The organism is Rhizobacter sp. Root404, assembly GCF_001425865.1.
Lineage (GTDB): Bacteria > Pseudomonadota > Gammaproteobacteria > Burkholderiales > Burkholderiaceae_C > LMDS01.
In genome coordinates this window covers 559,569-778,694 of sequence record NZ_LMDS01000004.1, presented here as the reverse complement: position 1 = coordinate 778,694, position 219,126 = coordinate 559,569, and the positions used below count along the sequence as shown (strand labels likewise).

The following is a 219,126-nucleotide window of genomic DNA, read 5'->3' as shown; positions in this document are numbered from 1 at the left end:
GGCACGCTGCCGGCCAGGGCGCCCGGCCCGGCTTGCGTGCAGAACCCGCGCGCCTCGAGCGACAACGGCGGTGGCGACGTCGGCGCGATCGGCGAGGACTGCCTGTTCCTCAACGTCGTCACGCCCGGGCTGGCTCCGGACTCGAAGCGCCCTGTGATGGTCTGGATCCACGGCGGCGCGCTGGTGTTCGGGGCCGGCGGCACGCCGGTCTACGACGGCGCACCGCTGGCGCGGCGCGGCGCCGTCGTCGTGTCGGTCAACTACCGGCTCGGCGCGCTCGGCTTTTTCGCGCACCCGGCGCTGGCGGGCGAGGGCGGCGACCCGAACTTCGGCCTGCTGGACCAGATCGCCGCGCTGCGCTGGGTACAACAGAACATCGCGCGGTTCGGCGGCGACCCCGGCAACGTGACGATCTTCGGCCAGTCCGCCGGCGCCGAGAGCGTGCTGGCGCTGTATGCCTCGCCGCTGGCGCGTGGACTGTTCCACAAGGGCATCGCGCAGAGCCCGTACGGCATCCCGAGCCATCCGCTGGCCAAGGCCCGGATCACGGCGACCCGGGTCGCGAGCGCGCTGAAGCTCGATGGCGCGAACGCGACCGCGGCGGATCTGCGTGCCGTCCCGGCCGACGCCTTCGCCCGGCTCGACGGCCCGGGACTCTCGCTGGCGCCCGGCTTCATCGTCGGCGCCGCGGCGCTGCCGCGCCCGATCCTGACGACATTCCGGCGTGGCGAGGAGGCACCGCTGCCGCTGGTGATCGGCAACACGAGCGACGACGGCAGCGTGGCGATCGCGTTCGGCGTCGATCCCGCTGCGCTCGTGAAGAAGCTCGGGGCGGCGCGCGTCGCGGTGCGTGCGCTGTACCCACGCACGCTGAGCGACGCGCAGCTCGGCCGCGAGACGGCGCGTGACGTGGCCTTCACCGCGTTCGCCCGCCGCATCGCCTACCTGCATTCGAGCCGGGCGCCGACCTGGCGCTACTACTACGGGTACGTCCCCGAGGGGATGCGGACGCGACAGACCGGCGTGCCGCACGGCGCAGAGATTCCGTTCACGATGGGCACGCTGGACGGCTGCGACTGCCTGGGCGCTCCGGTCACCGCCGGCGATCGGGCGGTGGCGCAGCGTACGACCCAGCGCTGGTTCGACCTGGCCCGCAGCGGCACGCCGGTGCCGGACGACGCGGACGCCTGGCCGCGCGACGACCGGCGCCGCGCAGTGCTGCTCGAGATCGCCGACGCCGACGTCGTGCGGCCCGACTTCATGAAGCGCCGGCTCGACGTGTTCATTGGCGCGCTGAAAGTGCTCGGCGCATTCGGCCGCTGATCGACCACCGCCGGGCGCGTCACGTCAGGCGCCCATCTCGGGGCCGAGCGCTCGATAGAGCCGTTGAAACTTCTCGTGACGCGCCGTCAACCGCTCGTTTCGGTCGCGATCGGGCGTGAAGCTGTCGATGACCGGCGGCGCAGCGCACACCGTCGCCACCGCTTCGCGCGTTCGAGCCAGCCGCCCGAGCCGGGCGGCGCCCAGCGCGGCACCTACATCCGCCCCGCTGCGGCGATCGAGCGTCCTTCCCAGCGCATCCGCGAGCAATTGCGCCCAAGGTGCGCTGCGCGAACCGCCGCCGACCAGCGTGACGCTGTCGATCCGGGCCCCGCCGTCGACGAGTGCCTGCTGACCGTCCAGGAACGCGAACGCCACCCCCTCGAGGACCGCCTGGGCGAGGTGACCGCGGCCGTGGTCGTGCGTCAGCCCGAAGAACACGCCGGATGCGTGGGGGTTGTTGTGCGGCGTGCGCTCGCCCGACAGATAGGGCAGGAAGAGCGGCACCTCGGCGCCGGCCGGCAGTGCCTGGGCCTCCGCCACCAGCTGCGCCTCGCTGTCGCCATGCACGGCGCCACGCAACCAGCGCAGCGCGCTGCCTGCCGAGAGCATCACCGTCATCTGGTGCCAGGTGGCCGGGAAGGCATGGCAGAACGCATGCACCGCACCCGCCGGGTTCGGCGAGAACGCGGCGTTGGCCACGAAGTAGACGCCCGAGGTCCCGAGCGACAGGAAGGCCGTCCCGGGCTCGACCACGCCGATGCCGGCCGCGCTCGCCGCGTTGTCCCCCGCGCCGCCGGCGACGACCACGCCGCGCGGCAGGCCGAGCTGCTGCGCGACGGTAGGCAGCACCGTGCCGCTGGCCTCGCTGCCCTCGACCAGCCGCGGCATCTGCTCGCGCCGCAGGTGCGTGGCCGCCAGCATCTCGTCGGACCAGTCGCGGCGCTGCACGTCCAGCCACAGCGTGCCGGCCGAATCGGACATGTCCGAGGCGGCCTCGCCGGTCAGCAGCAGCCGCAGGTAATCCTTGGGCAGCAGCACGCGCGCGACCTGGCGAAAGACTGCCGGCTCGTGCGCCTCGACCCACATCAGCTTCGGCGCCGTGAAGCCGGGCATCGCGATGTTGCCGGTGAGGGCGCGGCTGCGCGGCTCGCGCCGTTCGAGCTCGACGCATTCGGCGTGGCTGCGGCCGTCGTTCCAGAGGATCGCCGGGCGCAGCACGCGGTTGCGCGCATCGAGCAGCGTCGCGCCGTGCATGTGGCCCGAGAGGCCGAGGCCGCGGACCGCGGCGAACTCGGCCGGGTGTTCGGCGCGCAGCGCGCCGAGCGCGGCCACGGTGGCGGACCACCAGTCGGCCGGGTCCTGCTCCGACCACTGCGGCTGCGGCCGCGCGATCGGTACCGCGCCATGGGCCTGGCCGACGACGCGCCCGGCGGCGTCGACCAGCACCGCCTTCACCTCGGAGGTGCCGAGGTCGATCCCCAGGTCCATGCGTGCGCGATGTCCGTCAGTTGACGAAGGTCGTGTCCTTCGGGTCCTGGGGCGGCAGCTTGATCGCGATCGCCTTGAATCGCCCGCTGGTTGCCTCGGTACCGGCGTGGTGCGTGCCGCGCGGGATCACGATCAGCATGCCGGGCCGGATCTCGCGCTTCTCGTTGCCCAGCCAGGCCGTGCCGGTGCCCTCGACGATGTACTGGATCTCGTCGGCATTGCTGTGGAAGTGCTTCGCGACGTTGCCCATCTGGACGGCGATCGTTCCGTTCGGTGTCGCGACATAGCCCTTGGAGCGCAGGTCGGGGTTCGGGGTGGCGCCGAGGTCGGCATCCTTCAGCGCCGCGACGTCGATGATCATCGGCGCCAGGCCAGGCGCGGCAGCCGCGGGTGCGGAGGCCTGGGCGTGCGCGTCGGGCAGCAGCCGTTGGGCCACCGGCGAGAACGCGATGCCGGCGACGAAGGCCAGCGCGACGGGGAGGGCAACAGCAGTTCGCATCAACGTCTCCAAAAGAAAGCCGCGCATTCGCGCGGCCGGATGGTAGGCCGGATCGGCCGGCGGGATCGATACGCTATTTCTTCTTTGTCTTCGCGGCGGACGCATCCGACGAGCCGGACTGCAGCCCTTCGGACATGCCGATCAGCACGCCGCTGACCAGCGCGGCGTAGCCGTCGAGCATCGCCTGCGCGGTCTTCGCGGTCGCGGCGCGGCCGTCGCGCAGCGCAGTCTGCGCCTGCGACATCAGCTGTTCGACCGTCTGCGAGGCCTGGGCGCCGGTGTCGGTGCCCTGCATCTTCATCGCGCTGAGCACGTGTTCCCACGGGCCCTGCATCGGGCCGGCGACGCCCTGCGCCGCCTTGGTCACCGTGGCGAAGAACGTGTCCTCCATCTTCTCGATGTTGGCGAGCGCGCCCTTGAGCTGCTTCTCCTGCAGCCCGGCGCCCTGGTCGACGAACTGCTGCAACGCCTTGCGGTTGGCCTCGACGGCCTGGAGCAGCGCGGCGTCCATGCCGGCGAACGCCTTGGTGAGCAGCGCCTCGACGTCCACCGGGCTGGCGACGTTCTGTGCCGCCCCGGTGCTGGCCGCGGTCGTCACCGTCGACAGCACCTTCTTGATGTTCGCCATCGTCAGCTCGCGGCCCTGCAGCGCCTTCAGCGTCGCGTCGCTGACGGCCTTGCGCAATGCCTCGCCCTGCTTGGCCGTGGCCTCCGAGAACATCTTGACGATCGCGTCCTGGTCGATCCCTGCCTTGATCATTGAATCTCCTCGAGAGTGGAAGAAAGAAGCCGCGTCGACCTCACTGCATGTGCTGGCCGCCGTTGATCGCGATGTTGGCGCCGGTCACGAAGGCGGCTTCCTCCGACGCGAGGTAGATCACCAGGCCCGCGACTTCCTCGGGCTTGCCGAGGCGACCGACCGGAATCTGCGGCAGGATCTTGGTGTTCAGCACGTCCTCCGGGATCGCGGTGACCATCTTCGTGCCGATGTAGCCCGGCGAGATCGTGTTGACGGTGACGTTCTTCTTCGCGACCTCGAGTGCCAGCGCCTTGGTGAAGCCGTGCACGCCGGCCTTCGCGGCCGAGTAGTTGGTCTGGCCGAATGCGCCCTTGCTGCCGTTGACCGAGCTGATGTTGATGATGCGGCCCCAGCCGCGCTCGACCATGCCGTCGGCAACCTGCTTGGTCATGTTGAACAGGCTGTCGAGGTTGGTGCGCATCACGGCGTCCCAGTTCAGCTTGTCCATCTTCTTGAACGTGGTGTCGCGGGTGATGCCGGCGTTGTTGACCAGCACGTCGACCGCGCCGACCTTGCTCTGCACTTCGGCCACGGCCTTGGTGCAGGAATCGAAATCGGACACGTCGCAGGCCACGGCGGTGATGTCGTAGCCGTTCTTCTTCATGTCGGCGACCCACTGGTCGGACTTCGTGTTGCTCGGCGAGTAGGTCACGACGACCTTGTAACCGGCGTCGACCATCTTGGTGGAGATCGTCTCGCCCAGGCCGCCCATGCCGCCCGTGACCAGAACCACGCGTTGTTTCGTTGCCATATTTATGTCTCCTTCGGTGAATGAATGTCGGATCGGTCAGACGCTGGAGCGCGTGGCCGGCATGTGGATGTCCTGCTGGTCGAGTTCCGCTTCGGGGTCGTCGGACTCGGTGCCGCTGGTGTTGTCGAGCTCGCGCTGCATGCGGGCCTGGTCGAGGTCGCCGGTCCAGCGGGCCACGACGATCGTCGCGACGCCGTTGCCGATCAGGTTGGTCAGCGCGCGGGCCTCGGACATGAACCGGTCGATGCCCAGAATCAGCGCCAGCCCCGCCACCGGGACATGGCCGACCGCCGAGAGCGTGGCCGCCAGCACGATGAAGCCACTGCCGGTGACGCCGGCCGCGCCCTTCGACGTCAGCAGCAGCACCAGCAGCAGCGTGACCTGCTGGGTCACGCTCATCGGCGTGTTGGTGGCCTGCGCAATGAACACGGCGGCCATCGTCAGGTAGATCGAGGTGCCGTCGAGGTTGAAGGAGTAGCCGGTCGGGATCACCAGGCCCACCACCGACTTCTTGGCGCCCAGGTTCTCCATCTTGGCCATCATGCGCGGCAGCACCGACTCGCTCGACGAGGTGCCGAGCACGATGAGCAGCTCTTCCTTGATGTACTTGATGAACTTCAGGATCGAGAAGCCGTTCGCCCTGGCGATGCCGCCGAGCACGACGAAGATGAAGATCAGGCAGGTCGCGTAGAACGTCGCCATCAGCTGGCCGAGCGACACCAGCGAGCCGACGCCGTACTTGCCGATCGTGAAGGCCATCGCGCCGAACGCGCCGATCGGCGCGACCTTCATGATGTAGCCGACGATGCCGAACAGCACGTGCGAGAACTTCTCGATGAAATCGAATACCAGCGTGCCGCGGCCGCCGAACTTGTGCAGCGCGAAGCCGAACATCACGGCGAACAGCAGCACCTGGAGAATCTCGCCCTTCGCGAACGCATCGACCACGGTGCTCGGGATCACGTTCAGCAGGAAGTCGGTGGTCGAGGCCATCTGCCCCGGCTTGGTGTAGGCGGCGATGCCCTTGGTGTCGAGCGTCGCGGCGTCGATGTTCATGCCGACGCCGGGCTTTACCAAGTTGATGACCACCAGCCCGACCACCAGCGCGATGCTGCTGACGATCTCGAAGTACAGCAGCGCCAGGCCGCCGGTCTTGCCGACCTTCTTCATGTCCTCCATGCCGGCGATGCCGACCACGACGGTGCAGAAGATGATCGGCGCGATGATCATCTTGATCAGCTTGATGAAGCCGTCGCCGAGCGGCTTCATGGCCTCGCCGGTGCTCGGGAAGAAGTGGCCAAGCAGCACGCCGATGATGATGGCGGTGATGACCTGGACGTAGAGCGACTTGTACAGCGGCTTGCGGGTCGGGGGGGTCGTTTCCATGCGGGTTCTCATTCGCTTGCGGCAAGTCGGTCCGTGGAGTGTTACCGCGGCGCACACGGCCGCGCAAGAGGGGTTCCACAGGCGCGGCCGGAATTCGCGAGCTTGTGCGCCGGCGCGCGGTTGACGCGCGTCAAGGGCCTGTCCCCGCCGCGGGGCTAGATTGAGGGGTGGACACGCTGACTGCCCCGCTCGCACCCCTGCCTGCCGATCGCGCGGCGGTGCCGTCGAGCCCGCAGGTCACGCATCTGCGCCTGGCGGGCCTGTACTGCGCCGCGTGCGCCGGGCCGATCGAGCAGGCCCTGCGCGCCGAACCCGGTGTGATCTCCGCTGACGTGAGTTACGCGGCGCAACGTGCCATGATCCGCTGGTACCCCGGGGCGACCGAGCCGGCGCGCCTGATCGCCGCGGTGGCGCGGGCCGGCTACGGGGCGATGCCCGACCTGGCCGAGCCGGCGCGGGCGCTGCGCGAGCGCGAACAGCGCGCCTCGCTCTGGCGCCTGTTCGTCGCCGCGTTCTGCATGATGCAGGTGATGATGTATGCGGCGCCGGCCTACGTGGCCGCGCCCGGCGACGTGACGCCCGACATGCTGCGCCTGCTGCAGTGGGCCTCCTGGCTGCTGAGCGTGCCGGTGCTGCTGTTCTCGGCCGCGCCGATCTTTCGCGAGGCCGCCGCGGGGCTCGCGCGCCGCCAGGTTCGCATGGACCTGCCGGTGGCGATCGGCCTGGCGGTCACCTTCCTCGTCAGCAGCGGTGCCACGTTCGCGCCCGGGGGCGTGTTCGGCCACGAGGTGTATTTCGATTCGCTGACGATGTTCGTGACTTTCCTGCTCGGCGGACGCTGGCTGACCCTGCGGGCGCAGCACCGCGTCGCCGCCGCGCTGGAGGACGCCTGCGCTCGCCTGCCCGCGCAGGCGCGCCGTGTCGGGCCGGAGGGCGGTGTCGAACTCGTCCCGCTCGAGTCGCTCCGCGTCGGCGACGCGGTGCGGGTGTTCGCGGGCGAGGCCTTCGCGGCCGACGGCCCGCTGCTCGAGGGCCGCACCCAGGTCGACGAGGCGCTGCTGACGGGCGAATCGCGGCCGGTCGAGCGCGGCCTCGGCGAGAACGTCGTCGCCGGCAGCCTGAACCTGGCCGCGCCGGTGACGATGCGGGTCGAGCGGCTCGGTGCCGACACCCGCTTCGAAGGCATCGTCGCACTGATGCGCAGCGCGCTCACTCAGCGCCCCGCGGCGGTGCAGGCTGCGGACCGGGTCGCGGTGCCGTTCCTGTGGGGCGTGCTGGTCCTGGCGGCAGCGGCGGCGGCGGTGTGGTCGGTGATCGACCCGTCGCGGGCGGTCTGGGTCGCGGTGTCGGTGCTGATCGTCACCTGCCCGTGCGCGCTGTCGCTGGCAGCGCCGTCGGCCTTGCTCGCGGCGGCCGGCGCGCTCGCGCGGCGCGGCGTCCTGGTGCGTCGGCTCGACGCGCTCGAGTCGCTCGCCGGCATCGATACGCTGGTCTTCGACAAGACCGGCACGCTCACGCAGCAGCCGATGCGCCTCCAGGCGGTGCACCTGCTGCCCGCCGCGCGCTGTGCGGGGCTGGACGACGCGGACCTGATGCGCCTGGCCAGCACCCTGGCCGCGCAATCCACCCACCCGCTCGCCCAGGCGCTGGCGCTCGAGGCCGATGCGGTCGACGGCACGACCTGGGTCGACGTCTGCGAGCAGGCGGGACTGGGCGTGCAGGGCCGCGGCCCCGACGGTGCGGTCGCCCGGCTCGGCGCGCGGGCCTGGGTCGATTCGAACGCCGCGGCGCGGCCGGCAGGCGGCGGAATGGAGGTCTGGTTCGGCGACGCGCGCGGCGCGCTGGCCTGCTTCGAGTTCGACGAGCGCCTGAAACCCGACGCGGCCGCCACGCTCGCCGCGCTGCGCGCCGACGGGCTGCGGCTCCAGCTGCTGTCGGGCGACGCGCCCGAGCGCGTCCAGGCCGTCGCGGCGCCGCTGCGCATCGACGCCGTGCGCGGCGGCGTCACGCCCGAAGGCAAGCTGGCCGAGGTGGCTGCGTTGCAGTCCGAGGGGCGGCGCGTCGGCATGGTCGGAGACGGCCTCAACGATGCGCCGGTGATCGCGCGCGCCGACGTCTCGTTCGCGTTCGCGCAGGGCGCGGCGATCACGCAATCGGGTGCCGACTTCGTGCTGCTGTCGGGCCGCGTGGCCGACATCGCGCTGGCGCGGAACGTGGCACGGCGCGCGATGCGCGTACTGCGCCAGAACCTGGGTTGGGCCCTGACCTACAATGCGGTGTGCGTGCCGCTCGCGCTGCTCGGCTGGTTCCCGCCGTGGGCGGCGGGGCTCGGCATGGCGACGAGTTCGCTGTTCGTGGTGCTGAACGCCCTGCGCGTCGGCGGGCGCGGCTGACGCCATGGACATCCTGTTCCTGCTCGTTCCGATGTCGGTGCTGCTGGTGTTCGCGTTGCTGGCGCTGTTCCGCTGGGCCCTGTCCTCGGGGCAGTTCGACGATCTGGAGCGCGAGGGCGAACGGATCTTCGAGGCCGCACCGTCGAAGCTTGACGGGGATCAAGGGCCCGGCTGAGCACTCGTTCGACACTCCTTCGAGCCGCCGTTGCGGCATCGAGGAGATGAGTGATGGCGAGTTCGGTTCCAACTGCGACAGATTCGGCGGGGGCGGTGTACGACGATGGCGCGGTGCGCCTGTTCACGCTCGCTGCGGTCCTCTGGGGCGTGGTCGGCATGGCGGTCGGCGTGCTCATCGCCGCGCAGCTCACCTGGCCCGAACTCAACTTCGGCATCCCGTGGCTGAGCTACGGCCGGCTGCGGCCGCTGCACACCAACGCGGTCATCTTCGCGTTCGGCGGCTGCGCGCTGATGGCCAGCAGCTTCTACGTGGTGCAGCGCACCTCGCAGGTCTCGATCTTCCTGCCCAAGCTGGCGGCGTTCGTGTTCTGGGGCTGGCAGCTGGTGATCGTCGCCGCGGCCGTCTCGCTGCCGATGGGCTACACCCAGGGCAAGGAGTACGCCGAACTCGAGTGGCCGATCGACATCCTGATCACCGTCGTCTGGGTCGCCTACGCGATCGTCTTCTTCGGCACGATCGGGCGCCGCAAGGTGCGTCACATCTACGTCGCGAACTGGTTCTTCGGCTCGTTCATCATCGCGGTGGCGCTGCTGCACATCGTCAACAGCATGGCGATGCCGGTCAGCCTGACCAAGAGCTACTCGGCCTACGCCGGCGTGCAGGACGCGATGGTCCAGTGGTGGTACGGCCACAACGCGGTCGGCTTCTTCCTGACCGCGGGCTTCCTCGGGATGATGTATTACTTCATCCCCAAGCAGGCCGGCCGGCCGGTGTACTCGTACCGGCTGTCGATCGTGCACTTCTGGGCGCTGATCTTCACCTACATGTGGGCCGGTCCGCACCACCTGCACTACACCGCGCTGCCCGACTGGGCGCAGTCGGTCGGCATGGTGTTCTCGCTGGTGCTTCTGGCGCCGAGCTGGGGCGGCATGATCAACGGCGTGATGACGCTGTCGGGCGCCTGGCACAAGCTGCGCGACGATCCGATCCTGAAGTTCCTGATCGTGGCGCTGTCGTTCTACGGCATGTCGACGTTCGAGGGTCCGATGATGTCGATCAAGACCGTCAACGCCCTGAGCCACTACACCGACTGGACCATCGGCCACGTGCATGCCGGGGCGCTCGGCTGGGTCGGGCTGATCTCGATCGGCACCCTGTACTACATGATCCCGCGCATGTTCGGCCAGACCCGCATGTACAGCGTGCGGGCGATCGAAATTCACTTCTGGATCAGCACCCTCGGCATCGTGCTCTACATCGCCGCGATGTGGATGGCCGGCGTGATGCAGGGCCTGATGTGGCGCGCGGTCAACACCGACGGCACGCTCGTGTACAGCTTCGTCGAGAGCGTCAAGGCCACGTTCCCGTTCTACCTCGTGCGTCTCGTCGGTGGCCTGCTGTACCTCAGCGGCATGGGCGTGATGGTGTGGAACACCATCAAGACCGCGCAGGCCGGGCGCTACGTGCCCATGCGAATCCCGATGGCCGCCGTGCCGAGCGCCGCCTGAGTCCGGAGCCAAATCACCATGTCCAACGTCAATCCATCCACCGGCTTCTCGCACGAGAAGATCGAGACCAGCAACTTCCTGATGATCGTGCTGATCCTGCTGGTCGTCGCGGTCGGCGGCATCGTCGAGATCGTGCCGCTGTTCTTCCAGCGCTCGACCACCGAGCCGGTGCCGGGCCTCAAGCCCTACACCTCGCTGCAACTCGCCGGGCGCGACATCTACACCCGCGAGGGTTGCTACAACTGCCACTCGCAGATGATCCGCACGCTGCGCGCCGAGGTGCTGCGCTACGGCCACTACTCGATGGCCGGCGAATTCGTCTACGACCACCCGTTCCAGTGGGGCAGCAAGCGCACCGGGCCCGACCTGCACCGGGTCGGCGGCAAGTACAGCGACGAGTGGCATCGCCTGCACCTGGAGAACCCGCGTGACCTCGTACCCGAGTCGAACATGCCCGCGTACCCCTGGCTCGTGCGCAACAAGCTCGACCCGACGGATGCCGCGCCCCGCATGACCGCGCTGCGCCGCGTCGGCGTGCCGTACTCGGACGCCGAGATCGCCGCGGGCGGTGCCGAGCTGACCGGCAAGACCGAGCTCGATGCGCTGGTGGCCTACCTGCAGGTGCTCGGCACCGCTGTGAAGTGAGGATGAGCTGATGGACATCAATGCACTCCGGATCGTCGTGACGCTGCTGTCGTTCGCGGTCTTCATCGGCATCGTCGCGTGGGCCGTCGCGCGCCGCAACGCCGCGGCCTTCTCCGAGGCGGCGCAGTTGCCGTTCGCCGGCGAGGAGTCGCCGCGATGAGCGACTTCACCCACATCGGCTGGTCGATCTTCGTCGGCGCCGCCACCGTCATCGGCCTGCTGGGCTGCCTGTGGCTGCTGTTCGTGGCCTCCAAGCGCACGGTGATGGCGGCGGACAACAGCACCGGCCACGTCTTCGACGAAGACCTGGTCGAGATGAACAACCCGCTGCCGCGCTGGTGGATGTGGCTGTTCATCCTGACGGTGCTGTTCGCCTTCGTTTACGTGGCGCTGTTCCCGGGCCTCGGCAGCCTGCCGGGCAAGCTGGGCTGGACCAGCGACAACGAGGTCGCGGCCGAACAGAAGGCCGCCAACGCCGCGATGGCGCCGCTCTATGCGAGCCTGGCCGCGACGCCGGCCGAGCAGCTGCGCCGTGACCCGAAGGCGATGGCGATCGGCGAGCGCCTGTTCATCAACAACTGCGCCACCTGCCACGGCTCGGACGCGCACGGCAGCAAGGGCTTCCCGAACCTGACCGACGGCGACTGGCTGCATGGCGGCGCGCCCGCCAAGATCGAGGAGACGATCACCCAGGGGCGCGTCGGCATGATGCCGCCGATGGCAGCGGCGGTCGGCACCGCGCAGGACGTCCGCAACGTGGCGCACTACGTGCTGAGCCTGTCGAAAAGCGCGCACAACCCGATCTATGCCGCCGCCGGCCAGCCGAAGTTCGCGGTCTGCGCGGCCTGCCACGGGGCCGACGGCAAGGGCAACACCGCCATCGGCGCCCCCAACCTGACCGACAAGATCTGGCTGCACGGCTGGGGCGAGGACGCGATCGTCGCGATGGTCAACAACGGCAAGACGAACACCATGCCGGCGCAGGCCGGGCGCCTGACGCCGGAGCAGATTCACGTGCTGGCGTCTTACGTGTGGAGCCTGTCGCAGCCGGGTTCGCCCACGACGCCGTGAGTTCCGTGTCGAAGCGGGTCATCCCGATCGTCGCGTCGGCGCCTTCGCCGGCGGAGATGGTGTCGCTGTACCAGAGCGAAGCGAAGATCCAGTCGCGCTCGGTCACCGGCTGGTTCGCCGGCTGGCGCTGGGCCCTGGTGTGGGCCACGCAACTGGTGTTCTACGGTCTGCCGTGGCTCGAATGGGGCGGGCGGCAGGCGGTGCTGTTCGACCTGGGCGCCCGCCGCTTCTACATCTTCGGGCTCGTGCTGTACCCGCAGGACTTCATCTACCTGTCCGGGCTGCTGATCCTCTCGGCGTTCTCGCTGTTCCTGTTCACCGCGGTGGCCGGGCGCCTGTGGTGCGGCTTCGCCTGCCCGCAGACCGTCTACACCGAGATCTTCATGTGGGTCGAGCGCCGCTTCGAGGGCGACCGCCAGGCGCGCATCAAGCTCGATGCCGCGCCGTGGAGCACCGGCAAGCTGCTGCGCCGCGGCGGCAAGCAGTTGGTGTGGATCGGGATCGGGCTGTGGACCGGCTTCACGTTCGTCGCCTACTTCACGCCCGCGCACCAGCTCTTCGCCGGCGCCATGGCGCTCACGCTCGGCCCGTGGGAGTGGTTCTGGAGCCTGTTCTACGGCTTCGCGACCTACGGCAACGCGGGCTACATGCGCGAGCAGGTCTGCAAGTACATGTGCCCGTACGCGCGCTTCCAGAGCGCGATGTTCGACCGGGACACGCTGATCATCAGCTACGACACCGCCCGCGGCGAGCCGCGCGGCTCGCGCGCCCGCGGCGTCGCACCGGCCTCGGTCGGCAAGGGCGATTGCATCAACTGCACGCTGTGCGTGCAGGTGTGCCCGACCGGCATCGACATCCGCGACGGCCTGCAGTACGAGTGCATCGGCTGCACCGCCTGCATCGACGTGTGCAACGGCGTGATGGACAAGATGGGCTACCCGCGCGGCCTGATCCGCTACGCCACGCAGAACGGCATGCAGGGCGGCTGGAGTGCCGCGCGCATGTGGAAGCGCGTGTTCCGGCCGCGCGTGCTCATCTACAGCGGCGTGTTGCTGGCGATCGCGGTCGCGTTCGTGGCGAGCCTGGCGATGCGCGCGCCGTTCCGTGCCGACGTGGTGCGCGACCGCGGTGCGCTCGCGCGCATGGTCGACGACGGGCGGATCGAGAACGTCTACCGCATCCAGCTGATGAATGCGAGCGAATTGCCCCAGCGCTTCCGCATCGTGGTGGACGGCCTGCCGCAGGCGGCCGTGACGATCCGCGGGCCGGTCGAACTCGGCCCGACGCAGGCACGGTGGGTTCCGGTCGCGGTGCAGATCCCGCCGGAGGTCGCGCAGCAGCTGGGGGCGGGCGCCCACCCGATGCACTTCCGCATCGCGTTGCAGGACGGCCCCGATGCACCGGTGCGTGCGGAGCGGTCGGAAAAATCCACCTTCGTGGTACCACGCTGAAAAGGAACGATGACGCCATGAACGCAATCCTGATTCCCCCGCCCGCAGTGCCCTGGTGGCGCGTCGGCGTGATGTGGCTGTTCGTGGGCGGGCTCGGCACCGTCGTGGTCGCCAGCCTGGCGCTCGTCGGCACGGCGGTCCGCGGCGCGGATCCGGTGATGCCGCAGGTCGCCGCACGCGTGGCGCCGTCCGACCCGGCCGCGGCACCGGCCCTGATCGGGCGCAACCACGCCGCCTCGCCGCTGCGGCCCCGTCCCGCGCCATGAGCCGACGCGCGCTGCAGATCCTGTGGCCGGCGTTCGTCGTCGCCGCGGTGCTCGAGATGCTCGTGTTCGCGGTGGTCGACCCGGGCGAACTGCATTGGTTCGGCGGCGCGTCGATCGACTGGTCGGAGCAGGCGATCTACACCTTCACGTTCCTGGTGTTCTGGGGGGCGATCTCGACCGCGGGCGCGCTGACGGCGCTGCTCACGATCGAGGCCGACGGCCCCGCTCGCGCCTCCGCGACCGAGGGCGAGTGATCGCCCGGCCTCAGGCCGTGGCGCCCAGCCCGATCGGCGCGGGGACCGCGTTGACGATGCGCGTGAACATCGCGCGGTAGTCGGCCTCCGGCGCGTGGCCGGTGAGCGGGTCACGGTTGGCGGCGAAGGCCTCGTCGAGCTCGGCCCAGTCGGCGTCCGTCAGCGTGCGCCTGGCGAGCGGCAGGATCTCCTGCTCCTCGACGCCCATGTGGGCGAGGTAGAACTCCACATAGCGCTGCGCGTCACGCTCGAAAGCCTCGCGCCGCGATTCGCCGAGCATCTCGAACGCCAGCAGCGCATGCTCGAGATCCCGTATGCGGCGCTCGCCGCAGGCGTGGTCGGCATCGAGCCGGTCCAGCAACTCGCGCGCCAGCGGCGTGCGCGCCCGCAGCTTCGGGAACAGCAGCTGCGACTCGAGCCGGTGGTGGCGCTGTTCCGGAAATTCGTCGACGTAGAACAGCATCGCGCGCAGCGCCGCGAAGTCCGGGAGCGTGCCGCGCCGGCGGTGTTCGGCCAGCAGCAACGGGATCGAGCGCAGCATCGCGGCCAGCGCGGCGTGCTCTTCACGGATGATGCGCAGGGTGGGGTGTGGCATGGAACCTCGCGAGTAGGGTAAGGACTGTCCGCAGCGGATGCGCCGACCGGGCCGGTCCATTGTTCTGCCGGTGCGCGCGGCCTCGCTTGATGTCGGTCAAGCCCCGGGCGCTCGGCAGCGCCGACGATCGGCTCCTCGACACACCACGCCGGAGAAGCCTTCATGAAGATCCTCTTGCCCGTGGACGGCAGCGACTACACCAAGCGCATGCTCGCCCACCTCGCCGCCCACGAGGAACTGCTGGGCGCCAGCCACGAGTACATCGCGTTCGTCGCGGTCCCGCCGATCCCGTCGCATGCCTCGCGCTTCCTCGACCATGCTTCGCTGAACGCCTGGTACGCCGAGCGCGCCGAGGAGGTGTTCAAGCCGATCCGCGCGTTCGCCGACCAGCAGCACTGGAACCTGCGCACCGCGCACCGCTGCGGTCACCCGGCCGAGGCGATCACCGACTTTGCGGCCGAGGAGAAGGTCGACCTGATCGTGATGGGCACGCACGGCCAGTCGGCCCTGGCCAACATGGTGCTGGGCTCGGTCGCGACCGGCGTGCTCGCCCGCTGCAAGCTGCCGGTCCTGCTGCTGCGCTGAGCGCGCGGTGCGGCGCGCTCAGCAGGGCGTGCTGTTGACGAGCTGGCGCAGGGCTGCCTCGTCGAGCACGCGCAGCTGGCGCTGCCGCACTTCGAGCACGCCATCGTCCTGGAACTTGGAGAAGGTGCGGCTGACGGTCTCGAGCTTCAGGCCCAGGTAGCTGCCGATCTCCTCGCGCGTCATGCGCAGCACCAGCGAGGTCGGCGAGAAGCCGCGCGCCTGCAGCCGCTGCGTGAGGTTGAGCAGGAAGGCGGCGAGCCGCTCCTCGGCGCGCATGCTGCCGAGCAGCAGCATCACGCCGTGCTCGCGGACGATCTCGCGGCTCATCACCTTGTGCAGCTGACGCTGCAGGTCGCCGAACTGGCGCGACAGCGATTCGAGCTGGCCGAACGGCAGCACGCAGACCTGCGAGTCCTCGAGCGCGACGGCGTCGCAGGTGTGGCGCTCGCTGCCGATGCCGTCGAAGCCGAGCAGTTCGCCGGCCATCTGGAAGCCCGTGACCTGGTCGCGGCCGTCCTCCGCGGCGACGCGGGTCTTGAAGAAGCCGGTGCGCACCGCGTACAGCGATCGAAAAGCCTCGCCGGCGCCGTAGAGCACCTCGCCGCGCTTGACGGCGCGGCGCGACTCGACCAGGGCGTCGAGCCGGTCCATGTCGTTCGGCGCCAGGCCGACCGGCAGGCACAACTCGCGAAGATTGCAGCTGGAGCACGCGACCTTCAAGGTCGCCGCCCGGATCGGCACGACTTTGCTGCTGACGCGGCGTTCCGCGGGATCGTCGAGCGGTTCGGCAGGGATGGGCGTGGGCATGCGCCGCAGTGTGCCCGCCGCTGCGGGGGGCTTGTTTGATCGCCGTCAAGCCGTGCATCCCGGTCCGCCGGCACAGTGGCCGACCATGAACACCGCCATCCTCGCGGACGGTCCGATCGTTTCGGCGGACCTGTTGCGCCGGCTCGACCAGCCCGGTCCGCGCTACACCTCCTACCCGACGGCCGACCGCTTCATCGAGGCCTTCGGACCCGAGGACTACGAGCGCGCGCTGCGTTCGCGCATGCAGGGCGCGAGTCGCAATGCCGGTGTGGCGCCCTTGTCGCTGTACGTGCACATCCCGTTCTGCGCGTCGCTCTGCTACTACTGCGCCTGCAACAAGATCATCACCCGCCACCACGAGCGCGCCGCGCCGTACCTGAAGGCGCTCGAGGCCGAGATCGGCCTGCACGCGGTCGAGCTCGGGCTGCATCAGCCGGTGTCGCAACTGCACCTGGGCGGCGGTTCGCCGACCTTCCTGAGCGACGAGGAACTGTCCGGTCTGATGGCGATGCTGCGCCGCACCTTCGCGATTTCCGCCAGCGCGGAGATCTCGATCGAAGTCGACCCGCGCACCGCCGACCCGCAGCGCCTGCGTCACCTCGCAGCACTCGGCTTCAATCGCCTGAGCCTCGGCGTGCAGGACTTCGACCCCGCGGTGCAGGCCGCGGTGCACCGCGTGCAGAGCTTCGACAGCGTGCGCCAGTTGCTCGAGTCGGCCCGGGCGCTGAACTTCCGTTCGACCAACGTCGACCTGATCTACGGCCTGCCGCGCCAGACGCCCGCCTCGTTCGCGCGCACGATCGACCAGGTCTGCGCGCTGCGCCCGGACCGGATCGCGCTGTATGCCTACGCGCACCTGCCGCAGCGCTTCAAGGCCCAGCGCCGGATCGACATCGGCGCGCTGCCGCCCGCACCCGACAAGATCGCGATGCTGGCACAGGCGATCGAGGGCTTCGGCGCCGCCGGTTATGTCTACATCGGCATGGACCATTTCGCGCTGCCGGACGACCCGCTCGCAGTGGCCAAGCGCCAGGGCCGGCTGCACCGCAACTTCCAGGGCTACAGCACCCAGCCCGATTGCGACCTGATCGGCCTGGGCGTGTCGGCGATCGGCAAGATCGGCGCCACCTACAGCCAGAACGCGAAGACGCTGGAGGAATACCAGGACGCGCTGGCACAGCACACCTTCCCGGTCGTGCGGGGTCTGGCGCTGAGCCGCGACGACCTGCTGCGCCGCGCGGTGATCATGGCGCTGATGTGCCAGGGCCGGGTCGAGTTCGAGTCGATCTCGCTGTCGCACCTGGTCGACTTCCGCCGCACCTTCGCGGCCGAACTGGCGTCGCTGCGGCCGCTCCAGGCCGAAGGGCTGGTCACGATCGACGCCGATGCGATCGAAGTGACGCCGCTGGGCTGGTATTTCGTGCGCAGCATCGCGATGGTGTTCGACCGCCACCTGCAGGCCGACCGCGCCCGCGACCACTACTCCCGCGTGATCTGATGGCCGACGCCGCGCTCGCCGCCACCGCGCTGCTGATGGGGCTGGCCGGCGGTCCGCACTGCGCCGCGATGTGCGGCGCGGCGCAGACGGGGCTCACCGCGCCGGGCGGCGCGCGGGCCGTGGTCGCGCTGCAGCTCGGCCGCGTGGCGGGCTACGCCGCCGCCGGCGCGCTGGTGGCGGCGAGTGTCTCGGCCCTGGCCGGCTGGGGCAGCGCCGCGCCGGTGCTGCGCCCACTCTGGAGCCTGCTGCACGTGGCCGCCATCGCGCTCGGCGGCTGGCTGCTGTGGCAGGGGCGCGCGCCGGTCTGGCTCGCGCAGCTCGGCACCCGCGCCCGCGACGCCGGCCCGCCCGGCACGGTACGCTTCCACCCGCGCGGCGCGACGGGTTTGCCCTGGCGTCCGGCGATGGCCGGCGCCTGCTGGGCGGCCATGCCGTGCGGGCTGCTGCAATCGGCGTTGATCGTCGCGGCGCTCGCGAGCGGGCCGTTGCAGGGCGCAGGCGTGATGGCCGCGTTCGGCCTCGCGTCGGCGGCCAGCCTGGCGCTGGTGCCGTGGGTCTGGCGGCGGCTCGCGCTCCGGCGCGGCGCGTTGATCCGGCCGACCTTCGCGGTGCGCCTGGCGGGTGCGTTGCTGGTGGGCAGCTCGGTGTTCGCGCTGGCACACGGCCTGGCCGACGAGATCGACCGCGCGATCTGCGCGACGCTCACCCCGGCATGAACGCGCCGTCCAGGCCTTTCGGCACGCGCTCGAACAACGCGGCGGCCGGAACGGGCGGCTCGAGGTCGAACACCTCGTCGAGCACGCGCGCCAGGTCGGCCGCGTCCGCGAGGCGCCGCACCTGCGTCGCTCCGTCGTGCATGCGCAGGGTCAGCTTGTCGTTGAGCAGACTGGCGCGGCACGCGGCGGTCAGCCGCTCGAGCCGCAGGTTGTGGCAGAAGACCGAGCTGGGGTGCGTGCCGGTGAACCAGTTCAAGGGCTCGTAGTCGACCGGCAGGTGCGGTTCGCGCGTGAACCGGTAGACCGGCGTCCAGCCGGCGGGCAGCTCCGCCTCGAGGGTGAAGGTCTCGCCGTCCTGCGCGATGCGTTCGGTGCCGCCCGGGGTGCGTTGCACCAGCCCGGGCACGAAGCGCAGCGGCGCGCCGAGCAGGTGGCCGCCGAAGCCGACATCGGCGAGGAAGGCGTCCTGCGGCGCAGTGGGCAGCGTCACGGTCAGCAGCATGTGGCTGCGCGCGCGGACCGCGGCACCGGGGGCCGCCATCCAGACCACGCGCGCCGCGAGCGACGTGACCGCGAAGCCGAACTCGATCAGCGCCAGCCGCAGCAGCGCGTTCTGCTCGTAGCAGTAGCCGCCGCGACGGCGTGCGACCAGCTTGGCCTGCAGCGCCGCCGGCGCCAGCAGCGGGGCGCGGCCGAGGAACGCGTCGAGGTTCTCGAACGGAATCGCGGCCGTGTGGGCCGCGCAGACGGCGTTCAGCGCCGCGAGGGTGGGTTCGCGCGGGCCGGTGTAGGCGATGCGGTGGCAGTAGGCGTCGAGGTCGATCATCGGAGCGCGTCGTCGAGGTTCGTCAGGCCCGTGACGATACGCCCCGGGCCGAGCGATCTCTCGAAACCCGAGCGCCGCATCAGCGACCGCGGCTGCTCGTTGACGTTCGCCAGCACCAGCACGATGCCGCGCCGCTCGAGCGTGCGTTGCAGCTGCTGCAGCGCGTCGATGCCCGACGCGTCGACCAGCACCAGCCGGCTCGCCTCCAGCACCAGCCCGCGGGTGCCGGGCGGCAGCAGCGCGGGCAGGCTCTCGATGCCGCCGACCGCGCCGAAGAACAGCGACCCGTAGAGCGCGCGCACCTGCACGCCCTCCGGCAAGGTCTCGCCCGGGGCGGTGGCGTGCGGCAGCACGCTGAACAGCATGCTCATGCGGTAGATGAAGAATACGCAGGCCAGCACCAGGCCGACCTCGACCGCGACGGTCAGGTCGAAGATCACCGTCAGCGCGAACGTGCCGACCAGGATCAGGCGGTACGACGTGCTGAAGTGGCGCAGCCGCGCGAACTCGTGCCACTCGCCCATGTTCCAGGCGACGAAGAGAAGGATGCCGGCCAGCACCGCGAGCGGCACCGCCGAGGCCAGCGGCGCCGCCACCAGCACGACGACCAGGATCACCAGCGCATGGACGATCCCGGCGACCGGGCTGGTCGCGCCGGCGCGCACGTTGGTCACGGTGCGCGCGATCGTGCCGGTCGCCGGGATGCCGCCGAAAAACGGCGTGACGAAGTTGGCCACGCCTTGCGCCATCAGTTCCTGGTTCGGGTCGTGGCGCGGGTGGTCGATCAGGTTGTCGGCGACGCGCGCGCAAAGCAGCGACTCGACCGCGCCGAGCAGCGCGATCGTCAGCGTCGGGATGAACAGCTGCTTGGCCGTTTCCCACGTGACGTCGGGCAGCGCGAAGTGCGGCAGCGCGGCCGGGATGCCGCCGAAGCGCGTGCCGATGGTCTCGACCGGCAGGTCCAGCACGGCCGCCAGTGCACTGAGCGACACCAGCGCCACGATTGGCGCGGGCGTGCGCGCCGCGACCCGCAGCGGCGCGCCGGCCACGTGCGGCGCCAACGACAGCCGCTTCAGCGATCCCCCGGCCGAGAATCCGCGCGTCCACACGAACAGGCCGACGACACAGGCGGCGCCGAGCGCGAACGCATACGGGTTGAAGCTGCCCAGGTGCTGCGCCAGCGTGTGCACCAGCGCGAAGAAGTCGCCCGGCAGCTTGCCGGCGATCGTCAGCCCCAGCAGGTCGCGCAGCTGCGAGACCGCGATCAGCACCGCGATGCCGTTGGTGAAGCCGATGACGATCGGCACTGGCACATAGCGCACCAGCGCCCCGAGCTTGAACAGGCCGAGCACGAACATCAGCACGCCGGCGAGCGAGGTGGCGATCAGCAGGTTGGCCAGGCCGTAGCGCTCGACGATGCCGTAGACGATCACGATGAACGCGCCGGCCGGCCCGCCGATCTGCACCTGCGAGCCGCCGAGCGCGGAAATCAGCAGGCCGGCGATGATCGCGGTGAACAGGCCCTGCTCGGGCTTGACGCCCGAGGCGATCGCGAACGCCATCGCCAGCGGCAACGCGACCACGGCCACGGTGACGCCCGCGCCGGCATCGGCGGCGAAGCGCGACGCGTCGTAGCCCTGCAGCGCATCGAGCAGGCGCGGCCGGAACCGATGCAGGGACTGGGCGAAGCGGGGCAGGGCCATACGGTGTATGGCCCAGTCTGGCACGGCGACTTGCGCCGGCCTTGATCTGCGTCAGTTCGGCAGGCGCGTCTTCGCTTCGCGGGCGAGCTTGGCGCGGCAGGTCGCGCGGTCCTGCGGATCCTGCTGCGCCTCGCAGCGGGCCGCGCTGTCGTCGACCGCGCCGGCGGTCGGCGGCGGCGGCGTGCCGCGGCGCACGCGCGGCTCGGGCTTGGCGGGCGGCGGGTTCTTGCCGAACGGGATCGTCAGCTGCGGCGTGACCGGCCGCTCGGGGCTCAGGTCGCCGGGCGCCGTCGCGCGCTTGCCGGTCTCGGCCGGCGTGCGCAGGCGCGGGCCGAGCGGGCCGGACGCCGGGGCGCGGGGGCCCGAGGCGGCGCTGGGCGGCAGGTCCGGCAGCGGGGCGGGTGCCGACGCGGGGGACTGCGCCATCGCCGACGCACCGGCCCAGGTGGCGACCACGAGGGCACGGCGGAGCAAGGTCATGGGTGTGGTCATCGATCGTCCTTGCACGGCGCAGCGCCGTGTGACGGGATGATGCGCCGCCCGCGTGCGGCGTGCCGTAGGACGACCCGCTGTCGGGAGATCGGCGCCCGGCCGCTCAGAGGCGCCGTGCGTCGGCCGGCAGCGTGACCCCGGCCGCCTCGAGCGCGCGCGCGACGTCACCGCGGCTGAGTGGCTTGATCAGCGGCATCGCGATCCCGGCGAGCGCGGCGCGCACCCGGTCCGCCGGATCGAGCTCCTCCGCGACCATCAGCACTGCGGGGCCGGCGTGCCCGGGCGGGCCTGGCAACTCGCGGGCTTGCGCGAGCAGTGCGACGCCGGCGTCGTCGAGCTCGATGTCGAGGAAGATCGCCGCGAACGGGTGGTCGTTCATCAGTTCGGCCGCCGCGTCGATCTCGCCGACGCTGCGCGCCACGAAACCGAACTTCTCGAGCAGGCGGCACAGGTGCGCGGCGTCGATCTCGTCGTCGTCGAACACCAGCACGTCGCGCAGCGGATCGCCGGGCGGCATGGCGGCACGCGCGCTGGCGAGCCGGGCCCGGCGCGCGGCGGCGCGGGCGGCCGCACGTGCCGCCCTGCGCAACGCAGCGTTCGAGGCGGCCTCGTCCGGCGGTGGCGCAGCCGGCGCGGCGGGGGCCGGCACGATGTCGATCTCGATGTCCAGGACCTCGTCGTCCAGCACCGGCAACTCGCTGACGATCGGGTCCGGCAGTTCCTCGGCCCGGCGCTGCGCCACGGTCCGCCGAGCGGTCAGCTGGTCGAGCGTGCGCAGGATGCGGCGCGGATCGATCGGCCGCGGCAGGTGCGAGGCTGCGCCTTCGGGCGCGTCGCCGCCGACGAACACCGATTGCGCGACCCGGCCCGACAGCACGACGCCCTTGACGGCAGGTTGGGAATCGGCATCGACCACCGCGAAATCGGCGTCCGACAGCGCATCGACCAGGTCGTAGGTCGATTCATGGAATTCGTCCGGGTGCTGGAACGAAAACTGCATGGCCCGGTGCTCGAATTCGCTGAATCCGCAGAGGGCGATCCGGTATCTCATGGGCGGCAGAGGGCTCCGGTCTCGAAAAAGGGGCGGCTGGCCGGACACGCACGCGGTCCAGGCAGGCAGGATACGCAATGTAGCGGGCGAATGTCATCCCCGGCGCTTCATCACCAAGGAGTTCGGATGTTCTACGGATTGACCTGGCTCGGCACGATCCACACCGCGATCAGCCTGATCGCCGTCGCCGCGGGCCTCGTGGCGCTGTGGCGCTGGCGCGAGATCACGCTCGACCAGGGCGTGGGCAAGCTCTACGTGGTGACCACGGTGCTCACCTGCCTGACCGGCTTCGGCATCTTCCAGCACGGCGGCTTCGGCAAGCCGCACGTGCTCGGCATCGTCACGTTGGTGGTGCTGGCGCTCGCCTGGGCCGCCGGCCGCGGCGCATTCGGGCGCTGGTCGCGGATCGTCGAGGTCGTGAGCTACTCGGCGACCTTCCTGTTCCACTGGATCCCGGCCATCACCGAGACGACCACGCGGCTGCCGCTCGGTACACCGCTGCTGCCCAACGCCGAGGCGCCGGAGCTGGTGAAGGCGACCGGCGTGCTGGTGCTGCTGTTCCTGATCGGCGCGACGCTGCAGGTGCGGCGGCTGCGCAAGGCTGCCGCCTAGTCGGCGCCCGGGTCGGCGCGCGGCGTGCGCGCCAACAGCGCGTCGAGTGCGTCGTAGACCTCCTGGATCGAGCGCAGTCCGAGCGCCGCCTCGAGTGTCTGATAGCGCTGCTCGATCAGCGGGATCAGCTTCTGCGCGGTGCGCCGGCTGCGCGGCGTCAGCGACACCTTGACGCGCCGCTGGTCGTGCGCCATGCGCTCGCGCGTCACGAGGCCGGTCTCTTCCATGCGCGCCAGCACGCCGACGATGCTGGGGCTGGAGATCGAGCACGCCTCGCACAGCTGGCGCGGCTCGAGCGGGCCCTGCTCGACGATTTCGCGCAGGATGCGCCACTGCTGCTCGGTCAGGCCCTGTTCGGCCAGCAACGGGCGGAAATGCGCCATCAGGGTCTCGCGCGCGCGCAGCAGCAGGTGGGGCAGATTGCGGTGACGCAGCGCGGCGGCAGGCATGGCAGGCGGTTGTTTGCTCACATCGCAGTGTAAATCGGGTTGTCCCGACGCACCCATCCCGGGAAACTACCGAGACGCGCCGCCTCGACCGATCTTGCAATACTAATGTGTGAGTGATTAAACTGCGCAGATGCTTCCGCTCCCGCACCGCGGCACCGTCTACGGCACGCTGCTGAACCACGCCGACGCGCTCGCCGCGCTCGGCGACGCCGTTCACGCGCCGCCGTACAAGGCGCCACCGCAGGCACCGGTGCTCTACATCAAGCCGCGCAACACCTGGGTGGCGGATGGCGATGCGATCGTCGTGCCGGCCGGCGTCGAGGCGCTCGAGATCGGCGCCACGTTCGGGCTGGTGATCGGCCGCGCCGCCTGCCGGGTCGGCGAAGCCGAGGCGTTGCAGTTCGTCGCGGGCGCGGTGATCGTCAACGACGTCAGCGTGCCGCATGCGTCGTACTACCGGCCCTCGCTGCGCCTCAAGGCGCGCGACACGTTCTGCCCGATCGGCGCGATGGTGCCGCTCGCGGGCCTGGGCGCGCTCGACGCGCTGGCCATCACGGTCGAGATCGATGGCGAGGTCGTCCACCGCGCCGGCACCGCCGGGCTGATCCGGCCGGTCGCGCGGCTGCTCGCCGAGGTCAGCGCGTTCATCACGCTCGCGCCGGGCGATGTCCTGTCGGTCGGCGTCGCCGCCGGCGCGCCGCGCGCCCGGGCCGGCCAGCGCGTGCGCATCGCGATCGACGGGCTCGGCACGTTGACCAATCCGCTGGTCGCCGAAGGAGCGACGGCATGACGCGCACGGCCCGCGTCGCATTCGACGGCGCCATTCATCACGCCGCGCCGCACGCCGATGGCCTGCGCCTGGCCGATGGGCGCGTGCTCGCCGAGGACCGCGTCGTCTGGCTGCCGCCGTTCGAGCCCGGCACGATCATCGCGCTCGGCATCAACTACGCGGACCACGCAAAGGAGCTCGCGAAGGAGCTGACGCAGACCGCGCAGGACGAGCCGCTGGCGTTCCTGAAGGCGCCGAACACGCTGATCGGCCACCGCGGCACGACGCGCCGCCCGCGCGACGCGACCTTCATGCACTACGAATGCGAGCTCGCGGTCGTGATCGGCGCGGTCGCGAAGAACGTGAAACGCGCGGATGCGATGCGCGTCGTCGCCGGCTACACCGTCGCGAACGACTACGCGGTGCGCGACTACCTCGAGAACTGGTACCGGCCCAACCTGCGCGTGAAGAACCGCGACGGCTGCACGGCGATCGGCCCGTGGCTGGTCGACGCGGCCGACGTGCCCGACCCGCATGCGCTCGATCTGCGCACGTCGGTCAACGGCACGGTCAGGCAGCGCGGCAACACCCGCGACCTGATCAACGACGTGCCGGCGCTGATCGAGTACCTCAGCAGCTTCATGACGCTCGGGCCCGGCGACGTGATCCTGACCGGCACGCCCGAGGGCGTCGTCGACGTCAACCCGGGCGACGAGGTCGTCTGCGAGATCGACGGCATCGGCCGGCTCGCGAACAGCATCGTGGAAGGTGAATGACATGCGCATCCAGCATCTGATCGACGGCCGCAGCGTCGAAGGCCGCGACTACTTCGAGACCGTGAACCCCGCCACCCAGGAGGTGCTCGCCGAGGTCGCGTCGGGCGGCGCCGCGGAGATCGACGCCGCCGTCGCCGCCGCGAAGGCCGCGTTTCCGAAGTGGGCCGCCACGCCGGCCGCCGAGCGCGCGAAGATGATGGTGCGGCTCGGCGACCTGATCAAGCAGCACGTGCCCGAGATCGCCGAGCTCGAGACCCGCGATACGGGCCAGACGATCTCGCAGACCGGCAAGCAGCTGGTGCCGCGCGCGGCCGACAACTTCTACTACTTCGCCGAGATGTGCACCCGGGTCGACGGGCACACCTACCCGACGCCGACGCACCTGAACTACACGCTGTTCCATCCGGTCGGCGTGTGCGCGTTGATCTCGCCCTGGAACGTGCCGTTCATGACCGGCACCTGGAAGCTCGCGCCGTGCCTCGCGTTCGGCAACACCGCGGTGCTGAAGATGAGCGAACTCTCGCCGCTCAGCATCTCGCGCTTCGGCGAGTTGGCGACCGAGGCCGGGCTGCCGAAGGGCGTGCTGAACATCGTCCACGGCTTCGGCCGGGAAGCCGGGGAGCCGCTGTGCGCACATCCCGACGTGCGTGCGATCTCGTTCACCGGCTCCACGGCCACCGGCCAGCGCATCGTCAAGAACGCCGGGCTGAAGAAGTTCAGCATGGAACTCGGCGGCAAGAGTCCGTTCGTCGTGTTCGACGATGCCGATGTGGACCGCGCGCTCGACGCCGCGCTGTTCATGATCTTCTCCAACAACGGCGAGCGCTGCACCGCCGGTTCGCGCATCCTGGTGCACAAGCGCCTCTACGCCGACTTCGCGCAGCGCTTCGCGGCCCGGGCCGCGCGCATCTCCGTCGGCGATCCGCTGAACGATGCCACGCTGATCGGGCCGATGATAAGTCCGGCGCACCTGGCCAAGGTGCGCAGCTACATCGAACTCGGCCCGAAGGAGGGCGCGACGATCCTGACCGGCGGGCTCGAGGCGCCCGACCTGCCCGAGGCGCTGCGCCGCGGCAACTTCGTGCGCCCGACCGTGTTCGCCGACGTGCGCAACGACATGCGCATCGCCCAGGAGGAGATCTTCGGCCCGGTTGCGTGCCTGATCCCTTTCGACGACGAAGCCGACGCGATCCGGCAGGCCAACGACATCCCGTACGGACTGTCGAGCTACGTCTGGACCGAGAACGTGGGCCGCGCCCACCGGGTGGCCGCGGCGATCGAGGCCGGCATGTGCTTCGTCAACAGCCAGAACGTGCGCGACCTGCGCCAGCCGTTCGGCGGCACCAAGGCCAGCGGCACCGGGCGCGAAGGCGGCACCTGGAGCTACGAGGTGTTCCTCGAGCCGAAGAACGTCGCCGTGTCGCTCGGCGCGCACCACATTCCGCATTGGGGGGCGTGACGTGTCGCTCTACGGCCTGCAGAAGTTCCTCTACCACCTGAACCGCGAGCCGCGCGTGCAGCAGCGTTTTCGCGACGAGCCGGCCGCACTGCTGGGCGAGTACCCGCTCGACGCCGAGGAGCGCGGCGCGATCGAGCGCGGCGACATCGGCCTGATCTACGTGCTCGGCGCGAACGGCCAGCTGCTGATGCACTACGCCGCCTTCCTCGGCATGCCATGGCCCGACTATCTGCAGGCGATGCGGGACGGTGTTGCCCGGCACGGCCCGGTGCGCGCCGGCGTCTACACGATGACGACCGGCATGGACGAGAAGGTCGCGGGGGTATGACGCCATGAGCCTCGTCTTCGCCGCCGTCTGCAGCCACGCGCCCGGCATCACCGGCCGCGCCCACCTCGCCGACCCCGACACCAAGGATGCGTTCCACGCCGCCTTCTACGGACTCGGCCGCGAGCTGCGGGCCGCGCGGCCCGACGCGGTGATCGTCGTCGGCGCCGAGCACTTCGGCAACTTTTTCATGAACAACATGCCGGCCTTCGCGATCGGAATGGCCGACGAGTACGAGGGCCCGATCGAGGACCCGACCTGGCTCGGCATCGAACGCACCAGCGTGCCGGGCAACGCGGCCCTGTCGCGCCGGATCATCACCGAGGTGATGCAGACGGTCGACGTCGCGTTCGCCGAGGAATGGAAGTTCGACCACGCGATCGCCGTGCCGCTGCACTTCCTGACGCCTCACTACGACATCCCGGTGATCCCCGCCAACATCAACTGCCAGGGCCCGCCGCTGACGCCGCTGCACCGCGCCTGGGCCTTCGGCGAGGCGCTGCGGCGCGCGGCCGACAGCGTGCCCGAGCGGATCGCGATCGTCGGCACCGGCGGCATCAGCCACTGGCCGGCCACGCCCGATTCCGGCAAGGTCAACGAGGCCTGGGACCGCGAGTTCCTGGACCGCTGGTCGCGCAACGACAAGACCGCGCTGCTGTCCTACACCGACGCCGCCTGTTACCGTGACGGCGGGCAGGGCGCGTTCGAGATCCGCACCTTCATCGCCGTCGCGGCCGCGGCGGGTGGTGCGGGCACGGTGCGGTACGTGCAACCGATCCCGATCTTCGCGGTGAGTTGCACCGTGGGCACGATGGAGGTGGCCTGATGCCGCACCTGACGATTCTCTACAGCGACAACCTCGACGCGCAGGCCAACATGAACGCGCTGTGCCGGACGCTGGCCGACACGATGATCGCGCAGGTCGACGAGGCCGGCGCGGCGGTGTTCCCGATCGGCGGCACGCGCGTGCTCGCATACCCGGCGCCGCGCTACGCGATCGCCGATGGCCAGTCCGACTACGCGTTCGCGTACCTGAACCTGCGAATGAAGCGCGGCCGCAGCGAGGCGACGCAGCAGCGCATCGGAAGCGCGCTGCTGGAGGCGGCGCGATCGTTCTTCGAGCCGATCCAGGCGCGGCGGCTGGTCGGCGTGACGCTGCAGATCGATGTCGGCGACGAGGTGTTCGACGCCAAGCTCAGCAACCTGCACCCGCTGTTCGAGAAGAAGAAGGACTGACCCCCCGATGCTGCCGCAAGACACGATCGCCGCGCTCGCCCTCGAGCTGCAGGCGGCGCGCAGGAGCCGCGTCGCGCTGCGCCACTTCTCGACGCGCTTCCCCGGCATGACGCTGGACGACGGCTATGCGATCCAGCGCGCCTGGGTGGCGCTGGAGATCGCCGACGGCAGGCGCGTCCAGGGCCGCAAGATCGGGCTGACCTCGCGGGCGATGCAGCTGTCGAGCCAGATCGACGAGCCCGATTTCGCGCCGCTGATGGACGACATGTTCTTCGCGCCCGGCGACATCCCGACCGATCGCTTCATCGCGCCGCGGGTCGAGGTCGAGCTTGCGTTCATCCTTGGCGGGCCCCTGCGCGGCCCGGGCGTGACGCAGGCCGACGTGCTCGCGGCCACCGAGCTCGTGACGCCGGCGATCGAGATCATCGACGCGCGCATCGAGCAGTTCGACCGCGACACCAAGGCGCCGCGCAAGGTCTTCGACACGATCAGCGACTTCGCCGCCAACGCCGGCATCGTGCTCGGCGGCCGGCGCGTGCCGCCGGCCGAGCTCGACTTGCGCTGGGTCGGCGCGATCCTGCAGAAGAACGGCGTCGTCGAGGAGACCGGCCTCGCCGCCGGCGTGCTCGGCCACCCGGCGCACGGCGTGGCGTGGCTCGCCAACCGGATTGCCCCCTACGGCGAGCAACTCGACGCCGGTGACGTGGTGCTCGCCGGCTCGTTCACGCGCCCGACCCCCGCGCAGGCCGGCGACGAGTTCGCCGTCGACTACGGGCCGCTCGGCTCGATCGCCCTCCGTTTCGTCTGAGCCGACACGATGAACATCGCCTGCACTCCGGAAGAATGGGCCGCGCGCGTCCAGCTCGCCGCGGCCTACCGCATCTTCGACCGCCTCGGCTGGGGCGAGCTGATCTACAACCACATCTCGCTGCGCGTGCCGGGGCCGGACGCGCACTTCCTGATCAACCCGTTCGGCCTCCACTACAGCGAGGTCAAGGCGTCCAACCTCGTCAAGGTCGACGTCCACGGCCAGGTGATCGGCCACAGCGACTGGCCGATCAACCCGGCCGGCTTCACGTTCCACGGCAAGATCCACGAGACGCTGACCGACGCGCATTGCGTGATGCACGTCCACACCACGCCGACGATGGCGGTGTGCTGCCTGGACGAGGGCCTGAGCTTCACCAACTTTTACGCCGCGCAGCTGTTCGGCAAGGTCGCGTACCACGAGTTCGAGGGCATCACCGTGCATGCCGACGAGGGCGCGCGCATCCTCGCCAGCGCCGGCGGCAAGCCGGTGCTGCTGCTGCGCAACCACGGCCCGGTGACGATCGGCGCCAACCTCGCGCAGGCGTTCGGGCTGATGTGGCTGCTGCAGCGCGCCTGCGAGGTGCAGCTGGCCACGCTTTCGATGGGCCGGCCGCGTGCCATCGCGCCCCCGGTGCTCGAAGCCTGCGTGCGCGATTCGCTGCAGTACGACCCGCGCTTCGGCGCCGGGCAGGACGCGTTCGACGCGCTGCAGCGCCTCGTCGATCGCACCGACCCGAGCTACCGGGACTGAGCGTCGCGCGGCAGCTCGACCGAGAAGCGGGTCGAGTCGGTGGCGGCGTCGACCGCCACGTCGATCCGCCCGCCGTGGGCCCGCACGATCTGGTCGACGATGTACAGGCCCAGGCCAAGTCCGTCGGCCCGCTCCGAGCCGGTGCGTCCGCTGCGGAACGGATCGAAGATGTGCGGCAGGATATCTTCCGGAACGGCACCCTCGTTCGTGACGCTCAGGTTCACGGCGTCCGGGCGCGAGCCGTCCACCCGGACCTCGATCGTGCAGTCCGGCCGGCCGTGGATCAGCGCGTTGCCGAGCAGGTTGGCCATGACCTGGCTGATGCGGTCGCCATCCCATCGACCGTGCGTGTCGCCCGAGCGCCGGACTGCCAGCTCGCGATTCGGGAACATCACGCGCCGCTCCTGGGCCGCCTTCTCGGCGATGTCGCCGAGGTCGACGGCCTGGCGGACGATCGTGATGCCGCCCCCGACGCGCGCACGGCTCAGGTCCAGCAGGTCCTCGATCATCCGGCCCATCCACTTGCAGCTGTGCACCATGCGCGCGCTGAGCTTGCGGACCGATTCGTCCGGGCCCCGGGCGAGCGCCTGGGCCGAGATGCTCATCGCGGTCAGCGGCCCGCGCAGGTCATGGCCGAGCACCGCAGTGAACATCTCGTTCAGGCGCAGCGTCTCGCGCAGGCTGTCGAGCTGCGCTTCGAGCTGCATGTTCTGGCGGTGCAGCCGGAAGAACACGCTGGCCTTGCTCTTCAGCACGTGCGATTCGATCGGCTTGAACAGGAAGTCGACCGCGCCGCTTTCGTAGCCCTTGAACATGCGCTGCTGGTCGCGCGCACCGGCGGTGACGAAGATGATCGGGATGCGCCGGGTGCGTTCGCTGCCGCGCATCATCTCGGCGAGCTCGAAGCCGTCGATCTCGGGCATCTGCACGTCGAGCAGCGCGAGGGCGACGTCGTGCACGAGCAGCAACTCCAGCGCCTCGACGGCCGAGCGGGCCTGCAGGACCTCGACGTCCTCGGCCCGCAGCAGGGCGGACAGCGCGACCAGGTTCTCGGCGACGTCGTCGACGATCAGGCACTTCACGGCGGTCGTCACGGCCGAACCTCCGGCGCCGGTGACAACCGCTGCAGCAGCGCCGCGATGCCGTCCAGCGCCAGCACGTGATCCGGTTGGGCACGCTGCAGCGCCGATGCGGGCATCAGCGACGCCTGTGCGGTCTGCGGGTCCTGCACCACGGTGACGCCGCCGGCCCGCTTGATGGCCAGCAGGCCGGCGGCGCCGTCCTGGTTCGCGCCGGTCAGCACGATGCCCATCAGGCGCTCGGCGTAAACGTCCGCCGCGGACTCGAACAGTACATCCACCGAGGGCCGCGAATAGAGCACGGGGTCGTCGATCGACAACGCGATCTGCGGCCCGTTGTCCACCAGCAGGTGGTAGTCGGGCGGCGCGATGTAGACCGTGCCCGGTTCGATCGGCTGCTTGTCGACGGCTTCGAGGACCGGCAGCGCGCACTTGCGGCCGAGGATCTCCGGCAGCAGGCTGCGTCGGTCCTTCGGCAGGTGCAGCACGATCAGCACCGCGAACGCCGCGTCGGCGCGCAGCCCGCCGAGCACGCTCGACAGGGCCTCGACGCCGCCCGCGGAGGTGCCGATCACGACCGCGTCGATCGGGCGGGCCGCGCTGGCGTGCCCGGCCATCACTCGGCCACCTTCCGGAAGATCCGCTCGCCGCGCACGAACTCCTCGAAGGCGTCGGCCTGATCGGAAAAGCGCATCGATTCCTTCGAACCGAGCCCGAGGAAGCCGCGCCGGCACAGCGAGTCGCGGAACAGCCCGAGCGCGCGGTTCTGCAGCGCGCGGTCGAAGTAGATCAGCACGTTGCGGCACGAGACCAGCTGCACTTCGGCGAACACGCTGTCGGTCGCCAGGCTGTGGTCCGAGAACAGGATGTGCTCGCGCAGCCGCTTGTCGAACACCGCGCGACCGTACGCGGCGGTGTAGTAGTCCGCGAGCGAGCGGGTCGCGCCGGAACGCTGGTGGTTCGCGGTGAACGAAGCGATCCGCTCGAGCTCGAACACCCCGGCCTCGGCGCGCCGCAGCGCCTGCGGGTTGATGTCGGTCGCGTAGATGATCGTGCGTTCGAGCAGCCCTTCCTCTTGCAGCAGGATGGCGAGCGAATAGGCCTCCTCGCCGGCACTGCAGCCGGCCACCCAGACCTTCAGCGACGGGTAGGTGCGCAGGTGCGGCATGACCTGCGTGCGCAGCGCGAGGAAGTACTCCGGATCGCGGAACATCTCGCTGACCTGCACGGTCAGGTAGTCGAGCAGCGTCGTGAACACCGTCGAATCGTTGAGCAGCCGGTCCTGCAACTGCGACAGGCTCTCGCAGCCGAACCGCCCCATCGCCGCCTTCATGCGGCGCTTCAGCGAGGCCGCGGCGTAGCCCCTGAAGTCGAAGTGGTACTTCAGGTAGACGGCGTCGACGAGCAGTTTCAGCTCGATGTCGAAGGTGCTCGCGGTCATCGCCTACTTCGGCATCCAGACCCGCACCAGCGACAGCAGCTTGTCGACATCGAGCGGCTTGGCGATGTAGTCGTTCGCGCCGGCGGCCAGGCACTTCTCCTGGTCGTCGCGCATCGCCTTCGCGGTCAGCGCGATGATCGGCAGCTTCTTCCAGACCGGCTGCTTGCGGATCTCGCGCATCGCGGTGAAGCCGTCCATCTCCGGCATCATGATGTCCATCAGCACCAGGTCGATCGGCTTGCCGCCGGGGCTGCGGCTGCGCTCCAGCTGCTCCAGCGCCTCGCGGCCGTTGCGCGCCAGCTCCACCGTCGCGCCCTTCGGCTCGAGCACGCTGGTCAGCGCGAACACGTTGCGCACGTCGTCCTCGACGACGAGGATGCGGCGCCCGTCCAGCGACGCATCGCGGTCGCGCGCGACCATCAGCATCCGCTGCGCCTCGGCCGGCAGCGACGACTCGACCTGGTGCAGGAACAGCGTCACCTCGTCGAGCAGGCGCTCGGGCGAGCGCGCGTCCTTGACGATGATCGATTTCGAGAAGCGCCGCAGCTGCTGCTCCTCGTCGCGGGTCAGCGAGCGGCCGGTGTAGACGATCACCGGCGGGAACGAGGCGTCGCCCTGCGCCGCCATCTTCTCGAGCAGTTCGTAGCCGCTGAGGTCGGGCAGGTTGAGGTCCATGATCATGCAGTCGAAGGTCGTCGTGCGCAGCTGCTCCAGCGCCGCGGCGGCCGTCGCGACGCCGACGATCTGGACCCCGTCGTTGCCGAGCAGCTTGTCGATGCTCTCACGCTGGCGGGTGTCGTCCTCCACCACCAGCACGCGGCGCAGGCGCGCCGAGAAGGTGGATTCGAGCCGCTGCAGCGCCGCGACCAGCTGGGTGCGCTGGACCGGCTTGAGGTCGTACCCGATGGCGCCGCGTTCCATCGCCTCCCGGATGTAGTCGGCCACCGACAGCACGTGGACCGGGATGTGCCGCGTGCGCGAGTCGTGCTTGAGCTGGTCGAGCACGCCGAGGCCCGAATGGTCGGGCAGGTTCATGTCGAGCAGGATCGCGCTCGGCCGGTACTCCAGCGCGGCCCGCACGCCCTCGCCGGCCGAGTGCGTGACGACGCACTGGAATGCCATCTCGTGCGCCAGGTCGACCAGGATGGCGGCGAAGCGCAGGTCGTCCTCGATCACCAGGATCAGCCGCGAGTCGGCGCGCAGCGCGTCGCGGTCGTCGGGGACCTTGCGGGCGAACGACGCCGGCGGCGGTGGTGACCAGGCGGCGATCGGCGTGTCGCCGCGCTCGCTGGACTCGCTGGACTCGCTGGATGACGGCGGGAACGCGGCGGGCAGGGCGGCCGGCCGCGCCGCTGCGGCCGCCGCGCGGGACGCGACGCTGCCCGCATCGAACTCGCACGGCAGCGTCAGCGTGAACACGCTGCCCTCGCCGGGCGTGCTGCGGACCTCGATGTCGCCGCCGAGCAGGCGCGCCAGGTCGCGCGAGATCGACAGGCCCAGGCCGGTGCCGCCGTACTTGCGGTGGGTGCTGCCGTCGGCCTGGCGGAACGCCTCGAAGATCAGCTCCTGGTGTTCCGGGGCGATGCCGATGCCGCTGTCCGACACCGCGAACGACACGCTCGGCCCCGGCCCGGCCGCCACGCGCAGCCGCACCGCGCCGCGCTCGGTGAACTTCAGGGCGTTGGAGAGCAGGTTCTTCAGGATCTGCCCGAGGCGTTGCGGGTCGGTGGTGATCGTGGCAGGCGCGCCGGGATCGACCTCCGCCGCCAGCCGCAGATCCTTCTGCTCGGCCAGCGGCTGCATCGTCTTGACCAGCGTGTCGACCGTGGCGGCGATGCGCACCGGCTCGATGCCGACCTCGACCTTGCCGGCCTCGATCTTGGACAGGTCGAGGATGTCGTTGATCAGGCTCAGCAGGTCGCGGCCCGCGGACAGGATGGTGCCGGCGAACTTGACCTGTTCCGCGTTCAGGTTGCCGGGCCGGTTGTCGGCCAGCAGCTTGGCCAGGATCAGCGTCGAGTTGAGCGGCGTGCGCAGCTCGTGGCTCATGTTCGCGAGGAACTCGCTCTTGTACTGGTTGGAGCGCTCCAGGTCGCGTGCCTTGTCGGCCAGCGTCGCGCGCGATTGCTCCAGGTCGTCGCGCTGGTGCTCCAGCAGCTGCGCCTGTTCCTCCAGCTGCGAATTGGTCTGCTCCAGTTCCGTCTGCTGGGATTCGAGCTGCAGCTGAGATTCCTTGAGGGCCCGCGACTGCTCCTCCAGCTCCTCGTTGCTGACCCGCAGTTCCTCCTGCTGCGCCTGCAGCTCCTCGGCCTGGCGCTGGGTCTCCTCCAGCAGCTCCTCGAGCCGGGAGCGGTCGCGCGCGGTGCGCACCGCGATCGCGATCAGTTCGGACAGGCGCTTCAGCAGCTCGGTCTCGGTCGCGTGCACCGGCCGCAGGAAGCCCAGCTCGATGGCCGCGTAGCTGACGTCATCGACCACCGCGGGGGCGATCAGCAGCTCGCGTGCGGTCGCCTGGCCGAGGGCCGAATCGACCACCAGGTAGCCATCGGGGACGTCGGCGACATGCATCGCGCGCCGGTCCTTGATCGCCTGTCCGAGCAGGCCCTGTGTCGGCCGCACGGTGGCGGCACTGCGGGCGGCCGCGAAGGCGGCGAAGCGCTGGAGCGTGCCGTCGTTCTCGACCGTGTAGATCGCGCCGACCTGCGCATCGAGGTAGCGCGCCACGCAGTCGATGACGATCTGTCCCAGCTCGTCCAGCCGCCGGTCGCCCTGGATCGCCAGGCTCAGCTTGGCCGTGCCGGCCCGCAGCCACGCCTCCGCCTCCTGCGCGCGGTGCGCGCGCGAGGCGACGACCGCCGCGCCGCCGATCAACACCAGCAGGATCAGCGCGCCCACGCCCTGCACGAGCACCGAGCTCGCTGCCGCGTCCTCCCACGCCTGTTGCCGCGTCGCGAGCAGGCGCTGCTGGTCGGCCGACATCTCCGCGGCGATCGCCCGGATGCGTTCCATCGTGGCGCGGCCGCGGTCGCTGGCGACGATCTCCAGCGCCCCCGCCGCGTCGCCGGCCCGGCGCTTCGCGATCGTCAGGTCGAGTTCGTCGAGCTTGTCCTTGACGAGCTTCTCCAGCATCGCCAGGCGATGCTGCTGGTCGGCGGCGTCGAGAGTCAGTTCGCGCACCCGCTTGAAGTCCTCGGGCAGCGCCGCCTTGGCATTCATGTACGGGTCGAGATAGCGTTCGCTGCCGGTCAGCAGGTAGCCGCGCTGGCCGGTCTCGGCATCCTTCAGCGTCGACATCAACGCCTGCAGGCGCTCCAGCACGCTGAAGGTCTGGCTGACGAGTTCGGCCGCGGTCTGGCGGGTCTGTAGCGACTGGTAGGAGACCAGCGAGATGACGGCGACCGCGACCACCCCGAGGATGAAGCCGACAAGCGCCGTGATCGGGAGCGGCAGTCGACCGTGTGGTCCGCGCAGGCGCGTCACCGCCGCGGCCATCCGGCGCTGCTCGTCGAGCCCTTTCTCGGGACGTCCATCTCGTTTGCTCCCCTGGGAGGGGCGCCAAAGCCATTTGTGAACAACTATACACAGCGCACTGGTATCGTTGCACGTGTGCTACGTGCACGCTTCCCTCGCACTTCTCGTCCCCGACTCCGCTCCATGGCCCTGATCTATTACCTCACCCACGTGCACCTCGAGTTCGGGGCGCGCAAGCTGCTGGCGGCCGAGTGCGAGCGTGTCGGCATCCGCAAGCCGCTGATCGTCACCGATGCCGGCGTGCGCGCGGCGGGCGTGCTGCAGAAGGTGCTGGATGCGCTGCCGGCCTCGCTGCAGGGCCCGGGTGGCTTCATCGTCTACGACCGCACGCCGTCCAACCCGACCGAGGCCGCCGTGCGCGAGGCGGCGGCGCTGTACCGCGAGCATGGCTGCGACGGACTGATCGCGGTCGGCGGCGGCTCGTCGCTCGACTGCGCGAAGGGCGTCGCGATCGCCGCGACCCATCCCGGCCCGCTCGTCACCTACGCCACCATCGAGGGAGGCAGCGGCAAGATCACCGAGGCCACGGCGCCGCTGATCGCGGTGCCGACCACCTCGGGCACCGGCAGCGAGGTCGCGCGCGGCGCGATCGTGATCACCGACGACCACCGCAAGCTCGGCTTTCATTCGTGGCACCTGCTGCCGCGCTCGGCGATCTGCGACCCCGAGCTGACGCTCGGCCTGCCGCCCGGCCTGACCGCCGCGACCGGCATGGACGCGATCGCGCACTGCATGGAAACCTTCATGGCCGCGGCCTTCAACCCGCCCGCCGACGGCATCGCGCTCGATGGCCTGGAGCGCGGCTGGGCCCACATCGAACGCGCGACCCGCGACGGCCAGGACCGCGATGCCCGCCTGAACATGATGAGCGCGTCGATCCAGGGCGCGATGGCGTTCCAAAAGGGCTTGGGTGCGGTGCACTCGCTGTCGCACAGCCTCGGCGGCGCGAACCCGAAGCTGCACCACGGCACGCTCAACGCGATGTTCCTGCCCGCGGTCGTGCGCTTCAATGCCAGCGCCGAGAGCGTGGCCCGTGAGCACCGGCTCGACCGGATGGCGCGCGCGATGGGGCTGGCCAGCGGCGGCGACATCCCCGACGCGATCCGCGACCTGAACGCACGCCTGGGCCTGCCGTCCGGCCTGGCCGCGATGGGCGTCGGGCACGCGATGTTCGACCGGATCGTCAGCGGCGCGCTGGCCGACCACTGCCACAAGACCAACCCGCGGATCGCGACCGATGACGAGTACCGGGCGCTGCTCGAGGACTCGCTGTGACGATGGCGGGCCGCGCCGCGCCGCTGCGCATCCTCTACGTCGAGGACAACGACGATCTGCGCGAGACGATCGGCATGCTGCTCGAATCCGACGTGCGCGAGGTCACGACCGTGCCGAACGCGGAGGCCGCGCTCGCCACCTGGCAGCCCGGCCGGTTCGACGTGCTCGTCACCGACGTCAGCCTGCCCGGCATGTCCGGCACCGCGCTGGCGCGCGAAGTGCTGGCCCTCGACCGCCAGCAGTGGGTGGTGCTGTGCTCGGGCTACGGCTTCGGCCAGGAACTGGGCACGCTCGGCACGAACGTGCGTTCGCTGCCGAAGCCGTTCGAACTCGATGAACTCGATGCGCTGATGGACGAGATCGTCGCCGCGATGCGACGCTGATCTCGCTCGGCCCGATCCTGACTTGATCCCGCCGGACCCGTCAGCCGCCGACGTTCCGTACGCCGACATCTTCGTCGGCCAGAGCGACATGGCGAACCTGATGCGCCGGCACGACTGGGCCGCCACGCCGCTCGGGCCGCCCGAGCACTGGCCCGAGACGCTGAAGGTCGCGCTGCGCATCCTGCTGACCTCGCGCTTCGAGATGTGGCTGGGCTGGGGACCGGAGGTCGCGTTCTTCTACAACGACGCCTACCGACCGACCCTCGGCCACAAGCACCCGGCTGCGCTGGCGAGGCCCACGCGCGAACTGTGGGCCGAGATCTGGGACGACATCCGCGGCCGGATCGAGTCGGTCTACCGCGACGGCGTCGCCACCTGGGACCGTGCGCTGCACCTCGTGCTGGAGCGCTCCGGCTACCCTGAAGAGACGTACCACACCTTCTCGTACAGCCCGCTGCTCGGCGCCGGCGGCCGGGTCGAGGGCCTGTTCTGCGCCGTCAGCGAGGAGACCGAGCGCGTGCTCAGCGAGCGCCGCCTCGCGACGCTCAGCCTGCTGTCCGCCGGCATGGCGAAGGGCGACACCCGCGCCCGTGCCATGGCGGCGGCCGGCGACGCGCTGCGCGCGGCCGGGCGCGACTTCCCGTTCTCGCTGGCCTACCTGTTCGACGCCGACGGCCGGCCGCATCTGGCCGCGGCGCAGGGCGTGGAGCCGCCCAGCGCGCTCACGCCGCTCGCGCTCGATGACGCCGCGGCCGCGCGCTGGCGCGCCGCCGAGGTCTATGCCGGCGCCAACGAGTTCGCGATCGAACTCGAACCGGCCGCCGGTCCCTGGCCGACGGGCCCGTGGCCGCTGCCCCCGCAACGGGCGCTGGTGCTGGCGATCGGCGGCAAGGGCGTGTCGCGACCGTCCGGTCTGCTGGTCCTGGCGTTGAACCGCTACCGCCCGGCCGATGGCGACCTGCCGGACTATGCCCGCCTGCTGGCCGGCCAGATCGGCGCCGGCCTCGACAACGCCGACGCGTACGACGCCGAGCGCCGCCGCGCCGCGGAGCTGGCGGAGGCGATCCAGCTGCGCCAGGAGGCGGCCGAGGTGCTGCGCCACGCCAACCTGCAACTGTCGGCCGAGGTGCGGGCCCGGACCGCCGAGCGCGACCGTCTGCGCAGCCTGTTCCAGCAGGCGCCGGGCTTCATGTGCGTGCTCGGCGGCCCGGAGCATCGCTACGAGCTGATCAACGAGTCGTATGCGCAGCTGATCGGCCACCGCGACGTGACTGGCAAGCCGATCCGCGACGCGCTGCCCGAACTGGAGGGCCAGGGCTTCTTCGAACTGCTCGGCGAGGTCTATGCCAACGGCGTGCCCTACATCGGTCGCGGCGTGCCGGTGATGCTGCAGCGCGAGCCGGACGCGCCGCTCGAGGAGCGCTTTCTCGACTTCGTCTACCAGCCGATCTTCGACGACGGCGGACGCGTCAGCGGCATCTTCGCCGAAGGCGGCGACGTCACCGAGCAGATCCGCGCCGAACGCGCGCTGCTCGAACTCAACAGCACGCTGGAGACGCGCATCGCCGAGCGCACCGAGGAGCTGGGCACTGCGCTGCAAAGGCTGCGCCGCGAGGCGGCCGAGCGCGAAGCGGCCCAGGAGGCGCTGCGGCAGTCGCAGAAGATGGAAGCGGTCGGCCAGCTGACCGGCGGCATCGCGCACGACTTCAACAACCTGCTGCAGGGCATCACCGGCTCGCTCGCGCTGGTGCGGCGGCGGCTCGAGCAGGGGCGCACCAACGAAGTCGACCGCTTCATCGCCGACGCGAGCCATTCCGCCAAGCGCGCCGCCGCGCTGACCCACCGCCTGCTGGCGTTCTCGCGCCGCCAGCCGCTCGACCCGAAGCCGGTCCACGCGAACCCGCTGATCGCGTCGATGGCGGACCTGCTGCGCCGCACGCTGGGTGAGCGCATCGCGCTGGAACTCGCGCTGCTCGACGGGTTGTGGCTGACGCTGTGCGACGCCAACCAGCTCGAGAACGCGGTGCTGAACCTGTGCATCAACGCGCGCGATGCGATGCCCGACGGCGGCACGCTGACGGTGGCCACCGACAACCTCGAGGTCGAGCCGGACGGCCTCGGCCGGCAAGGCGAGCTCGCGCCGGGCGCCTACATCCGCATTGCCGTCACCGATACCGGCACCGGCATGGCGCCCCAGGTGGTGTCGCGCGCGTTCGATCCGTTCTTCACGACCAAGCCGCTCGGGCAGGGCACCGGGCTCGGTTTGTCGATGATCTACGGCTTCGCGCGCCAGTCCGGCGGCGACGTGCGCATCGACAGCGAGCCGGGCCGGGGCACGACCGTGCGCCTGTTCCTGCCGCGCTACCGCGGCGAGCCGCTCGCTCTCCCCGGCGAGGCCGCCGGGACCGGCGCGCACCGCGCGAACGCCGGCGACGCGGTGCTGGTGATCGAGGACGAGGCGGTGGTGCGCAGCCTGATCGTCGAGGTGCTGGGCGACCTGGGTTACCAGGCGATCGAGGCGGCCGACGGACCGAGCGGCCTGGCGATCCTGATGGGCCCGCGCAAGATCGACCTGCTCGTCACGGACATCGGGCTGCCGGGCCTGAACGGACGCCAGGTGGCCGACGCGGCGCGCGTGCACCGGCCCGAGCTGAAGGTGCTGCTGATGACCGGCTACGCGGAGAACGCGCTGGCGGTCGCGAACATGCTCGATGCCGGCATGGCGCTGATCACCAAGCCGTTCGCGATCGAGGACCTGACCGAGCGCCTGCGCGAGATGATGCGACCCGCCGGTCCCCCCACGTCGAGCCCGGGCCTGTAGGACGACGGCGCCAGCGCAACCACGGCCGCGTCCGGTTCCACCCGCAGGATCGCGCCCGCACCATGGTCCCAAGCCATGGCACGACCGAAACACCCCGTCCGGCGCCGCATCTGGCGCGTGACCCCCGAGGCGCCCATGGGCGAGTTCGTGGAGCTCGACCCGGCTGCGCCGGCGAAGCCGGATGCGCCACCTGCCGAGCTCGAGGGGCGACCGGAAGTCGGCGACAGCAACTGGGTCCAGTCGTCCTTCGACCTCGCGATCGGGCTCGACGTGCGCGACTTCGACGACACCGTACCCGGCGACCTGTTCGACGAGTTGTTCAACCCCAAGCCGAGAACGCGCAAGTAAGGGCGGGCCGGCCGGTATCCGCAGGAACCCCGATGTAACGTGTTGTTTCAATCCCCCTATACTTAGGGGTGGTGCGAAGAATCACACGATTGTTGCTAGCTAGCAACGGCCGCGTTGAACGACCCCGGGGATCAAACATGCAGTTGCTGGATGTTTTGCGGCGAATGGCGTGGGACGTGGTGTCGGGTCCGCTCGACCTCGACCTCGAGGGTCTGAGCACGGCCCCGGCCGACGACGCGCCGCCGCTCTGGCAGTTCTCGTCGTTCGAACTGATGAACGGGGTCGACGTGACCGATTTCTCCGAGACGATCAGCGGCGACGCCTTCCGAGACCTGTTCCAGCGCTGACGCGCCGCCGTGCGCCGCCCGCCTCAGGGAGCCGGCTGGCGCAGTGCCTCGAGGGTGCGTTCCAGGAAGCCGATGGCGATCGTGCGCAGCGCGACCTTCTGGACCTCCGGCGCCTCGTCCGGCGCGAGCCACACGGTCATGTCGAGCAGGTTCTGCTTCCCGTTCGGCAGCGGGTCGTCGACGATCTGGATGCGGACCGGAACGGTCAGGTTCAAGGACATGTCTGCCTGGTCGGTGAGTGAAGGGGTCATGGCCACGCTCTGGGCGCCTCGAGGCCTCTAGTCTGGGCGCCCGAGCGGCGTCGCGGTGTCGGACAGCACCGCATCCTGACCCCCGAACTCGGGGGAGGAAAAGCCGCGGCGTTCAGGCCCTGCGCCCGGTCGCGCTGCGGATCAGGCGCTCGATCGTGTTCGCGAGCACCGTCGCATCGGCCGGCTTCACGAGGTGCTCGTCGAAGCCGCTGGCCAGTGCGGCGGCGCGGTCGCGGGCCTGGCCGTAGCCACTGAGCGCGATCAGCGGCACGTCGCGCAGCTCCGGAGTGCGTCGGAACGCGGCGGCGAGCTCGAAGCCCGACATCCCCGGCAGCCCGAGGTCCATCACCGCGAGCTCGGGCGGCTGCCGCTGCGCCAGGCGGATCGCCGCCTCGCCGTCGGCGGCTTCGACGACCGCGCAGCCCAGGTCCGCCAGCAGCGCCGCCATGGCCTCGCGCGCGTCCGCGTTGTCCTCGACCAGCAGGATGCGGCGGCGCGGCGCGGGCGGCGCGCCGGTCGCCACGGCGGCCCCGTCCTCGCGCGACGCGGGCGCGTCCGCGCGCGGCAGCCTGACCGTGAACGTCGCGCCGTGCCCGGCGCCTTCGCTGGCGACCGTGACGCTGCCGCCATGCAGCTCGACCAGTTCTCGCACCAGCGCCAGTCCGACGCCGAGGCCCGCCTGCTGGCGGCCCTGCAATGCGCGGCCCTGCACGAACGGCTCGAACATCCGCGGCATGAACTCCGCCTCGATGCCGGCCCCGTGGTCGCGCACCTGCAGCACCGCGTGCGGCCCCTGCGCGCCCACGCTGACCAGGACGTCGCTGCCGGCTGCCGAGAACTTCAGCGCGTTGTTCACCAGGTTGTTGACGATCTGCTCGAGCCGCACCGCGTCGCCGTCGATCCACACGCTGCGTGCGTCCAGCACCAGGGTGTGATCGGCCGCCTGGTCGGACGTGCGCAACGCCTCGACGCAGGTCGAGACGCATCCCGCCAGGTCCAGCGGACGGCATTCCAGCGCGATCTTTCCGGAGAGCATCCGGCTCACTTCCAGCAGGTCGTTGACGATGTGGCGCAGGTGCTTGTTCTGGCGCTGGATGATGTCGAGGAAGCGCCGCAGGGCGGGCTCCAGCGGCGCGCGCCGATCGAGCAGCTCGGCCGCGCCGCTGATCGCCGCCAGCGGATTGCGCAGCTCGTGGCCCAGCAGCGCCAGGAACTTGTCCTTCGCGGCGTTCTCGGTCTCGGCCTGCTGGCGTGCGGCGGTTTCGTTGGCGAGCAGCCGTTCGCGTTCGCCCTCGACCGTTTCGCGCGCGGCCTTCTCGACCACGAGCAGATCGCTCGCGCGCTGCAACGCGCGGTTCAGGCCGTTGACCTCGTCCAGCGGGGTGCGGGGCGGGTTGACCTGCAGCCCGAGGCCGAGGGCGCGGGCGCCGTCGGTGGCGCTGTCCATCGAGAGGATCAGCACCCGGTTGAGCAGCGAGGCGCCGATCACCGCGACGGCGAGCGCCGCGGCGATGCCGGTCGCCAGCCAGGCGATGCCCTGGGTCGCCGAGGCCTCGATGCTGTCGATCGGTGCGGCCACGGCGATGGTCCAGCCGGTCAGCGCCGAGTGCGCGAACGCGTCGTAGGACTCGATGCCTTCGAGCGTGTGGTGGCGGATCACGCCTTCCTTTGCGCGCGCCGCCGCGGCGACCAGCTCGGGCCGCGCCTGGCGGCCCACGAATTCGGCGCTGCCGCGCGTGCGCGAGATGAAGCGGCCGGTCGGATCGATCACCGCGACGATCAGGTCGGGCCGGTCCTTGGGCTGGAGCGCCGTCAGCCGCCAGTGCGCCACCGAGAACGACTTGGCGAGCGCGAGCCGCCGCTGCGCCGACGCTGCTGCCGGCACGAACACGGTCGTCACGAGCTGCTGCGTCACCGGCCCGGTGCGCAGCCCGGTCACGGCCGGCTTGCCGGCCCGGAAGAACTTCTCGAGCAGCTCCCGGCCTTCCGCCGGTGGGGGCGGCGGCGGCGCCGGCGTGCCGAACGGCACGATGGTGTTGACCAGCTGGGTGCCCGTCTCGTCGACCAGCACCGTCCAGACATCGGGCAGTCGATCGGTCGCCGCCGCTTCGGCGTGGAACGCCTGCAGGTCACCCGTCTTCAGGTGGCTCGACTGCGCCAGCGCCTCGAGCGTGCCCAGCGCGCGCTGGATCTCGCCATCCACCAGCAGCGCGGTCGCGCGCACCGTCTCGCTCAGGCCCGCGATCGCGGCACGGCGTTCGCCTTCGCGCACCTTCTCGACCGCGACGGCTGCGGCGATCAGTCCCGGGATCAGCACGATCCCGGTCAGCAGCAGCAGATGGGTGCGGATCCGCACGTGGCTGCCGGCGCCTCAGTGCGGAGCCGCACGCGGGCTCACGCGGCCGTGTCCCGCTTGTCGATCACGCCGGCGATGTCGTCGATGGCGAATTTCAGGGCCGACACATCCATCATCACGAACAGGAACAGCTGTCCGTCGTGGTGAGGCAGGTGCAGCGCGCGCGCCTGGGCGCGGACGTACATCGGGATCTGCCGCGGGCGGCGCAGCACCAGTTCCGCCGACGCCGCGGCGTCGACCTGGCCGGCGTCGACGAGCAGCGCGTCGAACGTCGGGCGCGACGGCGGGTCGAAGCGCTCGCGCAGCGGCCGCTTCAGCACGGCCGCGTAGTCGAGTGCCAGCATCTTCAGCGCCCTCGCGTTGCAGTCGAGCACGTTGCCGCCGGCGGACAGGGTCAGGTAGCCGACCGGCGCCGCCTCGTACAGCGACTGGTACTTCGCGCGCAGCGTATCCAGCTCGCGGTTGGTCGCGACGAGTTCCTCGTTCTGGAGCTCGAGCTCGATCTGGTGCACCTGCAGTTCATGCAGCAGCCGCAGCGAGTCCGGCTCCTCCTTCGCCGGCAGGTCGCGCTCGCGCAGCGCCTTCTCGGCCTGGCGTCGCAGGTCGGCGGGATCGAACGGCGATCGTTTCATGGATCCACTCTCCCGGCGGTCGACGACTGCAAAGGCATACTGGCCGTTCATGAGCAGCAAAGTCAACAGGGTACCGCGTCGCGCCGCCGCTCCGACAACCAAGCGCGCCACGACGGCCGGCTCGTCGCTCCAGGTCATCGGGATCGGCGCCTCCGCGGGCGGGCTGGAAGCCATCGAAGCCTTCCTGTCCGAAGCGGGCTGTTTGCGCGACTCTACCTTCGTCGTGATCCAGCACCTCGGCGCCGGCACGCCGAGCCTGCTGCCCGAACTGCTGAAGCGTGCCACCCGCCTGCCCGTCAAGAGCATCGAACCGGACGCCCCGGTGCAGCCCGACGTCGTGTATGTCGTGCCGCCCGGCTGCGACCTGACAATCGACACGGACCGGTTCGTGCTGACGCCGCAGCAGGCGAGCGCGGGCCACAAGCTGCCGATCGACGCCTTCTTCCGCTCGCTGGCCGCTGCCTACGGCGACCGTGCGGTCGGCGTCGTGCTGTCGGGCATGGGCTCGGACGGCACGAAGGGCCTCGCCGCGTTGAAGGCCCGGGGCGGGGCGGCGTTCGTGCAGGCGCCGGACAGCGCGCAATTCGACAGCATGCCGCGCAGCGCGTTGCAGGCTGGCCTGGCCGACGCGGCGGCGGCGCCCGCCGACCTGCCGGCGCTGATCGCCGCACACCTGCTGAAGTGGCGGCACGAGCACGGCGAGCCCGTGTCGCTCGTCGCAGACGATCCCCAGGCCCTCGAGGCCATCGTCCAGACGCTGCGCGCCCAGACCGGCCACGAGTTCGCCGACTACAAGAAGAGCACGCTGCAGCGGCGCATCGAACGGCGCATGGGTGTGCACCAGTGCCGCGCGCTGGACGACTACAGCCGCCTGCTGCGCGAGAACAAGGCCGAGGCGGAGCTGCTGTTCAAGGAACTGCTGATCGGCGTCACCTCGTTCTTTCGCGACCCGCGCGTCTGGGATCACCTGCGCGATGTCGTGCTGCCCGAGTTCCTGAGGGGCCGCAGCGACACCAAGCCGCTGCGGCTGTGGGTGCCCGGCTGCTCCACCGGCGAGGAGGCCTACACGCTCGCGATGGTGCTGACCGAGGCGCTGCAGGCACTCGATGCGCCGGCGCCCCGCGCGTTCAGGATCTTCGCGACCGACATCGACAGCGATGCGATCGACCGCGCGCGTCAGGCGCGCTACCCGCTCGGCATCGCCGGGTCGATGTCCGCGGAACGGCTCGCGCGCTTCTTCGTGCGCGACGACACCGGCTACCAGATCCGCAAGGACCTGCGCGAGACCGTGATCTTCGCGCTGCAGAATGTCGCGATGGACCCGCCGTTCACTAAGCTCGACATGCTGGTGTGCCGCAACCTGATGATCTACTTCGAACCGGCGCTGCAGCGCCGGCTGCTGCGCCTGTTCCACTACAGCCTCGAGCCCGGCGGCCTGCTGCTGCTGGGCCGCGCCGAAACCACGGGGCAGGCCGGCGACCACTTCGCGCCCGTGCCGGGCGAGATCAAGCTGTTCCGTCGCCTGGAGACCTTCCGCAGTTCGGGCTTCGTCGCCTTCCCGGCGACCTTCGATCGCCCGGTCGCGCTCGCGCCGCAGGACAGCCGGGCCAGCCTCGCCGACGACGGCGACCTCGGCCTGCAGGGTCTCGCGGACCACCTGCTACTGCAGCGCTACTCGCCCGCCGCGGTGCTGGTGAACCGCGAGGGCGACGTGCTGTACGTCAGCGGCAAGACCGGCCGCTACCTCGAGCCGGCCGCGGGCAAGGCCAACTGGAACGTCTTCGCGATGGCGCGCGAGGGCCTGAGCCGACCGCTCGGCGCCGCGTTCAAGGACGCGGTGCGGGCGCAGCGCGGCGTCAGCGTCGACGGCTCGGTCTTCGATCCCGATCTCGGCGCCCGCAAGATGCGTGTCACGGTCGACCCGATCACGTCGCCGACCTTGCTCGCCGGCATGCTGATGATCGTCTTCCGCGAGGTCGAGCCCGACCGGACCGAGCGGCCCGCGAAGGACGCGGCCCGGCCGAAGCGCGGCGATGCCGGCGATCTGCAGCTGACGGAATTGCGCGACGCGCTGCGCGCCGCGCGCGACGAAGCCCGCAGCGCCGCGGCGCAATCGCGCGCGTCGAACGAGGAATTGCAATCGACCAACGAGGAGCTGCAATCGACCAACGAGGAACTCACCACCTCGAAGGAAGAGCTGCAATCGATGAACGAGGAGCTGCAGACCGTCAACCAGGAACTGCAGGCCAAGGTCGACGAACTCTCGCAGGCCAGCGACGACATGCGCAACCTGCTCAACAGCACCGAGATCGCCACGGTGTTCCTCGACGAGCTGCTGCACATCCGGCGCTTCACGGCGCAGGCGGTCAGCGTCTTCAAGCTGATCCCGACCGACATCGGGCGGCCGATCACCGACATCACCAACGCGCTCGAGGGCTGGGACGTCGCCCGCGATGCGCAGGAGGTGCTGCACAACCTGGTGCCGAAGGAGCGCGAGGTGCCGGCGTCCGGCGAGCGCTTCTTCCGCGTGCGGATGATGCCGTACCGCACCTCCACCAACCGGATCGACGGGGTCGTCATCACGCTGTCGGACGTGAGCGCCGCGAAGCGGCTCGAGCAACGCCTGACCGGCGCCCTGAGCGCGTCGGAGCAGCGCGCCGGCGATGGCGCGGCGGCTCCCGCGGTCAGGAAGCGCGCGCCGACCTCGAAACGTCCGTAGCGGGCTGCGACAGAGTATCGGATCCGCGGCGCTGCAGATCGCACCGATCGGCGCCACGACCTATCCTCCTGCGACGTGCGCCGCGTGCGCGCGATCACAGGAGACAGCGACATGACAACGACTCTCGCAGGCAAGGTGGCGCTCGTCACCGGCGCCGCATCCGGCATCGGCCTGGCCAGCACCGAGGCGCTGATCGCGCAGGGTGCGCGCGTGATCATGGTCGACCGCGACGAGGCCGCGCTGCAGGCCGTGCGCGCCCGGCACGGCGACGCCGTGACGCCGCTGCGCATCGACCTGCTCGACGCCAGGGACTGCGCGGGCCTCGTGCCGCGCGCGCTCGAGCTCGCCGGGCGGATCGACATCCTGCACGCCAACGCGGGCTCGTATGTCGGCGGCGACCTGGTCGACAACGACACCGGCGCGATCGACCGGATGCTGAACCTGAACGTCAATGTGGTGATGAAGAACGTGCACGATGTGCTGCCGCACATGATCGAGCGGCGCGGTGGCGACATCATCGTCACCAGTTCCCTGGCGGCGCATTTCCCGACGCCGTGGGAGCCGGTCTACGCGTCGTCCAAGTGGGCCATCAACTGCTTCGTGCAGACGGTGCGGCGCCAGGTGTTCAAGCATGGCATCCGCGTCGGCTCGATCTCGCCCGGGCCGGTGGTCAGCGCGCTGCTCGCCGACTGGCCGCCCGAGAAGCTGCAGGAGGCGCGCGACACGGGCAGCCTGCTCGAGGCGTCCGAGGTGGCCGACGTGATCACCTTCATGCTGACCCGCCCGCGTGGCATGACGATCCGCGACGTCGTGATGATGCCGACGAACTTCGACCTGTAGGCTTGGCGGAAAGTCTCCCACCGACGCACGTCCGGTTGGCCTACGAGCGCGCGGCCACGCGCTCGGTACGGTGTGGGGGATCGCAACTCACGTGGAGATCCCCATGGCCACCAGCAGCATCCTCGGCGGCGACGCGGCCGCCCGCCAGGCCGACGGCAAGGACGTCGACCGGCTCGGCCCGAGCGATTCGTCCGACAGCGGCAGCGACGTGCAGGGCGCGAGCCCGATGCCCACCGCGCCGGACAACCCGGGCGAGTGGGGCGCCGTCGTGTCCGACCCCGCCAGCGACTCCGATGCCGGCGGCACCGGCGAGCGCGCGTCGGCCGACGGCACGGACGCCGTCGACGGCGCCGACATCCTGCCCGACCGCATCGTCGACGACCCCGGCCTCGCCGGCGATCCGGCCGACCGGCGCCGCTCGGTCGACGCCGGCGAGCTGGCCGACGAGGAAGGCACCGAGGACGATCCCGACGACGACGGCAGCACGAGCGACGACCGCGACAGCGGCGACGTGGAACGCGACGCGCCCGCGAGCCGGCGTTGACGGACCGCCCCCGGAGCGGCGTCTCCCCCGCGCAGATCCGGCGCACGCTGAAGCGCGTGTTCGGGCTGCGCGAACTGCGCGAGGGCCAGGAGGCGGTGATCGCGCGCGTGCTGGCCGGCTTGCCGACACTGGCCCTGATGCCCACCGGCGCCGGCAAGTCGCTCTGCTACCAGCTGCCCGCGGTGCTGATCGACGGACGCACGCTGGTCATCTCGCCGCTGATCGCGTTGATGAAGGACCAGTGCGACGCCCTGACCGACTACGGCATCGACGCTATCGCGCTGCACAGCGGCCTGTCGGCCGGCGAGGCGGCGCAGGCGCGGCAGGCGATCGACGACGGCCGCGCGCGCATCGTCTTCACGACGCCCGAACAACTGGGCAATCCCGAGTTCGTCGATGCGCTGCGCTCGCGGCCGGTCGAACTGCTGGTCGTCGACGAGGCGCACTGCCTGTCGCAATGGGGCTTCGACTTCCGGCCGGCGTTCCTGGAGATCGGCGCCGCGATCGAGTCGCTCGGCCAGCCGACGGTGCTCGCGTTGACGGCGACCGCGACGCCGCCGGTCGTCGACGACATCGCCGAGATCCTCGCGATCCCGCGCGACGGCATCGTCGGCACCGGCTCGTACCGGCCGAACCTGCACTACCGCGCCGAGCATTTCTCGCGCGCCGAGGACAAGCAGGCGCGGGTGGTCGAGCGTGTCGCCGCCACGGCCGGCGCGGGGCTGGTCTACGTCGCCACCGTGAAGGCGGCCGAGGAACTGCATGCGGCGCTGGCATCGGCCGGCGAGGCGGCCGGCCTGTACCACGGCCGGCTGAGTGCGGCCAGGCGCCATGCCGCGCAGGACGCGTTCATGGACGGCAGCGTGCGCGTGATGGTCGCGACCAACGCCTTCGGTCTGGGCATCGACAAGCCCGATATCCGCTTCGTCATCCACTTCCAGTTGCCGTCCGGGCTCGATGCGTACTGCCAGGAATCGGGCCGCGCCGGGCGCGACGGCGAACCCGCCGACTGCACGCTGCTCTACGTCGAGCGTGATCGCGGCGTGCAGCAATTCTTTCTGGCCGGTCGGTATCCGCAGCTGAACGAATTCCAGGCGGTGGTCCATGCGCTCGGCGAGTCGGCGCCGCACGAGGCGGGCTGGACGATCGAGCAGCTCGCCGAGCGCCTCGGCCATCGGCGCAAGGTCGCGGTCGTCGTCAACCTGCTGCGTGGCGAGGGGCTGATCGACTGCGCTCGCGACGGTGTGCTGCACCTGCACGGCGACCGTGCGCCGGACAGCGCGAAGCTCGAGTCGCTCGCGCAGGCCTGCGCGGCGCGCTCCTCGCGCGACCGCGACATGCTCGAGCGCATGGTTGCCTACGCGCAAAGCGGCCAGTGCCGCTGGAAGCTGCTGCTCGAGTACCTGGAAGGCGCGGCGCCGGCGGACCCCTGCGGCACCTGCGACAACTGCCTTCGCCTGGCCGCGCACCTGGCGCAGCAGCCGTCAACGCCCCGGGAACAGGCGCCTGCAGAAACGGCGCGCGCGGGGTTCGCGATCGGCGAGCAGGTGCGCACGCGGCGTCACGGCCTGGCCCACGTCGTGACCGTCGAGGCGCAGGGCGTGACCGTGGCCTTCACCAACGGCCAGCAACGGACGTTCCTGCCGGAGTTCCTCGCTCACACGTCATGAGTCCGCGTCCGACTCGCCGACCAGTTCGCCCTTGCGGCTCTGCAGTTCGGCGCCCAGTTGCGCCAGGTCGAGCTTGGCCTTGCGGGCCTTCGGGAAGATCTCGTTCTCTTCTTCCTTCACGTGGTGCGTCACGTACTCGCCGAGCACGGTGACCTTGGCGTCGTAGAGGTCGTCGTCCGGGTCCATCGACTCGATCTGGCCGACCAGGTCCTTGACCGTCGCGTGCTCGACCTCGGCCTCGTCGAGCAGGTCGTCGGCGTCGAGCGCGCCGCGCAGCGCCGGGTAGAAGATGTCTTCCTCGATCTCTGCGTGGGCGCTGAGCATCTCGCAGATCTGCTGTGCGATCTCCTGCCGCTCGTCGCCCTCCGCCTCGTCCTTGACGAGCTTCTCGTAGGCCTTGAACAGCTTGGCGACTTCCTGGTGGTCGTTGGCCAGCAGGGTCAGCGCGTCGGGTTGCGCGGATTTCGCGGCCGCGGTCTTCTTCGCGGCGCTGGCGGTCGGGCGGCTGGTGGATGTGCTGGTGCTGGGCATGTCGATTCCTCGGTTGGGTGGGGGGAGCGGCGCGAGGCGCGTGCCGCCTGGACGGTCAGGGCAATGCCTGTACCCGGTGCGGTTCGGTCAGCAGGTCGTGCACGACCGTGGTCCAGTCGGCGCAGCGCCGAGTCGCCTCGCGCACCGACGTCGACGCCGACGCTGGCGCGGCCGGCGGAGCGCTGCACGTGGCGGCCTGCAGCTGCACCGACCGGCAGCCGGCGCGCCATCCAGCCTCGACCTCCTCGCGGGTGCTGCCGACGATCCACGAGCTCGCCATGTCCAGCCCGCGCGATCGGGCGGCGCGCACCAGCAGCCCCGGCGCGGGCAGACGGCACAGGCAGGCCGGGCGCCCGTCGGGCCCGGGGGCATGCGGGCAGATCACGAACGGTCCGAGTTCGACCCCGGCCTGCTGCATCTCCTGCTGCAGCTTCGCTTCGCGGCGGGAGAACTCCCAGCGGCTGAAACGGCCCAGCGCCAGGCCGCTCTGGTTGGCGACGACGACGATGTGGAAGCCGGCGCGCGCCAGCGTCGAAAGCGCCTCGCGCGCACCGGGCACGTAGGGTATCGGCCCGATCGCGGAGCCGAACCGGGGCTCGTCCACCAACGTACCTTCCAGGCCGACGAACAGGGCTGCCTTCATCGCAGCGCGCTGCGGCGCGGGCCCGCCCGCCGCGCCCCGGGGCTCTAGAACATCCACGGCATTCCTCTATCGATCGATGGGCACCAGGGCTGCGTCATGCGGCGATGTCGAGCGGCCCGGCGGCGCGCAGCGGCACGCGCCGCGCGCGTTGCTCGGCCGCCAGGTTCAGCCGCAGGCTGCGTGCGGACGGCGGCAAGATCGGCCGCCCGACCTGCACGACGCGCAGCCCCGCCTCGGTCCAGCGGGCCGCGTCCAGCGCGTTGCGTCCGTCGTAGACCGTGCGCAGCCGCAGCGCCGCCGCGACCGCGTCCGGATCGAACGCGACGAACTCGTCCCATTCGGTCGCGAGCACCAGCGCGTCGGCGCCGGTCAGGGCGTCGCCGGCGGACTCGGCCCAACGAGTGTGGCGATCGTGCGCCAGCGCGGCGCGCGCGTTCGCCATCGCCACCGGGTCGTAGAGCGCCAGCCGGACGCCGGCGCGCGCCAGCCGGTCCGCCAGCGCCAGGCTCGGCGCGCAGCGCACGTCGTCGGTGCCGGGCTTGAACGCCAGCCCCCAGATCGCGACGCGCAGGCCCCGCAGCCGACCGCGCGAGCCCATGTCGCGCTGCAGTTCGTTGAAGGCCCAGCAGCGCTGCCGGTCGTTGATGCGCTCGGTGGCCTGCAGCATGTCGGAGCGCACGTTGTGGCGACGGGCGGTCTCGCGCAGCGCCGCCACGTCCTTGGGGAAGCACGAGCCGCCGTAGCCGAGGCCCGCGCGCAGGAACGAGCGGCCGATGCGCCGGTCGCTGCCGATGCCGTCGCAGACCTTCTCGATGTCCGCGCCGGTGGCGCCCGCGATCGACGCGATCTCGTTCACGAAGCTGATCCGCATCGCCAGCGCCGCGTTCGCCGCGTGCTTCGACAGCTCGGCGCTGCGCGTGTCCATCGCCAGCACCGGGATGCCGGCGTCGACCAGCGGCGCATAGGCCGCGAGCAGCAGGCGTTGCGCGGCGTCGTCGCTGCCGTCGTCGCCGATCAGGATGCGTTCGGGTTGCAGGAAATCCGCCACGGCCGTTCCCTCGCGCAGGAACTCCGGGCTGCAGAGCACGCGCGGAGCGTCGCTGTCGCCGGCCTCGTCGAGCTGCCGCTGGAGGACCTGCGCGGTGCCCACCGGCACCGTCGACTTGATCACCACCACCGAGGGTGCGCGCACCACTGCCGCGATGTCGCGCATCACCGCGTCGATCGCGCCCAGTTCGGTCGAGCCGTCGCTGCGCCCCGGCGTGTCGACGGCGACGAACACCAGGTCGACGTCGCGCAACGCGGCCTGGATCCCGGTCGTGAAGCGCAGGCGCTGCGCCACCAGTTGCGCGCGCATCAGGTCGGCGAGGCCGGGCTCGTACACGTCGACGTGCCCGTCGGCCAGGCGCGCGATCTTGGCCTCGTCCGAATCGACCGCGACGACCGCGTGGCCGCAGCGGGCGAGGCAGGCGGCCGTGACGAGGCCGACGTAGCCGCTGCCGATCACCGCGATCCGCAGCGCGCGGCGCGGCTGCGGAGCGGTGTCGGGCTGCGGCGGGCGGCATTCGGTGGCGATCAGTTTCATGGGCTTCGCTTCGCTGGGCGGATCGGACGGGCGAGCCCCATGCCCACCCACCGTTGCCGCAGTAATTACCGGTGCCCCGGACGCACCGGCCTTGCAGGGGCGCCGCGTCACGGGGTCCCAGGGCGGGGCACACGGCGTTCCCGGCGCGGCGCCCGGCCGCCGGCGGGCTTGCCCCTTGCCGAGGGCCGGGATGGACGACCTGATCGCGATCCCCGGCGGTGCCGGCTTCATCGGCAGCCACTTGTGCAAGCGCCTGATCGGCGCCGGCCGCCTTTTGCTCGCACTCGACGACGACTCGACCGGCGACCCGCGCCACCTCGCGGCGTTGCGTGAGCACCCGAACTTCTCGCTGACGCAGGTCGACATCGCGCAGGCCGTGCCCGCGGCGCTGTCCGAGACCGCCCGCATCTTCAACGCGGCTCAGGTCTACGGCGATCCGCAGGAAATTTCATCGTGCAGGCGCTGCGCGGCGAGGCGCTCACGACCGCCAGACCCGCAGCTTCTGCCACGTGGACGGCCAGCGGGGCGCCGGCCTCGTGCAGCTGCGCATCGATCGCGTCCGCGAGTTCCTGCAGCGCCGGCAGGCCGAAGCGCTGCTGCGCGACGCCGGCTGGTTGCTGACGACCACCAGCAGGAAGCCGGCCTCCGCGAGCCGGCGCAGTGCCGGCAGCGCGTTCGGCGTGAAGGTGAAACAGGCGGAGCGGTCAGCCTGGTCATCCCGACACGGGGCACGCGGCGTGCCGCGCCGCCATGTCGCCTGCGCTCAGGGGTCGAGCGCCGGCATCCGCCACTCGAACACGGTGCGGCCGGGCGCGCTGGCGACCGTGATCGAACCGTCCTGCATTTCGATCAGGCGCCGCGCCAGCGCCAGCCCGACGCCGAGGCCGGCGCCCGTCCGGTCGGCCCCGCGCCGGCTCGGCGCGAACGGATCGAACACGTGCGGCAGCACGGCCGCGTCGATGCCGGGGCCGGTGTCGCGCACGCCGATCACCGCGTCGCCGCCATCGCGCCGCAGGCTCACGACGACGGCGGTGCCGGCCGGCGTGTGACGCAGCGCGTTCGCCAGCAACTGCGCCATCACCTGCGCGACACGCACGGGATCGGCGTTCACGCGGATCGGGTTGGGCGCATCCAGCGCCAGTGCATGGCCGCTCGCGTCGGCCTGCGGCGCCGCGGCCGACACGGCGGCCTGCAGCGCAGCCTGCAACTCGGTGGGCTGGATCGACAGCGCGACGTCGTCCGTCATCAGGTGGCCCACTTCCAGCACGCGATCCACCATGTCCGACAGCTTGCGCGTCTGGCGCGCGATGACCGCTCGCGCGCTTTCGGCGACGGCGCTGCCGGGCGGCGCACTGCGCAGCACCTCGGCCGACGTGACCAGCGCGTTCAGCGGGTTGCGCAATTCATGGCCCAGGATCGACAGCAGCTGGACGCTGGCGCGGCGGACGGACTCGAGCTCGCGCGGCGCGGTTGGTCCGCAAGTCGCCGACGGCACCGCTTCGTCCCGCGCAGGGTTTCGTGTCATCCGGACAGCGTAGCGAAGAAGCAGCGTCGGGTGTCCGCCATGGTCAATGACCGGAACGCCGGCGCTGTAAAGTCCGGTCGGCCCCGTCCTGGGCGGCACGCGGGACGGGTCGGCGGGCACGCGGAGTGCCGGTTCCCCCGAGACCAGAAAATACCTCCGATGAACCCCTCGACGACGCATGACGACGCGCCCGCACCGTTGCCGGTCGACTTCCCGGTCGTCGGCATCGGCGCCTCCGCCGGCGCGCTGAGCGCGTTGACGCGCCTGTTCGAAGGGGTGCCGGGCGATTCCGGCATGGCGTTCGTCGTCGTGGTCCATCTGTCGCCCGATCACGAAAGCCACCTCGCGTCGATCCTCGCGCGCAATGCGCGGCTGCCGGTGCTGCAGGTGACCGAGTCGCTGCCGATCGAGCCCGATCGCGTCTACGTGATCTCGCCGCGCCTGGAATTCCAGCTGGCCGACGGCACGCTGTCGGTCGCACCGGTGGCGGCGGGCGATCGGGCCAACACCGCGATCGACAAGTTCCTGCGTGCGCTCGGGGACGTGCACCGCGAACGCGCCATCGGCATCGTGTTGAGCGGGATGGGCAGCGACGGCGCGATGGGCCTGCGCCGCATCAAGGAGCGTGGGGGCGTCACGCTGGCGCAGACACCGGCCGAGGCGGAGTTCGACTCGATGCCGCTGAGCGCGATCGCCGAGGGCGCGGTCGACATCGTCGTCTCGGCGTCCGAGATGGGCGAGCGGCTGGTCAAGCTGTGGGCGAACGCGCGCCACATCGAGCTGCCCGCCTTCGACGGGCTGAACCTGCAGGTCGAAGCGCCCGAGAGCCCGGCCGCGGCTGCCGCCGCGGAGCACGCGCTGCACGAGATCATGGGCCTGCTGCACGACCGCACCGGCCACGACTTCAAGCATTACAAGCCCGCCACCGTGCTGCGCCGCATCGAGCGGCGGCTGCAGGTCACGCAGGTCGCGACGTTGCCGGAATACAGCCGATACCTTCAACGGCATGTGGACGAGACGGCGGCGCTGCTGAAGGACCTGCTGATCAGTGTCACCAACTTCTTCCGCGACCCGGCGGCATTCGAGGCCCTGGAAGGCGCGCTGGCGCCGGGCATCGAGAAGGCCGCGTCGGAAGGGCGCCGCGTACGCGCCTGGGTCGCCGGCTGCGCGACCGGCGAGGAGGCCTATTCGGTCGCGATCGTGCTGTCCGAACTGGCAGCAAGGCAGAGCCGGCCGGTCGGGGTCCACGTGTTCGCGTCCGACATCGACGAGCACGCGATCGCGCTGGCGCGCAACGGCGTGTACCCCGGCTCGATCGCGACCGACGTGCGGCTGGCGCGTCTGCGCGACTTCTTCCAGCGCGACCAATCGCACTACCGCGTGCGCAAGGAGCTGCGCGAGAAGATCCTGTTCGCGGCCCACAACCTGCTGCGCGATCCGCCATTCTCCAACCTCGACCTGGTGTGCTGTCGCAACCTGCTGATCTACCTCGATCGCGAGGTGCAGCAGCAGGTGATGCAGGTGCTGCACTTTTCCTTGCGGCCGGGCGGGCTGCTGTTCCTGGGCAGCGCCGAATCGGCCGACGCGGCCCAGGGCCTGTTCACGCTCGTCGACAAGCGGCACCGCATCTACAGCGCCGACGACGTCCCGCGCATGCGCCGCAGCGCGATGCCGGTGCTGCCGTGGAACATGCGGCTCAAGCTGCCGGCGCCGCGGCTCGTGCACGCGCTGAATCGCTTCGGCGTGCCGGCCGAAGTGCACGACCAGATCCGCCTCGCCTATGCACCAGCCAGCGTGCTGACCGACGTGTCGTACAACCTGCTGCACTCCACGCTGCAGAGCGAGGCCTACCTGCGCTTCGCGACCGGCACGCCGTCGCAAGGCCTGCTCGAGCTGGTGCGCCCGGAACTGGCCAGCGAACTGCGCACCGCGCTGCTCACGGCCACCAAGGAGGGCAAGAGCGTGGAGGCGCGGCGCGTGCAGGTGCAGCTCGTCGACGAACCGGTCTGGGTCACGATGGTGGTGCGGCCGGTCGACCAGAACGGCACACGCTACATGCTGGTGGCGTTCGACGCGGTGCAGCACGTGCTCGCGCGGCCGAGTGGCCGCGGCCGCCACGACCCGACCGTCGTGATGCTCGAGGAGGAGCTCAAGCGCACCCGCGAGGAACTGCGCGGCAGCCTCGGCGACTCGGCCACCTCGCACGAGGAACTGCGCGCCTCGAACGAGGAATTGCAGTCGATGAACGAGGAGCTGCGCTCGATCACCGAGGAACTGGAGACGAGCAAGGAGGAGCTGCAGTCGCTGAACGAGGAACTGATCACCGTCAACCAGGAGCTCAAGGCCAAGGTGGACGAGGCGACGCAAGTGAACGACGACCTGCTCAACCTGGTCAGCTCGACCGACATCGCGACGATCTTCGTCGACCGCGCGCTGCGCATCAAGCGCTACACGCCGCGGGCCGCGCAACTCTTCAACCTGCTGAACGGCGACCTCGGGCGCTCGCTGCTGCACATCACCCACAGCCTCGACTACCCGGATCTCGAGAAGGACGCGATCGACGCGTTCGAATCGCTGCGCGTCACCGAGCGCGAGGTGCGCGGCGCCGACGGCACCACCTTCCTGACGCGAGTGCTTCCGTACCGCACGCGCCAGGACGTGATCGGCGGCGCCGTGCTGACCTTCATCGACATCAGCGCCACGCGGCGCGCCGAGGCGCAGGTGCGGCTCGGCGAAGCGAACGTGCGGCTGCTGGTCGAGAGCACCAAGGATTTCGCGATCATCACGCTCGACCCGCAGGGCACGGTGACCTCGTGGAACGGCGGCGCGCGCCGCATGTTCGGCTTCACCGAGGCCGACATCGTCGGCCAGCCGATCGACCTGATCTTCACCCTGCACGACCGGGCCGATGGCGCGCCGAAGCGCGAGCGCGACATCGCCCGCGAGGAAGGGCGCGCGAGCGACGAGCGCTGGCACCTGCGTCAGGACGGCAGCTCGTTCTTCTGCAGCGGCATCATGACGCCGATGTACGAGGAGGGGCGCCTCGTCGGCTACGCCAAGATCGCGCGCGACCTGACCGACAGCAAGCGGGCCGAAATCCAGCTCGGCGCGCTGCTCGAGAAGGAGACCGAGGTGCGCGCCGAACTGCAGCGCGCGATCGCGATGAAGGACGAGTTCCTGGCGGTGATGTCACACGAGCTGAAGCACCCGCTGAACCTGATCCATGTCAACGCCGAGCTGCTCGCGCGGCTGCCGGAGGCGCGCGGCCTGCCGGCCGTGACCCACGCGGCCGACGTGATCCGTCGTGCCGTGCTGAGCCAGGCCAAGATCACCGACGACCTGCTCGACCTGTCGCGGCTGCGCACCGGCAAGCTCACGATCAACGCGGCGCCGTTGTTCTGGCCGGCGGTGGTGCACCGCGTGGCCGACGCGGTGGCCGAAGACGCGGCGGTCAAGGGGCTGACGATCTCGGTCGATGCGGGCGAGCCGAACATGATCGTCTACGCCGACGCGGTGCGGGTTGAGCAGATCGTCTGGAACCTGGTCAGCAACGCGCTCAAGTTCACGCCGTCCGGCGGCCGGATCGAACTGCACCTGCAGCCCGACGGCGACGAATGCCGCCTGGACGTGATCGACACCGGCCAGGGCATCCCGCCCGACTTCGTCGACGCGGTGTTCGAGATGTTCCGCCAGGCCGACCGCAGCACGACGCGCCAGCACGGCGGCATGGGCATCGGACTGGCGCTGGTCAAGCACCTGGCCGAGGAGCAGGGCGGGCGCGTGGCCGCGGCGTCGGCCGGCCCGGGGCAGGGCGCGACGTTCAGTGTCTGGTTGCCGATGGCGGGCGCGGGCAGCGGCGACCTGATCGCGGGCGCGTCGAACGCGCCGCTGGCCGGGCTGCGCCTGCTGATCGTGGACGATGCCGACGACGCGCTCGAATCGTTCGCGGCGTTGCTGCGGCTCGAGGGCGCGGAGGTCGCCGCGGTCAACAACGCGCGCGCGGCGCTGGCCGCGCTCGCGGCCGGTTCGTTCGACCTGCTGATCTCGGATGTCGCGATGCCCGGCATGGACGGCTACGAACTCGTGGCCGAGGTGCGCCGCGATCCACGCACCGGTGCGCTCCCGGCGATCGCGCTGACCGGCTTCGGCCGGCCGCAGGAAATTCAGCGCGCGATGGAGGCCGGCTTCACCGCACACCTGACCAAGCCCGTCGTCATCAACCAGCTGCACGACACGGTGCGCCGCCTGTCGTTCGCGCCGCGGCGGGAAATTCCCGGCGACGTGTAGGCGTTGTCCGGCGTTTCGACGCGGTGCGGGCACGTCGGCAGGCCCGGGGTTTCGGTCCAGAATCGCCGCGGAGCAATGCATAAATTTGGACATTGACGTCGTGACTTCACGTCGAATCTGTGCCTGGTTTCTCGGGTTCAGGGGCCCGATGCTCGGACGGAGGATGAAAAGGTGCCGCATGCACTGGTAGTTGATGATGACGATGATTCTGCCGAGATGATGGCTGCACTCATCGCCGCGGAGGGGTTCACGGTGGCCACTGCCAACTCGCTGCAGGCGGCGCGCAGGCGGATGTCGCTGCAGGCGCCCGACGTGGTGCTGCTGGACCTGATGCTGCCCGATGGCAACGGCCTCGGGCTGGTCGACCAGCTGAAGGCGCATGGTCGGTCGGAGGTGGTGCTGATCACCGGCCATGCCAGTGTCGAGACCTCGGTGCAGGCGCTGCGGCTCGGCGCGGCGGACTACCTGACCAAGCCGCTCAACATCAAGCAGCTGCGTGGCGTGCTGTCGCGGCTGCGGCGCCCGTCGACGCTGCACACCGATGCCGCGGGGATGCTGGAGACGCTGGAGAAGGCGGGCCACTTCGGCCTGCTGTGGGGACGCTCCGCGCCGATGCGCAAGGTCCACGAGCAGATCCTGCGCGTGTCCGGCACCGCGATCACGGTGTTCGTGACCGGCGAGAGCGGCACCGGCAAGGAACTGGTCGCGCGCACCGTGCACGACCTGAGCCGGCGGCGCGCCAAGCCCTTCCTCGCGGTCAACTGCGGCGCGATCTCGCCGCACCTGATCGAGAGCGAGATCTTCGGCCACGAGAAGGGCAGTTTCACCGGCGCCGAGCGCCAGCACCAGGGCTTCTTCGAGCGCGCCAACGGCGGCACGCTGTTCCTCGACGAGATCACCGAGATGCCGCTGGACCTGCAGGTCAAGCTGCTGCGCGTGCTGGAGACCGGCACGTTCATGCGCGTCGGCTCGATGCAGTCCCAGGAGGCCGACGTGCGGATCGTCGCCGCCTCCAACCGCGACCCGACCCAGGCTGTCGCGAACGGTCGGCTGCGGGAAGATCTGCTGTACCGATTGAACGTGTTTCCGATCCACGTGCCACCGTTGCGCGACCGCGGCGAGGACATCGGGCTGATCGCCGAGCACTTCCTGGACGAGATCGGCCGCCGCGAGGGCCAGGCCAAGCGCTTCGCGCCGGATGCGCTGGCGCGGCTGCGCTCCTACCGCTGGCCGGGCAACGTGCGCGAGTTGCGCAACATCGTCCAGCGTGCCTACGTGATGGCGCCCGAGACGACGATCCACGACGAATGCCTGCCGAGCCGGGAGACGCCGTCGGCGCCGGCCGTCGGCGCCTCGTTGCTGCAGATCGAGATCGGCACGTCGCTTGCCGAAATCGAGCGGGTGGTGATGATGGCCACGCTCGAGCACTACGGCCGCCACAAAGAACGCACGGCCGCGGCGCTCGGCGTCAGCCTGAAGACGCTCTACAACCGGCTCAAGGAGTACTCGACCGTGCCGGTGCAGGGCGAGCGCGACAACGGCGGCGTCACCCACTCCGGCTACGGCGAGCTGGGATAGCACCCACGCCACCCGGAACGGTCAGGGACGGGAACGATGGGTTCGGACAACGGCAGGTCGGTTTCGGAGATGCGCATTCTGGTCGCGGACGACAGCCCGTCCGCGGCCGACACGCTGGCCGAGTTGCTGCGCCTGGAATTCGGCTGCCGCGTCGTCGTCGCCTACGAGGGCGAGCAGGCCTTGCAGATGGCGCTGGCGGAGCGGCCCGACGTGTCGATCCTCGACATCCGCATGCCCAGGCTCAACGGCATCCAGGTGGCGCGCCAGGTGCGTGCCGCGGGCGCCGAGGACGGCGCGGGCGTCGTGCCGCGCCTGATCGCGGTGACCGGCGACCTCGGCGTCAATGACAGGTGGACCGAGATCGACGGCAGCTTCGATGCGGCGTATGCCAAGCCGATCGACATCGAGCGCTTGATGGCCGATCTGACGCGGCACTGGCACGGCCAGTCGGCCCGTCCGACGCGGGTCCGCTTCGACGTCCAGGAATGCTTCACGCGCGCCGTGCGCGACGTGCTGCCGCTGATGGCCCGCAAGCACCAGACGGTGTCCTTCGATTGCACGGACGAACCGGTCCTCGTCGAGGCCGACGAGGTGGCATTGCGCTCGGGCCTGTACCGCTTGCTGGCCGGTCTGTCCGACGTGATCGGGCCCGGCTTCGTGGTGCTGAACGCCGACGTGAGCCTCGCCGCGAACGGCGACGCCGTGCTGCAGATGACGGCCGGCGGCACCGGCGAACTGGCGCCGGCGGCGCGCATCGAACACGTGCTGCAGCGCCTGTCGCTGAGGCAGGAACTGCACCCGCGACCCGGCGCGGGCGGCATGCTGACGACAGCCAGCGGCACCTGTCCGAGCTCCACCGGCACCGTGCAGTTCTCGGCCGAGCCGGGCGAGGGAGCGTTGTTCCGGCTCGACTGGACCTGCCGCGGCGGCGAACAGCCGGTCGAGGCGGCGGCCTGCGCCTCCGGCGCACGCGCCTGGCTGATCGACACCGACGGACCGGCGGCCGAGATGCTCGAGCGCCGGCTGCAGCGCAGCGGCTGGCGCGTGCGGCGCTTCGATCGCGTGCTGGCGGCCGAAGCCGTGCTCGATGGCGAGCAGCACGGCACGTCGCCCGCGCTGCTGGTCGTCCACGAGGCAAGCGCGACGCTCGCGCAGGTCACCGCGCTGGCGCGGCGCCTGCCGGCCCAGTCGATCCCGCTGTACCTGGTGAACGCGGGCTCGCCGACACTCACCGGCCCCGATCCCGCACCCCTGAGCGTGCGCGTGCAGCCGCTGTCGCCCGGCGACATCGGCCGCCTGACCGAGCACGCGCTGCGGGCCGACACCGGCCAGCGCGCCGGGCCGGCCTCCGCCTGGTCGACGCTGGTGCAACCGCGCCGCCGCGTGCTGGTCGTCGACGACAACGACGTGAACCGCATGGTCGCCAGCGGGCTGGTCAAGGCGCTGGGCTACGACGTGGTCTGCGCCTCGGACGGACTCGACGCGATCGAACAATGCAAGGCCTCGCCGCCCGACGTGGTGCTGATGGACGTCAACATGCCGGTGCTCGGCGGCATCGACGCGACGCGCCGGCTGCGCGAACTGCAGCGCGCCGGCCGGGTGGCGCCGTTCGCGATCGTCGCGGCCACGGCGGCGGTCGACGAGGAGACCGAACGGCGCTGCCGCGAGGCGGGCATGGACGGCTTCCTGAGCAAGCCGCTGCGCCTGCAAGTCATGCGCAGCGAGCTGCGGCGGGTCACCCACCGCGACATCTAGGCGGGCCGCTTCTCGACCAGGTTCGGTCCGATCACCAGCGCGTCGAGCGGGGTGCCGAAGAACGCCTCGATCGCGGCGCGCGGCGTCGCGACGATCGGCTCGCCACGCACGTTGAACGAGGTGTTGACCAGCACCGGCACGCCGGTGCGGCGGCCGAACGCCTGCAGCAGCGCGTGGAACTGCGGGTGCGTGATCATCGCGGGTCCCGGGTCGAACCCGGCGATGCCCGGCGAGCGGCTGCGCCGCGAACTCGGCGCCGCATCTGCAGCAGTGCGCTCTCGGCCAGCGTGCGCGCCCCGACGCCGGCCGGCTGCAGCGATTGCACCAGCCGCAGCGCGGTGTTGAGCTCGAAGTAGTCGCGCTCGAGGTCGAGCCCGGCGCGCGCGGCGACATCGGCCAGGTCCTGGCGGAAGTAGCCGTCGTCGTCGAGCGCGTCAATGATCGTGCCCACCAGCGTGCGTTCCGCCTCGGGCAGCGGCAGGCGCTCGGCCTGCGCGCGCAGATGGGCGTGCAAGCGGCGCGCGTCAGTCGCTGGAAGCGGTTTGGGGTTCATGCCGCCTGGGGGCAACCGGCGTGCCGTGCACGCCAGCGGTCCCGTGGAACGTTGTCGATCGATGCGCCTGCCGCAAGGCTTTCAGCCATGGCGTCCGGCCTCATGGGCATCAAAAAAGAATGGAGCCCGAGGCGCGCTCGGGCTCCATCTCAAGGGCCCCTTGGGGGACCCACCCCGTGAATCAGCTGCGGTCCGCCCGCGGCGCCATGGCCCTGTCGTTGCGGCTGCCGTTGTGCATGGTTCTCTGCGTGCCGGTACCACCGCATAGCCGTGCCGGTGCTGCAGATTCGCGCGCTGCGGCCGGCGGCCTGAATGGGCCCGGCGGTCAGCGGCGCGTGGCGCGGCGCTGGCTGAACCAGCGCCATGCCGTCGCGAAGGCGAGCGGCGCGGCGGCGGCGGTCTTGGGTGCCGCCGGCGCGAGACCCGAACGCAACGCCGAGCCCATCAGCGCGCCGCCCAGTTCCATGGCGCGGCGCCAGCCACGCGCCGAGGGCGGATTCGCGGGCGGCGGGGGTGGCGGGCTCGCCGCCTTTCGTGCGGACCACCAGGGGGGCGGCGGCGCAGGGCGCGACAGCGCGCGCACGACCAGCCAGGTCGATGCGATCACCGCGAGGCTGCCGCCGCCGATCCAGGCGGCGCGCTGCGCGGCGCCGCGGGACGCGGGCGCGAGTTGCCGCGCGGTCTGCAGCAGGCGCCGATCGCTCTCGACGACGGTCATCTCGGCGCGGCGGATCTGCGTGTCCAGGTCGTCGCTCATCGTGTGGCTCCTGCTGGCGTGACGGACGGTGCGGCATCCTTCGGCAAGGCCGCCTCGGGCGGCGGCGGCAGCGTGAGGCGGCGGACCGTGGCCGGCAGCGTGAGCAGCGCGGCGAGTCGGCTCGCGCGCAGCAGCGCGAAGGCGGCGGCACCACCATTCAGCGCGACGATCAGCAGCGCCACCCACCCGATGCCCCAGCCTGCGTCGATCAACGCGGCGGCGAGCGCGGCCCACAGCGCGACCCAGGTGGTCAGCAGCAGCACCACCGCGCACAGCATCAGCGCGACGATGCCGACCAGCGCCTGCATCGCGCGTCGCAGTTCCAGGGTGAGCAGGTGGACCCGGTCGCTGACGATCGCCGGGATCAGATGGATAAGGGATCGCAGCAGGGCGATCAACGACGGGCTGGTGGACGCAGGACGCATGCAACCGTCCGGCAACCGGCATGCCCGGCGGCCGTGACGCGAGCTTGCCGCAACTTTTTCGCGGGTCGGCATTCGACCGACGGCGATCCGCGGGAACGCCGGCTGCCCCCGCGCCCGGACACCCCGAACAACCAGGAGCCCCCATGGCGAACGACCCCACCTCGACCGACCCGGCCGCCGAGAAGACGGCGCAGACCCAGCGCGCGATCCAGCACGAGCAGGACCAGCGCGATGCCGCCCAGTCGTCGTCCGGCGAGAAGGAGAAGAAGCAGCCGGTGCAAGCCGGCGCACGCGACCAGCCGACCGAGTTGCCGGCGCAGCATCTGAGCAAGCCCGGGCACGAAGCCGACCTCGAGCTCGCGCCGCGCTTCATGGCGCCCGACTATGTCGGCAGCGGCAAGCTGAAAGGCCAGGTCGCGTTGATCACCGGCGGCGACTCCGGCATCGGCCGCGCCGTCGCGGTGCTGTTCGCGCGCGAAGGGGCGGACGTGGCGATCGGTTACCTGAACGAGCAGATCGACGCCGAGGAGACGAAGCGCTGCGTCGAGGCCGAGGGCACGCGCTGCCTGCTGCTGCCCGGCGACGTGAAGGACCCTTCGTACTGCGTGCGCGCGGTCGACCGCACGGTCGAGGCCTTCGGCCAGCTCGACGTGCTGGTCAACAACGCCGCGTTCCAGGAGCACGCCGAGTCGCTGGACGACCTCACCGAGGAGCGCTTCGACCAGACCCTGCGCACCAACGTCTACGGCTACTTCCACATGGCCAAGGCGGCGCTGCGCCACCTGAAGCGCGGCGGCAGCATCATCAACACCGGCTCGGTCACCGGCCTCGAAGGCAGTTCGCACCTGCTCGACTACTCGACCACCAAGGGCGCGATCCACGCCTTCACGAAGGCGCTCGCGCAGAACGTGCTGCCGCGTGGGATCCGCGTCAACGCGGTGGCGCCGGGGCCGGTGTGGACGCCGCTGAACCCGGCCGATGCCCCGGCCGAGAAGGTCGCCGAATTCGGCAGCCAGACCGACATGAAGCGACCCGCGCAACCCGAGGAGCTGTCCCCCGCCTACGTGTTCCTCGCCGCGCCGGTGTGCTCGGGCTACATCACCGGCATCGTGTTGCCGGTGACCGGTTCGATCGGCGCCTCCTGAACGCGTTCAGCGTGGCGGACGGTCCGGTTGCACGCCGGACCAGCGGTCGCGCAAGTGGCGGATCAGGTCGTGCCGCCGGCGTGCGCCGTCGAGCTGGCGATCGACGATCGTCCGCACCGTCTCCGGCAGGCTCGGGTCGTTGAGCGCCTTGCGGTAATCGGCGGCGGTGCCGTTCAGCACCTGCTCGCATTCGTCGAGCAGGGCCTTGTCGCCACTGCCGCCCAGCGTGCTCGTCACGGCCTGCCAGCCGCGCTGCAGCGTGCCGCCGACCGAGCCGCCGGATTCGGGCTCACCGCCACGCTGGCGCACCAGCGACGCGAGCTCCGCCGCGGCCTGCGCACAGCCGGTCGCGGCTTCGTCGAGCGCGCGTTTGAGTTCCGCCGATTCGGCCTGCGCGGCCGCGCCGCGGCAACAGCACTCGGCGTCGCTGCAGGTCTCGAGCAGGTCGTTGAGCAGGTCGACCGTGGTGTCGTCGTTCATGGTGGTTCGGCACGCGCCGCGTTGGTTGCGTGAAGACCGGGCAACGCGCATGCCGCGGCACCGCGGCACACCGCTTGCCATTCGGGGGCATCCGTCCAGTTGCCGTTGCAGTGAATCCGCCACCCCATTCGCCGTCCCGTTGCGTCTCGCCGTTCGCGTCGTTCTGGATGGGCGGCTTCGAAGGCGCCGACCACGTCAACGGACAGCGCGTCGCGCTCGACATGGCCGCCAGCAACGGCCACCTCGAGCGGCTCGACGAGGACCACGCGAACGCTGCGGCGCGCGGCATCGGCGTCGTCCGCGAAAGCATCGGCTGGCGCCTGTGCGAGCCCTCGCCCGGGCACTTCGACCTGCAGCGCGCGGTGCGGATCGCGCGCAGCGCCGAGCGCCACGGCCTGCAGGTCGTGTGGACGCTGATGCACTACGGTACGCCGCCCGACGTCGACCTGTTCGACGAGGCGCTGGTGCCGCGCTTCGCGGCGTTCGCGGCCGCCGTGGCACGGACGATCGGGCAACGCAGCGTGCGCGCGCCCATCTACAACCTGGTCAACGAGATCGGCTTCCTGGCCTGGGCCGCGAGCGCGACCAACCTGATCCACCCGTACCGCGGCGACCCGGCCAACGCCGGCGAGACCAGCAGTGCGTCCGGCTATGCGCTCAAGCGGCGCCTGGTGCGCGCGGTGCTGGCCGGCGTCGCTGCGGTCCGAGCGGTCGATCCGCGCGCACGCTTCCTGCACATCGAGCCGGTGGTGCACGTCGGCACGCCGCGCGATCGGCCCGATCTGGCGGCACAGGCACAGCGCGTCGCGGACTACCAGTGGCAGGCCTGGGACATGATCGAAGGCCGCATCGAGGCCGAGCTCGGCGGCTCCCGCGACGCGCTCGACCTGGTCGGCGTCAACCATTACCACAGCGGCCAGTGGGAGGTCGGCACCGAGCGGCGCCTGCGCTGGCACGAGCAGGACCCGCGGCGGCGTCCGTTGTCCGCGCTGCTTCGCGCGGCGTGGCTGCGCTACCGCCGCCCGCTGATCCTGGCCGAGACCAGCCACGTCGGCGTCGGTCGCGCCGACTGGCTGCACGACATGGCGAGCGAGGTCCGCGCCGCGCGCCGCGCCGGCGTGCCCGTCGACGGCCTCTGCCTGTACCCGCTGGTCGATCGCCACGACTGGAACGAGCCGGACCACTGGCATCGCAGCGGGCTGTGGGATGTGGCCCACCCGGCCGACCCGACAGCGCCGCTGTCGCGGCGCCTGTGCATCGACTACGCCGCGGCGCTGGCCCGCTGGCAACGCATCCTGCCCGAAGACTCAACCACCACGGAGACCCCGATGTCCCACCTGATCGTCTTTTCCCATTTGCGCTGGGCCTTCGTCTATCAGCGTCCGCAGCACCTGATGGTGCGCCTCGGCCCGCACCACCCGGTGCTGTTCATCGAGGAGCCGGTCCACCTCGACCCGGCCGACGGGCCGGCGCGCATCGACCGCATCCCGAAGGGCCCCGGCGTCGACGTGCTGGTGCCGCGCACGCCGATCGCGGCCGGCGGCTTCCACGACGACCAGCTGCCGGTGCTCAAGCCGTTGCTGGCCGAGTACCTGCGCAGCCACGCGATCGACGACTACCTGGTGTGGTTCTACACGCCGATGGCGCTGCCGCTGCTCAGCGAGCTGCGCCCGCGTGCGGTCGTCTACGACTGCATGGACGAACTCAGCGCGTTCAAGGACGCACCGCGCCAGCTGCGCCAGCGCGAGACCGCGTTGATGAAGGCGGCCGACCTCGTCTTCACCGGCGGCCCGGCGCTCTACGAGGCCAAGCGGCATCTGCACCCGCAGGTCCACTGCCTGCCCAGTTCGGTCGACGCGGCGCACTTCGCGCCGGCCGGCCTCGCGCCGACGAGCGACGCCGCCGCCGAGGCCGAGCGCCTGCAGGGCGCGCTGCCCGGACCGCGGCTCGGCTTCTTCGGCGTGATCGACGAGCGGCTCGACACGGCGCTGGTCGACGCGCTCGCGCGCGCCCGGCCCGGATGGCAGATCGTGATGATCGGTCCGGTGGTCAAGATCGATCCGGCGCAGTTGCCGCGCCATCCGAACCTGCACTGGCTCGGCATGCAGCCGTATCCGATGCTGCCGCACCTGATGGCCGGCTGGGACGTCTGCCTGATGCCGTTCGCGCTGAACGAGGCCACGCGCTTCATCAGCCCGACCAAGACGCTCGAGTACCTGGCGGGGGACAAGCCGGTCGTCAGCACCGCGGTGCCCGACGTGGTCGGGCTCTACGGCGCGGTGGTGCGGATCGCGTCCGACCACGCCGGCTTCATCGCCGCCTGCGAGGCCGCGCTGGCCGAGCCGGAGGACGCCCGCGCGAGGCGGCGCGAGGCGAGCCGCGAGACCGTCGCGCAATCGTCCTGGGACCGCGCCGCGCAGCGCGTGCTGGAGCAGATCGACGCGATGACGCGCTCCGCCGCGCGCCATGCGGGCGAGGCCGATGCGAGCGACGCGCCGCACGGCGTGCCGGTGGTCAAGCGCACGGTGCGGCATGTCCGGCACCTGGTGATCGGGGCCGGGCCGACCGGGCTGGCGGCGGCATATCACCTGGCACAGGGCACGTCCGCGCCGGCGCAGACGCTGCTGGTCGAGCGTGCCGACACGGTCGGCGGCTGGTGCCGGTCGGTGACGCAGCAGGGCTACACGTTCGACCACGCCGGCCACATCATGTTCTCGAACGATGCGTACGTGCTCGACATGTACGAGCGACTGCTCGGCGACAACGTGCACTGGCAGAACCGCGAGGCCTGGGTCTACAGCAAGAACGTCTACACGCGCTATCCGTTCCAGGGCTCGCTGTACGGCTTGCCGCCGGCGGTGCTGAAGGAATGCCTGGTCGGTGCGATCGAGGCGCGCTTCGGGCCGATCGACAGCCACCAGAGCGCGCCGCCGCCAACGCCGCCGGCCAACTTCGAGGAATTCATCGACCGGGTCTGGGGCAAGGGCATCGCCAAGCACTTCGCGACGCCGTACAACCGCAAGCTGTGGGCGGTGCCGCTGGCCGAGATGGAAACGTCGTGGCTCGGCGGCCGCGTGCCGCTGCCCGACCTCGGCCAGATGATCGAGGGCGCGCTCGAGCCGACGCCCGCGCCGATGGGACCGAACGCGCGCTTCGGCTACCCGCTGCGCGGCGGCTTCCAGGCGCTGATGGACGGCTTCCTGCCGCTGCTCGAATGCGAACTGTCGGTGCGCACCAGCGTGCTGCACGTGTCGCCGTCGCGGCGCACCGTGCGCTTCGACGACGGCCGCTCGATCAGCTTCGATGCGCTCGTCAGCACGATGCCCTTGCCGCAACTCGTGCAGGCCTGCGGCGACGAGGCGCCGGCCGATGTGCAGGCGGCCGCACGAGGCTTGCGGCATGTGGCGGTGCGCTGCGTGAACCTCGGCGTGCGCCTGCCCGCCGGCCGCGAGCGCCTGACCGACAAGCACTGGATCTACTACCCCGAGGAGACGGTGTTCCACCGCATCTTCGTGCAGGGCAACGCGAGCCCGCACAACAACCCGCCGGGCGGCTTCGGCCTGACGTGCGAGATCACCTACGGCCCGAGCAAGCCGCTGCCGTGCGACGGTGAGGCGCTGACCGCGCGCGCGATCGCCGACTGCCGCGCGGTCGGCATCCTCGGGCCCGACGACGAGATCGAATGCGCCAACCAGGTCGACATGCCGTGCGCCTACGTGATCTACGACCACGCGCGCGCCGCCAACGTGGCCTGCATCCGCGACTGGTTCGCCTCGTTCGGCATCGTGCTGGCGGGGCGCTACAGCGAGTGGGAGTACTACAACTCCGACCATGCGTTCATCGCCGGCCGGCGTGCCGCGGTGCAGGTGCAGGCGGCGCTGGCGCCGGCGGCCGCGGCTCCGGCCGGCGCGCTGGGCGGCGGCGGGCGCGCCGCGGCGGCGCGCTGAGCCAGATGCTGATCGACGCCCATCTCCACTGCACCGGTCGCGAGACCCGCGACGACGTGTTGCGCACGCTGGACGACGCTCGCGTCGACCTGGGCGTGCTGCTCGCGCCGTTCCTCGGCGACGGGTACTCGCTCGACGACCCGGCATCGCTGCGGCGCGGCAACGCGCACCTGGGCGCGCTGGTGCGCGGGCACGCCGACCGAGCGCTTCGCGGTCACCGCGCTGTGCCCCTACGAAAGCCCGCTGGTCGAACGGCTGCGGGCGCTGGCGGCCGAGGTCGTGATCGTGCCGATGCCCGACGAGCCGCCGTGGCTCTCGGTGCAGACGGCGCTCGCGCTGGTGCAGTCGCACGGCTTCGACCTGATCCATTCGCACCTCGAGAACGCGCACCTGCTGGCCGGCATGGTCGGCAGCCTGAGCGGTCTGCCGGTACTGGCGACGGTGCATGGCCGGCGGCTCAGCATGCTCGACCTCGAAGTCCATCGCGCGGCCGGCACGCACCTCAACGTCGTGTGCCGCCACAGCCAGCTGCACGCGCTGGGCATCGGCATCAGCGCGTCGCACCTGAGCTGCATCCCGAACGGCGTCGACACCGAACTGTTCAGTCCCGGGCCGCGTGCCGACGCCGGCCTGCGTCGCGATCTCGGCATCGACGGGACGGCGCCGCTCGTGGGCTGTGTCGGCCGGTTTTCGGCCGAGAAGGGGCCGGAGGTGTTCGTGCGCGCCACGCTGCTGTTGCGCAGCCTGCTGCCCGATGCGCACTTCGTGATGGTCGGCGACGGGCCGATGCGCGAAGCGATGCAGGCGATGGGCGAGCGCTTCGGAATGGCCGGGCGCCTGCACCTGCCGGGCCTGCGCGGCGACATGGCCGAGGTCTACCGGCAGCTCGACGTCCTGGTCTGCCCGTCGCACAGCGAGGCGATGCCGCTGGCGGTGATGGAGGCGATGGCGAGCGCGCTGCCGGTGGTCGGGACCCGGGTGGGCGGCGTGCCCGACCTGATCGAACCCGGCCGCACCGGCCGGCTGGTCGCGCCCGGCGATTTCCAGGGCATCGCCAACCGGGTCGCGCACGTGTTCGAGACGCCCGGCGAGCTCGAGGCCATGCGGCAGGCCGCGCGGGCGCGGGTGGTCGAGCGCTTCAACCTGGACGACAGCATCGCCGCGACCGCCCGCCTGATGACGGAGCTCGCCGCGCGTCGGGCGCGTCATCGCGTCAGCGCGTCGCTTCGCTGAGCGCCGCGCACCAGTCGGCGACCAAGCGGCCGGTGGCCTGTACGTCGAACTCCATCAGCGCGCGGTGTCCGGTGTGCGTCTTGCTCAGATGCAGCCGCATGCGGTTCGTCGGCAGGCCGGCATCGCGCAACAGGCCGGCCGCACGCATGGCCGTCTTGGGATCGTCGTAGGCGCTCAGGTGGGTGGGCATGGGATCTCCTTCGGGGCGATCCGGTGACGCGGCAATCCTCGTTCCCCGCGAATGCGCGGGTACGCAACTTGCCTCCATCGAGGACGCCCCCGACTCTCAGGCGAAACCACCATGCAGACCTCCACGCCCGCTGCTGCGTCCATTCACCACCCGTTGATCACGCCCGCCGTCGAACGCGTGACGGCCTGGCACCGCGAGCAGTCGATCCGCCAGGCCCGCGCCGCCATCGAGGCGCTGCGCGTTGACGAAGACGATGTGACGACGACCGACGCCGCCTTCGACCCTGCGCCCCGGCCGGATGCGGCGGTGCGGGTCGCGCCGCGCTAGGGCGCTTCGGACGAGCGGCTGCGCGCGCGGAGGTCGCCCGCGTGGCAGCGGGCCGAACGGCAATTCGTACCGACGGGAATGCCGGTCCGCACGAACGGCCGCGCCGTCAGCATGAGGCGCGGTCGGCTGCGCCATCGCCCCCGGCCGGCACGGCTGCCGGCGGCGCCCCGTGGCGACGGCGGCGATCGGCCGGCGCGATCTTCAGCCCCTGGCGGTACTTGGTGACGGTGCGGCGCGCCACCGTCAGGCCCTGTCGCGCCAGGCGCTGCGTGATCTCGACGTCCGACAGCGGCGTCAGCGGGTCCTCGGCGTCGATCAGTTCCTTGACGACGCTGCGGATCGCGGTGGCCGAGCACGCACCGCCGCTGGTCATCGGCATCGGTCGCGAGAAGAAGTGCTTCAGCTCGAACAGGCCGCTCGGCGTCGCCATGAACTTGTTGTTGGTGACGCGGCACACGGTCGACTCGTGGGCGCCGACTTCTTCGGCGATGTCGCGCAGCGCCAGCGGCTTCATCGCCAGCGGGCCGTGCTCGAAGAACAGCCGCTGGCGGCGCAGGATCGCCTGCGCGACCGCGAGGATCGTCGAGAAGCGCTGCTCGACACTGCGCAGCGTCCAGCGCGCTTCCTGCAGGTGCGCGCCGAGCTCGGCGTGGCTCGCTTCGCGATGGCGCCGGAACAGCTCGGCGTAGGTGCGATTCAGGCGCACGCGCGGCATCACGTCCGAGTTCAGCTGCGCCTGCCACTGGCCGCGCACCTTCTTCACGATCACGTCGGGCACCACGTAGCGCGTGTCCGGGCGGGAGAAGCGCCAGCCCGGGCGCGGGTCGAGGCGGCGCAGCGCCGCGCAGGCGGCATCGACCTCCGGCAGCGGCCGGTCGAGCAGGCGGGCGATGCCCGGCACATCACGCTGCGCCAGTCGGTCGAGGTGGTCGGCGATGATCGCGCGGGCGATCTCGCGATCCGCCGCATCGACGCCGTCGATCTGCAGCATCAGGCATTCGCCGATGGTCCGGGCGCCGACGCCGGCCGGATCGAACGACTGCACCAGGCGCAGCGCCATGTTCAGCTCGCTGCCGTCGACCGGCGGCTCGAAGTCGGTCAACGCACCGAGCTCGTCGAGTCCGGTGCGGCAGTACCCGTCGTCGTCGAGCGACTCGATCACCATGCAGGCCAGCGCGTGGTCGCGCGCGGACAGGCGCAGCAGGTTCACTTGCCCGTGCAGGTGCTGGCGCAGGTCGCCGTGGGCCACCATCATGTCGGTCGCGCTCAGCTGCGAGCCGCCCGCGCCATCGCGCGCCGGGCCCGGGGTCTGCAGCCAGGTGTCGGCCGGCTCGTCCCATGCCGACGCGGCGCTGTCGGCCGGCGCTTCGAGCGCGGACTCGTGCGTCGCGCCCGCTTCGGCCGGATCGTTCTGAGCGGGCGCGTTCAGCGGGGCCGGCCCGGGACCGGCATCGTCGATCTCGAGGAACGGATTGCGCGCGCTCAACTCGTGCAACTCCTGCTCGTAGTCCAGCGCGGACATCTGCAGCAGCCTGACGGCGAACTGCAGGCGGGGGGTGAGCGTCTGGCTCTGGTGAAGGATCGGGCGCTGCTTGAGCAGGGGAGAGGACGTCATCGTGTTGTTTCACTCGGTTGCGCGTTGATCGACGGGGCGAGGGCGCATCAACGCAACGACCATGCCGTCGTGTCGGTCTGCGAGGCGGCCCTGGCGAAACGCGTACCGAGTCGGCGCGCAAGCCGCGCCAGGCGGTGCTTTGGCCATCGTCCCGGCAGAACCCGGGCCCCTGGGCGGCGGGCTTTCGCGAGCGGCGAGCCGGCATCATTTGCCGCAACTTCGACGCGCGTAGGACGCGACGAGCCGAGGCGCGCGTGCTTGTCTCTCGCACCGGACGCACGCCCGCCGACCGCGGCAGCCGCTCGGCGCGGCGCACGATCGTCGGCAGGAGATCCCTCGCATGAAACGAAGAACTGCGGCGCGCACGATCGCGCCGCCCCCTCTCGATCCGAGCCCCACGGTGCTGTTGCTGGTCGACTTCATCAACCCGCTGCGGTTCGAAGGCGCCGAGCACCTGCGCGAGCCGGCACAGGCGGCGGCGCGCGCGGCCGCGAGGCTGCGGCGTCATGCCGACGCGGCAGGTGTTCAGTCGATCTATGCCAACGACAACTACGGCCTGTGGCGCGCCGACTTCGCGCAGTTGTGGCAGCGCTGCAGCGCCGGCCGCGGCGCGAGCGCGACGATGGCGAACGCGCTGCGCCCGCGCCGCCGCGATTTCACGATCCTGAAGCCGCGGCACTCGGCGTTCTACGCCACGCCGCTCCATCTTTTGCTGCAGCAATTGCAATGTCGGCGCCTGGTGCTGACCGGCGTGGCGGCCGACAGCTGCCTGCTCTTCACCGCGATGGACGCCTACCTGCGCGGCTACTCGCTGTGGGTGCCGGCCGATTGCACGGCGGCCGAGAGCGACGCCGATTGCCTGCAGGCGCTCGACCACATGGCCCGCGTGATGAAGGCCGACATCGACCCGTCCGACGCCGGATGGCGCCGGCTGCTGCAACCCGGGAAGGACGCAGGATGACGCTCGCTGCGCTGTTCGACGTGAACACCTCGCCGCTGGAGCTGATCGCACGCGGCACGCTGATGTACTGGTTCCTGTTGCTGCTGTTCCGCTTCGTGCTGCGCCGCGATGCCGGCTCGCTCGGCGTCGCCGACCTGCTGTTCGTCGTGATCGTCGCCGATGCCTCGCAGAACGCGCTGGCCGGTGGCTACGACACGGTCGCCGAAGGGCTGATCCTGGTCGGGACGCTGGCGGCCTGGAACTATGCGCTCGACTGGGCGGGCTACCGCTGGAAGGCGGTGCGCTGGCTGACCGAGCCGCCGGCGCTGGTGATGATCGACAACGGCCGCATCGTGGCCGCCAACCTGCGCCGCCAGTTCGTGACGCGCGAGGACCTGGAGTCCGAGATGCGGCAGGTCGGCATCGACGACCTCGCGCAGGTGCGCAAGGCGTTCATGGAGGGCGACGGCAAGTTCTCCTTCGTCACGACCGATGGCCAGCGCCACCGGCCGGCCGCGCGCGAGACGCCCGGCGCCCATTGAGCCGGACGGCGGGACCGGGCATGGCCTGCGCTTGTGGAGCAATTCCCACGCGGGAACGCCGATTGCCGGTCGGCCGGTCTTCGACACTTCAGAGGAGATTGGCATGAAGGTATCTATCGCACGGCCACTGGTCGTCGCAGCGGCGCTGATCGGCATGGCGGGCGCGGCCCGCGCGGACTTGACGCTCGTCGAGCCGCAGGATTTCCAGGGCACCGGCCTCGGCTCGGTGAACACGGTGCTGACGCTGCAGAGCCCGGGCGGCACGAGTACCGAGACCGGCTCGGTGGCGTGGAACGGCACGATGGACGTGACCAGCGGCGACGCCAAGACCGGCGCCTCGCAGTCCCTGACGCGCTCGTTCGCCGAGCTGGGCGTCATGTCGGCCAGCGACCTGCGCGTGGTCTTCAACGCGCTCGAGCCGGGCGCCGCCGAGAGCATCTCGCTGACCAGCCTGACGCTCAACGTTTACGACAGCACCGGCGGCGTCGTGTTCAGTGCCAGCACGCCGACCTCGTACTCGTTCGCCGACACGTTCTCCGGCGCCGGCAACTCCGGCTTCGTGTTCGCGCTGACGGCCTCCGAAGCCGCCGAGCTGCAGGCGGTGTTCGCCCCGGGGCTGCGGGTCGGCCTGGCGGCGAGCGCGACCGACGCGACCGGCGGCCTGGAGACCTTCTTCGTCGCCAACAGCCCGACCGTGACGCCGGTGCCCGAGCCGAGCTCGCTCGCGCTGCTGCTCGGCGGCCTGGGTTGCGTGCTGACCTTGTCCCAACGCCGTGCGCGGCGCCAACAGCGCGCGCTGTCGTAGCCCTCCCACCCCCCTCACCAGGAGATGACCATGCCCTTGACCCTGATGCGGCGCCGGCTGATGTGGATGCGCAGCGCCGTGGCGCTGGCGATCGCCGCCGTCGGCTCGACCGCGATGGCGGCGGACCCGCCGAGCTTCACCTTCGACCCGGTCGCCGTCGGCCTGACCGGCACCACGGTGACGGCCAACAACATCCTGATCTCCGACTACTCGCGGGTGACGTTCACGGACGGCAGCGCCTTCACCGAGTCGGGCTACCTGGTGGTGACCGGCTTCCAGTCGGCGACCGACCCGAAGATCACGGTGCCCGGCCTGGGGATGTACGTGCGCTTCGACGCGACCGGCACGACCTCGTCCACCAACCCGGCCACGGCACCGACGACGGCCACCTTCAGCACGCTGACCTACACGCTGTACGGCTACAACGACGTGGGCACCGCGACCTTCGGCTTCGACGGCGGCGGCAACCCGACCGAGACGGCGACCGGCGAGAAGGTGCTGGCGACCGGCACGCTGCAGTCCGGCGGCGGCTCGACGCTGCCGGATCCGCAAAGCGGCAAGTTCTACGCGTTCGCGGGTGCGGCGCTGAACTTCGTCGTCGATCCGACCAATGCCGCGTTCTTCGCGACGCCGAACCCGTTCTTCGACACGGCCCTGACCACGTTCGCGAACACGCCGGACACCGTCACGCCGTTCGAGACCGGCTTCCTGATCACGCAGGGCGGCGGCAAGATCAGCTACGCGCAGCAGGTCACCGCGGTGCCCGAGCCGGAGACCTACGCGCTGCTGCTGGCCGGGCTCGGCGTGGTCGGCTTCATGGCGCGGCGCCGGGAGCTTCAGGGGCGATCGCAATGAGGGCGCCCACGGCGCGTCAGCGATAGCCTTCGCGCACGTTGTCGAGCGCGGTGTCGGTCTGCTCCTGGCGCCTGGCACGCGCGTCTGCCTCGTCGTGCTCGGGCTTCTGCGGTTCGGTCTCGTCGCCGCGGGCCGGCCGGTCGGGTTGCAGCGGTTCGGCACGTCGCGGGCGCGGGCTTCTGCGGGTGGGGTGTGGCATGGCGGTACTCTCCAGGGCGGGCGGATTGCCCGCAACGAGCCCTGGCAAGCGGGATGCCGGCCGCGTACGGGCCTGCCGATTGCCACGACCACTCGTACTGACCGGGGGGACTGGTGAACCGCGAGCCGCGTGATCTCGATCGCCGCTGGGTGTTGCGCGCATGCGCGGCGTGGACCGCCTGCGTGCTCGCGCCGGAGGCGATGGCGCGGGCCGCGCGGGCGCCGGCGGTCTCCGCCGAGGCGTTCAACCGCGTCGACCGCGAGTTCCTGCGCGCCGCGATGCGCATCAGCCGGACCGACCAGGCGCTCAGCCGGCTCGCGCTGCGCCAGGCCACGCGCCCGCAGGTGCGCGACTTCGCGAGGCGGCTGGCCGCCGATCACGCCAGGATCGGCAGGGACGTGCGGCGCTACGCGGGCCAGCGCCGGCTCGTCCTGGCGAAGCGGCCGGACGATCCGGTGCCCGCCCGCTCGCGCGCGCTGAAGGGCGCGGCCTTCGACCGCGACTACATGGCGCGGATGTACCGCGACACGCGGGAGGCGATCGTGCTGTTCCAGAAGGAGGCCCGCGAGGGGGCCGACATGGAGCTGAAGGCGTACGCGTCCGCGACCTTGCCTGTCCTGCGCGCCCACCTGAAGCTGGCGCAGAAAGGCGAGGCGGCCTGGCGCCTGGGCGCGGCGGCACCGGCTGCCGGTGTATGAGCGCAGGCACGTGGGTTGCCGCTTCCCGGGTCCCAGAACTTCCAGAGGAACGGCCATGATCCCCACTTCCAGGCTTGCCGCGCTGCTTTCCACGCTCGCGCTGCTGACGTCGCTCGCCGCGTGCGACAAGATGAATACGCCGACGACCAACACCTCCACGCCGATGCCGGCTTCGGCCGCCAGCCGGTAACGGTCGACGCCTAGCCCTTCCTCGCGGACCGAACGCCGACGCGCACGTCGCGCGCCAGATCACCCAGCGTCATGAACCGCCGGTCGCTGGCCTGCTGGCGCAGCAGGCGGCGCCACGCGTCGCTGAGGCGCGGGATGTCGTCGCCGGGGTGCAACTCGAGGCGCACCTGCGCCGCGTCACGCTGCGCACGCGCCAGCCACGCGTTCCAGCGCACCGAGGCGATCTGCCGCAGCACGCTCGAGTGGCTGTAGACCTGCGCGTGGCAGGCGAGGCTGGCGGGCGGATCGACGCCGAGCACGTGGATGCGGCGCAGTGTCGCCGTGTACTCGAACGGTTGCTCGTTCAGCGCGCGCCAGGCGGGCGGGCCGAGCAGCCATGCCGGCGCAATGAAGCCGCGCGGCCGCAGGCCGATGCTGCGCATCCAGTCGCGCCCGGTGCGCAGGCGCTTCTTGGCCTCCGCGTAGTCGAGCGCCCAGAACTCCGCCTCGGCGCGGGCGTAGACGCGGCGCCGCAGCCAATCGACCGGATCGCGCGGCTGCGCGTGGTCGATGTGGTTGTAGCCGTGCAGCGCGATCTCGTCGCCGGCGTCGGCGCGCTCGACCAGCCAGCGTTCGAAACCGCTGTGGCGACGCGCGCCGTGATAGCGCGGCACCGCCAGCAGCGTGACCGGAAAATCGCCGACCTCGCGCAAGGCGCCGAGGATCCACTGGCACGCGCGCCAGGTCGGCGGGGCCACGTCATGCAGCACGACGCACAGTGCCCGCTGCGTCGAAGGGGGCACCGTGCGTGCTGCGGTCACTTCTCTTTCGTCGCGCTCGAACCGCCGCTGCCGGATTTGTCGCTGGCGCTGCCGGGCGCCGCCGACGACGACGAACCGGTTTCGCCGGCGGCGCCCGACTGGCCGCTCTGGCCGCTCTGGGCGCTCGACCGGTTCTTGCGCCAGGTGCCGAACTCGTCCGAGAACTTCTGGTAGCGCTCGCCGCGCCACGCCTGGTAGTCGTCGTCCAGCGAGCGCATCTGCTCGTTGCGCCACTGGTGGTAGTCGGGATCGAAGTGGTGGTGCTGCGGGTCCTCCTGCGACTGCCAGTTCCCGGTGCCTGGCGAACCACCGCCGTAGCCGCGGTAACCGGAGCTGCCCATGCCGCCGTGGCCGCCGCTCATGCCGCTGCCCATTCCGCTGCCCATGCCGCTGCTGCCACCCATGCCGCCGCCGTAGCTGCGGCTGCCCATCGACCCGCTGTTGTAGCTCTGGCCCGGGCCGGAGCCGGCGCCGCGCAGGCCGCCGTAGTTGCTGCCGACCTCGCGATCGTCGCCGCCGCGGCCCATGCCGTACTGATCCTGGTCATGGCCCGAATCGTAGCGGCCTCCGGCACTGCCGCCGCCGCCGCGTTGCTGGCCCTTGTAACCGCCTTGTTGGCCGCCGCCGTAGCCGCCGTAGCCGCCACCCTGCTGGCCGCCGCCGAACTGCCGGCCTTCCATGTTGCGACCCTGGCCGCCGTGGCTGCCGCCGTACTCGTCACCCATCTGCTCGTCGTCGCGATAGCCGCGGCCACCGCGACCTTGTGCACTCTCTCTCATCGTGATTCCTTTCGAGACTGGATCGAAGCGACACCACGGGACGGTGTCACCGGACCCGGTGGGCGGCAAGGGGCATGCCCGTCGGCATCCGCGGCGCGGGTGCGGGCACGGGCATTGCCCTAGGATCGCGCGTGGCGCGTCCGCGCTCGAACCAGGAGCATGTCGTGCCGACCGTCGATCCCCAGAAGCCCCCCGATCCATCGTCGGCCCCGCTGCCGCCGCTGCAGAGCCCGTTGCCGCGCTCCGACGTGCTGGACCGCGAGGAGCCCGAATTCGTCGACGAGCCGGATCTCCCGGCACCGCCACCGCCACCCCGCAAAGGCCCGCCCGAATCTGCCGCCGGTGAGGAAGACCCCGGCGCAGCGCTCGACGCGCCGTGAGCCGCGCTGGTTGTCCGCGCGGATGATCGATCTCGACCTGATCCAGTGGCCGGCGATGGCCGTGACCGTGCTGGCCGCGTGGCTGGTCGCCTCCGAGCAGGAGCGCCGTCGCAACATCGGCTTCTGGGTGTTCCTGCTGAGCAACCTGCTCTGGATCGCGTGGGGCGTGCATGCACGTGCGTGGGCGCTGATCGCCCTGCAGGTCTGCCTGGCTGCGATGAACATCCGCGGCGCCAAGAAGACCGAGAAGTGAACGCGGCATCCCGGTTGCCCTAAGTGCCCGGTTGAAACACGGGAGGGCGCGATGACCGCGGTCAATGCAACGAATCGGTGGGCCGCTCGTCGGCAGCCTGAACGTCGGCGCCATCGCCGCGGGCCGCGCGCGCTCGCCGCAGCGCTGGTGCTGCTGTTCCTGGCCGCTGCGGCCGGCTGCGGCAAACCGGGCGATCAAGGCGGCGGCACGTCGCGCGAGCGCTCGATGGCGTCGCCCGCGGCGAGCACGCCCACACCGTCGCGGCCGGAAGCGATGCCGGGGTCGGATGCGGCCCGCACGCCGCCGAGCGGTCGCTAGCGCGCTTCCGGGTTCTCGCGCGGGTCCGCGGCACCCGCTTCCGCGTCGTGACCATCGTTCGGGTTCAGTGCGCCCCAGAACGAGTTCGTCAGGCGCACCGGATAGCGTCGCCGCAGGTGGTCCCTCAGGACGCGGGCGTCGCGGCGTTCGAGCCACGCCATCACGGCGAGGCAAACGACCACTGCGCCCAGGAACAGCCAGAGTGCATTCATTGCAGGTCTCCGTCCTGAGACAGGCAATCCGCGGGCCGTGCTGAAGCGCGATCGAGGTCGGCAACGCTGCAGCGCCGTCGCAAGTCCTGCCGGCTTTCCGGTCATCGCGGCGGGAGCAGGGGGCCGATGGCGCCGCGGGACCCTGCATTGCCACGCCTTCGGCTCACGGCGGCGACAAGCGCGCGGCCGCCAAACCAAGGAGCGACATGAATACTGACAATCGACTCTTCGCGGTCGTCACCGTCCGATGAAGGCACTGACCTACCACGGCTCGAAGGACGTCCGGGTCGAGACTGTCGCGGACCCGCGTCTGATCGAGAGCGACGACATCATCCTGCGCGTCACCGCGACCGCGATCTGCGGCTCGGACCTCCACATCTACCGCGGCAAGATCCCGATGATGGAGACCGGCGACATCCTCGGCCACGAGTTCATGGGCATTGTCGAGGACGCCGGCCCGGCGGTGGTGAACGTACGACGCGGCGATCGCGTCGTCGTGCCGTTCACGATCTCGTGCGGTGCGTGTTTCTTCTGCAAGCGCACGCTGTTCGCCGCCTGCGAGACCACCAACACCGGCCGCGGCGCGATCATGAACAAGAAGGACACCAGGCCGGGCGCGGCGCTGTTCGGCTACAGCCACCTGTACGGCGGCATTGCCGGCGGCCAGGCCGAGCTGGTGCGCGTGCCGAAGGCCAACATCGGGCCGCTCGTGATCCCGCAGACCGCGCTGAGCGACGAGCAGGTGCTGTTCCTCTCCGACATCCTGCCGACCGGCTACCAGGCCGCGCTGAACGCCGAGATCGGGCCGGGCTCGACGGTGGCGATCTTTGGCGCCGGCCCGGTCGGACTCATGGCGGCGGCGTCGGCCCGAATGCTCGGTGCCGAGCGGATCTTCATGGTCGACCACCACGCTTACCGACTCGCGTTCGCGGCCGCGACCTACGGCGTGGAGCCGCTCAACTTCGACGAGATCGAGGACCCGGCCAACCTGATCATCGACCGCACCGCGGGGCGCGGCGTCGACGCGTCGATCGACGCGGTCGGCTTCGAGGCCAAGGGCAGCACCGTCGAGACGGTGATGACGACGCTGAAGCTCGAAGGTTCGAGCGGCAAGGCGCTGCGCCAGGCCATGGCGGCGACGCGTCGCGGCGGCATCGTCAGCGTGCCGGGCGTGTATGCCGGCTTCATCCACGGCTTCCTGTTCGGCGATGCCTTCGAGAAGGGCCTCACCTTCAAGATGGGCCAGACCCACGCGCAACGCTTCATGCCCGAGCTGCTCGAGCGCATCGATCGGGGCGACCTGCACCCGGAGGTCATCATCAGCCACCGCATGCCCCTGACCGATGCGGCGCGCGGCTATGAAATGTTCAATGAGAAGCAGGAGGATTGCCGCAAGGTCGTGCTGACGCCGGGGCGTTCTGGCTCGAGGGTCGAATTGTCTTCGAATGCGGCGCGCTGAGCCGCTCAGGCCGGCAGCGGGACACGTGCTGGCATACTTTCCCCCATGCCGGGTGTCCACCATGTCGAGGTGTCGATTGTTGCGTTCGTCGCAATGCACGCCTTCGCCCGTTCGAGCCCTCACGGCGGATGACCTACACGTTCGAAACCACCGAAGCCGATGGCCTGATGACGGTGCGCCTGGGCGGCGAACGACCGACCGAGTCGGCGGACGCGGCCCGGCAGCTGTCGACGTTCTGGCAAGACGTGGCGCGCCGCTCCAGGGAGCGCCAACTGCGCGCGGTGCTGGCGATCGTCGAAGCGCGGGGTGACCTCTCCAGCGATCGCGTGCTGCGCTGGTTCAAGCAGGTGGCGGGCTTCGGCTTCGCGGCCGATACGCGCATCGCCGTCGTGATCGCCGACCGACGCAGCCGCTCGATCGTCGACCTCGGCGTGCATGTCGCGGCGGAGGCCGGCTTGCAGATCGGCCTGTTCGATTCGGAGCCCGCGGCGCGCGACTGGCTCGCGCTGTCGAAGGCGCCGGACCGCCAGGCGGGCCGGCGTTTGAACTGACGATCGAACGCGTCGCCGGACAAACGGCTCGACCGGTCGAGGCGGCGGTGTCGGCCGCCATCGCGGGCCAGGCGCCGACGCCGATGCCGCCTGCACTCGGGTGACAAATCGCACGGCGGGCGGGATTGTTTCCCGTCCGCTAACCGTTCGACACGCTCCGAGACGCCTGCGCGGCGGGGGCTGCGCTAGCATCGACCTTCGAAAAGGCTCACCCGCGCGAAAGCCGGGGTCGCAAAGTCACCGGTCTTCGAGCGCCAGCCGGCGCGTCATGACAGCGGAACTGCCGAGGCGCCGCAGCCCTGCTGCCCGCCCGTGGTCGACCTGACGTCGACCCGCAGTCCGCGGCGCAGCGACCCTTCCGAATGCGCCTGCCCACGGATGCCGGACATGGAAGACGTCGACGTCTCGATCCCGCTCGCGCCGAGGCCCGTCAATGGGCTTGCCGCCGAGGGCGGTGACCCGCGCGGCGCCCCTGCACCCGGCGACTCGTCCGGGCCTGCGCTCGCCAGCGCATACCGGGCGCTCGACCAGGGCGACGCGCAAACCGCGCGTGGCCTGGCGCAGTCGGTGCTGCTGGCCTCCAAGGCCGGTGGCGACCTGCGCGCCGAAGCCCAGGCGCTGGCCTGCCTGGCCCACTGCGACCGCGTCGCGCAGCGCTTGCGGCGCGCCACCGAGGCGAGCCGCCGGGCGGCCGACATCTTCCGCCGCATCGGCGACAACGCCGGCGAGAGCGCGTCGCTCAATACCTTCGCGCACGCGACGATGCTGCTCGGCCAGACCGACGAATCGCTGGAGGCCGCGCTGTTGTCGGTCCAGCTGTGCGGCGTCGACGGCGCGACCGCGTCGTCGGTCCTGGCGTTCAACTGCCTGGGCATGTCCTATTGCTGGAGCGGCATGTTCGACAAGGCCGCCGCATCGCTCGACACGGCGGTGCTGCTGGCCGCCCGCTGCGAGCCGCCGATGAGCGCGTACCAGCCCAAGCTGAACCAGTTGTTCGTCGAGTCGATGCGGCTCGTCAACGAGCGCTACCAGACGACCGCGATGCCGGCCCTCACGCGCATGAGCCAGCTGGTGCGCGAGTGTCGCCAGCTCGAGCGCTCGGACGAGGAACTCAAGTTCATGCCCGGCATGCTGCCGATGGCGCGGACGATCTCGCTGGCGATGAAGCTGCTGTGGGCGGCCTGGCAGCGCGACGATGAGAACGCGCGGATCTACGCCGAGCGCGCGCTGGGGTCGCTCGGCGGCGCCGTGACCTGGCTCGACGCGCTGGTGCACTGGGGCCTGGCGGAGTTCGCGTGGATGCGCGCGGACTGGGCGAGCGCGGAAGTCGCGCTCGACGAGATGAAGTCCTGTGCGGTGTCGGTCGAGCACGAGAAGCTCGCCTGCCTGGCGCACCTGCTGCTGGTGCAGGTGTACGAGATGCAGGGCCGCACCGACATGGCGATGCTCGAGGGGCGCGCGCTCCGCTCCCGCGAGCACCGCATCGCCCGCGAGAGCATCCACAGCCGCGAAGTGCGCGTGAAGGCGCAACTCGGTGCGCGGCAGAGCGAGCGCCACCTCGAGCAGGCGCTCGAGGCCTCGCGGCGCTTCGAACGCTGGTCGCTCGAGGACGCGCTGACCGGCATCGCGAACCGGCGCGCGTTCGAGCTCGCGCTGGCCGATCGGCTGCCCGGTGCGGTCGCCGACTTCCGGCCGTTGACGGTCGCGATGATCGACATCGATCATTTCAAGTCGGTCAACGATGGCCACTCGCATCAGGTCGGCGACCGCGTGCTGAAGGCGGTCGCGCAGCTGCTGGTGACGAGCGTGCGCGAGCGCGACATCGCCGCGCGGCTGGCCGGCGACGAGTTCATCGTGCTGCTGAACGACGCCGACCAGGCGACGGCCGCCGAGATCGTCGCGCGCATCCAGCACGCCGTCGCAGAGTTCGAGTGGGACGCGATCTCGCCGGGCTTGGCGGTGTCGCTGAGCATCGGGCTCAGCCAGGCCGTGGCCGACGACACCGTCGAGACGCTGGTGCACCGCAGCGACCGCTCGATGTATTCGGACAAGGCGCGCCCGCGCTGGGTGCCCACGCGGCTCTGACGCGCTTGCCCTTTCGAGGGTTTGTCCGATTTTGGCGTTTGGGCCTTGACCCTTACCGTCCATCCTCTCGTCGGAGGCCCCCTCATGCGCAAACTCACGTTCCTCTTCACCTCGGTCGCCTGCGTCTGGCAGTTCGGGCTGCCGGCGGCAGCGGCCGACTCCGCCGTCGAGCGCCAGACCCGCTACGGCACGGTCGTCGGCGTCGACGATTCGGCCGGCAGCGGCACCTACGCCTGGAAGGGCGTGCCGTTCGCGAAGCCGCCGGTCGGCGACTTGCGCTGGAAGGCGCCGGTCGATCCGGACGACTGGAAGGCGCCGCGATCGGCCACTCGGTTCGGCAACGCCTGCGTCCAATACGGGCGCATCTACGGCCCGGGCGCCAACAACCGCTACGACCCGACCATCGGCGCGACGCTGAACCAGGCCGTCGGCAGCGAGGACTGCCTGTACCTGAACATCTGGCGCCCGGCCGACCGGCGCGGCAACCGGCCGGTGATCGTCTTCGTGCACGGCGGCAGCAACGTCTCGGGCTACACCGCCGACCCGGTCTATGACGGCGCGGCGCTCGCCAGGGCGGCCGACGCGGTCGTCGTCTCGGTCAACTACCGGCTCGGCATCTTCGGCTTCCTGAACGTGCCGCAGTTGAAGACCGGTTTCGACGTGGCCGGCGATTCCGGCAACTTCGCGCTGCTCGACATCGTCAAGGCGCTGCAGTTCATCCAGCACGACATCGCCAAGTTCGGCGGCAACCCGACCAACGTGACGCTGATGGGCCAGTCGGCCGGCGCGATCAACGTCTACGCGCTGCTGACCACGCCGGCCACCATCGACGCGCGGCCGCGCCTGATCCACCGCGCCGCGCCGCTGAGCGGCGGCATCTCGCTGGCGAGCAACCTGCCACCGGGCCGCCTGCCGACGCTGAACCCGGCCTCGTTTTACCTGACCCAGGGCAACCAGCTGCTCTACGCGCTGGCGATCGCCGACGGCCACGCCACCGATGCGGCAAGCGCCGCCGCGTGGGTCGCGAGCCAGCCCGCGGCGCAGGTCGCCGCCTACCTGCGCAGCAAGACGCCGTCGACGCTGCTGCTGACGCTGCTGACCAAGCTGGCCGGGCTCGGTCTCGCGGGCTCCGGCCCGATCCCGGACGGCAGCTACCTGCCGACCGACCCGATCGGCGCGATCAACGCCGGCAACTACCTGCGCGTGCCGGTCATGGCCGGCAACACGCGTGACGAAGGCAAGCTGTTCCCGACCTTCCTGACGCTGCTCGGCGGGCCGAGCGGGCGGCTGGTCACCGACAAGCAGCTGTTCGACATCCAGTACGCCTACGCGCCGGACGCGGCGCCGCAGATCTCGATCCAGCAGTGGATCCCGGGTGCCTACCTTCCGGTGACCACACCCGTGACCGGCTTCACCGCGAAGACCGAGCTGCTGAACCAGCTGTTCCTGGTCGCCGGCGCCAACAACGCGCTGACGGCGCTGAAGTCGCAGCAGAACGAGGTCTGGTACTACCGCTTCGACTGGGACCAGGAGCCGGCCCCGTTCAACGACATCTACGGCGCCGCGCACGCGTTCGACCTGCCGTTCCTGTTCGGCACGTTCGGGCCGTCGCTGTTCTCGAACGTGGTCAATTCCACCGCCAACCGGCCGGGCCGGCTCGCGCTTTCGCAGGCGATGATGGCGAGCCTGGCCGCGTTCGCGCGCACCGGCGACCCCAACGCGCCGGCGACGCTGGGCGTCACCTGGCCCGCGTACCCGTCGAAGCTGATCTTCGACGCGACGCCGACCGCGACGGCGATCTCGGTGGAGTGAGGCGTCAGCCTGCGTCGGGCTGAACGCTCGGCGCGGCGCGCCGGAACGCGTCGAGTTCACCGCAGGCGGCGTCGATCGCCATCAGGCGCGGCCAGCGGGTGAGGTCGACCTTGAAGCGGCGCGCGCTCTCGATCTGCGGCACGAGGTAGGCGTCGGCCACGGTCGGCGTGTCGCCGAAGCTGAACCGGCCCGGCGCGCCGCGCGCCGCCAGCAGCGCCTCGTACGCGTCGAAGCCGTCGCCGATCCAGGTCTGGCACCAGGCATCGACCGCGGCGTCGTCGGCGCCGAAGCGGTGGCGCAGCGCCTCGAGGATGCGGCGGTTGTTGACCGGGTGGATGTCGCAGCCGACGACCGCCGCCAGCGCCCGCACATGGGCGCGGTCGTCGAGATCGGCCGGCAGCAGCGGCGGCGCGGGGTGCCGCTCCTCGAGCCACTCGATGATCGCGGGCGACTGCACCAGCGTCTTGCCGTCGTCGCGCACCAGCGCCGGCACCAGTGCCTGCGGATTGACCGCGCGGAACGCGGGCCGAAGGTGCTCCTCGGTCCGCAGGTTCACCGCGATGTAGTCGCAGGCCAGGCCCTTGAGGTTCAGCACGATGCGCAGCCGGTGCGAGGTGCCGCTGCGGAAGAAGTTGTACAGCTCCATGGCTTTCACTCCAGGCTGATGCTCTTGCGCTTGACGAGTTCGGCGTAGATGCGCGCCTTCGCGGCGGCCTCGCTCATGATCTGCTCCGGCCCCCAGCCGACGTTCTCGAACGCGAAGGTGTCGAAGCGCGCCTTGGCGTCGGGCTCGGCCAGCGCCTTGCGCACGTCGGCGTCGATCTTGTCGCGCACCGCCGCCGGCACGCCGCGCGGCGCCACCAGCACGACGAACGAGTTGACCGCCAGCGATGCGGGGCCGCCGGCCTCCGCCATCGTCGGCACCTCGGGCAGCTGCGGGATGCGCTTCGGTGCCGCCACCGCGACATAGCGGATCTTGCCGGCCTTGTACGCGCCCTGGCTCGACGGAATGCTCGCGAAGCTCCAGCCCACGTCGCCCGAGCCGACCGACGTGAACAGCTGCGAGACCTCGCGGAACGGCACGTGCTGCATCTCGGCGCCGGTCAGCATCTCCATCTGCTCGCCGCCCAGGTGGCCCGGGCTGCCGATGCCCCACGAGCCGTAGCTGACCGGGCCGGTCTTCGCCGCGGCGACCAGGTCGGCGACGGTCTTGATCTTCGAGTCGGCCGGCACCGCGACCAGGAACGGCGTGCGAAACAGCGACGCCACCGGCTCGAACACCTTCAGCGTCTCGAAGCCCTTCGACTTGTAGAGGTAGGGCAGCGCGGCGAGGTGTTCGCTGTCGAGCTGCAGCAGCGTGTAGCCGTCGGCCGGCGCGCGGCGCACCGCGTCGATCGCGATGAAGCCGCCGCCGCCGGGCTTGTTCTCGACCAGCACGCGCTGGTTCCAGGCCTTGCCGAGCTTCTCGGCGACGATGCGCAGCACCGCGTCCGGGCCGCTGCCCGGCGCGAACGCGGTGACGATCGTCACGGGCCTGGCTGGGAAGGGCTCGGCTGCCTGCGCGGCGGTGCCGAGCGCGGCCATCAGCGCGGTCAGCAGCAACGTGCGGCGATGGGTCGAGGTGCAGGTCATGGAGTCTCCGGTCGTTCTTGTGGTGGGGTGACGCATCACTCGGCCGCGCCGATGTGCAGGCGGATCTCGCCGACGCCGTCGATGTGGCCGTCGATGCGGTCCCCCGCGATGACCGGGCCGACGCCTTCCGGCGTGCCGGTGAAGATCAGGTCGCCGGTCTGAAGATGATAGAAGCGCGACAGGTCGGCGATGACTTCGCGGATGTTCCAGATCAGCATGGCCACGTCGGACTGCTGGCGCGGCTGGCCATTGACGGTCAGCGCGAGCGCGCCGCGCTCCAGCACCACGCCGGGCATCGGCACGATCTCGGAGACGACCGACGAGTCCTCCACGTCCTTGCCCAGGTCCCACGGGCGGCCCTGGTCGCGGGCGACGAGTTGCAGGTCGCGGCGGGTCATGTCCAGGCCGCAGGCGTAGCCGTAGATCAGCTTGTCCGCGTCCTCGACCGGCACGTTGAAGCCCGGCACGCCGATCACGACGACCAGCTCCATCTCATGGTGGAAGTTCGCGGTCTGCGGCGGGTAGGCGACCGTGGCGCCCGACTCGACCAGCGTCTGCGGCGCCTTGGTGAAATAGAAGAGCTTCGCGCTGGCCTTGTCGACCGGCTTGCCCATCTCGACCGCGTGCGCGTGGTAGTTGCGGCCGACGAAGAACAGGCGGTTGATCGGCGCGCGCTCGGTGCGACCGCGCACCGGCAGTGAGCGAACCGGGGGCGGGGTCCAGAGGTAGGACGTGGTGGTCATGGGGTCTCCAGGGGAAGGATGTGATCGGTCAGCCCCGCATCTCGTAGATGCCGAGCTTGCGGTGCAGCGGCGACTCGTCCGCGATGAACAGGAACGAGGGCCGGTCGGCGGCTGCGTTGGTCAGCGTCACCGCGGCATAGCCCGGCGCGCAGCAGGTGTCGGCCTCGGCCAGGCGGAAGGCCTGCGGCGCCGTCGCCTCGATCGAGACATCGACGCTGCCCTCGATCAGGTGGAACACGCTGGCCGGCGAGCGCGCCGGCAGGCGCAGCGTCTGGCCGGGGCGCAGCATCAGCGCCGAGTAGCCGAGCACGTTCTGCGCGTCGGCGCCGGTCTCGGGGTTGACGTAGGCGACCTGCACTGCGTCGAGCGCGGGATCGTCGGTGGCGAGTGTTTCCAGCGTCGCGCGCACGTCGGTCCAGGGGTAGCGCAACATCGGATAGGGCTTGCTGCCGCGCTGGAACACCGGCATCGGCACGACGCCGCCGCGCGCGTGGGCGCGGTCGCCGCTGCCGGCGCGCGTCTGCTGGCGCTGGCCGTCGACGTGGTAGCTGGCCTCGAGGTAGAACATCAGCGGCAGGTCCAGCACATCGAGCCACACGACCGGCGCGCTACCGTCGTGGCCGTGCTCGTGCCACAGGCCGGTCGGCGTGAGGATCAGGTCGCCGCGCCGCATCACGCACTTCTCGCCGTCGACCGTGGTCCACGCGCCTTCGCCCTCGACGACCATGCGGACCGCGTTCGGCGTGTGACGGTGGGAGGGCGCCCACTCGCCCGGCAGCAGCAGCTGCATGCCGAGGTAGATCGCGGCACTGGCCTGCATCTTCTCGAGGCCGTGGCCGGGGTTGGCGAGCACGAGCACGCGGCGCTCCGCCTTCTCGATCGGCGTCAGCTCGCCGGCCTTCAACAGCAGCGGCTTCAGCCCTTCATAGGACCAGTGCGTCGCACGCGTGGCCGGGCGCGGCGTGCCGGCCGGCATCACCGCGCGCAGGTTCGGCCACAGCGGCACGAGGTTCTGCTGCGCCAGCGCCGCGCGGTAGTCGGCGGGCAGGTCTTCCATGCGGCCGAGTGCGTTGTCGCTCATGAGGTCGTCTCCTTCGTGTGTCGTCGAATTCAGTGCGCGGTTCAGTGGGCCAGGCAGGTCGCGACCGACCAGCCGTACAGCCACTCCATCGCATCGTAGAAGCGTTCCGGCGAGCGTCCGGCCCACAGCTCGTTGCGCACCAGGCGCTCGACGCCCTTGGCGTGGAAGATGCGGCCCATCTCGCGCGCCGACAGCACCACCCGCGCGGTGCGCGCGACACGCGAGCGCTGGTACAGCGCAAACGCCTTGCCGAAATCGTCGTCGGTGGCGCGCAGCGCTTCGCCGAGCGTGACGGCATCCTCCAGCGCCATGCAGGCGCCCTGGGCGAGGTACTGCAGCGTCGGGTGCGCGGCGTCGCCGAGCAGCACCGCGCGGCCGTGGGTCCACTGCGCGATCGGCTCGCGGTCGGCGGTGGCCCAGCGCTTCCAGTCGCGCGGCAGGTCGATCAGCTGGCGCGCCTTCGGGCAGAGGCCCTCGAAGTAGCTCTGGACTTCCTCGCGGCTGCCTTCGCGCACGCTCCACTCCTCGCGCTCGCGGCTGTGGAAGGTGACGACGACGTTGTACTGCTCGCCGCCGCGCAGCGGGTAGTGCACCAGGTGGCAGTTCGGGCCGACCCAGATGCTCGCCGCGTTCCATTGCAGGTCGGCCGGAAAGTCGGCCCGGTCGATCACCGCGCGATAGACCACGTGGCCCGAGACGCGCGCGTCGTCGCCCACGTACTGGCGCCGCACCGCGGACTTGACGCCGTCCGCGCCGATCAGCGCGAGACCGCGGTGGGTGCGGCCCTGCGTGTCGTGCACCGTCACGCTGTCGTCGTCCTGCTCGACGCGCTGCACCGTCGTCGAAGTCAGCACGCGGATGCGGTCGTCGGCCTGCGCGCCTTCGAGCAGCGCGCCGTGCACGTCGGCGCGGTGGATCACCGCGTACGGGTTGCCGAAGCGGGCACGGAATGCCTCGCCGGTCGGGATGCGGCCGACGCAGGTCTCGTCGATCGCGTCGTGCATCACCATCTCGTCGGTGTAGACGGCGCGGCTGCGCGCCAGCGGGCCGACACCGAGTGCGTCGAGCGCGGCGAACGCGTTCGGGCCGAACTGGATGCCGGCGCCGATCTCGCCCAGCTGCGCGGCCTGCTCGAGGATCGTGACGTCGAAGCCGCGCCGCGTCAGCGCCAGCGCTGCCGCGACCCCGCCGATGCCGCCGCCCGCGACGATGACCGGTAGCCGCCTTGCCGTCGTGCCCATGTCAGTTGTCTCCTGTGCTTTGGCGGGCAGTGTCGGCAATACGGGCCATCTCGTAAATGCGTGATGTGATATACCTTTCATATCGTTTGTTTATGATGAAGGCCATGGCCAAGCTCGACATCGACTGGCTGCACGTGTTCGTCGAGATCTACAAGACGCAGAGCGTCACCCGCGCCGCGGAGCGGCTCGGCATGGCGCAGGCCCATGCCAGCGTCGTGCTGGCCAAGCTGCGCACGCACTTCAACGACCAGCTTTTCAGCCGCACCTCGCACGGCATGGAGCCCACGCCGTTCGCGCGTCAGATCTACGCCGACGTGGCCGAGTCCCTGGACAAGCTGGCCAGCCTGAGCGGTTCGCGCGCCGGCTTCGACCCGGCCACCGCGCAGCGCGAGTTCCGCATCGGGATGACCGACATCAGCGAGATCGTGGCGCTGCCGATCCTGACCAACTACCTGCAGCGCCATGCGCCCGGCGTCACGGTCGAGGCCGAACGCACCTCGCCCGACAGCCCGCGCCGCCTCGAGGCCGGCGAGGTCGACCTGGCGGTCGGCTTCATGCCGCATCTGGAGGCGGGCTTCTACCAGCAGACGCTGTTCGAGCAGAACTTCGTCTGCCTGGCCGCCGAGCACCACCCGCGCGTGCGCAGCCGGCCGAACAAGCGCGCGTTCCTGGCCGAATCGCACATCGTCGTGACGACCTCCGGCACCGGTCACGCGATCGTCGACAAGGTGATGGCCGAGCACGGCTACGAACGCCGGGTGGCGCTGAAGGTGCCGAGCTTCCTCGGCGTGGCGCGGATCGTCGCGCAGACCGAGCTGCTGGTGATCGTGCCGCGCCGCCTCGGCGAGGCGCTGGCGCAGCAGGAGCGCGTGCGCGCCTATGCGCCACCGTTGCCGCTGCCGACGTTCGCGGTCAAGCAGCACTGGCACGAGCGCTTCCACGCCGACGCCGGCAACGCCTGGCTGCGGCGCACGCTGGTCGATCTGCTGGGCGGGAAGGCGCTGCGCTGAGCGCGCGCACGGCGCGCGCACGGCGCGCGCCCGTTTTCGCCGCGGCGTCAGTTGGCGGCCAGGCCGGCACCGCCGGACGGCAGCGCGCCGGCGCCCAGCGTGGTCAGGCTGCCGTCGTACTCGACGCGGAACGAGACCACCTGCAGGCTGCGCGGCGCCAGCGCGAACAGCCGCCGCCCGTCGGCCGAGACCGCCAGGTCGAGCGCGCCGGCATTCGCGCCGGTGCTGCCGGCCACCGCGCTGGCGAGCGCCAGCTGGCCGGTGCGCGCGATGCTGTAGCTGCTGACCGTGCTGCTGCCGGCGTTGGCCGTGAACGCGTACTTGCCGTTCGGCGTCACGGCGACCCAGCACGCGGCCTGCTGCGTGTTCGGCACCGAGGCGCTGACCAGCAGCGGCGTCGCCGAGCCGTCGGCGTAGCGGTACGACGAGGCCGCGCTGCCCGGCGCCTCGGAGACGATCAGGTGATCGCGGCGATCGAACGCGAAGCCGAACGGCGTCGCGCCGGCCGACGCGGTCGTGACGACCGCGCCGAGCGTCCCGTCGCGCCGCACCGGGAAGCTGGTGATCCGGTTGGTGTTCTTCTCGGTGACGACGAGCACGTCGCCGCCCGCGCCGAAGCCGACCTGCGCCGGCCCGGTGCCGCCGGCGGCGGACAGCCCGCGCGCGCCGTTGGCGATCGGCTGCAGTTGCCCCTGCAGGTTGCGAAAGCCCGCCACGTTGCCGGCCCCGCCGGCGTTGAGCACATAGACGGTGCCGTCGCTCTCGGTCACGCTGATCGGCGTGAGGCCCCCGGAATCGACGACGGACGCGAGCGCGACGCCATCGTGGCGGATCGCGAAGGTCGAGACCGTGTGGCTCGCGGCGTTGACGACGAAGGCGTGGCGGCCGTCGCTGCTCAGCGCGACGGCGCCTTGCGAGCCGAGGCCCGCGCCGGTGCCCTGGCCGCTGGTCGCGACCCGCGCGACGAGTGCCAGGTCGCCGCGCTGGGCGGGCGCGTACACCAGCAACTCGTTGCCGGCGGTGGCGTTGGTGCTGGTGAAGACCTTGCCTTCGCGGAACGACGGGGCGCCTTGCGCGAAGGCGGGCGACGCGGCGGCGAGCGCGAGCGCCAGTCCGCCGAGCTGGAAGGCGAAGCGGCGGCGCGGGGACGTGGATCGATCGTTCATGTGAGCTCCTGGTGACATTGAAGTGCGGTGGGGCGCGCCTCGTTCAGCCGGCGCGGGCTGGTGTGTCGCGCACCGGCCCGCCGACTTACGTCACGGGGAGATCACATTTGCGGCAGGGGCCGCGCGCGCCGGGCAGGCGCCGAGAGCCAGCGCAGGGCGGCCTGAACGAACGGGTCCGTTGGCGGGCCTGCGCGCGCCACGTCGACGGGCACCGCCGGCTGGAACGACTCGCGCGGCGTGCCGTCCACGTGATAGAGCCGCTCGGTCGGCAGGTTGATGCCGATGCCGGTGTGCGGCAGCACGACGTGATCGGTGGCGCCGAGCAGGCCGGCCATGGCGGTGCCGACGACCGTGCCGGTACGCGTCGCGTCGAAGCCGATCGCGAGGCCCTCGCCCATGCTGCCGGTCCAGTGCCCCACGAGCACGACCACGGGCTTCCTGTACGGCGCCTGACCGCGCGGCGAGACCAGCTCGAGCCAGCTGCGTCGCACGCCTGTCTCGCGCTCTTCCGACGGCAGCAGGTGACGCTGGTACGGCAGGTCGCGTGCGACGAAGCGGCCGAGGATGGCGCGGGCGACGGTGGAGTTGCCGCCGCTCGGCGTATCCCGCAGGTCGACGATCAGCGCGCGGGCGTCCCGCAGACCGTCGAGTGCCGCGTCGAATGCGGCGATGGCGGCGTCGTCGCCGAGCGAGTCGTTCAGTCGCACGTGTCCGACTCGGCCGGGCAGGCGCGCGACGGTGACCGGCGCCGCGGGCCGTGTGCCGAACTGATCCCGCGCGGGCAACTCGACGGTCCGGATGGCGTCGCCGCGCCGCAGCTGCAAGGGTCGCGCCGCGCCGTGCCGCCCGGCCAGGACGGACCGCAGCGCCCAGCCGCGTGCCGCTGCGACCGAATGCGGATAGGTGCGGCCGAGGCGCGCCTCGACGGCCGTGTCGATCGGCGTGGCACCCAGGCGCAGCACCACGTCGCCGGGCCGGATGCCGGCGCGCTCGGCGTCGGAGCCGGCGCGCACGTCCGTGATGACCGCGGCGCGGCCGCGCCAGACCGCCCACAGGTCGGCGCCCGAGGGCACCAGGCGGAACGATGCGGCGAGGTTGGTGTTGAGCTGCGCGTGCGGGTCGTACAACTCGTCCAGCATGTTCTCGAGCAGCGCGACGAGGTCGTCGCGCGTCGACAGGTGCGCGAGTGCAACCTGGTAGCGCCGTGGCACGTCGGCCCAGGTCGTCGCCTTCGCATCGAAGTACGCGTAGCGATCGGCAGCGGCACGCCAGGCCGCATCGAAATCCTGCTGCAGTTGCGCCGTCGTCTGCGCGTGCAGCCAGAGCGGCGCGGCAACGCCAAAGCCCAACAGCAGGGTACGGAAACGTCGTGTCATCGAGCGGCTCCTTCACGGTGCCCGAAGGCTACCGTGAACGGCCGCTCGCGGCTCAGCGGCCGGCCATCAGCTCGTTCTTGCGCGCCATCATCCGGTCACGCAGGTCGACCATGTCGAGCCGCGTCTTCTGCGCCTTCGGGAACATCTCGTTCTGCTCTTCCTTGACGTGGTGCTTGACGAACTCGCCCATCACGCGAACGCGGGCGTCGTACATCTCGCCGTCGGGCTCGACGCCCTCGACCTGCGCGATCAGGTCCTTGACCGACGCGTGCTCGACGTTGGCCTCGGGCACCAGTTCCTTGTCCTTCAGTGCAGCCTTCACGGCCGGGTAGAAGATCTCCTCCTCGAGCGTGGTGTGAACGGTCAGTTCGGTGCAGATCTCGGCGACGATGGCCTTCTTGCGTGTTGCCGCGCGCGTCTTCTCGAACTGCTCGAACAGGTCGGACACCTTCTTGTGGTCCGCCTTCAGCATGGCGATGGCGTCCTTGGGTTGCGCGGTGCTGCGCGTGGTGCTGCGTTTCGCCGGGGCTTTCTTTGCGGTGGCCATGCGGTCTTCCTTGTGAGTGAGTGGTGCGCCATTCTTCGGGCGAGGCGCCGGCGCTCCCATCGGAAGAACTCTGCGCGGCCTGTAGGAGGTCAACCGGAGCGGCCATCTGCGGCCGGCATCGCGCTGCTGGAGAAGGAGCGCGTTTCGAGGAATCTGCCGGCGCTGCCGGTCAGCGTGCTGGAGCAGGCCTGAGCCGCATCAGAAGGTCCCGCGTCGACGCGAGCATGAGCGTGAGGATCACGACGTTGGCGAACACGAAGGTGGCGATGCCCAGCTGCCGCGCGGCGGGTACGCCCGCGAGCGCCAGCTTGCAGCCGACGACGGCCGACGACGCGATGCCGAAGGTATAGCTCCAGTACGACGTCGACCAGGGCTCGGCCATCAGCCAGCGCAGCACCCGCAGCCCGATCAGCATCTGGAACACCGCCCAGCCCCACAGCATCAGCACCGCGCCCTGCGTTGCGTTCGGATCGACCTGCAGCCAGGCGACCGCGGTGACCACGGCCGGGGCGAACTGGATCCCGGTGGCAGGGCGCGCCGACACGGTCGGCGCCGCGCGCCACAGCTGCTGGAGCATCAGGGACTCCAGCGCCAGCCACGCGAAGACACCGGCGCCCAGGAACAGGTAACCCCAGTCCGCGTGACCATAGGCGCCCAGCATGCCCGCGCTCGTCAGGTTGCCGCCGACCGACGGCAGGTACAGGGTCGGAACGAAATGCGTCGGCTCGCGACCGCCACGCCACACCCCTCCCGCATGCCAGAGCGCGAAGCCCAGGTGCCAGGCCAGCCCGGCCGCGCCGATCCAGGCGCCTGCGACGGGCGCGTCGGCGTGCAGTGTCGTCGCGACGAGCAGCGTCGAGATGCCCACGAGGGCGGGGGTGGCGCCGGCCACCGGGTGCAGGAATTCGGCGCGGGTCGCGTCGATCCTCCGCCACGCCTGGACCGCGTAGAAGATCAGCAACAGGGCCCAGGTGGCGACCGCGATGGCCAACAACCCCTGGCCGATCACTGCCGGCATGCCCCACAGCGGGTTGGCGAGGCGCCAGGCCTGCGACAGCCCGTTGAGGCCGAGCACGGTCCCGAACGCGGAGGCGGCCAGGTAACTCGGGTTCTTCGGAGGGGCCGCGGTCATGGTCTGTCAAATCCTACAGGGGTTTCCAGGCCGGTCTTCGGGCGCCGCGGCAGGGCGCACCGCGGCACGGGTGAGCGAGGCGTTGCGCCCTGGCGACGCCGGCGCGATGATCCACGCCGCGCGACGGCGTTGGAGTGTCCGACATGAACTCGCCTGCGGTCGAATCGGAGTCCGACGTGGATTTCACGCTGGACCAGGATGTGCTCGCCGAACGGCGCGCCAGCGGCGCCCGTCGCGTGCACACCGTGCAAGTGCCCCTGCTGCGAGTGGCAGGCTTCGGCATCCTGTGCGCGATCGCGTTGGCGCAGGACCTGCGGGCCGGCGCCGCGATCACATCGCCCGCGCTGCTGGCGCTGGTCGGCTTGAACCTGTTCTACGCGGCATTCTCGTGGCGGCTGCTGCGGCGCCATTGGCGGCTCGACGCGCGGGTCGACCTGAGCTTCCTGCTGTTCCACCTGGACCTGCTGGTCTGGCTGCCCAACCTGCATCACCTGGAAGCCGGGAACCTGTTCTTCGCCTACTTCCTGCTGGTGCGCGTCATCGACCAGGTCGGCTTCGGCTTTCGCCGCGCGCTGTACTTCGCGCACGCGGTCGCGCTGGTCTACGTGCTGTATGGCGCGGCGTCGTCGGTGCTGGAGCCGGACCGCGTCGCGCTGGCCGATCGCCTGGCCATCGCCGCCATCATGTACCTGCTGGGGCTGTACTTCGCCGCCACCGGCCTGGTCACGGAGCGGCTGCGCAACCGCAATCGCGAGGCGATCCGGGCCGCGCGAACGCTGGTCGATCGCCTCGAGCAGAAGGCCATCGCGCTGGAGCAGCAGAAGCTCGAGCTGGACGCGGCGCGTCGCGACGCCGAGCAGGCCAATCGCGCCAAGTCGGAGTTCCTGGCCGTCACGAGCCACGAGATCCGCACGCCGATGAACGGCGTGCTCGGAGCGGCCGAACTGCTGATCGCGACGCCACTGTCGACCGAGCAGCAGAGCTACGTGCGCATCGCCCACCGGTCCGCGACGGCACTGCTGCGCCTGATCGACGACGTGCTCGACATCTCGCGCATCGAAGCCGGCAAGTTCACGTTGACGCCGTCCGAGGTCGATCTGCGTTCGCTGGTCGATGAAGCCGTGGAACTGGTGGCGATCAGCGTCAGGGACAAGGCTGTCCGCGTCAGCAGCGAGGTCTCGCCGCGGCTGGCGCCACGCGTGGTCACCGACCCCTTGCGACTGCGTCAGCTGCTCGTCAACCTGCTGCACAACGCCGGCAAGTTCACCGAGCGCGGCAGCGTGCGCCTGAGCGTGACGGTGCTGAGCGAATCGGACAACACGCAACAGGTCCGGTTCTCGGTGCGCGACACCGGGACCGGTATCGCGCCGGAGCAGCTCGAATCGATCTTCAACGCCTTCATGCAGGTCGACTCGTCGAGCACGCGTCGTCATGGCGGCAGCGGTCTCGGGCTGGCCATCGTCAAGGAACTGGCCGCGCTGATGAAAGGGCGGGTGCACGTGGATAGCCGGCTCGGCGTCGGCTCCCACTTCTATGTGGATCTGCCGTTGCAGCGCGGCTCGGGCACGGCGGTGCGGCCGCCCGTCACGGAGCCGCCCGACGACGCCCTGCCGGTGGCGGTGCTGGTGGCCGACGACGACCCGATCAATCAACTGGTCGTCGCCGAGATGCTCCGCAAACTGGGCTGCGAAGTGGACGTGGTGGACCACGGTGAAGCCGCGGCCCGCGCCGTCCTGGCCGGCGCCTACGACATCGTGTTCATGGACTGCCACATGCCGACGCTGGACGGCTTCGCGGCCACGCGCCGCATCCGCGCCGAGGAGTCAGCCGCCGGCTCGCCGCTGGTCATCGTCGCGCTCACGGCCGATTCGCTCCCGAGCGACCGTCAGCGGTGTCTCGATGCGGGCATGAACGATTTCCTGACCAAGCCGGTCAGCAGTTCCCAGCTGTCGGCGACGATCGAGCGGTGGACGGGACGGCGAACCCAGCCTGCCACGCAGTGGTAGCGGGCGCCTCGCTGCCGAACAGGTCGAACACCACGTCGCGGAGCCAGCGATTGGCGGGCGAGCGGTGGTACTTCGCATGCCAGAAGACGTTGATGGCGACGTCGGGCAGCTTGGCCGGATGGGGAACCTTGGCCAGGCCGAAAGGCTCGACCAGCCGATCCGCCAGACGTTCGGGCACGGTGGCGATCAGGTCGGACCCGCGCAGGATGTGTCCCACGCTGACATAGTGGGGCACGGTCAGCTGGATCTTGCGCTCCACACCGCTGCGCAACAGCAGTTCGTCGACCTTGCCGTGACCGGTGCCGGCGGAGATCACGACCAGGTGCTCGGCATTCGAGAACTCGGCCAGCGAGATCCTTCTCTTGTCGAGGCGGTGCCCCCGTCGCATCAGGCAGACGTAGCTCTGGCTGAACAGCCGACGCTGGAAGAACCCCGCCTTGAGTTGCGGCAGCAGCCCGAGGGCCAGATCGATCTTGCCGGACTCGAGCTCGTCGCGCAGGTTGATCGCGGCATTGCGCATCGTGCTGAGCGTCACGCCCGGCGCGTCGCGCCGGAGTCGATCCATCAGGGCAGGCAGGAAGTAGATCTCGCCGATGTCGGTCATGCCGATCGTGAACGCGCGCTTCGCCGTGGCGGGCTCGAAGGTCGTCCGCTGGTTGACGCCGCTGTGGATCATGGCGAGCGCATAACTCACCGACTCGGCGAGCTGATCGGCGAACGGCGTCGGCTCCATGCCTTTCGGCGTTCGCAGGAACAGGTCGTCGCCGAAGATCCTGCGCATCTTCGCCAGCGAATTGCTCACGGCGGGCTGCGAGATGCCGAGGTTGTCCGCCACCTTCGAGACCCGCCGTTCGATGAGCAACTGGTTGAAGACGACCAGCAGGTTCAGATCGAGCTGGTGAAGTTCCACAGGGCCTCCTCGGCGTCTCTCTCATCATTCTGAGTGATACGCCTTATATCTTGAATCCCATTGGCTGATCGGACGCCGGTGACGATCATCGCGCCATGGAGCTGCTGATCCAACCCCTGCGGAAGGTCCTCGACGTCGAACCCGGCGCGAATCTGCTCGACGCCTTGCGCAACGCGCAGGTGCCGATGTCGTACAGCTGCATGGCGGGACGCTGCGGAACCTGCCGGTGCCGGGTGGTCGCGGGAGAGGTGCTGGATTCGGGCGGAACGCAACAGAACCCGCTGGATGGTCAGGACTCGTACGTGCTGGCCTGTCAGACGTTCCTGACCGAGCCGTGCACGATCGAGATTCCCGAACCGGACGAGGTCGTCGTTCACCCCGCCCGCATCATCAAGGCGACCGTGACGGCGGTCGAGACCTTGACGCACGACATCAAGCGCGTGGTGTTGAAGCCCGCCAAGCCACTCGAGTTCTCGCCCGGTCAGTACGCGCAACTCCAGTTCACGCCGGCGCACATCCGACCGTACTCGATGGCCGGGACCGACGCCGATTCGAGCCTGGAGTTCCATGTCCGCGTGGTGCCGGGCGGCCGGGTGTCCGGATACGTCGCGAACGACCTCAAGCCCGGTGATGCGGTGCGCGTCAGCGGGCCGCTCGGCAGCGCGTACCTGCGCACCAGGCATGACGGGCCGGTCTTGTGCGTCGCGGGCGGGACCGGCCTGGCACCGATCCTTTCCATCGTGCGCGGCGCCATCGCACAGGGCATGCCGAACCCGATCCATCTCTACTTCGGCGTGCGGGCGCCCCGCGACGCCTACGGGCTGGACTGGCTGGCCGAGGTCGCCCGCAGACACCCCGCGTTCAAGCTGCACGTCGTCGTCACGTCCGGCGGCGATCCGCGCGAGCAGCGTTGCGGCCTGGTGACCGAGGCGATCGAACAGGACCTTGGAAATCTGGACGGCTGGCGCGCGTATCTGTGCGGCTCGCCGCCGATGGTCGAGGCCGCCTCCGTCCTGGTGCGGCACAAGGGCATCGACCCGGCGCGGATCCACGCCGACGCCTTCTACACGCAATCGAACTGATCGAGAGAAGGCCGAGGCCGACCGACGACGACCATCAAGGAGACCCGCATGAGCGATACGTCGACCGTCTTTCCGACGGCAGCGCACTGGGAGAGCGAGGGAACGTCCCGCATCCCGTTCCTGACCTACACGAGCGACGCGCTGTACAAGCGCGAGCTCGAGCGCTTCTTCTACAGGAACCACTGGTGCTACGTCGGCCTGGAAGCCGAGGTGCCGAACCCGGGCGACTTCAAGCGAACGGTGGTCGGCGAGCGTTCCGTCATCATGACGCGCGACGGGGAGGGCGGCATCAGCGTCGTCGAGAACGTCTGTGCGCACCGCGGCATGCGCTTCTGCCGCGAGCGCCACGGCAACCGGAAGGAATTCGTCTGTCCCTACCACCAGTGGAGCTACACGCTGCAGGGCGACCTGCAGGGCGTGCCGTTCCGCCGCGGCGTCAAGCAGGACGGGCAGGTGCACGGCGGCATGCCCGCCGATTTCAAGACCGGCGAGCACGGCCTGACCAAGCTCAAGGTCGCGACGCGCGGGGGCGTCGTCTTCGCGTCGTTCGATCAGCAGGTCGAGTCCCTCGAGGATTTCCTCGGCCCGACCATCCTCGGTTACTTCGATCGCCTGTTCAACGGCCGCCAGCTGAAGATCCTCGGCTACAACCGCCAGCGCATCCCGGGCAACTGGAAGCTGATGCAGGAGAACATCAAGGACCCGTACCACCCCGGGCTGCTGCACACCTGGTTCGTCACCTTCGGCCTCTGGCGCGCCGACAACAAGTCCCAGCTGCGCATGGACGACAGGCACCGCCATGCGGCGATGATCTCGACGCGCGGCACCTCGGGCAAGGCCGACCAGGTCACGCAGGTATCGAGCTTCAAGGAGAGCATGCAGCTCAACGACCCGAGCTTCCTGGACATCGTGCCCGAGCCCTGGTGGGGCGGCCCGACGGCGGTGATGACGACCATCTTCCCGAGCGTGATCCTGCAGCAGCAGGTCAACAGCGTCTCGACGCGCCACATCCAGCCGACCGGTCACGGCAGCTTCGATTTCGTCTGGACGCATTTCGGCTTCGACGACGACACCGACGAGATGACGCAGCGCCGCCTGCGCCAGGCCAACCTGTTCGGCCCGGCGGGCTTCGTCTCGGCCGACGACGGCGAGGTCATCGAGTTCTCGCAGCAGGCCTTCGAGTCCAAGCCGTTCCACCGCACGCTGGCCGAACTCGGCGGACGCGAGGTGGAAGACACCGAGCACATGGTCACCGAAACGCTGATCCGCGGCATGTACCGCTACTGGCGCGATGTGATGGAGAGGCCCGAGGCATGAGTGCGAACCTGAACTTCGAGGACTGGCTGGCCCTCACCCAGCTCTACGCCGACTACGCCAGCGCCGTCGACTCCGGCGACTGGGACCTGTGGCCCGAGTTCTTCACCGAGCAGTGCGTCTACCGGCTCCAGCCGCGCGAGAACCACGAACGCGGCTTCCCGCTGGCGACGCTGTCGTTCACCAGCAAGGGCATGCTGAAGGACAGGATCTACGGCATCAAGGAGACGCTGTTCCACGATCCCTACTACCAACGCCACATCGTCGGCACGCCGGTCGTGCGCGCCGTCGAGGACGGCCGCATCCGGTGCGAGGCGAACTACGCGGTGTTGCGCACCAAGCTGTCGGATGCGTCGACGGTGTTCAACGTCGGCCGCTACCTCGACACCGTCGTGCGCACCCCCGCCGGGCTCAAGTTCGCGTCGCGCGAGTGCATCTACGACAGCGAAATGATCCCGAATTCGATCATCTACCCGATCTGAGGCCCTCATGAGCACTACCGCCTGGGTGGACGTCCTGTCCGCCGACGACCTGCCCACCGACGACGTGCTCGGCGTCGTCGTCGCGGGCCGCGACATCGCGCTCTACACCGTCGGCGACGCGGTCTACGCCACCGACAACATCTGCACGCATGGCCAGGCGCGGCTGTGCGACGGCTTCCTCGACGGCCACGAGATCGAATGCCCGTTGCACCAGGGCAAGTTCGATGTGCGCGATGGCCGGCCCACCTGCGCGCCTGTCACCGCGGCACTGCGGAGCTACCCGGTCAAGGTCGACGGGCAGCGCGTGTACCTCCAGATCGACTGACGAGGGCCCGCGGACAGCGACGACCTTGACGCCGCTCAAAAGAGCACGACCCGGGAGCGCGCATCCTGCGGGCATGAGTTCAAACCCCCACACCGATAGCGCGACCACCCAGGCGGTGGTCTGGATCGACCACCACCACGCGACCTTCCTGCGCGTCGATCGCTCCGTCCAGCCCGTCCACGTGAAGGCGCACGTGCACCCGACGGCCCAGCACGGCTCGGACGTGCGCGCCGAGCATGAGTTCTTCGCGGCCGTGTGCGCGCAGATGGAGCCGATCGATGCCGTGCTCGTCACCGGCTCGAAGACCGTGCTCGCCGACCTGCGCCACTATGTCGAGAAGCATCGGCCGACCACGGCCCGCCGCATCGCTGCTTACGAGGTCGTCGATCACCCGACAGACAACCAGCTCGCCGCTTTCGGCCGCGAGTTCTTCGAGCGCCAGGCCCCCTAGACTTGGTCCATGACGAGCGAAGAGTCCAGCGCATGAACCGGGTTCCGGACGACGGGCCCGTGGAGAGCCCCCGAGGCATCACTTCGGAGTACGTGCGGCGCATCGCCGATCGCACGCCGTCGTTGCTGGCCTATTGGGGGTCGGATCTGCGTTGCCGATTCGCGAACCGGGCCTATTCGATCTGGTTCGGCGTCGATCCCGACCAGATGATCGGCGCACGCATCGACGAACTGCTCGGCCCGGCGCTGTTCGCGCTGAACTGGCCGTACATCTCCAAGGCGTTGCAGGGCGAGGAGCAACGCTTCGAGCGCGTGGTGCCCGGCAAGGACGGGGTCCAGCGTCACAGCCTGGCGCACTACATCCCCGACGTCGTGAATGGCCGGGTCGAGGGCTTCGTCGTCGAGGTCACGGAAACGACGCCGCTGAAGGCCGCCGAGGCCGCGTTGCGCGCCAGCGAGCATCGGTTCAAGGCCCTCGTGACCTCCTTGCCCCTCGGCGTCTACGAGATCGACGCCGCCGGACACCGCGTCTTCACCAACGCGCGCTGGCGCGCGATCTACGGGGTCGACGGCCTGGCCGCGAGCGGGTCTGACGACTGGGTCGAGACGCTGCACGAGGACGACCGGGCCGCGGTGCTGAAGGCGCGCGAGCGGAGCTTTCTGCACCGCGTGCCCTTCGACATGGAGTTCCGCATCCGCCGCCGCGACGGCGCGATCCGAACCGTTCATTCCCTCGGGCAGCCGTTGTGGAACGACGACGGGTCGCCCGCCGGCTTCGTCGGCGCCGCCGATGACGTCACCGAGCGACGGAACGCCGAATCGCGGCTGCGCTCGAGCGAGTTGCTGCTCGAGCGCACCGGACGGCTGGCCGGCGTGGGGGGCTGGGAGGCCGACCTTCGTTCCGGCGAAGTCATCTGGTCGGAACAGACCCGGACGATCCATGAAGTCGCCCCTGCATACCGCCCGACGCTGCAGGCCGCCGTCGCGTTCTTCGCGCCCGAGGCCCGCCCGGTGATCCAGGCGGCGATCGATGCGGCGATCGCTTCCGGCACGCCGTGGGACCTGGAGTTGCCCTTCATCTCCGCGACCGGGCGGTCGTTGTGGGTGAGGAGCCTGGGGGAAGTCGAGTTCGAGCAAGGCGTTCCGGTGCGGTTGACCGGCGCATTCAAGGACGTCTCCCAGCGTCGTGAGCAGGAATCGAAGCTGCTCGTCGAGCGCGAAGCGCGCACGCGCAGCGAACGCCATGCGCTGGAACTCGACCGACTGCTCGCCGAACGCAGCGAGATCCTCGAGGTGCTGGCCCACGAAGTCCGGCAACCGTTGAACAACGCGTCGGCCGCCCTGCAAAGCGCGGCCGCGGTCTTGAAGCGCAGCGGCGACGCGCCGGCGTCGGAGCCGCTCGCGCGAGCGCGCGCGGTCCTGGGCACGGTGCTGGCCAGCATCGACAACACCCTGGCCGTCGCCTCGCTGCTGGCCCGGTCCGAGTCCATCCACCGCGTGGACACCGACGTCGATGTGCTGCTGCGATTGACCGTGGCCGACATGCCCGCCGAAGCGCAGGCGCGGGTGTCGATCGAACGGCCGCCCGGCATCTCCACCGCCCCGCTGGACCTCGGCCTGATGCGCCTGGCGCTGGGCAACCTGCTGCGCAATGCGCTGCGGTACAGCGCGTCCGACCGACCGGTCACGGTGCGGCTCTGCGATGTGGACGAGCCGTTGGCGTTGGCGATCGACGTGTCGGACCACGGGCCCGGTCTTGCACCCGGCTCGGTGCCGACGCTTTTCGATCGGTCCAAGCAAAGGCAGGCCCATGCGCGGCAAGACCCGCACGGGTTCGGCCTCGGCCTGTACATCGTCAAGCGGGTGATGGACCTCCATGGCGGGCAGGTGGCGTTGACCCGCAATGGCACCGACGGGGCGACGCTGCGACTGCTGCTGCCGCTGGTGCCGGACGAAGGTTGATCAGCAGAGCTTGAGCGGCACGGCGAACACGTAGCCCACCTTGGACTTCGACTGCAGCGGCATCGCCACGGACACCGCGCGTTCGACCCGCCTTCGCAGCCTGTAGATCGTCGCATTCAGGTCGACCTCGGCCACCGTGCCCGAGACATCGGCGAGTCGGCTGCAGATCGCGGCTCGCGACACCACGTCCCCGTTCGCCGCCGCGAACATCTGCATCAGCGTGAAGTCCCAGTCGCTCAGGTTGACGCGCTCGCCGGTGGGGGCCGCCAGTTGCCTCGACTTGACGTGCAGCAGCCAGGCCTGGGCCGCGGTCGAGGACTCCGCGATGCGCCGTTGCACGGCGTCGATCGCCACATCGATCTGCTCGAACTGCACCGGCTTGGTGAGGTACATGTCGGCGCCGCCGCCGAGCGCGTCCCTGAACGCGTCCGGTGCGACCTTGCCTGAAACCACCAGCACGCCGGCCGCGGTCCGGCGTCGCAGCAGCCCGATGGTCGTCATGCCGTCGAGCCCCGGCAGCATCAGGTCCACCAGATAGAAGCCGTAGTCGAATGCCCTGGGGTTCGTCAGCAGGTCGTTGCTGTCGCCGAACACGGCGACCTCGATGCCGCGTCCCCGCAAATGCTCGGCCAGGAACGCGGCGTAGTCCAGATCATCGTCAACGAGCGCGAGTGTTTTGGGGAGCATGTTCGGGTCCGGGATCGCTTGGCATTGGAACACCAGGCCCCGCGGCAAGGAAGGGTCGGCCGATCGCGGCGGCGAGGTTCACAACACGTGACATACTTCACTTATTGATCATTTCAAGCATTGATCGATCATAAAATGCTCCAGCCTCAGGAAGAATGACCGACATCTGCTTCAAGGCCCGCGGATCCGCTGCGCGCCTTCAATCGAAAGACTCCTACCTTCAACCGCTCTTCCAGGGGAACCGCATGAATGTTGCACTGACGATCGACCACGCGCGCCACGTCGAGATGTTCGACTGCATCGCTTCGATGATCGGCAATCTGGCCGCGCTGTCCAATCCGATGTCGACCACCGAACTGAACGCGCGCATGGACGGCGGAACGGTGTTCCGGTTGACGACCGCCGTGGGCCTCGCCGGCCCCCTCGGCATCATGGTCCAGGGGGTGCAGCCGGACGGCTCGGTCTTCGACGTCGTGAACATCGACGCGCCACCGCGCGACTGGCCCTTTCATTTCAACTGAACGACGCGTCGCGGGTGTGAGATGGACCCCAAGAAAGCCGACTGGTGCAGGCTGTTCGCCGAGCACCTGCTCGCCAGCGGCGCGACCGACGTCGAGTCGGCGGCGCGAATGGCGTTCGGCATCTACCCGAGCGCGCAGCTGCTGACGCCCCAGGAGACCGTTCAGGTCCTGCTGGGCACCGACAACCGTTAGGGCACCTTCATCAACCCGCACGGCGCGAAGGGCGGGCCACCCGGGAAAGGTCAGCGCAAATAGGCCGGGCCATCCCGTGTAAGCGTCGACGCAAATAGGCCGGGCCATCCCGTGTAAGCGTCGACGCAAGGAGCTGCTGCCAGTGCCTGAGCGCCAGCCCCCCGTGCGGCCGCGGCAGCTGCGGCAAGTCTCAGCCTTGCGCTTGACGCGCCCTGCGACGCACGCCGAACCCGAGACCTGCCAGACCCATCGCCATCATCGCCCAGGTGCCGGGCTCGGGCACTGCCGTCACCTGCGAGTAGGTCGCTTCGGCGAAGGAATGGCCCAGCTTGAGGTCGACATCGGCCAGTCCCAGGGCGAGCGGATTGGCGATCAGGTGCACCGCGTTCGTCTCGACGGCGCAGGCGAGCGGGCTCGGACAGTTGCTGATCTGCTCGTTGAGAACGAGCGAGAGGCCCAGCGGATCGAGCAGGCTGGCGAACGCGTGGGTATTCGGGTTGGCCGTCAGGTACGCGAGGGTGTACGACGAGAGGTCGAGAACAAGCGGACCGGCGCTGCCGTAGTTCACGCTCAGCGTCAGGCCGGCGAAGCTGTTCAGCACGCTGCTGCCGATCAGGCCGGTGCCAAACGCTTGCACGGTCGACGTCGTCTCGAGGGCCTGTGCGCCGAGCTGCGACCAGAGGTTCGAGGCGACCGGCGGGGCGAGCGGCAAGTCCAATGTCGAGACCGCCGACAAGCCCAATGCCGCGTTCACGACGCCGCCCTGGCCCGAACGGCTCGGCCCGATCGTCAAGGCCGTGGCCTCCGACAAGTAAATTCGTCTCCGCCAAGACAGGCCTCGTCGTCGAGGTCGACGGGAATGAACGATCGGAGCCATCACCAGGCGGATGGCGACGGTCCCGCGAAGTCGACTGATCTCGAGCCGCGGGCTCCCGCACGCCGTCGAGGATGCGTTTCGGCCAGGGGGCCTCAAGTGCCGGCCCCAGGGTGCCGATATTTTCCAAAGCCACGGCTACGCGGCGAGTCGGGGCGGCAGGTCGCCTCCTTGACCCGCTTGCTTCCATGACATCGATACCCTCCGCCCCGCTGCTTGAATCGCCGCACTCGATCGACGCGGAGATCGCGCTGGCCCGCGTCAGCGCCATCTATCGTCTGGCACCGCAGCCACAAGCCGGTGCCGCGGTGTTCTCGCTGGTGGTGGCGTACGCCATGTGGTTCCACATCAGCGCCGCCTGGATCCTGGGCTGGCTGACGGCGCGGCTGGTGATCAGCGCCGTACGCGTCTGTGAAACGGCTCGCTTCGAGCGAGACCCGGCGCGCGCACAACGGCTGGGCTACTGGCAGATTCGCTTCAACGTGCTGATCACGCTCGAGAACCTTTGCTGGAGCGTGATCGCGCTGGTGTTCGTGCCCGCTGTCAGGGGCAGCATGTTGGGCGCTCTGCTGTTCGCGAGCGTGCTGTGCATCACGGCGATCGGCGTATTCCTCCTGGTCAGCAGTCTGCGCACCGCGGTGCTGAATTTCCTCTCGATGCTGTTGCCGGTGATGGGGCACGCGCTGATCACGGGATACGAGGACGCCTGGATCGTCGTCGGGAGCCTGCTCGTCTACGGCGTCGTGCTCACGCAGGAGAGTTGGCGCAGCTGCAGGGACTGGACAGACATGACCCGCTTGCGCCTGGAGGCCTCCAGCATGGCGACGGCGCGGGAGCAAGCGCGTCAGATCGCCGTGGATGCCAGCCAGGCCAAGAGCCGATTCCTGGCCAACATGAGCCACGAGATCCGCACCCCGATGAACGGCATCCTCGGGATGTCGGAGCTGCTGCAGACGACCCCTCTCGACGCGACCCAGGCGCGCTACGCAAAAGCCATTGCGACCGCTGCGCAAGCACTGCACGAGCTGTTGGGCGACATTCTTGACCTGTCGAAGATCGAAGAGGGCAAGGTCACTCTCGAAAGCGTGGAGTTCGATTTCACGCAGCTGCTGTCGAGCCTGGCCTCGGTCTACCGTGAACTCGGCGTGGCTCGCGGGGTGGAGGTGCATACCACCATCGATCTGGAGGCGCTGCCGCGGGTCAGCGGCGATCCCGCCCGGCTGCGGCAGGTGGTGACGAACCTGCTTGGCAACGCCCTCAAGTTCACCAGTGCCGGAACCGTGACCTTGCGCGCCGAGCCCATTGCCCGGCCCGGCGGGGATGAGCGCCTGTGGATCCGCGTGTCAGTGCAGGACACCGGCATCGGCATGACGCCCGAACAGATGGTCCAGTTGTTCCAGCGCTTTTCGCAGGCTGACAGTTCAACGACCCGCAGGTTCGGCGGCAGCGGATTGGGCCTGGTCATCTGCAAGCACCTCGTCGAATTGATGGGCGGTTCGATCCACGCGGACAGTGCCCTCGGGCGCGGTAGCAACTTCTGGTTCGAAGTGCCTCTGAAGGCGGCGCCGGATCCGGCGCCCCAACTCGTGGCCGCCAGCGATGCAGCGGCACCTGAACGGTCGGCGCGGCCGCGTCCGGCTCGTGTTCTGGTGGTGGAAGACAACCCCGTCAACTGCCTGGTCGTGCAGGCCATGCTCGAGCGGCTGGGCATGGCGGTGGAGCTGGCCCACGACGGCATCGAGGCGGTCGCTGCACTCGAAGCGCACGACTTCGATCTGGTTCTCATGGATTGCCAGATGCCGCGCATGGATGGCTACGAGGCCGCGCGGCGGATTCGATCGGCCGGACACGCGCGCGCCAGCGTGCCCATCGTCGCGTTGACGGCGAATGCGCTCGCGGAGGAGCGCAAGCGCTGCGAGGCGGCCGGAATGGACGACTACTTGCCCAAACCGGTGACCGGTGATTCGCTGGCCAAGGTTCTGCAGCAATATCTGGGACCTTGCCCCTGACTGAAGGGGGAGATTGCCGGCACTTGCAGCGCCTCACCCTGGGGGCAATGCCATCCGCAGCGACACGATGAACGTACTCCCGACAGCCGGAGTACTCTCCACGCGCAAGCGACCGTGCATCAGCTCAACGAGCGTCTTGGCAAGCGCCAGACCCAGGCCCGTACCAGGGATGGCAGTCGTCTCGGCGCCGAGACGGTCGAAGGGGACGAACATCCGCTCCAGCTGCTCGCTGGACAAGCCGGGGCCGCAGTCCTTCACCGAAATCTCGACGTTGTCACCGACTCGCGAAGCGGACACATCGACCCGGCCCCCCGGCAGGCTGTACTTGATGGCATTGGACAGCAGGTTGTCGATCACCTGCCTCAAGCGCTTCGCATCGCCGCGGACGTATGTGGGCATCGCATCCCACGCTTCGCCGCAAAGCTCGATGCCGCTGGCGGCGGCCGCCCTCGCGGCCTGCGCCAGGGAGTCCTTGAGAATGGCGTTCAACGCGACGTCGACGTCTTGCACGACGATCCGTCCGGAATCCGCAGCGGCCAGGTCGAGAACCTCTTCAACCACTTCGAGCATGTGGCGACCGGCACCGGCGATGCTCGCCGCCCACAGCCGATGCTTCTCGTCCAAGGCCTTGTCCATTTCGCAAAGCTGGGCGAATCCGAGAATGGCGTTCAAGGGAGTTCGCAGCTCGTGGCTGACTCGCGAGAGCAACTGCGTCTTGTTGCGACTCGCGGCCTCCGATGTTTGCGCCTTGACCCTGATCTCCTCCATGCGATGTCGTTCGGTTGTGTCCAGAACGGTGCCGCGAAGCTTGCTGATCTTTCCGGACTCGTCCCGGACCGCCTCCCCACGCGCTTCGAGCCATCCCGTCAGCCTGTCGGCCCGGACATATTCGAGCTCGAGGATGTACGACATTCCAGTACGCAACGTGTTCGATACGGCGGATTGCAACTGCTCCCAGCTTCCCTGCCGGTACAGCTCGGAGAGTTCGGTCGAGGAGGGCGGCGTCCGTGTGCGATCCAGCCCGAAGATCCGATACAACTCTTCGGACCAGATCGTGATGTCGGAAGCGACGTCCCATTCCCAGTTTCCGACACGTCCGAGGCGCTGCGCTTCGACCAGTGCATCTCGGCTCTCGCGCAGCTTTGCCATGGCGTTCTCACGCTGCAATGCCTCCACCCGCAGCGCAGCTTCGACTTCCTTGAGCTTCGTCACTTCGGTGACGTGTGCAATGAAGCCGAGCACCTCGCCATCGACGACGTCGGGCACGTAGGTCGCCAGGCTGCACCGGTTCACACCGTCGGCGCCCGGCACAACGCGTTCGAAAAGTTGCTCCTCTCCGCGCAGCGCCGCTCGGATGTACGGTTCGTTGAGCGCGAAGAGCTTTGGCCCCAGCAAGTCTTTGATCGACGTGCCGATGAGACTGTCCGGATTGACGCCGAACCAGCGTTCGTAGGCACGGTTGGCAAAGCGGCATCGAAGATCTCGATCCCAATAGGCAAGCATGGACGGTACGTGGTCCACCAGCAGGCGGATGTGGTGAGGCGTGTCCCGGCCGGAGGTGTCGTTCATTGAGTGGTGGTTTGGGGTGAATCGTGCATCGTTGTCCCGCCGGCGAGCCCACGTGCACGACAGTCGCGTTCGATCAAATCGTACGATCGCTCGAAGCGCAATGATTGATTTGGATCAAGCGGTGGGGCTCGGTCGCGCGCGGCGCAGTGGCGGCCTGCGCCAGGCTCCGTTCATAGGTGACCGCGGACAGAGAACGGACAGACGGGATCGACCAGCCAGAGTTCTGCTTCCCCGCGAAAGCGATCAACGCTATGGCTTGGGAGGTGTGCCTTCATCGTGAATTCGACGAGTGAACGCGTCGCAGCGGTCCCGAGACGCGGCCCCCCTTGAACGGGTGTGCGCTCCCCGAAGTGCGGGGGCTTGCGCGGTATCCGGCACCAGCCGGTTTCCATAGCATTCGCCGCATCCCAATCAGCAACCCGAGAACATTCACATGCGACTTCATCATCTTGCATTCGCCGCTCTGTCAGCAATCGCCCCGATGTGCGCAAGCGCCGCGTCGTTCGACTTTGCCAATCTCAAGTATGTCGGCGGTGTCAACACGGGCTTCCTGCCGACGGACGGCGTGGCCTGCACCGGTGGTGACCTGTGCAGCTCGAACGTCGACGGCAACGTCCGCAATGGTGACCTCACCTTCTCGAGCGGCGGCCTGACCGTCAAGGCGACCGGCTCGTACCTGGGCAACACGGCAGCGGTGGTGCAGGACCACGAGAACACCTACAGCGCAGCCAACAAGATCGGCGCGGGCTTGGGGGTCTATCACCTGAGCGGCAACTCGAGCGACGACAACATCACCTTCGGCGAGAAGCTCACCCTGACGTTCGACCAGGCCGTCACGATCACCAGCATCGGCCTTCGGTCCGAAGGCCACAACACCACGAGTTGGCTCAGTGGCGCGACCTTCCTGCTCAACGGTGTGTCCACGCTGTTGCCCGCAAATGTCGGCTCGATCGACGGCTTGAGCATGACCGGCACGCAGTTCACCTTCGCCTACGGCGGCGCGCATGCCGATCAGTTCTACCTGAGCTCCGTCACCGCCGTGGCCGCCGTCCCCGAGCCCGAGACTTACGCGCTGATGGTCGGAGGTCTGGCCGCACTCGGTTTCGTGGCTCGCCGGCGCAAGCCGTTGGCTTGAGCGGGGGATCCTCTCCCGGGGGGATTCCGGTCAGGCTTGACGAGAGTTCGTCAAGTGCAAGTCGAACACGCCTGCGAACTGGAAGTCCCGGCCACGAGCGGACGTTACCGAACGGCCGCTCGTGGAGGAGCTAGCGGTCCAATGGACGTAGGGAATCGGCGGCGGTTGTCTCAGCGATGGACCGGATCGCCTCGGAACTTGATATCCGCGAGCGCCGCTAGCTTACGATTTCGACGGCGTGCTCGAGCTGCCCGCAATGACATCGAAGAATGCGCGAACCATCCGCATGTCCTGTCGCTCGGCGAGGCACACGGCATGCGCATAAGTGTGTATCGCCGCATCGCTTATGCGCACCGCGTGGAGTCCCGGCCCCGGTACGTACTCCGCTTCTGAAACCGCCGCAATGCCCAGGCCCTGGGACACCGCTGCGCGAATGATTTCCCTGCTGGCGATCTCCATCACGATCTCGGGCTCGATCCCGGCCGCCGTCAGAGCAGACTCCAGTGCTCTGCGCGTCGTCGAGCCCGGCTCGCGCATCAGGAAGCGTTCTCCCTGCAACTCCACGGTGCGGATGGTGCGCCGCTTCGCGAACCGGTGGCTGGCAGCGCAGAAGATCAACACCGGGTGTTCGCTGTAGGGAACGGACACGAAGCGCTTGTCGCGAAACACCTGGGCGAGTACGCCCACGTCGGCCCGGTAGTCGAGGAGCCGGTCAAGAACTTCTTGCGAGTTGCCGGTGCTCACCGAGATCGCGACGCCGGGGTAGCGCTGATGGAATGCCGCCAGCATCGCCGTCACATGCGAAGGCCCGACGGCTGCCACGCGCAGATGGCCCGAGCGCAGCTCGCCGGCATCACCGAGCAGTTGGACCGCATCGGCCTCGAGGCTGAAGATCTGGCGTGACAGGTGCGCCAGCCGTTCGCCGAGTTCGGTGGGCCGCACGCGGCGACCGGTGCGGTGGAACAGCTCGACCTTGTAGAGCGCTTCGAGCTGACCGACCTGCGTGGTCACCGTCGGCTGGCTGACGTGCAGCTTCTCGGCCGCGCCCGTGAAGCTGCCTGTCGTCGCGACGGCGTGAAACGACCGCAGTTGTGTCAGGCGCATGACGTGTCTTTCGGTGTGATCCCGTGCGAACTATAGGTCTGCTGAATGGACCGCTACAAATATTTGAATGGAACAAATAGCGCCAGGCGGGGCTGCAGTCACGGAACCGTCACGCGGCGCCGGAACACTGGCGAGACCGTACTCCACGACCGGCACGGCGCGTTGCGCGTGTCAGCCATCAAGCTCCATGAACCACTCCGTCCTCCGCGCGCAAGACTTGCATCGTACCTACGGCACCCGTGCCGCCCTGCGCGATGTGTCGTTCGAAATCCGCCGCGGCGAGCGTGTCGCGCTGCTCGGCGCTTCGGGCTCCGGCAAGTCCACGCTCATTCGCTGCCTGTGCGGGCTGGAAACCACCGATCCGGGCACCGGCCGGGTCGAAGCCTTCGGCCGCCCGCTGCAGGCAGATGGCCGCGACAGCTCCGAGATCCGCGCCCTGCGCCGCCGCATCGGCGTCATCTTCCAGCAGTTCAACCTGGTCGGCCGGCTGAGCGTGATGCAGAACGTGTTGACAGGCCTGGCTGCCGACGCGCCGCTGTGGCGCGGTGTACTCGGCCGCTACACATTGGATCAACGGGCGCGTGCGCTCGATGCGCTCGGCGCCATCGGCCTTGCGCCGCAAGCGTTCCAGCGTGCATCGACGCTGTCCGGTGGCCAGCAGCAGCGTGCGGCCATCGCCCGCGTGCTGGTGCAGGGCGCGGAACTCCTATTGGCAGACGAGCCGGTGGCCTCGCTGGACCCGCAGTCGACGGTGCGCGTGATGGACCAGCTCGCGGCATTGAACCGTGACGCCGGGTTGACCCTCGTCATCAGCCTGCACCAGGTCAGCCTCGCCCGCCGCTATTGCGATCGCGTGCTGGCGCTGCGCGACGGCGAGCTGATCTACGACGGCCCGAGCGCCGCGCTGACCCCCGAGTTCCTCCAGAAGCTGTACGGCACAGCCGCCGAAGAATTGCTGCACGACGACCACGCCGCGGTCGCTGCGATGCAGACAACGCCGTTCGCCCTGGCCGCCTGAGCGGCCGTCACATCCTTCCACCAGCACTGCACACCATGCTCAATCACAAGACCCTCGTCATCGCCGCCGCCTTGCTCGCCGGCGGCGCCGCCCTGCACGCACAGGAAATCAACTTCGGCATCATCGCCACCGACACCGCGTCGACCCAGCGCGAGCGCTGGGAGCCCTTCTTCCGCGACATGGAGAAGAAGACCGGGCTGACGGTGAAGTCGTTCTACGCGCCCGACTACGCCGGCGTGATCGAGGCCATGCGTTTCAACAAGATTCAGGTCGCCTGGTTCGGCAACAAGTCGGCGATGGAGGCGGTGGACCGCGCCAACGGCGAGGTGTTCGCACAAGTCATGTATGCCGACGGCACGTTCGGCTACAAGGGCCTGCTGATCACGCACAAGGAGAGCCCGTTCAAGTCGCTCGACGACGTGTTCAAGAACTCGAAGACGATCAACTTCGGTATTGGCGACCCGAACTCGACCTCGGGCTTCCTGGTGCCCACGTTCTACGTCTTCGCGCAGAACAAGGTCGACTACCGCAGTGCCTTCAAGACCCTCCGCAATGCGAGCCACGGTGCCAACATCCAGGCCGTGCTCGCGCGTCAGCTCGACGTGGCCACCAACAACACCGAAGAGATCGACAAGCTCAAGGCGAGCAAGCCGGAACTGGCCAGCCAGCTGCGCGTGATCTGGGAAAGCCCGTTGATCGCGAGCGACCCGTTCGTGTGGCGCAAGGACTTGAACCCGGCGGTCAAGGCGAAGCTGGCGAGCTTCGTCGTCAACTACGCCAAGACCGACGACCAAGAGAAGGCGATCCTGAAGAACATCTACAACTACGGCGGCTTCCGCGCCTCGAACAACGACCAGTTGATCCCGACGCGCCAGCTCGAGCTGTACAAGGAGCGCAGCAAGGTCGAGAACGACGCCGGATTGGATGCCGGCGCGAAAACCAAGGCGTTGACCGAGATCGACGCCAAGCTCGCGGCGCTGAAGCTGTGAGCGTGCTGTCCATCGGGACGCCGAGCGCCGCGGCGCTTGCACAGTTGCGCGAGCGCGCCGCGGCGGAACGGCCGGGGCTCACCACCTGGGTGATGTGGGCCGCCGTGATCCTGCTGCTGGGCTGGTCGTGGCAAGGCGCGGAAGTGAGGCCGCTGGCCCTGGTGCGCGATGCCGGCAACATCGCCACCTACGCACGCGACTTCTTTCCACCCGACTTCCACGACTGGCCCATCTACGCCCGCGAGATGCTGGTCACCCTGCACATCGCCGTCTGGGGCACCCTGCTGGCATTGGTGGCCGCCGTGCCAGCGGGCCTGCTGTGCGCGTCGAACGTGACGCCGACGTGGGTCCATCAGCCGATGCGCCGGCTGATGGACGCGTGCCGCGCGATCAACGAGATGGTGTTCGCGATGCTGTTCATCGTCGCGGTCGGTCTCGGGCCGTTCGCCGGCGTGCTGGCGCTGGCGGTTCACACGACCGGCACGCTGGCGAAGCTGTTCTCCGAATCGGTCGAGGCGATCGACCCGCGCCCTGTCGAGGGCATCCGTGCCACCGGTGCGCACAAGCTCGTCGAAGTCGTCCACGGCGTGATCCCTCAGGTGCTTCCGCTCTGGATGAGCTTCACGCTATACCGCTTCGAGTCGAACGTGCGTTCGGCTTCGGTCGTCGGCATGGTCGGCGCGGGTGGCATCGGCGTCGTGCTGTACGAGGTGATCCGCAGCTTCCAGTACGCGCAGACCTGCGCCGTGCTGCTGATCCTCGTGGTCACGGTGTCGGTGATCGACCTGGCCTCGGCGCGACTGCGCAGCCGCTTCATCTGAGCCCCGCGTTTTCCCTGTCGAACTATTGACGAAATCAATAGTTCGGCGGAAAAACTTGGATTGTTCAAATGCTCCCATCGGTACGACATTGGTGATGCCCGCCGCCCGCCCGTTCCCACGGTCGGCAGCGGCGACAGCCCAACAAGACCGACAGGAGACAACGATGACTTTCACTCGACGCCACCTTCTGGCCACGGCGCCCGCGCTGCTCGGCGCCCCATTGCTGAGCCTGACCCCCTCGGCGCGTGCCGCCAGCGCGCTGACGGTCGGCCTGATTCCTTCCGAAGACTCGCGCGCCATGATCGCGAACAGCCAGAAGATGATGGACATGCTGGCCAAGGCGCTGAACATGGAGGTCAAGCCCTTCGTCGCGGCCGACTACAACGGCGTGATCGAGGCGCTGCGCTCCAAGCGCCTGGACGTGGCCTACCTCGGACCGTTCTCGTATGTGCTCGGCACCACGGTCGCCGAGATCGAGGCCTTCGCCGTCGCCGAGACCAAGAAAGCCGGCCGCACCTACTACCACTCGCTGATCGTCGCCCACAAGGACAGCGGCATCAAGACGATCGCCGATCTCAAGGGCAAGAACTTCGCGTTCGTCGACCCGAGCTCGACCTCGGGCCATCTGTTCCCGAAGGCCGGGTTGATCAAGGCCGGCTTCAACCCCGACAAGGACTTCGGCCGCGTCATCTTCTCGGGCTCGCACGACTCGAACGCCGTCGCGGTGCAGAACAAGAAGATCGACGCGGTCGCCATCGCCGATCGCATCCTCGACGCAGCCATCGCCAAGGGCCTGGCCAAGCGCGAAGATCTGGTCGTAGTCTGGAAGTCGGACCCCATTCCCGAGTCGCCGACGGTCTGGCGCAGGGACCTTGATCCCGAGCTGAAGAAGCGGGTGCAGGCTGCCTTCCTGCAGGTCAAGGACATCCCTTGGTCCGACCAGGGTGAGCTCAACGGCTTCCACCCGACCAACGACAAGGCCTACGACATCATCCGCGAGACCGCGAAGACCCTCAACCTCGACCTGAGGAAGATGAAGTGATCAAGATCCGCGGCCTGACCAAGCGCTACGGCGAGGTCGATGTCCTGAAGGGCCTGGACATCGACGTCGCACCCGGCGAGTTCCTCGTCGTGCTCGGCCCGTCGGGGGCGGGCAAGTCGACGCTGCTGCGTTGTATCAACCGGCTCACCGAACCGACGCAGGGCGACATTCACATCGACGGCGAACTCGCCACATCGAATGCGGCGAGCCTGCGCAAGCTGCGCCGGGAAGTCGCGATGATCTTCCAGCACTACAACGTGGTGCCGCGCCTGTCGGTGCAGAAGAACGTGCTGACCGGGCGGCTCGGTGCGGTGCCGTCGGTGCTGTCGTGGCTGCAGGTCTTTCCACGCAAGGATGTCGAGATCGCCCGCGAGTGCCTGCGCCGCGTCGAGCTCGACGAGAAGGCCGAGATGCGCACGGATACGTTGTCCGGCGGTCAGAAACAGCGTGTCGGCATCGCCCGCGCGCTCGCCCAGCAGCCCAAGGTGATCCTCGCCGACGAGCCGGTCGCCAGCCTGGACCCGAAGACCTCGCGCACCGTGCTGACCTACCTGAAGCAGGCCAGCCGCGAGCTCGGCATCACGGTGATCTGCAACCTGCACCAGATCGACTACGCCAAGGAGTTTGGTGAACGCATCGTCGGCGTCTCGGCCGGACGCATCGTGTTCGAAGGCAAGCCCGAGGCGTTGACCGACGAGATGCTGCAGCGCATCTACCCGGGGCTTGACGAGGGCCGTGCACAGTCCGCGTCGCCCCAGCGAGACGAGGCGCCGGCCACCGGCCTGCACAACTTTGCCCTCGAGGAGGCGTGAAATGAACATCGGTTCCTACAACCTCATGATCGCGCGTCCGGGCGGCAGCCTCGGATGGTGGCCACGGCTCGGTCTCGGTGTCGCGGCCATCGGGGCGCTCTGGTGGGCCGCCCGCGGCAGCCAGGTCAGCGTTGGCGAGCTCGTCAAGGGCGCGCCGTGGATCGCCGACTTTCTTTCGCGCATGTTTCCGCCCAACTGGGCGTTCATCGACAAGCTGATCGTGCCGGCGATCGAGACGGTGCAGATCGCGCTCTGGGGCACGCTGCTCGCGGTGATCCTGGCCGTGCCGGTGTGCTTCTTCGCGGCGCGCAATCTCACGCCGAACATGGCGGTCTTCCATCTCACGCGTCAGGTGTTCAACGTCACACGCGGCGTCAACGAGATCATCCTCGCGCTGGTGTTCGTCGCGGCCGTGGGCCTCGGGCCGTTTCCCGGTGTGCTGGCGCTCGCGGTGCACGGGGCCGGCATGCTCGGCAAGTTCTTCTCCGAGTCGATCGAGGAGATCGATCAGGGCCCGATCGAGGCGCTGCGATCGACCGGCGCCGGGCCGATCCAGATCGTCATTTTCGGGGTCATCCCGCAGGTGATCACCGCCTGGATCGCCGTCGTGCTGTACCGCTTCGAGACCAACCTGCGCCAGGCGACCGTGCTCGGCATGGTCGGCGCCGGCGGCATCGGCTTCGAGCTGGTCGGCAGCATGAAGCTGTTCCAGTACCAGGACACCGCCACCTGCATCCTCGTGATCATCGCGATGGTGATGATGGCCGACTACGTTTCGACCCGGCTGCGCGCCTGGATCCAGAAGGGAGCCCATTGATGAACCCGAACCACGAATCGGTCGAAGCCAACGGCCGCCGCTACCTGAAGCCGGCTGCGCCTGTGGTGGTGGTCTGCGTCGATGGTTGCGAGCCGGACTACATCACGCAGGCCATCCAGGCGGGTGTTGCGCCGTACCTGCAACGCATGCGGGCGGGCGGCAGCTCGCTGATCGGTGACTGCGTGGTGCCGAGCTTCACCAACCCCAACAACGTCTCGATCGTCACCGGCGTGCCACCCTCGGTGCACGGCATCTGCGGCAACTTCTTCTACGACGTCGGAGCCGACCGCGAGGTGATGATGAACGACCCGGCCTACCTGCGCGCACCGACGCTGCTGGCGGCCTTCGCCGACGCCGGGGCGTCGGTCGCGGCGGTGACGGCCAAGGACAAGCTGCGCACGATGCTGGGTCACGGGATGAAGGGCATCTGCTTCTCGGCCGAGAAGGCGGACAAGGCAACGATTGCCGAGTGCGGCATCGACAACCTGCTCCAACTCGTCGGCAAACCGGTGCCCTCGGTCTACAGCGCCGATCTGAGCGAGTTCGTGTTCGCGGCCGGTGTGAGGTTGCTCGAGACGCGCCGGCCCGATCTGACCTACCTGTCGACCACCGACTACGTCCAGCACAAGGCCGCGCCCGGAACCCCCGAGGCCAACGCCTTCTACGCGATGATGGACGGCTACCTCGCTCAGCTCGACGCGCTGGGCGCGGTGATCGGCCTGACCGCCGACCACGGCATGAGCCCGAAGACCGATGCCGCCGGCCTGCCGCGCGTGATCTACCTGCAAGAGACATTGGACCAGCACCTCGGCGCGGGTCAGACGCGCGTGATCCTGCCGATCACCGACCCATACGTCGTGCACCACGGGGCACTCGGTTCGTTCGCGACGGTCTACCTGCCACTGGCGGCACGTGCGCACGCGTTGCGTGTGATGCAAGGCCTGCCGGGCATCGAGGTGGTGCTGACGCGCGAACAAGCGGTCGAGCGCTTCGAACTCGCCGGCGACCGCATCGGCGACTTGGTGATCGTCTCCGACCACCTCACCGTGCTCGGCACCAGCGCCGCGCGCCACGACCTCACCGGCCTGACCGTGCCGCTGCGCTCGCATGGCGGCATCTCCGAGCAGAAGGTGCCGCTGCTCTTCAACCGGCCGCTGCAAGGCGTGGACCCTGCACGCCGGCTGCGCAACTTCGACGTGTTCGATCTCGCGCTGAACCACGTCGCTCCGCGCGTCGTCCCGTCATCCCAGGAACACTGACATGTCGCACGAATACTTCAACCCCGTTCGCAGCGTCTACGGGGCAGGAGCTCTTGCGTCGCTGCCGAAGCTGCTGGCCGGCCGTCGCGCGCTGGTGGTGACCTTTCCGGAGGCGCGTGCACTCGGCATCGTGGGTCGCGTCGAGAAGTTGCTGCATGGACAACTTGCCGGCGTGATCGACGACGTCAAACCAAATCCCGACGTTGCTGAACTGCGCACGCAGTACGAGGCCTTCTGGCGCGAACCGGACAGCGCGGACGTGATCGTCGCGCTCGGCGGCGGCAGCGCCATCGACACCGCCAAGGCACTGATGGTGGGCACCGAGAGCGGCCGCTTCGACGACCTGCTGGCGGGTCTGGCCGGTGGCACGGGATTCGTGCCGGCGAAGCTGAAGACGCTGATCGCGGTGCCCACCACGGCCGGCACCGGCAGCGAAGTGACGCCTTGGGCGACCATCTGGGATCGCGGCGCGCAGAAGAAATACTCGCTTCACCTCGAGCAGACTTGGCCCGCCGTCGCCCTGATCGACCCCGAGCTGATGCTGTCGCTGCCGGCAGGCGTTACGTTGCAGAGCGGCTTGGACGCCTTGTCGCATGCGCTCGAATCGATCTGGAACGTCAACGCGAACGCGTTGTCGGACACCTACGCCGTCGCTGCGGTGCACGACATCCTCGATGCGCTGCCCGCGCTGATGAAGCGGCTCGACGATGTCGACCTGCGTGGTCGGATGGCGCTCGCGGCACTGAAGGCCGGCATGGCGTTCTCGAACACGCGCACGGCGCTGGCGCATTCGATCTCCTACGAGATGACCTTGCGCCACGGCGTGCCGCATGGCATCGCGTGTTCATTCCCGCTGCCGATGGTGCTCGAACGCGCGATTGGGCAGCGACGCGACCGCGACGCTGTACTCGAACGCGCGCTCGGCCCCCTCGACGCCGCGCCGCGCCGACTCAGCGGCTTCATCGAGGGGTTGGGTGTAAAGACGCGCTTCGCCGATTACGGTGTCGGGAAGGCCGAAGCCGAAGCGATGGTCGCGCATGCGCTGACCGGCCCACGAGGCAAGAATTTCATCGGAATGACGAGCGAGGTGATGGCATGAATGCAAGGATCTCCGTGACGGGCAAGACGCTTGACGGCGCAATGTTCCGCGCCCAAGCGCTGCGCATCGACGGCGAGAAGGTGCGCACCGAGCGCCATCTGGATGTGCTCAACCCGTACAACGGAGAGCGAGTCGGCACCGTCGGTTTGGCCACGCTCGAACACGTACGCCGGGCCTACGAGGTCGCGCACGCCTACGTGCCGACGCTGACGCGCTACGAGCGCGCTGCGATACTGAATCGCGCCGCGGCCTTGCTGCGCGAGCGCGCGGAGGAAGCCTCGGACCTGATCACCGCCGAGTCGGGTCTGTCCAAGAAGGACAGCCTCTACGAGATCGGCCGCGTCGCCGATGTGCTGGGCTTCGGCGCCAGCGAGGCCTTGCGAGACGACGGCCAGGTGTTCTCGTGCGACCTGACGCCGCACGGCAAGCGCCGCAAGGTGATCACGATGCGCGAGCCGCTGATCGGCGTGATTACCGCGATCACGCCGTTCAACCACCCGATGAACCAGGTGGCGCACAAGGTGGTGCCGTCGATCGCGAGCAACAACCGCATGGTTCTCAAGCCGTCGGAAAAGGTGCCGCTGTCGGCGATCTACCTGGCCGATCTGTTGTACGAGGCCGGTCTGCCGCCGCCGATGCTGCAGGTGCTCACCGGCGACCCGCGCGAGATCGCCGACGAGCTGCTGACCAATCCGCATGTCGACCTGATCACCTTCACCGGCGGCGTCTCGATCGGCAAGTACATCGCCCACAAGGCGGGCTACCGCCGCATCGTGCTCGAACTCGGCGGCAACGACCCGCTGATCGTGATGGACGACGCCGATCTGGACAAGGCGAGCGACCTCGCGGTGCAGGGCTCGTACAAGAATTCGGGGCAGCGCTGCACGGCTGTCAAGCGCATGCTGGTGCACGAAAAGGTCGCGCACGAATTCACCGAGCGCGTCGTCGCGAAGACACGTGCCTGGCGCTACGGTGACCCGATGGACAAGGGCAACGAGATGGGCACCGTGATCGACGCGGCTGCGGCGCAGCTGTTCGAAGCGCGTGTCGAAGAAGCGGTGGCGCAGGGCGCGAGGTTGCTCGTCGGCAACCAGCGTGACGGCGCGCTCTACTCGCCGACAGTGCTCGACCGCGTTCGGCCGGAAATGACGCTGGTGCGTGAGGAAACCTTCGGGCCGGTCTCGCCGATCATCACTTTCAAGAACATCGACGAGGCGATCGCTATCTCCAATGGCACGGCCTTCGGGCTGTCGTCCGGCATCTGTACCAACCGCATGGACGACGCGACCCGCTTCGCCAAGGAACTCAAGGTCGGCACCGTGAACCTGTGGGAGGTACCGGGCTACCGCATCGAGCTGACGCCCTTCGGCGGCATCAAGGACTCGGGGCTGGGCTACAAGGAGGGCGTGCAGGAGGCGATCAAGTCGTTCTGCAACGGCAAGACGTTCACCTTGCCTTGGTAGGCGAGAGCAAAGTATCCGCTGTAGAGAAAGCTTTTGTCGGCAACGCGCGGCGGATCACTCGACATGCTGGTGTGCTCGGTGTGCTCACCCGTCAGGGCTTCCCGGTGTTCGCCTTAGACATCTCGTCTCCGTTGGTTGCGACGACGAGGGTGGACGACGACCCGACCAGGACGGAGCGTGTACTCGCGGAAGATTTGTTCGGCTTCGCTCCACCCGGCCTCGCTTAACGCGGGGGGTGATGAACTTGGCACAGATGTCGGCTTCCGAGAGCGTCCTTTTGTTCAAACCTGGCTCCGCACGAGATCCCCTTTGTGCGGCTTCGACAGGGCGGACTATTGGCGACAACGGCGCAAGCACGTCAGGCGGACTGCCATGTCTTGTCCTATGCGCACGTGATGCCTCTACGAGCGTTTCAGGACTGTCACGCACCTAGATGAAGGATGTGCAAGAAGGTAGGCTGAATTACGTCCGCCCGTTGCGTTGCCTATCTCCGCTTCCTACATTGACTGCTTCACTAGTCACAGGGGGAATCAATGACCAAGAAGATTACCGCCACGATTTCAAGGGGCAAGTACGAAGGCATGACGCTAGTCCCGCACCGCCATGCGGACGGGAGTTTCGTGGTTAGCCCCACGAGGTTCGTTAAGGACGACATCAGGGTGAAGTCGCTAACCGAGGTGACTGCACATCTGCGCGATGGGCTGTCGCTCCGTATGAGCTGCGCGTTAGCAGTTGGGCACGCACCGAGCCTCGTTTGCCCGGCTTCGATTAATGGAATTGCTTAGCTGTATCTGACGCGGGGTCTCGTACGCGCCGTGATCCCTTGGGGACATGTGTGAAAAACATGTGTGCAATGAGAAAAACCTCGGAATCGCAAGTCTTTGATTTGACTCAGGATTCCGAGGTTTTCCGGTAGTGGTGGAGAGGAGGAGGATCGAACTCCCGACCTTCGCATTGCGAACGCGACGCTCTCCCAGCTGAGCTACCCCCCCACTTCGCTGCGTAGTCTAGCAAAAAGATTGCCCCGCAGAGGGCGACGTTTCGGCGCGGCATAGCGGCGATCAATGCAACCTCATTGGCGGTTTGTATTGGCAGATGGGGCGCGGTGGGGTAGCGTGCACCTTGCCGCCTGCCGGCAGCACGGGCGCTGCGGCGGCCGACGCAGATCATTCACCAGGAGACCGACATGGGCTTGAAAGGATCGAAGACCGAGCAGAACCTGAAGGACGCCTTCGCGGGCGAATCGCAGGCCAACCGCCGCTACCTCTACTTCGCGAACAAGGCGGACATCGAGGGCCAGAACGATGTCGCGGCGCTGTTCCGCTCGACGGCCGAGGGCGAGACCGGCCACGCGCACGGTCACCTCGAGTTCCTCGAGGCCGTGGGCGACCCGGCCACCGGCCTGCCGATCGGCTCGAGCCGGCAGAACCTGGCCGCCGCCGTCGCCGGCGAGACGCACGAGTACACCGACATGTACCCGGGCATGGCCAAGAGCGCGCGCGACGAGGGCTTCGACGAGATCGCCGACTGGTTCGAGACCTTGGCGAAGGCCGAGCGCTCGCACGCCAACCGCTACCAGAAGGCGCTCGACGCGCTGGTCGACTGACGGGTCGCCGGAACGCGTGTACACAAGGGGCTTCGCGCCCCTTGTTCATTGCAGCCTCGTTTCCTGGAGACACGCCGGATGAGCAATCGCGAGGGCAACCTGGAGGCGCCGACCCGCCACCCGATCGACTGGCAGAACCCCGAGTTCTACGAGCAGGCGGCGTGCGAGACGGAGATGGCCCGCATCTTCGACATCTGCCACGGCTGCCGTCGCTGCGTGAGCCTGTGCCAGTCGTTTCCGACGCTCTTCGATCTGGTCGACGCGACGGCCGACGGCGAGGTTCACGGCGTCGCGAAGACCGACTTCTGGCGCGTCGTCGACCAGTGCTACCTGTGCGACCTCTGCTACATGACCAAGTGCCCGTACGTGCCGCCGCACCCGTGGAACCTGGACTTCCCGCACACCATGCTGCGCGCGAAGGCGATCAAGTTCCGCAACGGCGAGGTCAGTGCGGGCGAACGGCTGCTGGCGTCGACCGACACCCACGGCCAGTTCGCCGGCATCCCGGTGGTCGTGCAGGCGGTCAACGCGTTGAACAAGACGAAGGCGGTGCGCAAGGTGCTCGACAGCGCGCTGCACGTGCACCCCGACGCCTGGCTGCCGGAACTGGCGACGAAGCGTTTCCGCTGGAGCGCGGACCGGGGCGACGCGGCGACCCCGGTGATCAACGGCGAGCGCACGCCCGGCAAGGTCGTGATCTTCTCGACCTGCTACGTCAACTACAACGAGCCGGGCATCGGCTTCGACCTGATCAAGCTGCTGCAGCACAACGCCATCCCCTACACGATCGTCGAGAAGGAGAGCTGCTGCGGCATGCCCAAGCTCGAGCTCGGTGACCTGGACGGCGTCGCGAAGCACAAGGCCGCCAACATCCCGGTGCTTGCGACGTACGCGCGCGACGGATTCGCGATCCTGTCGGCGATCCCCTCCTGCACGCTGATGTTCAAGCAGGAGTTGCCGCTGATGTTCCCCGGGGAGGCCGACGTCGCGGCGGTGCAGGAGGCGATGTTCGACCCGTTCGAGTACCTGATGGCGCGCCACAAGGACGGCCTGCTGAAGCTCGACTTCAAGGCCGCGCTGGGCAAGGTGAGTTACCACATCCCCTGCCATGGCCGGGTGCAGAAGATCGGCCGGAAGACCGAGGAGGTCTTCAAGCTGATCGGCCAGACCGTGTCGGTGCAGCTCAACACCGTCGAGCGCTGCTCGGGCCATGCAGGCACCTACGGCGTGAAGACCGCGTTCCATGCCAACGCGATGAAGATCGGCAAGCCGGTGTTCAAGGCGATGGCGAAGGATGCGCCCGACTACATCAGCTCCGACTGCGCGCTCGCCGGCCACCACATCGCGCAGGGCATGGCGGTGAACGCGCTGCCCGCCGCGAAGCTGGCGCACCCGATCAGCCTGATGCGCATCGCCTACGGCTTGAATTGAACACGACCATGACGATCACCAAGGACAGCCTGCTGACGCTCGAGGCCTACGCGAAAGTCCGCAAGTCGGCGCGGGCCGAGTTCATCGCGCACCGCCAGCTGCGGACCGTGCGACTCGGCGAGCACCTGAGCGTTCAGTTCGAGGACGAGCGGACGATCCGCCGCCAGATCCAGGAGATGCTGCACATCGAGAAGATCTTCGAGGAGGAGGGCATCCAGAGCGAGATCGATGCCTATGCCCCGCTGGTGCCCGATGGTTCGAACTGGAAGGCGACCGTGTTGATCGAGTACCCCGACCCACACGAGCGCAAGCGCGAGCTGGCGCGGCTGATCGGCATCGAGGACCGGCTGTTCGTCGAGGTCGAGGGCCACGCCCGGGTCTACGCGATCGCCGACGAAGACCTGGACCGCGAGAACGCGGAGAAGACCTCGGCGGTTCATTTCGTGCGCTTCGAGTTCGCCAAGGCGGCACGCGATGCGGTGCGGGCCGGCGCGAGTGTCAAGCTCGGGTGCGACCACACCCATTACCCGGCGCACACGGTCATCGCAGCGGAGACCCTGGCGAGCCTGGCGGGCGATCTGACCTAACGAGCCACGCGATTTGCCAACGAGCCGGCTGCGTGCCGGCTTTTGCTTATGCACTCAATAGTCAAACTCAATGAAAAGTCATTGATAAATAGCTTAGCATTAACCCTGTTCCGTATCCCATCCCACTCTCCAGAAGGAAGTCAGCATGTCCATCATCAACACCACCGTTCAGCCGTTCAAGGTCCAGGCCTTCAAGAATGGCAAGTTCATCGAAGTCACCGAGCAGAGCCTGAAGGGCAAGTGGTCGGTGTTCGTGTTCATGCCCGCCGCGTTCACCTTCAACTGCCCGACCGAAGTCGAAGACGCAGCCGACAACTATCCCGAGTTCCAGAAGCTCGAGGCCGAGGTCTACATCGTCACGACCGACTCGCACTTCGCGCACAAGGTGTGGCACGAGACCTCGCCGGCTGTCGGCAAGGCCAAGTTCCCGCTGATCGGCGACCCGACCCACGCGCTGACGAACATGTTCGGCGTGCACATTCCCGAAGACGGCATGGCGCTGCGCGGCACCTTCCTGATCAACCCGGAAGGCGTGATCAAGACCGCCGAAGTGCACGACAACGCGATCGCGCGTGACATGAAGGAAACGCTGCGCAAGCTGAAGGCCGCGCAATACGTCGCCGCGCACCCGGGCCAGGTCTGCCCGGCGAAGTGGAACGACGGAGCCGCGACGATCACCCCGTCGCTGGACCTCGTCGGCAAGATCTAAGTCCGTTACCGAAATCGAAGGAGCTTCACGATGTTGGACGCAAGCCTGAAAGCGCAGTTGGGGGCCTACCTCGAACGCGTGAAGCTGCCTTTCGAGATCACCGCGTCGCTGGACGACAGCGCCGCCGCCCAGGAGATGCATGGCCTGTTGCAGGACATCGTCTCGCTGTGCGACAAGATCACCCTCAGGACCGACGGCACGGATGCCCGCAAGCCGTCGTTCTCGCTCAACCGTGTCGGCGAAGCGCCGCGCATCCGGTTCGCGGCGATCCCGATGGGGCATGAGTTCACCTCGCTGGTGCTGGCGCTGCTGCAGGTCGGCGGCCACCCGCCGAAGATCGAGGCCGAGCTGATCGAGCAGATCAGGAATCTCGATGCCGACTTCCGCTTCGAGACTTACATGTCCCTCACCTGCCACAACTGCCCTGACGTGGTGCAGGCGCTGAACCTGATGGCGGTGCTGAACCCGCGCATCACCAGCGTCGTGATCGACGGTGGGCTGTTCCAGCAGGAAGTGGAAGCGCGCCAGATCCTGGCGGTCCCGATGGTGTTCCTGAACGGCGAGCACTTCGGCCAGGGCCGGATGGACGTGGAAGAGATCGTCAAGAAGCTCGACACCGGCGCCAGTTCGCGTGACGCCGCCAAGCTGAACGCCAAGCCGCCTTACGACGTGCTGATTGTCGGCGGTGGGCCGGCCGGCGCAGCCGCGGCCGTCTACGCCGCGCGCAAGGGCATCTGCACCGCCATGCTGGCCGAGCGCATGGGCGGGCAGACGATGGACACGATGAGCATCGAGAACTTCATCTCGGTGCTGGAGACCGACGGGCCGAAGTTCGCCGCCGCGCTGGAGCAGCACGCGAAGCAGTACGACGTCGAGATCCTGAACCTGCAGCGCGCCGAGAAACTGATCCCGGCGAGCGAGGCCGGCGGTCTGGTCGGCGTGCAGCTCGCCAACGGCGCGACGCTGAAGAGCAAGACCGTGATCCTGTCGACCGGCGCGCGCTGGCGCGAGGTCAACGTGCCCGGTGAGCAGGAGTACCGCAACAAGGGCGTGGCCTACTGCCCTCACTGCGACGGTCCGCTGTTCAAGGGCAAGCGCGTGGCGGTGATCGGCGGCGGCAACTCCGGCGTCGAGGCGGCGATCGACCTCGCCGGCATCGTCGGCCATGTCACGCTGCTGGAGTTCGGCGATGCCCTGCGCGCCGACGCGGTGCTGGTCGCCAAGCTGAAGAGCCTGAAGAACGTCGACATCCACACCCAGGCACAGACCACCGAGATCACCGGTGCCGATGGCAAGGTCAACGGCCTGACCTACACCGACCGCGCAAGTGGCAAGTCGAAGCGCGTCGAGCTCGAAGGCGTGTTCGTGCAGATCGGCCTGGTACCGAACTCCGAGTGGCTGAAGGGCACGCTGGAGCTGTCGCGCCATGGCGAGATCGTCGTCGACAGCCGCGGCCAGACCTCGCTGCCGGGCGTGTTCGCCGCAGGCGACGTGACGACCGTGCCGTTCAAGCAGATCATCATCGCGACCGGCGACGGGGCGAAGGCCGCGCTCGGCGCGTTCGATCACCTGATCCGCAGTTCGGTGTCGGAGGCGGTCGCCGGCTGAGCGGGGCCAGCGCCGGGCCGCCCCAAGCGGCCCCGCGTTACCTCGGGGGATCGACGAACGTACTCGTTCGGCGAGGGGCACTGTGTCGCCAGCCATCGAACGTGTAGATCACCAGCGCGAGCCAGATGCAGGCGAAGCTGATCAGGCGCGCGCCACCGAACGGTTCACCGAACGCCCACACACCGACCGCGAGCTGGATCGTCGGGCCGATGTATTGCAGCAGGCCCAGCGCCGTCATCGACAGCCGGCGCGCGCCCGCCGCGAACAGCAGCAGCGGCACCGCGGTGAGGGGGCCGAGCGCGATCAGCCAGACGTTGGTCGCGAGCGCGTCCGCCGGGAACAGGCCCGTCCCGGCGCGCGCCCAGTAGAGCAGGGCGGCCAGCGCCAGCGGCCCCAGCACGATCGTCTCCAGCGTCAGTCCTTCCAGCGGCCCGAGCGCCGCGACCTTGCGCAGCAGCCCGTAGCACGCGAACGTGATGCCGAGCACCAGCGCGATCCACGGCAACTTGCCGGTCTGCATCGTGAGCCACGCGACGCCGAATGCGGCGATCGCCAGCGCGATCCACTGCACCCGGCGCGGGCGCTCCTTGAGCAGCGTGTAGCCCAGCAGCACGTTGAACAGCGGCGTGATGAAGTAGCCCAGGCTCGCGTCGATCACGTGGTCGTTGTTGACCGACCAGATGTAGGTCAGCCAGTTCGCCGCGATCAGCAGCGCACTGGCGGTGAACGCCGCCAGCACCTTCGGCTGGCGCAGCACCTGCGGGAACCACGTCCACTGCCGCCGCAGCGTCAGCACACCCGCCAGGAACAGCATGCACCAAACGATCCGGTGTGCGAGCACCTCGCCGGGCGGGATGCCGGTGACGAGTCGGAAGTAGAGCGGGAACAGCCCCCACCAGACGAAGGCGAGGGATGCGCTGAGGGCGCCGAGGTGCAAACCGGGATCAGTCCTTCTTCGCCGCCAGCAGCGCGTCGCCGAACTGCTCGCGCAGCCGGTTCTTCAGCATCTTGCCGGTCGCACCGAGCGGGATCGCGTCGACGAAGACCACGTCGTCCGGCGTCCACCACTTGGCGATGCGCCCCTCGAAGAACGCGAGCAGCTCGTCGCGGGTCAACTCCGCGCCCGGCTTCTTGACGACGACCAGCAGCGGCCGCTCGTCCCACTTGGCGTGCTTGGCGGCGATGCAGGCCGCCATCGCGACCTTGGGGTTCGCCATCGCGATGTTCTCGAGGTCGATCGAGCCGATCCATTCGCCGCCGGACTTGATCACGTCCTTGCTGCGGTCGGTGATGTGCATGTAGCCGTCGGCGTCGATCGTCGCCACGTCGCCGGTCGGGAACCAGCCGCGCCCCTGCGCGTCCATCACCAGCGGGTTGCCGCCTTCGCCCTTGAAGTACTCGTTGAGGATCCACGGCCCGCGCACCAGCAATTCGCCGGACTGCTTGCCGTCCCACGGCAGCTCCTCGCCGTTCTCGCCGACGATCTTCATGTCCACGCCGTAGACCGCGCGGCCCTGGGTGCTCTGCACCGCCATGCGCTCCTCCGAGCTCATGCCGACGTGCTTGCCCTTGATGACGGCCGCGGTGCCGACCGGGCTCATCTCGGTCATGCCCCAGGCGTGCAGCACGTTGACGTTGTAGCCCTGCTCGAACGCCTTCATCATCGCCGGCGGGCAGGCCGAGCCGCCGATCACGGTGCGGCGCATCGTCGAGAACTTCAGGCCGTTGGATTCGACATACGCCAGCAGCCCTTGCCAGACCGTGGGCACGCCGGCCGAGATCGTGACCTTCTCGGCTTCGAACAACTCGTACAGCGATTTGCCGTCCAGCCCGGCGCCCGGGAAGACCAGCTTCGCGCCCATCATGCAGGCGGCGTACGGCAGGCCCCAGGCGTTGACGTGGAACATCGGCACGACCGGCAGGATGACGTCGCGGGCCGAGACGTTCAGCGCGTCGGGCAGCGCGATGCCGAAGGTGTGCAGCACCGTCGAGCGGTGGCTGTACAGCACGCCCTTGGGGTTGCCGGTGGTGCCGCTGGTGTAGCACAGCGACGAGGCGGTGTTCTCGTCGAACGTCGGCCATGCGAAGGTGTCGCTTCTGGCGTCGACCAGGTCCTCGAAGCAGAGCAGGTTCGGGATCTTCGAGTCCTTCGGCATGTGCGCCCGGTCGGTCATCGCGACAAATGTCTTGACCGTCTTGACCCGGCCGGCGACGGCCTCGACCAGCGGCAGGAAGGTCATGTCGAAGAACAGGACCTGGTCCTCGGCGTGGTCGGCGATGTAGACGACGTGGTCGGGGTGCAACCGCGGGTTCAGCGTGTGCAGCACCGCGCCGGAGCCGCTGACCGCGTAGTACAGCTCCATGTGGCGGTAGCCGTTCCAGGCCAGCGTGGCGACGCGCTCGCCGGGCTTGACGCCCAGCTTCGCGAGTGCGTTCGCCATGCGGCGGGAGCGGGCCGCCAGGTCACGGTAGGTGTAGCGGTGGATGTCGCCCTCGGTGCGCCGGGAGACCACTTCCTGTTCGCCGTGGTGCCGCTCGGCGTGGATCAGCAGCGAGGAAATCAGCAGCGGCTGCGCCATCATCAAACCGTTCATTGACCTTGTCTCCGTGGGTGTTCGAAAGCCAGTTATCCGATCAATTGTGACGCAGCGTCGCGGCTTCGCGATCGGGGCCGCCCCGTAGGATAGGAACGGCAGGGCTTGGCGCGGACGTCCCGGATCGCCGACACACTGTCGTGCGCAGTTCACAGAAGCGACTTCGAACGTGGGGGCGACCCCCAGGCGAGGGATGTCTTGTCACACACGGCGATCGAAAATTGCGGCATGCGTCGAGCCCGTTGTCGCGGGTTCCGCTGCTTTACCGGTGTGGCGACGCTGCCGCCCGGCCAGGAATCGCCATGCCACAGACCTACACCGTTGGAGCCCGTTCGCTGTTTGTTACCGCCACCGCCTGGCTGTTCATCGTGCTGGCGGTGCTGACCAGCATGTCGGCGCTGGTGCAGAACGCCGCGGTGGCGTCGCTGTGGCCGGGCATGCAGGTCGCCGCCGACCGCCTGCCGCTGCTCACCGGATTGCTGATCGGCTACCTGCCGTGGGTGGTGGGTACCGGGCTGGTGATGTCGGTGGCGACGCTCGCCTCGGCGATCGGCCTGCTGATGCGCCTGGACTGGGCGCGGCGCAGCTTCATCGGGCTGCTGGTCGTCGCGATCTTCGCGAACCTGCTCGGCCTGTGGCTGCAGCAGGAGGTGGTGCAGTCGGTCGTCAGCACCACGCTGAGCAGCGCCGCGATCCCGCAGCAGGCGCTCGGGGTGTTCGGCGGCTTCGTCACCGCGGCGCGGGTGATGGCGGTGCTGATGACGTTGGTCGGCTGCGCATTCCTGGGCTGGATCATTCACCGGCTGATGTCCGCGACCGTGCGGCAGGAATTTGCCTGATCACGGCGTGCGGCCATCGACGTAGTACCAGCGACCGTCCTCGCGCACGAAGCGGCTGAGTTCATGGAGCCGCTCGGCGCGCCCGCCGAGCTTGTGGCGGGCGACGAATTCGACGGTCGCGTGGTCGGCGTCGAGCGGCGTGTGGCGCCTGACCTCCAGTCCCAGCCATTTGATCCCGGGCGGATTCGGCGCCAGCGTGGTCGGACGCGTCTCGGGGTGCCAGGTGGCCAGCAGGTAGCCGAGTTCGTCGCGCACGAACGCCGTGTAACGCGATCGCATCAACGCCTCGGCGTCCGGCGCCCGCAGATGCTGCGGGCCGGCGTGGTAGCGGCCGCAACACGCGGCGTACGGCCGCGCATCGGCCGGCGTTCGGCACGGGCAGGCCGTCACAACACCAGCTCCCAGGTTTCGCCGACCAGGTCGTGGCCGAAGCTGTGGTGCGGCTCGCTGTGCGTCAGCACGTAGCCGGCCTTCGCGTAGATGCCGCGGGCGGCGAGCAGGCTCGCGTTGGTCCACAGCATGATCTTGCGGTAGCCGGCGCGGCGGGCGAACTGCGTGCACTCGTCGACCAGGCGCTTGCCCAGGCCCAGCCCGCGGGCCGAGGGCTCGATCAGCAGCATGCGCAGCTGGGCCGTGCCGTCGATCGGGACGGCGTCCGCGTCGGTCCGGGCCTGCACCAGGAAGACGCTGCCGACCGGCACGCCGTCGCGCTCGGCGATCCAGCAGGCTTCGCGGGCCGGGTCGAAGCGGTCGATGAAGTCCGCGGCGATGCGTGCGACCAGCGCCTCGAAGCGCATGTCCCAGCCGTACTCGCCTGCATACAGCGCGCCGTGGCGCGAGACGACCCAGCCGATGTCGCCGGCGCGGTGCGGGCGCAGCGTGCAGGGCGACGCGCTGCGTTCCTCCGGGCTGGCGAGCAGGCGCTCGATGCCGGTCATCGACGCCAGCAGATGCTGCTGTTGGGTCTCGTCGAGCGCGGCCAGCAGGGCGGCCACGTCTTGCCGGGATCGGGCGTCGAGCGGTGCAAACGCCCGCCGGCCGGCGGGCGTCAGGCTCAGGTGCTGCTGGCGCCCGTCGTCGGTCGAGCGGGTGCTGCGGATCAGGCCGCGCGTCTTGAAGGCGGTGAGCAGGCGGCTCAGGTAGCCGGGGTCGAGTTCGAGCGTGCGGGAGAGTTCGGCGGCGGTCAGGTCGTCGCGGTGCGCCAGTTCCCACAGCAGGCGCGATTCGGTCAGCGTGAAGCTTGAGTCGAGCAGGCCTTCGTGCAGCACCCCGATGCGGCGGGTGTAGAAGCGGTTGAAGCGGCGGATGGTGTCGATGCGGGCGTCGGGCATGAACCGATTCTTTCGCAGATGATTGCCAAAAGCAATTAGTTTGAGGACCTGAGGCGCTTGCGCTGAATACTGTATGAACGTACAGTCTTTCGCATGGACCCGCTGCCCCTGTTCGCCGACTTGCCGCCTTTGCGGGGCGCGAGCGCTGCGCGGGCGCTGTACCGACCGGGGGCCGACGTGGCGAGCATGCCGGTACCGGCGCCGGTGCCCGTGCCGCCGGCACCTGCCAGGCCCGAACTCCGCCCCGAGAGCCTGCACCCCAGCCTGTGGCTAGGGCACCAGTTGGCGCGCCATGCCGAGGCCGCCGTCCCGACCGGTTTTGCCGCGCTCGACGCCCAGTTGCCGGGTGCCGGCTGGCCGCGCCGCGCGCTCAGCGAGGTGCTGCTGCCGCACCCGGGCGTCGGCGAGATCCGGCTGCTCGCGCCCAGCCTCGTCGCCACCCAGAAGGCGGGCCGGCTGGTGATGCTGTTCGATCCGCCGGCCGATCTGTCCGCGGTGGCGTTCGAGCGGCTCGGCTTCGCCGTCGAGGACCTGCTGATCATCCACACCCGGGCGCGCGTCGTACCGGGCTCGGACAGCCTGTGGGCGCTCGAGCAGGCGCTCAAGAGCGGCCATGTCGGCGCCGTGCTGGCATGGCTGCCGCCGCGCTTGCGGGCCGAGCGGCTGCGCCGTCTGCAGCTCGCCGCCCATGCCCACGACGGCCCGGCCTTCGTGCTGTGCGAGATGAGCGCGGCGCAACGTCCTACCGCCGCACCGTTGCGGCTGGCGCTGCGCCCGGCGGCGGCCGACGTGCTCTCGGTGCGCGTGCTCAAGCGTCGCGGCCCGCTGCTCGAGCGTCCGCTGCTGCTCGAGCTGCCGCCGGTGCGCCCGCTGTCCACGCCACGGCGGAGCCCCGCTCATGCCGATGCCACCGCGCATGCCGCCGCCGGGGCGCCCGCGCGTTCCGGTCTGCCGGCCGCGACCTTCGTCAACCTCGCGGTCGGTTGAGCGCGATGCCGGCGGCCCGCCCGTGCACGCGACGCTTCTCCATTCCTCCGTCGTCCGGCCTGCACCGTGCTCTGGATCGCCCTGCACCTGCCGGCGTTGTCGCTCGAATCGTTCGCGGCCACGCTGCCGCACGACGCCGCGCGCCCGCCGCCGCTGGCGCTGCTCGATGGGCACGCGATCAGCGCCGCCAACGCTGCCGCACGCGCACTCGGCGTCAAGCCCGGGCTGAAGCGCGCCACCGCGCTGGCGCTGGCGCCGCACATCACGCTCGGCCAGGCCGATCCGCAGCGTGATGCGCAGGCGCTGTCCGCGGTCGCGCACGCCGCGCTCGCGTTCACGCCCACCGTGGTGATCCAGCCGCCGAGCGAGGCCGCGCCGGACGACACGCCCCACACCGTGCTGCTCGAGGTGCAGGCCAGCCTGCGCTACTTCGGCGGCCTGCCGGTGCTGCTGAAGCGGCTGCACCAGGCCCTCGCGCCGCTCGGCCACCGCGTCAACAGCGTCAGCGCTGCACGGCGCTCGGCGCGGCGCTGCTCGCGCGGGTCCAGACCCGGCTGGATTGCGGCGATCTGGCGGCCACGCAAAAGGCGCTCGACCGGGCGCCGGTCTGGCTGCTCGGCCCCGGCCGCATCCACTGGGAGGCGCTGCAGGGCATGGGCCTGCGCACCATAGCCGACTTGCGCGCCGTGCCGCGCGACGGCCTGGCGCGCCGCTTCGGCGAGGTCGTGCTCGGCGAACTCGACCGCGCGCTGGGCACCCGGCCCGACCCGCGCGAGGCCGTCGTGCTGCCCGCCACCTTCGAGAGCCGGCTCGAACTCTGCGCCCGGGCCGACACCACCGAGCAGCTGCTGCACGGCGCCAGCGTGCTGCTGGCGCGGCTGGTGGCGTGGCTGTCGGCGCGGCATGCATTCGTGCGCCGCTTCACCTTGCGCATGGCGCATGAGCGGCGCTCGCGGCGCGACGAGTCGGGCGTCACGTCCACCGCGCTCGACATCGCACTGGCCGAACCCTCGCGCGATCCGGTGCACCTGCAGGTGCTGCTGCGCGAACGCCTGGCCTCACTGCAACTGCCGGCACCGACGCTCGACCTGTCGCTGCATGCCGACGACATCGCCCAGCGTGCGCCGCCGAACACCGAGCTGTTCCCCACGCCGGCCGCCGAGCACGAGGGGCTGACGCGGCTGATCGAGCGCCTGCAGGCGCGCCTCGGCCGCGACCAGATCCGCCGGCTCGTGCCGCTGCCCGACCACCGCCCCGAGCGCGCCACCACCACCTGCAGCGCCGACGCGCAGATCCGCCCGGCGCGCGCCCGCGGCGGCGCGGCGCTGGCGACCGCGCCCATGCTGAGCTTGCACGCCGTGCGGCCGGTGTGGCTGCTGCAGCGCCCCGAGCCGTTGCGCGAGCGCGAGCACCAGGGCGACCGCGAGCCGCTGGTCGATGGCCAGCCGCTGCAACTGGTGAGCGGCCCCGAGCGCATCGAGTCCGGCTGGTGGGACGGCGAGCGCATCGAGCGCGACTACTTCATCGCCGAGCTGCCGGACGGCGCGCTGGTGTGGGTCTACTGTTCGCGCGTACCGCTCGGGCAGGCCGAGCCGCGCTGGTTTTTGCAGGGGCGGTTCGGCTGATCAGGCCACCCGCCCGAACCACCACACCGACAAGCCGGCAGCAAGCACCACCAGCAATGCGCCTGCTGCGGCGAACAGCGCGCTGATCTCGGTCTCTTTCTTCTCGACAATCAGCCGGGTCGACAGCCCCTGGTAGACCTGCTTCAGGTCGGCCGCGGTGCCGGCGTAGTAGTAGTCGGCGCGGGTCATGTTCGAGATGTTCTTCAGCGTGTCCTCGTCGAGCCGCACCCGCATCGACCAGCCCTCGAAGCCGATGGTCTCGCCCTCCTTGGTGCCGATGCCGACCGTGTAGACGCGCACGCCGCGGTCGGCGGCCATCTTCGCGGCTTCCACGGGATCCGGGCCGGTGGTGCGCTGGCCGTCGGTCAGCAGGATGATCGCGGCCGAGCCGTACGAGCCGGGCGGCACCGGCGTGAACACCGGCTTGGGCTTGTCGCCCGGGGCCGGCGGCATTTCGCGCTGGCCGGTGATCTGCGAGAGGTCGATGCCGGCGTCCGGGAACAGCGTGGCCAGCGACAGCACGATGCCGCTGCCGATCGCGGTGCCGCGCTGCAGCTGGAAGCGCTCGATCGCGGCGACCACGTCCTCGCGGCTCAGCGTCGGCGCCTGCACCACCGCAGCGGTGCCGGCGAACTGCACGACGGCGATGCGCACGGTGCGCGGCAGGTCGGCCACGAACGCCTTGGCGGCCTCCTTTGCGGCGGTCATGCGGTCGGGCTGGACGTCGGTCGCGCGCATGCTGCCCGAGACGTCGATCGCCAACACGATCGTCTTCTCGGCGGTCGGCAGCGTGATCACGGCGGCGGGGCGGCCGGCGGCGATCAGCAGCGCCGTGATCGCGGTCAGCAGCAGCGCCGGCGGCAGGTGACGGCGCCATGCGACGCTCTTGCCCATCGCCTCCTTGACCAGGCCGAGGCTGGCGTAGCGCAGCGACGACTTCTTGCGCCGGCGCAGCAGCCAGACATACAGCAGCACCAGCAACGGCACGGCGATCAGGCCCCAAAGCATCTCGGGCCAGAGGAAGGTCACCGGCAGCTTGAAAGGCAGGTCGTTCATGGGGGCGCTCCTGCCCAGGACGAGAGATGCACCGCCGCCTGCCCGGCGCGCCCGGTGCGGCCGCTCCAGTTGGCGAGCCGGCTGCGCTGCTTGCGCAGATCGGCGAAGCGCAGGATCGCATCCATCAGATTGTCGTCGGTCGCGAGTTCGAGCGTGTCGACGCCGGCGCGCGCCAGACCTTCACGCAGCGCGGCCTCGCGCTTCTCGGCGGCGGCGGCGAAGCGCGTGCGGAAACCGCGGTCGTGGGTGTCGACGACGAGCTGCTCGCCGCTCTCTGCATCGCGCATCGTGACCAGGCCGATGTCCGGCAGCTCCATCTCGAGCGGGTCGTACAGGCGCACGGCGGTCACCTCGTGGCGCATCGCGAGCTGCGCGAGCGCCTTGTCCCAGCCCGGTGCGCTGATGAAATCGGAGACGACGAAGATGCTGCTGCGCCGCTTGACGACGCCCTGCGCCGCGACGAGCAGATCGCGCAGGTTGGTGGCACCGGCCGCCGTCTGCTCGGGCCGCTGCCCCATGCGCTGCAGCAGGTTCAGCACGTGCAGGCGGCCGTTCCCGGCGGGCAGCACCGTGTCGACCTCGGTGCCGTAGAGCAGGGCGCCGACGCGGTTGCCGTGGCGCGTGAGCAGCCGCGCCAGCACGCCGACGAACTCGCGCGCGACCTCCCGCTTGGTCAGCTGGTCGGAACCGAAATCGACGCTCGCGCTCAGGTCGACGAGGAACCACGCCGTCAGCTCGCGGTCTTCGGTGAACTGCCGCACGTAGGGCTGCTGCAGGCGCGCGGTGACGTTCCAGTCGATGTGGCGGACGTCGTCGTGGTGCTGGTACTCGCGCAGGTCGGCCAGGTCCAGGCCGGCGCCACGGAACAACGTGCGGTAGTCGCCCTGCAGCAGGCCGTCCAGGCGGCGGATGACCGTCCACTCGAGGTGCCGCAGCAGCGCGTCGGCACTTCGGGCGCGCGGGGTGGCGGCAGCGGTGGTCGGCGGGACGGCGGCGTTCATGGCGACGAAGGGTTGCGCCGCTCAGGCCGCCGACGTGGCCAGCGGCTTGTCGGGCACCGGGATCTTCTTCATGACCTTCTGCACGATCGCGTCGGCGGTCAGGCCGTCGGCGAGTGCCTCGTACGACAGCACCAGGCGGTGGCGGAACACATCGCCGACCAGGCCGGTCATGTCCTCGGGCAGCGCGTAGCCGCGCCCGCGCATGAAGGCCAGCGCCCGTGCGCCTTCGATCAGTCCGATGGTGGCGCGCGGGCTGGCGCCGTAGGTCAGGTACTTGGCGATGTCGCCGAGTTCGTAGCGGTCGGGCCGGCGCGTGGCGCTGACCAGCTTCACGGCGTACTGGATCAGTGACGGGTCGACATACACCTTGCGGCACTCCTGCTGCAGTTCCGCGAGCTGTCCCATGCTGGCGACGGCCGTGACCGCGGTGGCGGCGCCGGTGACGCGCTGCGCGATCACGAACTCCTCTTCCTCGCTCGGGTAGTCGACCAGCACCTTCATCATGAAGCGGTCGACCTGCGCCTCCGGCAGCGGGTAGGTGCCTTCGGTCTCGATCGGGTTCTGGGTCGCCATCACGAGGAAGGGTTCGGGCACCTTGTGCGTTTCGCCGGCGATCGTGACCTGGCGCTCCTGCATCACCTCGAGCAGCGCGCTCTGCACCTTGGCCGGGGCGCGGTTGATCTCGTCGGCCAGCAGCAGGTGGGTGAACACCGGGCCGAGCGAGGTCGAGAACTCGCCGGTGCGCGGGTTGAACACGCGCGTGCCGACCAGGTCGGCCGGCACCAGGTCGGGCGTGAACTGGATGCGCTTGAACGTGCCGCGCAACGTCTGCGCGAGCGTCTTCACCGTCAGCGTCTTCGCCAGGCCCGGCACGCCCTCGACCAGCAGGTGGCCCTGGGCCAGCACCGCGACCATCACGCGCTCCAGGAAGTGGTCCTGCCCGACGACGACGCGCTTGACCTCGTACAGGATCTGCTCCATCAGCGTGGAGGCGTGCGTCGCGCTGTTGAGGTTGTCGTTCATGCGTTGGCTCTCGTGAAGGTCGGGTCAGAACGGCGGCATGCCGACGGCCGCGGCGGCGTTCTCGATCGGCACGGCAAAGCCGATGCCGATGAAGGTGCGCTGCTGCGACGGGTTCAGGATCGCGGTGACGATGCCGACGACCTCGCCGTCCATCGTCACCAGGGGACCGCCGGAATTGCCCGGGTTGGCGGCCGCGTCGAACTGGATCAGGTTGGTCATCGTGTGCTTGCCCTCCGGCGAGCGGAACTCGCGCTTCAGGCCGGAGACGATGCCGGACGATGCCGACGGCCCGATGCCGAACGGGAACCCCACCGCCAGCACATGGTCGCCCGGCGACAAGTCGGCGGTGCTGCGCAGCGTGGCCGCGGCGAGATCGTCCGGGATCGTCTTGGCGCGCAGCACCGCAAGGTCGTTCTGCGGCTGGGTGCTGAGGACGATGGCATCGGATTCGGTGCCGTCCATGAAGGTGACCTTGATCCGCCGTGCCCCGTTGACGACGTGCAGGTTGGTCAGGATCGTGCCGTTGTCGATGATGACGACGCCGGTGCCGATGCCGCGCTCCACTGGGTTGCGCAGCTTCGCTGCTTCCTTGTTGTCCTTGGCGCGGCCGGACTTGGCGCTCTTATCGTCCTTGGGAGGCTCGTTGGCCTCCTCGCGATCGGTCCCGTCGTCGCCCTCGGTCATCAGGCCGACCACGCGCACCACCGAGGGCAGGATCGCGTCGTAGGCGGCGGATACCGGGGAGGGCAGCGGCTTCTCCTCGATCGACTTGCGCATCGCCGCGTCGATCTGGGCGATCGTCAGCGCCGGCGGTTGCGGCGTGATCGAGGTGGTCAGCGCGACGCCCGCGGCGATCAGCAGCAGCACCGCGCCGCCCCACACCCGGCGTTCGTTGCGCAGCACGAAGGTCTTCAGGCGGTGACGTCTTGTCACCGTCGCAGGCGCGGGTGCCGCGGTGGCAGGCTCGGCACCCGGCACACCCGCGCCCGGGTCGGCGGTTCGAGCAACGGGGCGCGAGCGGCTGTAAAGCGGTGCCTTCTTCATCGTCAGGTTCCCGAGTGAAACGTCCGATCCGATGCCTGCGCGGTGAGAACCAGACGCAGCAAGAAGCAGGCCTCGTCTATCGCGCTGCTACGGTAGCACGCGCGGCAAGACCTGTCACAGCCGGGGGAGTGCCGCCGCGCCGGGCATCATTCGGACATGTGGACCGACAGCCATTGCCACCTCGACGCCCCGGAGTTCGACGCCGACCGTGACGCCGTCGTGGCGCGCGCGAAGGCCGCCGGCGTGACACAGATCGTCCTGCCGGCCGTGGAGCGGAGCAATTTCGGGACAGTGCGGCAGTTGGCGGACCGGCACGCGTTGAGCTACGCACTCGGCATCCATCCGCTGTTCGTGGACCGCGCCGCAGAGACCGACGTACCGGCGTTGCGGGACGCGCTGCGGATCGCCCTCGATCCGCCGCATCGCGACGCGCGGCTGGTCGGTATCGGCGAGATCGGGCTCGACCACTTCGTCAGAGCCGCGGATCTGGCCAGGCAGGAGCGCTTCTTCGTCGCCCAGCTCGAACTCGCACGCGAATTCGACCTGCCGGTGATCCTGCACTCGCGGCGTTCCGTCGACACGGTGCTCAAGCACTTGCGTGCGATCCGCGTGCGCGGCGGCATCGCTCACGCGTTCAACGGCAGCGCGCAGCAGGCGGCAGTCTTCATCGAGCTCGGCTTCAAGCTGGGTTTCGGCGGCGCGATGACCTTCGACCGCGCGCTGCAGATCCGTCGCCTGGCGCAAACCGTGCCCGCCGACGCGATCGTGCTCGAGACCGACGCGCCCGACATCCCGCCGCACTGGCTGTACCGAACGGCCGCGGAGCGCGCCCAGGGCGCCGCCTCGCGCAACGAGCCGGCCGAGTTGCCGCGCATCGCGCAGACGCTCGCCGCGTTGCGTGGCTGGTCGCTGTCCGAGCTGGCCGAGCGGAGCGCGGCGAACGTGCAGGCCGCCTTGCCCGGGCTCGCGGCCTTGGAGCCCGCGTGAGCGGCGTGCTGGACGGGCTCGAGCCGGTCGTCGACGAGCACACGCGGCTGCTCGTGCTCGGCAGCTTCCCGGGCGTGGCGTCGTTGCAGGCGCAGCAGTACTACGGCCACCCGCGCAACCACTTCTGGCCGATCCTGTCGGCGCTGTGGCAAATCGATCTGCGCGCCGCGAGCTACCCCGAGCGGCTCGCCGAAGTGCGCGCCCGCGGCCTCGGCATCTGGGACGTCTACGCCAGCTGCGAGCGCGAAGGCAGCCTGGACAGCGCGATCCAGAACGCGCGCCTCAACGACCTGGCGAGCCTGAAGCGGCGCGCACCGCGGCTCGAGGCGATCGCGCACAACGGCGGCGAATCCGCCCGCGCGATGCGGCACACTCGCGCGCTCGGCCTGCCGGTGCACCGGCTGCCGTCGACCAGCCCGGCCAACGCGAGCTGGAGTTTCGAACGCAAGCTGGCGGCGTGGCGGGCGGTCTTCGAGGAACACGGAATCGCATGAATGCACGCAGCAGGAAGACCGCAGAACCGGAACTCGCACCGGCGACGATCTCGGAGGCCGACGGCGTGCGCTACCTGCACCTGGGCACGCCGTGGGTGCAGGGCGCGATGCGCATCCGCAAGTCGCTCGCGCTCGAGCTCGAGTACATCCAGCGGATGATGGCGTGGCTCCTGTTGCGCCCCGAGGCCGACATGGCGCGGGGCCATGCGGTGCAGCTGGGTCTGGGGGCCGCGGCGATTACGCGCTTTTGCCATTCGACCTTGCGGATGCGCTGCACTGCGGTCGAGCTGAACGCCAGCGTCATCGACGCGTGCCGCCTGTGGTTCCACCTGCCGGCCGATTCCGCGCGCTTCGCGGTGCTGAACATGGACGCGGCCGAGTTCGTCGCCGACCCGGCGCGGATCGAGTCGGTGCAGGCGCTGTGCGTCGACCTGTACGACCACGACGCCGCCAGCCCGGTGCTCGACAGCGAGGCGTTCTACCGCGACTGTCGCCGCGTGCTGGCCGACGGCGGCGTGATGACCGTCAACCTGTTCGGACGCGATGCGAGCTTCGAGCGCAGCGCGGCGCGCATCGCCGCCGCCTTCGGTGACTCGCAGGTGCTGAGCCTGCGACCGACGCGCGAGGGCAACACCGTCGTCGTCGCGCTGCGCGACGCGCCGCTGCCCGACCGCGCGACGCTGGCCGTGCGCGCGGACGAGATCGAGCGGCGCTTCAAGTTGCCGGCGCGCAAATGGCTGCGCATGATCCGTCCCATCGCGAGCGCCGCGACCGAAACTGAAACTGAGACCTAGGCACACTCGTCCCCCATGAAAGCCGCTGCCAAGCCCACGCCGACTCCCCCGATCGCCCCCGCCGGCAAGCTGGACTGGCGTCTGCTCGTGCAGTGGCTGCGCGACGACGGCCTGGTCAGCGCCGAGGATGCGGAACTGACATCGCGCCGCTTTGCGGGCGGGCAGAGCGCGCAGCACCCGCTGGTGCGCATCGCCAGCGTCAACCTCGTGCGCCAGGGGACGAGCAAGCCGCTCGATATCGAGGCGCTGACCGAGTGGCTGGCTGGCCGCTGCGGCCTGCCGTACATGCGCATCGACCCGCTGCGCGTCGACGTGGGCCGGGTGGCTGAGATCATGTCGATCACCTACGCCGAGCGACGCCACGCGCTGCCGCTGACCGTCGGCTTGAACGAGGTCACGATCGCGACCTGCGAGCCGCTCGACCGCAGCTGGGTGTCCGAGATCGAGGCGCATGCGCGCAAGACCGTGAAGCTCGTGGTCGCGAGCCCGCCGGACCTGGCGCGCTACACGACCGAGTTCTACACCCTGTCGCGCTCGGTGCGCAACGCGATCAAGACCGGCGAGGTCTCGGCGCTTGCGAGCTTCGAGCAGCTGGTCGAGCTCGGCAAGACCAACAAGCAGCTCGACGCCAACGACCAGGGCGTGGTGCAGGTCGTCGACTGGCTGTGGCAGTACGCGTTCGACCAGCGCGCGTCCGACATCCACCTCGAGCCGCGCCGCGAGCGCAGCGTGATCCGCTTCCGCATCGACGGCGTGATGCACACCGTCTACCAGCTGCCCCCCGGCGTGATGAACGCGATGATCGCGCGCGTCAAGCTGCTCGGCCGCATGGACGTGGTCGAGAAGCGCCGCCCGCTCGACGGCCGCATCAAGACCCGCAACCCGAACGGCGACGAGGTCGAGATGCGGCTGGCGACCTTGCCGACCGCGTTCGGCGAGAAGATGGTCATGCGGATCTTCGATCCCGACACCACGGTCAAGTCGATCGACGCGCTCGGGTTCGGCCCGGCTGAGGCCAAGCGCTGGGAGCAGCTGATCACGCAGCCGCACGGCATCATCCTGCTGACCGGGCCGACCGGCTCGGGCAAGACGACGACGTTGTACTCGACGCTGCGCCGCCTGGCGACCGACGAGGTCAATGTCTGCACCATCGAAGACCCGATCGAGATGATCCAGCCCGCGCTGAACCAGACGCAGGTGCAGCCGTCGATCGACCTGAACTTCGCCGAAGGCCTGCGCGCGCTGATGCGGCAGGACCCGGACATCATCATGGTCGGCGAGATCCGCGACCTCGAGACGGCGGAGATGGCGATACAGGCCGCGCTGACCGGCCACCTGGTGTTCAGCACGCTGCACACCAACGACTCGGCCTCGGCGGTGACGCGGCTCGTCGACCTGGGCGTGGCGCCGTACCTGATCGGCTCGACCGTCATCGGCGTGCTCGCGCAGCGCCTGGTGCGCACGCTCTGCCCGGCCTGCAAGCAGCCCGACGACGGGCTGACCCGCGAGCGGCTCGACGAGGTCGTCAAGCCCTGGCGCCTGAGCGGTGCCGTGCGCCCCTATCGGCCGGTCGGTTGCATCGAGTGCCGGATGACCGGTTATCGGGGCCGGGCGGGGCTCTACGAGTTGCTGACGCTCAGCGACGCGGCTCGCGCCGCGATCCATCCCGTTACCGACGCAGCGCGGCTGCGCCAGCAGTCGCTCACCGACGGTTTGCGACCCTTGCGCTTGGCCGGCGTTATGAAGGTCGCCGAGGGCACGACCACGCTCGACGAGGTGCTACGCTCCACCCCCGCCTGGGAGGCCTGACCCTCGTGAAGGCGCAGGGCAGCTAGGCGTAAACCAGACCCGGATGCAGGCAGGGTTTTGCCTAGAATCCGCGCAACGCTAAAGCTGGAGCTACTGGTGAAAATCAAGAGTCAACGGGATTTCTTTTCGGGGTTGATGTTCGTCGTCGCCGGGGTGATCTTCGCGGTCGGTGCGACCAACTATTCGATGGGCACTTCGGCCAAGCCGGGCGCGGGCTACTTTCCGCTGATGCTGTCGGTGATCATGGCCATCCTCGGTGCGATCGTGCTGTTCAAGTCGCTGACGATCGAGACCGAAGGCGGCGACCCGATCGGCAGCATCGCATGGCGTCCTCTGCTGGTGATCATCGTGTCGATCGCCGTGTTCGGCGCGGCGCTCCCGCGGCTCGGCATGTTCCTGACCATCCCGCTGCTGATCGTGATGGTCAGCTTCGCGGGCGACGAATTCAGCTGGAAGGGCGTGATCGCCAGCAGCGTCGTCCTGACGGTGTTCTCGTGGATCGTCTTCATCTGGGGCCTGGGTCTGACGATCCCGCTCAAGCCTTTCTTCATGGCTTCCTGAGCCTGACCCGAGTCGACCGGACACCACCATGGATCTCCTGAACAACCTCGCGCTCGGCTTCGGCGTCGCGTTCACCGTACAGAACCTGCTGTACGCCTTCTTCGGTTGCGTGCTGGGCACGCTGATCGGGGTTCTGCCCGGCCTCGGCCCGGTCGCGACGATCGCGATGCTGCTGCCGTCGATCTACGCGCTCGACGCCACACCGGCGCTGATCATGCTGGCCGGCATCTACTACGGCGCGCAGTACGGCGGCTCGACCACCGCGATCCTGATCAACGTGCCGGGCGAATCGAGCTCGGTGGTCACCGCGATCGACGGCTACCAGATGGCCCGCAAGGGCCGCGCCGGCTCGGCGCTGGCCGCTGCCGGCCTGGGCTCGTTCTTCGCCGGATGCGTCGGCACCATCGTGATCGCCGCGTTCGCGCCGCCGTTGACCGAACTCGCGTTCAAGTTCGGCCCGGCCGAGTACTTCTCGCTGATGGTGCTGGGCCTGATCGGGGCGGTCGTGCTGGCCTCGGGCTCGCTGCTGAAGGCGATCGCGATGATCATCCTCGGCCTGCTGATGGCGCAGATCAACACTGACGTGATTTCAGGCACCGCGCGCTACAGCTTCGACATCCCCGAGCTGACCGACGGCATCGGCTTCGTCGTGATCGCGATGGGCGTGTTCGGCTTCGGCGAGATCATCGCCAACCTCGGCCAGCCGGCCGAGCACCGCGAGGTCTTCACGAAGGACGTGAAGGGCCTGTGGCCCACCAAGCAGGACTTCCTCGACGCGTGGCCGGCGGTGCTGCGCGGCACGGCGCTCGGATCGATGCTGGGCGTCCTGCCGGGCGGCGGCGCGCTGCTGGCGTCGTTCGCGGCCTACACGGTCGAGAAGAAGATGAAGATGCGGTCCGGCGAAGTGCCGTTCGGCAAGGGCAATATCCGCGGCGTGGCGGGCCCCGAGTCGGCCAACAACGCCGGCGCGCAAACTTCGTTCATCCCGATGCTGACGTTGGGCATTCCGCCGAACGCGGTGATGGCGCTGATGGTCGGCGCGATGACGATCAAGGGCATCCAGCCCGGCCCGCAGGTGATGACCAGCAACCCGCAGCTGTTCTGGGGCCTGATCGCCTCGATGTGGGTCGGCAACGCGATGCTGGTGATCCTGAACCTCCCCCTGATCGGCATCTGGATCAAGCTGCTGACGGTGCCATACAAGTTCCTGTTCCCCGCCATCACGCTGTTCTGCTGCATCGGCGTCTACACGCTGAACAACAACACCTTCGACGTCTACATGACGGCGGTGTTCGCGCTGGTCGGCTATGTCTTCTACAAGCTGAGCTGCGAGGGCGCACCGTTGCTGCTCGGCTTCATCCTCGGGCCGATGATGGAAGAGAACCTGCGCCGCGCGCTGCTGCTGTCGCGCGGCGACTGGACGGCGTTCGTTACCCGCCCGCTGTCGGCCGCGCTGCTGGCCGCTGCGGCGCTGATGATCGTCATCGTGATGCTGCCGTCGATCAGCAAGAAGCGCGAAGAGACCTTCACCGAAGAGACCTGATGCCGCGCGGCTCGCGGCCGCGCAATTCGAGACGATGCCGCCCGAGGGCGGCATTTTCTTTGCGATCATCGAGGCTTCGTTGCCCACCTCCACGTGAACCTCATGACCCATGCATTCGACTGGTCCCGCGGCTACCCGAGCCAGCGTCTGCCGATCTTCGGCCGCAACGTGGTCTCGACCTCGCACCCGCAGGCTGCGCAGGCGGGGCTGCGGATGCTGCAGAACGGCGGCAACGCTGTCGATGCCGCGATCGCGACCGCGGCGGCGATGACGATCCTCGAACCCGTCAGCAACGGCCTGGGTTCGGATGCCTTTGCGCTGATCTGGGACGGCAAGACGTTGCACGGTCTGAACGCCTCAGGCCGCGCGCCGCAAGCCTGGACACCCGAGTACTTCAAGCGCAGACACGGCGCCGATGCGGCCACACCGCCCAAGCGCGGATGGGACAGCGCCACGGTGCCGGGCGCGGTGGCGGGCTGGGCCGCGATGAGCGAGCGATTCGGCCGATTGCCGTTCGCCGACCTGCTGGCGCCGGCGATCGAGATCGCCGAACGCGGCTACGCGGTCCCGGTGGTGGTTCAGCAGAAGTGGGCGGCCGCGGTGCCGTTGCTGGCCGACCAGCCCGGCTTCGCGCAGGCATTCATGCCGAAAGGACGGGCGCCTCACGTAGGCGAGTTGTTCCGTTTCGCCGCTGCGGCGCGCTCGCTGCGGCTGATCGCCGAGACGAAGGGCGGTGCGTTCTACGGCGGCGAGATCGCTCAAGCTGCCGCTGCCCATGCGAGCGCGCACGGGGGTGCGATGACCGCGGCCGATTTTGGCGCGTACCGGCCGGAATGGGTGCAGCCGATCGGCATGGACTTTGCCGACCACACGATGCACGAGATCCCGCCGAACGGGCAGGGCATCGCGGCGCTGATCGCGCTGGGCATCGTCAAGCAGTTCGACATCGCGGCGTTGCCGGTCGACGGCATCGCTTCGCAGCACCTGCAGATCGAGGCGATGAAGCTGGCGTTCGCCGACACCTACCGCTTCGTCGCCGAACCGGCGAGCATGGAGGTCACGAGCGCGCAGTTGCTCGATCCGGGCTACCTCGCGTCGCGCGCGCGCCTGATCGACATGCACCGCGCGCAGGACTTCGGCCACGGCAACCCGGCAAAGGGCGGCACGATCTACCTGACCGCGGCCGACGAGCACGGGATGATGGTCAGCTTCATCCAGAGCAACTACATGGGCTTCGGCTCGGGCGTGGTCGTGCCGGGGTACGGGCTGTCGATGCAAAACCGCGGGCACGCGTTCAGCCTCGATCCGGCCAGCCCGAACGTCGTGGCGCCGGGCAAGCGGCCGTTCCACACGATCATCCCGTCGTTCCTCACGCGGGGCAGCGGCGCCGCGACCGAAGCCGTGATGAGCTTCGGCGTGATGGGCGCGAACATGCAGCCACAGGGTCACCTGCAGACGCTGGTTCGCATGCTCGCCTACGGCCAGAACCCGCAGGCAGCGTGCGACGCGCCGCGCTGGCGCTACAACGCGGGGCTGGAGATCAACGTCGAAGCGGCGATGGACCCGGCCACGGTCGCCGGTCTGCAGGCCCTGGGGCACCGCGTCGAGGTCATCAACGACAGCTACCAGGACTTCGGCGCGGGCCAGTTCATCTGGCGCCTCGGCGACCCGGCCGTCGAAGGCTACGTCGCGGCGAGCGATCCGCGCCGCGACGGTCAGGCGGTCGCCTACTGACGAGCCCCGGGTGTTCGCCGAACCGCGCGCGCTGGGCTGGCGCACCGACCTGATCTTCGCGCGCTTCGACGGCGAGGTCGTGCCGCGCACCGATCACCTGGTGATCCGCACGCCGCACAACCCGACGTTCTGGTGGGGCAACTTCCTGCTGTTCGACCACGCGCCTCGCGCGGGTGACGCGGCGCACTGGTGCGCGCGCTTCGAGGCGGAGATCGCCTTGCGGCAGAGCGAATCGCGCCACGTCACCTTCGGCGTGGACAGCGAAGCGCCGTTCGACCTGCCGGCCGACTTCGCGGCCACCGGTTTCACGCTGTTCTCGTCCACCGTGTTGACGATGCAGCGGGAGCAACTGCATACGCCGCGCAAGGCGATCGGCGCGTCGTTTCGCATCGAGGCGTTGCGACTGCCCGAGCAGGCGCCACTGGCGGTGGACATGCAGGTGGCGGCCGATGCCGGCGTGTCGGAGAGTGAAGCGCAGTACCGGCTGTTCCGGGCGCGCCAGATGCGCCGCTACGCAGCGATGGCGCAGGCCGGCATGGGTCACTGGTTCGGCGTCTTCACGGATGCCGGGGACGGCATCGAATCGCTGGTCGCCGACTGCGGGCTGTTCCGCCTGCCCGGCGACTCGCTCGGGCGCTTCCAGCACGTCTCGACCCACCCGGCCTGGCGCCGCCGCGGACTCTGCGCCGCGCTTGTCCATGCGGTGTGTCGGCACGGTTTCGAGCACATGGCGCTGGACACGCTCGTGATCGTCGCGGACCCGCTCGACGTGGCGATCGGCCTGTACGAATCGCTCGGCTTCCGGCGCGGCGCGAGCACGTGGCACCTGGAGAAGCCCGCACCACGCACCGCGTGAAAGTCGGCCGGTCCGTAGAATCGGTCGCAATGTCTTCCACCACCACCGCAGCCTCGGGCGCTGCTGCGCCCGTGCGCGCGGTCTGGCCCGGCCTGGCGCTCGCGTCGCTCGGCGCGATCGCGTTTTCCGGCAAGGCGATCATCGTCAAGCTCGCCTACCGCTATGGCGTCGATGCGGTCACGCTGATCACCTACCGCATGCTGTTCGCGCTCCCGCTGTTCCTGCTGCTCGCGGGGTGGGCCGGCCGCGGCAAGCCGCCGCTGACCCGGCGCGACTGGATCACGGTGATCGGTCTCGGCTTCACCGGCTACTACCTGGCGAGTTTTCTGGACTTCGCGGGCCTGGCCTACATCAGCGCCAGCTTCGAGCGATTGATCCTGTACCTGAACCCAACGCTCGTGCTGGCGATGGGCGTGGTGATCTTCAAGCGCAAGGTCACGGGCCGACAACTCATGGCGCTGGCGGTCAGCTACTGCGGCGTGATGCTGGTGTTCGGCCATGAACTCACCTCCCTCGGCGCCAATGCCGCCCTCGGTGCGGCGCTCGTCTTCGCGAGCGCGGTCAGCTACGCGGTCTACCTCACCTTCAGCGGCGAGGAGGTCAAGCGCCTCGGCGCGCTGCGCCTGACCGGCCTGGCGACGACGGTGGCCTGCCTCCTCTGCATCGCGCAGTTCGCGGTGCTGCGCCCGCTCGGCGCGCTGGCGGTGGCGCCCGAAGTGATCTGGTTGTCGGTGTTGAACGCGACCTTGTGCACCTTCGCGCCGGTGCTGATGGTCATGATGGCCATCGAGCGCATCGGCGCCACGATGGCCGCGCAGACCGGCATGATCGGGCCGCTGTCGACGATCCTGATGGGCGTCGTCATCCTCGGCGAGCCGTTCACGGTGTGGATCGCTGCCGGCACGTTGCTGGTTCTCGCGGGCATCTGGCTGCTCGCCAAGGCAAGATAAGGAGTCAAGCGATGGATCTGGGCATCAGCGGAAAGTGGGCACTCGTCTGCGCCGCAAGCAAAGGGCTGGGCAAGGGCTGCGCGAGCGCGCTGGTCCGCGAAGGCGTGAACGTGGTGATCACGGCACGCGGCGCCGAGGCGCTCGAGGCGACGGCCGCCGAGTTGCGCGCACTGAACGGCGGCGAGGTCCGCACTGTCGTCGGCGACATCACGACCTCCGAAGGGCGCGCGGCCGCACTGGCCGCCTGCCCGCAGGTCGACATCCTGGTCAACAACGCCGGCGGGCCGCCGCCAGGCGATTTTCGGGACTGGGGGCGCGACGACTGGATCAAGGCGCTCGATGCCAACATGCTCGCCCCGATCGAGCTGATCAAGGCGACGGTCGACGCCATGGCCGCGCGCGACTTCGGCCGCATCGTCAACATCACCTCGGGCGCGGTCAAGGCGCCGATCGGCACGCTCGGGCTGAGCAACGGCGCGCGCTCCGGCCTGACCGGCTTCGTCGCCGGTCTGGCGCGCAGCAACGTCGCGGCCCGCGGCGTCACGATCAACGGGCTGCTGCCTGGGGCATTCGACACGCTGCGCCTGCGCACCACGATGCAGGCCGCCGCCGGCAAGGCAGGTCAGTCGCTCGACGAGGTGATGGCCAAGCGCAGTGCCGCCATCCCGGCGCAACGCTTCGGCAACGCCGAGGAGTTCGGCGCGGTCTGCGCGTTCATCTGCAGCGTGCAGGCGGGGTATCTGACGGGGCAGAACGTGTTGCTGGATGGGGGGGCGTATCCGGGGACGTTCTGATCCGTGATCAATGCACGACCAATCCCCGGACGACGCTCGCAGGGGGCTTCACTTTGTTGCCAATTGTCAACATGATGACGGCGACAATGTTGCCGAAGGAGGTTGTCGACCATGAACCCTTCTCGCCCCGCCAAACCACCCGCAAGCGACAACAGCTTTGAATTCGAGTTGACAGACTTCGCCGACGCGCGCGAAGCCTTGGACAACGCATCGATCGCACGTGCGGCGGAGGCGGCGAGGCCTGCGGAACCGACGGATTGGAGCCGGCGGCGTCGGCCGCGTACGGCAAGCGACCGAGCGTTGACCGGCGCGGCCATCGATTGGCTTTTGCGGATGCCGCCGGAAGTTCGGCCGAATCGATTGAGCGAGTTGATGCCACGTCTGGTCAATCAGATCGCGGGCGCATGGTCTGACAAGGCGTGGTGTCTGTCAGCGTTGGATGACTTGTTGGCCGACAAGCGCGGAGGCCGTCGAGGCCTTCCATACCAACTGCGCGAAGAGGTGCTGAAGCTGCAAGCTCGGCGTCACGCGGAACGTTAAACGACCAGTGGCCGAGGCCCCTCAAGCCCCGGCCAATCGCCGACAAGTCAGTTGTCGATCTTTTGGTATCGGTACACTGGCTTGCGATCGGGTTTCACCTTCGGCACGATTTTGGTGGGAGACAGCACCGTCGGCCCTGAGCAGCCGATGCAGAACGGAACAGTCTTTCCATCGATCGAAACGAGTCCACCCACCGGTGAGGGCGGGATGCCCTGCGATTTGTACGTATCCGGAACGTAGACGCCGTCCTGATACGAACCCGCCGAAGTCACACCGGTTTGAAAGTCGACCTTGTACGAGCGACCTGTTCCGAGATTGGAACATTGGCTGGAGCTCGCGTCTGATTTGGCTTGGAAGGTGCTGAAATAGGTCTGGCCGCCGATCGTCAATGGGGTCGTGACGACTTGTTCGAACGGTGTGGTCGTCGTGTACAGGTTCATGTACCACCCGTACGGAGCCAAGGTGGTCGGACTCAGAGTCGTGTTGATGTTGGTGACATTCGTCAACTGAGCGGCAGTCACCAGCGACGCATCGGTACCGTATCCGTTCACGACGGTGATGCTCGCGGAAGTTACTCTCGTCACGTCATCGCGAATCCCGTAAAAGCGGTTCTTGACGAGGGCGGCGCTTCCGGACGCAAGCGGCTTTTCTCTGTCGCCCGTACCTACCAAAACCGTCGCCTGCGTGCCGAGCATCACGACGCTGGGAGAGTACATGAACTTGCGCTGTTCCGAAGCAGTGGTCCAGTCGCTCACGGTCGCGATCTTGTTCACCGGCCAAGAGGCCACGTCCGCATAGCCAGCAAACGAGTTCGCGGGATCGCTGGTGTTAATGCGCCAGACATTGCCGCGTGTGTCCACCGCGTAGAGCACATCGATGTAGCCGTCCCCGTTGACATCTACAGCCGTCATGTCGGCAACGAAACGGCCCGCCGTAGAACCGGGGTCGATGAGACGTGAATTGGCGGCGCTGCCGGTCTGGGCGTCCATCACGAACACGCCGCGGCCCTGGGTAACACCTGTACACGCAGTGGCCGCGCCGTCCTCGCAGGCGTCATAGCCCGCGCCGAATACGACAAGCGGCGTCGCCGTTGATCCGATCTTGACGCGGATGGCCACTGGTGTGGACCAGGTCTGGCCCAGGTTCGCGTTGTCGCTGTTGGTGAACTTCCACATCAACGTAGGCTGGTTGCCACCAGTGCCGGGCTTCTTGGTGGCATCGAACGCGTAGACAGCGCGTCCTCCGCGACGCATCGTCGGATAGATCCATAGCTTGCTCAGCGCGCCGTTCGTCATTTCCTGATAGCCGCCAATGGACCCGTCAAAGAAATACGTCTTTGGCGCCGCACCGGTGACCGAAACGCCTGGGAAGCTGATCACCGGGTAATTTGAATGCACACGGTCCAGCAGATTCCACGAACCCGAGGAATCAGTACCGCCCCAGTGTTCGGGGGCAATGAATGCCCACAGTTCATTTCCGGCCCCGGTGCTGGTCTGGTTGCCGTTCACGGCATGCAGCATGCCGTCCCCGGCGCCGTAAAACACCACGACATCGTCGACACCACTGGCGCCATAGTTCACCGCCAATGGTCGCGAGTGCACCACTTCGCCATGGACAGTCGGCCGGGTGGTCGGTCCGGCCGTGACCACACCGGTGACAGCGTCGGTGGTCGCATACGTCGTGGTCACGAGATTGCCGCCGCTGAATGTGTTGTTGCCATCACCGACGTTTTTGCCTCGCGCCCAGTCGACCAGCGTCGCACTGGTGGTCCCTGCGCTCAAACCCGTTGATGGGATCGTCACATTGGTCGAGTTGAAATCTGTCAGGGTGTATGTCCCAGAGACCTTGCAAGTCGTGTCTGTACAGGTGCGGATGTTTCGACTCGCATACCCGAGGTTGCGGAGCTTCTGACCGGCACCCCCGCGTTCCACCAAAGGGCCATCGGGCAAATCGGAAAACTTGCTTAAGGCGCTGTACGTGACATTTCCGCAGCTCGAGGTGGTCCCTGTCACACTTTGCCAATACGAGCCACTGTCGCTGCTCCAATAGCTCGCAGCACAGTTCAGCAAGAAGCCACTCGACGTATCAACTGCGGCTTGACCGATCGCGTCAGCCAAGTACAGCGAGTTCCCATTGAGAGCGAACTTGTACTGCTTCATGTTGCCCGCCCAGCGCTGATAGGCATTCTCTTGCGGTCGAAAGACGCCCATGAACACCTGGTTCAGAAAGGTTCCCTGGGCATTCACGCTGACCGGCAAAGAAGCGGAGGCGAACACGCTGTTGAGCGAAGCGATTTGAGTCACCACTTCCTTGAGCGCGTTGACCAGCGCGAGCAGATCTCCGCCAACCGAGTAGTAGCCACCAGAATAATTGTCCGGTGCTTGCCCCCGCCCGACCGCTGCCATCGTTTGCAGCAGCTTGGCTTGCTTCGCATCCTGCGACGCGTTGTAGACGTCGATCGTGAACGTCTGAACGTTTTGCTGCCCGGCCACGCTGCTCACGTCGGTCTTGTACATGAACTGCGCCCACTCGTCCGCGAAGCGAACGTCGCTCTTTGCGCTGTTGGGCAAGGGGATCGGATAGATTTGTGCGCCCGGGTTGTGCGACAGCCGCGACATGAGCGTGTTGGTCGGATAGGGGGATCCGTTCTGATTGGTCCCGTATTCCTGGTTGGGCCAGGTGTTCCCGATCAAGATGATGTAGTTCTTGCCGCAACTGTTCGCATCCGAAATAGGGCTCTTGTAAGTTGTCTTTCCGGAGGTCGTGAAAGCGCTCGGATCCTCCAACGTTGTTGAGGTGCTATAGCGAATGGGACCAAAGCCGGTCGCACCGGTGGGCGATCCGGCCGTGCCGCCGTTGACGGAATCGACCAGGTTTGGTCGAGACCAGCCGCCGAAGTATTTGAATGCCTCGTAGAAGCTCGCACCGTATTCGGCAGACGACGCGCCCTTGAAGTCCGGCGTCGTGATCTTGGAATCGATATTGTCCAGATCCGCGATGATCGACGTGGCGACATTGGTGTCGGTGCACTGCGAGCTCATCGATTTGATCGCATGCCGGATGTACCCAGGCATCACGCTGTTACTGTCCACCGACCCGACACCTGTGTTGAACATCATCAAACCGGCGTTGATGTCCAAAGCGGGAGTTCCGGTAGGCGGGCTGCAAACCACCTCATTGAGCACCAGTTTCAGCGCGCGAAGTTCGATCTGGCCTTGAACGAGACTGGGATTTCCGCTGCAGGCAGTCGTTGAGTTGCAGAAGACCTGGTACACGTAGCGCTGGCATGTCGTCTTGGTGGCACCGCTGTAACTGTTGCATTTCCCGAGTACGGTGGAGTAGCTCCAGGCTTGCGAGTTGGCCGACCAATTGGAGCTGTTGTCGAGAAAGAAAAGTACATTGGGCGCCGCCGAACTGCCACTGCCCGCATACAAATCGATGTCTTCGGCGGCCGCTCGCGAACACAGTGAAAAGAACACGAAGAAGGCGAGCAGGAGCCGATAGGCTGAGGTATTCATCAATGAACCTTCCGTATGACGCTCAAAGACAACTGTCGGCAAGCGCGGTGATATCTGTCCGCACTTCGACGCCCTGTTGAACGATGGGGGTGGCATTCAGCAGTTTCGGATCACTTGCCTGTGCCTGCATCTCATAAAGAACGGTCGCACAAAGCGAATCGTCGCTTGCCGTTCCGACGGCGGTCGGATCGACGATCGTCAGTCCTGTCGGGCTCCCGCCACCAAAGCAAGAAGAATCGACGGGCGCGACGTAGTACACGCTGCCGGACTTCTTATAGAGCTCTGCGTTTTTGATCACCCGGCTTCGCTTGCACGCGAGATTTTTCACCGTGACATTGACTGAAACGTCAGCGCTGTCTGCCGCCTTGGTCGTTCCGAGATTGACGTTCGTCGTCGCGCCGGTATTCTTGTAAGGGTCCCACGTGGTATACGGTTGGTTCAAGACTGCGTCCAGAGCGTAGTTCGCAGCCGAGACAGCCTCACTTCGAACCTGTTCGTTGCTCACGATCTGTGTATGCCGGGTGGTTAACCGGATGACTCCCACCGCAACGAGCATGATCATCAGCAACATCACCATGCCGACCATCAGGACAGCGCCGGACTGGGCGCTGCGCGCTGAGTCCGAAGAAAATTTCGTCATGATTCTCGACGCGCTTTTGGCGTGACAAAGGGAACATACGTGCTGTAGGCACGGCGCTTTAGGTTGCCGCTCGCGCTGGCGGCGACGCTCACGGTGGTGTCTGCGCCGAGTACGAAGCTCGCGGCGTCCTTCGTGTTGCGACTGATATCGCTGGAACGCGCCAGCAGCCACACTCGGGCGCCGATCACCTGGGTCCAGTCTGAGGGCGAAGCCTCGAATGTGTCTGGTGTTCCGTCGCCGGTCGAGTCGACGGCGTATTCGATCTGCATCTGCTCGATGCCTTCAACCAGCACCACCGCGGCCGGCAGACTCCCGCTGATTGGAAGCTCCTGGTAGCTCAGTTCATTGGCGGCGCTCACGAAGTAGATGCGACGAACAAGCTTTCGCTTCGGAGCTCGCGTGGCTCCGTCGCATGCCTTGGTCTGCAACGTGAATGCCGATGACGTGCCACGGGCCACCACGATTCTTGTCGCCGCAGTGCTGTACTCAGTGCCGCATTCCGAAACCTGCAGATAAGCGGAGCTGTTCGACTCCGCCTGGCAGTCCGCGTCTCCGATGGCACATGTGTTGGCACGCTGAACGAACAAGGCATCGGTGCCAACTTTTCGTGCGACACAAGTGGGATCAGCGTCAACGTTTGCTCCGGATGCGCTTCGCAGTCCCATTGCGTAGTAGCTCAATGAGTCTTGCCAAGCGGCGATATTCGCGACCGTGGTGAGGCACATGGCAGTCGCGACCTTGGTAGGCGTATCGATTGCAGTCGCGGCAGCGACAGGCGTGACCAGTGAGCCGTAGAAGCCGGTCTGAGACAGTTCTCGGTTGAGCACATCAAGGGCATAGCGCCCGTTCTCGATGACGTCTGCGCTGAGTTCGACCTCGCGACGTGAGCGACTGCTGCCCGCGAACAACATGCTCATCGCCGCGACGATCAGCAAGCCGACAACGAGCGCGACCATCAACTCGATGAGCGTGAGACCTTGCTGCGAGCCGGCGCAGGCATTCAGCTTTCTGCCAGGACGAGGGTAGTTCATGGTCTTCTCATGATTCCTTGGTCAGATTCGGCACAAGGACTCGGACCGTGACGCCGCGGCGTAAGCCGGTTCCGAAGTTCACGCCCTTTGCGCAGAAGTTTTGACCCGCCGGGGAGTCGACATCGGGCTCCGTGCCAGGCGAGGCTCCTTGCCATACGACGGTGACGTAGATGTCGGCGAGTGCATTACCCTCCGCAGGAACGACTCTTATCAGACAACCGCGCGCACCAATCATGGCGCCAACCTTGGTTGTGCCTTCTTGGGCGGCAGTTCCCTGCAGTGCCTGGCCCCATTGACACATCTCGAACTTGGCCTCCGCCAGCGCTACGCCGCCGCCCGGTACGCACGCGGCAGAGACGCTGAAATCCTGTGCCCCCGCGCCGGATCCGACATAAATGCTGCCGTCCGTCGAACTGACAGCAGCATTGAGGTAACCGTCGACGATGCTCCGTGAATTGGTGAGGCGGCTCTCCATTTCACGCACCAGCGCGAGCGCCTCGCCTCGCTGATAGGACTCAAACTCCACCACTGCTGAACGCGCCTGCATTCCCAGAACGCCCAGAAGTCCCAAGAGCATGACGACGATCGTCACTAGCACTTCAATCAGCGTGAAACCAGCCACGGCAGCCACCCGTGGACGAACTCGAAGGGGAGCATTCATGAGCATGACGTGGTCTGCGTGATGGCGCGCCCGCCCGCCGAAACACAGACCCAGCGGTTCACATTGGCGGATGGCACACTGAGTTGAATAGAAGATGACCCACCAGACGCGAGCCGACCGGACGAGTTGAATACGAAAAGCAAGTTTCCGCCTGATGAAGTCGTCGAAACGACGGAGGGAGACCCAGACTGTTGGAGAAGCGCATCTCCGGACCCGTCGCTGCTTTGGGTGATCTTCCAATCCGACACGGCAGTGTTCGATCCGGAATTTGGAAAGACGAACGCTACGTTGGCGTTGCGCTTCAGCGCCTCGCTGCGAGCGACCCAGAGAGATTCGCTAAGGGCGGCGGCAACAGATTTGATGCGTTGCGTCGCAATCAACTCGCGGAACGAAGGTGCCGCAAGCGCCGAAAAGATCGCCACGACGGCGACCGTGATCATCAGTTCGATCGCAGTGAACCCGAGTATCGAGCGTTGCAGCATTGAAGGACGCACTGTCGAGGGCGAGAGCGTGCTCATTCAGTCACTTTCCCCAGTAGCCGGCTGTGTTCGCGGGCGTTTTGGCGCCAGTGTGGTCGATCGTCATGCTCAATTCGTTGGAGGACGCCTGAGACCCCGTGGGCGTAGCCGTGGCGAGGAAGCCGCCGGACAGACAATCCGCAGGATTGCAGACCACCGAGATCGCGTAGGCTCCCTGAATCTCTCCTGGTGTGACGAAACCCAGGTTTGCAGGATCGTTCGTATAGACGCGCCGATCCAGCAGATAGGTTTGCTGTCGACTCGCCAGATCCATCAACGCGGCCTGCGCGGTCCCGCGTTTTGCCTTGCGTATGTAAGAGGCGTATGAGGGGTAGGCGACGGCCGCGAGAATGGCAATGATCGCGACGGTAATCATCACCTCCATGAGCGTGAATCCGCGACTAGTCGAAGCAGGGTGGCGTTCCATGGTCCGATTGTCCTAGAGGTCCAAGACCATCGGGCAACATCAGTTCACCGTTCGTCGCCTGCAAACAAGCGTCCGTCCTCAGGCAATGCAGATTGCGTGACAAATAACCGCTTCTTCCATCATGAAGGGCCGGGCATCCCGCCGCCGCAATTCCAGCACTCCTCGAACGGTCCATCGATCATCTCGCCGCAACCGGGGCAGGCCCACCGGCGATGCGGCGGATGGCGTAATTGGGGTAGGAGCCTCTTCGCCTCCTCGAACTGCGCCGCGTCGACCACCCACAACTCCGGCAACGTTTGGTCCGGCGGTACCTCGCCGGCGATGCTGCTCGCGTACTGGCGCTGCACGGTTGTCGGCACGCCGGCGTGGGTGAGGAGGTCGGCCCACAGCGTCGCCAGGGCGAGATTCGGGGCGGTGGTCAGACGCTTCATGAGGGTCGAGTGTCCCGCATCACGGCAGGGCCATGGGTGTCGCTATATGATGAGTGTCATATTTGTTCACCAGGCCTCGCCTTATGACCACCGAGCCGTCCCGCAAACAACGTACTCACGATCGTATCGTCGATGTCGCCGCGGCCGCTATCCGGCGCAGCGGGTATGCGGGCGTCGGTGTGGCGGACATCATGAAGCAGGCCGGCCTGACGCACGGCGGCTTCTACGCGCACTTCGATTCGCGCGATCACTTGCTGGCCGAGGCGATCGAACGCGCGGGGGCCCGTTCGATGGAGCGCATGCGCAAGGTGACCGAGCGCGCCGGCCCGGACGAGGCCTTGAGTGCGTTCGTCGATGCGTATCTCTCCGACGCCCACGTCGACGCGCCCGAGGAGGGCTGCACGCTCGCGGCCCTCGGCACCGAGACGCCGCGCCAGGCGCCCGAGGTTCGGAACGTCTGCGCGCGGCGCCTGAAGGACATGGTCGATCTGGTCGAACGCCAGTTGCCCGCTTGGGGCGAGCCGGGTCAGCATGACAAGGCGCTCGCGATCCTGAGTTGCATGGTCGGCGCCATGGTGCTGGCGCGTGCCAGCGGCGACAAGCGGGTGTCCAAAGACGTGCGCCGTGCCGCCAAGGCCTTGATCCAGCGCGCCGCTGATTAGGCGCCTGCCTGACCGCATCCTGTGCTTGTTCAAATATATGACGACCGTCATATCCACTTCAACATTCCTTCCAACGAAAGTCCTGCCATGAACCTCCAGAACGCCGTCGTCCTCGTCACCGGTGCCAATCGCGGCCTCGGCCAAGCCTTCGTGGACGCGCTGCGCGCGGCCGGTGTGCGCAAGGTGTATGCAGGTGCGCGCGATCCGTCGAGCATCGCCTTGGCGGGCGTCGTGCCGGTGCGGCTCGACGTCACCGACGCCGCCGACATTGCCGCTGCCGTGCAGGCCTGCCCCGACCTCACGCTGTTGATCAACAACGCCGGCATCTCGCGCGGCTCGTCGCTGCTGGCGCCCGGCAGTGCCGAGGCGGCGCGGGCCGAGTTGGAAACCAACTTCTTCGGCCCGCTGGCGCTCAGCCAGGCCTTCGCGCCGGTGCTGAAGGCCAATGGCGGCGGTGCGATCGTCAACGTGCTGTCGGTGTTGAGCTGGCTTAGCCTGCCGGGTGTCGCGACCTACAGCGCGTCGAAGTCGGCGGCGTGGTCGCTGACGAACGGCTTGCGCAACGAGTTGCGCGCGCAGGGCACGCGCGTGGTCGGGGTGCATGTGGGCTACATGGACACGGACATGACGAAGGGGCTCGACGCACCGAAGGCGAGCCCGCATGACGTGGTCGCTCAGGTGCTGGCGGCGCTCGAATCGGGCGCCGACGAAGTGCTGGCCGACGATCTGAGCCGCCAGGTCCGCCAGGGCCTTGCCGCACCGCGCGGCGTGTACCTCGGCGAAGCGGTCGCACCCTGATGTCCGCCGACCCGGCCGCCAGCCCTGCGCTGGACCCGCGCACCCGCCTGCTGCTCGAGGGGCCGATCGTGCGCACCCTGCTGCGGCTGGGCGCGCCGAACATGCTGGTGATGGTGGCACAGGCCTCGGCCGGGCTGATCGAGACCTACTTCGTCGGCCGGCTGGGTACCGATGCGCTGACCGGCATGGCGCTGGTCTTTCCGCTCGTGATGCTGATGCAGATGACCTCGGCCGGCGCCATGGGGGGTGGCATCGCCTCCGCGGTGGCGCGTGCGCTCGGTGCGCGTCGGCGGGACGATGCGAACGCGCTGGTCGGTCACGCACTGATGATCGGCACCGGCTTCGGCCTCGCGTTCACACTCGTGTTGCACCTGTGGGGCGAGACGCTGTACGCGCGCATGGGCGGCACGGGTGCCTCGCTGGCGGCGGCGCTGGTCTATTCGAACTGGGTGTTCGCCGGCGCGGTGCTGGTCTGGCTGTTCAATTCGATGGCCGCGCTGATCCGCGGCACCGGCAACATGCGCGTACCGGCCAACGTGACGATCGTCGGCACGGTGCTGCTGGTGCCGATGTCGCAGGTGTTCATCTTCGGTATCGGCGGCTGGGCGGGTCTGGGCATCGCGGGCGGTGCGCTGGCACTGCTGAGCTACTACGCGCTGGGCTGCATCGCGCTCGGGCTGTACCTTGCGTCGAAGCACAGCCTGCTCGCGCCGAGCTGGGCCAGCTTCCGGCCGCGCGCGGCGCTGTTCGCCGACATCCTGAAGGTCGGCCTGGTCGGCGCGATCTCGACGGTCGCGACCAACCTCGCGATCGGTATCGCGACCGCGCAGGTCGGACAGTTCGGGCCGACGGCGATCGCCGGTTACGGCACCGCGTCGCGGCTCGAGTACCTGCTCGTGCCGCTGGTGTTCGGCTTCGGCGGGCCGCTGGTCGCGATGGTCGGCACCTGCATCGGTGCCGGCCAGCGCGAGCGGGCGCTGCGCGCGGCCTGGATCGGTGCCGGGCTGTCGGCCGCGCTGACCGAATTGATCGGGCTGGCGGCGGCCTTCTGGCCGCACGCGTGGCTGTCGCTGTTCGGCACCGACCCGGCGATGCTCGAAGCCGGAACGAAGTACCTGCAGGTCGTCGGCCCCGTCTACGGCTTCTTCGGACTGGCGCTGTCGCTGTACTTCGCGTCGCAGGGGGCGGGGCGGCTGATGTGGCCGGTCTGGGGCAACGTGGCGCGGCTGCTGGTCGCGGGCATCGGCGGCTGGCTGGCGCTGCGCTCCGGCGCGGGATTGACGGGCGTGTTCGTCGCGCAGGCGGCGGCGCTGGTGGTCTATGGGTCACTCAATGCCTGGGCGATCTGGGCCGGGGCCTGGTTCGGGCCGCTGCGCTGGACCGCGGGGTCACGTGCCGGGTTGCGGTCCGCCTGATCGCGGTCAGCGCTTCGTGTGTCCGATCGATGTGCCGGTGCCCGGTCGGCGCGCGAGCACCCAGTCGCAGAAGGCCTGCGCGGCCACCTACAGCCCACGGTCGCGCCGCCGCACCAGGTAGATCCTGCGCCTCAGCCCCGGCCAGGACAGCGGCACGATCGCCAGCTCGAGAGATCGGAATTGATAGAGGGTGAGCGCGGGCACGATGCTGATGCCCAGCCCGGCGCGCACCATGCCGGCCACCGTCGCGAGCTGATCGACCTCGAGCACCGGGGCGAAGCCGTGCGGATGCGTCGCGGCGTCGAGGTACTGGCGCACGCTCGACGTGCGCGACAGGTGGATGAACGGTTCTCCCGCGAGCTCCTTCGGGCGCGGGTTGTGGCGCTTCGCCAGCGCGTGCGTGCGCGGGCACACGAGGTGGAAGTCGTCGCTGCAGAACAGGTCGGCGCGCAGTTCGGGGGTCTCGGCGCGCGTGGCGGCCAGGGCGAAGTCGGCCAGGCCGGCGCGCACGCGGTCGATGCACGGCTCGGACAGCACGTCCGCCACCGCGAGCCCGATCCCCGGGTGCGCCGCGCGAAACCCGGCCAGCACGTCCGGCAGCCAGTCGGCCGCCAGTGACGGCAGCAAGGCGATCGACACCTTGCCGATGCGTCGCGCCGCCCGGTCGCGCATGCCCGAAGCCGCCGCATCGACCTCGTCGAGGATGCGCCGCGTCGCGCGCTCGAACGCCTCGCCCTCGGCCGTCAGCGCGACGTGTCGCGTCGTGCGGTCGAACAGGCGCACGCCCACGTCGTCCTCCAGCTGGCGGATCAGCGCGCTGAATGCCGGCTGCGACAGATGGCTCGACGCCGCCGCGCGCGTGAAGTTGCGCGATTCGGCCAGGGCCAGGAAGGCGCGCAGCTGGCGGGTCGATAGATTCATCGGTGAAACAAATCAATTCATCGGAAATTCCGATTTCACAGAATAACTCCACGTCTCTACATTCGCCATCACCCATTCACCGAAGTGCCGCGACGACGGCGCGCCAGGAGACCCATGATCACGATGCCCTTGCGCGTCGGCTGCGCGGCCGGCTTCTCCGGTGACCGCACCGATGCGGCCGGTCCGGTCGTCGATGCGCTGATCGATGCGGGCGGGCCGGCCGTGCTGATCTTCGAGACCCTGGCCGAGCGCACGCTGGCGCTGGCGCAGATCGCGCGCCGAGCCGATCCGGCCACTGGCTACGAGCCCTTGCTCGACGACATGCTGGCGCCGGTGCTGGCGCGCTGCCTGGGCGCCGGCGTGCGCATCGTCAGCAACTTCGGCGCCGCCAATCCGGTCGGCGCCGCGCGGCGCATCCTCGCGCTGGCGCACGAGCTCGGCCTGCGCACGCCGCGCATCGCGGTGGTGGAGGGCGATGACCTGGCGGACGCTGCGCATCGCGCCCTGCTGGCGGACACGCTCGGCCCGGCCGGCTCGACGCTGCAGATCGTCTGTGCCAACGCCTATCTGGGCGCCGATGCGATCGCCGATGCCCTGCTCGCCGGGGCCGAGATCGTCGTCTGCGGCCGCGTCGCCGATCCGTCGCTCGTCGTGGGCCCTGCGCTCGCGCACTTCGGCTGGGCGCGCGACGACTGGGACCGCATCGCCCGCGCCACGATGGCCGGGCACCTGCTCGAATGCGGCGCGCAGGTCAGCGGCGGCTACTACGCCGATCCCGGCTTCAAGGACGTGCCCGGACTCGCCCACCTCGGCTACCCGATCGCCGAGATCGACGCGGAGGGCGACTGCGTGATCACCAAGCCGCCCGGCACCGGCGGATGCATCGACGCGCATACCGTCAAGGAACAGTTACTCTACGAAATTCACGACCCGGGCGCCTACCTGACGCCCGACGTGGTGGCCGACATCGGCGCCGCCGAGGTGATCGACCTCGGCCATGACCGCGTGCAGCTGCGCGGCGTGCGCGGCCACCCGCGGCCAGCGACGCTCAAGGTCAACGTCTGCCACGAGACCGGCTGGTTCGCCGAGGGCGAGATCTCCTACGCAGGCGCGCGCGCCGAGGCGCGCGCGCGGCTGGCGGCCGAGGTGCTGCAGCAGCGGCTGCACGAACTGGGTCCGCTGCGTGTCGACCTGATCGGCGCCGCCAGCGTCTTCGGCGACGACGGCGGGCGCTGGCTCGCGCAGCAGCCGGTCGGCGAAGGCCGTGACATCCGCCTGCGCGTCGCCGTCAACCAGCCGACGCGCCGCAGCGCCGAGCGCCTGGTGCGCGAGGTGACCGCGCTGTACTGCTGCGGCCCGGCGGGCGGCGGCGGCGTGCGCACCGTGCTCCGGCCACGTCTGGGCACGGTCTCGTGCCTGGTGCCGCGCGCGCAGGTGCCTGCGACGCATCGCTTCGTGACGGGAGACGGCGCATGAGCGCTTCGCTGACCGTGCCGCTCTACCGCGTCGCCCATGGCCGCACCGGCGACAAGGGCGACCGCTCCAACATCAGTGTCATCGCCTGGCACCCGGCGTTGTGGTCGGTGCTGGTCGAGCAGGTGACGGAAGGCGCGGTGGCACATCAGTTCGCCCACCGGCGCCCGACCCGGGTGGCGCGCTACCTCTGCCCGACACTGCATGCGATGAACTTCGTGCTCGACGGCGTGCTCGACGGCGGCGTCAACGACGCGTTGAACCTCGACAGCCATGGCAAGGCGTTGTCGTTCCTGTTGCTCGACCTGCCCATCCAGCTGCCGCGCGCACTCGATCGCCACCTGGTTGGGCCAGGCTGACCTCCCCCTGTTTCGTTCAAGACCACTTCCGGAGACAAGCCCATGCACACCACGATTCCTTCGCGACGCCGCTCGCTCGCCATTGCCGCCGCACTCGTCGCGGTGGCCGCGTTCCCTGCGGCCGCGCAGACCTATCCGGCCAAGCCGGTCACCTTCGTCGTGCCGTTCGCGGCCGGGAGCGCGACCGACCAGCTCGCGCGCGCGCTCGGCCAATCGGTGACCGAGCAGACGAAGCAGGCGGTCGTCGTCGACAACAAGGCCGGTGCCAGCGGCATGCTGGCCGCCCAGGCCGTGGCCCGCAGCGCGGCCGACGGCTACAGCGTGCTGATCACGACCAACACGACCCAGTCCGCCAACGAGCACCTCTACAAGAAGCTGCCCTACGACCCGGTCAAGGATTTCGCACCGGTCACCGGGCTGGGCAAGGGCGGCCAGGTGCTGGTGGTCAACGTGGCCTCGCCGTACCGCAGCGTGGCCGACCTGCTCGCCGCCGCGCGCAAGTCGCCGGGCAAGCTGAGTTTCGGCAGCGGCAGCTCGTCCAGCCGCGTCGCCGGCGAGATGCTCAAGCAGCTGAGCGGCACCGAGATCCTGCACGTGCCCTACAAGAGCAATCCGCTGGCCATCACCGACCTGCTGGGGGGGCAGATCGACCTGATGATCACCGACACCTCGACCGGTCTGCCGCAGGTCAAGTCGGGCAAGCTGCGCGCACTCGGCTACTCGACCCACAAGCGCAGCACGCAGCTGCCCGACGTGCCGACGATCGAAGAGGCCGGCGTGAAGGGCTACGACATGGGCTACTGGTTCGCCGCCTACGTGCCGGCCGGCACGCCGGCTCCGGTGGTCGCACGGCTGCACGAGCTGCTCGTCAACGCGGTCAAGGCGGCGCCCGCCAAGGCCTTCTTCGACATGAGCGGCTCCGAGGCCTGGACCACGTCGCCCGATGAACTGGCGCGCTTCCAGGCCGCGGACACGCAAAAATGGGGCAAGGTGATCAAGGCCGCCGGCATCGAGCCCGAATAATCGCTCGCGCCGGCAGGGACCGGGCGTTGCTGGCACCATAGCGGTCCGATTCAGGAGACCGCGCATGACCCAGAGCAACAACCCCACCGTCCGCATCGAGAAGCAGGGCGGCCCCGAGGAGATGCACCTCGTCGACATGCCCGTCGGCGAGCCCGGCGCCGGCGAGATCCGCATCCGCCATCACGCCTGCGGCCTGAACTTCATCGATGTCTACCAGCGCTCGGGCGTGTACCCCCTTGCGACGCCGCTGTCGCTCGGCATGGAGGCGGCCGGCGTCGTCGAGGCGGTCGGCGAGGGCGTCACGCACCTGAAGGCGGGCGACCGCGCCGCCTACGCCAGCAACCCGCCGGGCGCCTACTGCACGCTGCGCGTGATGCCGGCGCGCAATGTCGTCAAGCTGCCCGACGCGATCTCGTTCGAGACCGGCGCCGCGATGATGCTGAAGGGCCTGACCGCGCAATACCTGCTGCGCAAGACGCTGCCGCAGGGCGGCCTGCAGGCCGGCGACTTCGTGCTGTTCCACGCCGCCGCCGGCGGGGTCGGGCTGATCGCCTGCCAGTGGGCCAAGGCGCTCGGGCTGCAGTTGATCGGCACCGCCGGCTCGGACGAGAAATGCGCGCTCGCCAAGGCGAACGGCGCGGCCCACGTCATCAACTACCGCACCGAGGATTTCGCGGCACGCGTCAAGGAGATCACCGGCGGTCAGGGCGTGAAGGTCGTCTACGACTCGGTCGGCAAGGACACCTGGGACAAGTCGCTCGACTGCCTGCGCCCGTTCGGCCTGATGGCCAGCTTCGGCAACGCCTCGGGCGTGGTGCCGCCGTTCGCACCCGGCATGCTGGGCGCGAAGGGCTCGCTCTACGTGACGCGGCAGACGCTGTTCACCCACATCGCGACGCGCGAGGCCACGCAGGCGATGGCCGACGAGCTGTTCGCGGTCGTCACCGGTGGCCAGGTCAAGATCCATATCGAGCAGCGCTACCCGCTGGCCGACGTGACCCGGGCGCATCGCGACCTGGAGGCGCGCAAGACCACCGGCTGCAGCATCCTGATGCCCTGAGCCGACCGAACGGCGAGGGCCGGCGCGCGCAGCCGCGCGTCAGCGCCCGCGTCGCACGCGCAGCAGTTCGTCGAGGATCAGCAGCGCCGCGCCGACCGTGATCGCGCTGTCGGCGACGTTGAACGACGGGAACGCGGCGCCGCGCCAGTGCAGCTGGATGAAGTCGACGACCGAGCCGTGCAGCAGCCGGTCGATCACGTTGCCGATCGCGCCGCCCAGGATCAGCGCGAGCGCCCAGCCGAACAGCCGCTGGCCGCCGTGGCGCGACAGCATCCAGACGATGAAGACGGCCGCCACGACCGCCAGCCCGACGAACAGCCAGCGCTGCCAGCCGGACGAGGCGTGCAGGAACGAGAACGCCGCGCCGGTGTTGCGCCAGTGCACGATGTTGAAGAACGAGGTGATCGTGTGGCTGTCGCCGATCGCCATCGTGCGCAGGATCATCGCCTTCGTGATCTGGTCGAGCAGGATCACGATCGCGGCGATGCCCAGCCAGGGCAGCAGCGAGCTGCCTGATTTCTTCGCGGCCATGTTCAGGCGATCGTCCGGTTTTCGCCGGCGCCGAACAGGTTGGTGACGCAGCGGCCGCAGAGGGTCGGGTGCGCGGCATCCGCGCCCACGTCGTCGCGGTAGTGCCAGCAGCGGTCGCACTTGGTCGAGGTCGACGGCGCGACCGCCACGTTCAGCTCGGTCGCGCTCGTCAGCACCGCCTTCGAGGTGATCGTGACGAAGCGCAGGTCCTCGCCCAGCGAGGCGAGCAGCGCATGGTCGGCTTCGTTCGCGCCGATCGCGAGGTTCGCCTGCAGCGACGAGCCGAGCCGGCCGGCGGTGCGCACCGCCTCGATCTCCTTGTTCGCGACATCGCGGATCGCGCGGATGCGCGCCCACTTCGCGAGCAGCGCGTCATCGGCCCACGAGGATGTATCGCTGTAAGTCTCGACGAAGATCGACACCGACTGGCCCGGCGCGAACACCTTCCACGCCTCCTCGGCCGTGAAGCTGAGGAACGGCGCCATCCAGCGCAGCATCGCATGCGTGATGTGCCACAGCGCGGTCTGCGCCGAGCGTCGCGCAGCGCTCTTCGGCGCGGTGGTGTAGAGCCGGTCCTTCAGCACGTCGAGGTAGAACGCGCCGAGGTCCTCGCTGCAGAAGACCTGCAGTTTCGCGACCACCGGGTGGAACTCGTAGACCTCGTAGTGCGCGAGCACCTCGCCCTGGAACTGCGCCGCGCGCGCCAGCGCCCAGCGGTCGATCTCGAGCATCTCGGCGAGCGGCACGGCATCGGTCGCGGCGTCGAAGTCGCTCGTGTTCGCGAGCAGGAAGCGCAGCGTGTTGCGGATGCGGCGGTACGAGTCGACGACGCGGTCGAGGATCTTCTCGTCGATGCCGAGGTCGCCCGAGTAGTCGGTCGCCGCGCACCACAGGCGGATGATCTCGGCACCGCGCTTCTGCACCGAGTCCTGCAGCGAGATGAAGTTGCCCAGGCTCTTGCTCATCTTGCGGCCCGAGCCGTCGACCGTGAAGCCGTGGGTCAGCAGGCCGCGGTAGGGCGCGTGGTCCTCCATCGCGCAGGCGATCAGCAGCGACGAGTGGAACCAGCCGCGGTGCTGGTCGTGGCCTTCGAGGTAGAGGTCGGCCTCGGGGCCTTCCTCGCTCGTGACGCCGGGGTGGCTGCCGCGCAGCACGTGGAAGAAGGTCGAACCCGAGTCGAACCAGACGTCGAGGATGTCGTTGCTCTTGATGTAGTTCGCGCCGTCGGCGCCGAGCACATCCGTCGCGCTCAGCTTCGACCAGGCTTCGACCCCGCCTTGCTCGACGATGCCGGCCGCGCGATCGATCAGCGCCAGCGTGTCGGGGTGCAGCTCGCCGCTCTCCTTGTGCAGGAATAGCGGCAGCGGCACGCCCCAGTTGCGCTGGCGGCTGATGCACCAGTCGGGCCGGTTGGCGATCATGTCGTGCAGGCGCGCCTTGCCGTTCTCCGGATAGAACGTGGTCTGCTCGATCGCGGCGAGCGCGGTCTGGCGCAGCGTCTTGGCCGGCGTCTCGGTCTGGAACACGCCGGCGGTGCCTTGCGCGGGCTCGTCCATGCGCACGAACCACTGCGCCGCGGCACGGTAGATCACCGGCGTCTTGTGGCGCCAGCAGTGCGGGTAGCTGTGGGTCAGCGTCGAGGTGGCGAACAGCCGGCCAGCATCGCGGATGGCGTCGGCCACCAGCGGAGCGGCCTTCCAGATGTTCAGCCCGCCGAACAGCGGCAGGCCCGCCTCGTAGCGGCCGTCACCCTGCACCGGGTTCAGGATGTCGTCGAGCGCCAGGCCGTGCGCGCGGCAGGAGTTGAAGTCCTCGATGCCGTAGGCGGGCGACGAGTGGACGATGCCGGTGCCGTCGTCGTCGGTCGCGTACTCGGCGGCGTAGACCGGGGCGACGCGGTCGTAGCCCGGGTCGACGAGGGCGAGCGGGTGCTTGAAGTTGAGGCCTTCGAGCTTCGCGCCGGTGGTCGTCGCCAGGACGGTTCCCTCGAGGTCATACCGTGCAAGGCACTTCAGCACCAGCGCGCTCGCGAGCACCAGCAGCCCGCGCGGCGTGTCGACCAGCGAATACTCGATCGCCGGGCCGACGTTCAGTGCCTGGTTGGCGGGGATCGTCCATGCGGTCGTGGTCCAGATCACCGCAAAGGCATCCTTGGCCAGCGTGGGCAGGCCGAACGCGGCGGCCAGCTTCTCGGGCTCGGCCGCGAGGAAGCCGACATCGACCGTCTGCGACTTCTTGTCCGCGTATTCGATCTCGAACTCGGCCAGCGACGAGTGGCAGTCGAAGCACCAGTAGACCGGCTTCAGCCCGCGGTAGACGAAGCCGCGCTCGATGATCTTCTTCAGCACGCGGATCTCGTTGGCCTCGTTGCCGAAGTCCATCGTGCGGTACGGGTGCTCCCAGTCGCCGAGCACGCCGACCCGCTTGAAGTCGGCCATCTGCTGCGCGATCTGCTCGCCGGCGTAGGCGCGGCTCTTGGCCTGCACGTCGGCACGCTCCAGGTTGCGGCCGAAGGTCTTCTCGATCTGGTTCTCGATCGGCAGGCCGTGGCAGTCCCAGCCGGGCGTGTAGCGAGCGTCCAGCCCCTTGAGCTGGCGCGCCTTGACGATCATGTCCTTCAGGATCTTGTTGGCGGCGTGGCCGACGTGCAGCGTGCCGTTGGCGTAGGGCGGACCGTCGTGCAGCACGAAGCGGGGGCGGCCGACGCGGGCGTCGCGCAGGCGCTGGTAGATGCCTTGATCCGTCCATTCCTTGACCCAGCCCGGCTCGCGCTTGGGCAGGTCGCCGCGCATCGGGAACGGGGTGTCGGGCAGGTTCAGCGTCGATCGGTAGTCGGTCTTCAGAGTCTGGTCTGGGGTAGACATGGTGGCGCTCGGAGGTTGCGTTGCCGGCTGGGGCAGCGAACAGGATGGAGACCCGCGCGGGGGCGCGGGTGCGCTTCGAGATCGGGCGGGCGGCGCGCCCGTCAAATAATTCGGTCGCGGCTGGTCTGGCGGTGCTCGGCCGCGTGCGCCGCCAGAAACTCGCGGGCGTCGACCACGTCTTTCTCGATCGCGGCGGTCAACGCCGGCAGCCCGTCATAGCGGGCCTCGTCGCGAAGTTTGTGCAGCAGTTCCACGCGCACGAGTTTACCGTAGCCCCCCTCGGGGCCGAGCGCGGCGGGCCAATCGAGCACATAGGTCTCGAGCGAGACGCGCCCGCTGTCGTCGACCGTCGGCCGCTTGCCCAGGCTCGCGACGCCGTCGAGCGGCCGGTCCGTCAGGCCGTGGACCCGGACCGCGAAGATGCCGAGCGCGGCCGGCTTCGGGTGGCTGAAGCGCAGGTTGAGGGTGCGGAAGCCGTCGCTGCCGCCCGGCGCGCTGGCCCCGAGGCTGCGCCCCAGCTTCTTGCCGTGCACCACATGGCCGCTGATGCTGTACGGGCGGCCCAGCAGCGCCGTGACCTGGCCCATGTCGCCCGCGGCGAGCGCCTCGCGCACCGCGGAGCTGGACACGCGCAGGCCGCGCACCTCGTAGCTGTTCATGCGCGCGACGTCGAAGCCGGCGCGCTGCCCGGCCGCGTCGAGCATCGCGTAGTCGCCGGCGCGTTTCGCGCCGAACCGGAAGTCGTCGCCGACCAGCACGTACTTCGTGCCCAGGCCGCGGACCAGCACGTCGTCGATGAAGGCCTGCGGCGATTGCGCGGCGAAGCGCCGGTCGAACCGCAGCACGACGGTCTGGTCGATCCCGCAGCGCACCAGTTCGCTGAGCTTGTCGCGCAGCGTGGCGATGCGCGCCGGGGCCAGCTCGGGCCTGCCGGCCGTCGCGGCGAAATAGTCGCGCGGGTGCGGCTCGAAGGTCATCACGCACGCCGGCAAGCCGCGGTGCTGGGCCTCGGATTTCAGCAGCGCCAGCATCGCCTGGTGGCCGCGGTGCACGCCGTCGAAGTTGCCGATCGTGAGCGCGCAGGCGGGCGCGATGCCAGGGTGATGGAAGCCGCGGAACACTTGCATATGCGCGGCATTATCGACGCGGGCTACACGTCGGCCGGCTCCGCCTTCGCCTGCTTGAGATGCCGGTAGATCAGGCCGCGCGACACGCCGAGCTTGCGGGCGGCCTTGGACACGTTGCCGGCGCACGCCTGCAGCGTCTGGACGATCAGGTGGCGGTCGTTGTCGCGCAGCGTCGCCGCCACCGGCTCGGCGACGGGAATGCGCGCCGGCTCGACCCGCGCAGGCGCGCGCAGCTGGACCAGCGGGCCGGCGCCGTCGGGGGCCTGCATGCGGGCGGCGATCCAGACGTTCAGCCCGTTCGGCAGCCGGTGCAGCGCCGCATCGGATGCGCGGGTGAGCAGGGCCAGCCGGTTCAGCGCGATGCCGAAGACATCGTCGGCATGCAGCCCGGCCTCGCCCTGCGTGACGCCGAGCAGGCGCGCCGCGACGTTGTTGAGCCAGGCGATGCGCCCGCTCGCGTCGAGCCCGGCCAGCCCTTCCATCGGCGTGCCGAGCAGCGCGGGCGAGGTCTGCAGGTGCACGACGAGGTGCTCGCTCGATTGCGCCCTGAGCAGCTGGTTCTCGATCGTCGTCGCGTACAGCGCGACCACCGCGGCGGCGTCGAAGCCGAACGGCCGGCCTTCCGAAGTCAGGTCGAGCACCGCCGCGAGGCGCCCGTGCACGTCGCGGATCGGCGCGGCCGCGCAATGCAGCTGCTGCAGGTTGCCGAAGAAGTGCTCGCCGCCGAGCACCAGGCAGGGCTGTTCGGTGCGCAGCGTGACGCCGGGCGCGCCGGTGCCGATGTGCTCCTCGTCGAGGCTGACGCCGACCCGGCGCGCCAGCGGCAGCAGCACCTCGCCGTGGTCCGCCGCCGAACGGGTGGCATGCACGACGACGCCCTGGTGGTCGGTCAGGATCGCGGTGCAGGCGGTGCCGGCCAGCGTGTCCTCGAGCTGCACCAGGTCGGTGGCCGCGGCCTGCAGCAGCACCTGGCTGCGCGACAGCGCCGAGTGGATGCGGCTCGGCGTCACCGGGTTGAAGGCGATGCGCTCGACCGGATCGCGGTGCCCGTGGACGCAGCGCGACCACGACTGGATCACGCTCTCGCTGACCAGGCCCGACGGTCGCACCCCGTCCTCGAAATAGCGCTGGCGCGCCAGCGCGAGACGCTGCTGCGGTGTCGAGAAGAAGGGTTGCGGCGGCAACGGGCCGCGAGTCGATCGTTGATCCAAGCGCATTCTCCGATCCGGTTCGCCGCGCAGTGTGGCAGAAGTGGGGGACAGAAATCCAGTGCCGTGCCTGACTGGCGATCAGCGCGGGGGCGGACGGGAATCCAACGGGCGTGGCTCGAGCCAGCGCGGCACCAGCGCCAGGATCGCCAGCGCGAGCAAGGTGCTGATCACCGCGGTGGTTTCGCGGCCGAGCCCGCAGGCGATGCCGATGGCCGCGGTCATCCAGACGCCCGCCGCCGTGGTGAGCCCCTGAACGCTTTCCTCGCGCTGCTGCTTGATGATCGCGCCGGCGCCCAGGAAGCCGATGCCGGCGACCACGCCCTGGATCACGCGGCTCATGTCGGCGATGCCCATGCCGCCCTGCTGCGGCACCAGCACGAACAGCGCCGCGCCGATCGCCACCAGCATGTGCGTCCGGATGCCCGCCGCCTTGCCCTTGTGCTCGCGTTCGTAGCCCAGCACGCCGCCGAGTACCGCCGCCAGCAGCAGGCGCAGCACCAGCCGGGTGAGCTGGGCGACGTCGGGGACGTCCGAGAACTCGGCGCGCAACGTGTCGAGGATCTGGTCGGTCAGGCTCATTCGCGGCTCCGCAGGCGGCGATGCCGCGATGGGCCGCGATCGTCGCACCCGCGCGCGCCGCAGGCAAACCGGGGGAATTGAGCCAGCGCCTAAACTCCGGCGTCCATGCGCATCGAATCCATCCGCCGCCGCCTGCGCGAGCACGGCGCCCAGGCCTGTCACGAGCACCGCGTGCTGCGCCTGTGGGCGATGGCGCTGCCGCAGCACAGCGGCAAGCGCAAGCCCGAGGACTTCCTCCCGCTCACCGTCCGCGCGATGCTGCCGGCGCTGGTCGACGACCTGGCGGGACTGGCGCGGCTGCGGTCGGAGCACCCGGCCGGGGACGGCTCGTCGCGCCTGCTGGTCGAGCTGGCCGACGGCCAGGCGGTCGAGAGCGTGCTGCTGCCGCGCGGCGGGCTGTGCGTGTCGACGCAACTCGGCTGCGCCGTCGGCTGCGTGTTCTGCATGACCGGCCGCGAGGGCCTGCTGCGCCAGTTGGGCAGTGCCGAGATCGTCGCGCAGGTCGCGCTCGCGCGCACCCTGAGGCCGGTGAAGAAGGTCGTGTTCATGGGCATGGGCGAACCGGCGCACAACCTCGACAACGTGACCGAGGCCATCGAGCTGCTCGGCCGCGAGGGCGGCATCGGCCACAAGAGCCTGGTGTTCTCGACGGTCGGCGACCGGCGCGTGTTCGACGCGCTGCCGCGGCTGCAGGTCAAGCCGGCGCTCGCGCTCTCGCTGCACTCGACCGACGCCGAACGGCGCGCCCGCCTGCTGCCGCGCGCGCCGCGGATCGATCCGGCCGAGCTGGTCGAGCTCGGCGAGCGTTACGCCCGCGCGACCGGCTACCCGATCCAGTACCAGTGGACGCTGCTGGCCGGCGTCAACGACGGCGACGACGAGCTCGACGGCATCGTCGCGCTGCTGCGCGGCAAGTTCGCGCTGCTCAACATGATCCCGTACAACGCCGTCGACGGTCTGGCCTTCGAACGGCCCGCGCCGGAGCGCGCTGAAGCGCTCGCGCGTGCGCTGCACGCCCGCGGCGTGCTGACCAAGCTGCGCCAGTCTGCCGGGCAGGAAGTCGACGGCGGCTGCGGGCAATTGCGCGCCCGCGCGCTCGCGCCGGTCACGTTCCACCCGCGCCGCGCGGAGGCGCTCGCATGACCGACTCCCCGTTCACGCCCGACAAGGAGCAGATCGCCGCGCTCGAGCCGTTCGAACGGCTGCCGCTCGAACGCATCGAACTGATCGCGACCGGCAGCCATGCCGAGCGCGCGATCGCCGAGCTGGCGGGCGCGACGATGCTGGGCTTCGACACCGAATCGAAGCCGACCTTCGCGAAGGGCGAGGTCTCCGACGGCCCGCACATCGTGCAGCTCGCAACGCTGGAGAAGGCCTGGATCTTCCAGCTGCACGACGCCGATTGCCGCGCGGTGCTGTGCGAGCTGCTGGCCACGCACGCCGGCCAGAAAGTCGGCTTCGGTCTCGGCGACGACATGCGTCGCATCCGCGGCAAGCTCGGCGTCGAGGCGCGCGGCGTGGTCGACCTGAACCACCTGTTCCGTGCCCAGGGCTACCGCAAGGACATCGGCGTCAAGACCGCGGTCGCGCTGCTGTTCGGCAAGCGCTTCCTGAAGTCGGGCAAGGCGAGCACCTCCAACTGGGCCGCGCGCCAGCTCAGCGAGAGCCAGCTGCTGTACGCGGCGAACGATGCGTGGGCCGCGGCGCGGGTCTACGAGGCCATGAACCGCTGACGTTGCTGTACCCTCGAAGGCTGACTGCGTTCCAGGAGACACGACGATGAAAGACTTCCCCGCCCGCGAAAAGCTCGACCTCACCGAGAAGGTGGCGCGCTACCTGGTGCTGGCCGGCACGCTGGACAAGAACTCGGCGCCCGACGACTACGACATGGCGAACGAGCTCAGCCTGGAACTCGCGATGGTGCTGCCCAGCGCCATCTACCGCGCGATGGTCGAGGCCGCGACGCACCCGGACGGCAAGGTCAACCCCGCGGTCGTCGCGGTGATGATGCGCGAGCAGCTGCTCGGTGCCGACGACCCGGCGCTGCACCCGGAACACGTCGCGATCCACACCCCCGGCGTCATGACCAAGCCGCGCAGCAAGGCGCACTGACGACGACGTCGACGGAACAGGAGGGCGGGCGATGTGCCGCAGCATCAAGACCCTGTACAACTTCGAGCCGCCGGTCACGGCGGACGAGATCCGCGCGGCTTCGCTGCAGTTCGTGCGCAAGCTCAGCGGCTTCAACAAGCCGTCCAAGGTGAACGAGGCCGCCTTCGGCCAGGCGGTCGACGAGATCGCCGCGGTGGCGGCGGTGCTGCTGGCCTCGCTCGAGACGCGGGCCGCGCCGCGCCATCGCGACGATCTGGCATCGGCGCGCATGTCGCGTCCCGGCGAGCCGGCCTGACGGCCGGCGCCGATCACTCGGCCATCAGGTCCGGCAGGCCGATCGCGCGACCGACCTGCGGGTCGCCCGGCACGACCCAGGTCGTGCCGGCGGCGGTGCTCCAGCGCTGCAGGTCGCCATTGGCGAGTGCCCGTTCGATCACGCGGTCGGCCGCGGCCCGCACGTCGGGTGCGTCCTCGCGCGCGACCAGACCGATGTTGATGCGCAGAGGGTGCACGTACGCCGCGCGGCGCAGCGTGCTCGCCGGATGGGCGAGCCGCCACGCGTCGTAGCGGTCCAGCGCCGCGAGCGTCGCGTCGATGCGGCCGCTCTCGAGCGCCTCCAGCGCGTCCTCGTTGCGCGACAGGCCGACGATCTGCGGCCGCAGCTTGCCGTTGCGGAACAGCGTGACGGCGGTGCCCGCCATCGTGCCGGCGACGACGCCGATGCGCGCATCGCCCGGCTGCGCCAGCGTGGCCGATTCGCGCGCCGCCTCGCGCACCAGCAACCCGAGGGCCACCGCGTGGTAGGCCCGGCTCGGGACCAGGGTGCCGAGCGGCACCCACGGTCGCAGCGGCGGGCGCTTGGCGCCCGGGTAGTCGGGGACGCGCGCGGTCGGCCGCGACGGCGCGCCCAGGTCGCCGGCGAGCAGCGGGAAGCCGCTGGCCAGCGCGCACACCCCGGACGACAGCAGCGCGTTGACCTCGTGCGAGAGCGTGCTCTCGGCCTCGTACTTCGACTCGAACGGCACCAGCTTCAGTGGCCGGCCGAGTTCGTCCGCGATCGCCTGCGCGACCCGCACGTCGAGCCCGCGCAATTCGCTGCTCACCGTGTACGACAGCGGCGGGTTGTTCTCGGCCATGCAGACCGCCAGCGGCTCCGCGGCCTGCGCAACGCCGGCCGCACCGAGCAGTGCCGCGGTCCACGCGAGGCGCAGCCGCGTCACGGTTCCTTGCCCCCGCGGCTGCCCACGTAGGCCCACAGCAGCTCGATCTGCTGCGGCGTCAGCGCATCCTTGAACGACGGCATGTTGCCCTTGCCGTTCGTCACCGAGTTCTGGAAGCGTTCGACGTCGTCGACCGGGAAGCGGCGCAGGTCGTAGACCGTGGTGCCGGAGTTGACCATGTTGTGGCCGTGGCACTGGGCACAGGTGCGGTGGTACTGCACGCGGCCCATGTCGATGTCCTCGGGCTGGAAGTGGGCCTGCGCGAGGGTGGCCGATGCGAAGCTCGCACCGGCCGCCAGCGCGGCGGCCCGCAGCGCCGCCGCGAAGGAAACGGCGAGCCGCCCCGTCATCGGATCGCGAAGGTCCAGAGCGAACCGCCGGCCGGCGTCTGCGACATGCGCTCGTCGCCCAGCAGGGCCCACACGCCGCCGCCGCCCGAGACGATCGACACGTACTGCTTGCCGTCCTTCTCCCAGGTGACGGGCAGGCCGATGATCCCGGAGCCGGTCTGGTACTGCCACAGCTTCTTGCCGCTCTCGGCGTCGACCGCGATCACCTCGCCGGTGGCTGAGCCGGTGAAGACCAGGCCGCCGGCCGTCGACAGCGTGCCGGCCATGCTCGGCTGGCCCGGCCAGGCCATCTGCCACTTGCTCTTGCCGGTCATCGGGTCGATCGCGCTCAGGTAGCCGTGCGGCTGGTCCTTGGGCATGTTGACGCCGCGGAAGTTGACGCCCAGGTACCACTCGCCCTGCTTGTACTCGGGCTTGGCCAGCTGGTACGGCCAGCTGATGTTGAGCGTGTTGGCGTAGGCCAGGCCCGTCGCCGGGTTCCACGACATCGGCTGCCAGTTCTTGCCGCCGAGCACCGACGGGAAGATCTCCACGTCCTCGCCGGCGCGCACGCGCTTGAACGCCGCGGACTCGACCGGCCGGCCGCTGGCCATGTCGATCTTGTCGGCCCAGTTGACCTTGACGTAGGGGTTCGCGGCCAGCAGCTTGCCGTTGGCGCGGTCGAGCACGTAGAAGAAGCCGTTGCGGTTGGCCTGCGCCAGCACCTTGCGCTTGGTGCCGCCCACGTCCATGTCGACCAGCATGCCGACCTCCGTGGCGTCGTAGTCGAACGGGTCGTTCGGCGAGAACTGGTAGTGCCAGACCAGCTCGCCGGTCTTCGGCCGGAACGCGAGCACCGAGCAGACGTAGAGGTTGTCGCCCTTGCGTGCCTCGGCGTTCCACGGACCGCCGTTGCCGGTGCCCCAGTAGACGAGGTCGAGTTGGGGGTCGTAGGCGCCGGTCAGCCAGGTCGGCGCGCCGCCCTTCATCGCGGTGTCGCCGGGCCAGGTGTCGCCGCCTTTCTCGCCGGCCGCGGCGGTCGTGTACAGCTTCCAGAGCTCCTTCCCGGTCTCCGGGTCCCAGCCGGTGATGAAGCCGCGGGTCCCGTACTCGCCGCCGGCGATGCCGGTGATCAGCGCGCCGCCAGTCACCAGCGGGGCCGATGTCATCGCATGACCCTGCTTGTAGTCGGCCGCCTTCGACTTCCAGAGCTGCTTGCCGGTCTTGGCGTCGTACGCGATCACGTGCGCGTCGAGCGTGGTGCGGTAGACCTTGCCGTTGTAGATCGCCACACCGCGGTTCAGCAGGCCGCAGCAGGCCATCTTGAACACATCGGACGCGAACTCGAGGTCCTGCTTCCAGATCTGCCGGCCGCTCAGCGCGTCGACCGCGACGGTGCTGGTGTGCGTCGTCACGTACATCACCCCGTTGTGGATGATGGGTTGCGACTCCTGCCCCTGCGGGTTGTTCAGGCTGTAGGTCCAGACCGGCGTGAGCTTGTCGACATTGCCCTTGTTGATCGCCTTCAGCGGGCTGTAGCGCTGGTTCGCATAGCCCATCCCGTAAGTGAGCACATCGCCGGTGGTGGCCTGGTCGTCGGTCAGGTCCTTCAGGGTCTGCGCCTGGAGGCCGGCGGTCGCGCCCAGCGCGAGCGCGCAGGCGATGGCGGCCCGCAGGGTTCGGTTCGTCGTCATGCTGTCTCCTGTTGTTGCTTTGGACGGCGCGTCGGCAAGACAGCCGAACGCGCCGCTGCCGCAACGGTAGGACGAGCAGATTCACGACGATATATAGGGGCATCCCTGACGGCCCCCCGGTGGCTGCGTAGCGGCGCGCGGCCCCAGCGAAGATGCCCTGGACGGTCTGCGGAAAGTCGCGTCCGTGCCGCGTGCGGTCGGTGTGCCGAACTGGAACAGCGTGGACGTCAGGGGCCGAACAGCACCTGCGGCCCGGGCAGCCAGCGCCACTGGCCCGGTGCCAGATCGGCCGGCAGCGCCAGCACCCCGTACCGGCTGCGGTGCAGCGCGTTGACGGTGTTGCCGGTGGCCGCGACCATCCGCTTGACCTGGTGGTACTTGCCTTCGAGCAAGGTCATCCGCAGCGCATGCGGGCCGGTCTGTTCGGCGGCGGCCGCCCGCACCGGCAGCGGATCGTCGTGCAGCACGACGCCGCGCAGCAGTTCGTCGACCTGCGCCGGCGTGACCGGATCGATCGTGCCGATCTCGTAGACCTTGGGCACGTGCTTCTTCGGCGACGTGAGGCGGTGGATCAGCGCGCCGTCGTCGGTCATCAGCAGCAGGCCGGTCGTGTCCTCGTCGAGCCGGCCGACCGGCTGCAGGCCGCGCACCCGCAGCGGCGGCGGCAGCAGGCTCATCACGCTCGGGTGATGCTTGGGCTTCTGCGAGCACTCGTAGCCGGCCGGCTTGTGGAGCAGCACCAGCGCCTTCGCGTGGTAGGGCCACAGTTCGCCGCGCACGCCGAAGGTCAGGCCCTCGGGCGCGACCTCGAAGAACGGGTCGTCGCAGACCTGCCCGGCCAGCGTCACGTGCCCGCCGAGGATCAGCCCCTCGCACTCACGGCGGGCGCCGAAGCCCTGGGAGAACAGCAGTTGGGAGAGTTTCATGCGCGCATTCTCGCGGCCGACGTTGCGGACCCTAGCGCCATGCGAAGGCCGGCTGGTCGAAGTGGGCGACGCGGGTCGCGAGGCCTTTGATGCAGACCTCGCGGAACTGGTACAGCACCGCTGCGGTCGGTGCGGCGATCCAGTGCCCGGCCACCGGCATTTTGAGCACCGGGCGCGCCGGGTCGTCGGTCGGCTCCAGGATCGGTGCGTCGGCGCGCATGAACTCGTCGACCGGGATGCGGTGGATGCTTTGCACCTCGTCCGGGTTCGGCCGCATCGCACGCGCGGCGCCGGCCCACACGACGACCGGCGTGATCACGTAGCCGGAGCGCGTCTCGAAGTCGTCGAGCCGGCCGAGCACGTCGTCCAGGCCGAGCCGAAGCGCCACTTCCTCGTCGAGCTCGCGCAGTGCGGCCTGCTCGGGGGACTCGCCGGCGTCGATGCGGCCGCCCGGCAGCGCCCACTGGCCGGCGTGCGCGCGCAGCGCTTCGGCACGGCGCGTCAGCACCAGCGCCGCGCGTTCGCTCCATGCGGCCGGGCTCGGCAGCCCGGGCAGGTCGGCGCCGAAGCCTTCGTCGGTGACGGCGACCGCGACCGCCGCGTGGCGGTGCCCGGCGAGGTCCCGCGCGAGGCGGTCGAAGCCGCGCAAGCGTGCGGCGATGGTCTCGCGAAGCGCGTCGTCCGCCATCAGCCGACCAGCTTCGGGAACAGCGGGTGGTCCATCTCGGCGCCGGCCGGCAACTCGTCGGCGAGGCCGGGGAAGGGCGGCGAGGTGACCCAAGCGCGCGGTGCATGCCGCACGTCGTCGCCGAGGAAGCGCACCGAGAACACGCGTCGGCGCCCGGTCCCCTGCACGCCCGCGGCGGCGTGCAGCGCGAGCATGTGGAAGCAGACGATGTCGCCCGGCTGCACGTCCCAGCCGATGATCGGGAACGCGGCGCGGTCGGCGTCGATCGCCGGCAGGTCGGCCAGGCTGCCCTCGGGGAACCACTTCGCCTGCTGGTCCATGAACGTGCGCGGCATCAGCCACGGGCCCCGGTGCGAACCCGCGACGAACTCCAGCGTCGACTCGCGCGGCACCGGATCGACCGCGATCCACATGCTGACGGTCTGCGTGCCCTCGATGTTGTAGTACGGCTGGTCCTGGTGCCACGGCGTGCGTTGGCGCGTGCCGGGTTCCTTGACGAGCAGGTGGTCGTGGTACAGCCGCACGGTCCGCGAGCCCATCAGGCGCTGCGCGAGCAGGGCAAGCGGCGAGCCGACGATGAACTCGCGGTACGCGGGGATGTGCGGCCAGTTGCAGAAGTCCTCGATGAAGAAGCCCGGGTCCTCCGGCCGGCTCGCGACCTTGGCGCGCGGGCTCGGCGCGGCGAGGTTGGCGTCGATCCCCTGCGTCAGCAACGCGAGTTCGTCGGCGTTGAGCAGACTGCGAATGCAGACCGCGCCATCGCGCCTGAAGGCCGCGACGTCGGCGTCCGCGACGTGCGCATCGACGCGCTCGGCGACGGTCGGGGGTGGGGTGGATGGCATGGTCATGGGCCTCGATTGTCGCGGAGCGCGCCTGCCGTTGGCACCTTGCTGGCATGATGCCGACGTGGCGTCGGGCTCATCCCGCTGCCGCGTCCACCGCCCATGTCAGCCCCCTTGATCGCGGCCCTGTGCTTCACCAGCATCCTGCTGGTGACGACGGCCTATTTCCTGATGGGCTCGGTGCCGCTGCTGATCCTCGACCACGACACGCCGATGGACGCGCGTTTCGTCCGGCGCTTCTTCGACGTGTACTACACCGCTGCGCTGTTCGCCGCCGGGGCGGCCGCGCTGAGCTACGCGCTGGCCGGGCGGCTGGCGTTCGCGGCACTGGGCGCGGGGCTCGCGCTGCTCGCGACCGCGCTGCGCCGCACGGTCATCCCGAAGATGGAAGCGCTGGGGGCGCAGATCCAGTCCGGCGCTGCCGGCGCGGTCCGCGCGTTCCGCCAGCTCCACGGCATGGCGATCGCGATCAACCTGGCGCAGCTCGTCGTCGTGGTCTGGAGCCTGATCGTCAACGTGCGCTGACAGGCCGGGGATGGCGGCGCCAACCTTCTTCCCGACCGCCATCGCGTTCCGCCACTGGCTCGACACGCACGCTGCCGCGGCCTCAGCGCTGCTGGTCGGCTTCCACAAGGTGGGCTCCGGTCGACCGAGCATGACCTGGCCGGAGTCGGTCGACGAGGCGCTGTGCGTCGGCTGGATCGACGGGGTGCGCAAGCGGATCGACGACGCCACCTATTCGATCCGCTTCACGCCGCGCAAGCCGAGCTCGATCTGGAGCGCGATCAACATCGCGAAGGTCGAGCGCTTGAAGGCCGAGGGACGCATGACGCCGGCGGGTGTCGCCGCCTTCGAGCGGCGCACCGAGGCCCGGTCCAAGGTCTATTCGTACGAGCAGGACGCGCCGGCCGAGCTGACACCGGCCGAACGGCGCGCGTTCAAGCGCCAGAAGGCGGCCTGGCGCTTCTTCGAGAGCGCGCCGCCCGGCTACCGCCAGCAGATGCTGCACCGCATCTGCCATGCGAAGCGGCCCGAGACTCGGGCCGCCAGGCTGGACAAACTGATCGCGGCCAGCGCCGCGGGCCGACGGCTCGAGTGAGCCGGGGCCGCGAGGCGGGATCTACTTCGCCATCGCCTTGTCCGTCACCGCATGGGTCCAGGCGGCGGCGCCCGGGTCCTTCTTGATGACCGGGTCGCTGCCGCCGGCGAGCAGCACCTTGACCGTGCGCTGGTAGGCGGCCGGGTCGAGGACGCCCATCTTCGGCGTGCCGGCGGTGGTGATCAGCTTGGCGACGTTCTCGAGCTGGCGCTTCTGCACCGCGGCCGTCGAACCGCCGGACGTGTCGGCGGCGAGCACGATCTTGACGGCCTCGTCCTGGTTCTTGATCGCGTACTCCCAGCCCTTGATCGAGGCCTTCACGAACTTCGCGATCTTCGCCACGTAGGCCGGGTCCTTCAGGTCCGGCTCGCGGGCGTAGAGGCCGTCTTCGAGCGTCGCGACGCCCTGGTCCTCGTACGGGAAGGTGACGAGGTCGGCCGGCTTCACGCCCGCATCGATCACCTGCCAGTACTCGTTGTAGATCATGGTCGAGATGCACGCGGCCTGGTTCTGCAGCAGCGGGTCGACGTTGAAGCCCTGCTTCAGCACCTTGACGTCGGGCGACGCGCCGCTGGTCTTCAGGCCGAGCGTGCCCATCCAGCTGAGGAACGGGTACTCGTTGCCGCCGAACCAGACGCCGAGCGTCTTGCCCTTGAAGTCCTTGGAGGTCGTGACGCCGCTGGCCTTCTTGCAGGTCAGCATCATCCCGGAGCGGTTGAAGATCTGCGCGACGTTGACCATCGGCACGCCGGCTTCGCGGGCGGCCAGCGCGCTGGGCATCCAGTCGACGGTCAAGTCGGCGCCCTTGGCGGCGAGCACCTGCGCGGGGGCGATGTCGGGGCCGCCCGGCTTGATCGTCACGTCGAGGTCGGCCTCCTTGTAGAAGCCCTTGGCGGCGGCCACGTAGTAGCCGGCGAACTGCGCCTGCGGCAGCCACTTGAGCTGCACGGTGACCTTGTCGGCGGCGCCGGCGGCACCGGCCATGCCAGCCAGCATCAGGGAGAGCAGGAGAGTCGTCTTGCGCATCGGGGAACTCCGGAGGTTGTGCCTTGCGGCGTGGGTGAAAAGCGATTGGAACTCAAACATGGGCGCGCATCGAGGGGTGCCAGAAGGTCACGCGGCGCTCGATCCAGCCGAGCAGCCCGTACAGCGCCGAGCCGGCGATCGCGGCGACCAGGATCGCCGCCCACACCAGCCCCATGTTCAGCCGCGCCGCCTCGGTCGAGATGCGAAATCCGAGCCCGGCCACCGGCGAGCCGAAGAACTCGGCGACGATCGCGCCGATCATCGCCAGCGTCGAATTGATCTTCAGCGCGTTGAAGACGAACGGCAGCGCGACCGGGATGCGCAGCGACAGCAACGTGCGCCAATAGCTCGCGCCGTAGGAGCGCATCAGGTCGCGCTCCATGTGGCCCGATTCGGCCAGGCCGGCGAGCGTGTTGACCAGCATCGGGAAGAAGGTCATCACCACGACGACGGCGGCCTTGGACTGCCAGTCGAACCCGAACCACATCACCATGATCGGCGCGACGCCGATCAGCGGCACCGTGCTCGCCAGCGCCGCCACCGGCAGCAGACCGCGCTGCAGGAACGGGCTGCGGTCGATCAGCACGCCGACGACGAAGCCGAGCGCGCAACCGGCGACCAGCCCGATCAGCACCGAGTGCATGACGGTCTGCTGGAAGTCGCCGGCCAGCACGCCCCAGCCGGCGAGCAGCGAGCGCCAGACCACGCTCGGCGCCGGCAGCAGCACCTGCGGCACGTCGAACGCGCGGGTCAGCAACTGCCAGAACACGATCACCCACGCGCCGAACAGCAGCGGCGTGCCGTACTGCGCCGCCCACGCGCCGAGCGCGCCTTCGGCGTCCTGCTTGGCGAGGCGGCGCACGCTGGTGATCGCCAGCAGCCCGAGAGCGACGGTGTAGCTCCAGAAGCCGCTGCGCCAAGCGGCGGCGTCGAGCGCGGCGACCACATCGGTCGCGATCATGATCAGCGGCGCCAGCGCGGCCAGGCCGCTGGCGACGGCGAACAGCAGCACCGGCGCGGGCCGCTGCGGTGGACGCAGCACCGCCAGCATCGCGGTGAACAGCCCGCAGCAGGCGAACACGAACGGCGCCGCCAGGCTGGGCCAGCGCAGCGTCTGGCCGGTGGTGGTGACGCCCAGCGGCAGCACGAACGACAGCGCGGCCAGCAGCACTGCGGCGGTCGCGATGCGCTGCTCGCGGATCAGCGCGATCACCGGCGGCCTCCCGGCGTCAGCAGGCGTTCGGCGAGCGCGACGCAGCCGGTCAGCGCCAACCCGAGCAACGCCGACATCACCAGCGCGGACCAGATCTGCACCGTGTTGCCGTAGTACGAGCCGGTCAGCAGCCGCGCGCCGAGGCCGGCCTGCGCGCCGGTCGGCAGCTCGCCGACGATCGCGCCGACCAGGCCGGCGGCGATACCCACCCGCAGCGACGGGAACAGGAACGGCAGCGATGCCGGCACGCGCAGCTTCCAGAACGCCTGGCTGCGCGACGCGGCGTAGGTGTACAGCAGCTCGGTCTCCATGACGCCGGGCGAGCGCAACCCCTTGACCAGCGCGACCGCGACCGGGAAGAAGCACAGGTACATCGAGATGATCGCCTTCGGGAAGGTGCCGCTCATCCCCATGCTGCCGAGGATCACGATGATGATCGGCGCGATCGCCAGCACCGGCACCGTCTGCGACGCGATGATCCACGGGAACAGGCTGCGGTCGAGCGTGCGCGAGTGGACGATCGCGACCGCCAGCAGCGCGCCCAGCAGCGTGCCCATCACGAAGCCGAGCAGCGTGGCCGAACTGGTGACGGCGGCGTGGTACAGCAGGTTGCGTGGCGAATCGAGCGGCCAGTTGACGATGGAGTCCCAGAGGTCCGCGACGATCTGGTGCGGCGCCGGCAGCACGGGCCGGTCCATGGACCAGGTCAGGCGCAGCAGGTCGACAGCGGTCCAGCCGGGCTGGGACGACAGCGTCCGCTCGATGACCTGCGGTGCGTTCAGCCAGACCGCGAGGGCGTACCAGAGCACGAGCACGATGCCGAGCACCGCCAGCACGGGGCCGGCGTTGAACCAGACAGCGCCGGCCCGGCGGCGCTCGACCTCAATGGCCGCCATGCCCGTCCTGCAGCGACATGCGCACGCGGTGCGAGATCTCGGCGAACTCGGGCGTGTCGCGGATGTCCAGCGTGCGGTCGGCCGGCAGGCCGGACTCGATCACATCGACGATGCGACCGGGCCGCGGCGACATCACGACGATGCGCGACGACAGGAACACCGCCTCGGGGATCGAGTGGGTGACGAACACGACCGTGCGGCGTTCGCGCTCCCACAGCCTGAGCAACTGCTCGTTCAGCCGATCGCGCGTGATCTCGTCGAGCGCGCCGAACGGCTCGTCCATCATCAGCAGCTTGGGCTCGAAGCCCAGCGCGCGCGCGATCGACACCCGCTGCTGCATGCCGCCCGACAACTGCCACGGGTACTTGCCCTCGAAGCCCTTCAACCCGACGCGCTCCAGGTGCTCCATCGCCACAGCGCGCGCCTTCGCCTTGTCCAGACCGTGAATCTCCAGCGGCAGGCAGCAGTTGCCCAGCACGGTGCGCCACGGAAACAGGGCGGGCGCCTGGAACACGTAGCCGTAGGCACGCGCCAGCCGCGCGTCGCGCGTGCTCATGCCGTTGACGCGCACGACGCCGGAGGTGATCTGCTCCAGGTCGGCGATCACCCGCAGCAGCGTGGTCTTGCCGCACCCCGACGGGCCGATCAGCGAGATGAACTCGCCCTCCTGGATGCTCAGGCTCACCCGGTCCAGCGCCGTGACGGCCTGTTCCTTGGCGGGGTAGACGACCGAGACTTCCTGGACATCGACGACGGGGGCGGGCAGGGCTGGCAACAAAGGCGGCTCGACGGTTCGGGTTCTCTGGAGGGGGGTCAGGCCACGCGCGCCGGGTTGTTCGGGTGCGTGGTCCAGTTGGCGTATTCGCCACTCACCCATTGTCCGGTACGCGGATCGGTCTGGCCGGGCTGCAGCGCGTGCATCGTGATGCAGGCCGGCACCGGGCAGACCGAGACGCAGAGATTGCAGCCGACGCACTCGGCCTCGACGACCTCGAAATGGCGGCGGCCGTCCTTCGTCGCGGTGATCGCCTGGTGCGAGGTGTCCTCGCAGACGACGTGACAGCGGCCGCACTGGATGCACAGGTCCTGGTCGATCTGCGCCTTCTCGATGTGGTTCAGGTTCAACTGGTTCCAGTCGACGATCGACGGCACGGCCCGGCCGCGGAACGCGTCGATGTTGTAGAACCCCTTGCTGTCCATGTACTCCGCCAGGCCGCTGCACATCTCCTGCACGATCTTGAAGCCGTAGGTCATCGCGGCGGTGCAGACCTGCACGTTGCCGGCGCCGAGCGCGATGAACTCGGCGGCGTCCTTCCAGGTCGTGATGCCGCCGATGCCCGAGATCGGCAGCCGCGCCATCGCCGGCGTGCGGGCGATCTCGGCGACCATGTTCTGCGCGATCGGCTTGACGGCGGGGCCGCAGTAGCCGCCGTGCGAGCCGAAGCCACCGGTGTTGGGGTAGATCAGCAGCGAATCGAGGTCGACGCCCATCACCGAGTTGATCGTGTTGATCAGCGACACCGCATCGGCGCCGCCGCGGTGCGCCGCCAGCGCCGGCGGCTTGATGTCGGCGACGTTCGGCGTCAGCTTCACGATCACCGGCAGCCGCGTGAACTGCTTGCACCAGCGCGTCACCATCTCGATGTACTCGGGCACCTGGCCGACCGCCGAGCCCATGCCGCGCTCGCTCATGCCGTGCGGGCAGCCGAAGTTCAGCTCGATGCCGTCGCAGCCGGTGTCCTCGACCCGCGGCAGGATCGCTTTCCAGGCCTGCTCCTCGCACGGCACCATGATCGAGACGACGACTGCGCGGTCCGGCCAGTTGCGCTTGACGCGCGCGATCTCGTCCAGGTTCACTTCCAGCGGCCGGTCGGTGATCAGCTCGATGTTGTTGAAGCCGATCAGGTGCCGGTCCTGCGAATACAGCGCCGCGTAGCGCGGCCCGTTGACGTTGACAACTGGCGGCCCGGCCTCGCCGAGCGTCTTCCAGACCACGCCGCCCCAGCCCGCCTCGAAGGCGCGCTGGACGTTGTACTCCTTGTCGGTGGGCGGCGCCGAGGCGAGCCAGAAGGGGTTCGGGCTGCGGATGCCCGCGAAGGTGGTGCTCAGGTCGGCCATGGTGGCTCCGTGTCAGGCGCTGGCGAAACGGCGCACGCGGGTGAAAGGTTGGCCCTGCCGCAGGAAGCCGAGCGCGCGGTCGATCGCCTGAGCGGCGATCTTGCCGTGCTCGACCGCCTCGACCGTCAGGTCCTTGCCGCCCCAGGTGCAGTCGCCGCCGGCCCACACCTTGGCGAGCGAGGTGCGGCCATCGCCATCGACCGCGATGCGGCCGCCGCGCAGCGCGAGCGTCGCCAGCGTCGGGTCGGCCAGCACGAGGGTCTGGCCGATCGCCTTCAGCACCGTGTCGGCTTCGAGGCTCCAGTGCTTGCCGGTCGGCACGAGCTGGCCGTTCAGGTCCTGCACGGTCGCGAAGGTGACGCCCTCGACCTGGCCACCGACGATGTCGAGCGCCTTCGGCACGCTCCACTCGCGGATCGCGACGCCGTTGAGCTTCGCCCAGTCCTGCTCGTGCTTCGACGCCGGCATGCGCGGCTGGTCGCGGCGGTAGACGATGGTGACCTCCTGCGCGCCGAGCTTCCTCGATTGCACCGCGGCGTCGATCGCGGTCATGCCGCCGCCGATCACGACGACGCGCCGGCCGACCGGCACGGCGGCGACATCGTTCGCCTGGCGCAGCCCGGCGATGAACTGGACCGCATCGCCGACCTCCGGTGCGCCCTCGTTCGCCAGGCCGAGCGCGTTGACGCCGCCCAGGCCCAGGCCGAGGAACACCGCATCGTATTGCGCGGCCAGGTCGGCCAGCAGCACCTGCTCGCCGAGCTTCTGGCTGTGGCGGATCTCGATGCCGCCGATCGACAGCAGCCAGGCGATCTCCTTCTGCGCGAAATCGTCGGGCGTCTTGTAGGTGGCGAGACCGTATTCGTTCAGACCGCCCGGCTTGGGCTTGGCCTCGAACACCGTGACTTCATGACCGAGCATCGCCGCCCGGTGCGCGCACGCGAGCCCGGCCGGGCCGGCGCCGACGACCGCGATGCGCCGGCCGGTCGGCGTGCCGCGCACGAACATCGGCGCGCCGCCGGCGTTCATCGCGTGGTCGGTCGCGTGGCGCTGCAGCAGGCCGATCTCGACCGGCTTGTCCTCGTTGGTGTTGCGCACACAGGCCTGCTCGCACAGCACCTCGGTCGGGCAGACGCGCGCGCACATGCCGCCGAAGATGTTGGCCTCGAGGATCGCCCGCGCCGCGCCGCGCAGGTTGTCCTCGCTGATGCGGCGGATGAACGACGGGATGTCGATGCCGGTCGGGCAAGCGTTGACGCACGGCGCGTCGTGGCAGTAGTAGCAGCGCTCGGCCTCGATCAGCGCCTGCACGGGCGTCAGCGGCGGGTGGGCGTCGCCGAAGTTCTGGGTGTACTGGCACGCGTCGAGTCGACCGGCCTTCACGTCGGGTTGGGGCATCGAGGCAAGTCCTTCGAGAGGTCGGGCGATCAGGCGGCGCGCGCTACCGGCTGCGGCTGGTGCAGGCCGGCCTGCCGCTTCAGCGCATCGAACACCGGCGCGAACGCCGGGCGTTTCACGTATCGGCCGGCGCCGCGCTCGGTGCGCAACTCGCCGTCCATCCAGACGATCTTGCCGCGCGAGATCGTGACCTTCGCGAGGCCCTGCACGGTGCGGCCCTCGAACACGTTGTAGCCGACCTTGCTGATGCTGCCGGCGGTCGTGATCGTCTTGGTCGCGGCCGGGTCCCAGACCACGATGTCGGCGTCGCTGCCTGCGGCAATCGCGCCCTTGCGCGGGTAGAGGTTGAAGATCTGCGCGGCGTTGGTCGAGGTCACGCGCACGAACTCGTTGGCCGTCAGCCGGCCGGTGTTGACGCCCGCGTCCCACAGCACCGACATGCGGTCCTCGACGCCGGCGCAGCCGTTCGGGATCTTCGCGAAGTTGTCCTTGCCCATCGCCTTCTGCTCGTTGCAGAACGCGCAGTGGTCGGTCGCGGTCGTGTGCAGGTGGCCGGCGGCGAGGGCACCCCACAGCGCGTCCTGATGGTGCTTGGCACGGAACGGCGGGCTCATCACGTGGGCGGCGGCGATGTTCCAGTCGGGATGGCGATAAACCGATTCGTCGATCGTCAGGTGCCCGGCCAGCACCTCGCCGTAGACGCGCTGGCCGTGGCTGCGGGCGCGGATGATGGCCTCGACCGAATCCTGGCTCGACACGTGGACGATGTAGAGCGGCGTCCCCAGCACCTCGGCGATGCGGATCGCGCGCTCGGCGGCCTCGGCCTCGACCGCCGGCGGGCGCGACAGCGGGTGCGCCTCGGGCCCGGTGATGCCTTGCGCGACCAGCCGCTGCTGCATCTGGAACACGAGTTCGCCGTTCTCGGCGTGCACGGTCGGCAGGGCGCCCAGTTCGAGGGCGCGGGTGAAGCTGTTCACCAGCACCTCGTCGTCGGCCATGATCGCGTTCTTGTAGGCCATGAAATGCTTGAAGCTGTTCACGCCGTGCTCGCGCACCAGCGTGCCCATGTCGTCGTGCACCGACTGGTCCCACCAGGTGACGGCGACGTGGAAGCTGTAGTCGGACGCCGACTTCTCCGCCCAGCCGTTCCAGTTGCTCCACGCCTCCATCAGCGGCTGCTTCGGATCGGGAATCACGAAGTCGATGATCATCGTCGTGCCGCCGGAGACGCCGGCCGAGGTGCCGGTGTAGAAGTCGTCCTTGGTCACGGTGCCCATGAACGGCAGCTCCATGTGCGTGTGCGGGTCAAGGCCCCCCGGCATCACGAGCGCGCCGCCCGCGTCGACGATGGTCGCGCCCGCAGGCGCCTCGAGGTTCGGGCCGACGGCGACGATGGTGCCGTCCTGCGTCAGCACATCGGCGCGGACGCTGCTCTCGGCGTTGATGACGGTGCCGCCGCGGATCAGGATGTGGGTCATGGGGTGTTGCTCCGGGTTCAGGCCACAGCCACGGTTTCGTTGCTCTTGAAGACCTCGGGCAGCTCGTTCGCCTTGGCCAGCATCGCCTGGAACAGCACGTTTCCGCCGGCCTCGATCCACTCGGGCTTGGCGTCCTCGATCTCGTTGTGGCTGATGCCGCCGATGCAGGGCACGAAGACCATCGCGGTCGGCGTGACCTTGCTCATGTAGCAGGCGTCGTGGCCGGCGCCGGAGACGATCTCGCGGGTCGTGTAGCCCAGCCGCCTGGCGCCGGCGCGCACCATCTCGACGCAGCTCTCGTCGAAGTGCACGCAGTCGTACTGGAAGATCTGCTTCAGGTCGTGTTCGAGCCGGCCTTCGGCCGCGATGGCCGCGACGCCGGCCTTCAGCTCGGCGTCCATCTTCAGCAGTTCGTCGTTGTCCGGGCAGCGGAAGTCGACGGTCAGGAACACCTTGCCGGGGATCACGTTGCGCGAGTTCGGGTAGACGTTCAGCATGCCCACCGTGCCGACCGCCAGCGGCGCGTGCTTCAGCGCGATCTCGTTGACGAGCTGGATCACCTTGGCGGCGCCGAGCAGCGCGTCCTTGCGCACCGGCATCGGTGTCGGGCCGGCGTGCGAGTCCTGGCCCGTCAGCACCAGCTCGTACCAGCGCTGGCCCTGTGCGTCGGTGACCACGCCGATCGTCTGGCCCTCGTGCTCGAGGATCGGACCCTGCTCGATGTGGGTCTCGAAGAACGCGTGCACCGGACGATTGCCCATCGGCTCGCTGCCGAGGTAGCCGATGCGCTTCAGTTCCTCGCCGATCGTTTTGCCTTCCTGGTCGGTGCGCGAGTGGCCGTAGTCCAGCGAGAACACGCCGGCATAGACGCCCGAGCCGACCATCGCGGGTGCGAAGCGCGAACCTTCCTCGTTGGTCCAGACCGAGGCCTCGACCGGCCGCTCGGTCTCGATGCCGTGGTCGTTCAGCGTGCGGATCACTTCCAGCCCGGCGAGTACGCCGTAGACGCCGTCGAAGCGCCCGCCGGTCGGCTGGCTGTCGAGGTGGCTGCCGGTGCCGACCGGCGCCAGGTGGTTGTTTCGGCCGGGTCGACGCGCGAAGATGTTGCCCATCTGGTCGACCTTGACGGTGCAGCCGGCCTCCTCGCACCACCTGACGAACAGGTCGCGGCCCTGCTTGTCGAGGTCGGTCAGCGTCAGGCGGCACACGCCGCCTTTCGGCGTCGCGCCGATCTTCGCCATCTCCATCAGGCTGGCCCACAAACGGTCGCCGTTGATTCTCAATTGCTCTGTTGCTGCCATCACATGCTCCTGCAAGGGTCGGACGAACCCGAGTTATGCACCGAGTTGCGGCGTGCGTCCACCGCGGCGGTCAGCATGCAACCCCTGTGCCAGTTTGACCATATGGACAAACACGGGGTCGGCGCGCCGTCGATGTGGGAGACTGCCCGCCGTGACGAAGAAGAAGCCCGCCGCCGCCGCCCCGACGCCCAGCAAGCGCGACGCGGTGCTCGCCGCCGCGCTCGGGCTGTTCTCGCGCTTCGGGCTGCACGGCACCAGCGTCGACCAGGTGGCGGCGCGCGCGGGCGTGTCGAAGAGCAACCTCCTCTACTACTTCGCGAACAAGGAGGAGCTGTACGTCAGCGTGCTGCGCGACCTGCTCGAGGTCTGGCTCGCGCCGCTGCGCGAGTTCACGGCCGAGCAGGACCCGCAACAGGCGATCGCCGACTACATCCGCCGCAAGCTCGTCGTCTCGCGCGACAGCCCGGACGCGTCGCGCCTGTTCTGCCTCGAGATGATCCAGGGCGCACCGCTGCTGCGCGACGAGCTCGACCGCGAACTGCGCGAGATCGTCGAGCACAAGGCCGCGGTGATCCAGGGCTGGATCGATGCCGGACGGCTCGCGCCTGTTGACCCGCAACACCTGATCTTCGCGATCTGGGCGACGACCCAGCACTACGCCGATTTCGCGGTGCAGGTGCAGGCGTTGACCGGGCGGACGCTGGCCGACCCGGCGTTCTTCGAGCAGACCGTGGCGAACGTGCAGGCCGTCGTGTTGCGCGGGGTGGCGCCGAGATAGCAGGTCGTACTTGACAGCGGCCGGCTTCACGCCAATACTAAACCAAATGGTTAACAAAGAAGCATCACGCCCAACCCGCGATCTGGATCTGGTGTTCGCCGCGCTGTCGGACTCGACCCGCCGCGGCGTGCTCGCGCAGCTGGCGCAACCCGGCGGCGACGCGGGCTTCAGCGTCAGCGAACTCGCGCAGCCGCACGGCATGTCGCTGCCCGGCTTCATGAAGCACCTGGCCGTGCTCGAAGCCGCCGGCCTGATCGCCCGCGCGAAGGAGGGCCGCGTGGTGCGTTGTGCGCTCAACGCCGAGCCGCTGCATGCCGCGGCCACCTGGATCGCCGGCTACGAACGCTTCTGGACCGACCGTCTCGACGCCCTCGGGCGTTTTCTCGACCAGCAGGAGGAACCCGCACCATGCCCACCACCGCCGCCGCCACGCAGACCGCCGCCAGCGTCCGCATCGACCGCCACTACCGCGCCGCGCCCGAGAAGGTCTGGCGCGCGTGGACCGACCCGCAAGCCCTGAGCTGCTGGTTCGGCCCCGGCGAGCAGCCCTCGCTCGTCACCGCCGACCTCGACGTGCGCGAGGGCGGGCGCTTCGTGCTCGCATTCAAGACGCCGGACGGCGAGACCCAGCAGGCCTCCGGTGTCTACCAGACCGTCGAGCCGGCGCGCCGCCTGGTGTTCAGCTGGACCTGGAAGGGCACGCCCGAGCGCATCTCGCGGATCAGCATCGCGCTGACGCCGGCCGGCGACGGCGGCACGGACCTGAGCTTCGTCCACGACCGCTTCTTCGACGACACCTCGCGCGCCAACCACGAGCGCGGCTGGCAGCTGTTCTTCGTCAACCTCGACCGCTTCGTGCGGCAACAAGAGGAGCGCTCCGCATGACCACGTACCAGGGCAGCTGCCATTGCGGCCGCGTGAAATTCGAGGCCGATGGCGAGATCGCGTCGGCCATGTCCTGCAACTGCTCGATCTGCCAGCGCAAGGGCGCGCTGATGTGGTTCGTGCCGCGCAGTGCGCTGAGGTTGCTGACGCCGGAGGAGGACGCCGGCAGCTACGGCTTCGGCAAGCACCTGATCCGGCACCGCTTCTGCGCGGTCTGCGGCATCCACCCGTACGGCGAGGCCACGTCGCCGGCCGGCGAGGCGATGGCGGCGATCAACATCCGCTGCATCGAGGGCATCGACCTGGCGTCGATCCCGGTCACCTCGTTCGACGGGCGTGCGGTCTGAGGACGCCGATCGCTGTCACATTTGTTGACACTTGAGCACGGTGTCGACAAACTCGCGTCCCATCTCGAAGGGGAGGGCGAGGCGATGACTCGATTCGGAAGTTTTGTCCTGCTGGCCACGCTGGCGGCGCTCCACGCGGCGCACGCCGCGCCGACGCTCGAACGCGGGCGCTACCTGATGCAAAGCGTCGTCGCCTGCGGCAACTGCCACGCGGCGCGCGACGAGCGCGGCGGGATCGTCGCGGCGAAGGGCCTGTCGGGCGGCATGGTGTTCGACGATCCGGCGTTCAAGGCGGTGGCGGCGAACATCACGCCCGACCCGGCCACCGGCATCGGCAAGTACACCGATGCGCAACTGGTGAAGGCGATCCGCGAGGGCGTGCGTCCAGACGGCCGGCTGATCGGCCCGCCGATGCCGATCGAGTTCTACCGCCACCTGTCGGACGACGACGTCGGCTCGATCGTGATGTTCCTGAAAGCGCAGCCGCCGGTCGCGAACGCGGTCGCGAAGTCCGAGTACCGCATGCCGCTGCCGCCCAGCTACGGGCCGCCGGTCGCCGGCGTGAAGGCGCCGCCGAAGACGCAGACCGTGAAGTACGGCGAGTACCTCGCGACCATCGGTCACTGCATGGAATGCCACACCGCGCGCGACGCCCAGGGCATGCCGAAGCGGGCGCGGCTCGGCGCCGGCGGCATGGTGTTCAAGGGCCCGTGGGGTGAAAGCGTCTCGCGCAACCTGACGCCGGTGGGGCTCAAGGGCTGGTCGGACGCGCAGATCGCGCAGGCGATCCGCACCGGCACCGACCGCAACGGCCACCCGTACCTGCCGCCGATGGCGTTCGAGTTCTACAAGAACATCAACGACACCGACATGCGCGCGCTGATCGCCTACCTGCGCACGCTGAAACCGGTCGCGACGCCCGGCAAGAGTTGACGCGCTGCGGCGTTCAGTACATCAGCTCGAGGTAGCTCAGCTCGTTGTTCGCAACGGGCCAGGTGCGGCCGATCACGCGCTCGTCGTTGAACACGCCGACGACCGTGCGGCTGGCGCCGTCGGTCAGCTTGAGCTTCGACGCCGCGACGCCTGCGACCCCTTGCGGCACGCCCGGCGGAGCCTTGCCGTCCAGGCTGATCTGGTCGCGCGGCAGGCCGAAGTAGCCGCGCGGGCGGGTCATGATGACGACGGCTGCGGCGTCCTTGTCGGTGTCGAGGATCTTCTCGACCCGCAGGTTCACGACGGCGGACGAGCGCGGGAACGGCGAGCGGTAGATGTGCGTCGTCGCATAGCCCGGCGCAGCCAGCACGAATTCGTAGCGCGCCTGCGGGTCGGCATCGAACGGCCCCCAATGGCCGTCCGCGCCGACGGTCTTGCGGTGCGCCGGTCCGCCCAGGCGCTCACCGGTCGCGGGGTTCGTGGCGTAGATCTCGAGCGTCGCGCCGACGAGCGGCAGGTTGGTCGGCACCACGCCTTGCGGCGCGTAGCCGAGGTAGCCGCTGACCTGGCCGTCGAGCACGACGCGGGTCTCCGGCGTGATCGCGAGGGAGACCGGCGGCTTGCCCGTGATGAACCGGAACATCTGCTCGAAGGCCTTCGCGCTGTAGGCGGTCTCGCGGTGGTCGATGCCGGCGATCACGACGTTCTCGGCGCCCTTGAGCGCCGGGCCCTCCGCCGTCACGTGGGTCGGCACGCCTTTGGCACCGATCCACACGCCGTCCGGCTGCGCGAACTTGTCGTTGTTGTCGGAGCGGATCGTCATCCACTTGACGTCGGGCGTGACCTCGTCGCCGTTCGGTCCCTTCGGCGCATTCAGACCGGTGAGAAAGGCGCCGGCGCCATTGAATTCGCCGTTCGGCGCGCGCTTCGGGTCGGCGTAGACGCCGTGGTTCGGCGTGCCGCACAGGATCGCGTGCGAGACCTTGCCGGCGCCGCTGCCGTTCTGCAGGTAGTTGCGCACCGCATTGCCGCCGCGCGAGTTGGCGATCAGCACGACCTGGCGCGCGCCGGTGGCCAGCAGCACCTTGTCGACCTCGGTCGAGAGGTAGGCCATGTTCTCCGCGGTGGAACTGCGGCCGGCCTGCGGCTTGGTGTCGTCGTCGCGGGCGAGCGGGTAGGGGATGTCGATCGCGCGCAGCCGCTCGCGCGGCCAGCCGTTGGATTCGAAGCGCCACAGCGTGGTCGTCCACAGCGCGGCGGTGTCGCCATTGCCGTGCACGAACACGATCGGCGGCGGGCTGGCGGCGCCCGGCCCGGTGGCGCAGGCGCCGAGTGCGGCCGATGCGGCGGCGCCGATCAGCAGGGTGCGGCGGTTCAGGGTCAGGCTCATCGCGAGGTCTCCGGGGTCGAGTTGTTCGTGTGATCGTCGGGTGCGAAGTCGGTGGCTGCGGGCAGCGGTGGCAGGCCCGGCGCGTCGAGGCGATTCGCGGCGCGCGCCGCGCGCACGATCGCGGTGGCCATCACGTCGGCCGCCAGCGCGCCGAGCAGCGTGAGGTGCGCGCTGCGGCCGGCCGCGCCGGTCGCGAGCGCGAAGATCGTGTCGCCGTCGGTCATCGTGTGCACCGGGTTGATCGCACGGGCGAAGCCGTCGTGCGCCATCTGCGCCATCTTGTTCGCCTGCGCCTTGGTCAGCACCGCATCGGTCGCGATCACGCCGAGCGTCGTCGCGGCGCCGATCTGCAGCGGCGCCGGAACGTCGCCGCGGCGCAGCGCCTGCATCGTGCCGAGCAGCGCGCGGCCGTCGGGCGTGCGCGCGCCGGCGATCGGCCGGCCGGTGGCCGGGTCGACCACGTCGCCGATCGCGTTGACGGCGACGAGGGCGGCCACGGTGATGCCGTCGACCGTGAGCGAGGCGCTGCCCAGCCCGCCGCGCATCGCGCGGTGGATGCCGAACAGCTTGCCGACCGCGCAGCCCGCACCGGCACCGACATTGCCTTGCGCGACCGCGGCGTCGCTCGCGGCCTCGCAGGCCGCGTAGCCCGAGGCGGCGTCGGGCCGGATCGTCGGGTCGCCGACCCAGAGGTCGAACAGGATGGCCGCCGGGACGATGGGCACCCGGATCGCCTGGCGAGCCGGCTCGTGGCCCTGGGCCGGTCCGACCTGCACACCGTGGCCACGCTCGTCGAGCCAGCGCATCACGCCCCCGGCGGCATCGAGCCCGAAGGCGCTGCCGCCGCCGAGCAGGATCGCGTGGACGGTGTCGACCGCATTCAGCGGCGACAGCAGGTCGGTCTCGCGCGTGCCGGGCGCGGCGCCGCGCACGTCGACGCCGGCGACCGCGCCATCGGGCGTCAGGATCACGGTGCAGCCGGTCGGGCGCCGCGTGTCGGTGTGGTGGCCGACGCGCAGGCCGCGCACGTCGGTGAGGCTGTCGGTGCGCGGCGGCTGCGTCACTTGCGGCCCGCGACGAACGCGTTGCGCGCCTTCACGGCCAGGTCGCTGTAGTTGCTGAACACGCCGTCCAGGCCCATGTCGAGGAAGGTGCGGTATTCGTCGGCGGCCGCGGCGGCGTCGAGCTTCGCGAAAGTCCAGCCGTGCACCTGGAGCCCGGCGTCGTGGGCCTGCGCGATCCACGCTTTCGTCAACGGGTACTTGGTGTTCGCCATCGCGACGCCGACACCGCTCGCGTACGCCGCCACGTCCTTCAACGGCAGCATGCGGCCGCCCGGCGCGGCCATCATCGCGCGGCCGTCGGGCAGGGTGATTGCATGGCCGAGCAGCACCAGCGGCAGGCTCATGCCGAGCGCGCGCTGCTTGACGGCGAGACTCTGGACGGTCGCGTCGCTGAACGACTGCACGAAGACCCGGTCGGCGGCGCGCGTGAGCTGCTCGCGCTGCAGCGTCGCGAGAAGCTGGTCTTCCATCGCCGGATCGGCCTGCTTGGCTTCGGGGTAGAGGCCGACGGGGCGGCCGGCGACTGCGCGCTGCGCCTTTGCCAACGCGATCACCTCGTCGAAGGTCGGCACCCGAAGCTCGGCGGACGCGGGCGTGAAGCCGGGGTAAGTGGCGGCGCCGGTGGTGGTCGGCTTGACGGTCAGCGTGCGGATTTCGGCAAGCGTGAAGTCGGCGACCCTGTAGCCGCCGTTTCGCGCCGCGAACAGTTCCGCGACGTTGGTGGTGCGCGGCAGCGTGTCGTCGTGGATCGCGACGAGCACCCCGTCGCGGGTCATCTGCAGGTCGGGCTCGATGTAGTCGGCGCCCATCCGGATCGCCAGCTCGTAGCCGGCCAGGGTGTGCTCGGGCAGGTAGCCGCTCGCACCGCGGTGGGCGATGACGAGCGGCTCCGCGGCTTGCGCCAGCGCGCTGCACAGCGCCAGCAGCAGCGCGGCGAGCTTCATCGCGTCACGCAAGGACACCTGCGGTGAAGGTCCGACAAAGACACCTGCGGTGAAGGTCAAGCAAAGACACCTGCGGTGCTCTGCATCCGCGCCGACACCTCGCCGAGCTGGTGCAGCGAGTCGCCGTAGGTCATCTCCATCACCGTCAGGCGCTTGAAGTAGTGGCCGGCGACGTACTCGTCGGTCACGCCGATGCCGCCGTGCAGCTGGATGCACTGCTGGCCGACGAAGCGCATCGACTGGCCGAGCTGGTACTTGGCCTGGGCGATCGCGCGGCGCCGCGCGGCCGGCGGTTCGTTCAGCTTCAGGCTCGCGAAGTAGCTCATCGAGCGGGCCAGCTCGAGCTGCATCTTCACGTCGGCGATGCGGTGGCGCAGCGCCTGGAAGGTGCCGATCGCGACGCCGAACTGCTTGCGCGTGTTCATGTACTCGACGGTGACCGCGACCAGCTTGTCCATCGCGCCGACCGCCTCGGCGCACAGCGCGGCGATGCCGATGTCGATCGCGTGCTCGAGCGCGTCGAACGCCGTGCCGGCGGTCAGCATCTCGATCGCGTCGGCGGCGTTCAGCGTCACGTCGGCGGCGCTGGCGCCGTCCTGCGTGGGGTAGCCCTTGACCGTCACGCCCTTCTCGCCCTTCGAGACCAGGAACAGGGCGATGCCCTCCGGTGCGTCGACTGCGCCGCTGACGCGCGCCGGCACGATGAAGGCGCCGGCGTGCGCGCCGGCCGGCACCATCGTCTTGGTGCCGGTGAGCTGCCAGGTGCCGCCGACGTTCTTCGCGGTGGTCTCGACATGCGCCAGGCGGTAGCGCGCCGTGCGCTCCTGGTGCGCGAGCACGACCCGCTCCCGGCCTTCGGCGATGCCTTGCAGCCACAGTGCGGCGGACGGCGCCCGGGTCGCGTTCAGCAGGCTGGTCGCGACCAGCGAGACGGCCGCGAACGGTTCCATCACGATGCCGCGGCCGAGCTCTTCCATCACCACCATCGCGTCGACCGGGCCGAAGCCCATGCCGCCGTTCGCTTCCGAGACATACAGGCCGAGCAGGCCGAGTTCGCCGAGTTCCTTCCAGGCTGCGGGCGAGTAGCCGCCTTCCTTGACGATGCCGCGGCGGCGCTCGAAGGTGTACGCCTTGTCGACCCATTTGCGCACGGTGTCGCGCAGCATTTCTTGATCGTCGTTGAAATCGAAGTCCATGGTGATTCCTTGTCCGTTCAGCCGAGCACGGTCTGCGCGACGATGTTGCGCTGGACCTCGTTCGATCCGCCGTAGATCGTGGTCTTGCGCATGTTGAAGTAGGTGCCGGCGAGCGGCGCGACGAACGCGCCGGCGCTCAGGTCGCCCTGCCAGCCGGCCTCCATCGCCTCGCGCTGGTAGGGGATGGCGGCCGGGCCGGCGGCGAGCATCATCAGTTCGGCGTAGCGCTGCTGGATCTCGCTGCCGCGGATCTTAAGCAGGCCGGCCACATCGAGCGCGGCCTTGCCGCTCTTCTCGGCCGAGAGGACCCGCAGCACCATCATCTCGAGCGCGACGACCTCGACCTCGAGCTTGGCGATCTCGTCGCGGAAGCGGGTATCGGCGTACACGCCTTCGGCGGTCGCGATGCGCTTCAGGCGCTCGAGTTCACGCTTGGCGCGGTTGACGTCGGCGATGTTGGTCCGCTCGTGCGCCAGCAGGTGCTTGGCATAGGTCCAACCCTTATTCTCCTCGCCGATCAACTGGTCCGCCGGCACCTCGACGTTGTCGAAGAACACCTCGTTGACCTCGTGCGCGCCGTCCATCGTGATGATCGGGCGCACCGAGACGCCGGGGCTTTTCATGTCGATCAGCAGGAAGCTGATGCCGGTCTGCGGCTTGCCTTCGTTGCTGGTGCGCACCAGGCAGAAGATCCAGTCGCCGTACTGGCCGAGCGTGGTCCAGGTCTTCTGGCCGTTGACGAGGTAGTAGTCGCCCTTGCGCTCGGCGCGGGTCTTGACCGAGGCCAGGTCGGAGCCCGAGCCCGGCTCGCTGTAGCCCTGGCTCCACCACACGTCGCCGCTCATGATGCCGGGCAGGAAACGCTCCTGCTGCGCCTTGGTGCCGAAGGCCATGATCACCGGCGCCACCATCACCGGACCGAAGGGCACGACGCGCGGCGCGCCGGCCAGCGCGGTCTCCTCCTCGAACAGGTGCTTCTGGATCGCGTTCCAGCCCGGCCCGCCGAACTGCGTCGGCCAGGCCCAGCCGTGCCAGCCCTTCTTGCCGAGGATGCGCGCCCAGCGCTGCATGTCTTCCTTGGTCAGGTGGATCGCGTTGTGAACCTTGTGGCTGATGTCCTTGGGCAGGTTCTCGGCGACCCAGCCGCGGATCTCCTCGCGGAAGGCTTGTTCTTCGGGCGTGAAATTCAGGTCCATGGGTCGTCTCCGTCTTCGCTGACCGGTGTGTGTGGCGTGGAACAGGGTTTTTAGCACGACCGTGCGTTTTTCTCCTGTCCCTGCCGTGACAGTGGCGGGGGCTGCCGATAATCGTCGGGCATGAACCCACCCAGCTTTCGCGCCACGGTTGTAGCACTGGCGGCCGGTCAGCTGGTGTGCTGGGCCGCGCTTTACTACGCCTTTTCCTCGTTCGTGCTGCCGATGCAGCGTGCGTTCGGGTGGAGCAAACCCGAACTGATGGGCGCGTTGACGCTCGGCCTCGCGGTCTGGGGCGGCGCCACCTACGCGGCCGGCGCCGCGATCGACGCCGGCCGCGGCCGGGCGCTGATGACCCTGGGCGCCGTGCTCGCCGGCGTCGGCTTCCTGGTCTGGTCGCAGATCCACAGCCTGCCCGCGCTGTACGCGGCCTGGGCACTGCTCGGCGCGGCGATGGCGATGACGCTGTACGAGCCGGCGTTCAACATCCTGACCAAGCGCTTTCCCGAGCGCTACCGCGAGGGCATCACCTCGCTGACGCTGGTCGGCGGCTTCGCGAGCACCTTGTCGTTCCCGGCGGCCGCCTGGCTGATCGCGCACTACGACTGGCGGATCGCGCTGGCGGTGATCGGCGGGGTGCTGCTGCTGCTGATCGCGCCGCTGCACGCGTGGGCGCTGCGCGGCACGCCGGCGCGGGCGGTGCGCGCCGCGGCGCACGACCCGGCCAACGATTCCACGCTGCACGAAGCCTTGCGCGAGCGCTCGTTCTGGCTGCTGACCGTGACCTTCACGCTCTACTCGTTCGCGGCCGCGGCGATGTGGGCGCACATGATGCCGGCGTTCGCCGCCAAGGGCCGCAGCGAGGCGCAGGCGCTGGCGGTCGTCGTCTGGTTCGGCCCGGCGCAGGTCGCGGGACGCTTCGCGTACCTCGGCTTCGGCCGCTGGATCTCGGCGCGCCGGCTCGGGCTGATCGTGCTGGCCGGGCTGCCGGTCTCGCTGGCGATCTTCGCGCTGGCCGACCAGACCGCGGCGCTGCTGGTGTTCGCGTTGCTGTTCGGCGTCGCGAACGGGCTGGTGACGATCGTGCGCGGCAGCCTGGTGCCGGAGTTCTTCGGCCGCGAGCACGTCGGCCGCATCAGCGGCGCGATGACCGGCATCTCGCTGCTCGCCCGCGCCAGCGCGCCGCTGGCCACCGCGTGGCTGCTGCTCGCGCTGCCCGGCTACCGCGAACTGCTGCTCGTGTTGGCCGGCGTCGGCGTCGCGGCCGTCGCGGCCTTTTCGATGGCCCGCAAGCCGGTGGGTTGATGCGGGTCAGAATCGTCGGGATGTCGACTTCACACCGCTCTCTGAAGCGCCGCGCGCGCTGCGCGACTGCGCTGCTTGCCTTCGCGGCCGTGGCCGGCTGCGCCGGTGTCCCGGTCGGCAGCGTTCCGGCTCCCAGTGCGCCGCCCGCCGCGCTCGCCGTCGCCGACGCGGCCGTCGATGCAGCCGTGCGCGATGACGCGGCACTCGACCAGCGCTTCGCGCGCTGGATCGACGACATGCGCGTGCGTGCGCGCGCCGCCGGCATCGACGAGGCCACGCTGCACAGCGCGTTCGACGACGTCCGCTATCTGCCGCGCGTCGTCGAGCTCGACCGGGCGCAGCCCGAGTTCAGCCGTACCGTCTGGGACTACCTCGACACGGCCGTCTCGCCGCAGCGCGTCGCGCAGGGCCAGCGCCGGCTCGCCGAGCTCGGCCCGGCCGCCGACGCGGCGGCCGCGCGCTTCGGCGTGCCGGCCAGCCTGGTCGTCGCGATCTGGGGCATCGAGAGCAACTACGGCGCCAACTTCGGCGACATCCCGACGATCGACGCGCTCGCGACGCTCGGCGTCGAAGGCCGCCGCGAGGCCTGGGCGCGCGGTGAGCTGCTGGCCGCACTGCGCATCCTGCAAAGCGGCGACATCACGCGCGCACAGATGATCGGCTCGTGGGCCGGCGCGATGGGGCAGACGCAGTTCCTGCCATCGGTGTTCCTCGCGCACGCGGTCGATGCCGACGGCGACGGCCGCCGCGACATCTGGGGCAGCATGGCCGACGTGATGGCCTCGACGGCGGCATTCATCGCCCACTCCGGCTGGCAGGCCGGTCAACCGTGGGGCACCGAAGTGATGCTGCCCGCGGGTTTCGACCCGGGCCGTGCCGACGGCGTGCTGCGCCTGTCGACTGCACAGTGGGCCACCGAGGGCGTGCGCGCGGCGGACGGCGCACCGCTGCCCGAGGTGCCCGACGCCGCCATCCTGCTGCCGGCAGGCGCGCGCGGGCCGGCCTTCCTGGTCGGGCCGAACTTCCGCGCGATCCTCAAGTACAACAACTCGACCAGCTATGCGCTGGCGGTCGGACTGCTGGCGCAGCGCATCGCCGGTGGGGCGGCCGTGCAGGCCCCATGGCCGCGCGATCTGGCCGCGCTGACCCGCAGCCAGGTCACGGCCCTGCAGGCGGGGTTGAACGAGCGCGGCTTCGCGAGCGGCGCCGCCGACGGATTGGTCGGCCCGGCGACCCAGGCGGCACTGCGCCGCTGGCAGCGCAGCGTCGGCCTGCCGGCCGACGGCTACCCGACGCCCGAGTTGCTGCAGCGCCTGCTCGCGCCGTGAACGCGCCGGCGGCTCAGTAGCGCCGGTTCAGGGTCATCAGGTCGTTTTCGCGCTTCATCTGGAAGCGCGTCAGGAAGCTGTTGCCGAGCAGGATCTGGTCCATGCCGCTCTGCCCGACCAGCGCCTCGACGTTGTAGACCTGGACGTCGCCGATCCGCACCGACGCGAGCATGACCTTGTAGGCCGCCATCGTGCCGTTCGCGGTCTGCGTCATGCCGCGCTCGCCGCGGCGAAAATCGATGCCGAGGCGTTCGGCCTCGGCCGCACCCATCGAGACGTAGGTCGCGCCGGTGTCGACGACGAAGCGCACCGCCTTGCCGTTGATCGAGCCGTTGGCGAAGAAGTGGCCGCCGCTGCCGGCGGTCAGCACGATCTGCGAGCCGCTGCCTTCGGTCGGCTTGCCGCCGAGGTTGACCTGCGCGCCGCCCAGCGCGAGCTTGACGCGCTTGCCCTGGACCTCGACCACCGCGTCGCCGCCGCTGACGCTCAGCAGCTTGACGCCGTTCACGCTGCTGCCGGCCGCCACGGTGCGGGGCGTGCCGTCGATCACCAGCAGCGCCTTGTCGCCGAGGCTGCCGCTGAGCGAGACCTTCTGTGCGAACGCCGGCAAGGCGACCATCAGCACCGCCGCGGCGAGCGTCCGCACGGCCGGGCTAGTCGCGGAAGTTGGTGAACGACAGGGGCGCGTCGGCGATCTCCTTGCGGATCAGCGCCATCGCGGCCTGCAGGTCGTCGCGCTTCGCGCCGGTGACGCGCACGACGTCGCCCTGGATCGCGGCCTGCACCTTCAATTTGCTCTGCTTCACGAAGGTCTGGATCTTCTTCGCGGTGTCGCTGTCGATGCCGTTCTTCACGGTGATCAGCTGCTTGACCTTGTCGCCGCCGATCTTCTCGATCTTGGCGCTGCGGTCCAGGAAGCGGATGTCGACGCTGCGCTTGGTGAGCTTGGCGATCAGGATGTCCAGCACCTGGCCGATCTGGAAATCGCTGTCGGCCCAGACCGTCAGCTCCTTCTCCTTCAGCTCGACCTTGGCGGACGAGCCCTTGAAATCGAATCGGGTGCCGATCTCCTTGCTGGTCTGGTCGACGGCGTTGCGCACTTCGACGAGATTCGGTTCGAGGACGGTGTCAAAGGAGGGCATGGTGATTTGATGCGAGCTGCCGGGCGGCAATAGAGGAAAATTGTGGCATGCAAATCGAGAGGGGCGTGAGCCTCAAACCCTACAACAGCTTCAGCCTGCCGGCGGTGGCCGGCACGCTGGTGCGGATCGCGAGCGATGCCGACGTGCGCCGGGTCGTCGACGACCCCGTGCTGGGCAGCGCACCCAAGTTCGTGCTCGGCGGTGGCAGCAACATCATCCTGACCCGGGACATGCCGCAGATCGTGTTGAAGGTCGAGGTGCGCGGCATCCGGCTGGTCGAGGAGCGCGCCGACGCCTGGATCGTCGAGGCCGGCGCCGGCGAGAACTGGCACGACCTGGTCGCACACACCCTCGCGCACGGCTGGCCGGGGCTGGAGAACCTGGCGCTGATCCCGGGGACGGTCGGCGCCTCGCCGGTGCAGAACATCGGCGCCTACGGCGTCGAGCTGAAGGACCGCTTCGAGTCGCTCGACGCGGTCGATCTGGTCACGGGACGCACGCAGACGCTGTTTGCCGACACCTGCGCCTTCGGCTACCGTGACAGCGTGTTCAAGAACGCGCTCGCGAACCGCACCGTGATCACGCGCGTGCGCTTTCGCCTGCCGCGGCCCTGGCAGCCGGTGCTCGGTTACCTCGACATCGAACGCCGGATGGCCGAGACCGGCATCCACGCGCCGAACGCGCAGCAGGTGTTCGACTGGATCTGCGCGATCCGGCGCGCCAAGCTGCCCGATCCGGCGGTGATCGGCAACGCGGGCAGCTTCTTCAAGAACCCGATCGTCACCCCCGAGCAGTGCCGCGACATCATCGGCCGCGACCCGGAGATCGTGCACTACCCGCTGCCTGACGGCAGCATCAAGCTCGCCGCCGGCTGGATGATCGATGCCTGCGGCTGGAAGGGCAAGCACGTCGGCCAGGCGGCGGTCTACGAGAAGCAGGCGCTGGTGCTGGTCAACCGCGGCGGCGCGATCGGCTCGGAGGTGATGCTGCTGGCCGGCGCGATCCAGGAGAGCGTGTACGGCCGCTTCGGCATCCGGCTGGAACCGGAGCCGCTGGTGGTGTGAGGCACGCAGCGTGAACCTGTCGGCGATCCACTGGGTGCGCACGCTGGTCGGCGGATCCCTGTTGCTCGCCTGGCTGCCAGTGATCACGCGGCCGCGCGGGCCGTGGTGGCCGTCGGTCGTGATCGGTGCGGTGCTGTTGCTCGTGCTCGCCCTCTACAAACGCCGCGCCCGCACGAACGCACTACGTCGACCGCGCGCGACCACGCAGCGCGACGGCCTGCGCCGCGCCTGCTACTGGGCCTGCCGCGCGGAGGGCATCGACCCGCGCAAGCCCAGTCGGCTGCCACTGTTGTTCGCGCTCGACGCGACGCTCGGCATCGCCGGCGGGTACGTCTACGCGCTCGACTGCGGCCTGCTCGGCGCCGACCGCGGCACCACCCACTGCGCCGGCGACCTGAGCTCGGGCTGCGGAGGCTCGAGCGGCGATTCCGGCTGCGGCCGCGACGAACGAAGACAGGCACCGATGCACGACAAGGCGAGGCGGCTGGTTGGTGGAGCCAGGGGGGAGTAGCAACTCTCCTCCCACGCTGGCGTCATCTAGGCTGACATTGCCGATTCGGCTCAGAACGTGAACGGCTTGCTCAGCGCCACGTAGAGCGTTCGCCGTGGCGCGTACTGCGGCGCGCCGACGCCGATGCCGCTGCCGTCGCGCAGCTGGTAGCTGCGGTCGAAGAGGTTCAACGCCGTCAGCCGCAGGTCGAATTTTCCGAAGGCGTCGGTGCGGAACGTGCGCGCCAGCGACGCGTTCACCTGCACGTAGCTTGGCAGGTGTTCGGTGTTCGCGAAGCCGCGCCGCAGGCCGCTGCCGTAGAGCACGTCGGCGCCGACCGTGGTCGCGTCGCCGACGCGGTACGACGCGCCGGCCGAGGCCGCGATCTTCTGCTCGTGGTCCAGGTGCACCCAGTGGTTCTGGATGTAGGCCAGCTCGTCGGCGTCGAAGTTGAACTGGCCGGTTTCGATGCCGCGGCCGCGCGCCGCGCTGAGGCTCAGGTTCGCGTAGGCCGACAGCCGCTCGTCCTTGTACGAGCCGGAGAACTCGATGCCGTAGATGCGGCCGCGCTCGAAGTTGAAGGCCGAGTAGATCAGCGCGTTGCCGAACTGGCCTTCGTCCTGCAGGTGGCGCACGTCGCGGTAGTAGGCGTCGGCGCCGAGCGTGATCTGCGGCGTCAGCTGGTGCGAGACGCCGAGCGCGAAGTAGTTCGAGCGCTCCGAGCGCACGGCGGTGTTCGCGTCCGACGGCAGCGCGTTGGTGGTGTCCAGGAACCTCTGCACCGAGGTGGTGTCGATCTTCTCGGTCGGCGGCGGCGTGAAGTAGCGGGCGTAGCCGGCGTGTACGCGCGTGTCGTCGCCGAGCTGGTAGACCACGCCGACGCGCGGGCTCCATTGCGATTCGGCGACGACCGTGTCGACCTTGTCGTAGCGCACGCCGTAGTTGACTGTCAGCGCCTTGGTGGGCTGCCACTCGTCCTGCAGGTAGACGCCGAACAGGTGGCCGGTCAGGCGGCTGTCGTCCTGGATCGTCAGCGGCTGGTCGCTGGTGGCGTTGCCGTCGGCGTCCGCAGGGAAGACGGTCGATGCGTTGGTCACCGAGCCGCGTTCGCGCTGTGCGAACAGGCCCGCGCGCAGCGTGTGCTGCGGGTTCAGCGCGCGGCTCGCATCGAGTTGCAGGCCGCTCGCCACGTTGCGCCGCACCACGTCGGCGGCCACGCCGTTGTAGGTCAGGTCACCGATCGGGTCGGGCTGGTAATGCAGGCTGGTGCTGCGGTTGAACAGCGAGACCTGGTAGTCGGTGCCGTCGCCGAGGCTGGACTGGAACGTGAGCACCTGGAAGTTGTTGCGCTCGCGCTGGTTGGCATCGAGGTCGCGCGAATCCGGCGCCGTGGCACCTGCCAGGCTGAACGTCGGCGTCTCGCCCGGCACGTTCGGGATCTGGAAGCGGCTCTGCGCGGTGCCGAGCATCAGGCTCAGGCGGCTGCTTTCGCCGAGCAGGTAGCTCAGGTACGCGAAGCCCTTGGTCTGGCGGGTGTCGTCGTGGATCGCGTTCTTCGCCGGCGTCGGGTTCTCGATGCCGATCTCGTTCTGCAGCGACGAGCCGGTGACGAAGTACTGCAGGTTGCCGGCGGTGCCGCCGATCTCGGCGCTCGCCTCGCGGTGACCGCGGCTGCCGAGCACCAGGTCGATGCTGCCGGCATTGGCGAGATCGGCGCCCTTGGTCCGGATGTCGACCACGCCGGCGGTGCGGTAGCCGTACTGCGCCGGCAGCGCGCCGGTCAGCACGTTGACGTTGTCGGCGAAGCGCGTGTCCAGCGTCTGGCCGAAGCCGCTGATCGACTCGGGAATCACGACGCCGTTGACGCGGTACTGCAGGTTGCCGTGGTCGCCGCGCACGTGCAGCTGGCCGTACGAGTCGCCGACGACGCCGGGCGCGCGCAGCAGCACCTGGTTCAGCGGCGTCGCCTCGCCCAGCGGCAGGCGCCCGATGTCGGCCTGGTCGAAGCGGTAGATCGTGCTGCCGGTCTCGGGCGAAAGCGAGCTGCGCGCCTCGTCGAGGCGCTGGCGCGTGCCCTTGACCTCGACCCGGTCGAGTCGGGCGGCGGGTGGGGCGGCACTGGCGGCGGTGGCAGGCGCGGGCGGGACGGCTTGCGCCAGTTGCTGGTCGGCGGCGTGCGCGGACGCACCGGCGAAGGCGAGCGCGCACGCGCCCGCCAGGGGGGACATCTTGAACATGGTGATCCTGAATCTGAAAGCGGAACGGACGCAGGCCGGAGCGCATCGGCTCCGGCAGCGGCAACCAAGGGCTTCAGGTCAGGACAGGGGGCGCGCGCGAGCGAAAGGCCAGGCGCAGCGGTGCGGGCGACACCGTGTCGCTCGCCACGCCGGGCAGCGCGTGCTGCGCGCCCGCGAGCGGCAGCGTGACGCCGGCGCTCGTGGCGCCGGCGCCCAGCGCGCCGAGCGTCAGGCACTCGTCGCAATGGTGGCCGGGTGGCGCGCCCTTGCCGGCCTTGGCCTGCGTGGCCTCGACCGCGTGCGAGAGCCAATGCAGCGCGGCCGTTTGCTGCGCGAACAGGAAGGCCAGCGCCAGCAGCCCGCGCGCAGCGAGTTGCTTGAACGAGAGGCCAGTGGCACGCATCTCCGGATTGTGCTGCGGCAATGTGACAGCGTCAGGTTGTCGGGAATCAGTCGCCGCTCTTGCCCAGCCGCAGCAGGTCGGCTGCACCGCCGGCGGCGAGCAGGCCGGTGCCGGCGTAGATGCCGAGCTTCTCGCGGGTGTCGGCGATGTCGAGGTTGCGCATCGTCAGCTGACCGATCCGGTCCTGCGGCGAGAACGCGCCCTCGACCTTCTCCATGCTGAGCCGCTCGGGCTTGTAGGTGAGGTTTGGCGACTCGGTGTTCAGCAGCGAGTAGTCGTTGCCGCGGCGCAGTTCGAGCGTCACCTCGCCGGTGACCGCGCTGGCGATCCAGCGCTGCGCGGTCTCGCGCAGCATGATCGCCTGCGGGTCGAACCAGCGGCCCTGATAGAGCAGCCGGCCGAGCTTCAGGCCGTTCATGCGGTACTGCTCGATCGTGTCCTCGTTGTGGATGCCGGTCACGAGGCGCTCGTAGGCGATGAACAGCAGCGCCAGCCCCGGCGCCTCGTAGATGCCGCGGCTCTTGGCCTCGATGATGCGGTTCTCGATCTGGTCGCTCATGCCCAGGCCGTGGCGGCCGCCGATGCGGTTCGCTTCCAGCATCAGCTCGACTGCGCTCGGGAACGTCTGGCCGTTGAGCGCGACCGGCACGCCCTCTTCGAAGCACACGCGGACCTCTTCGCGCTTGACCTCCACGTCGTCGCGCCAGAACGCCACGCCCATGATCGGGTTGACGATCTTGATGCCGCTGGAAAGAAACTCGAGGTCCTTGGCCTCGTGCGTGGCGCCGAGCATGTTCGAGTCGGTCGAGTAGGCCTTCTCGGCCGACATCTTGTACTTGAAGCCGGCCGCGCTCATGAACGCCGACATCTCGGCGCGCCCGCCGAGCTCGTCGATGAACAGCTGGTCGAGCCAGGGCTTGTAGATCTTCAGGCCCGGGTTGGCCAGCAGGCCGTAGCGGTAGAAGCGCTCGATGTCGTTGCCCTTGTAGGTGCTGCCGTCGCCCCAGATGTTGACGTCGTCGTCCTTCATCGCCGCGACCAGCATCGTGCCGGTGACGGCCCGGCCCAGCGGCGTGGTGTTGAAGTAGGTCAGTCCGCCGGTCGAGATGTGGAACGCGCCGCTCTGCAGCGCCGCGATGCCTTCGGCCACCAGCTGCGTGCGGCAGTCGATCAGCCGGGCGGCCTGCGCGCCGTACTCCATCGCCTTGCGCGGGATCTCGTCGTAATCGGCCTCGTCGGGCTGGCCGAGGTTGGCGGTGTAGGCGTACGGGATCGCACCCTTGCTGCGCATCCAGTGCAGCGCGGCGCTGGTGTCCAGCCCCCCGGAGAACGCGATGCCGACCTTCTGGCCGACGGGGAGGTGCTGGAGGATGGTGGCCATGGAGCGGTGCTGTTCGGTCTTGGGGGAGGGCGTGATTTTAGGTGCAAGCCCGAGGGGTGATAAGGTCCGGCGCGTGCAAGCCCCCGCCCACCCTCCGCTGTCCGACGTGCCGGCCCTGGCCGAACGCGCCGCCGACCTGCTGCGCACGCCCGGCGCACTGCTCAACCTGACCCCGCCCGAAGCCACGGTGCTGGTCGCGCAGATGCGCCTGGTGCACTTCGGTCCCGGCGTCACGCTGTTTCGCGAGGGCGACGACGTGCGGCTCGATCATCTGCTGCTGGTCCTCGAGGGCGAGGTGTCGATCGAGGTCGGCATCGGCGGCAGCATGATTCCGGTCGCGATCTCGGTGGTCGGCCCGGGCAGCGTGATCGGCGAGATGGCGCTGCTCGACGGCTCGCCGCGCTCGGCGAGCTGCACGACGATTTCGGCGGTGCAGGCCGCCGCGCTGTCCCGGCAGGGTCTGGAAAAGCTCATCGACCAGCAGCCGCGAGTTGCCGCCAAACTGCTGATCGGCCTGGGATCGCGCACCGGCGAGCGCTTGCGCGCGCTGGGCGAGCAGTTGCAGATGTACGCCGGCGTGGTCGAGCAGCAGCAACAGCAGATCGATCGGCTCAAGGCGGGACGCGCGGCCGGCTGAGCGTTGCCGCGTCAGTCGTGGATCGACGACAGGAACTGTTTCAGCTCCGGCGTCTGCGGCGCACCGAAGATCTCGTCCGGCGGCCCGATCTCGTGGATGCGGCCGGCGTGCATGAAGACCAGCCGGTCCGACACCTTGCGCGCGAAGCTCATCTCGTGCGTGACCATCAGCAGCGTCATGCCCTCGTCGGCCAATGACTCGACGACGCGCAGCACCTCGCCGACCAGCTCCGGGTCGAGCGCCGAGGTGATCTCGTCGCACAGCAGCACCGCCGGCTCCATCGCCAGCGCGCGCGCGATCGCCACGCGTTGCTGCTGGCCGCCGGAGAGCTGATCCGGCTGGGCGTCGAACTTCTCGGCCAGGCCGACGCGCGCGAGCAGCTTCTTCGCCTGCTCGGCCGCGGCCTCGGCGTTCTTCTTCCTCACCAGCGTCGGCGCGAGCATCACGTTGCGGCCCACGCTCAGGTGCGGGAACAGGTTGAAGCCCTGGAAGATCATGCCGACGTGCTGGCGCAGCGTGCGCATCGCGTTGGCGTTGCCGTGCAGCAGCGGGTTGCCGTCGACGCTCAGCGAGCCCTCGTTGAAGACCTCCAGGCCATTGATGCAACGCAACAGCGTGCTCTTGCCCGACCCGCTCTTGCCGATGATCGCGATCACCTCGCCGCGCTTGACCGACAGGTCGATGCCCTTGAGCACCTCGTTGGTGCCGAAGCGCTTCTTGAGGCCCTTGATCTCGACGATTCCTGACGATGCTTCAACGACCACGATGCAGCTTCCTCTCCAACGATTTGCTCCAGGCGGAGATCGGGTAACACAGCGCGAAGTACATCAGCGCGAGACAGGCGTAGACGGTGAACGGGCGGAACGTGGCATTGGTGATCATCGTGCCGGCCTTGGTCAGCTCGACGAAGCCGATCACCGACGCGAGCGCCGTCCCCTTGATCACCTGCACCAGGAAGCCCACGGTCGGCGGCACCGCGACACGCAGCGCCTGCGGGCCGATCACGTAGCGCAGCTGCTCGCGCAGGCTCAGCGCGAGCGCCGCCGACGCCTCCCACTGGCCTTTATGCACGGCCGCCACGCAGCCGCGCCAGATTTCGGTCAGGAACGCGCTGGTGTAGAGCGTCAGCGCCAGCGCCGCCGCGACCCACGGCGACACGTTGATGCCGAACAGCGCCAGGCCGAAGTACGCGAGGAACAGCTGCATCAGCAGCGGCGTGCCCTGGAACAGCTGCACGTAGCCGCCGACCAGCCGCTCGGCGCCACGCAGTTTCGCGATGCGCGCGATCAACAGCGCCAGCCCCACCAGCCCGCCGCCGACGAACGCGATCAGCGACAACAGAACCGTCCAGCGCGCCGCCAGCAGCAGGTTGCGAAAGATGTCCCAGATCGAGAAGTCGACCATGTCAACGCCCGCCCGGCCGCCCGAAGGGCGTTGAGCGCCCCCGCGGGGGGCAGTGGACGAAGTGAACGTGGGGGTGGTCCACTTCTACTTCCCGAAAATGAACCGGGGCCCGGCCCAGTTCAACAGGCGCCGCAGCGCCATCGACAGCGCCAGGTAGACCAGCGTCGCGATGATGAAGGCCTCGAACGCGCGGAAGTTGTTCGACTGGATCAGGTTCGCCGCGTACGACAACTCGGGCGTCGAGATCTGCCCGCACACCGCCGAGCCGAGCATCACGATGATGATCTGGCTCACCAGCGCCGGCCAGACCCGCTTCAGCGACGGCGGCAGCACGACCCGCGTGAAGACCTGCATCTCGCTCAGCGCCAGGCTCTGCGCGGCCTCGATCTGGCCCTTCGGCGTCGTCGCGATGCCGGCGCGCACGATCTCGGCCGCGTACGCGCCGAGGTTCACGACCATCGCCAGCACCGACGCCAGCTCGGGCGAGAGCTTGATGCCCGCGCCCGGCAGCCCGAAGAACAGGAAGAACAGCTGGACGATGAACGGCGTGTTGCGGATCAGCTCGACGTACGCGCCGACGACCGCCTTCAGCCAGCCCGGCCCGTGCAGCCGCGCCCACGCGCACGCCACGCCGAGCGCGACGCCGATCGTCGCCGACACGGCCGTGAGGCCAAGCGTCCACAGCACGCCGCGGGCAAGCAGCCGCCACTCGGCGAGGACCGCCAGGAAGTCGAAGGTGATCACGGGTGCGCCGGCGTCAGCGCGTCAGGAGGGCAGGTCCCCCAGCGGCCGGCCGAGCCACTTCAGCGCCATCTTGTTCAGCTCGCCCGAGGCCTTGGCCGCGGCGATGATCTCGTTGACCTTGGCCTTGAGCTTGTCCTCGCCCTTGGCCACGCCGATGAAGTTCGGCGAATCCTTCAGCAGCAGCTTGTACTCGGTGCTGACCTGCGGGTTCTTGGCCATGAAGTTGCCGGCCACCGACGCGCCGACGCCCATCAGCTGCACCTGGCCGGCGGCGTAGGCCGAGACGGTGCCGTTCATGTCCTCGAAGCGCTTGATGTCGACGCCGGGCGGCGCGATCTTGCCGACCTCCTGGTCCTCCATCGCGCCGCGGGTCACGCCGATCGTCTTGCCGGCCAGATCGGCCGGCGTCTTCACGACCACGTTCTTCGGCCCGAAGATGGCCTGGAAGAACGGCGAGTACGCGGCGGTGAAGTCGATCACCTTCTCGCGCTCGGCGTTCTTGCCGAGCGTCGAGATCACCAGGTCGGCCTTCTTCGTCTGCAGGTAGGGGATGCGGTTGGCGCTGGTCACCGGCACCAGCTCGACCTTGACGCCGAGCTTGGCGGCGATCAGCTCGGCCATGTCGACGTCCAGCCCCTGCGGCTTCAGGTCGGTGCCGACGAAGCCGTACGGCGCCGCGTCGGTCGGGATCGCGATCAGGATCAGCTTCTTGGCCATCACGTCGTCGAGCGCGGTCTGCGCGAACGCGGGCACGAGGGCCGCGGACAGCGCGAGCGCGACGGCGCCCTTCAGGAAGGTACGGTGTTGCATGCGAGAGTCTCCACGTCGAACAGGGTTCGACAGGAGGTAGCAAGGCCCGTGCCGGCGGGTTCCCTGCGGGTGCTCAGGCGCGGGCAGGCCCCTTCGGCCGCGGCGTCAGCGGCTCGCGCAGCCGCATCAGCGTGCGCTGCAGGATCTTGGCGTCCGAGCTGGCACGGTGGCGCTGCAGCCGCATCTCGGTGGTGATCTGCTTCTTCACGACGTTCCAGAACGCGGCTTCCTTGTCGGTCAGCAGCGCGCGCAGGTTGTCGAGCTTGAAGGTCGGCGCCATGCCGGCGGCGTCGAACAGCACGTTGAGCCAGACGTAGTCGTGCGCCCAGCCGTCGCAGTAGAGCGTGAGGCCGCGCAGGCGTTCGTTGAGCTGCGTGGCCACCTCCGTGACCTCGCGGCCGTGGCGCATCACGATCTCCTTCGTGATGTGATGGACGCGCTCCGCGTCCGGATCCCAGTGGGTCCAGGTGGGCGCGGGGCGGATCAGGCTGCAGTAGCTCTGGCCGTCGGCCAGCACGAAGCCGACTTCCACCGGATAGCTGTCGCGGCCGAAGCCCGAAGCTTCGATGTCGAGCACCGCGGGCGCGCTGTCGGCGAAGTCGGGTGTGGGGAGGGGCGTGCTGCCGGGCATGCGCAAAGCATAGGCGCGCGGTGTCGATGCGGCCCGTGAACAAACACTGCTTACCGGGCTTTACTCCGGGGATGGCGCACATCGGGTTCACGCGCTAGGAGCCCTCCGCGGGCTGCGCTATACCGTCGGTCTGCCCGACCTTGCCCTTTTGCCCGTGGAGCCCCCGTGAAGCCGACCGCAGTACCCGACACCGACCGTCCCCACCACAAGATCTGGCCCAAGCGCCTGCCGCGCGAACTGGCCATCCCCGAGACCACGCTGTGGTTCAACCTCGAGGTGGCGGCGACCCGGTTCCCGAACAAGCCGGCCTACCTGTTCATGGGCCGGCCGCTGAGCTTCGGCGAGCTCAAGCGCCAGGCCGAGGCGATCGCCGGCTGGCTGCAGCAGGTCGGCGTGCAGGCCGGCGAGCGCGTCGCGATCTTCATGCAGAACTGCCCGCAGTACGCGGCGGCCTACTACGGCATCCTGCGCGCCAACGCCGTGGTCGTGCCGGTCAACCCGATGAACCGGGCCGAGGAATTCAAGCACTTCATCACCGACCCGCAGACCCGCGTCGTGATCTGCACCGCCGACCTCGCCGGCATCGTCGCCAGCGCAAACGCCGCCGTGCCCGAGGCGCAGCGCGTGGCCGAGGTGCTGGTCACCCGCTTCACCGACGCGATGCCGACCGGTCCGCTCGACCCGGCCGACGTGCCGCCGCCCGCCATGGAGGCCTGGCTGCGCAGCGACCCCGAACTGCCGCCCGGCTGCACCCGCTGGACCGATGCGCTCGCGCTGCAGCTCGCGCCCGGCCCGCTGACGGCGCAGCCCGACGACCTGGCGCTGCTGCCCTACACCTCGGGCACCACCGGGCTGCCGAAAGGCTGCATGCACACCCACCGCACGCTGATGGCCAACTCGGTCGGCGGCGGGCAGTGGGGCCATTCCAGCCCGGAGACCATGAGCCTCGCGGTCGTGCCGATGTTCCACATCACCGGGATGATGTACGGCGTCGTCGGCAACATCTACACCGCCAGCACCAGCGTGATCCTGCCGCGCTGGGACCGCGAACTCGCCGGCCGGCTGATCTCGAAGTACAAGGTCACGCACTGGACCTGCATCCCGACGATGATCATCGACCTGTTCGGCAGCCCGAACTACAAGAGCTTCGACCTCACCAGCCTGACCTACCTCAGCGGCGGCGGCGCGGCGATGCCGCAGGCCGTGGCGCAGCGACTGCTCGACGAGTTCAACCTCACGTTCGCCGAAGGCTACGGCCTGACCGAGACCGCCGCGCCGACCCACGCCAACCCGCCCGAGCGCGCCAAGCTGCAATGCCTGGGGATCCCGATCTTCGGCGTCGACTCGCGCGTGATCGACCCGCTGACGCTGAAGGAATTGCCGCCCGGCGAGGTCGGCGAGATCGTCAGCCGCGGGCCGATGGTGTTCAAGGGCTACTGGGGCCACCCCGAGGCGACGAAGGACGCGTTCATCGAGGTCGACGGTCACACCTTCTTCCGCACCGGCGACCTCGGCCGCATGGACGACGAAGGCTACTTCTTCATGACCGACCGCCTGAAGCGGATGATCAACGCCAGCGGCTACAAGATCTGGCCGGCCGAGGTCGAGATGCTGCTCTACAAGCACCCGGCGGTGCAGGAGGCCTGCATCATCTCGGCCCGCGACGCCTACCGCGGCGAGACCGTCAAGGCCGTCGTCGTGCTGCGCGCCGAGGCCAAGGGCAAGACCACGCCCGACGACATCACGAACTGGGCGCGCGAGAACATGGCGGCCTACAAGGTGCCGAAGCTCGTCCAGTTCGTCGACGCGCTGCCCAAGTCCGGTTCGGGCAAGGTGATGTGGCGGCTGCTGCAGGACCAGGAGGCCGAGGGCGCCTCGGCGCCATGACCGATCGCCCGCCGCCGCTGCCACTGCCCGAGGGCATCCGCTCGCGCCGCGTCGACAACCGTCACGGGCTGAACGTTCACTTCCTCGAAGCCGGCTTCGAGGGGAGCGGTCGGCCCGTGCTGTTGCTGCTGCACGGCTTCCCGGAACTGGCGTACAGCTGGCGCAAGGTGATGCTGCCGCTGGCGCAGGCCGGCTTCCATGTGATCGCGCCCGACCAGCGCGGCTACGGCCGCACGACGGGCTGGGACGCGCGCTACGACGGCGACCTGGCGACGTTCCGCCTGACGAACCTCGCGACCGACGCGCTCGGGCTGCTCGCGGCCCTCGGCGTGCCCTCGGTCGCCGCGGTGATCGGGCACGACTTCGGCTCGCCGGTCGCCGCGTGCTGCGCGCTCGCCCGGCCGGACGTGTTCCGCGCGGCGGCCTTGATGAGCGCGCCGTTCGCCGGGCCGCCGGCGCTGGCGGCCGCGTCCGGGCCGGCGTTCGATCTGCCCGCCGAGCTGGCGCGGCTGCCGCGCCCGCGCCAGCACTACCAGTGGTACTACTCGACCCGCGGTGCGGAAGCCGACATGCTGCACGCGCCGCAGGGCCTGCAGGCGTTCCTGCGCGCCTACTACCACCACAAGAGCGCCGACTGGCCCGGCAACCGGCCGTTCCGGCTCGCCGCGCCCACCGCCGACGAGTTCGCCAAGCTGCCCGACTACTACGTGATGGACCTGGGCCAGGGGATGGCCCAGACCGTCGCGCCGCAGATGCCGACGCCGGCGCAGATCGCCGCATGCGCCTGGCTGCCGGAGGACGAGCTCGCGGTCTACACCGCCGAGTTCGCGCGCACCGGGCTGCAAGGCGGACTGCAGTGGTATCGGTGCGCGACGGAGGGCGTCAACGCCGACCTGCAGCTGTTCGCAGGCCGCACGATCGCCGTGCCGTCCTGTTTCATCGCCGGCCGCGCCGACTGGGGCGCGTGGCAATCGCCCGGCGCGCTCGAGGCGATGCAGGAGCGCGCGTGCACGCAGCTGCGTGGCGTCCACTGGATCGACGGCGCCGGGCACTGGGTTCAGCAGGAGCAGCCCGAGGCGGTCTCGGCCACGCTGTTGACGTTCCTGCGGACGCTCTGAATGCCCAGCGCCGCCAGGGCCTCGTTCGAAGCGCGGGTGGTCGCGGCCGCGCCGAGGCGACCGAAAAGGTCTTTCGGGTGGCGGCCCGGCGGCACGAGCGCCACGTCCTCGCCAATGCCGCGCGCCAGCGCCGCCGCGTGCACGTAGCGCAGCGCCGAGTAGTCCTCGAGCGCGAAGCCGACCGAGTCGAACACCGTCACCTGCCGCGCGTGCTCGCGGCCGGGGGCCAACCCGCCCAACACGCGCCACAGCTCGGTCACCGGGAAGTCCGCGGGCAGCTGCTGGATGTCGCCCTCGATGCGGGTCTGCGGCTCGTACTCGACGATCACGCGCGCGCCGCGCAGCACGTCGGCATGCAGCTCGGTCTTGCCGGGGCAATCGCCGCCGACCGCGTTGATGTGCATGCCGGGTTCGATCATCGCGGGCGTCAGGATGGTCGCGCGGGTCTTGTCGGCGGTGACGGTGGTGACGATGTCGGCGCCACGCACTGCCGCCGCGGTCGAGGCGGCGCGCGTCACGCGCAGGGCGGGGTAGCCCGCGAGGTTGCGGATCAGCTTGGTCGTAGCGGCCGGGTCGACATCGAACGCGCGGATCTCGGTGATGCCCAGCAGCGTGTGGAACGCGAGCGCCTGGAACTCGCCCTGCGCGCCGTTGCCGATCAGCGCCATCGTCCGCGATTCCGGCCGCGCGAGCCGCTGGGCGACCAGTGCCGAGGTAGCGGCGGTGCGCAGCGCGGTCGTCAGCGTCAGCTCGGACAGCAGCAGCGGGTAACCGGTCTCGACCTCGGCGAGCACGCCGAAGGCCATCACCGTGAACAGGCCGCGCGCGGTGTTCTTCGGGTGGCCGTTGACGTACTTGAACGCGAAGCGCTGCGTGTCGCCAACCGGCATCAGCTCGATCACGCCGAGCGCCGAGTGACTGGCGAGCCGCGCCGACTTGTCGAACTCGTGCCAGCGCAGGTAGTCCGCCTCGATCGCGTCGGCCAGGTCGGTGATGAAGCGCGCCACGCCGACTTGCTGAACGAGCCGGGTCATGGCGGGCACATCGATGAATCGCGTCATGGGTCTCTCCGGTTGGAAAGCATCTTCGCGGGCTTCGTGGCCAACAAAAAGGCAGCAGACCGATCGTTATGATGCATTCATCGATCAATCTGTTCAGGACCGATGAGCAACATGACCAATCTCGACGACACCGATCGCGAACTGCTCGCGCTGCTGCGGCAGGACGCGCGCCTGCCCGTCGCGACGCTGGCGACCAAGCTGAAGGTGGCACGCGGCACCGTGCAGAACCGGATGAAGCGCCTCGAGCGCGACGGCGTGATCGTCGGCTACACGGTGCGGGTCAAGCCGCAGGCCGAGGGGCACCGGATCCGCGCGCTGATGACGATCGTCGTCGAGGGCAACCGCGGTGCCGAGGTGCTGCACGCGCTGCGCGGCCACCCGAACGTGACCGGCCTGCACAGCACCAACGGCCGCTGGGACCTGATCGCCGAGCTGCGCGCCGACACGCTCGAGGCCTTCGACCGTGCGCTCGGCAACATCCGGCTGATCGAGGGCATCGCGAGCACCGAGACGAGCCTGCTGCTGTCGACGCACAAACTCTGACGATGGGGTATCTCCCCGCGCATTTGCGGCCGGTTCGGCCTTAGATTCGCCGACGCATGAACATTGACACCTTCGACCTGCGCCACCTGCCCGACGCGTTCTACGACGACCCGTTCCCGACCTACCGTGCATTGCGGGAACAGGCGCCGGTCAAGCGCATGCCGGACGGCAGCGTGTTCCTGACCCGCTACGCCGACATCGTCGCGGTCTACAAGGACCCGAAGACCTTCAGCTCCGACAAGCACGAGGAGTTCGGCCCGAAATACGGGCTCGATTCGGCGCTGTTCGAGCACCACACGACCAGCCTGGTGTTCAACGACCCGCCGCTGCACACGCGGGTGCGCCGCCTCATCGCGGGCGCGCTGACGCCGAAGCACATCGCCGCGATGGAGGCCGGCCTGGTCGCGCTGGTCGATGGCCTGCTCGACGCGATGCAGGCGCGCGCCGAGCAGGGCGAGACGATCGACCTGATCGAGTCGTTCGCCGCGGCGATCCCGGTCGAGATCATCGGCAACCTGCTCGGCGTGCCGCACGCCGAGCGCGGGCCGCTGCGCGACTGGTCGCTCGCGATCCTCGGCGCGCTGGAGCCGGCGCTCACGGATGCGATGCACGCGCGCGGCAACGCCGCCGTGACCGACATGCTGACGTACCTGGAGGGCCTGGTCGCGCGCCGCGCGCAGGCGCCGGGCGATCCGGAGACCGACGTGTTGACGCGGTTGATCCAGGGCGAAGTGATCGGCGAGGGCGGTGTCACGGAAAAACTTCTGGCGAAGGAGTTGCTGCACAACTGCATCTTCCTGCTCAACGCCGGCCACGAAACGACGACCAACCTGATCGGCAATGGCCTGAAGAGCCTGCTCGACGCGCCGGATCAGAAGGCCCGCCTGCTCGCGGAACCCGAGCTGATCCGCACCGCCGTCGAGGAATTCCTGCGCATCGAGAGCTCGAACCAGCTCGGCAACCGCATCACGAGCATCGCGACCGAGCTCGGCGGCGTGGCGCTCGCCCCACGCACGCAGGTCACGCTGTGCATCGGCGCGGCGAACCGCGACCCGGCGCAGTTCCCGAACCCCGACCGGCTCGACATCGCGCGATCGCCGAACCGCCACGTCGCGTTCGGCTCCGGCATCCACCAGTGCGTCGGCATGGGCCTTGGCCGGCTCGAGGCGCGCATCGCGATCGGCCGCTTCCTTGCGCGCTTCCCGAATTACCGGCTGGCCGGCCCGGCAGTCCGGTCGAAGCGGGTGCGCTTTCGCGGCCACCTCGCGATCCCGGTCACGCTGCTCTGATTTTCAACAGGAGACTGAATGAACATGACCCCCCGTTCGCTGATCGCGCTCGCGATCCTCGCCGCCACCAGCTGGCCCGCGCTCGCGCAGATCAAAATCGGCGTGACCCTGTCGACGACCGGACCGGCCGTCTCGCTCGGCATCCCCGAGAAGAACACGATCGCGCTGCTGCCGAAGACGATCGGCGGCAAGAGCGTCGAGTACATCGTGCTCGACGACGCCAGCGATTCGAGCGCCGCGGTCGTCAACACCCGCCGGCTGACGCTGGAGGACAAGGTCGACGCGATCATCGGCTCGACCACCACGCCGAATTCGCTGGCGATGACCGATGCCGTGGCCGAGAGCGGCACGCCGACGATCTCGCTGGCGTCCAGCGCCCGCATCATCGAGCCGATGAGCCCGAAGAAGGCGTGGGTGTTCAAGACCCCGCAGACCGACACGATGATGGTGCTCGCGATCCTCGAGCACGCCGCCAAGCGCGGCATCAAGTCGATGGGCTACATCGGCTTCAACGACGCGCTGGGCGAGGCGTTCTACGCCGAGTTCGAGAAGTTCGCGTCGGTGCGCGGCATCAAGATCGTCGCCAACGAGCGCTTCGCGCCGCGCGACACCAGCGTCACCTCGCAGGTGCTGAAGCTGTCGGCGGCGAACCCGGAGATGGTGGTGATCGGCGCCTCCGGCACACCGGCGGTATTGCCGGCGCGGGCGCTGGTCGAGCGCGGCTACAAGGGCAGCGTCTACTTCAACCACGGCGTCGCGAACAACGACTTCCTGCGCGTCGGCGGCAAGGACATCGAAGGCGCGTTCGTGCCTACCAGCCCGGTCGTCGTCGCCGCGTCGCTGCCGGTCGATCATCCGGCCAAGGCGCAGGCGATGGCGTACGTGAAGGCGTACGAGGCAGTCAACGGTGCCGGCAGCGTCTCGGCGTTCGGCGCCTACACCTGGGACGCCGGGCTGCTGCTCGCCCACGCCATTCCCGTCGCGTTGAAGACCGCTCAGCCCGGCAGCAAGGAGTTCCGCACCGCGCTGCGCGATGCGCTCGAAGCGACGCGCGACCTCAAGGTCTCGAACGGCGTGACCAGCATGTCGAAGAACGACCACCTCGGGCTCGATCAACGGGCCCGGGTGGTCGTGAAGGTCGAAGGCGGGAAGTGGAAGCTCGACTGAGCTTCCACGCCGGTCAGTTCGCGAGAACCTGACCGCGGATCTCGCCGCCCGGGTTCTGCGCGGTGTGGATGTTGACGTACCACTTGCCGGCCATCAGGTCGGTGACCTGGGCGGGCGTCAGCGTCGCGCTGCCTTCGGCGGGGCTCGCCGCGCTCGGGAACGGCACGACGACGCCGGCGTTCGCCCCGGGCATCGCGGGGCCGTGGAAGTGCGCCATCGTCGCCGGGCCGGTCAGGCCAGAGTAGGTGACGCGCCACTTCAGCACGCTGCTCCCCTTGTCGAAGGTGGCTTCCATCGTGCCGGTGCCCGGGCTGGCGTTGGAGGGCACCTCGGCCGCCGCCGACAGCGTCGCGCGGAAGGTCTGCGTCGCCATCGTGGTCGGCGTCGCATTCATCATCGGGGTCGAACTGCAGCCGGCGAACACCATGGCGGTGGCGAGCAGGCTGGCGCGAAACAGGGTGGGCAAGGGGGTCATGGCGGTCTCCGTGAAGGCAAAGGATTGGTTCTGCCCCGTGGCGTCGCCGCCGGGCAGCGACGTAGCATAGGCCGGCGCCCGTCGGGCCGCTGTCGGACGAGATGCCGTCGCGCGCGCCTCAGGTCCTCGGCGTGCGGCCACGCCGCCGCCGCATCA

219 protein-coding genes, 1 tRNA gene, 2 pseudogenes and 1 riboswitch (1 of these 223 cut by a window edge) are annotated in these 219,126 nt (G+C 69.4%); of the genes and pseudogenes, 121 read left to right on the top strand and 101 right to left on the bottom strand.

The features are described 5' to 3' along the window. Positions 1-1,323: the 3' portion of a carboxylesterase/lipase family protein gene (locus ASC76_RS08270; RefSeq protein ID WP_162247081.1), read on the top strand. Its footprint begins 219 nt before the window's first position; only the last 1,323 of its 1,542 coding nucleotides appear in the window; its start codon lies off the left edge, out of view; its stop codon occupies positions 1,321-1,323. A gap of 24 nt (positions 1,324-1,347) precedes the next feature. Here ASC76_RS08270 and xylB read toward each other — a convergent pair whose 3' ends face one another. The 5 genes from xylB to ASC76_RS08245 all read right to left on the bottom strand — a co-directional run bounded on the left by xylB (position 1,348) and on the right by ASC76_RS08245 (position 6,246). Continuing rightward, the gene (xylB, locus tag ASC76_RS08265) at positions 1,348-2,811 is read right to left on the bottom strand and encodes a xylulokinase (RefSeq protein WP_056464742.1); all 1,464 of its coding nucleotides are present in this window, start codon (positions 2,809-2,811) and stop codon (positions 1,348-1,350) included. A 16-nt stretch (positions 2,812-2,827) separates the two neighbouring features. Then, entirely contained in the window at positions 2,828-3,310 is a 483-nt protein-coding gene (locus ASC76_RS08260; protein ID WP_082549154.1) for a cupin domain-containing protein, read from the bottom strand. 73 nt (positions 3,311-3,383) lie between these two features. Further along, on the bottom strand, positions 3,384-4,070 hold the full coding sequence (locus ASC76_RS08255) for a DUF6781 family protein (RefSeq protein WP_056464740.1): 687 nt from the start codon (positions 4,068-4,070) through the stop codon (positions 3,384-3,386). Between the two features lie 40 nt (positions 4,071-4,110). Beyond that, entirely contained in the window at positions 4,111-4,860 is a 750-nt protein-coding gene (phbB, locus tag ASC76_RS08250) for an acetoacetyl-CoA reductase (RefSeq protein ID WP_056464738.1), read from the bottom strand. Between the two features lie 36 nt (positions 4,861-4,896). Continuing rightward, positions 4,897-6,246 carry a dicarboxylate/amino acid:cation symporter gene (locus tag ASC76_RS08245; RefSeq protein WP_056464735.1) on the bottom strand — a complete coding sequence of 450 codons (1,350 nt, stop codon included), beginning with the start codon at positions 6,244-6,246 and terminating at the stop codon, positions 4,897-4,899. Positions 6,247-6,413: 167 nt separating this feature from the next. Between ASC76_RS08245 and ASC76_RS08240 the strand changes: the two genes are divergently transcribed. Genes ASC76_RS08240 through ASC76_RS08200 form a run of 9 tightly spaced genes read left to right on the top strand, consistent with a single transcriptional unit; the run spans position 6,414 to position 14,012 of the window. Next, a complete protein-coding gene (locus ASC76_RS08240; protein ID WP_235580387.1) occupies positions 6,414-8,639 on the top strand; it encodes a cation-translocating P-type ATPase in 2,226 nt (741 codons plus the stop codon). Between the two features lie 4 nt (positions 8,640-8,643). Continuing rightward, positions 8,644-8,814, top strand: coding sequence for a cbb3-type cytochrome oxidase assembly protein CcoS (gene ccoS, locus ASC76_RS08235; protein WP_056464733.1), 171 nt, complete (start codon positions 8,644-8,646; stop codon positions 8,812-8,814). A gap of 53 nt (positions 8,815-8,867) precedes the next feature. Next, positions 8,868-10,325 (top strand): cytochrome-c oxidase, cbb3-type subunit I, encoded by a 1,458-nt coding sequence (gene ccoN, locus ASC76_RS08230; RefSeq protein WP_056464731.1) that lies wholly within the window; start codon positions 8,868-8,870, stop codon positions 10,323-10,325. An 18-nt stretch (positions 10,326-10,343) separates the two neighbouring features. Next, positions 10,344-10,970, top strand: a complete 627-nt coding sequence (ccoO, locus tag ASC76_RS08225) for a cytochrome-c oxidase, cbb3-type subunit II (protein ID WP_056464730.1) — start codon at positions 10,344-10,346, stop codon at positions 10,968-10,970. 10 nt (positions 10,971-10,980) lie between these two features. Continuing rightward, positions 10,981-11,130 carry a CcoQ/FixQ family Cbb3-type cytochrome c oxidase assembly chaperone gene (locus tag ASC76_RS08220; protein ID WP_056464727.1) on the top strand — a complete coding sequence of 50 codons (150 nt, stop codon included), beginning with the start codon at positions 10,981-10,983 and terminating at the stop codon, positions 11,128-11,130. Continuing rightward, entirely contained in the window at positions 11,127-12,041 is a 915-nt protein-coding gene (ccoP, locus tag ASC76_RS08215) for a cytochrome-c oxidase, cbb3-type subunit III (RefSeq protein ID WP_056464725.1), read from the top strand. Before ASC76_RS08220 ends, ccoP begins: the two co-directional genes overlap by 4 nt. A gap of 56 nt (positions 12,042-12,097) precedes the next feature. Further along, positions 12,098-13,492: a cytochrome c oxidase accessory protein CcoG gene (gene ccoG, locus ASC76_RS08210; protein ID WP_157615656.1), complete on the top strand. Its 1,395-nt coding sequence runs from the start codon at positions 12,098-12,100 to the stop codon at positions 13,490-13,492. Positions 13,493-13,509: 17 nt separating this feature from the next. Next, the gene (locus ASC76_RS08205) at positions 13,510-13,758 is read left to right on the top strand and encodes a hypothetical protein (protein WP_056464723.1); all 249 of its coding nucleotides are present in this window, start codon (positions 13,510-13,512) and stop codon (positions 13,756-13,758) included. After that, positions 13,755-14,012, top strand: a complete 258-nt coding sequence (locus ASC76_RS08200; RefSeq protein ID WP_056464721.1) for a hypothetical protein — start codon at positions 13,755-13,757, stop codon at positions 14,010-14,012. Before ASC76_RS08205 ends, ASC76_RS08200 begins: the two co-directional genes overlap by 4 nt. 10 nt (positions 14,013-14,022) lie before the next feature. Here ASC76_RS08200 and ASC76_RS08195 read toward each other — a convergent pair whose 3' ends face one another. Next, a complete protein-coding gene (locus ASC76_RS08195; RefSeq protein WP_056464719.1) occupies positions 14,023-14,607 on the bottom strand; it encodes a hemerythrin domain-containing protein in 585 nt (194 codons plus the stop codon). 162 nt (positions 14,608-14,769) lie between these two features. On the opposite strand from ASC76_RS08195, the gene ASC76_RS08190 reads away from it, so the two are divergent. Then, the gene (locus ASC76_RS08190; protein WP_056464717.1) at positions 14,770-15,192 is read left to right on the top strand and encodes a universal stress protein; all 423 of its coding nucleotides are present in this window, start codon (positions 14,770-14,772) and stop codon (positions 15,190-15,192) included. Between the two features lie 18 nt (positions 15,193-15,210). Here the strand turns inward: ASC76_RS08190 and fnr are convergent, their stop codons facing one another. After that, positions 15,211-15,999, bottom strand: a complete 789-nt coding sequence (gene fnr, locus ASC76_RS08185) for a fumarate/nitrate reduction transcriptional regulator Fnr (RefSeq protein WP_082548915.1) — start codon at positions 15,997-15,999, stop codon at positions 15,211-15,213. Positions 16,000-16,084: 85 nt separating this feature from the next. Here fnr and hemN point away from each other — a divergent pair, with 85 nt between their 5' ends. Then, on the top strand, positions 16,085-17,497 hold the full coding sequence (hemN, locus tag ASC76_RS08180) for an oxygen-independent coproporphyrinogen III oxidase (protein ID WP_056464715.1): 1,413 nt from the start codon (positions 16,085-16,087) through the stop codon (positions 17,495-17,497). Further along, entirely contained in the window at positions 17,497-18,213 is a 717-nt protein-coding gene (locus ASC76_RS08175; protein WP_056464713.1) for a sulfite exporter TauE/SafE family protein, read from the top strand. The genes hemN and ASC76_RS08175 overlap by 1 nt, the downstream gene beginning before the upstream one ends. Here the strand turns inward: ASC76_RS08175 and ASC76_RS08170 are convergent. The 4 genes from ASC76_RS08170 to ASC76_RS08155 all read right to left on the bottom strand — a co-directional run bounded on the left by ASC76_RS08170 (position 18,200) and on the right by ASC76_RS08155 (position 22,234). Continuing rightward, positions 18,200-19,039 (bottom strand): arylamine N-acetyltransferase, encoded by an 840-nt coding sequence (locus ASC76_RS08170; RefSeq protein WP_056464711.1) that lies wholly within the window; start codon positions 19,037-19,039, stop codon positions 18,200-18,202. The two genes, ASC76_RS08175 and ASC76_RS08170, sit on opposite strands and share 14 nt — an antisense overlap. Continuing rightward, entirely contained in the window at positions 19,036-20,742 is a 1,707-nt protein-coding gene (locus ASC76_RS08165; protein ID WP_056464709.1) for a SulP family inorganic anion transporter, read from the bottom strand. The genes ASC76_RS08170 and ASC76_RS08165 overlap by 4 nt, the downstream gene beginning before the upstream one ends. A gap of 51 nt (positions 20,743-20,793) precedes the next feature. After that, complete coding sequence (locus tag ASC76_RS08160; RefSeq protein ID WP_056464708.1) at positions 20,794-21,222, bottom strand: hypothetical protein; 429 nt, start codon at positions 21,220-21,222, stop codon at positions 20,794-20,796. Positions 21,223-21,337: 115 nt separating this feature from the next. After that, the gene (locus ASC76_RS08155) at positions 21,338-22,234 is read right to left on the bottom strand and encodes a response regulator (RefSeq protein ID WP_162247080.1); all 897 of its coding nucleotides are present in this window, start codon (positions 22,232-22,234) and stop codon (positions 21,338-21,340) included. A 177-nt stretch (positions 22,235-22,411) separates the two neighbouring features. On the opposite strand from ASC76_RS08155, the gene ASC76_RS08150 reads away from it, so the two are divergent. Beyond that, the gene (locus tag ASC76_RS08150; protein ID WP_056464703.1) at positions 22,412-22,897 is read left to right on the top strand and encodes a hypothetical protein; all 486 of its coding nucleotides are present in this window, start codon (positions 22,412-22,414) and stop codon (positions 22,895-22,897) included. On the opposite strand, the gene hpaR is transcribed toward ASC76_RS08150, so the two are convergent. After that, positions 22,894-23,346: a homoprotocatechuate degradation operon regulator HpaR gene (hpaR, locus tag ASC76_RS08145; RefSeq protein ID WP_056464701.1), complete on the bottom strand. Its 453-nt coding sequence runs from the start codon at positions 23,344-23,346 to the stop codon at positions 22,894-22,896. The genes ASC76_RS08150 and hpaR overlap by 4 nt on opposite strands. Positions 23,347-23,476: 130 nt before the next feature. Here hpaR and ASC76_RS08140 point away from each other — a divergent pair, with 130 nt between their 5' ends. From ASC76_RS08140 to ASC76_RS08105, 8 genes are read left to right on the top strand one after another with little or no spacing between them, the layout of a single operon-like run. Further along, positions 23,477-24,136 (top strand): fumarylacetoacetate hydrolase family protein, encoded by a 660-nt coding sequence (locus tag ASC76_RS08140; RefSeq protein WP_056464700.1) that lies wholly within the window; start codon positions 23,477-23,479, stop codon positions 24,134-24,136. Continuing rightward, positions 24,133-24,891: a fumarylacetoacetate hydrolase family protein gene (locus ASC76_RS08135; protein WP_056464698.1), complete on the top strand. Its 759-nt coding sequence runs from the start codon at positions 24,133-24,135 to the stop codon at positions 24,889-24,891. Before ASC76_RS08140 ends, ASC76_RS08135 begins: the two co-directional genes overlap by 4 nt. A 1-nt stretch (position 24,892) precedes the next feature. Next, the gene (gene hpaE, locus ASC76_RS08130) at positions 24,893-26,350 is read left to right on the top strand and encodes a 5-carboxymethyl-2-hydroxymuconate semialdehyde dehydrogenase (RefSeq protein WP_056464696.1); all 1,458 of its coding nucleotides are present in this window, start codon (positions 24,893-24,895) and stop codon (positions 26,348-26,350) included. Position 26,351: 1 nt separating this feature from the next. Then, the gene (locus tag ASC76_RS08125) at positions 26,352-26,678 is read left to right on the top strand and encodes an aromatic ring-opening dioxygenase LigA (protein WP_056464694.1); all 327 of its coding nucleotides are present in this window, start codon (positions 26,352-26,354) and stop codon (positions 26,676-26,678) included. A gap of 4 nt (positions 26,679-26,682) precedes the next feature. Continuing rightward, positions 26,683-27,501 (top strand): extradiol ring-cleavage dioxygenase, encoded by an 819-nt coding sequence (locus tag ASC76_RS08120; protein ID WP_056464692.1) that lies wholly within the window; start codon positions 26,683-26,685, stop codon positions 27,499-27,501. Continuing rightward, complete coding sequence (locus ASC76_RS08115) at positions 27,501-27,911, top strand: 5-carboxymethyl-2-hydroxymuconate Delta-isomerase (RefSeq protein ID WP_056464690.1); 411 nt, start codon at positions 27,501-27,503, stop codon at positions 27,909-27,911. The genes ASC76_RS08120 and ASC76_RS08115 overlap by 1 nt, the downstream gene beginning before the upstream one ends. A 7-nt stretch (positions 27,912-27,918) precedes the next feature. Continuing rightward, positions 27,919-28,719 carry a 2-oxo-hept-4-ene-1,7-dioate hydratase gene (gene hpaH, locus ASC76_RS08110; RefSeq protein WP_056464688.1) on the top strand — a complete coding sequence of 267 codons (801 nt, stop codon included), beginning with the start codon at positions 27,919-27,921 and terminating at the stop codon, positions 28,717-28,719. A 9-nt stretch (positions 28,720-28,728) separates the two neighbouring features. Beyond that, positions 28,729-29,472: a class II aldolase/adducin family protein gene (locus ASC76_RS08105; protein ID WP_056464685.1), complete on the top strand. Its 744-nt coding sequence runs from the start codon at positions 28,729-28,731 to the stop codon at positions 29,470-29,472. On the opposite strand, the gene ASC76_RS08100 is transcribed toward ASC76_RS08105, so the two are convergent. Genes ASC76_RS08100 through ASC76_RS08085 form a run of 4 tightly spaced genes read right to left on the bottom strand, consistent with a single transcriptional unit; the run spans position 29,460 to position 35,484 of the window. After that, complete coding sequence (locus ASC76_RS08100) at positions 29,460-30,566, bottom strand: HAMP domain-containing sensor histidine kinase (protein ID WP_056464683.1); 1,107 nt, start codon at positions 30,564-30,566, stop codon at positions 29,460-29,462. The two genes, ASC76_RS08105 and ASC76_RS08100, sit on opposite strands and share 13 nt — an antisense overlap. Beyond that, the gene (locus tag ASC76_RS08095) at positions 30,563-31,168 is read right to left on the bottom strand and encodes a chemotaxis protein CheB (RefSeq protein WP_056464682.1); all 606 of its coding nucleotides are present in this window, start codon (positions 31,166-31,168) and stop codon (positions 30,563-30,565) included. The genes ASC76_RS08100 and ASC76_RS08095 overlap by 4 nt, the downstream gene beginning before the upstream one ends. Next, positions 31,168-31,992 (bottom strand): protein-glutamate O-methyltransferase CheR, encoded by an 825-nt coding sequence (locus ASC76_RS08090; protein ID WP_056464680.1) that lies wholly within the window; start codon positions 31,990-31,992, stop codon positions 31,168-31,170. Before ASC76_RS08090 ends, ASC76_RS08095 begins: the two co-directional genes overlap by 1 nt. Positions 31,993-31,995: 3 nt before the next feature. Then, positions 31,996-35,484: a response regulator gene (locus ASC76_RS08085; RefSeq protein WP_056464678.1), complete on the bottom strand. Its 3,489-nt coding sequence runs from the start codon at positions 35,482-35,484 to the stop codon at positions 31,996-31,998. Positions 35,485-35,646: 162 nt separating this feature from the next. On the opposite strand from ASC76_RS08085, the gene ASC76_RS08080 reads away from it, so the two are divergent. The 5 genes from ASC76_RS08080 to ASC76_RS08060 all read left to right on the top strand — a co-directional run bounded on the left by ASC76_RS08080 (position 35,647) and on the right by ASC76_RS08060 (position 40,697). Continuing rightward, a complete protein-coding gene (locus ASC76_RS08080) occupies positions 35,647-36,798 on the top strand; it encodes an iron-containing alcohol dehydrogenase (RefSeq protein ID WP_056464676.1) in 1,152 nt (383 codons plus the stop codon). A gap of 2 nt (positions 36,799-36,800) precedes the next feature. After that, positions 36,801-37,181, top strand: coding sequence for a response regulator (locus ASC76_RS08075; RefSeq protein WP_082548914.1), 381 nt, complete (start codon positions 36,801-36,803; stop codon positions 37,179-37,181). Positions 37,182-37,203: 22 nt separating this feature from the next. Then, a complete protein-coding gene (locus ASC76_RS08070) occupies positions 37,204-40,002 on the top strand; it encodes an ATP-binding protein (protein ID WP_235580386.1) in 2,799 nt (932 codons plus the stop codon). Positions 40,003-40,077: 75 nt separating this feature from the next. After that, a complete protein-coding gene (locus tag ASC76_RS08065) occupies positions 40,078-40,350 on the top strand; it encodes a hypothetical protein (RefSeq protein WP_056464674.1) in 273 nt (90 codons plus the stop codon). 137 nt (positions 40,351-40,487) lie between these two features. Then, the gene (locus tag ASC76_RS08060; protein WP_157615428.1) at positions 40,488-40,697 is read left to right on the top strand and encodes a hypothetical protein; all 210 of its coding nucleotides are present in this window, start codon (positions 40,488-40,490) and stop codon (positions 40,695-40,697) included. Positions 40,698-40,720: 23 nt separating this feature from the next. Here ASC76_RS08060 and ASC76_RS08055 read toward each other — a convergent pair whose 3' ends face one another. From ASC76_RS08055 to ASC76_RS08045, 3 genes are all read right to left on the bottom strand, one after another. Continuing rightward, on the bottom strand, positions 40,721-40,948 hold the full coding sequence (locus ASC76_RS08055) for a hypothetical protein (protein ID WP_157615426.1): 228 nt from the start codon (positions 40,946-40,948) through the stop codon (positions 40,721-40,723). Positions 40,949-41,060: 112 nt separating this feature from the next. Next, on the bottom strand, positions 41,061-43,304 hold the full coding sequence (locus ASC76_RS08050) for an ATP-binding protein (RefSeq protein ID WP_056464668.1): 2,244 nt from the start codon (positions 43,302-43,304) through the stop codon (positions 41,061-41,063). Positions 43,305-43,342: 38 nt separating this feature from the next. Further along, positions 43,343-43,936 carry a PAS domain-containing protein gene (locus ASC76_RS08045; RefSeq protein ID WP_056464665.1) on the bottom strand — a complete coding sequence of 198 codons (594 nt, stop codon included), beginning with the start codon at positions 43,934-43,936 and terminating at the stop codon, positions 43,343-43,345. Between the two features lie 49 nt (positions 43,937-43,985). Here ASC76_RS08045 and ASC76_RS08040 point away from each other — a divergent pair, with 49 nt between their 5' ends. From ASC76_RS08040 to ASC76_RS08025, 4 genes are all read left to right on the top strand, one after another. After that, positions 43,986-46,655 (top strand): chemotaxis protein CheB, encoded by a 2,670-nt coding sequence (locus ASC76_RS08040; protein ID WP_056464663.1) that lies wholly within the window; start codon positions 43,986-43,988, stop codon positions 46,653-46,655. A gap of 111 nt (positions 46,656-46,766) precedes the next feature. Next, positions 46,767-47,495 carry an SDR family oxidoreductase gene (locus ASC76_RS08035; RefSeq protein WP_056464662.1) on the top strand — a complete coding sequence of 243 codons (729 nt, stop codon included), beginning with the start codon at positions 46,767-46,769 and terminating at the stop codon, positions 47,493-47,495. 103 nt (positions 47,496-47,598) lie between these two features. After that, positions 47,599-48,039 carry a hypothetical protein gene (locus ASC76_RS08030; RefSeq protein WP_056464660.1) on the top strand — a complete coding sequence of 147 codons (441 nt, stop codon included), beginning with the start codon at positions 47,599-47,601 and terminating at the stop codon, positions 48,037-48,039. Further along, positions 48,036-49,709, top strand: a complete 1,674-nt coding sequence (locus ASC76_RS08025) for an ATP-dependent DNA helicase RecQ (protein WP_056464658.1) — start codon at positions 48,036-48,038, stop codon at positions 49,707-49,709. The genes ASC76_RS08030 and ASC76_RS08025 overlap by 4 nt, the downstream gene beginning before the upstream one ends. Here the strand turns inward: ASC76_RS08025 and ASC76_RS08020 are convergent. From ASC76_RS08020 to ASC76_RS08010, 3 genes are all read right to left on the bottom strand, one after another. Further along, positions 49,704-50,240, bottom strand: coding sequence for a hemerythrin domain-containing protein (locus ASC76_RS08020; protein WP_056464656.1), 537 nt, complete (start codon positions 50,238-50,240; stop codon positions 49,704-49,706). The two genes, ASC76_RS08025 and ASC76_RS08020, sit on opposite strands and share 6 nt — an antisense overlap. Positions 50,241-50,295: 55 nt before the next feature. Beyond that, the gene (locus tag ASC76_RS08015) at positions 50,296-50,883 is read right to left on the bottom strand and encodes an HAD-IIIA family hydrolase (protein WP_056464654.1); all 588 of its coding nucleotides are present in this window, start codon (positions 50,881-50,883) and stop codon (positions 50,296-50,298) included. Positions 50,884-50,977: 94 nt separating this feature from the next. Continuing rightward, positions 50,978-52,468, bottom strand: a complete 1,491-nt coding sequence (locus ASC76_RS08010; RefSeq protein ID WP_056464652.1) for a UDP-glucose/GDP-mannose dehydrogenase family protein — start codon at positions 52,466-52,468, stop codon at positions 50,978-50,980. Between ASC76_RS08010 and ASC76_RS26535 the strand changes: the two are divergent. Then, positions 52,467-52,895: pseudogene (locus ASC76_RS26535) on the top strand (NAD-dependent epimerase/dehydratase family protein); the annotation flags it as partial. The gene ASC76_RS08010 and the pseudogene ASC76_RS26535 sit on opposite strands and share 2 nt — an antisense overlap. Positions 52,896-53,231: 336 nt before the next feature. Here the strand turns inward: ASC76_RS26535 and ASC76_RS26130 are convergent. Next, positions 53,232-53,993: a sensor histidine kinase KdpD gene (locus tag ASC76_RS26130; protein WP_056464650.1), complete on the bottom strand. Its 762-nt coding sequence runs from the start codon at positions 53,991-53,993 to the stop codon at positions 53,232-53,234. A 159-nt stretch (positions 53,994-54,152) separates the two neighbouring features. On the opposite strand from ASC76_RS26130, the gene ASC76_RS08000 reads away from it, so the two are divergent. The 3 genes from ASC76_RS08000 (at position 54,153) to ASC76_RS07990 (ending at position 61,613) form a co-directional block, all read left to right on the top strand. Next, the gene (locus ASC76_RS08000) at positions 54,153-58,280 is read left to right on the top strand and encodes a CheR family methyltransferase (RefSeq protein ID WP_056464648.1); all 4,128 of its coding nucleotides are present in this window, start codon (positions 54,153-54,155) and stop codon (positions 58,278-58,280) included. Between the two features lie 171 nt (positions 58,281-58,451). After that, positions 58,452-59,858 carry a sigma-54 dependent transcriptional regulator gene (locus ASC76_RS07995; RefSeq protein WP_082548906.1) on the top strand — a complete coding sequence of 469 codons (1,407 nt, stop codon included), beginning with the start codon at positions 58,452-58,454 and terminating at the stop codon, positions 59,856-59,858. Positions 59,859-59,927: 69 nt separating this feature from the next. Next, complete coding sequence (locus ASC76_RS07990; protein WP_056464644.1) at positions 59,928-61,613, top strand: response regulator; 1,686 nt, start codon at positions 59,928-59,930, stop codon at positions 61,611-61,613. On the opposite strand, the pseudogene ASC76_RS07985 reads toward ASC76_RS07990, so the two are convergent. From ASC76_RS07985 to ASC76_RS07970, 4 genes and pseudogenes are all read right to left on the bottom strand, one after another. After that, positions 61,610-61,801 (bottom strand): annotated as a pseudogene (locus ASC76_RS07985) (carbamoyltransferase C-terminal domain-containing protein); the annotation flags it as partial. The gene ASC76_RS07990 and the pseudogene ASC76_RS07985 sit on opposite strands and share 4 nt — an antisense overlap. A gap of 5 nt (positions 61,802-61,806) precedes the next feature. After that, complete coding sequence (locus ASC76_RS07980; protein WP_082548903.1) at positions 61,807-62,166, bottom strand: hypothetical protein; 360 nt, start codon at positions 62,164-62,166, stop codon at positions 61,807-61,809. 325 nt (positions 62,167-62,491) lie between these two features. Then, entirely contained in the window at positions 62,492-62,923 is a 432-nt protein-coding gene (locus ASC76_RS07975) for a hypothetical protein (RefSeq protein ID WP_056464638.1), read from the bottom strand. Next, complete coding sequence (locus tag ASC76_RS07970; protein WP_162247078.1) at positions 62,920-63,348, bottom strand: phage holin family protein; 429 nt, start codon at positions 63,346-63,348, stop codon at positions 62,920-62,922. Before ASC76_RS07970 ends, ASC76_RS07975 begins: the two co-directional genes overlap by 4 nt. Positions 63,349-63,491: 143 nt before the next feature. Between ASC76_RS07970 and ASC76_RS07965 the strand changes: the two genes are divergently transcribed. Further along, positions 63,492-64,493, top strand: coding sequence for an SDR family oxidoreductase (locus tag ASC76_RS07965; RefSeq protein ID WP_056464634.1), 1,002 nt, complete (start codon positions 63,492-63,494; stop codon positions 64,491-64,493). A gap of 6 nt (positions 64,494-64,499) precedes the next feature. Here ASC76_RS07965 and ASC76_RS07960 read toward each other — a convergent pair whose 3' ends face one another. Further along, positions 64,500-64,973 carry a PA2169 family four-helix-bundle protein gene (locus ASC76_RS07960; RefSeq protein ID WP_056464632.1) on the bottom strand — a complete coding sequence of 158 codons (474 nt, stop codon included), beginning with the start codon at positions 64,971-64,973 and terminating at the stop codon, positions 64,500-64,502. A gap of 110 nt (positions 64,974-65,083) precedes the next feature. On the opposite strand from ASC76_RS07960, the gene ASC76_RS07955 reads away from it, so the two are divergent. Both ASC76_RS07955 and ASC76_RS07950 read left to right on the top strand, forming a co-directional pair. Further along, entirely contained in the window at positions 65,084-68,920 is a 3,837-nt protein-coding gene (locus tag ASC76_RS07955; RefSeq protein WP_235580385.1) for an FAD-dependent oxidoreductase, read from the top strand. Positions 68,921-68,941: 21 nt separating this feature from the next. Continuing rightward, positions 68,942-70,153, top strand: a complete 1,212-nt coding sequence (locus ASC76_RS07950; protein WP_256364454.1) for a glycosyltransferase family 4 protein — start codon at positions 68,942-68,944, stop codon at positions 70,151-70,153. Here the strand turns inward: ASC76_RS07950 and ASC76_RS07945 are convergent. Continuing rightward, positions 70,134-70,343, bottom strand: coding sequence for a hypothetical protein (locus ASC76_RS07945; protein WP_056464624.1), 210 nt, complete (start codon positions 70,341-70,343; stop codon positions 70,134-70,136). The genes ASC76_RS07950 and ASC76_RS07945 overlap by 20 nt on opposite strands. A gap of 111 nt (positions 70,344-70,454) precedes the next feature. On the opposite strand from ASC76_RS07945, the gene ASC76_RS25150 reads away from it, so the two are divergent. Continuing rightward, positions 70,455-70,670, top strand: coding sequence for a hypothetical protein (locus tag ASC76_RS25150; protein WP_157615413.1), 216 nt, complete (start codon positions 70,455-70,457; stop codon positions 70,668-70,670). 106 nt (positions 70,671-70,776) lie between these two features. Here ASC76_RS25150 and rpoN read toward each other — a convergent pair whose 3' ends face one another. After that, positions 70,777-72,285, bottom strand: a complete 1,509-nt coding sequence (gene rpoN / locus ASC76_RS07940; protein ID WP_056464621.1) for an RNA polymerase factor sigma-54 — start codon at positions 72,283-72,285, stop codon at positions 70,777-70,779. A 340-nt stretch (positions 72,286-72,625) separates the two neighbouring features. Here rpoN and ASC76_RS07935 point away from each other — a divergent pair, with 340 nt between their 5' ends. From ASC76_RS07935 to pepA, 4 genes are all read left to right on the top strand, one after another. Continuing rightward, positions 72,626-73,246 carry an isochorismatase family cysteine hydrolase gene (locus ASC76_RS07935; protein WP_056464618.1) on the top strand — a complete coding sequence of 207 codons (621 nt, stop codon included), beginning with the start codon at positions 72,626-72,628 and terminating at the stop codon, positions 73,244-73,246. Next, on the top strand, positions 73,243-73,767 hold the full coding sequence (locus ASC76_RS07930) for a DUF421 domain-containing protein (RefSeq protein ID WP_056464616.1): 525 nt from the start codon (positions 73,243-73,245) through the stop codon (positions 73,765-73,767). Before ASC76_RS07935 ends, ASC76_RS07930 begins: the two co-directional genes overlap by 4 nt. A 103-nt stretch (positions 73,768-73,870) precedes the next feature. Beyond that, positions 73,871-74,572: a PEP-CTERM sorting domain-containing protein gene (locus ASC76_RS07925; protein WP_056464614.1), complete on the top strand. Its 702-nt coding sequence runs from the start codon at positions 73,871-73,873 to the stop codon at positions 74,570-74,572. 30 nt (positions 74,573-74,602) lie between these two features. Further along, on the top strand, positions 74,603-75,427 hold the full coding sequence (pepA, locus tag ASC76_RS25145) for a flocculation-associated PEP-CTERM protein PepA (protein WP_157615411.1): 825 nt from the start codon (positions 74,603-74,605) through the stop codon (positions 75,425-75,427). A gap of 16 nt (positions 75,428-75,443) precedes the next feature. Here pepA and ASC76_RS07915 read toward each other — a convergent pair whose 3' ends face one another. Continuing rightward, entirely contained in the window at positions 75,444-75,626 is a 183-nt protein-coding gene (locus ASC76_RS07915; RefSeq protein WP_056464610.1) for a hypothetical protein, read from the bottom strand. Positions 75,627-75,739: 113 nt separating this feature from the next. Here ASC76_RS07915 and ASC76_RS07910 point away from each other — a divergent pair, with 113 nt between their 5' ends. Together ASC76_RS07910 and ASC76_RS26350 are read left to right on the top strand one after the other, a co-directional pair. Continuing rightward, positions 75,740-76,324, top strand: coding sequence for a DUF4142 domain-containing protein (locus tag ASC76_RS07910; RefSeq protein WP_056464608.1), 585 nt, complete (start codon positions 75,740-75,742; stop codon positions 76,322-76,324). A 55-nt stretch (positions 76,325-76,379) separates the two neighbouring features. Further along, a complete protein-coding gene (locus ASC76_RS26350; RefSeq protein WP_256364448.1) occupies positions 76,380-76,514 on the top strand; it encodes a hypothetical protein in 135 nt (44 codons plus the stop codon). Positions 76,515-76,524: 10 nt separating this feature from the next. Here the strand turns inward: ASC76_RS26350 and ASC76_RS07905 are convergent, their stop codons facing one another. Together ASC76_RS07905 and ASC76_RS25685 are read right to left on the bottom strand one after the other, a co-directional pair. After that, entirely contained in the window at positions 76,525-77,313 is a 789-nt protein-coding gene (locus tag ASC76_RS07905) for a DUF2334 domain-containing protein (RefSeq protein ID WP_162247077.1), read from the bottom strand. Further along, positions 77,310-78,092, bottom strand: coding sequence for a hypothetical protein (locus tag ASC76_RS25685; RefSeq protein ID WP_162247076.1), 783 nt, complete (start codon positions 78,090-78,092; stop codon positions 77,310-77,312). The genes ASC76_RS07905 and ASC76_RS25685 overlap by 4 nt, the downstream gene beginning before the upstream one ends. 74 nt (positions 78,093-78,166) lie before the next feature. On the opposite strand from ASC76_RS25685, the gene ASC76_RS07895 reads away from it, so the two are divergent. The 3 genes from ASC76_RS07895 to ASC76_RS25140 are packed head-to-tail and all read left to right on the top strand — an operon-like array spanning position 78,167 to position 79,043. Further along, positions 78,167-78,472, top strand: coding sequence for a hypothetical protein (locus ASC76_RS07895; RefSeq protein WP_157615406.1), 306 nt, complete (start codon positions 78,167-78,169; stop codon positions 78,470-78,472). A gap of 22 nt (positions 78,473-78,494) precedes the next feature. Further along, positions 78,495-78,725, top strand: coding sequence for a hypothetical protein (locus tag ASC76_RS07890; protein WP_056464600.1), 231 nt, complete (start codon positions 78,495-78,497; stop codon positions 78,723-78,725). Between the two features lie 51 nt (positions 78,726-78,776). After that, positions 78,777-79,043 carry a hypothetical protein gene (locus ASC76_RS25140; protein ID WP_157615404.1) on the top strand — a complete coding sequence of 89 codons (267 nt, stop codon included), beginning with the start codon at positions 78,777-78,779 and terminating at the stop codon, positions 79,041-79,043. On the opposite strand, the gene ASC76_RS07885 is transcribed toward ASC76_RS25140, so the two are convergent. Beyond that, positions 79,040-79,255 carry a hypothetical protein gene (locus ASC76_RS07885; RefSeq protein ID WP_056464598.1) on the bottom strand — a complete coding sequence of 72 codons (216 nt, stop codon included), beginning with the start codon at positions 79,253-79,255 and terminating at the stop codon, positions 79,040-79,042. The genes ASC76_RS25140 and ASC76_RS07885 overlap by 4 nt on opposite strands. Positions 79,256-79,502: 247 nt before the next feature. Between ASC76_RS07885 and ASC76_RS07880 the strand changes: the two genes are divergently transcribed. The 4 genes from ASC76_RS07880 (at position 79,503) to ASC76_RS07865 (ending at position 85,162) form a co-directional block, all read left to right on the top strand. After that, a complete protein-coding gene (locus tag ASC76_RS07880) occupies positions 79,503-80,714 on the top strand; it encodes a zinc-dependent alcohol dehydrogenase (protein WP_056464596.1) in 1,212 nt (403 codons plus the stop codon). Between the two features lie 128 nt (positions 80,715-80,842). Beyond that, positions 80,843-81,265, top strand: a complete 423-nt coding sequence (locus tag ASC76_RS07875; RefSeq protein ID WP_056464594.1) for a hypothetical protein — start codon at positions 80,843-80,845, stop codon at positions 81,263-81,265. A gap of 195 nt (positions 81,266-81,460) precedes the next feature. After that, positions 81,461-81,553, top strand: a riboswitch (cyclic di-GMP riboswitch). 99 nt (positions 81,554-81,652) lie between these two features. Beyond that, positions 81,653-83,350: a GGDEF domain-containing protein gene (locus ASC76_RS07870; protein ID WP_056464592.1), complete on the top strand. Its 1,698-nt coding sequence runs from the start codon at positions 81,653-81,655 to the stop codon at positions 83,348-83,350. A gap of 84 nt (positions 83,351-83,434) precedes the next feature. Beyond that, positions 83,435-85,162: a carboxylesterase/lipase family protein gene (locus ASC76_RS07865; protein ID WP_082548897.1), complete on the top strand. Its 1,728-nt coding sequence runs from the start codon at positions 83,435-83,437 to the stop codon at positions 85,160-85,162. A 4-nt stretch (positions 85,163-85,166) separates the two neighbouring features. Here the strand turns inward: ASC76_RS07865 and maiA are convergent, their stop codons facing one another. The 5 genes from maiA to ASC76_RS07840 are packed head-to-tail and all read right to left on the bottom strand — an operon-like array spanning position 85,167 to position 89,859. Continuing rightward, positions 85,167-85,808 carry a maleylacetoacetate isomerase gene (maiA, locus tag ASC76_RS07860; RefSeq protein WP_056464590.1) on the bottom strand — a complete coding sequence of 214 codons (642 nt, stop codon included), beginning with the start codon at positions 85,806-85,808 and terminating at the stop codon, positions 85,167-85,169. Between the two features lie 5 nt (positions 85,809-85,813). Then, positions 85,814-86,794, bottom strand: a complete 981-nt coding sequence (locus tag ASC76_RS07855) for a tripartite tricarboxylate transporter substrate binding protein (RefSeq protein WP_056464588.1) — start codon at positions 86,792-86,794, stop codon at positions 85,814-85,816. Between the two features lie 35 nt (positions 86,795-86,829). Further along, the gene (locus tag ASC76_RS07850; RefSeq protein ID WP_056464586.1) at positions 86,830-87,537 is read right to left on the bottom strand and encodes a fumarylacetoacetate hydrolase family protein; all 708 of its coding nucleotides are present in this window, start codon (positions 87,535-87,537) and stop codon (positions 86,830-86,832) included. Between the two features lie 28 nt (positions 87,538-87,565). Further along, positions 87,566-88,618, bottom strand: a complete 1,053-nt coding sequence (locus ASC76_RS07845) for a cupin domain-containing protein (protein WP_056464584.1) — start codon at positions 88,616-88,618, stop codon at positions 87,566-87,568. A gap of 41 nt (positions 88,619-88,659) precedes the next feature. Continuing rightward, positions 88,660-89,859 carry a 3-hydroxybenzoate 6-monooxygenase gene (locus ASC76_RS07840; protein ID WP_056464582.1) on the bottom strand — a complete coding sequence of 400 codons (1,200 nt, stop codon included), beginning with the start codon at positions 89,857-89,859 and terminating at the stop codon, positions 88,660-88,662. A gap of 104 nt (positions 89,860-89,963) precedes the next feature. Between ASC76_RS07840 and ASC76_RS07835 the strand changes: the two genes are divergently transcribed. Continuing rightward, the gene (locus ASC76_RS07835) at positions 89,964-90,869 is read left to right on the top strand and encodes a LysR family transcriptional regulator (protein WP_056467087.1); all 906 of its coding nucleotides are present in this window, start codon (positions 89,964-89,966) and stop codon (positions 90,867-90,869) included. Positions 90,870-90,916: 47 nt separating this feature from the next. On the opposite strand, the gene ASC76_RS07830 is transcribed toward ASC76_RS07835, so the two are convergent. From ASC76_RS07830 to ASC76_RS07815, 4 genes are all read right to left on the bottom strand, one after another. After that, the gene (locus ASC76_RS07830) at positions 90,917-92,035 is read right to left on the bottom strand and encodes a hypothetical protein (RefSeq protein WP_056464580.1); all 1,119 of its coding nucleotides are present in this window, start codon (positions 92,033-92,035) and stop codon (positions 90,917-90,919) included. A 101-nt stretch (positions 92,036-92,136) separates the two neighbouring features. Beyond that, positions 92,137-93,411 (bottom strand): S41 family peptidase, encoded by a 1,275-nt coding sequence (locus tag ASC76_RS07825; protein ID WP_082548894.1) that lies wholly within the window; start codon positions 93,409-93,411, stop codon positions 92,137-92,139. Between the two features lie 52 nt (positions 93,412-93,463). Continuing rightward, a complete protein-coding gene (locus ASC76_RS07820; RefSeq protein WP_056464575.1) occupies positions 93,464-93,958 on the bottom strand; it encodes a hemerythrin domain-containing protein in 495 nt (164 codons plus the stop codon). 169 nt (positions 93,959-94,127) lie between these two features. Then, on the bottom strand, positions 94,128-95,090 hold the full coding sequence (locus ASC76_RS07815) for a potassium-tellurite ethidium and proflavin transporter (protein WP_056464574.1): 963 nt from the start codon (positions 95,088-95,090) through the stop codon (positions 94,128-94,130). Positions 95,091-95,233: 143 nt separating this feature from the next. Between ASC76_RS07815 and ASC76_RS07810 the strand changes: the two genes are divergently transcribed. After that, complete coding sequence (locus ASC76_RS07810; protein WP_056464572.1) at positions 95,234-97,096, top strand: ATP-binding protein; 1,863 nt, start codon at positions 95,234-95,236, stop codon at positions 97,094-97,096. On the opposite strand, the gene ASC76_RS07805 is transcribed toward ASC76_RS07810, so the two are convergent. Then, complete coding sequence (locus ASC76_RS07805; protein WP_082548892.1) at positions 97,023-98,006, bottom strand: LysR family transcriptional regulator; 984 nt, start codon at positions 98,004-98,006, stop codon at positions 97,023-97,025. The two genes, ASC76_RS07810 and ASC76_RS07805, sit on opposite strands and share 74 nt — an antisense overlap. A 95-nt stretch (positions 98,007-98,101) precedes the next feature. Between ASC76_RS07805 and ASC76_RS07800 the strand changes: the two genes are divergently transcribed. The 6 genes from ASC76_RS07800 to ASC76_RS07775 all read left to right on the top strand — a co-directional run bounded on the left by ASC76_RS07800 (position 98,102) and on the right by ASC76_RS07775 (position 103,621). Next, entirely contained in the window at positions 98,102-99,088 is a 987-nt protein-coding gene (locus ASC76_RS07800; protein WP_056464570.1) for a 2Fe-2S iron-sulfur cluster-binding protein, read from the top strand. Positions 99,089-99,136: 48 nt separating this feature from the next. Beyond that, positions 99,137-100,405 carry an aromatic ring-hydroxylating dioxygenase subunit alpha gene (locus ASC76_RS07795; protein ID WP_056464568.1) on the top strand — a complete coding sequence of 423 codons (1,269 nt, stop codon included), beginning with the start codon at positions 99,137-99,139 and terminating at the stop codon, positions 100,403-100,405. After that, on the top strand, positions 100,402-100,884 hold the full coding sequence (locus tag ASC76_RS07790; protein ID WP_056464566.1) for an aromatic-ring-hydroxylating dioxygenase subunit beta: 483 nt from the start codon (positions 100,402-100,404) through the stop codon (positions 100,882-100,884). The genes ASC76_RS07795 and ASC76_RS07790 overlap by 4 nt, the downstream gene beginning before the upstream one ends. Before the next feature lie 7 nt (positions 100,885-100,891). Then, positions 100,892-101,209, top strand: coding sequence for a non-heme iron oxygenase ferredoxin subunit (locus tag ASC76_RS07785; RefSeq protein WP_056464564.1), 318 nt, complete (start codon positions 100,892-100,894; stop codon positions 101,207-101,209). 73 nt (positions 101,210-101,282) lie between these two features. Then, positions 101,283-101,660 (top strand): hypothetical protein, encoded by a 378-nt coding sequence (locus ASC76_RS07780; RefSeq protein ID WP_056464562.1) that lies wholly within the window; start codon positions 101,283-101,285, stop codon positions 101,658-101,660. A gap of 59 nt (positions 101,661-101,719) precedes the next feature. Further along, positions 101,720-103,621: a PAS domain-containing sensor histidine kinase gene (locus ASC76_RS07775; RefSeq protein ID WP_162247075.1), complete on the top strand. Its 1,902-nt coding sequence runs from the start codon at positions 101,720-101,722 to the stop codon at positions 103,619-103,621. On the opposite strand, the gene ASC76_RS07770 is transcribed toward ASC76_RS07775, so the two are convergent. Then, positions 103,622-104,308 (bottom strand): response regulator transcription factor, encoded by a 687-nt coding sequence (locus ASC76_RS07770; protein ID WP_056464559.1) that lies wholly within the window; start codon positions 104,306-104,308, stop codon positions 103,622-103,624. Positions 104,309-104,463: 155 nt separating this feature from the next. On the opposite strand from ASC76_RS07770, the gene ASC76_RS07765 reads away from it, so the two are divergent. Next, complete coding sequence (locus tag ASC76_RS07765) at positions 104,464-104,829, top strand: hypothetical protein (protein ID WP_056464556.1); 366 nt, start codon at positions 104,464-104,466, stop codon at positions 104,827-104,829. 21 nt (positions 104,830-104,850) lie between these two features. Beyond that, on the top strand, positions 104,851-105,021 hold the full coding sequence (locus tag ASC76_RS25135; protein WP_157615402.1) for a hypothetical protein: 171 nt from the start codon (positions 104,851-104,853) through the stop codon (positions 105,019-105,021). 190 nt (positions 105,022-105,211) lie between these two features. On the opposite strand, the gene ASC76_RS07760 is transcribed toward ASC76_RS25135, so the two are convergent. Further along, positions 105,212-105,832, bottom strand: coding sequence for a PEP-CTERM sorting domain-containing protein (locus tag ASC76_RS07760; protein WP_162247074.1), 621 nt, complete (start codon positions 105,830-105,832; stop codon positions 105,212-105,214). A 251-nt stretch (positions 105,833-106,083) separates the two neighbouring features. Between ASC76_RS07760 and ASC76_RS07755 the strand changes: the two genes are divergently transcribed. After that, a complete protein-coding gene (locus ASC76_RS07755; protein WP_056464552.1) occupies positions 106,084-107,904 on the top strand; it encodes an ATP-binding protein in 1,821 nt (606 codons plus the stop codon). 33 nt (positions 107,905-107,937) lie between these two features. Here ASC76_RS07755 and ASC76_RS07750 read toward each other — a convergent pair whose 3' ends face one another. Next, positions 107,938-109,473, bottom strand: a complete 1,536-nt coding sequence (locus ASC76_RS07750; RefSeq protein WP_056464550.1) for an ATP-binding protein — start codon at positions 109,471-109,473, stop codon at positions 107,938-107,940. 481 nt (positions 109,474-109,954) lie between these two features. Between ASC76_RS07750 and ASC76_RS25860 the strand changes: the two genes are divergently transcribed. Beyond that, a complete protein-coding gene (locus ASC76_RS25860; RefSeq protein ID WP_056464548.1) occupies positions 109,955-110,608 on the top strand; it encodes an FxDxF family PEP-CTERM protein in 654 nt (217 codons plus the stop codon). A 222-nt stretch (positions 110,609-110,830) separates the two neighbouring features. Here the strand turns inward: ASC76_RS25860 and ASC76_RS07740 are convergent, their stop codons facing one another. Further along, the gene (locus tag ASC76_RS07740; protein WP_056464546.1) at positions 110,831-111,712 is read right to left on the bottom strand and encodes a LysR substrate-binding domain-containing protein; all 882 of its coding nucleotides are present in this window, start codon (positions 111,710-111,712) and stop codon (positions 110,831-110,833) included. Between the two features lie 187 nt (positions 111,713-111,899). Between ASC76_RS07740 and phnC (ASC76_RS07735) the strand changes: the two genes are divergently transcribed. The 9 genes from phnC (ASC76_RS07735) to phnY all read left to right on the top strand — a co-directional run bounded on the left by phnC (ASC76_RS07735) (position 111,900) and on the right by phnY (position 121,032). After that, positions 111,900-112,730, top strand: a complete 831-nt coding sequence (gene phnC, locus ASC76_RS07735; RefSeq protein ID WP_056464544.1) for a phosphonate ABC transporter ATP-binding protein — start codon at positions 111,900-111,902, stop codon at positions 112,728-112,730. Positions 112,731-112,765: 35 nt separating this feature from the next. Further along, positions 112,766-113,719 carry a phosphonate ABC transporter substrate-binding protein gene (phnD, locus tag ASC76_RS07730; RefSeq protein ID WP_056464542.1) on the top strand — a complete coding sequence of 318 codons (954 nt, stop codon included), beginning with the start codon at positions 112,766-112,768 and terminating at the stop codon, positions 113,717-113,719. 5 nt (positions 113,720-113,724) lie between these two features. Then, a complete protein-coding gene (phnE, locus tag ASC76_RS07725) occupies positions 113,725-114,540 on the top strand; it encodes a phosphonate ABC transporter, permease protein PhnE (protein WP_371262123.1) in 816 nt (271 codons plus the stop codon). Positions 114,541-114,703: 163 nt separating this feature from the next. Further along, entirely contained in the window at positions 114,704-115,582 is an 879-nt protein-coding gene (phnD, locus tag ASC76_RS07720; protein WP_082548886.1) for a phosphonate ABC transporter substrate-binding protein, read from the top strand. Continuing rightward, positions 115,579-116,394: a phosphonate ABC transporter ATP-binding protein gene (phnC, locus tag ASC76_RS07715; protein WP_056464540.1), complete on the top strand. Its 816-nt coding sequence runs from the start codon at positions 115,579-115,581 to the stop codon at positions 116,392-116,394. The genes phnD (ASC76_RS07720) and phnC (ASC76_RS07715) overlap by 4 nt, the downstream gene beginning before the upstream one ends. Position 116,395: 1 nt before the next feature. Continuing rightward, positions 116,396-117,211 carry a phosphonate ABC transporter, permease protein PhnE gene (phnE, locus tag ASC76_RS07710; protein WP_056464538.1) on the top strand — a complete coding sequence of 272 codons (816 nt, stop codon included), beginning with the start codon at positions 116,396-116,398 and terminating at the stop codon, positions 117,209-117,211. Then, entirely contained in the window at positions 117,211-118,470 is a 1,260-nt protein-coding gene (gene phnA, locus ASC76_RS07705) for a phosphonoacetate hydrolase (RefSeq protein WP_056464536.1), read from the top strand. Before phnE (ASC76_RS07710) ends, phnA begins: the two co-directional genes overlap by 1 nt. A gap of 1 nt (position 118,471) precedes the next feature. Beyond that, on the top strand, positions 118,472-119,569 hold the full coding sequence (gene psrA, locus ASC76_RS07700; protein WP_056464533.1) for an iron-containing alcohol dehydrogenase PsrA: 1,098 nt from the start codon (positions 118,472-118,474) through the stop codon (positions 119,567-119,569). After that, positions 119,566-121,032: a phosphonoacetaldehyde dehydrogenase gene (phnY, locus tag ASC76_RS07695; protein WP_056464531.1), complete on the top strand. Its 1,467-nt coding sequence runs from the start codon at positions 119,566-119,568 to the stop codon at positions 121,030-121,032. The genes psrA and phnY overlap by 4 nt, the downstream gene beginning before the upstream one ends. Positions 121,033-121,948: 916 nt before the next feature. Here the strand turns inward: phnY and ASC76_RS07690 are convergent. Then, a tRNA-Ala gene (locus tag ASC76_RS07690) sits at positions 121,949-122,024 on the bottom strand. Positions 122,025-122,218: 194 nt separating this feature from the next. Between ASC76_RS07690 and ASC76_RS07685 the strand changes: the two genes are divergently transcribed. The 5 genes from ASC76_RS07685 (at position 122,219) to ahpF (ending at position 126,973) form a co-directional block, all read left to right on the top strand. Continuing rightward, positions 122,219-122,638, top strand: a complete 420-nt coding sequence (locus ASC76_RS07685; RefSeq protein ID WP_056464529.1) for a rubrerythrin family protein — start codon at positions 122,219-122,221, stop codon at positions 122,636-122,638. Positions 122,639-122,716: 78 nt separating this feature from the next. Then, positions 122,717-124,069, top strand: coding sequence for a (Fe-S)-binding protein (locus ASC76_RS07680; RefSeq protein WP_056464527.1), 1,353 nt, complete (start codon positions 122,717-122,719; stop codon positions 124,067-124,069). 8 nt (positions 124,070-124,077) lie between these two features. Further along, positions 124,078-124,656 carry a DUF3501 family protein gene (locus tag ASC76_RS07675; RefSeq protein ID WP_056467077.1) on the top strand — a complete coding sequence of 193 codons (579 nt, stop codon included), beginning with the start codon at positions 124,078-124,080 and terminating at the stop codon, positions 124,654-124,656. A gap of 145 nt (positions 124,657-124,801) precedes the next feature. Continuing rightward, positions 124,802-125,365, top strand: a complete 564-nt coding sequence (ahpC, locus tag ASC76_RS07670) for an alkyl hydroperoxide reductase subunit C (protein ID WP_056464526.1) — start codon at positions 124,802-124,804, stop codon at positions 125,363-125,365. A 30-nt stretch (positions 125,366-125,395) separates the two neighbouring features. Further along, positions 125,396-126,973: an alkyl hydroperoxide reductase subunit F gene (gene ahpF / locus ASC76_RS07665; RefSeq protein WP_056464524.1), complete on the top strand. Its 1,578-nt coding sequence runs from the start codon at positions 125,396-125,398 to the stop codon at positions 126,971-126,973. 37 nt (positions 126,974-127,010) lie between these two features. Here ahpF and rarD read toward each other — a convergent pair whose 3' ends face one another. Then, positions 127,011-127,910, bottom strand: coding sequence for an EamA family transporter RarD (rarD, locus tag ASC76_RS07660; RefSeq protein ID WP_056464522.1), 900 nt, complete (start codon positions 127,908-127,910; stop codon positions 127,011-127,013). Between the two features lie 7 nt (positions 127,911-127,917). Beyond that, complete coding sequence (locus tag ASC76_RS07655; RefSeq protein ID WP_056464520.1) at positions 127,918-129,567, bottom strand: 3-(methylthio)propionyl-CoA ligase; 1,650 nt, start codon at positions 129,565-129,567, stop codon at positions 127,918-127,920. Between the two features lie 302 nt (positions 129,568-129,869). Between ASC76_RS07655 and ASC76_RS07650 the strand changes: the two genes are divergently transcribed. Beyond that, entirely contained in the window at positions 129,870-130,406 is a 537-nt protein-coding gene (locus tag ASC76_RS07650; RefSeq protein WP_056464518.1) for a hypothetical protein, read from the top strand. Here ASC76_RS07650 and ASC76_RS07645 read toward each other — a convergent pair whose 3' ends face one another. Both ASC76_RS07645 and ASC76_RS07640 read right to left on the bottom strand, forming a co-directional pair. Beyond that, positions 130,407-130,811, bottom strand: coding sequence for a YchJ family metal-binding protein (locus ASC76_RS07645; protein ID WP_157615650.1), 405 nt, complete (start codon positions 130,809-130,811; stop codon positions 130,407-130,409). Beyond that, on the bottom strand, positions 130,793-131,737 hold the full coding sequence (locus tag ASC76_RS07640; protein WP_056464514.1) for a helix-turn-helix domain-containing GNAT family N-acetyltransferase: 945 nt from the start codon (positions 131,735-131,737) through the stop codon (positions 130,793-130,795). The genes ASC76_RS07645 and ASC76_RS07640 overlap by 19 nt, the downstream gene beginning before the upstream one ends. A gap of 93 nt (positions 131,738-131,830) precedes the next feature. On the opposite strand from ASC76_RS07640, the gene imuA reads away from it, so the two are divergent. From imuA to ASC76_RS26120, 3 genes are all read left to right on the top strand, one after another. Beyond that, a complete protein-coding gene (gene imuA / locus ASC76_RS07635; protein WP_056464513.1) occupies positions 131,831-132,724 on the top strand; it encodes a translesion DNA synthesis-associated protein ImuA in 894 nt (297 codons plus the stop codon). A gap of 66 nt (positions 132,725-132,790) precedes the next feature. Further along, on the top strand, positions 132,791-133,396 hold the full coding sequence (locus ASC76_RS26125; protein WP_235580384.1) for a hypothetical protein: 606 nt from the start codon (positions 132,791-132,793) through the stop codon (positions 133,394-133,396). Next, a complete protein-coding gene (locus tag ASC76_RS26120; protein WP_235580383.1) occupies positions 133,378-134,349 on the top strand; it encodes a DNA polymerase Y family protein in 972 nt (323 codons plus the stop codon). The genes ASC76_RS26125 and ASC76_RS26120 overlap by 19 nt, the downstream gene beginning before the upstream one ends. Here ASC76_RS26120 and ASC76_RS07625 read toward each other — a convergent pair whose 3' ends face one another. From ASC76_RS07625 to ASC76_RS07610, 4 genes are read right to left on the bottom strand one after another with little or no spacing between them, the layout of a single operon-like run. Then, positions 134,350-135,405, bottom strand: a complete 1,056-nt coding sequence (locus tag ASC76_RS07625) for a VWA domain-containing protein (RefSeq protein ID WP_235580382.1) — start codon at positions 135,403-135,405, stop codon at positions 134,350-134,352. Further along, positions 135,402-136,406: a DUF58 domain-containing protein gene (locus ASC76_RS07620; RefSeq protein ID WP_056464510.1), complete on the bottom strand. Its 1,005-nt coding sequence runs from the start codon at positions 136,404-136,406 to the stop codon at positions 135,402-135,404. The genes ASC76_RS07625 and ASC76_RS07620 overlap by 4 nt, the downstream gene beginning before the upstream one ends. A 21-nt stretch (positions 136,407-136,427) precedes the next feature. Beyond that, a complete protein-coding gene (locus ASC76_RS07615) occupies positions 136,428-137,429 on the bottom strand; it encodes a MoxR family ATPase (protein WP_056464508.1) in 1,002 nt (333 codons plus the stop codon). Between the two features lie 24 nt (positions 137,430-137,453). Beyond that, positions 137,454-138,473 (bottom strand): S1C family serine protease, encoded by a 1,020-nt coding sequence (locus ASC76_RS07610; protein WP_056464506.1) that lies wholly within the window; start codon positions 138,471-138,473, stop codon positions 137,454-137,456. 156 nt (positions 138,474-138,629) lie between these two features. Between ASC76_RS07610 and ASC76_RS07605 the strand changes: the two genes are divergently transcribed. The 11 genes from ASC76_RS07605 to ASC76_RS25130 all read left to right on the top strand — a co-directional run bounded on the left by ASC76_RS07605 (position 138,630) and on the right by ASC76_RS25130 (position 149,535). Next, positions 138,630-139,460 (top strand): TatD family hydrolase, encoded by an 831-nt coding sequence (locus ASC76_RS07605; RefSeq protein ID WP_056464504.1) that lies wholly within the window; start codon positions 138,630-138,632, stop codon positions 139,458-139,460. Then, positions 139,457-139,954, top strand: coding sequence for a DNA-deoxyinosine glycosylase (locus tag ASC76_RS07600; RefSeq protein WP_056464502.1), 498 nt, complete (start codon positions 139,457-139,459; stop codon positions 139,952-139,954). Before ASC76_RS07605 ends, ASC76_RS07600 begins: the two co-directional genes overlap by 4 nt. Further along, positions 139,951-140,748, top strand: coding sequence for a spermidine synthase (locus tag ASC76_RS07595; protein ID WP_056464500.1), 798 nt, complete (start codon positions 139,951-139,953; stop codon positions 140,746-140,748). Before ASC76_RS07600 ends, ASC76_RS07595 begins: the two co-directional genes overlap by 4 nt. Before the next feature lie 15 nt (positions 140,749-140,763). Continuing rightward, positions 140,764-142,557 (top strand): GspE/PulE family protein, encoded by a 1,794-nt coding sequence (locus ASC76_RS07590; RefSeq protein WP_056464497.1) that lies wholly within the window; start codon positions 140,764-140,766, stop codon positions 142,555-142,557. Between the two features lie 96 nt (positions 142,558-142,653). After that, entirely contained in the window at positions 142,654-143,118 is a 465-nt protein-coding gene (locus tag ASC76_RS07585) for a tripartite tricarboxylate transporter TctB family protein (RefSeq protein ID WP_056464495.1), read from the top strand. A gap of 28 nt (positions 143,119-143,146) precedes the next feature. Next, entirely contained in the window at positions 143,147-144,661 is a 1,515-nt protein-coding gene (locus ASC76_RS07580) for a tripartite tricarboxylate transporter permease (RefSeq protein WP_056464493.1), read from the top strand. Positions 144,662-144,763: 102 nt separating this feature from the next. Further along, positions 144,764-146,395: a gamma-glutamyltransferase family protein gene (locus tag ASC76_RS07575; protein ID WP_056464492.1), complete on the top strand. Its 1,632-nt coding sequence runs from the start codon at positions 144,764-144,766 to the stop codon at positions 146,393-146,395. A gap of 10 nt (positions 146,396-146,405) precedes the next feature. Continuing rightward, positions 146,406-147,251, top strand: a complete 846-nt coding sequence (locus ASC76_RS07570) for a GNAT family N-acetyltransferase (protein WP_056464489.1) — start codon at positions 146,406-146,408, stop codon at positions 147,249-147,251. A 29-nt stretch (positions 147,252-147,280) separates the two neighbouring features. Then, positions 147,281-148,201, top strand: coding sequence for a DMT family transporter (locus tag ASC76_RS07565; protein ID WP_056464488.1), 921 nt, complete (start codon positions 147,281-147,283; stop codon positions 148,199-148,201). Between the two features lie 11 nt (positions 148,202-148,212). Beyond that, entirely contained in the window at positions 148,213-148,995 is a 783-nt protein-coding gene (locus ASC76_RS07560; protein WP_056464487.1) for an SDR family oxidoreductase, read from the top strand. Between the two features lie 111 nt (positions 148,996-149,106). Beyond that, entirely contained in the window at positions 149,107-149,535 is a 429-nt protein-coding gene (locus ASC76_RS25130) for a hypothetical protein (RefSeq protein WP_157615398.1), read from the top strand. Positions 149,536-149,582: 47 nt separating this feature from the next. Here the strand turns inward: ASC76_RS25130 and ASC76_RS07555 are convergent, their stop codons facing one another. The 7 genes from ASC76_RS07555 to ASC76_RS07530 form a co-directional block, all read right to left on the bottom strand. Beyond that, positions 149,583-153,053, bottom strand: coding sequence for a pilus assembly protein (locus ASC76_RS07555; protein ID WP_162247072.1), 3,471 nt, complete (start codon positions 153,051-153,053; stop codon positions 149,583-149,585). Positions 153,054-153,075: 22 nt separating this feature from the next. Then, entirely contained in the window at positions 153,076-153,693 is a 618-nt protein-coding gene (locus tag ASC76_RS25125) for a PilX N-terminal domain-containing pilus assembly protein (RefSeq protein ID WP_056464483.1), read from the bottom strand. After that, positions 153,690-154,724, bottom strand: coding sequence for a PilW family protein (locus tag ASC76_RS07545; protein WP_082548883.1), 1,035 nt, complete (start codon positions 154,722-154,724; stop codon positions 153,690-153,692). Before ASC76_RS07545 ends, ASC76_RS25125 begins: the two co-directional genes overlap by 4 nt. Positions 154,725-154,731: 7 nt before the next feature. Next, positions 154,732-155,385: a prepilin-type N-terminal cleavage/methylation domain-containing protein gene (locus ASC76_RS07540; RefSeq protein ID WP_162247071.1), complete on the bottom strand. Its 654-nt coding sequence runs from the start codon at positions 155,383-155,385 to the stop codon at positions 154,732-154,734. Then, positions 155,382-155,903, bottom strand: coding sequence for a GspH/FimT family pseudopilin (locus ASC76_RS24375; RefSeq protein ID WP_082548882.1), 522 nt, complete (start codon positions 155,901-155,903; stop codon positions 155,382-155,384). Before ASC76_RS24375 ends, ASC76_RS07540 begins: the two co-directional genes overlap by 4 nt. Before the next feature lie 4 nt (positions 155,904-155,907). Next, positions 155,908-156,330: a type IV pilin protein gene (locus tag ASC76_RS26115; protein ID WP_082548880.1), complete on the bottom strand. Its 423-nt coding sequence runs from the start codon at positions 156,328-156,330 to the stop codon at positions 155,908-155,910. Between the two features lie 119 nt (positions 156,331-156,449). Next, a complete protein-coding gene (locus ASC76_RS07530) occupies positions 156,450-156,761 on the bottom strand; it encodes a DUF2007 domain-containing protein (RefSeq protein ID WP_056464476.1) in 312 nt (103 codons plus the stop codon). A gap of 83 nt (positions 156,762-156,844) precedes the next feature. Here ASC76_RS07530 and ASC76_RS07525 point away from each other — a divergent pair, with 83 nt between their 5' ends. The 3 genes from ASC76_RS07525 (at position 156,845) to ASC76_RS07515 (ending at position 159,636) form a co-directional block, all read left to right on the top strand. Beyond that, positions 156,845-157,423: a TetR/AcrR family transcriptional regulator gene (locus tag ASC76_RS07525; protein ID WP_056464474.1), complete on the top strand. Its 579-nt coding sequence runs from the start codon at positions 156,845-156,847 to the stop codon at positions 157,421-157,423. An 87-nt stretch (positions 157,424-157,510) separates the two neighbouring features. After that, complete coding sequence (locus ASC76_RS07520) at positions 157,511-158,221, top strand: SDR family oxidoreductase (protein WP_056464472.1); 711 nt, start codon at positions 157,511-157,513, stop codon at positions 158,219-158,221. After that, positions 158,221-159,636, top strand: coding sequence for an MATE family efflux transporter (locus ASC76_RS07515; RefSeq protein WP_056464470.1), 1,416 nt, complete (start codon positions 158,221-158,223; stop codon positions 159,634-159,636). Before ASC76_RS07520 ends, ASC76_RS07515 begins: the two co-directional genes overlap by 1 nt. An 87-nt stretch (positions 159,637-159,723) precedes the next feature. On the opposite strand, the gene ASC76_RS07510 is transcribed toward ASC76_RS07515, so the two are convergent. After that, a complete protein-coding gene (locus ASC76_RS07510) occupies positions 159,724-160,557 on the bottom strand; it encodes a LysR family transcriptional regulator (RefSeq protein ID WP_056464468.1) in 834 nt (277 codons plus the stop codon). 114 nt (positions 160,558-160,671) lie between these two features. On the opposite strand from ASC76_RS07510, the gene ASC76_RS07505 reads away from it, so the two are divergent. The 4 genes from ASC76_RS07505 (at position 160,672) to ASC76_RS07490 (ending at position 164,472) form a co-directional block, all read left to right on the top strand. Further along, positions 160,672-162,033, top strand: coding sequence for an acyclic terpene utilization AtuA family protein (locus tag ASC76_RS07505; protein WP_157615394.1), 1,362 nt, complete (start codon positions 160,672-160,674; stop codon positions 162,031-162,033). Beyond that, positions 162,030-162,389 carry a hypothetical protein gene (locus ASC76_RS07500; protein ID WP_056464466.1) on the top strand — a complete coding sequence of 120 codons (360 nt, stop codon included), beginning with the start codon at positions 162,030-162,032 and terminating at the stop codon, positions 162,387-162,389. The genes ASC76_RS07505 and ASC76_RS07500 overlap by 4 nt, the downstream gene beginning before the upstream one ends. A gap of 42 nt (positions 162,390-162,431) precedes the next feature. After that, positions 162,432-163,412 (top strand): tripartite tricarboxylate transporter substrate binding protein, encoded by a 981-nt coding sequence (locus ASC76_RS07495; RefSeq protein ID WP_056464463.1) that lies wholly within the window; start codon positions 162,432-162,434, stop codon positions 163,410-163,412. Positions 163,413-163,476: 64 nt separating this feature from the next. Continuing rightward, complete coding sequence (locus ASC76_RS07490; RefSeq protein WP_056464461.1) at positions 163,477-164,472, top strand: quinone oxidoreductase; 996 nt, start codon at positions 163,477-163,479, stop codon at positions 164,470-164,472. 39 nt (positions 164,473-164,511) lie between these two features. Here the strand turns inward: ASC76_RS07490 and lspA are convergent, their stop codons facing one another. From lspA to ASC76_RS07465, 5 genes are all read right to left on the bottom strand, one after another. After that, complete coding sequence (gene lspA, locus ASC76_RS07485) at positions 164,512-165,003, bottom strand: signal peptidase II (RefSeq protein ID WP_056464460.1); 492 nt, start codon at positions 165,001-165,003, stop codon at positions 164,512-164,514. 2 nt (positions 165,004-165,005) lie between these two features. Further along, the gene (gene ileS, locus ASC76_RS07480; protein WP_056464459.1) at positions 165,006-167,867 is read right to left on the bottom strand and encodes an isoleucine--tRNA ligase; all 2,862 of its coding nucleotides are present in this window, start codon (positions 167,865-167,867) and stop codon (positions 165,006-165,008) included. 101 nt (positions 167,868-167,968) lie between these two features. Next, on the bottom strand, positions 167,969-168,994 hold the full coding sequence (locus ASC76_RS07475) for a bifunctional riboflavin kinase/FAD synthetase (protein ID WP_056464457.1): 1,026 nt from the start codon (positions 168,992-168,994) through the stop codon (positions 167,969-167,971). Positions 168,995-169,017: 23 nt separating this feature from the next. Next, on the bottom strand, positions 169,018-170,211 hold the full coding sequence (locus ASC76_RS07470) for a helix-turn-helix domain-containing protein (protein WP_056464456.1): 1,194 nt from the start codon (positions 170,209-170,211) through the stop codon (positions 169,018-169,020). A 72-nt stretch (positions 170,212-170,283) separates the two neighbouring features. Then, positions 170,284-170,784: an MgtC/SapB family protein gene (locus ASC76_RS07465; protein ID WP_200947114.1), complete on the bottom strand. Its 501-nt coding sequence runs from the start codon at positions 170,782-170,784 to the stop codon at positions 170,284-170,286. A 105-nt stretch (positions 170,785-170,889) separates the two neighbouring features. On the opposite strand from ASC76_RS07465, the gene ASC76_RS07460 reads away from it, so the two are divergent. The 4 genes from ASC76_RS07460 to ASC76_RS07445 are packed head-to-tail and all read left to right on the top strand — an operon-like array spanning position 170,890 to position 173,191. After that, positions 170,890-171,927 (top strand): RNA methyltransferase, encoded by a 1,038-nt coding sequence (locus ASC76_RS07460; RefSeq protein ID WP_056464453.1) that lies wholly within the window; start codon positions 170,890-170,892, stop codon positions 171,925-171,927. Then, the gene (locus ASC76_RS07455; RefSeq protein WP_056464451.1) at positions 171,924-172,517 is read left to right on the top strand and encodes a 3'-5' exonuclease; all 594 of its coding nucleotides are present in this window, start codon (positions 171,924-171,926) and stop codon (positions 172,515-172,517) included. Before ASC76_RS07460 ends, ASC76_RS07455 begins: the two co-directional genes overlap by 4 nt. 46 nt (positions 172,518-172,563) lie before the next feature. After that, positions 172,564-172,896 carry a hypothetical protein gene (locus ASC76_RS07450; protein WP_056464450.1) on the top strand — a complete coding sequence of 111 codons (333 nt, stop codon included), beginning with the start codon at positions 172,564-172,566 and terminating at the stop codon, positions 172,894-172,896. Between the two features lie 31 nt (positions 172,897-172,927). Then, positions 172,928-173,191: a DUF2277 domain-containing protein gene (locus ASC76_RS07445; RefSeq protein WP_056464448.1), complete on the top strand. Its 264-nt coding sequence runs from the start codon at positions 172,928-172,930 to the stop codon at positions 173,189-173,191. A 13-nt stretch (positions 173,192-173,204) separates the two neighbouring features. Here the strand turns inward: ASC76_RS07445 and ASC76_RS07440 are convergent, their stop codons facing one another. The 6 genes from ASC76_RS07440 to ASC76_RS07415 form a co-directional block, all read right to left on the bottom strand. Further along, positions 173,205-174,116, bottom strand: coding sequence for a transporter substrate-binding domain-containing protein (locus ASC76_RS07440; protein ID WP_056464446.1), 912 nt, complete (start codon positions 174,114-174,116; stop codon positions 173,205-173,207). After that, positions 174,113-174,466: a c-type cytochrome gene (locus ASC76_RS07435; RefSeq protein ID WP_056464445.1), complete on the bottom strand. Its 354-nt coding sequence runs from the start codon at positions 174,464-174,466 to the stop codon at positions 174,113-174,115. Before ASC76_RS07435 ends, ASC76_RS07440 begins: the two co-directional genes overlap by 4 nt. Beyond that, a complete protein-coding gene (locus ASC76_RS07430) occupies positions 174,463-176,139 on the bottom strand; it encodes a PQQ-dependent dehydrogenase, methanol/ethanol family (protein ID WP_056464444.1) in 1,677 nt (558 codons plus the stop codon). Before ASC76_RS07430 ends, ASC76_RS07435 begins: the two co-directional genes overlap by 4 nt. Before the next feature lie 227 nt (positions 176,140-176,366). Further along, the gene (locus tag ASC76_RS07425) at positions 176,367-177,065 is read right to left on the bottom strand and encodes a pseudouridine synthase (RefSeq protein WP_056464442.1); all 699 of its coding nucleotides are present in this window, start codon (positions 177,063-177,065) and stop codon (positions 176,367-176,369) included. A gap of 31 nt (positions 177,066-177,096) precedes the next feature. After that, positions 177,097-177,753 carry a CoA pyrophosphatase gene (locus ASC76_RS07420; RefSeq protein ID WP_056464440.1) on the bottom strand — a complete coding sequence of 219 codons (657 nt, stop codon included), beginning with the start codon at positions 177,751-177,753 and terminating at the stop codon, positions 177,097-177,099. Further along, on the bottom strand, positions 177,753-178,595 hold the full coding sequence (locus tag ASC76_RS07415) for a phytanoyl-CoA dioxygenase family protein (protein ID WP_056467066.1): 843 nt from the start codon (positions 178,593-178,595) through the stop codon (positions 177,753-177,755). Before ASC76_RS07415 ends, ASC76_RS07420 begins: the two co-directional genes overlap by 1 nt. Positions 178,596-178,697: 102 nt before the next feature. On the opposite strand from ASC76_RS07415, the gene ASC76_RS07410 reads away from it, so the two are divergent. After that, complete coding sequence (locus tag ASC76_RS07410) at positions 178,698-179,120, top strand: hypothetical protein (RefSeq protein ID WP_056464438.1); 423 nt, start codon at positions 178,698-178,700, stop codon at positions 179,118-179,120. Between the two features lie 10 nt (positions 179,121-179,130). Then, complete coding sequence (locus tag ASC76_RS07405) at positions 179,131-179,694, top strand: YdeI family protein (RefSeq protein ID WP_056464436.1); 564 nt, start codon at positions 179,131-179,133, stop codon at positions 179,692-179,694. A gap of 21 nt (positions 179,695-179,715) precedes the next feature. Here the strand turns inward: ASC76_RS07405 and ASC76_RS07400 are convergent, their stop codons facing one another. From ASC76_RS07400 to ASC76_RS07365, 8 genes are read right to left on the bottom strand one after another with little or no spacing between them, the layout of a single operon-like run. Further along, positions 179,716-180,720: an ABC transporter substrate-binding protein gene (locus ASC76_RS07400; protein ID WP_056464434.1), complete on the bottom strand. Its 1,005-nt coding sequence runs from the start codon at positions 180,718-180,720 to the stop codon at positions 179,716-179,718. A gap of 52 nt (positions 180,721-180,772) precedes the next feature. Continuing rightward, positions 180,773-181,933, bottom strand: a complete 1,161-nt coding sequence (locus ASC76_RS07395; protein WP_056464432.1) for an ABC transporter permease — start codon at positions 181,931-181,933, stop codon at positions 180,773-180,775. Then, a complete protein-coding gene (locus ASC76_RS07390; protein ID WP_056464429.1) occupies positions 181,930-182,829 on the bottom strand; it encodes an ABC transporter permease in 900 nt (299 codons plus the stop codon). The genes ASC76_RS07395 and ASC76_RS07390 overlap by 4 nt, the downstream gene beginning before the upstream one ends. Then, positions 182,816-183,604 (bottom strand): ABC transporter ATP-binding protein, encoded by a 789-nt coding sequence (locus ASC76_RS07385; protein ID WP_235580381.1) that lies wholly within the window; start codon positions 183,602-183,604, stop codon positions 182,816-182,818. Before ASC76_RS07385 ends, ASC76_RS07390 begins: the two co-directional genes overlap by 14 nt. 38 nt (positions 183,605-183,642) lie before the next feature. After that, positions 183,643-184,947 carry an NAD-dependent dihydropyrimidine dehydrogenase subunit PreA gene (preA, locus tag ASC76_RS07380; protein WP_056464427.1) on the bottom strand — a complete coding sequence of 435 codons (1,305 nt, stop codon included), beginning with the start codon at positions 184,945-184,947 and terminating at the stop codon, positions 183,643-183,645. A gap of 12 nt (positions 184,948-184,959) precedes the next feature. Then, positions 184,960-186,345: an NAD(P)-dependent oxidoreductase gene (locus ASC76_RS07375; protein WP_056464423.1), complete on the bottom strand. Its 1,386-nt coding sequence runs from the start codon at positions 186,343-186,345 to the stop codon at positions 184,960-184,962. Between the two features lie 29 nt (positions 186,346-186,374). Next, the gene (hydA, locus tag ASC76_RS07370) at positions 186,375-187,823 is read right to left on the bottom strand and encodes a dihydropyrimidinase (protein ID WP_056464421.1); all 1,449 of its coding nucleotides are present in this window, start codon (positions 187,821-187,823) and stop codon (positions 186,375-186,377) included. Between the two features lie 17 nt (positions 187,824-187,840). Then, on the bottom strand, positions 187,841-189,124 hold the full coding sequence (locus tag ASC76_RS07365) for a Zn-dependent hydrolase (RefSeq protein ID WP_056464419.1): 1,284 nt from the start codon (positions 189,122-189,124) through the stop codon (positions 187,841-187,843). 151 nt (positions 189,125-189,275) lie between these two features. Here ASC76_RS07365 and rutR point away from each other — a divergent pair, with 151 nt between their 5' ends. The 5 genes from rutR (at position 189,276) to ASC76_RS07340 (ending at position 192,067) form a co-directional block, all read left to right on the top strand. Then, positions 189,276-189,902, top strand: a complete 627-nt coding sequence (gene rutR, locus ASC76_RS07360) for an HTH-type transcriptional regulator RutR (RefSeq protein WP_056464418.1) — start codon at positions 189,276-189,278, stop codon at positions 189,900-189,902. A gap of 46 nt (positions 189,903-189,948) precedes the next feature. After that, a complete protein-coding gene (locus ASC76_RS24370; RefSeq protein WP_082548876.1) occupies positions 189,949-190,422 on the top strand; it encodes a helix-turn-helix transcriptional regulator in 474 nt (157 codons plus the stop codon). Then, positions 190,311-190,787 carry an SRPBCC domain-containing protein gene (locus tag ASC76_RS07350; protein ID WP_056464415.1) on the top strand — a complete coding sequence of 159 codons (477 nt, stop codon included), beginning with the start codon at positions 190,311-190,313 and terminating at the stop codon, positions 190,785-190,787. Before ASC76_RS24370 ends, ASC76_RS07350 begins: the two co-directional genes overlap by 112 nt. Continuing rightward, the gene (locus tag ASC76_RS07345; RefSeq protein WP_056464413.1) at positions 190,784-191,134 is read left to right on the top strand and encodes a GFA family protein; all 351 of its coding nucleotides are present in this window, start codon (positions 190,784-190,786) and stop codon (positions 191,132-191,134) included. Before ASC76_RS07350 ends, ASC76_RS07345 begins: the two co-directional genes overlap by 4 nt. Positions 191,135-191,218: 84 nt before the next feature. Beyond that, complete coding sequence (locus ASC76_RS07340; protein ID WP_056464412.1) at positions 191,219-192,067, top strand: c-type cytochrome; 849 nt, start codon at positions 191,219-191,221, stop codon at positions 192,065-192,067. A 13-nt stretch (positions 192,068-192,080) separates the two neighbouring features. On the opposite strand, the gene ASC76_RS07335 is transcribed toward ASC76_RS07340, so the two are convergent. The 5 genes from ASC76_RS07335 to ASC76_RS07315 are packed head-to-tail and all read right to left on the bottom strand — an operon-like array spanning position 192,081 to position 197,857. Further along, the gene (locus tag ASC76_RS07335; protein ID WP_056464409.1) at positions 192,081-193,457 is read right to left on the bottom strand and encodes an alpha/beta fold hydrolase; all 1,377 of its coding nucleotides are present in this window, start codon (positions 193,455-193,457) and stop codon (positions 192,081-192,083) included. Continuing rightward, positions 193,454-194,521, bottom strand: a complete 1,068-nt coding sequence (locus ASC76_RS07330; RefSeq protein WP_056464407.1) for a P1 family peptidase — start codon at positions 194,519-194,521, stop codon at positions 193,454-193,456. The genes ASC76_RS07335 and ASC76_RS07330 overlap by 4 nt, the downstream gene beginning before the upstream one ends. Then, on the bottom strand, positions 194,518-195,483 hold the full coding sequence (locus ASC76_RS07325; protein WP_162247070.1) for a glycerophosphodiester phosphodiesterase family protein: 966 nt from the start codon (positions 195,481-195,483) through the stop codon (positions 194,518-194,520). Before ASC76_RS07325 ends, ASC76_RS07330 begins: the two co-directional genes overlap by 4 nt. 38 nt (positions 195,484-195,521) lie before the next feature. Further along, a complete protein-coding gene (locus ASC76_RS07320) occupies positions 195,522-196,661 on the bottom strand; it encodes an acyl-CoA dehydrogenase family protein (RefSeq protein ID WP_056464402.1) in 1,140 nt (379 codons plus the stop codon). A 17-nt stretch (positions 196,662-196,678) separates the two neighbouring features. After that, positions 196,679-197,857 (bottom strand): acyl-CoA dehydrogenase family protein, encoded by a 1,179-nt coding sequence (locus ASC76_RS07315; RefSeq protein WP_056464400.1) that lies wholly within the window; start codon positions 197,855-197,857, stop codon positions 196,679-196,681. A 120-nt stretch (positions 197,858-197,977) separates the two neighbouring features. Between ASC76_RS07315 and ASC76_RS07310 the strand changes: the two genes are divergently transcribed. Continuing rightward, the gene (locus ASC76_RS07310) at positions 197,978-199,159 is read left to right on the top strand and encodes an MFS transporter (protein WP_082548874.1); all 1,182 of its coding nucleotides are present in this window, start codon (positions 197,978-197,980) and stop codon (positions 199,157-199,159) included. A gap of 20 nt (positions 199,160-199,179) precedes the next feature. Then, positions 199,180-200,487 carry a lytic murein transglycosylase gene (locus ASC76_RS07305; RefSeq protein WP_056467059.1) on the top strand — a complete coding sequence of 436 codons (1,308 nt, stop codon included), beginning with the start codon at positions 199,180-199,182 and terminating at the stop codon, positions 200,485-200,487. 13 nt (positions 200,488-200,500) lie between these two features. Here the strand turns inward: ASC76_RS07305 and ASC76_RS07300 are convergent, their stop codons facing one another. Together ASC76_RS07300 and ASC76_RS07295 are read right to left on the bottom strand one after the other, a co-directional pair. Further along, complete coding sequence (locus ASC76_RS07300) at positions 200,501-201,133, bottom strand: TIGR02281 family clan AA aspartic protease (protein ID WP_235580380.1); 633 nt, start codon at positions 201,131-201,133, stop codon at positions 200,501-200,503. A 7-nt stretch (positions 201,134-201,140) separates the two neighbouring features. Continuing rightward, entirely contained in the window at positions 201,141-201,629 is a 489-nt protein-coding gene (locus ASC76_RS07295) for a YajQ family cyclic di-GMP-binding protein (protein WP_056464396.1), read from the bottom strand. A 29-nt stretch (positions 201,630-201,658) separates the two neighbouring features. On the opposite strand from ASC76_RS07295, the gene murB reads away from it, so the two are divergent. Together murB and ASC76_RS26530 are read left to right on the top strand one after the other, a co-directional pair. After that, positions 201,659-202,693, top strand: coding sequence for a UDP-N-acetylmuramate dehydrogenase (gene murB / locus ASC76_RS07290; protein ID WP_256364453.1), 1,035 nt, complete (start codon positions 201,659-201,661; stop codon positions 202,691-202,693). Between the two features lie 10 nt (positions 202,694-202,703). After that, positions 202,704-203,204, top strand: a complete 501-nt coding sequence (locus ASC76_RS26530) for a hypothetical protein (protein WP_056464393.1) — start codon at positions 202,704-202,706, stop codon at positions 203,202-203,204. A 50-nt stretch (positions 203,205-203,254) separates the two neighbouring features. Here ASC76_RS26530 and ASC76_RS07280 read toward each other — a convergent pair whose 3' ends face one another. The 3 genes from ASC76_RS07280 to argG all read right to left on the bottom strand — a co-directional run bounded on the left by ASC76_RS07280 (position 203,255) and on the right by argG (position 207,204). Beyond that, positions 203,255-205,420 carry a TonB-dependent receptor gene (locus ASC76_RS07280; RefSeq protein WP_056464391.1) on the bottom strand — a complete coding sequence of 722 codons (2,166 nt, stop codon included), beginning with the start codon at positions 205,418-205,420 and terminating at the stop codon, positions 203,255-203,257. 73 nt (positions 205,421-205,493) lie between these two features. Continuing rightward, complete coding sequence (locus tag ASC76_RS07275; protein WP_056464389.1) at positions 205,494-205,823, bottom strand: hypothetical protein; 330 nt, start codon at positions 205,821-205,823, stop codon at positions 205,494-205,496. A gap of 46 nt (positions 205,824-205,869) precedes the next feature. Next, a complete protein-coding gene (gene argG, locus ASC76_RS07270) occupies positions 205,870-207,204 on the bottom strand; it encodes an argininosuccinate synthase (RefSeq protein ID WP_056464387.1) in 1,335 nt (444 codons plus the stop codon). A gap of 73 nt (positions 207,205-207,277) precedes the next feature. Between argG and ASC76_RS07265 the strand changes: the two genes are divergently transcribed. Beyond that, positions 207,278-207,841, top strand: a complete 564-nt coding sequence (locus ASC76_RS07265; RefSeq protein ID WP_162247069.1) for a cyclic nucleotide-binding domain-containing protein — start codon at positions 207,278-207,280, stop codon at positions 207,839-207,841. An 11-nt stretch (positions 207,842-207,852) separates the two neighbouring features. Here ASC76_RS07265 and ASC76_RS07260 read toward each other — a convergent pair whose 3' ends face one another. From ASC76_RS07260 to ASC76_RS07240, 5 genes are all read right to left on the bottom strand, one after another. After that, positions 207,853-208,605, bottom strand: a complete 753-nt coding sequence (locus ASC76_RS07260) for an amino acid ABC transporter ATP-binding protein (protein ID WP_305815422.1) — start codon at positions 208,603-208,605, stop codon at positions 207,853-207,855. Continuing rightward, a complete protein-coding gene (locus ASC76_RS07255; RefSeq protein ID WP_056464381.1) occupies positions 208,595-209,245 on the bottom strand; it encodes an amino acid ABC transporter permease in 651 nt (216 codons plus the stop codon). The genes ASC76_RS07260 and ASC76_RS07255 overlap by 11 nt, the downstream gene beginning before the upstream one ends. Positions 209,246-209,329: 84 nt before the next feature. Further along, a complete protein-coding gene (locus ASC76_RS07250) occupies positions 209,330-209,986 on the bottom strand; it encodes an amino acid ABC transporter permease (RefSeq protein WP_056467051.1) in 657 nt (218 codons plus the stop codon). Between the two features lie 24 nt (positions 209,987-210,010). Continuing rightward, the gene (locus ASC76_RS07245) at positions 210,011-210,799 is read right to left on the bottom strand and encodes a transporter substrate-binding domain-containing protein (protein ID WP_056464380.1); all 789 of its coding nucleotides are present in this window, start codon (positions 210,797-210,799) and stop codon (positions 210,011-210,013) included. Between the two features lie 73 nt (positions 210,800-210,872). Next, the gene (locus tag ASC76_RS07240; RefSeq protein ID WP_056464378.1) at positions 210,873-211,430 is read right to left on the bottom strand and encodes a hypothetical protein; all 558 of its coding nucleotides are present in this window, start codon (positions 211,428-211,430) and stop codon (positions 210,873-210,875) included. Positions 211,431-211,595: 165 nt separating this feature from the next. On the opposite strand from ASC76_RS07240, the gene ASC76_RS07235 reads away from it, so the two are divergent. Continuing rightward, the gene (locus tag ASC76_RS07235; protein ID WP_056464376.1) at positions 211,596-213,317 is read left to right on the top strand and encodes a long-chain fatty acid--CoA ligase; all 1,722 of its coding nucleotides are present in this window, start codon (positions 211,596-211,598) and stop codon (positions 213,315-213,317) included. Next, on the top strand, positions 213,314-214,435 hold the full coding sequence (locus ASC76_RS07230; protein WP_056464374.1) for an alpha/beta hydrolase: 1,122 nt from the start codon (positions 213,314-213,316) through the stop codon (positions 214,433-214,435). Before ASC76_RS07235 ends, ASC76_RS07230 begins: the two co-directional genes overlap by 4 nt. Here ASC76_RS07230 and ASC76_RS07225 read toward each other — a convergent pair. Beyond that, positions 214,375-215,496 (bottom strand): ornithine cyclodeaminase, encoded by a 1,122-nt coding sequence (locus ASC76_RS07225; RefSeq protein WP_082548871.1) that lies wholly within the window; start codon positions 215,494-215,496, stop codon positions 214,375-214,377. The genes ASC76_RS07230 and ASC76_RS07225 overlap by 61 nt on opposite strands. A 111-nt stretch (positions 215,497-215,607) precedes the next feature. On the opposite strand from ASC76_RS07225, the gene ASC76_RS07220 reads away from it, so the two are divergent. Genes ASC76_RS07220 through ASC76_RS07210 form a run of 3 tightly spaced genes read left to right on the top strand, consistent with a single transcriptional unit; the run spans position 215,608 to position 218,495 of the window. Further along, positions 215,608-216,039 (top strand): Lrp/AsnC family transcriptional regulator, encoded by a 432-nt coding sequence (locus tag ASC76_RS07220; protein ID WP_056467045.1) that lies wholly within the window; start codon positions 215,608-215,610, stop codon positions 216,037-216,039. 56 nt (positions 216,040-216,095) lie between these two features. Then, entirely contained in the window at positions 216,096-217,328 is a 1,233-nt protein-coding gene (locus tag ASC76_RS07215; protein WP_056464372.1) for a cytochrome P450, read from the top strand. An 18-nt stretch (positions 217,329-217,346) separates the two neighbouring features. Further along, positions 217,347-218,495 (top strand): ABC transporter substrate-binding protein, encoded by a 1,149-nt coding sequence (locus ASC76_RS07210; RefSeq protein ID WP_056464370.1) that lies wholly within the window; start codon positions 217,347-217,349, stop codon positions 218,493-218,495. Between the two features lie 13 nt (positions 218,496-218,508). On the opposite strand, the gene ASC76_RS07205 is transcribed toward ASC76_RS07210, so the two are convergent. After that, the gene (locus ASC76_RS07205) at positions 218,509-218,970 is read right to left on the bottom strand and encodes a CHRD domain-containing protein (protein ID WP_056464368.1); all 462 of its coding nucleotides are present in this window, start codon (positions 218,968-218,970) and stop codon (positions 218,509-218,511) included. Positions 218,971-219,126: the final 156 nt, after the last annotated feature.

What these genes read in the sequence shown, in the direction of transcription:
- xylB (WP_056464742.1), bottom strand. Translation starts at nt 2,811, where the DNA reads ATGGACCTGGGGATCGACCTCGGCACCTCCGAGGTGAAGGCGGTGCTG.
- ASC76_RS08260 (WP_082549154.1), bottom strand. Translation starts at nt 3,310, where the DNA reads ATGCGAACTGCTGTTGCCCTCCCCGTCGCGCTGGCCTTCGTCGCCGGC.
- ASC76_RS08255 (WP_056464740.1), bottom strand. Translation starts at nt 4,070, where the DNA reads ATGATCAAGGCAGGGATCGACCAGGACGCGATCGTCAAGATGTTCTCG.
- phbB (WP_056464738.1), bottom strand. Translation starts at nt 4,860, where the DNA reads ATGGCAACGAAACAACGCGTGGTTCTGGTCACGGGCGGCATGGGCGGC.
- ASC76_RS08245 (WP_056464735.1), bottom strand. Translation starts at nt 6,246, where the DNA reads ATGGAAACGACCCCCCCGACCCGCAAGCCGCTGTACAAGTCGCTCTAC.
- ccoS (WP_056464733.1), top strand. Translation starts at nt 8,644, where the DNA reads ATGGACATCCTGTTCCTGCTCGTTCCGATGTCGGTGCTGCTGGTGTTC.
- ccoN (WP_056464731.1), top strand. Translation starts at nt 8,868, where the DNA reads ATGGCGAGTTCGGTTCCAACTGCGACAGATTCGGCGGGGGCGGTGTAC.
- ccoO (WP_056464730.1), top strand. Translation starts at nt 10,344, where the DNA reads ATGTCCAACGTCAATCCATCCACCGGCTTCTCGCACGAGAAGATCGAG.
- ASC76_RS08220 (WP_056464727.1), top strand. Translation starts at nt 10,981, where the DNA reads ATGGACATCAATGCACTCCGGATCGTCGTGACGCTGCTGTCGTTCGCG.
- ccoP (WP_056464725.1), top strand. Translation starts at nt 11,127, where the DNA reads ATGAGCGACTTCACCCACATCGGCTGGTCGATCTTCGTCGGCGCCGCC.
- ccoG (WP_157615656.1), top strand. Translation starts at nt 12,098, where the DNA reads ATGGTGTCGCTGTACCAGAGCGAAGCGAAGATCCAGTCGCGCTCGGTC.
- ASC76_RS08205 (WP_056464723.1), top strand. Translation starts at nt 13,510, where the DNA reads ATGAACGCAATCCTGATTCCCCCGCCCGCAGTGCCCTGGTGGCGCGTC.
- ASC76_RS08200 (WP_056464721.1), top strand. Translation starts at nt 13,755, where the DNA reads ATGAGCCGACGCGCGCTGCAGATCCTGTGGCCGGCGTTCGTCGTCGCC.
- ASC76_RS08195 (WP_056464719.1), bottom strand. Translation starts at nt 14,607, where the DNA reads ATGCCACACCCCACCCTGCGCATCATCCGTGAAGAGCACGCCGCGCTG.
- ASC76_RS08190 (WP_056464717.1), top strand. Translation starts at nt 14,770, where the DNA reads ATGAAGATCCTCTTGCCCGTGGACGGCAGCGACTACACCAAGCGCATG.
- fnr (WP_082548915.1), bottom strand. Translation starts at nt 15,999, where the DNA reads ATGCCCACGCCCATCCCTGCCGAACCGCTCGACGATCCCGCGGAACGC.
- hemN (WP_056464715.1), top strand. Translation starts at nt 16,085, where the DNA reads ATGAACACCGCCATCCTCGCGGACGGTCCGATCGTTTCGGCGGACCTG.
- ASC76_RS08175 (WP_056464713.1), top strand. Translation starts at nt 17,497, where the DNA reads ATGGCCGACGCCGCGCTCGCCGCCACCGCGCTGCTGATGGGGCTGGCC.
- ASC76_RS08170 (WP_056464711.1), bottom strand. Translation starts at nt 19,039, where the DNA reads ATGATCGACCTCGACGCCTACTGCCACCGCATCGCCTACACCGGCCCG.
- ASC76_RS08165 (WP_056464709.1), bottom strand. Translation starts at nt 20,742, where the DNA reads ATGGCCCTGCCCCGCTTCGCCCAGTCCCTGCATCGGTTCCGGCCGCGC.
- ASC76_RS08160 (WP_056464708.1), bottom strand. Translation starts at nt 21,222, where the DNA reads ATGACCTTGCTCCGCCGTGCCCTCGTGGTCGCCACCTGGGCCGGTGCG.
- ASC76_RS08155 (WP_162247080.1), bottom strand. Translation starts at nt 22,234, where the DNA reads ATGCAGTTTTCGTTCCAGCACCCGGACGAATTCCATGAATCGACCTAC.
- ASC76_RS08150 (WP_056464703.1), top strand. Translation starts at nt 22,412, where the DNA reads ATGTTCTACGGATTGACCTGGCTCGGCACGATCCACACCGCGATCAGC.
- hpaR (WP_056464701.1), bottom strand. Translation starts at nt 23,346, where the DNA reads ATGCCTGCCGCCGCGCTGCGTCACCGCAATCTGCCCCACCTGCTGCTG.
- ASC76_RS08140 (WP_056464700.1), top strand. Translation starts at nt 23,477, where the DNA reads ATGCTTCCGCTCCCGCACCGCGGCACCGTCTACGGCACGCTGCTGAAC.
- ASC76_RS08135 (WP_056464698.1), top strand. Translation starts at nt 24,133, where the DNA reads ATGACGCGCACGGCCCGCGTCGCATTCGACGGCGCCATTCATCACGCC.
- hpaE (WP_056464696.1), top strand. Translation starts at nt 24,893, where the DNA reads ATGCGCATCCAGCATCTGATCGACGGCCGCAGCGTCGAAGGCCGCGAC.
- ASC76_RS08120 (WP_056464692.1), top strand. Translation starts at nt 26,683, where the DNA reads ATGAGCCTCGTCTTCGCCGCCGTCTGCAGCCACGCGCCCGGCATCACC.
- ASC76_RS08115 (WP_056464690.1), top strand. Translation starts at nt 27,501, where the DNA reads ATGCCGCACCTGACGATTCTCTACAGCGACAACCTCGACGCGCAGGCC.
- hpaH (WP_056464688.1), top strand. Translation starts at nt 27,919, where the DNA reads ATGCTGCCGCAAGACACGATCGCCGCGCTCGCCCTCGAGCTGCAGGCG.
- ASC76_RS08105 (WP_056464685.1), top strand. Translation starts at nt 28,729, where the DNA reads ATGAACATCGCCTGCACTCCGGAAGAATGGGCCGCGCGCGTCCAGCTC.
- ASC76_RS08095 (WP_056464682.1), bottom strand. Translation starts at nt 31,168, where the DNA reads ATGGCCGGGCACGCCAGCGCGGCCCGCCCGATCGACGCGGTCGTGATC.
- ASC76_RS08090 (WP_056464680.1), bottom strand. Translation starts at nt 31,992, where the DNA reads ATGACCGCGAGCACCTTCGACATCGAGCTGAAACTGCTCGTCGACGCC.
- ASC76_RS08085 (WP_056464678.1), bottom strand. Translation starts at nt 35,484, where the DNA reads ATGGCCGCGGCGGTGACGCGCCTGCGCGGACCACACGGTCGACTGCCG.
- ASC76_RS08080 (WP_056464676.1), top strand. Translation starts at nt 35,647, where the DNA reads ATGGCCCTGATCTATTACCTCACCCACGTGCACCTCGAGTTCGGGGCG.
- ASC76_RS08075 (WP_082548914.1), top strand. Translation starts at nt 36,801, where the DNA reads ATGGCGGGCCGCGCCGCGCCGCTGCGCATCCTCTACGTCGAGGACAAC.
- ASC76_RS08065 (WP_056464674.1), top strand. Translation starts at nt 40,078, where the DNA reads ATGGCACGACCGAAACACCCCGTCCGGCGCCGCATCTGGCGCGTGACC.
- ASC76_RS08060 (WP_157615428.1), top strand. Translation starts at nt 40,488, where the DNA reads ATGCAGTTGCTGGATGTTTTGCGGCGAATGGCGTGGGACGTGGTGTCG.
- ASC76_RS08055 (WP_157615426.1), bottom strand. Translation starts at nt 40,948, where the DNA reads ATGACCCCTTCACTCACCGACCAGGCAGACATGTCCTTGAACCTGACC.
- ASC76_RS08045 (WP_056464665.1), bottom strand. Translation starts at nt 43,936, where the DNA reads ATGAAACGATCGCCGTTCGATCCCGCCGACCTGCGACGCCAGGCCGAG.
- ASC76_RS08040 (WP_056464663.1), top strand. Translation starts at nt 43,986, where the DNA reads ATGAGCAGCAAAGTCAACAGGGTACCGCGTCGCGCCGCCGCTCCGACA.
- ASC76_RS08035 (WP_056464662.1), top strand. Translation starts at nt 46,767, where the DNA reads ATGACAACGACTCTCGCAGGCAAGGTGGCGCTCGTCACCGGCGCCGCA.
- ASC76_RS08030 (WP_056464660.1), top strand. Translation starts at nt 47,599, where the DNA reads ATGGCCACCAGCAGCATCCTCGGCGGCGACGCGGCCGCCCGCCAGGCC.
- ASC76_RS08020 (WP_056464656.1), bottom strand. Translation starts at nt 50,240, where the DNA reads ATGCCCAGCACCAGCACATCCACCAGCCGCCCGACCGCCAGCGCCGCG.
- ASC76_RS08015 (WP_056464654.1), bottom strand. Translation starts at nt 50,883, where the DNA reads ATGAAGGCAGCCCTGTTCGTCGGCCTGGAAGGTACGTTGGTGGACGAG.
- ASC76_RS08010 (WP_056464652.1), bottom strand. Translation starts at nt 52,468, where the DNA reads ATGAAACTGATCGCCACCGAATGCCGCCCGCCGCAGCCCGACACCGCT.
- ASC76_RS26130 (WP_056464650.1), bottom strand. Translation starts at nt 53,993, where the DNA reads ATGACACGAAACCCTGCGCGGGACGAAGCGGTGCCGTCGGCGACTTGC.
- ASC76_RS08000 (WP_056464648.1), top strand. Translation starts at nt 54,153, where the DNA reads ATGAACCCCTCGACGACGCATGACGACGCGCCCGCACCGTTGCCGGTC.
- ASC76_RS07990 (WP_056464644.1), top strand. Translation starts at nt 59,928, where the DNA reads ATGCGCATTCTGGTCGCGGACGACAGCCCGTCCGCGGCCGACACGCTG.
- ASC76_RS07980 (WP_082548903.1), bottom strand. Translation starts at nt 62,166, where the DNA reads ATGAACCCCAAACCGCTTCCAGCGACTGACGCGCGCCGCTTGCACGCC.
- ASC76_RS07975 (WP_056464638.1), bottom strand. Translation starts at nt 62,923, where the DNA reads ATGAGCGACGACCTGGACACGCAGATCCGCCGCGCCGAGATGACCGTC.
- ASC76_RS07970 (WP_162247078.1), bottom strand. Translation starts at nt 63,348, where the DNA reads ATGCGTCCTGCGTCCACCAGCCCGTCGTTGATCGCCCTGCTGCGATCC.
- ASC76_RS07965 (WP_056464634.1), top strand. Translation starts at nt 63,492, where the DNA reads ATGGCGAACGACCCCACCTCGACCGACCCGGCCGCCGAGAAGACGGCG.
- ASC76_RS07960 (WP_056464632.1), bottom strand. Translation starts at nt 64,973, where the DNA reads ATGAACGACGACACCACGGTCGACCTGCTCAACGACCTGCTCGAGACC.
- ASC76_RS07945 (WP_056464624.1), bottom strand. Translation starts at nt 70,343, where the DNA reads ATGCCCACCCACCTGAGCGCCTACGACGATCCCAAGACGGCCATGCGT.
- ASC76_RS25150 (WP_157615413.1), top strand. Translation starts at nt 70,455, where the DNA reads ATGCAGACCTCCACGCCCGCTGCTGCGTCCATTCACCACCCGTTGATC.
- rpoN (WP_056464621.1), bottom strand. Translation starts at nt 72,285, where the DNA reads ATGACGTCCTCTCCCCTGCTCAAGCAGCGCCCGATCCTTCACCAGAGC.
- ASC76_RS07935 (WP_056464618.1), top strand. Translation starts at nt 72,626, where the DNA reads ATGAAACGAAGAACTGCGGCGCGCACGATCGCGCCGCCCCCTCTCGAT.
- ASC76_RS07930 (WP_056464616.1), top strand. Translation starts at nt 73,243, where the DNA reads ATGACGCTCGCTGCGCTGTTCGACGTGAACACCTCGCCGCTGGAGCTG.
- ASC76_RS07925 (WP_056464614.1), top strand. Translation starts at nt 73,871, where the DNA reads ATGAAGGTATCTATCGCACGGCCACTGGTCGTCGCAGCGGCGCTGATC.
- pepA (WP_157615411.1), top strand. Translation starts at nt 74,603, where the DNA reads ATGCCCTTGACCCTGATGCGGCGCCGGCTGATGTGGATGCGCAGCGCC.
- ASC76_RS07915 (WP_056464610.1), bottom strand. Translation starts at nt 75,626, where the DNA reads ATGCCACACCCCACCCGCAGAAGCCCGCGCCCGCGACGTGCCGAACCG.
- ASC76_RS26350 (WP_256364448.1), top strand. Translation starts at nt 76,380, where the DNA reads ATGATCCCCACTTCCAGGCTTGCCGCGCTGCTTTCCACGCTCGCGCTG.
- ASC76_RS25685 (WP_162247076.1), bottom strand. Translation starts at nt 78,092, where the DNA reads ATGAGAGAGAGTGCACAAGGTCGCGGTGGCCGCGGCTATCGCGACGAC.
- ASC76_RS07895 (WP_157615406.1), top strand. Translation starts at nt 78,167, where the DNA reads ATGCCCGTCGGCATCCGCGGCGCGGGTGCGGGCACGGGCATTGCCCTA.
- ASC76_RS07890 (WP_056464600.1), top strand. Translation starts at nt 78,495, where the DNA reads ATGATCGATCTCGACCTGATCCAGTGGCCGGCGATGGCCGTGACCGTG.
- ASC76_RS25140 (WP_157615404.1), top strand. Translation starts at nt 78,777, where the DNA reads ATGACCGCGGTCAATGCAACGAATCGGTGGGCCGCTCGTCGGCAGCCT.
- ASC76_RS07885 (WP_056464598.1), bottom strand. Translation starts at nt 79,255, where the DNA reads ATGAATGCACTCTGGCTGTTCCTGGGCGCAGTGGTCGTTTGCCTCGCC.
- ASC76_RS07880 (WP_056464596.1), top strand. Translation starts at nt 79,503, where the DNA reads ATGAAGGCACTGACCTACCACGGCTCGAAGGACGTCCGGGTCGAGACT.
- ASC76_RS07875 (WP_056464594.1), top strand. Translation starts at nt 80,843, where the DNA reads ATGACCTACACGTTCGAAACCACCGAAGCCGATGGCCTGATGACGGTG.
- ASC76_RS07870 (WP_056464592.1), top strand. Translation starts at nt 81,653, where the DNA reads ATGGAAGACGTCGACGTCTCGATCCCGCTCGCGCCGAGGCCCGTCAAT.
- ASC76_RS07865 (WP_082548897.1), top strand. Translation starts at nt 83,435, where the DNA reads ATGCGCAAACTCACGTTCCTCTTCACCTCGGTCGCCTGCGTCTGGCAG.
- maiA (WP_056464590.1), bottom strand. Translation starts at nt 85,808, where the DNA reads ATGGAGCTGTACAACTTCTTCCGCAGCGGCACCTCGCACCGGCTGCGC.
- ASC76_RS07855 (WP_056464588.1), bottom strand. Translation starts at nt 86,794, where the DNA reads ATGACCTGCACCTCGACCCATCGCCGCACGTTGCTGCTGACCGCGCTG.
- ASC76_RS07850 (WP_056464586.1), bottom strand. Translation starts at nt 87,537, where the DNA reads ATGACCACCACGTCCTACCTCTGGACCCCGCCCCCGGTTCGCTCACTG.
- ASC76_RS07845 (WP_056464584.1), bottom strand. Translation starts at nt 88,618, where the DNA reads ATGAGCGACAACGCACTCGGCCGCATGGAAGACCTGCCCGCCGACTAC.
- ASC76_RS07840 (WP_056464582.1), bottom strand. Translation starts at nt 89,859, where the DNA reads ATGGGCACGACGGCAAGGCGGCTACCGGTCATCGTCGCGGGCGGCGGC.
- ASC76_RS07835 (WP_056467087.1), top strand. Translation starts at nt 89,964, where the DNA reads ATGGCCAAGCTCGACATCGACTGGCTGCACGTGTTCGTCGAGATCTAC.
- ASC76_RS07830 (WP_056464580.1), bottom strand. Translation starts at nt 92,035, where the DNA reads ATGAACGATCGATCCACGTCCCCGCGCCGCCGCTTCGCCTTCCAGCTC.
- ASC76_RS07825 (WP_082548894.1), bottom strand. Translation starts at nt 93,411, where the DNA reads ATGACACGACGTTTCCGTACCCTGCTGTTGGGCTTTGGCGTTGCCGCG.
- ASC76_RS07820 (WP_056464575.1), bottom strand. Translation starts at nt 93,958, where the DNA reads ATGGCCACCGCAAAGAAAGCCCCGGCGAAACGCAGCACCACGCGCAGC.
- ASC76_RS07815 (WP_056464574.1), bottom strand. Translation starts at nt 95,090, where the DNA reads ATGACCGCGGCCCCTCCGAAGAACCCGAGTTACCTGGCCGCCTCCGCG.
- ASC76_RS07810 (WP_056464572.1), top strand. Translation starts at nt 95,234, where the DNA reads ATGAACTCGCCTGCGGTCGAATCGGAGTCCGACGTGGATTTCACGCTG.
- ASC76_RS07800 (WP_056464570.1), top strand. Translation starts at nt 98,102, where the DNA reads ATGGAGCTGCTGATCCAACCCCTGCGGAAGGTCCTCGACGTCGAACCC.
- ASC76_RS07795 (WP_056464568.1), top strand. Translation starts at nt 99,137, where the DNA reads ATGAGCGATACGTCGACCGTCTTTCCGACGGCAGCGCACTGGGAGAGC.
- ASC76_RS07790 (WP_056464566.1), top strand. Translation starts at nt 100,402, where the DNA reads ATGAGTGCGAACCTGAACTTCGAGGACTGGCTGGCCCTCACCCAGCTC.
- ASC76_RS07785 (WP_056464564.1), top strand. Translation starts at nt 100,892, where the DNA reads ATGAGCACTACCGCCTGGGTGGACGTCCTGTCCGCCGACGACCTGCCC.
- ASC76_RS07780 (WP_056464562.1), top strand. Translation starts at nt 101,283, where the DNA reads ATGAGTTCAAACCCCCACACCGATAGCGCGACCACCCAGGCGGTGGTC.
- ASC76_RS07770 (WP_056464559.1), bottom strand. Translation starts at nt 104,308, where the DNA reads ATGCTCCCCAAAACACTCGCGCTCGTTGACGATGATCTGGACTACGCC.
- ASC76_RS07765 (WP_056464556.1), top strand. Translation starts at nt 104,464, where the DNA reads ATGACCGACATCTGCTTCAAGGCCCGCGGATCCGCTGCGCGCCTTCAA.
- ASC76_RS25135 (WP_157615402.1), top strand. Translation starts at nt 104,851, where the DNA reads ATGGACCCCAAGAAAGCCGACTGGTGCAGGCTGTTCGCCGAGCACCTG.
- ASC76_RS07755 (WP_056464552.1), top strand. Translation starts at nt 106,084, where the DNA reads ATGACATCGATACCCTCCGCCCCGCTGCTTGAATCGCCGCACTCGATC.
- ASC76_RS07750 (WP_056464550.1), bottom strand. Translation starts at nt 109,473, where the DNA reads ATGAACGACACCTCCGGCCGGGACACGCCTCACCACATCCGCCTGCTG.
- ASC76_RS25860 (WP_056464548.1), top strand. Translation starts at nt 109,955, where the DNA reads ATGTGCGCAAGCGCCGCGTCGTTCGACTTTGCCAATCTCAAGTATGTC.
- ASC76_RS07740 (WP_056464546.1), bottom strand. Translation starts at nt 111,712, where the DNA reads ATGCGCCTGACACAACTGCGGTCGTTTCACGCCGTCGCGACGACAGGC.
- phnC (WP_056464544.1), top strand. Translation starts at nt 111,900, where the DNA reads ATGAACCACTCCGTCCTCCGCGCGCAAGACTTGCATCGTACCTACGGC.
- phnD (WP_056464542.1), top strand. Translation starts at nt 112,766, where the DNA reads ATGCTCAATCACAAGACCCTCGTCATCGCCGCCGCCTTGCTCGCCGGC.
- phnD (WP_082548886.1), top strand. Translation starts at nt 114,704, where the DNA reads ATGACTTTCACTCGACGCCACCTTCTGGCCACGGCGCCCGCGCTGCTC.
- phnE (WP_056464538.1), top strand. Translation starts at nt 116,396, where the DNA reads ATGAACATCGGTTCCTACAACCTCATGATCGCGCGTCCGGGCGGCAGC.
- phnA (WP_056464536.1), top strand. Translation starts at nt 117,211, where the DNA reads ATGAACCCGAACCACGAATCGGTCGAAGCCAACGGCCGCCGCTACCTG.
- psrA (WP_056464533.1), top strand. Translation starts at nt 118,472, where the DNA reads ATGTCGCACGAATACTTCAACCCCGTTCGCAGCGTCTACGGGGCAGGA.
- phnY (WP_056464531.1), top strand. Translation starts at nt 119,566, where the DNA reads ATGAATGCAAGGATCTCCGTGACGGGCAAGACGCTTGACGGCGCAATG.
- ASC76_RS07685 (WP_056464529.1), top strand. Translation starts at nt 122,219, where the DNA reads ATGGGCTTGAAAGGATCGAAGACCGAGCAGAACCTGAAGGACGCCTTC.
- ASC76_RS07680 (WP_056464527.1), top strand. Translation starts at nt 122,717, where the DNA reads ATGAGCAATCGCGAGGGCAACCTGGAGGCGCCGACCCGCCACCCGATC.
- ASC76_RS07675 (WP_056467077.1), top strand. Translation starts at nt 124,078, where the DNA reads ATGACGATCACCAAGGACAGCCTGCTGACGCTCGAGGCCTACGCGAAA.
- ahpC (WP_056464526.1), top strand. Translation starts at nt 124,802, where the DNA reads ATGTCCATCATCAACACCACCGTTCAGCCGTTCAAGGTCCAGGCCTTC.
- ahpF (WP_056464524.1), top strand. Translation starts at nt 125,396, where the DNA reads ATGTTGGACGCAAGCCTGAAAGCGCAGTTGGGGGCCTACCTCGAACGC.
- ASC76_RS07655 (WP_056464520.1), bottom strand. Translation starts at nt 129,567, where the DNA reads ATGAACGGTTTGATGATGGCGCAGCCGCTGCTGATTTCCTCGCTGCTG.
- ASC76_RS07650 (WP_056464518.1), top strand. Translation starts at nt 129,870, where the DNA reads ATGCCACAGACCTACACCGTTGGAGCCCGTTCGCTGTTTGTTACCGCC.
- ASC76_RS07640 (WP_056464514.1), bottom strand. Translation starts at nt 131,737, where the DNA reads ATGCCCGACGCCCGCATCGACACCATCCGCCGCTTCAACCGCTTCTAC.
- imuA (WP_056464513.1), top strand. Translation starts at nt 131,831, where the DNA reads ATGGACCCGCTGCCCCTGTTCGCCGACTTGCCGCCTTTGCGGGGCGCG.
- ASC76_RS26120 (WP_235580383.1), top strand. Translation starts at nt 133,378, where the DNA reads ATGGGCCTGCGCACCATAGCCGACTTGCGCGCCGTGCCGCGCGACGGC.
- ASC76_RS07625 (WP_235580382.1), bottom strand. Translation starts at nt 135,405, where the DNA reads ATGAACGACCTGCCTTTCAAGCTGCCGGTGACCTTCCTCTGGCCCGAG.
- ASC76_RS07620 (WP_056464510.1), bottom strand. Translation starts at nt 136,406, where the DNA reads ATGAACGCCGCCGTCCCGCCGACCACCGCTGCCGCCACCCCGCGCGCC.
- ASC76_RS07615 (WP_056464508.1), bottom strand. Translation starts at nt 137,429, where the DNA reads ATGAACGACAACCTCAACAGCGCGACGCACGCCTCCACGCTGATGGAG.
- ASC76_RS07610 (WP_056464506.1), bottom strand. Translation starts at nt 138,473, where the DNA reads ATGAAGAAGGCACCGCTTTACAGCCGCTCGCGCCCCGTTGCTCGAACC.
- ASC76_RS07605 (WP_056464504.1), top strand. Translation starts at nt 138,630, where the DNA reads ATGTGGACCGACAGCCATTGCCACCTCGACGCCCCGGAGTTCGACGCC.
- ASC76_RS07595 (WP_056464500.1), top strand. Translation starts at nt 139,951, where the DNA reads ATGAATGCACGCAGCAGGAAGACCGCAGAACCGGAACTCGCACCGGCG.
- ASC76_RS07590 (WP_056464497.1), top strand. Translation starts at nt 140,764, where the DNA reads ATGAAAGCCGCTGCCAAGCCCACGCCGACTCCCCCGATCGCCCCCGCC.
- ASC76_RS07580 (WP_056464493.1), top strand. Translation starts at nt 143,147, where the DNA reads ATGGATCTCCTGAACAACCTCGCGCTCGGCTTCGGCGTCGCGTTCACC.
- ASC76_RS07575 (WP_056464492.1), top strand. Translation starts at nt 144,764, where the DNA reads ATGACCCATGCATTCGACTGGTCCCGCGGCTACCCGAGCCAGCGTCTG.
- ASC76_RS07565 (WP_056464488.1), top strand. Translation starts at nt 147,281, where the DNA reads ATGTCTTCCACCACCACCGCAGCCTCGGGCGCTGCTGCGCCCGTGCGC.
- ASC76_RS07560 (WP_056464487.1), top strand. Translation starts at nt 148,213, where the DNA reads ATGGATCTGGGCATCAGCGGAAAGTGGGCACTCGTCTGCGCCGCAAGC.
- ASC76_RS25130 (WP_157615398.1), top strand. Translation starts at nt 149,107, where the DNA reads ATGAACCCTTCTCGCCCCGCCAAACCACCCGCAAGCGACAACAGCTTT.
- ASC76_RS07555 (WP_162247072.1), bottom strand. Translation starts at nt 153,053, where the DNA reads ATGAATACCTCAGCCTATCGGCTCCTGCTCGCCTTCTTCGTGTTCTTT.
- ASC76_RS25125 (WP_056464483.1), bottom strand. Translation starts at nt 153,693, where the DNA reads ATGACGAAATTTTCTTCGGACTCAGCGCGCAGCGCCCAGTCCGGCGCT.
- ASC76_RS07545 (WP_082548883.1), bottom strand. Translation starts at nt 154,724, where the DNA reads ATGAACTACCCTCGTCCTGGCAGAAAGCTGAATGCCTGCGCCGGCTCG.
- ASC76_RS07540 (WP_162247071.1), bottom strand. Translation starts at nt 155,385, where the DNA reads ATGAATGCTCCCCTTCGAGTTCGTCCACGGGTGGCTGCCGTGGCTGGT.
- ASC76_RS24375 (WP_082548882.1), bottom strand. Translation starts at nt 155,903, where the DNA reads ATGAGCACGCTCTCGCCCTCGACAGTGCGTCCTTCAATGCTGCAACGC.
- ASC76_RS26115 (WP_082548880.1), bottom strand. Translation starts at nt 156,330, where the DNA reads ATGGAACGCCACCCTGCTTCGACTAGTCGCGGATTCACGCTCATGGAG.
- ASC76_RS07530 (WP_056464476.1), bottom strand. Translation starts at nt 156,761, where the DNA reads ATGAAGCGTCTGACCACCGCCCCGAATCTCGCCCTGGCGACGCTGTGG.
- ASC76_RS07525 (WP_056464474.1), top strand. Translation starts at nt 156,845, where the DNA reads ATGACCACCGAGCCGTCCCGCAAACAACGTACTCACGATCGTATCGTC.
- ASC76_RS07520 (WP_056464472.1), top strand. Translation starts at nt 157,511, where the DNA reads ATGAACCTCCAGAACGCCGTCGTCCTCGTCACCGGTGCCAATCGCGGC.
- ASC76_RS07515 (WP_056464470.1), top strand. Translation starts at nt 158,221, where the DNA reads ATGTCCGCCGACCCGGCCGCCAGCCCTGCGCTGGACCCGCGCACCCGC.
- ASC76_RS07510 (WP_056464468.1), bottom strand. Translation starts at nt 160,557, where the DNA reads ATGAATCTATCGACCCGCCAGCTGCGCGCCTTCCTGGCCCTGGCCGAA.
- ASC76_RS07505 (WP_157615394.1), top strand. Translation starts at nt 160,672, where the DNA reads ATGATCACGATGCCCTTGCGCGTCGGCTGCGCGGCCGGCTTCTCCGGT.
- ASC76_RS07500 (WP_056464466.1), top strand. Translation starts at nt 162,030, where the DNA reads ATGAGCGCTTCGCTGACCGTGCCGCTCTACCGCGTCGCCCATGGCCGC.
- ASC76_RS07495 (WP_056464463.1), top strand. Translation starts at nt 162,432, where the DNA reads ATGCACACCACGATTCCTTCGCGACGCCGCTCGCTCGCCATTGCCGCC.
- ASC76_RS07490 (WP_056464461.1), top strand. Translation starts at nt 163,477, where the DNA reads ATGACCCAGAGCAACAACCCCACCGTCCGCATCGAGAAGCAGGGCGGC.
- lspA (WP_056464460.1), bottom strand. Translation starts at nt 165,003, where the DNA reads ATGGCCGCGAAGAAATCAGGCAGCTCGCTGCTGCCCTGGCTGGGCATC.
- ileS (WP_056464459.1), bottom strand. Translation starts at nt 167,867, where the DNA reads ATGTCTACCCCAGACCAGACTCTGAAGACCGACTACCGATCGACGCTG.
- ASC76_RS07475 (WP_056464457.1), bottom strand. Translation starts at nt 168,994, where the DNA reads ATGCAAGTGTTCCGCGGCTTCCATCACCCTGGCATCGCGCCCGCCTGC.
- ASC76_RS07470 (WP_056464456.1), bottom strand. Translation starts at nt 170,211, where the DNA reads ATGCGCTTGGATCAACGATCGACTCGCGGCCCGTTGCCGCCGCAACCC.
- ASC76_RS07465 (WP_200947114.1), bottom strand. Translation starts at nt 170,784, where the DNA reads ATGAGCCTGACCGACCAGATCCTCGACACGTTGCGCGCCGAGTTCTCG.
- ASC76_RS07460 (WP_056464453.1), top strand. Translation starts at nt 170,890, where the DNA reads ATGCGCATCGAATCCATCCGCCGCCGCCTGCGCGAGCACGGCGCCCAG.
- ASC76_RS07455 (WP_056464451.1), top strand. Translation starts at nt 171,924, where the DNA reads ATGACCGACTCCCCGTTCACGCCCGACAAGGAGCAGATCGCCGCGCTC.
- ASC76_RS07450 (WP_056464450.1), top strand. Translation starts at nt 172,564, where the DNA reads ATGAAAGACTTCCCCGCCCGCGAAAAGCTCGACCTCACCGAGAAGGTG.
- ASC76_RS07445 (WP_056464448.1), top strand. Translation starts at nt 172,928, where the DNA reads ATGTGCCGCAGCATCAAGACCCTGTACAACTTCGAGCCGCCGGTCACG.
- ASC76_RS07435 (WP_056464445.1), bottom strand. Translation starts at nt 174,466, where the DNA reads ATGACGGGGCGGCTCGCCGTTTCCTTCGCGGCGGCGCTGCGGGCCGCC.
- ASC76_RS07430 (WP_056464444.1), bottom strand. Translation starts at nt 176,139, where the DNA reads ATGACGACGAACCGAACCCTGCGGGCCGCCATCGCCTGCGCGCTCGCG.
- ASC76_RS07425 (WP_056464442.1), bottom strand. Translation starts at nt 177,065, where the DNA reads ATGAAACTCTCCCAACTGCTGTTCTCCCAGGGCTTCGGCGCCCGCCGT.
- ASC76_RS07420 (WP_056464440.1), bottom strand. Translation starts at nt 177,753, where the DNA reads ATGGCGGACGACGCGCTTCGCGAGACCATCGCCGCACGCTTGCGCGGC.
- ASC76_RS07415 (WP_056467066.1), bottom strand. Translation starts at nt 178,595, where the DNA reads ATGCCATCCACCCCACCCCCGACCGTCGCCGAGCGCGTCGATGCGCAC.
- ASC76_RS07410 (WP_056464438.1), top strand. Translation starts at nt 178,698, where the DNA reads ATGTCAGCCCCCTTGATCGCGGCCCTGTGCTTCACCAGCATCCTGCTG.
- ASC76_RS07405 (WP_056464436.1), top strand. Translation starts at nt 179,131, where the DNA reads ATGGCGGCGCCAACCTTCTTCCCGACCGCCATCGCGTTCCGCCACTGG.
- ASC76_RS07400 (WP_056464434.1), bottom strand. Translation starts at nt 180,720, where the DNA reads ATGCGCAAGACGACTCTCCTGCTCTCCCTGATGCTGGCTGGCATGGCC.
- ASC76_RS07390 (WP_056464429.1), bottom strand. Translation starts at nt 182,829, where the DNA reads ATGGCGGCCATTGAGGTCGAGCGCCGCCGGGCCGGCGCTGTCTGGTTC.
- preA (WP_056464427.1), bottom strand. Translation starts at nt 184,947, where the DNA reads ATGGCCGACCTGAGCACCACCTTCGCGGGCATCCGCAGCCCGAACCCC.
- ASC76_RS07375 (WP_056464423.1), bottom strand. Translation starts at nt 186,345, where the DNA reads ATGCCCCAACCCGACGTGAAGGCCGGTCGACTCGACGCGTGCCAGTAC.
- hydA (WP_056464421.1), bottom strand. Translation starts at nt 187,823, where the DNA reads ATGACCCACATCCTGATCCGCGGCGGCACCGTCATCAACGCCGAGAGC.
- ASC76_RS07365 (WP_056464419.1), bottom strand. Translation starts at nt 189,124, where the DNA reads ATGGCAGCAACAGAGCAATTGAGAATCAACGGCGACCGTTTGTGGGCC.
- ASC76_RS24370 (WP_082548876.1), top strand. Translation starts at nt 189,949, where the DNA reads ATGGTTAACAAAGAAGCATCACGCCCAACCCGCGATCTGGATCTGGTG.
- ASC76_RS07350 (WP_056464415.1), top strand. Translation starts at nt 190,311, where the DNA reads ATGCCCACCACCGCCGCCGCCACGCAGACCGCCGCCAGCGTCCGCATC.
- ASC76_RS07345 (WP_056464413.1), top strand. Translation starts at nt 190,784, where the DNA reads ATGACCACGTACCAGGGCAGCTGCCATTGCGGCCGCGTGAAATTCGAG.
- ASC76_RS07340 (WP_056464412.1), top strand. Translation starts at nt 191,219, where the DNA reads ATGACTCGATTCGGAAGTTTTGTCCTGCTGGCCACGCTGGCGGCGCTC.
- ASC76_RS07335 (WP_056464409.1), bottom strand. Translation starts at nt 193,457, where the DNA reads ATGAGCCTGACCCTGAACCGCCGCACCCTGCTGATCGGCGCCGCCGCA.
- ASC76_RS07320 (WP_056464402.1), bottom strand. Translation starts at nt 196,661, where the DNA reads ATGGACTTCGATTTCAACGACGATCAAGAAATGCTGCGCGACACCGTG.
- ASC76_RS07315 (WP_056464400.1), bottom strand. Translation starts at nt 197,857, where the DNA reads ATGGACCTGAATTTCACGCCCGAAGAACAAGCCTTCCGCGAGGAGATC.
- ASC76_RS07310 (WP_082548874.1), top strand. Translation starts at nt 197,978, where the DNA reads ATGAACCCACCCAGCTTTCGCGCCACGGTTGTAGCACTGGCGGCCGGT.
- ASC76_RS07305 (WP_056467059.1), top strand. Translation starts at nt 199,180, where the DNA reads ATGTCGACTTCACACCGCTCTCTGAAGCGCCGCGCGCGCTGCGCGACT.
- ASC76_RS07295 (WP_056464396.1), bottom strand. Translation starts at nt 201,629, where the DNA reads ATGCCCTCCTTTGACACCGTCCTCGAACCGAATCTCGTCGAAGTGCGC.
- ASC76_RS07280 (WP_056464391.1), bottom strand. Translation starts at nt 205,420, where the DNA reads ATGTTCAAGATGTCCCCCCTGGCGGGCGCGTGCGCGCTCGCCTTCGCC.
- ASC76_RS07275 (WP_056464389.1), bottom strand. Translation starts at nt 205,823, where the DNA reads ATGCGTGCCACTGGCCTCTCGTTCAAGCAACTCGCTGCGCGCGGGCTG.
- argG (WP_056464387.1), bottom strand. Translation starts at nt 207,204, where the DNA reads ATGGCCACCATCCTCCAGCACCTCCCCGTCGGCCAGAAGGTCGGCATC.
- ASC76_RS07255 (WP_056464381.1), bottom strand. Translation starts at nt 209,245, where the DNA reads ATGGTCGACTTCTCGATCTGGGACATCTTTCGCAACCTGCTGCTGGCG.
- ASC76_RS07245 (WP_056464380.1), bottom strand. Translation starts at nt 210,799, where the DNA reads ATGCAACACCGTACCTTCCTGAAGGGCGCCGTCGCGCTCGCGCTGTCC.
- ASC76_RS07240 (WP_056464378.1), bottom strand. Translation starts at nt 211,430, where the DNA reads ATGCCCGGCAGCACGCCCCTCCCCACACCCGACTTCGCCGACAGCGCG.
- ASC76_RS07230 (WP_056464374.1), top strand. Translation starts at nt 213,314, where the DNA reads ATGACCGATCGCCCGCCGCCGCTGCCACTGCCCGAGGGCATCCGCTCG.
- ASC76_RS07225 (WP_082548871.1), bottom strand. Translation starts at nt 215,496, where the DNA reads ATGACGCGATTCATCGATGTGCCCGCCATGACCCGGCTCGTTCAGCAA.
- ASC76_RS07220 (WP_056467045.1), top strand. Translation starts at nt 215,608, where the DNA reads ATGACCAATCTCGACGACACCGATCGCGAACTGCTCGCGCTGCTGCGG.
- ASC76_RS07215 (WP_056464372.1), top strand. Translation starts at nt 216,096, where the DNA reads ATGAACATTGACACCTTCGACCTGCGCCACCTGCCCGACGCGTTCTAC.
- ASC76_RS07210 (WP_056464370.1), top strand. Translation starts at nt 217,347, where the DNA reads ATGAACATGACCCCCCGTTCGCTGATCGCGCTCGCGATCCTCGCCGCC.
- ASC76_RS07205 (WP_056464368.1), bottom strand. Translation starts at nt 218,970, where the DNA reads ATGACCCCCTTGCCCACCCTGTTTCGCGCCAGCCTGCTCGCCACCGCC.